Consider the following 224572-nt stretch of genomic DNA (forward strand, 5'->3'; position numbering starts at 1 on the left):
GGTTGATAGGCCGGATATGGAAGCCCAGTAATGGGTGGAGTTGACCGGTACTAATAGGCCGAGGGCTTGTCCTCAGTTGCTCGCGTCCACTGTGTTAGTTCTGAAGTAACGAACTCCCGCTCCGGCTGGTTGTAGTTCGATATCTTCATAGTGTTTCGGTGGTCATAGCGTTAGGGAAACGCCCGGTTACATTCCGAACCCGGAAGCTAAGCCTTTCAGCGCCGATGGTACTGCAGGGGGGACCCTGTGGGAGAGTAGGACGCCGCCGAACAAGTTTTATGGGAGAGCCCCGCACCTTTTGGTGCGGGGCTTTTCCGCGTTCCGGAGGATCCGGGACACCCCTGTGCGCCGACCTGTCCCGGCTGACGGTAAAGTCAGGGGGCATCGTCGGCACGTTCCACAGGAGGCACCCGGGTGGAGGTACAGGAGACTCGCGTCCAGACGGACCGGGTCCTCACCATCCCCAACATTCTGAGCATGGCTCGCCTCGCCGGTGTGCCCCTGTTCCTGTGGCTGATTCTCCGCCCCGAGTTCGGCGGGCCGAAGAGTGACGGCTGGGCGTTGCTCGTCCTGATGCTCAGCGGTGTCAGCGACTACCTCGATGGCAAGCTCGCCCGGCGCTGGAACCAGATCAGCAGCCTGGGGCGGCTCCTCGACCCGGCGGCCGACCGGCTCTACATCCTTTCCACGCTTCTCGGCCTGACATGGCGGGAGATCCTGCCGCTGTGGCTCACTCTTGCCCTTTTGGCCCGAGAGCTGATGCTGCTGGTGATGGTGGGAATCCTCCGCCGGCACGGCTATCCGCCGCCGCAGGTGAACTTCCTGGGGAAGGCGGCGACCTTCAACTTGATGTATGCCTTCCCGCTCCTCCTGCTCAGTGACGGCAGTGGATGGCTGTCGTCACTCGCTGAAGTTTTCGGGTGGGCGTTCGCCGGATGGGGTACAACTCTGTATTGGTGGGCAGGGATCCTGTATGTGGTCCAGGTCCGCCGACTTGTCAGGGCGGATACCGTGGCCGATTGAGCCTCTGTCTGGTGCCGTGTGGCGAGAGACAGCGCCTGTGTTCGTTCTGGGAACACCGCTGTCACGGACGGGTGAAGTCGGCTTGACCGTCATCTTCGCAAGGAGGACGCTTCCGACATGAAGGCCGTCGTAATGGCCGGTGGCGAGGGAACCCGCCTTCGCCCCATGACCTCGAGCATGCCCAAGCCGCTCCTGCCGGTCGCCAACCGACCGATCATGGAGCACGTGCTGCGGCTGCTCAAGAGGCACGGGCTCAATGAGACCGTGGTGACCGTGCAGTTCCTCGCCTCGCTCGTAAAGAACTATTTCGGTGACGGCGAAGAGCTCGGCATGGAACTCACCTATGCCAATGAGGAGAAGCCACTCGGTACTGCGGGAAGTGTCAAGAATGCCGAGGAGGCACTCAAGGACGATGCCTTCCTCGTCATTTCCGGTGACGCGCTCACCGATTTCGACCTGACCGACCTCATCGCGTTCCACAAGGAAAAGGGCGCGATGGTCACGGTGTGCCTGACCCGGGTGCCGAACCCGCTGGAGTTCGGCATCACCATCGTGGACGAGGAAGGGAAGGTGGAGCGCTTCCTCGAGAAGCCCACCTGGGGGCAGGTCTTCTCCGACACGGTCAACACCGGTATCTACGTCATGGAGCCCGAGGTCTTCGACTACGTCGAGGCGGATGTTCCGGTCGACTGGTCCGGTGACGTCTTCCCGCAGCTCATGAAGGAAGGCAAGCCGATCTACGGCTACGTCGCCGAGGGCTACTGGGAGGACGTCGGCACCCACGAGAGCTATGTGAAGGCCCAGGCCGACGTACTCGAGGGCAAGGTCGACGTCGAAGTCGACGGCTTCGAGATCTCGCCGGGAGTGTGGGTGGCGGAGGGTGCGGAGGTGCACCCGGACGCGGTGCTCCGCGGGCCGCTCTACATCGGGGACTACGCCAAGGTCGAGGCCGGCGTGGAAATCCGCGAACACACCGTCGTGGGTTCCAACGTGGTCGTGAAGAGCGGCGCGTTCCTGCACAAGGCGGTGGTCCACGACAACGTCTACATCGGGCCGCACAGCAATCTCCGAGGCTGTGTCATCGGTAAGAACACCGACATCATGCGGGCCGCCCGGATCGAGGACGGGGCCGTCATCGGTGACGAGTGCCTCGTCGGTGAAGAATCGATCGTTCAGGGCAATGTCCGGGTGTATCCGTTCAAGACCATCGAGGCCGGCGCCTTCGTCAACACCTCGGTGATCTGGGAATCGCGGGGGCAGGCGCACCTGTTCGGCGCGCGTGGCGTGTCCGGCATCCTGAACGTCGAGATCACGCCCGAGCTGGCCGTCCGGCTGGCGGGGGCGTACGCGACGACGCTCAAGAAGGGCGCCACGGTCACCACCGCGCGTGACCACTCCCGCGGTGCGCGCGCGCTCAAGCGGGCCGTGATCTCGGCTCTGCAGACCAGCGCCATCGACGTGCGCGACCTGGAGAACGTGCCGCTGCCCGTCGCGCGGCAGCAGACTGCCCGGGGCAGCGCCGGCGGCATCATGATCCGTACGACGCCGGGTGTCCCCGATTCGGTCGACATCATGTTCTTCGACGAGCGGGGCGCCGACCTGTCGCAGGCGGGGCAGCGGAAGCTGGACCGGGTGTTCGCGCGCCAGGAGTACCGGCGCGCCTTCCCGGGCGAGATCGGCGACCTGAGCTTCCCGTCGAGCGTCTTCGACTCGTACACCGGATCACTGCTGCGGAACGTCGACACGACGGGCGTCGCCGACGCGGGCCTCAAGGTCGTCGTCGACGCGTCGAACGGCAGCGCCGGCCTCGTCCTGCCCAGCCTGCTGGGCCGGCTCGGGGTGGACTCGCTGACGATCAACCCCGGCCTGGACGAGTCGCGGCCCACCGAGTCCGCCGAGTCCCGCCGCGCGGGGCTGGTGCGGCTCGGCGAGATAGTGGCGTCGGCTCGCGCCGCGTTCGGCGTACGGTTCGACACCGTCGGTGAGCGGCTGTCGCTCGTCGACGAGCGCGGCCGGATCATCGAGGACGACCGGGCGCTGCTCGTGATGCTCGACCTGGTGGCCGCCGAGCGGCGCAGCGGGCGTGTGGCGCTGCCGGTGACGACGACGCGGATCGCCGAGCAGGTCGCGGCGTACCACGGGACGCAGGTGGACTGGACGACGACCTCTCCCGACGACCTGACCAGGGTCGGCCGCGAGGAGTCGACGATCTTCGGCGGCGACGGCCGCGGTGGCTTCATCGTGCCGGAGTTCAGCAGCGTGTTCGACGGTACGGCGGCGTTCGTGCGGTTGATCGGGCTGGTGGCGCGTACGCAGCTCACGCTGAGCCAGATCGACGCGCGCATCCCGCGGGCGCACGTGCTCAAGCGGGACCTGGCGACGCCGTGGGCCGTCAAGGGCCTGGTGATGCGCAGGGTCGTGGAGGCGGCCGGCGACCGGCACGTGGACACGACCGACGGCGTCCGTGTGGTGGAGGCCGACGGGCGGTGGGTGATGGTGCTGCCCGACCCCGCCGAGGCCGTCACGCACCTGTGGGCGGAAGGCCCGGACGACGCGTCCGCGCAGGCCCTGCTGGACGAGTGGGCCGCCGTGGTGGACAGCGCGGGCCGCTGACCGCCCGCGTGGAGCGCTGAGCCGGGAGGCGTCACCGGACGCCTCCCGGCTCACCGGTGGGGCCATTCGGCGGTAGCCCCTCCGACGTGCGACGATGTGCGGCATGTCGCAGCAGCACCCCGTTCGGAGCACCGGCTCCCCGCCTCCGCGTCCCGATGCGTCCATGTCGCTGCTGACCAACGTGATGGACCACGCGCTCGACGACGGGTACGCCGAGGCCTCGGCCCGCAGGGCCGCCGAGGGCGGCGGCCTGCCGCGTACGCTCCGGGCCAAACTGGGACTCGCGGCCGGGCTCGTCCTGGCCGCGCTCGTCGTCACGCTGGGAGCCGCGCAGGCGCGGATATCGGCACCGGTTGTGGCCAAGGAGCGCGAAGAGCTCATCGACCGCATCGAGGACGAGACGTCGGCCGCGGACGGCCTCGAGAAGCGGATCGAGGAACTGCGTACCGAGGTGGGGGAGCGGCAGCGCAAGGCGCTGGAACAGCACGGCGGGGACCAGGGGCAGCTCGTCGCCCTCCTCTCGGGGGCGACGCCGGTCCACGGACCGGGCGTCAAGCTCGTCGTGGACGACGCCGAGGCAACCGAGGAGGGTGGCGGCGGCCCGCGCGAGAGCAGCGGATTCGCCGACACGGGCCGGGTCCGGGACCGGGACATGCAGCGGGTCGTCAACGGACTCTGGCAGGCGGGCGCGGAAGCCGTCGCGATCAACGGACAGCGGCTGACCGCACTGTCGGCGATCCGGGCGGCGGGCGACGCCATACTGGTCGACAACAAACCGCTGGTGCCGCCCTACACGGTGCTGGCGGTGGGGGACGGAAAAAAGCTGAGCACGACGTTCCAGGACAGCGCCGACGGGCAGTACCTGCACGTGCTGAAGGAGAACTTCGGTATCCGCACCAGCATTTCGGACCAGGGCGAGGTGCGTCTGCCGGCGGCGCCGAGCCTGATCGTACGTACAGCACAGCCGAGCGAGGCCGGAGCCGGATCGGGTGACGGGCAGGGCGCGGCCGAAACAGGGAAGGGCACATCTTGATCGCCGTACTGGGCCTCGTCGTGGGAGTCGTGGTCGGACTGTTCATCCGGCCCGAGGTGCCGGCCGTGGTCGAGCCCTATCTCCCGATCGCCGTCGTGGCCGCGCTGGACGCCGTCTTCGGCGGCCTGCGGGCCATGCTCGACGGGATCTTCGTCGACAAGGTCTTCGTCGTCTCCTTCCTGTCCAACGTCGTCGTGGCCGCGCTCATCGTGTTCCTCGGCGACAAGCTGGGCGTCGGCGCACAGCTGTCCACCGGTGTGGTAGTCGTGCTCGGCATCCGGATCTTCTCCAACGCCGCCGCCATCCGACGGCACGTGTTCCGGGCGTGAGGCCGATGAGCAACGAAGAGACACCCGAACCGACTCCAGGGCAGTCCCCGGACCGGACGCCCGCCGAGAACCCGGCTCCCGTTCCGGCCGAGACCCCGGGCCCTCGGCCCGGAGCGGAGCCCGGCCCTGAGCCGAAGGCGGCCGAGCCGACCGGGCGGCAGCGACTGATCGCGGGTCTGTGGCCGCCGCGCGTGACCCGGGCGCAACTCATCGTGGCCGTCCTGCTGTTCGGGCTGGGGCTCGGCCTGGCCATCCAGGTCCGCTCGACCAGTGACACCGGCGCCCTGCGCGGTGCGCGCCAGGAGGACCTGGTACGCATCCTCGACGAGCTCGACGACCGCACGCAGCGCCTGGAGGACGAGAAGGCGCGCCTGGAGGACCAGCGCACGGAGCTGGAGAACAGCTCCGACCAGGCGGAAGAGGCGCGCAGGCAGACGCTGGAGAAGGAGCGGCAACTGGGGATCCTGGCCGGTACCGTGGCGGCCCAGGGACCCGGTATCTCGCTCACCATCGACGACGGCGCCGGCGCGGTCGAGTCCGACATGCTGCTCGACGCCATCCAGGAGCTGCGGGCGGCCGGCGCGGAGGCGATCCAGGTCAACGGCGTCAGGGTGGTCGCCGACTCGTACTTCTCCGGTGACGCCGGGGACATAGAGGTGGACGGACGGAAGATCAAGGCGCCGTACCGCTTCAAGGTCATCGGGAAGCCGCAGGACCTGGAACCGGCGCTGAACATTCCGGGAGGCGTGGTGCAGACGCTGGAGAAGGAGCAGGCCACCGCCACGGTCACCCGGTCGCAGAAGATCGTCGTGGACGCCTTGCGACCGGCGGAGCGGCCTGACTACGCTCGGTCGTCATCGCGGTGAGGCGGGGGAACATGGGGGTTACGCGGCAAGGGCCCGTCGTCGGCGGTGGACCGAACCGGGGCGCGGGAACGGGGGCCGGTGTGCGCCCACGCACCGCGGGGACCGGAAGAGGGGCGCCGGGACGCGGGGTTGCGGGGGGTCGGCGCATCACATACGTGGTGCGTGATGGAAACTGTCCGGAGGTTACGGACGTTGTGATGATGTCCGGGTCGGCAGGTGTGTTCATTCAGGGTTCGTCCTGCCCCACGGGCGGGTCTGTTTCGTTCAAGGGGAATCGCCCGTGAAGTTGTTTGCGAAGTTGTTCGGTAAGAGCGCACGCGAGGACGGCGGCAACAGTGCCCGGCATCGCGCGTCGCGCCATGACCAGAGTGAGGAGCAGGGCGGCGAGCGCCCGCTCTTCCGTGACGAGGTTGCGCGCCCGGGTGGTGACATTCCGGGAGGCCAGGGCGCGTCTGTTGACCCTGCCGGTTCCGGCCGCATAGGTTTCGGGGACCCATCAACCTCGAGTACGGGTGGAGGGTCGACGTCCGACCCGTACGCGACGAGTGCCCACGCGGGCCAGCCGCGGCAGGAGGATTCGTCCATGCCGGTGTGTACGAGGTGCGGACACCGCAACGCCGAGGCGAGCCGGTTCTGCTCCAACTGCGGTGCGCCGCTGCGCGGGGGCGTTCCGGCGGAGCGCGCGTCCGAGACGACGTCGACGATCTCGATCTCCGGCCTGGAGGCGTACGACTCCGAGGTCACCGGCCAGACGCAGCTGCCGTCGCTGTCTCCCGAGGCTCAGGCGGCCGTCGAGGCGCTGCCGCTGGGTTCGGCGCTGCTGGTGGTACGGCGCGGCCCGAACTCGGGCAGCCGTTTCCTGCTGGACAGTGATCTGACCACGGCGGGGCGCCACCCGCAGAGCGACATCTTCCTTGACGACGTGACCGTGTCGCGTCGCCATGTGGAGTTCCGCCGCTCGCCCGACGGCAGTTTCACCGTGTCGGACGTCGGCAGCCTCAACGGCACCTACGTCAACCGCGAGCGGATCGACTCGGTACCGCTGTCCAACGGCGACGAGGTGCAGATCGGCAAGTACCGGCTGGTCTTCTACGCGAGCCAGCGGGGCGTGTGACCCGGCAGGGGAGGCCCATGCTGCGAACCACGACGGGCGGTGCCGGCAACGGCACCGCCGGCGCCGCCGAGCAGTTGGTGAGCATCGGGACGGTGCTCAACCAGCTGCGCGAGGAGTTCCCCGAAGTCACGATCTCCAAGATCCGGTTCCTGGAGGCGGAGGGGCTCGTCGAGCCGCAGAGGACGGCTTCCGGGTACCGGAAGTTCAGCCCGCGCGATGTGGAGCGGCTGGCGCGCATCCTGCGGATGCAGCGGGACCACTACCTGCCGCTGAAGGTGATCCGCGAGCACCTGGACGCGGTGGAGCGGGGCGAGCAGGTGGAACTGCCGCCCGCTCCGGGACCGCAGCGCGATTCCGCGGACGGCGACCCGTGGGATCCGGCGCTGGAGCGCCCGACCGCCGCCCGGGTGGGCAGGGCCGAGCTCCTGGCCGCCGCGGACGCGGGCGAGGAGGAGCTCGCCGACTGGGAGGCGTACGGTCTGGTCGTCCAGGGCGTGGACGGCGGGTACGACGCCGAGGCGGTCACCGTCGCGAAACTTGTCGCGGAACTGGGGAGATTCGGTCTGGAACCGCGTCACCTGCGGGCGGTGAAGGCTGCCGCCGAGCGCGAGGCGGGACTGGTCGAGCAGGTCGTCGCGCCGTTGCGCAGACACCGTAATCCGCAGACCAGAGCCCATGCGGAGGCCACGGCCAAGGAGCTGGCGGCGCTGTCCGTGCGACTGCACGCGGCGCTGGTGCAGACGGCTCTCGGCATCCGCTTGCCCTGATCTTGACAGGGCCCGACTATCCAAACCGGTCCGGCACGTCCTAGGGTTGCAATGTGAACGAGCTCGATGTTGTCGGTGTCCGGGTGGAAATGCCCTCCAACCAGCCGATCGTGCTCCTGCGTGAAGTGGGAGGCGACCGGTACCTCCCGATCTGGATCGGCCCGGGGGAGGCGACGGCGATCGCCTTCGCCCAGCAGGGCATGGCTCCCGCCCGGCCGCTCACCCATGACCTTTTCAAGGATGTGCTCGAGGCCGTGGGCCAGGAGCTGACCGAGGTCCGCATCACGGACCTGCGGGAAGGGGTCTTCTACGCGGAGCTGGTCTTCGCCAGCGGTGTGGAGGTGAGCGCCAGGCCCTCCGACGCCATAGCGCTGGCCCTGCGCACCGGAACCCCGATCTACGGCAGCGACGGCGTGCTCGACGACGCCGGGATCGCCATTCCGGACGAGCAGGAGGACGAAGTGGAGAAGTTCCGCGAGTTCCTCGACCAGATCTCGCCCGAGGACTTCGGCACCAGCAGCCAGTGAGTTCGGCGGCTCCGCCGCCGGCGGGCCCGCAGGCCCGCCCCCTGCTGTCCGCTGGTGCTGGGACCGGCTCGCCGGTGACGCCGCTCCCGGTCGTCGTTCCCCGGTGCGTCCCGGGCGCCCTGCGGTGGCGAGGGACCGGATCGGCGGGGTGTTTCCGCCCATTCCGGTAGCCTTTCCCGCTTTTGGGATACGGGAAACCACTCTCAGGGTGATTATCACTCGGCGTGCCGAGTGTGGCGATCGTTGACGCACCCCTGGTGACTGCCTACCGTCGAGATGGCAGGTCAAGGACGGAGGGTCGGCGTGATGAGCAGCGGCGACGGTGCGACTGGGGGCCTCCCCGGACGAAGTCTGGGGCAGAGCGGGCCGTATCCGCTTCACGGGGGTGCGGATCCGCTTCACGCGAGCGTGGCCGGCGTGGGCGCCGGCGCGGCGCAGGGGGACGACACCGATCCGGAGACCGACACGGTCGGCTATCGGGGGCCCACCGCCTGCGCGGCGGCGGGCATCACGTACCGGCAGCTCGACTACTGGGCGCGGACCGGGCTGGTCGAGCCGAGCGTGCGGCCCGCGTACGGGTCGGGGACGCAGCGGCTCTACAGCTTCCGGGACGTGGTCGTCCTCAAGATCGTCAAGCGTTTCCTGGACACCGGTGTCGCGCTGCAGAACATCCGCGCGGCCGTCCAGCACCTGCGTGCGCGGGGTTTCCGCGACCTGGAGCGGATGACGCTCATGAGTGACGGGGCCACGGTCTACGAGTGCTCGTCGCCCGACGAGGTCGTGGATCTGCTGCAGGGCGGCCAGGGTGTCTTCGGGATCGCCGTGGGCGTGGTGTGGCGGGACGTCGAGGCGGCGCTCTCGCAGCTGCACGGGGAGCGGGTCGACACCGGCGAGACGCTGGTGCGGCACAACCCGTCGGACGAGCTGGCGCGCCGGAGGCGTGACAGGGCCGTCTGAGGCCGGACCGCGCGGTGGCAGTCGCGGCCGGGGTCATTGTCAGTGGCGTAGGGCAGCATCGGTGGTGTGAGAGCCGCGCCGACCATTCTGCATCTGGACATGGATGCCTTCTTCGCGGCCGCCGAGCAGGCGGCGAAGCCGAGCCTGCGCGGGAAACCGGTGGTGGTCGGCGGGCTGGGGCCGCGCGGAGTGGTCGCCACCGCGTCGTACGAGGCCAGGCGCTTCGGAGTGCACTCGGCGATGCCGATGGCGCAGGCGCGACGGCTGGCGCCGAACGCCGCGTACCTGGTGCCCCGCTTCTCGCTGTACCGGGCGGTGAGCGAGCAAGTCATGGAGCTGTTGCGGGGACTTTCGCCTCTCGTCGAGCCGCTGAGCCTCGACGAGGCCTTCGTGGACCTGGAGGCCGGGGGAGCGGCGCGGGACGCGGTGGGCGCGCGCGAGGCCGGTGAGCGGCTGCGCAGGGACATCCACGAGGTCACGGGTCTGACCGGGTCGGTGGGGCTGGCCGGCTCCAAGATGCTCGCCAAGATCGCGTCCGAGGAGGCCAAGCCGGACGGGCTGGTGCTGATAGAGCCGGGGACCGAGCGGGAGCTGCTGGGTCCCAAGTCGGTGCGGATCCTGCCGGGCGTGGGGCCGGCGACCGGTGAGCACCTGCGGCGGGCCGGTATGACGACGGTGGCGGACCTGGCAGGGGCGGGGGAGGACGAGCTCGTACGGCTGCTGGGGAAGGCGCACGGGGAGTCGTTGTACCGGATGGCGAGGGGGTACGACGACCGGCCCGTGGTGGCGGAGCGGGACGCCAAGTCGGTGTCGGTGGAGGACACCTTCGACGTGGACCTGCACGACCGGCTGCGGGTGCGGTCGGAGGTGGAGCGGCTGGCCGAGCGGTGCGTGCGGCGGCTGCGGGGCGCGGGGCGGTCGGGGCGGACGGTGGTGCTGAAGGTCCGGCGGTACGACTTCTCGACGCTGACCCGGTCGGAGACGCTGCGGGGGCCGACGGACGACCCCGTGGTGGTGCGGGAGGCGGCGGCGCGGCTGCTGGAGGCGGTGGACACCACCGGGGGCGTGCGGTTGCTGGGCGTGGGGGTCACGGGGCTCGCGGACTACACGCAGGAGGACCTGTTCGCGCAGGCCGCGGCGGAGAGGGCGGCCGCCGGGGCGGGTGGCACGGAGGAGGGGGGAGTGCCGACGGGCGGTGCGGGCGCGGGTGGGGCGGAGGGGGACGGCCCCGAGGGGAAGCGGTCGGCCGCGGGAGCCGCGGTGGCGGGGGTTCCGGTGGGTTCCGGTGGGGCGGACGGGCAGGGTGGGCCGGCCGGACCGGAGGACGCGGTGGGCGCGGCGGAGGCGGCTCGGGAGGAGCGGCGGTGGATGGCCGGCCAGGACGTGCGGCACACCGAGTACGGCGCCGGGTGGGTGCAGGGCAGCGGGCTGGGGCGGGTGACCGTGCGGTTCGAGGAGCCGTGGTCGACGCCGGGGCGGGTGCGCACCTTCCGGGCCGACGACCCGGAGCTGGAGCCGTCCGATCCGCTGCCCCTCGTGGCGGGTCAGTCCTCCTGGCCGGCGAGCTTGCCGAAGTCGCGGTCCGTGGAGGGCGGCGGCGGGAGCGCCAGGCCGTAGTGGTGGTAGAGCTGGAGCTCCTGCTCGGGCGAGAGATGACGGCCGACGCCGAAGTCGGGAGCGTCCTTGATCAGGGCGCGGTCGAAGGGGACGTGCAGGCCGTCCTCCGCCACGTCGCTGGGCTCCAGGGGGACGAAGGCATCGCGGCTGAACAGGCCCGTCCGGACGGCGGCCCACTCGGGCTCGCCCGTCGCGTCGTCCAGGTAGACCTCGTCGATGGTCCCGAGCTTGTGGCCGTCGCGGTCGAAGGCCTTGCGGCCGATCAGGCTGCGCGGATCGATATCGGTCTGCACGGTCCCTCCATCTGCTCGCAACCGCTGGTAAGCACTACGAAAGTGCACTTCGGTGACGTCGGCCACTCGAGGGATCGGGCGGGGACCGCGCTGGTAGGCTGGCAGACGGCCGCTGACCCCGTGCGGGAGAGTCCTCCGGAGAAACCTTTCGGAGGCGCCGAAGGAGCAAATCCTCCCCGGAATCTCTCAGGCACCCGGTACCGCACGGATGAGGTCACTCTGGAAAGCAGGGCGGGCGTCGGACGGCATCCGCTCTCACCGACGGTGAAAGCCGGTCCGGCCCGTTTTCGGGCAGGCCCGGTGAAGCTCTCAGGTTGAGATGACAGAGGGGGAGGCCGTCCGGGCACCCGCGCCGTGGTGCCCCTCGCAGGTCGTATCGACCAGGAGGCCTCCGCCATGACCGCCAACCGCACTCCGCTCTCCGTACTCGAACAGGGCATCCCGTTCGAGCAGCGGCACATCGGGCCCGACGAAGAGGCCCGCGCCAAGATGCTGGCGCAGGTGGGCTACGGTTCGCTCGACGAGCTCACGGCCGCCGCGGTGCCGGATGTGATCAAGAGCGCCGAGGCCCTGGGCCTCCCCGACGCGCGCACCGAGGCCGAGGTCCTGGCCGAGCTCCGCTCGCTCGCCGACCGCAACCAGGTGCTCGCCCCGATGATCGGCCTCGGCTACTACGGCACGTTCACGCCGCCGGTCATCCTGCGGAACGTGATGGAGAACCCCGCCTGGTACACCGCGTACACGCCGTACCAGCCGGAGATCTCGCAGGGCCGCCTGGAGGCGCTCCTCAACTTCCAGACGATGGTCGCCGACCTCACCGGTCTGCCCACCTCCGGCGCCTCGCTGCTCGACGAGGGCACCGCCGCGGCCGAGGCCATGTCGCTGGCCCGCCGCGTCGGCAAGGTCAAGAACGGTGTCTTCCTGGTCGACGCCGACGCCCTGCCGCAGACCATCGCCGTCATCGAGACCCGCGCCGAGCCCACCGGTGTCGAGGTCGTCGTCGCCGACCTCAGCGAGGGCATCCCGGCCGGGATCGCCGAGCGTGGCGTCTTCGGCGTACTGCTTCAGTACCCCGGCGCCTCGGGTGCCGTGCGGGACATCAAGGCCGTCATCGACCAGGCGCACGAGCTCGGCGCGATCGTCACCGTCTCCGCCGACCTGCTGGCGCTGACCCTGCTGACCTCGCCCGGTGAACTGGGCGCCGACATTGCGGTGGGCACCACCCAGCGCTTCGGCGTGCCGATGGGCTTCGGCGGCCCGCACGCCGGATACATGGCCGTCCGCGACACCTTCGCCCGCAGCCTGCCGGGCCGGCTCGTCGGCGTCTCCGTCGACGCCGACGGCAACCAGGCGTACCGGCTCGCGCTGCAGACCCGTGAGCAGCACATCCGCCGGGAGAAGGCGACCAGCAACATCTGCACCGCTCAGGTGCTGCTCGCCGTGATGGCCGGCATGTACGCGGTCTACCACGGCCCCGACGGCCTGAAGCAGATCGCCCGGCGCGTCCACCGCTACGCCGCCGTCCTCGCCGAGGGCCTGCGGGCCGGCGGCGTGGAGGTCGTCCACGACACGTTCTTCGACACCGTGACCGTCCGCGTGCCGGGCAAGGCCGCCGACGCCGTCGCCGCCGCCCGCGAGAACGGGGTGAACCTGCGCCTGGTCGACGCCGACCACATCTCCGCGGCCTGCGACGAGACCACCGGCCGCGCCCAGATCGCCGCCGTGTGGGACGCCTTCGGCGTGCACGGCGACATCGAGGCGCTCGACGCCGCCACCGCCGACGTCCTGCCCGAGGAGCGCCTGCGCTCCGACGCGTACCTCACGCACCCGGTCTTCCACGCGCACCGCTCCGAGACCGCGATGCTGCGCTACCTGCGCAAGCTCGCCGACCGCGACTACGCGCTGGACCGCGGCATGATCCCGCTGGGCTCCTGCACCATGAAGCTGAACGCGACCACCGAGATGGAGCCGGTGACCTGGCCGGAGTTCGGCCAGATGCACCCCTTCGCGCCGGTCGACCAGGCGCAGGGCTACCTGACCCTCATCCGTGAGCTGGAGGAGCGCCTCGCCGAGGTGACCGGCTACGACAAGGTCTCCATCCAGCCCAACGCCGGTTCGCAGGGCGAACTGGCCGGTCTGCTCGCGGTCCGCGCGTACCACCGCGCCAACGGCGACACGCAGCGCACCGTCTGCCTGATCCCGTCGTCCGCGCACGGCACCAACGCGGCCAGCGCCGTGATGGCCGGGATGAAGGTCGTGGTCGTCAAGACCGCCGACGACGGCGAGATCGACGTCGAGGACCTGCGCGCCAAGATCGAGCAGTACCGCGACGAGCTGTCCGTCCTGATGATCACGTACCCGTCCACGCACGGCGTGTTCGAGGAGCACGTCGCGGACATCTGCGCCCAGGTCCACGAGGCCGGCGGCCAGGTGTACGTGGACGGCGCCAACCTCAACGCCCTGGTGGGGCTGGCCAAGCCGGGCGAGTTCGGCGGCGACGTCTCGCACCTGAACCTGCACAAGACGTTCTGCATCCCGCACGGCGGCGGCGGCCCCGGCGTCGGGCCGGTCGGCGTGCGGGAGCACCTCGCCCCGTACCTGCCCAACCACCCGCTCCAGCCGAGCGCCGGCCCGGACACGGGCGTCGGCCCGATCTCGGCGGCTCCGTGGGGCTCGGCCGGCATCCTGCCGATCTCCTGGGCGTACGTCCGGCTCATGGGCGGCGAGGGCCTCAAGCGCGCGACGCAGGTCGCCGTCCTCGCGGCCAACTACATCGCCAAGCGCCTGGAGCCGCACTACCCGATGCTCTACACCGGCCCGGCCGGTCTGGTCGCCCACGAGTGCATCGTGGACCTGCGCCCGATCTCCAAGGCGACCGGCGTCAGCGTCGACGACATCGCCAAGCGGCTGATCGACTACGGTTTCCACGCCCCGACCATGTCCTTCCCGGTGGCCGGCACGCTGATGATCGAGCCGACCGAGAGCGAGGACCTGGCCGAGCTCGACCGGTTCTGCGACACGATGATCGCGATCCGCGCGGAGATCGAGAAGGTCGCCTCGGGCGAGTGGCCCGCGGACGACAACCCGCTGCGCAACGCCCCGCACACGGCGTCCGCGCTGGGCGGCGAGTGGTCGCACGCGTACAGCCGTGAGGAGGCGGTCTTCCCGGCCGGCGTCTCGGCGGCGGACAAGTACTGGCCTCCGGTGCGCCGCATCGACGGTGCGTTCGGCGACCGCAACCTGGTCTGCTCCTGCCCGCCGCTGGACGAGTACGACAACTGACGTCCGGCCGCGGCGGGGCCACGGCGAAGGGCCGGTACGGAGGTGGACTCCGTACCGGCCCTTCGCCGTGCGTGTGCGCGGTGCTCGGGTGCGGGTCGTTCCGGGCGCTGTGCCTCAGGCGGCCGTCGCGACCTTGGCGGCGCTCAGCGGCCGGTGCGGTGCGATGATCTGTCCGTCCGGCAGCAGTTCACCGGTGTCCTCGAAGAGCAGGACGCCGTTGCACAGCAGGCTCCAGCCCTGTTCCGGGTGGTGAGCCACCAGGCGGGCCGCCTCTCTGTCGGCGGAGTCGGCGGTAGGACAGGCTGGCTGGTGCTGGCACATGGGTCGGTTCTTTCGCTGCGGTGTGGTGTGTGTCGCGCGGCTCGATGCGGTGTTCATGGCCGCCCCCCGTTTGTCGGTCGGTCCGTTCCCAGTGTTGCCCCACCGGCGTCAATCCGCAGGGATTTCGCGGTAGCGCTTCCTCCTGCTTAATGACGTGTCACCCGCGCGGATGGTTCAGCTCAACCACCCTGCCCCTTCGGGTGGTTCGGGATAGCCCCGCCGGGCTAGTCCGAACGGACCGGGCCGGTCATCACGCCGTTGACTCCAGCAGCGGCGGCGGCACCAGCCGCAGCGTCAGGACCGGCAGCAGGTCGGCGACCCGGTACGGCATGTGCGGGGCGATGCCCGGAGGCGCGGGGGCCAGCGGGATCAGGAGGTCGGCGGGGGCCGGTGCGCCGGTGGCCGGATCGGCCTCCGTGTCCCCGTGCAGCCAGAGCGTCAGCATGTACAGGTCGGGGACGGACAGCAGGCGCGGCTGGAGTCGGGTCGCCATGGACTCCGCCTGGCGCAGCGCCCGCTCCGTCGAGGCGAGGTAGGGGCCCTCGAAGAAGTGGGAGAACGCCCACCCGTCCGGGGTGAGGACGGTGTCCGCGGCGGCCACCGGGCGGTCGCCGCCGCGGATCAGGAACCGCCAGCCGGCCAGTCGGGTGCGCGGCGCGCCGGCGGACGGGCCGATCGGGTCGCGGACGTCCAGTACGTGGACGGGCAGCGGGAGTTCGGGGCTCAGCGGTCCCTGGACGGACCGGAGGGCGGGGGTGTGGGCCTCGCGGACGGCGGGGGAACCGAGCGCCGCGAGGACACTGCGCAGGGCAGGCGCGGGGGCAGGGGAGACGTGCAGCGGCATGGTGGGTCGCCTCTCAGTCAAGAGACAGGGTGATGCGAGGAAGGTGCGGACGGCAGTGTCAGCTTCGGGGTCAGAGGGTGCCGGAGGGGGCCGACGGGCCGTTGCCGGACTCGACTCTCTGCCTCGTTCGCGGAGTTTATACGACGCGTGTTCACGCGATGTTTCCGCTAGCCGTCGGCGATATTACCGTCAAGGCCGAAACGCGTCTTTAATTTGCGGCGTTTCTGTGGATTTCCCGTGACGGCGGGGCCGCTGCCTGCGGTGTTGCCCGGGGTGCGGTAGGCCGAATGGCGCCGCCGTATCGACCGGCGGAGCGCGTCGTCCCGAGGGGCGGTGACGGGCGTCGGCCGCCGGTAACTGCGCGCTGCCACATGCCTCCGGAATGTGCCGGACAAACAATGTATCCAGCCTACCGCCCACGCCCTGTCCGCGAGGGCGTTACAGATCAGCTCGGCTGGGCATCATCGTCCGTGACGCGGGCGGAGGACGCCGCGCGCCGCCCACTCGAGGAGGGACGCTTCGATGGGGGAGAAGATCGCGACAGGCGGCTTCGACCTGTCCGATCGGCAGAGGTACCGCAGGAAACTCCAGGAGTGCCTGACGGGACTTGAGCGACTCCTTGCCGACAACAGGTTCGACCGGCCGCGCAATCTCGTGGGCCTGGAGATCGAGCTGAATCTGGCGGGCGCCGACGGTATGCCGCGCATGATGAATGCCGAGGTGCTGGAGCGCATCGCGAGCCGGGATTTCCAGACGGAACTCGGAATGTTCAACCTGGAAGTGAACATTGCCCCGCACCGGCTCGGTGGACGGGTCTTCGACCGGCTCGCCGAGGAGCTGCGAACGGGCTTGGCGTACGCGCACCGCAAGGCGCAGGAGGTCGATGCCGGCATTGTGATGATCGGTATTCTGCCGACACTGTCGCAGGACGATCTGGTGTCCGGGAACCTGTCGGACGTCGACCGATACCGGCTGCTGAACGACGAGATAGTGACCGCGCGCGGCGAGGACTTCACCCTCGACATCGAGGGGGTGGAGCGGCTGAGCTGCACCGCGAGCTCCATCGTCCCCGAGGCGGCCTGCACCTCCGTGCAGCTCCACCTCCAAGTGACGCCCGAGCGGTTCGCCGACGTCTGGAACGCCGCACAGGCGCTCGCCGCCGTACAGATCGCGGTGGGTGCCAACGCGCCCTTCCTCTTCGGCCGCGAGGTGTGGCGGGAGTCCCGCCCGCCGCTGTTCACCCAGGCCACGGACACCCGCCCGCCCGAGCTCCAGGCGCAGGGCGTGCGGCCGCGCACCTGGTTCGGGGAGCGGTGGATCTCCTCGGCGTACGAGCTCTTCGAGGAGAACGTCCGGTACTTCCCCGCCCTGCTGCCCATCTGCGACGACGAGGAGCCGCTGCGCGTCCTCGACGAGGGCGGGGTCCCGGGCCTCCAGGAACTCGCCCTGCACAACGGCACCGTCTACCGCTGGAACCGGCCGGTGTACGGCGTGGTGGACGGCGTCCCGCACCTGCGCGTCGAGAACCGGGTGCTCCCGGCCGGGCCCACCGTCGACGACGTCCTCGCCAACGCCGCCTTCTACTACGGCCTGGTCCGCGCGCTCGCCGAGGAGCCCCGGCCGGTGTGGAAGCGGCTGCCGTTCGAGGACGCCGCCGCGAACTTCGACGCGGCCTGCCGGTACGGCATCGACGCGGAGCTGCGCTGGCCGCGGCCCGGGAGGGGCGGGGTCACCACGGTGCCGGCGGTGAAGCTGGTCCGGGACGAACTGCTGCCGCTGGCCGCCGCGGGCCTCGACGCCTGGGGCGTGGAGCGCACCGACCGGGAGCGGTACCTCGGCATCATCGAGGAGCGGTGCAAGCGGCGGGTGAACGGGGCCTCCTGGCAGGTGGAGACCTTCCACCGGGCGCTGGAGGCGGGACTCGGGCGGGAGGCCGCGCTGGCCGCGACCACCCGTCAGTACTGCCAGCTGATGCGCCAGGGCAACCCGGTGCACACCTGGCCGGCCGGTTTTCCGGGGCGGCCGGAGGCGCGGCTGGGGAGCTGAGGCCGGCGCCCGGCCGGGTCCGGCGCGGGGGCCGGGGCGGGCGGTGCCGGGGCGAGTGCGGCCCCGGCCGGGTCGGTGGTGCGATCGTCGGGCAAGCTGTGACACCCATGGCGGTCGACCGAGGCAGGTGTGCGCGTACGTGGCTGGATCTCTTCCCGCGGAGGGCGTGGGGGTGCGGACCCTGCGGTCCGAGACGCTGATCGTCCTGGCGCTCTCCCTGGGGGCGAGCGGGGTATCGGCGCTGATCAGCTTCGTCGGTTCGCTGACGAAGCCGGGTGGGCTGAAGGACCAGGCGGCGACGCTCAACGGCTCGTACGCGCCCGGTCGCCCCTGGCTCGACCTGGCCTGGCAGCTCTTCGGGATCGCGACCGCGCTGGTGCCCGTCGTGCTGGTGGCGCACCTGCTGACGCGGGAGGGCGCGGGGCTGCGGGCGATCGGGTTCGACCGCTCCCGGCCCTGGCCGGACCTGGGGCGCGGGGCGCTGGTCGCGGCCGGCATCGGCAGCGCGGGGCTCGCCTTCTACCTGGCCGCGCGGGCCGGCGGGGCGAACCTGACGGTGGTGCCCGAGGCGCTGCCCGACGTGTGGTGGAAGTACCCGGTGCTGATCCTCTCGGCGGTGCAGAACTCCGTGCTGGAGGAGGTCATCGTCGTGGGTTACCTGCTGCGCAGGCTGGACCGGCTGGGATGGAGCCCTGTGGCGGCCCTGGCGGCGAGTTCCGTCCTGCGCGGTTCGTACCACCTGTACCAGGGCGTGGGCGGGTTCATCGGCAACATGGTGATGGGCGCGGTCTTCGTGCTGCTCTACCGGCGGTGGGGGCGGGTGGGGCCGCTGGTGGCGGCGCACGCGCTGCTCGACATCGTGGCGTTCGTCGGCTACGCCCTGCTGGCGGGCCGGGTGGGGTGGCTGCCCACGGCGTGAGGCGGTGAGGGCGGAGGGGCGCACCGAAGCCTCCGTACGCCCCTCCGCCGTACCGGCCGGCCCCACGGGCCGCACCGGCTCACCGGCCTCACACCAGCAGGTCGCCCTCGATCACCGTCACCGCGTTGCCGGTCAGCAGCGTCCGTTCGCCGCGCAGCGCCGTCCGCACCAGCCCGGTGCGGGCGCCGCCCTGCAGCCCGGTCAGCTCGTCGCGGCCGAGCCGGGCCGACCAGAACGGCGCGAGGGCGGTGTGCGCGCTGCCCGTCACCGGGTCCTCGTCGATCCCGAGGGCGGGGAAGAAGCAGCGCGAGACGAAGTCGTACCCCCGCTCCGGGTCCTCGGCGGCGGCGGTGGTGATGACGCCCCGGTCCGCCATCGACGCCAGGGCGGCGAAGTCCGGCGCGAGGGACCGTACGGACCGCTCGTCCGGCAACTCGACCAGCAGGTCGCCGATGTGCGCGGCGGTGCCGTGGACGCCGACGACCTCGGAACCGAGCGCTCCGGCGAGGCCGTCGGGGGCGGGGACGGACTTCAGGGGGGAGGTCGGGAAGTCCAGCGTCAGGGAGCCGTCCGCGGCCGCCGTGGCGGAGAGGATGCCGCACCGCGCCGCGAAGCGGACCGTGCCGGTCGCGCGCCCGGTGGTGTGCAGGACGTGCGCGGTGGCGAGCGTGGCGTGGCCGCACATGTCGACCTCGGTGACCGGTGTCAGCCAGCGCAGCGCCCAGTCGGCCTCACCGCCGGGCGGCAGGGGGTGGGCGAACGCGGTCTCGGAGAGGTTGACCTCCGCGGCGACCTTCTGGAGCCAGTGGTCGTCCGGGAAGGCGTCCAGCAGTACGACCCCCGCCGGGTTGCCGGAGAAGGGTCTGTCGGTGAAGGCGTCGACGATTCGGATGCGCATGCCCAGACCGTAGGGGCCGGGTTGCCTCCGGGGCCAAGGCCAATCCCGCCCGGCTGGACCCGACCTGCCGCACCCGGAGGGGGCCGGCGCCCGGCACGCCGTGATCGGGGCGGTTCGGTCGCCCCGGCGGCCCGGCCGGTGTCGTCGGCCCCGTTCAGGCGGTGGGCGTGCCGACGTCACGCCCCAGGTAGTTTCTTTCCCATGCCGGCCTCCCGCCCCCATCGCGTCGCCGTCCTTGTACTGGAGGGCGCGAAGCCGCTCGACGTCGGAATCCCCGCGCAGGTCTTCACGACCCGCGCGAGCATGCCGTACGAGGTGCGGGTGTGCGGGGCGACACCCGGTCTCGTGACCGGTGGCGACGGCCTGTCGTACTCCGTCGCCCACGGCCTCGGCGCGCTCGTGTGGGCCGATCTCGTCTTCATCCCCGGCTACCGGTTCCCGGACCGCGACGACCCGCCGCGGGCCGTCGTCGAGGCGCTGGTCGCCGCCCACGCCAGGGGCGCGCGGCTCGCCGCCATCTCGACGGGCGCCTTCGCGCTCGCCGCCACGGGCCTGCTCGACGGCAGGCGCGCCACGACGCACTGGCACTACACGCGGCAACTCATGGCCAGGCACCCGCTCGTCCAGGCCGACGAGAACGTGCTGTTCGTCGACGAGGGCAGCGTGCTCACCTCGGCCGGCGCCGCCTCCGGCATCGACCTGTGCCTGCACATCCTGCGCGGCGACCTCGGGGTGGCCGCCTCCAACCACGCGGCCCGCCGTCTGGTCGCGGCCCCCTACCGCAGCGGTGGCCAGGCCCAGTACGTGCCGCGCAGCGTCCCCGAGCCGCTAGGCGAGCGCTTCGGCGCCACCCGCGAGTGGGCGCTGCACCGGCTCGGCGAGCCCCTCACCCTGGACGTACTGGCGCGGCAGGCCGAGGTCTCACCGCGTACGTTCTCCCGGCGCTTCGTCGAGGAGACCGGCTACACGCCGATGCAGTGGGTGATGCGCGCCCGCGTGGACCTGGCCCGTGAACTGCTCGAACGGTCGCAGCGCAGCGTCGAACAGATCGCCGCCGACGTCGGCCTCGGCACCGGCGCGAACCTGCGCCTGCACTTCCAGCGCATCCTCGGCACCACACCGAGCGAGTACCGGCGCACCTTCACCCGGGACGAATAGCAGCGTGGCGAGATCCTTGTGAACCATGGCGATGCCGCCACTGTCAGCGGCGCGGGCCGCGTACGAGCCTGGGTGGCGAAGGGAAGGGACCTCACTCATGACTCGCATCGCCATCAACGGATTCGGCCGCATCGGACGCAATGTGCTGCGCGCACTGCTCGAACGCGACAGCGCCCTCGAAATCGTCGCCGTCAACGACCTGACCGAGCCCGCCACGCTCGCCCGGCTGCTCGCCTACGACAGCACGGCCGGCCGGCTCGGGCGCCCGGTGACCGTCGACGGGGACGCCCTCGTCGTCGACGGCCGCCGGATCACGGTGTCGGCCGAGCGTGAACCGGCGCAGCTGCCGTGGGCCGAACTCGGCGTCGACATCGTCCTGGAGGCCACCGGCCGCTTCACCTCGGCCAAGGCTGCCCGCGCCCACCTCGACGCGGGCGCGAAGAAGGTGCTCGTCAGCGCGCCGTCGGACGGCGCCGACGTCACGCTCGCGTTCGGGGTCAACACCGACGCCTACGACCCGGCCGCGCACACGATCGTCTCGAGCGCCTCCTGCACCACCAACGCGCTCGCGCCGCTGGCAGCGGTCCTCGACGGACTCGCCGGCATCGAGCACGGGTTCATGACGACGGTGCACGCCTACACGCAGGAGCAGAACCTGCAGGACGGTCCGCACCGCGACGCCCGTCGCGCCCGGGCCGCCGGCGTCAACATCGTGCCGACCACGACCGGCGCCGCCAAGGCGATCGGCCTGGTGCTGCCGGACCTCGACGGCAAGCTGTCGGGCGACTCGATCCGCGTTCCGGTGCCGGTGGGTTCGATCGTCGAGCTCAACACCGCCGTGGCCCGCGACGTGACGCGCGACGACGTGCTGGCGGCGTACCGCGCCGCGGCGGAGGGGCCGCTCGCCGGCATCCTCGAGTACGCGGACGACCCGCTCGTGTCGTCCGACATCACCGGCAATCCCGCCTCGTCGATCTTCGACTCGGCCCTCACCCGCGTCGACGGCCGCCACGTCAAGGTGGTCGCGTGGTACGACAACGAGTGGGGCTTCTCGAACCGCGTGATCGACACGCTCGAACTCCTCGCCTCCCGCTGACCGGAGGCCGGGGGGACCGCGCCTCCAGCGACCGTCCGCCCCGCACTTCCCTCGGGCGCCCCGGTCGGCCGGTCGGGCCGACCGGAGCGCCCGTGCGGGGAAGCGGTCCGCCCGCCCCCGGCCCGGGAGAGTGCGGGAGGGCCGAGGCCCGGCCAAGGTGCTCATCGATCGTCGCTCCTCGACACCCTTTCCCGTATCAACAACGATTGCTCGCCGAACAGTTCCGATATATCGTCGAAGTATCGCCGAGAGCGACGATGGAAGGAGCGTGCGGCATGCGTACGCGAGGGAACCGTGGACGCGGCCGGGGTGGCGACCACCCGGGGGACTTCGACGGGCGGCGAGGCGCCTTCGGTCCGTTCGGGCCGGGGTTCGGCGGCGGTCCGTTCGCCGGTGGCCCCTTCGGTGGCGGGCGGGGGCGAGGGGGCGGCCGGGCGCGCCGCGGTGACGTCCGCGCGTCGATCCTGGCTCTGCTGAGGGACCGGCCGATGCACGGCTACGAGATGATCCAGGAGATCGCCGAGCGCAGTGGCGGGGCCTGGCGGCCCAGCCCGGGTTCGGTCTACCCGACCCTCCAACTGCTGGAGGACGAGGGGCTGATCACCAGCAGGAGCGAGGGCGGCAAGAAGCTGTTCACACTCACCGACGCCGGGCGGACGGAGGCGGAGGCGGTCGCCGACGCCCCGTGGGAAGGCGCCGGGAGCGGAGTCGACCGGGAGGCCCTGCACGAGATCCGGCAGGCCGGCTTCGGTCTGCTGGAGGCGTTCGGCCAGGTCTGGAAGACCGGTGACGCCGATCAGCGGCAGAAGGCCCTGGCCGTCATGAACGACGCCCGCAAGAAGCTCTACCTGATCCTCGCCGACGAGCACTGAGCCGTCGGCGCCGGCGTCGACGCCGGCGCCGGATCCGGGACGCGCGGCCGCCCGTCCGGCGAGACGTCTCAACAGGTGTCACCGGCTTTACGCTCCTGACCGGCCGCTGCCATGATGTGCCGATGCACGCGTCTCAGGGGAGAAGCGCCGGCCTGGGACTCGCCCTGGCCTCGGCGTTCGCATTCGGAGGATCAGGTGTCGCGGCCAAGCCGCTGATCGAGGCAGGGCTCGACCCGCTGCACGTCGTGTGGCTGCGGGTCACCGGCGCCGCGCTGGTGATGCTGCCCGTCGCCTGGCGCCACCGTGCCCTGCTGGTCCGCGAGCCCGCGCTGCTCGCCGGCTTCGGGCTGCTCGCCGTCGCCGGTGTCCAGGCCTGCTACTTCGCGGCCCTCTCCCGCATCCCCGTCGGGGTCGCGCTCCTCGTCGAGTACCTCGCCCCCGCGCTGGTGCTCGGGTGGGTGCGCTTCGTGCAGCGCCGTCCCGTGACGCGTGCCGCCGGGGTCGGTGTGGTCCTCGCCGTCGGCGGCCTCGCCTGCGTCGTCGAGGTGTGGTCCGGGCTGAGCTTCGACCTCCTCGGGCTGGCGCTCGCACTGGGCGCCGCGTGCTGCCAGGTCGGCTACTTCGTCCTCTCCGACCACGGCGGCGACGAGGCCGACCCGGTCGACCCGCTCGGTGTCATCGCCTTCGGGCTGCTCGTCGGCGCGGTCGTCCTCACCCTCGTGGCGCGCCCGTGGGGCATGGACTGGCGGGTGCTCGGCGGCACCGCCGGCATGGGGGGTACCGAGGCTCCCGCGTGGCTGCTGCTCGGCTGGATCGTGCTGGTCGCCACCGTCGTCGCGTACGTCACCGGTGTCATCGCCGTGCGCAGGCTCTCCCCGCAGGTGGCCGGGGTGGTGGCCTGTCTGGAGGCGGTCGTCGCGACCGTACTGGCCTGGGTGCTGCTCGGGGAGTACCTCTCCGGCCCGCAGATCCTGGGCGGCTCGGTGGTGCTGGTGGGCGCCTTCATCGCCCAGTCGTCGACGCCCAAGGCGCCCTCGGGCCCGGTGGCCGGATCGGACGAGGTGCCGGCCGGGGGCGAGTTGTCGGCCGGGCGCGCCTCCACGTAAGGTCCCGGATCATGCACGCGACCGTACTTCCGCCGCCCGCCGCGTAACGCGGGCGGCACCACTCCTTCTGGCGCAGACCGGCTCGGGCAGTCCCCGAGTGGCTCGTCGCTGCCCGCGTGCGCAGTCGAACGGCCCCTCAACCGTCTGTTGTCGTACGGAGAAGTCACGTGTCGGACATGTCCGCTGTGCCCATCGGGCGCAGCCTCTTCTATCTGATCGTCGCCGGGGTCGCCTGGGGCACCGCCGGGGCGGCCGCCTCGCTGGTGTTCCTGGTGAGCGACCTCGGTCCACTGGCCCTGTCGTTCTGGCGCTGCGTCGGCGGCCTGGTGCTGCTGCTCGGCGCGCTGGCGGTACGCCGTCGCCGCGCGGCGCGGCCGGCCGAGTCCCGCCGGCGGTGGGCGCTGCGCGTCCTCGGTACGGGGATCGGGCTCACGATCTTCCAGAGCGCCTACTTCGCCGCCGTGGAGGCGACCGGCCTCGCGGTCGGCACGGTCGTCACGCTGGGCGCCGGGCCGGTGCTCATCGCGCTCGGCGCCCGGCTGACCATGGGGGAGCGGCTCGGGCGGGGCGGGGTGATCGCGGTCGCGGGCGCGCTGGCCGGGCTCCTCGTGCTGGTGCTCGGCGGCGGTGGTGTCGCGGTGCGGCCCGCCGGGGTGGCCCTGGCGGTGCTGTCGGCCGCCGGGTACGCCGGGATCACCCTGCTGACGCGGTGGCTCGGACGGGACGGCGGCGGCGGTGACCCGCTGACCACGAGCACCTGGGCCTTCGCGGTCGGCGCGGTCGGGCTGCTGCCGATGGCGGCCTCCGAGGGGCTGGTCCCGCACACCGCCGAACTGGCCAAGGTGGTGGTGCTGCTGGTGTACGTGGCGGCCGTGCCGACCGCGCTCGCGTACGCGCTGTACTTCGCGGGCGCGGCGGTGGTGCGCGCCGCGACCGTCTCGGTGATCATGCTCCTGGAGCCGGTGAGCGCGGCCGTCATCGCGGTGACGGTCCTCGACGAGCGGCTGACCGGGGCGACGGTGTGCGGAACGGTTCTCCTGCTCGCCGCCGTCGTCGGGCTGGCGGCGGCGGAGGCGCGGGGCGCCGTGGGCAGGCGACGGGCGGAGGCGCCGGCCTGAGCCGGACGCTCGGGTCGGGACGCCGCCGGGGGCCTTCCCGGCCGGTGCGGGAGCCTTCCGGGGCGCGCCCGGCCCGGCGCCCGGGGGCGTCCCCGGGGCGTGCCCCCGGGGGCCGCGCGGCCACTTTGGCGCCGCGCCCGTCGGGTGCCTCAGAGCGCGGCGAGGTAGCCGGGGACGGGGATCGACGGCTCCATGTCCGGGGCCGGGACGGGAGCCCCGTACGTCGTCCGGACCGGTACGACGCCCGTCCAGTGGGGGAGCCCGAGGTCCTCGGGCTCGTCGTTCGGGCCGCCCGTCCGGAGCTTCGCGGACACCTCGGCCAGGTCCAGCCGCAGGACGGCGGTCGCGGCGAGCTCCTTGGCGTTGGCCGGGCGCGAGTCGGCGGAACGGCCGGGGACGACGTGGTCGACGAGGGCGTCGAGCGCCGTGCGCTTCTCGTCCGGGTCGGTCACCTGGTGGGCCGTGCCGTGGACGACGACCGAGCGGTAGTTGAGGGAGTGGTGGAAGGCCGAGCGGGCCAGCACCAGGCCGTCGACCTGGGTGACGGTCAGGCAGACGGGCAGGCCCGGGTCGGCCTGGCCCGCCATGCGCAGCGGGCGCGATCCGGTGGACCCGTGGACGTAGAGGCGCTCGCCCACGCGGCCGTACAGCGTCGGCAGGACGACCGGCGCCCCGTCGCGCACGAAACCGAGGTGGCAGACGTACGCCTCGTCGAGTATCGCGTGCACCAGTTCCCGGTCGTAGGCGGCGCGTTCCCGGGAACGGGTCGGCACGGTGCGGTCGGTGGGCTGGTAGGCGGTCTCGGTGCCCGGCATTGCGCTCTCCATTGCACTAGTGCATAATTTGGTTTGTGCTAGGAGAGTATCGGATCGTGGGGCGTCGCGCATCGGAGATCGCCGCGAGCGTGGAGCGGGGCGTGGGTTCCGGCGAGCTCGCGCCCGGACAAACGCTGCCGCCCATGCGGGAGTTGGCGGTACTGCTGGGGGTCAACCCCAACACCGTCGCGGCCGCCTACCGCACCCTGCGCGAGCGCGGGGTGATCGAGACCGCCGGGCGCAGGGGGAGTCGCGTGCGGTCGCGCCCCGCCACCACCGCGCGCGGGTCCCTCCGGATCGACGCGCCGGCGGGCGTGCGGGACGTGGGGCAGGGCAACCCCGACCCGGCCCTGCTGCCGCCGCTCGGCGAGGCGCTGGCGGCCGCCGCGCGGCGTGCGGCCGAGGAGCCCGGGCTCTACGGGCAGCCGCCGGTGGACGAGGACTTCGCGCGGCTCGCGCGGGCCGCGCTGGACGCCGACGGGGTACCGGTCGGGCCGGTCGCCGTCGCGTCCGGCTCGCTGGACGCCATCGAGCGCGTACTCGCCGCCCACCTGCGGCCGGGTGACGCCGTGGCGCTGGAGGACCCCGGCTGGGGCGCCCTTCTCGACCTCGTGCCGGCGCTCGGGCTGAAGCCCGTGCCGGTCGCCCTCGACGACGACGGCCCGCTGCCGGACGCGGTGCGGCGGGCGGTGGGCGACGCCGGGGCGCGGGCCCTGATCGTCACCGACCGGGCGCAGAACCCGACCGGTGCGGCGGTGGGCGCGGCGCGGGCGGCGGAGCTGCGGCGGGTGCTGGCCGCGCACCCGGAAGTGCTGCTGATCGAGGACGACCACGGGCACGGGTTCGTGGACGTGCCGCTGCACCCGCTCGCGGGGGTGACGGACCACTGGGTGCTGGTGCGCTCGGTGGCCAAGGCGTACGGCCCCGACCTGCGCGTCGCCGCGCTGACCGGCGACGCGGTCACCGTCGACCGGGTGCTGGGCCGGCAGAACCTCGGGCCCGGCTGGGTGAGCCGCCTGCTGCAACGGGCCGTCGTGCACCTGTGGGAGACCGGCGCGGTGGACACGCGGGCGGTGGCGGCGGCGTACGCGGAGCGGCGCGACACGCTGGTGGCCGCCCTGGCGCGGCGGGGCGTCGAGGCGCACGGACGCAGCGGCATGAACGTGTGGGTGCCGCTGGCCGACGAGACCGGCGCGGTCGCCCGCCTGCTGCACGCCGGGTGGGCGGTGGCGCCGGGGGCCCGGTTCCGGATGGCCGCCGGACCGGGCGTACGGATCACCGTCTCGGGACTGCCGCCCGCCGACCTGGAGCCGCTCGCGGACGCGGTGGCGGCGGCGGTCGGCCCGGTGGAGGCGCGCAGCTACGGCTGACCGGCCGGGCCGGCCTTGGGGCGGCTCTGCGTGAGGGCCGCCCCGGCCAGCACGATCAGCGCCCCGACCGGGGTGTTCCAGGTCAGTGCCTCGTCCAGGAGCGTGACGCCGGCGGCGGTGGCGATGACCGGGATGAAATAGGTGACCATCTGGCCGGTCGTGGGGCCGACCTCGGCGACGATCCCGTACTGGATCAGGACCGCCAGGCCGGTGCCCAGCGCCCCGAGCGCGATCACCGCGAGCAGCGGCACCACCGGGAAGGCGGCCGGCCAGGTGGTGAACAGCGGAGTGACGAGCGCCAGTTGCAGCGTGGCGAGGAACAGCTGCGCCCCGGTGAGCGACAGGTGCGACTCGCTGCGGCCCGCGAGCGTACGGCGGACGTATATCCAGCCGATGGGGTAGCTGAGCGAGGCCAGCAGGGCCATCGCGGTGCCCGTGGCGTCCAGTCCGGAGAACCCCTGCCACGCCCCGAGCACGGTCAGGACGCCGATGAAGCCGACGCCGAGCCCGGCCACCCGGCGGCGCGTCGGGCGGTCCTCCGACAGGGCGACCAGCGACAGGGCCATGCCCCACAGCGGGGAGGTGGCGTTGCAGATGCCGGCCAGCGTCGAGGGGATGGTGAGCTCGGCGTACGCGAAGAGGGAGAACGGCAGGGCGTTGAGGAAGAACGCCGCCACGGCGAGGTGGCCCCAGGTGCGGGCGCCGCGCGGCGGCCCGGCGCGCTTCACCGCCATGGCGACGGCGAGCACCGCCGTACCGAACAGCAGACGGCCGAAGGTGACCTGGAAGGGGGCGTAGGCCGTGGTGCCCACCTTGATGAGCAGGAAGCTGAAGCCCCAGACCAGGGAGAGCAGGGCGAAGCGGACGCGCCAGTCGACCGCGCGGCGGCGCGCGGGCGGTGGGGCGGCACCGGGCGGTGCGGTGACACCGGCGGGCTCGGTGGCACCGGACGGAGGGGTCCCGCCGGTCGGCGGGGCGGTGGCGGCGAGGGGTCGGAGGGCGCGGTGGCGGTGCTCATGACGACCACCTTGGCCCCCCGTACGTCGTAGAACAAGCGAGATTTCGTGGCCGCCTTCGCTTAGCATTGCTTACATGTTGAACCTGGAGCGCCTGCGGACCCTCGACGCCCTCGCTCGCCACGGCTCGGTCAGCGGCGCGGCCGACGGGCTGCACGTGACGACATCGGCGGTCTCGCAGCAACTCGCCAAGCTGGAGAGGGAGGTCGGCCAGCAGCTCATCGCCAAGAACGGACGCGGTGTGCGGCTGACCGACGCCGGCCTGCTGCTCGCGGATCACGCGGCGCGGATCCTGTCCCAGGTGGAGCTGGCACAGGCGGACATCGAGGCCCAGCGCGGCCAGGTGGTGGGCGAGGTGCGGCTGGCCGGGTTCCCGACGGCGGCGCGCGGACTGTTCCCGGCGGCCATCACCGCACTGCGCAGGGACCACCCCGACCTGGTCGTACGCACCAGCGAGCTGGAGCCCGAGTACGGGGTGCGCCAGGTGCTGCGGGGCGACATGGACCTGGCGGTCGTGCTCGACTGGAGCAACAAGCGTCTCCCCGTGCCCGCCGGTCTGGCCAGGGCGGAGCTGCTGGACGACACCGCCGACGTGGCCCTCCCGGCCGACCACCCGCTCGCCCGGCGGGCGGAGCTGGACCTGGAGGAGCTCGCCGACGAGGACTGGGTGTCGTGGCCGGAGGGCGAGTTCTGCTACGAGTGGCTGATGTTCACGCTGCGCTCGAAGGGCGTCGAACCGCGCATCGCGCACCTGGCCGGTGAGCACCACACCCAGCTGGCCCTCATCAGGGCGGGCCTCGGGGTGTGCGTCACCCCCCGGCTGGGGCGTGGAGCCGTACCGGAGGGCGTCGCCCTGGTGCCCGTCCGCCACCAGATGCGGCGGCACATCTACGCGGTGTGGCGCACGGACGCGGATCGCCGGCCCTCGATCAGGGCGGCGGTGGAGGCGCTGCGCGAGGTGGGTCTGGCGGTCGGCAGCTGACGCGTTCCGGCGGGGGCAGGACAGGACGTCTGACCGCGCGGCACCCTCGCCGGCGCCGGTACGGGGTCACGCCAGCTTGATCGCATCGCCCTCGACGGTGATCGACGCGGGCGCGAGCGGGCTGGTGGCCGGGCCCGCCTTGACACTGCCGTCCGTCGCGTCGAACTTGCTGCCGTGGCAGGGGCAGTTGATGATCCCGTCGGCGACGTCCTTGACCGCGCAGCCCGCGTGGGTGCACTTCGAGGAGAACGCCTTGAAGGCGCCCGCCGTGGGCTGGGTGACCACGATGCCGCCGACGACCTTGCCGCCGCCCTCGGGGATGTCCGTCGTCCTCGCCAGCACCCTGCCGCCGGCCCCGGGTCCGGACGCGGCCCCGGGTCCGCCTCCGCCCGCCGGCGCGTCCCCGACGGACGCGGCCGGGGAATCCGATTCCCCGCAGGCGGTGAGCACGGCCGCCAGCCCGGCCCCGCCGGCCGCGGCGACGACGGTTCGGCGCGCCACCGCCCTGCCGGTCCTCTGCGATCCGGTCATCCGGCACCCCTTCCCTGATGGTCGACCCGACGTCGACGCGTCGTGGGGGAGTACGGGAGGGCCTTCGGCGCTGTTCACCCGGCCAAGGACCTTTTCAGGAACTCCACCTCCGCCGTCAGCCGGCCGCTCGCCACATCCTCGCGGGTGACCTGGTGTGTCGCACCGGGGAGGGGGAGGACGGTGTGCGGCCGTCCGGCGGCCAGCAGCGCTGCGGAGAAGCGCAGAGTGTGGGCGACCACCACGTTGTCGTCGGCGAACCCGTGCATCAGCAGCAGCGGCCGCCTCAGCAGGTGTGCGTGCGCCACATGGGAGGAGCGCGCGTAGTTCTCGGGCCGGACGTCCGGGTGGCCGAGGAAGCGCTCCTCCCAGTGGGTGTCGTACAGCAGGCGGTCGGTCGGAGCGGCGCCCGCCACGGCCGCGTGGAACACGTCGGGGTGGTGGAGCACCGCGCCGATGGCGAGGTAGCCGCCGTACGACCAGCCACGGATGCCCACCCGCCCCAGGTCCAGGTCCGGGTACCGCTCGGCCGCCGCGTGCAGCGCGTCCACCTGGTCCTCCAGGGGCGCGGTCAGCCGGTCCCCGTGGATCGCCGTCTCCCACGCCCGGCCGCGCCCCGGTGTGCCGCGCCCGTCGGTGACCAGTACCGCGAAGCCCTGCTCGGCGAACCACTGGGCCACCGCGCCGTGCCAGCCGCTCGCCCGCACGGCCAGCTGGACGCCGTACCCCGCGTACGGGCTGAGCAGCACGGGCAGCCGGCCCGAGCCGGGCACGTGCCAGGACGGCAGGTGGAGGTGGCCGCGCAGTTCCCGTGCGCCCAGCGACAGGTGGACGGGCCGGGGCGTCACCAGGGGGGCCGCGGTGAGCACGGCGATGTACCCGGTGGGCTTCCCGCCGCGCAGCACGGTCACCGTCCGCCCCTCAGGCGTCCGGCTGTCGAGGACCACGGTGTCGCCGCCGACCGCCGCCGTGTGGACGCCCGGTTCCCGGCTGACGCGGTCGAACCCGTTCCCCGGGTCATACGTCCATACATGGGTCTCGGCGGGGTCCTCGCTCGCGGTGAAGAACACCCGCTCGCCGGCCGCGCCCAGGACGGCCCGGACCTGGAGCCCCGGCGGACTCGGCACGTCGCCGACGCGCAGACCGTGTACGTCGTCGCGTACGACGGTGACGACCGGCGTCCCGGTGGCGGTACGCAGCGGAACGCCCGGCGTGAGCTCCACCCAGGCGGGGTCGGTGCGCAGCGCCAAGGGGCTGGTGCCGCCGTCGGCGGGGTCGACGGCCAGCCACCGGACCGACCGCTGGTCGCGTGTCTGGACCTCGGCGTACGGCCCGGTGCCGTCCCACCCGGCGGCCGTGACGTACTCGAACCGGGGGTCCGTCCAGGGGCCCGAGGGATGAGCCGCCGCGTCCGCCCGCTCCGGCACCCGGACGGGTATCCGCCGTCCGTCGAGGCGGAGGACGTGCAGTGACACCTCGGCGTTGGCCGTGCCGGCGGCCGGGTAGCGGACGGCGCGCGGCGGCCTCGCCGGATCGGCCGGATCCGCGAGGTACCACCTGCCCACGCGCGCGTGGTCCGTCCGCACCACCAGGAGGGCGTCCCCGTCCGGCGACCACCAGTGGCCGCGCAGCCGCCCGACGGACTCGGCCGACACATGGTCCGACAGCCCGTACGTCACCTCCGGCCCCTCCGGCTCGGCCAGCGGCCGGTCCTCCGAACCGTCGGCGGTGCGGGCGACCCGCAGGGCCCCGCCCGTCACGTACGCGACCAGCGAACCGTCCGGCGACGGCCGCGGGTCCACGGCCGGCCCCGCCGTCGGGACCCGCCACGGAGCGCCGCCGCCGGTGCGTACCGCCCACACCGCGCCGCCCAGCGCGAACACCGCCACGCGCGCGTGCCGATCGACGGCGTAACCGGTCACGCCGGTCGACGTCACCCGGGCGCGTTCCCGGCGCACCCGCTCCGCCTCCGGCACGCCGTCCTCCCCGTCCCCGCCCAGGGCGGTCGGGTCGGCGAGCAACCGCTCCTCGCCGTCCTCGTACAGCCACAGCCGCCCGACCGTGTCGGTTCCCGAACCGGTGCGCACGAACAGCACGCGCCGGCCGTCCGGGGAGACGGCGAAGGCGCCGGGGGAGCCGAGCGAGAAGCGGCGGGTGCGGGCGAACTGGAGGGGGAAAGAGGGCACTTGGACGGTCGTCGCGGCGGTCATGGGGACGATCATGACAGCCACGTCGGGTGGGGGATGCTTTCCGATGTCACCGCGACCCGCTACGTCCCGCCTTCGCGTGAGGGCGGTTCCCTCCCGGGCGTCGTCGAGGCCGGCGCGTCAGGGGGGCAGCGTCGGCGGTCCTCACCCTCCTCCACGCCGTCGGCCCCGATCTTCTCCTCGCGGACCTTCCCGTGACGGTCTGCTCGGTGTGCTCCTCCGGCGTGAGGCGTACGCGATCGACCGGTACCCCTCGGTCTGCACGCCGGGCGCCCCGCCGTGCAGACGGAGGCCGCACCGGTGGAGCGAGTGTGTCCGGACCCCGAGGAACGCTTCGAGGAAGAGATGGTTCACGGCCTGGTTCCGCAAGGAGCACATCGAAGCCGACACCCCGGACCGCGACACCGACCGCTGACAACCCGTTCCTTCCACGGGACGGGGATCCGAGAAGCTGTGAAAGGTACACCGCTCACGGGTGCTGGTCGGTGTGCCCGCACACCCAGGCGAGCGCGTCGCGCACCCCGTGCACGTAGTCGCGAGGGACAGTGCGCTGGGTGGAGTCCTCCATTTGCGCGGTCGCGGCATCGACTTCCGCAGTCAAGTCCTCCAGACTGGGTGCCTCTTCCACGGGGTGCGCGGTGATCGGGGCAGGACCGCCGCGTCCCAGCGCCCACAGGTACCCGGCCAGCGCGCCACGCGAGAGCTGTGTCTGTTGGTCCGGTCCGGCCGCCTCAGCCTCCAGCCGACGAAAAGCCCCTTCGACTTCGCCTAGGTGGCGCACGCCGATTCTCGCTTCCGCGGTACTCATCGAATGCGTCGTCATAGGGGGATATCTAGCCGCCCACCCCTCCATTACACACCGGTCGTCGGGCGCTCACCCGCCCAGCGGTAGCCGCCCCAGCGCACCCGCCCGGCGTGCTCCCGGTTGAAGCGCGTCCGCGTGGCCGGCTCTCCGGCGGCTGGCAGGCTCCCTGGTCGGGCCCCGGTGGTGTCGTCCTCGCCGACGCCGTCACCAGGCTCGGGCCAGCGGCCGAAGGAGCCGACAGGCCGGCCAGGGGTGGCACCTGGTCGACGCGGCGCCATCACCAGGCTAACGCGCCGAATTTGATTCTGTCTTCGGCCGATCTTGCGTCGGCGACGGGCGGACGTGCCGACCGGCACGCAGGCGGCGGTGCCGGGCGCGACGAGCGTTGAACAGATGTTCCTCGTAGCGGCCCAGCGCCAGCATCAGCCCCAAAAAGACGACCGGTAGTAAGACCGCGACCACGGCCGCGAGGGGTGCGGGCGTCAGGCCATCGTCCCGGCCGGAGTACGGGAGGCGTCCAGGACATCGGTCAGCGGCAACCGCAAGGCTGCGGCGATTTCAGCGAGTTCCTCCTCGGTGGGAAGAACGGGTCCCTGGGCGCCGTCTCGTACGAAGACCCTGATACGCGGGGTGCGAATGCCGGTTTGCTCCGCGAGGGCCTGCGCGGTCAGGTGACGGCGGCGCATGGTTACTTGCAGAAGTTCTCCAAGGTCGGCCATACAGGTCGCCTGCCCCGACCGACCGCCGTCATACGTCGGGCGACTCGTTTGCAGCAACATGGCCGGCAAGGGCGGCGGGCTGTGCGCCCAGCGCCGCAAGCCTCGACGGTGGCCGCAGCAGTTCGCCCGCCACCACGTCCCCGCTGCGATCACCCTCGGTTACTATGCTCACTTCATGCCGGAGGCCGGCAGCAAAGGGCGCGGCGTCATCGACGGTCTGCTGGGGGCGGGGAGACCGGCCCGCCGGGCACAACTCCCCAGATTCTCCCCAGCTTCGGTGACCGGTGATTCCTGCCCCTACCGCCGCAGGAGTGGTCCGTGGATTGTAAGGCTGAAGAGATTGGTGGCCTGGGAAAGTGTTGGAAGAGGTCGTAGCGACCCGCTATGTCACGCCCTTGCGTGAGGGTGGTTCCCTCCCGGGCATCGTCGAGGCCGACGATCTCGGCACGTACGTCATGAAGTTCACCGGCGCGGGGCAGGGCCGCAAGACCCTCGTGGCCGAGGTCGTCTGCGGGCAGCTCGGCCGTCGGCTCGGCCTGCGCGTACCGGAGCTGGTCACCATCCAGCTGGACCCCGTCATCGGGCTCGGCGAGCCCGACCAGGAGGTGCAGGAGCTGCTCAAGGCGAGCGGCGGGCTGAACCTCGGCATGGACTACCTGCCCGGCTCCCTCGGGTTCGACCCGCTCGCCTACGCCATGGACCCGGTGGAGGCGGGCCGGGTCGTCTGGTTCGACGCCCTGATCAACAACGTCGACCGCTCCTGGCGCAACCCCAACATGCTGGTCTGGCACGGTGAACCGTGGCTGATCGACCACGGCGCCACCATGATCTGGCACCACAACTGGCCCGGCGCCCGGGCGTCCGCCGCCAAGCCGTACGACGCCTCGGACCACGTCCTCGCCTCCTTCGGGCCCGACGTCGACACCGCCGCCGCCGAGCTCGCGCCCCTGGTCACCGAGGAGCTGCTGACCGAGGTGACCGCCGACGTCCCCGACGAGTGGCTGGTCGGCGAGCCGGGCTTCGACACCGCCGACGCGCTGCGCCGCGCCTACGTCGAGGCGCTGCTGCCCCGCGCCGCCACCATCCATGAGCGGCTCACCCTCGGGGAGCGGACCGAACGGGGGCCGTCCCGGGCGCCCGGCTGGCTCACCGACCACCTGGCCCCCTGGCCGCACCCCACCAAGAACAGCGAGGACAGCACCACGTGAGCGACCGGGACGTCTTCGAGTACGCGCTGCTGCGCGTCGTACCGCGCGTCGAGCGCGGCGAGTGCTTCAACGCCGGCGTGGTGGTCTACTGCCGCGCCAAGGCCTTCGTGTGCGCCCGGACGCACCTGGACGAGGCCAAGCTGCGGGCCCTGGACCCGGCGGCCGACGTGACCGGCGTACGGGCCGCGCTGCACGCCGTGGAAGGCGTCTGCGAAGGCGGCGAGCACGCGGGGCAGGCGGCGCGCGACGACGCCGGGCGGCGGTTCCGGTGGCTCATCGCGCCGCGCTCCACCGTGGTCCAGCCCGGGCCGGTGCACACGGGGCTGACCGCCGATCCGGAGGGTGAGGCGGAGCGCCTGCTCGACCTGCTGGTGCGCTGAGTGACCGGGCGCACCCGGTGGGCCGTTGACACCGGGTGCCAGGGTCTCTAGCGTCTCGTCTGCTGAAGGTACTAAGCGGTCGCTCACCGGCAGGGACGTTGCCGGGCCGAGCCGCTTATCCGGCATCCAAGGGCGAGGAGAACCAGCATGTCCACCACCGAGCAGCGCGTCGCCGTCGTGACCGGGGCCGCGCGGGGCATTGGCGCCGCCACCGCGGTCCGGCTCGCGGCCGAGGGCCGCGCCGTCGCCGTACTCGACCTCGACGAGGCAGCCTGCAAGGACACCGTCGAGAAGATCACCGCGGCGGGCGGCAAGGCCATCGCCGTCGGCTGCGACGTCTCCGACGGCGCCCAGGTGGAGGCCGCCGTGGCGCGCGTCGCCACCGAGCTGGGGGCGCCCACGATCCTCGTCAACAACGCGGGCGTGCTGCGCGACAACCTGCTGTTCAAGATGAGCGAGTCCGACTGGGACACGGTCATGAACGTGCACCTGAAGGGCGCGTTCCTGATGGCCAAGGCCTGTCAGAAGCACATGGTCGACGCGGGCTTCGGCCGCGTCGTCAGCCTCTCCTCGTCCTCCGCGCTCGGCAACCGCGGCCAGGCCAACTACTCCGCGGTGAAGGCCGGCCTCCAGGGCTTCACCAAGACCCTGGCCAAGGAACTCGGCAAGTTCGGCATCACGGCCAACGCCGTGGCCCCCGGCTTCATCGTCACCGAGATGACCGCGCAGACCGCCGCGCGCGTGGGCATGGGCTTCGAGGAGTTCCAGGCCGCCGCCGCCACCCAGATCCCCGTCCAGCGCGTCGGCCGGCCCGAGGACGTCGCCCACGCGATCGCCTTCTTCACGGGCGACGACGCCGGCTTCATCTCGGGCCAGGTCATGTACGTGGCCGGCGGCCCGCTCAACTGAACGGAAGGGTGACGGTCATGACCGCACAGGAACTACCCCCGCTGTCCGGCAAGGTCGCCCTGGTCACGGGCGCCAGCCGAGGCATCGGCTACGGCGTCGCGGAGGCCCTCGTCGCGCGCGGCGACCGGGTCTGCATCACCGGCCGTGGCGAGGAGGCGCTCAAGGAGGCCGTGGAGAAGCTGGGAGCCGACCGTGTGATCGGCGTCGCCGGCAAGGCCCACGACGAGGCGCACCAGGCCCTCGCCGTGGAGCGCACCATGGAGGCGTTCGGCCGTGTCGACTTCCTGATCAACAACGCGGGTACGAACCCGGTCTTCGGCCCCATGGCCGACATGGACCTGAACGTCGCGCGCAAGGTCTTCGAGACCAACGTGATCTCGGCCCTCGGGTTCGCCCAGCAGACGTGGAGGGCCTGGCAGAAGGACAACGGCGGTGCGATCGTGAACATCGCGTCGGTCGCCGGCCTCACGCCCTCCCCGTTCATCGGCGCCTACGGCATGAGCAAGGCCGCCATGGTCAACCTGACCCTCCAGCTGGCGCACGAGTTCGCGCCCCGGGTCCGCGTCAACGCGATCGCCCCGGCCGTCGTGAAGACGAAGTTCGCCCAGGCGCTGTACGAGGGCCGGGAGGCCGAGGCCGCGGCCGCGTATCCGCTGGGCAGGCTGGGGGTGCCCGAGGACATCGGAGGGGCCGCCGCGTTCCTCACCTCCGGGCAGTCGGACTGGATCACCGGCCAGACGCTGGTCGTGGACGGTGGAATCTTCCTCAATGCCGGAGTCGGCTGATCCGGATTTACCCGGTTGACCGCTGAATGCCTCGAGTGCCCCGCCCGGCCACCACATTGACCTGGCGGGGCACTGCGGTATGGTCGGCCGACCCATGGCTGAACGAGGAGCGTGCGCACGTGTTCAACCGGACCAGTCTGCAGGCGGCTGCAGCCCTTGCGTCCATATCCCTGCTGGCGGGATGCAGCCTCTTTTCGGGGGATGACGCCGATGGGGAGAGCAAGATCGTAGTCGGTACGACGAGCGAACCCAGCACGCTCGACCCCGCCGCTGCCTGGGACGGCTCCTGGGAGCTGTACCGGAACGTGTTCCAGACCCTCCTGAGCTTCCCGACCGGCAGCGCGACCCCCCAGCCGGACGCGGCCGAGTGCAAGTTCACCGACACCGTGAGCAAGGTCTTCGAGTGCCGGCTCAAGGAAGGGCTGGTGTTCTCCGACGGGGCCAAGCTCGACGCCCGCGCCGTGAAGCACTCCATCGACCGGATCCGCACGATCAACGCCAAGGGTGGCCCCGCCCCGCTCCTCGGCTCCCTCGACAAGATCGTCACCAGCGGCGACCTGACCATCACGTTCCAGCTCAAGAAGTCGGACGCCACGTTCCCCTACATCCTGGCCACGCCCGCCATGTCGATCGTCCCGCCGGACCGGTACCCGGCGGACGCGCTGCGCGAGGACGGCAAGCTCACCGGCTCCGGCCCCTACGTGCTGGACGCGTTCGAAGAGGGCGCCAGGGCCGAGCTGATCAAGAACCCCACCTACAAGGGGTTCGCCAACCGCAAGAACGACGCCGTCACCATCCGGTACTTCAAGGAGTCCGAGGCGATGGTCGGCGCTCTCCGCGAGAAGGAGATCGACGCCACCTATCGCGGTCTGACCGCCGAGGAAGTCGTCCAGCTCCAGGAGAAGAACCCGGAGAACGAGGGGCTCCAGCTCGTCGAGTCGACCGGCGCGGACATCCGCTACCTGGTGTTCAACGCCCAGGACCCGTCCGTGAGCAAGCTCGCCGTCCGCCAGGCGATCGCCCAGGTCGTCGACCGTGACGCCCTGGTCGCCAAGGTGTACCAGGGCACCGCCGAACCGCTGTACTCCATGGTCCCCAAGGGCATCGCCGGGCACACGACCGCCTTCTTCGACCGGTACGGCGACCCGGACGTCGGCAAGGCGGCGAAGCTCCTGGGGGAGGCGGGCGTCGACGGACCGGTCGACCTGACCCTCTGGTACACCACCGACCGCTACGGCTCCGGCACCGAGGCGGAGTTCCAGGAGCTCAAGCGGCAGCTGGAGGCCTCCAAGCTGTTCCGCGTGACCCTGAAGGGCAAGCCGTGGAAGGAGTTCCAGGCGGGCTACCAGAAGGGCGACTACCCGGCGTTCGGCCGCGGTTGGTTCCCCGACTTCCCGGACCCGGACAACTTCATCGCCCCGTTCGTCGGCAAGGAGAACGTGCTGTCCACGCCGTACGTCCGGCCGGAGATCACCGACCAGCTGCTGCCCAGGTCCCGCAAGGTCAGCGACCGGGGAGCGGTCACCGAGGAGTTCGAGCGGGCGCAGGAGATTCTGGTGGACGACGTCCGTCTGCTGCCGCTGTGGCAGGGCAAGCTCTACATCGCGGCGAGCGAGGAGATCGCCGGCGGTGAGCGGGCCCTGGACCCGCAGACGGTCATGCAGATGTGGGAGTTGCAGCGCAAGACCAGTTGGTGAGCCGGGCGGGGGCGGCCGGGCCGGGCGGCGGGGCCGATTGTCAGTGGTCGCCGGTAAGTTCTGTGAACAGACAAGGCGATCACCCCACCGGAGGTTGTTGACGTGACCGACACCGACATGCTGCCCGAGTCCTGGCGCGGCGTCCTCGGGGACGAGCTGCAGAAGCCCTACTTCAAGCAGCTGACCGAGTTCGTCGAGGAGGAGCGGGCGAAGGGGCCGGTCTACCCGCCGCGCGAGGAGGTGTTCGCCGCCCTCGACGCCACTCCGTACGACAAGGTCAAGGTCCTCGTCCTCGGCCAGGACCCGTACCACGGCGAGGGGCAGGGGCACGGTCTGTGCTTCTCCGTGCGGCCGGGTGTCAGGACGCCGCCCTCGCTGCGCAACATCTACAAGGAGATGCGGGAGGAGCTCGGGCACCCGGTGCCGGACAACGGCTATCTGATGCCGTGGGCCGAGCAGGGCGTCCTGCTCCTCAACGCGGTGCTGACGGTCCGGGCCGGTGAGCCGAACTCCCACAAGGGCAAGGGCTGGGAGAAGTTCACGGACGCGGTGATCCGTGCGGTGGACGCGCGGCCCGACCCCGTCGTCTTCGTGTTGTGGGGCAACTACGCGCAGAAGAAGCTGCCGCTGATCGACGAGACCCGCCACGTGGTGGTGAAGGGCGCGCACCCCTCGCCGCTCTCCGCCAAGAAGTTCTTCGGCTCCCGTCCCTTCACCCAGATCGACAAGGCCGTCGCCGACCAGGGGCACGAGCCGATCGACTGGCGCATCCCCGACCTGGGCTGACCGCCGGGTACCCGCTCGCCCCCGGGGTACGCCGTCGCCGTCGTGGGCTTCCGCTCCCTGCCCGGAACCGTTCCCGGGTGCGGTTCCGGGCGGCGTCCCGCCTCGCTGCGCGCCCGGCCTGAGCGGGAACGCGGGTCACTGCGGATAGCGTCGGAACACCGGCGCCCCCGGCCTTCGCCGGCCCGGAGCCGGGTCGCCGACGGACGAGTGGAGGCCGCAGTGCGGGAGCAGCAGCAGGACGCGTCGGACGCGTCGGAGGACGCCGTCCTGACCAGGATCGGGCAGACGATGATGCTGCTCCACGGAGGCGACCGGGAGGAGGCGCGCAACCGCTTCGGCCGGCTGTGGGAGCAGCTCGGGGCGGACGGCGACCCGCTCCAGCGGTGCACCCTGGCGCACTGCATGGCCGATGCCCAGGACGACCCGTACGACGAGCTGGCCTGGGACCTGCGGGCGCTGACCGCCGCGGAGGCGGTGGTCGGCGGCGGCAAGGTGGCGATGCGGGCCCTGTACCCCTCGCTGCACCTCAACCTCGCCACCGACTACGTCAAGCTGCGGCGCCCGGACGCGGCGCGGATCCACCTGGACCGCGCCCGCGCCGCCTCGGACACGCTGGACGACGACGGGTACGGAGCCGGCGTCCGCGCCGCCATCGCCCGCCTGGCGGAGCGGCTCGCCGCCGAGTGACCCCGCTCCCGGCGGACGGGGTGGGTGGGCCGGCCCCGGGCGGGACCCGGAGCGTGGCACTCGCGCGGCGCGGCGGGGGCGGCGCCCGGACGCCTGCCCGGTGGGGCCCGTGGGGCCTCGCGGGTCAGTGGCCGTACGCCTCCCGGCAGAGCCGGGCCTGCCGGCTGTGGGGGTCCCAGTCGCCGTAGCTCCGGCCGAGCGCGCACACGTCGGGGACGGTTCCCGTGACCGCGACGGAGGGCACCGCCGGAGGGTGGACCCGGGGGAGCTGCTCGCGGAGCCGCTCCGCCGACGGCACCCGGGGCTGCCGGCCGGCGGACGGCGCGGCGTGCGGGGTGGCCGGCGGCGCGGCGGCCGGGGCGCGGTCGGGCACGGCCCGGGACGGGGGGCGCGGCGCGGGCCGGGCGGTGGGCGGCAGCGCTGCCTCCAGCGCGTCCCGGGCCGGGCCCTCCATGATCTGCGGTGCGACGCCCTGCTCGGCCGGGCGGCTCGCCTCCGAGGCGGCCGGCACCGGGGCGGGACCCGCGTCCACCGCCACGCACCCGGAGACGGCCGCCACGGGCACGGTCGCCAGCACCCTCGCTGTGATTCTGGTTCGATGCACCGTGCAACTCTGCTCGCTCAGCGGCCGGTTGAGACCCGCTACCCGCGGTTATTGGTCCGCACGGGTGAGGCGTCGGGAGTGAGGGGTGACGAGGGCGGCCGGCCGGATCAGCGTCCGGCCGGGGGACGGCCGCCGAGCATGCCGTCGAGCAACTCGCGGAAACCGGTGCGCAGTTCCTCCCGGCTCGGTACGGCGGAGTGGAACGACCCCGCCGCGCAGGAGAACATCACCCCCTCGCACCACGCCACCAGGGACAGCGTGTGCCGTTCCGGCCGGGCCGAGCCCGCCGCGCGCATCAGCGCCGTCAGCGGCTCCCGGAACCGGCGGCCGGTCTCGTCGTAGAACGCGCGCAGCTCCGGGCGGCGGGTGGCCTCCAGCGCCAGCTCGTAGCGGGCGACGAGCAGCCCGCGGTGGCCGGTCAGGTAGCGGTGCAGGGCCAGGGACAGGGCGTCCAGCAGCCCGTCCAGCCCGTCCAGGCCGGCGTCGGGCACCGGCATCTCCTCGACGGACAGGACCTGCGCCTCCCGGTCCGCGAGCCGCCGGACCGCCGTCTCCAGCAGTGCCTGGCGGGTGCGGGCGCAGTTGGACGTCGACCCCTGGGGGAGCCCGGCGGCCTCGTCCACCGCGCGGTGCGTCAGCCCGCGCATGCCCCGCTCGGCGAGCAGGGCCAGGGCGGCGTCGGCGATCAGGTCGGCGCGTGCGGTCATACGGACAACCTACCGCCCGCACTACATCCGTAGTACGGTGAGGTGATCACTACAGGTGTAGTCTCGGCAACCCCGGAGGAGTCATGGACAACCGGACCGCCACGCCCCACGCCGTCGTCATCGGCAGCGGCATCGGCGGACTCACCGCCGCCGTAGCCCTGCACGCCCGCGGCTGGCGCGTCACCGTCCTCGAACGCGCCGCGTCGCTCCGGCCGGTCGGCGCCGGCATCGGCCTGGCGCCCAACGCCCTGCGCGCCCTCGACGTCATCGGCGCCGGCGACGAGATCCGCGCCCTCGCCACCTGGCAGGGCGACGGCGGGATACGCACGCCCGGCGGCCGCTGGCTCGCCCGTACGAGCGCGCGGGCGGCCACCGAGCGGTTCGGCGACCTGCTGGTCCCCGTCCACCGGGCCACCCTCATCGACGCCCTCGCCTCCCGCCTGCCGGGCGGAGCCGTCCGCACCGGCACCCCGGGCACGGTCACCGACCCGGGGGCCGCCGCCGGGGGCCGCCGCGCCGTGGTCGCCACCCCGGACGGCGACATACCGGCCGACCTCGTGATCGGCGCCGACGGCATCAACTCCGCCGTACGCGCCGTACTGTTCCCCGGCCACCCCGAGCCCTCGTACGCGGGCCTCACCACCTGGCGCGTCGTCGTCCCCGCCCCCGGCCGGCCCCTCCACCCGCACGAGACCTGGGGCCGCGGAGCCCTGTGGGGCACCCAGCCGCTCAAGGACGGCCGCGTCTACGCCTACGCGGCGGCCGCCGTCCCCGAGGGCACCCGCGCCCCGGACGACGAGCGCGCCGAACTCCTGCGGCGCTTCGCCACCTGGCACGACCCGATCCCCGCCATCATCGCCGCCGCCGCCCCCGGCCAGGTCCTCCGGCACGACGTCCGCCACCTCACCACCCCGCTGCCCGCCTTCCACCGCGGCAGGACCCTGCTGCTCGGGGACGCCGCCCACCCCATGGCGCCCATGCTCGGACAGGGCGGCAACCAGGCCATCGAGGACGGCGTCGTGCTCGCCCACCACCTGCCGCCCCACGGCGACCCGGGCCCCGGACTCGCCGCGTACTCCGCCGCGCGCGTACCGCGCACCACGAGCGTGGTCCGCCGATCCGCCCGCGTCGCCCGGCTGCTGACGCTCACCAGCGCCCCGGCCGTCGTCCTCCGGGAGACCCTCATGTCCCTCTCGGGCCTCGCCCCCGGCCTCGCGCTGCGCGCCTTCGACGAGATCGCCGACTGGAGGCCGCCCCAGCACCCGTATTCTGACCGGGCACAGGGGCACGGCGACAGGCACGTACGGCGATAGGGAGAGCACTGTGAGGATCGGCTGCATCGGACTGGGCGACATCGCGCAGAAGGCCTACCTGCCGGTGCTCACCACCGTCCCGGGCGCCGAACCGCACCTCCAGACCCGGACCCCGGCCACCCTCGCCCGGGTGGCCGGGACCTACCACGTGCCCGCCGCCCGGTGCCACGCCGACCTGGACTCGCTGCTCGCGGCCGGGCTCGACGCCGCGTTCGTGCACGCGCCGACGTCCGCGCACCCCGAGATCGTCACCCGGCTGCTGGAGGCGGGCGTGCCGACGTACGTGGACAAGCCCCTGGCGTACGAACTGGACGAGTCCCGCCGCCTGGTGGAACTCGCCGAGCGGCGCGGCGTCAGCCTCGCCGTCGGGTTCAACCGCCGCCTCGCACCCGGCTACGCGCAGTGCCTGGACCACCCGCGCGAGCTGATCCTCATGCAGAAGAACCGGGTCGGCCTGCCCGAGGACCCGCGCACCCTGGTCCTGGACGACTTCATCCACGTCGTCGACACCCTGCGCTTCCTGCTGCCCGGCCAGGTCGAGCACACCGGCGTACGGGGCCGGATGCGCGACGGCCTGCTGCACCACGTCGTGCTCCAGCTGTCCGGCGACGGCTTCACCGCCATCGGCATGATGAACCGGATGAACGGATCGACCGAGGAGATCCTCGAAGTGTCCGGGCAGGACACCAAGCGCCAGGTCCTCAACCTCGCCGATGTCATCGACCACAAGGGCCAGCCCAGCGTCCGCCGGCGCGGCGACTGGGTGCCGGTCGCCCGCCAGCGCGGCATCGAGCAGGCCGTGCACGCCTTCCTCGACGCCGTACGGGCCGGGGAGACGCTCAGCGCCCGGGACGCACTCGCGACCCATGAGCTGTGCGAGCGGGTGGTACGGGAGTGCCTGGAGCAGTCCGCCGCCTGAGCGACCGGCCGCCCAGGGCGGCACACAGCGCCGCAAGCACCGCCGCCGCCCCGTACACGGCCCAGTCACCGAACCGGACGTAAGGGGTCGTCGCACCGGTAGCCGACGGAACCTCGTACACCGCCGCCCGGCTCTCGTCGGTCCCGAGCGGGGTGCCGACGCGGCCGCCGTCCGGGCCGTACACCGCGCTCACACCGGTCAGCGTCGCGTGCACCACGGGCCGTCCCGTCTCGGCGGCCCGCAGCGCCGCCAGCGAGGCGTGCTGCCCGGGCGCCCAGCTGTCCTGGAACGTGGACGTCGCCGACTGCGCCACCAGCACCCGCGCGCCCTGCCGGACCAGGTGGCGGCTCATGTCGGGGAACGCCGTCTCGAAGCAGACCAGCGGGCCGAGCCGCAGCCCCCGCTCCCCGGTCGTCATCACCACCGGCCGGTCACCGCGCCCGCGGTCCTCGGTCGCCGCCTTGCCGACCGAGGTGGCCCAGCCCAGCACGGAGCGGAACGGCACGTACTCGCCGAACGGCACCAGCCGCATCTTGTCGTACCGGTCACCTGTGGGGCCCCCGGGGCCCACCAGGACGCTGCTCTTGTAGATGCCCGGCCGGTCGGCGCTCCGCGCGTCCACGTTGACCAGCAGCTCCGCGCCGGCCAGCCGCGACAGCGCCGAGAGCCGGTCGGCGTACTCGGGGCGAGCCGTCAGGTCCGAACCGACGCTGCTCTCGCCCCACACCACCAGGTCCAGGTCACCCCGCCCGGCCAGCTCCCGCGTCAGCTCCTCGCCCCGCGCGAACCGCCGCTCCGCCCCGCCCGCCCCGTCGATGACGCCCGGCTGGACGACGGCGACCCGGATAGGCCCGGCCGGCCGGGGAGCCGGTGCCCACCACGCGGCCGCCGCCACGGCGACCGCGCACGCCGTGAGGCCCGCCACCGCCGTCACCCGCAGGGCGCGCACCGACACCAGCAGGGCCACGGCCGTGTTGACCGCCACCACGAGCAGCGTCACCAGCCACACGCCGCCCAGAGCGGCCACCCGCAGGGCGGCCGGCACCTGCCACTGGCTGGCCCCCAGCAGCCCCCAGGGTCCGCCCAAGCCCTCCCAGGAGCGGACCAGTTCGACCATCAGCCAGCCCGACGGCACCACGACGAGCGCCGCCGAGCCACGCGCGCGTGACGGCGCCCCGGCCAGCATCAGCCGCACCAGCGCGCCCCACGGCGCCCACAACAGCCCGAGCAGCGCGGCGAGGAGCAGGATGAACACGTGCAGGCTCGGCATGAGCCAGTGGTGGACGGCCAGCATGAAGCCGGTACCGCCCAGCCAGCCGTCCAGCGCCGCCCGGCGCCAGGTGGGCGCCGTACGGACGAGCAGCATCCAGGGCACCAGCGCCACGTAGGCCCACCACCACAGGGAGGGTGCGGGAAAGGCGAGCGCGGGCAGGGCGCCCGCCATCACCGCGAACGCGCCCCGCCACCACGACGACGCCCGCCACCACGACGACGCCGGCGGCCGTACGACGTCGCCCCGCCGGCCGACCGCGTCGCGCATACGCCCCCCGTCGTACCGGCCGACCGCGTTCCGCATTCCGCGCCTCCTCGCGCAGTGGCCCCGCTGACGCCTCCAGTGTGCGGGAACCGCTCATTCCGCGGACAGTACGCCCCGTCCGCGCCGCCACTTCTCGTGCACCACCGTGCGCAGCCACCAGCCGCCAGCCGCCAGCCGCCAGCCGCCGTCCGTGCGCGCCCGGGTGAACGCCCACCGCCCGACGGAGGAGACGTCGTCGCCCGCCTCCGTCCGCATCGGGTTGGGGTAGTCGGCCGGCGCCTCGGCGGTGTCGCCCGGGCAGCCGCCCAGGTCCTCGATCGCCACGCGCCGGTTGACGAGGTGCTGGCGCACCGGGAACGGCCGCAGCGCGTCCGCCAGCCAGTCGGCCACCTCACCGGCCCGGCCGGCGACACCGCCCGCGCTCCGGTGGTCGGCGGACCCGTGCGCCGGACAGCGCCCGGCAGGCCGCCCGGTATGCGTCGTCCAGGGCCACCGCGCACCGGGTGATCAGTTCGTCGATGGCGAGCCGGTCCAGCAGGGTCGCGAGGTCCACGCGCCGCGTCGTCGCCGCAGTGTCGGGCAGCGGGGCCCGGGGGCCCAGAGCCGGCGCACCCGTCCCGCCCCGGTCCGTCAGGCCGCTTCCCAGTGGTGGGCCCGGCCGCCGCGCCACTCGACGAGGCGCGGGTCGTCCAGGGACACGTAGGCCTCGTCCAGCCCGGAGCGCCGCAGGAACTCCACGAGGTCCGCGTCGTTGTGCGCGAGCCCCGCGATCTGCCCGCGTATGGTGACGCGCCGCCCGCCACCGGGGGAGGGGCGGTGCACGACGACGGGTGCCTGCCGAGCCATGGGACCAGGGTGCCCCGCTCGGCCCGTGATCGCAGCACGAGCGGGCCGCCGGCCCAGGGCCTGGCGACGAGCCGGTTCACACGGGGTGTGAACACCACGCATGCACATATGCGCCGCGCGCCCTCGCGCCGGGCCCCGCCGCGCGGGAGGCTCGTAGCGCGTGTCCGGGACGGAGGACCCGGGCATCGGGCCGCCGGTCACCCCCCTGCCGGCGGCCCCCGCGTATGCCCCGGGCCCCCGGCCGTCAGGGGGCCGGCGACCGCCGGACGCGGTCCGGCAGGCACGGAGCGAAGGCCGAGAGCCGGGCCTCCCGGGTGTCGCTGAGCTCCCTGGCATGTGCCATCGTGCGCCGGTCGCCGGTCGCCGGTCGCCGGTCGCCGGTCGCCGGTCGCCGGTGGACGCGTGCGGGGGCAGGGCGGCGCCGCGATGCTCCCGGACGAACGTCGGACAGCTCAGGACCGGTTTTCGTGGGCGACTGCGCCCAGGACGTCGGCCGGCTCCGGCGCGCCGGGGCGGGCGGCGGCCTGCGCAGCGACCACGGCGGCGGCTGCCTCGACCCGGGGATGAGCAGCGGCCTGGTGATCAAGGCGTGCGCGGGCGCGGCCTCGCGGCACTGGACGGCACAGACCTGACGGGCCGCGCGGCCGGTTCTCGCCCGGTCGGGTCACCGGGGCCCGGGCGGCGCGGGATCGACGGGGCCTACGCGGCCTCGGTGACGTCCCCCTGCTGCGACGAGCGGGCGTACTGGAGCACCAGGGCGCTGTAGATCCGCTGCTCGTCCGGCGACAGTTGCCCGCCCGCGCGCACCCACAACTCCCGGATCGCCGCGTTCAGGGCGTCGGCGTCCGGAGTGGGCAGGTCGTCGGGGGATCGGGTCATGGCACCCAGCGTAGGCAGAGGTCCGGGGGGTCCGGCTACTTCTGGGGGTGCTTTGTGACGAAGCTCCCCCGGCGCGGCACGTGTGGCCGGTCTCTCATCGCCCTTGGCCCGGCCGGGGATTCGGCGGTGGTCAGCCGCCGGACTCGCCGGCGTGCGGGCTGAGGACCCCGAGCCCGACCAGCGCGAACAGCACCAGGCCGAGCAGGATCCGGTAGATCACGAAGGGCATGAAGCTCTTGGTCGTGATGAATTTCATGAACCACGCGATGACCGCGTACCCGACGCCGAAGGCGATGACCGTCGCGAAGATCGTCGGGCCCCATGACACATGGCCGCCCTCGGTCGCGTCCTTGAGCTCGAACAGGCCGGAGGCCAGCACCGCGGGGATGGCGAGCAGGAACGAATACCGGGCCGCCGCCTCGCGGGTATAGCTCATCAGCAGGCCGCCACTGATCGTCGCGCCGGACCGGGAGACACCGGGGATCAGCGCCATCGCCTGGCACATGCCGAAGATCAGGCCGTCCCTGACGCCGAGGTCCCGCAACGTCTTCCGCTCGGGCGCGGCGCGGTGGCGCCCGCCCTCCTCCACGCGGGCCGCCAGCCGGTCGGCGATGCCGAGGACGACACCCATGACGATGAGGGTCGTGGCGATCAGGCGCAGGTCGCGGAAGGGCCCCTCGATGTGGTCCTTGAGCGTGACGCCCAGCACACCGATGGGGATGGACCCGACGATGACCAGCCAGCCCATCCGGGCGTCGTGGTCGGCGCGCATCGCCTTGTTCGTGAGCGAGCGGAACCAGGCGGAGACGATCCGCGCGATGTCCTCGCGGAAGTAGATGAGTACGGCCGCCTCCGTACCGATCTGGGTGATCGCCGTGAAGGCCGCGCCGGGGTCGTGCCAGCCCGCGAAGGCCGCGGTGAGGCGCAGGTGCGCGCTGGATGAAATGGGGAGGAACTCCGTCAGCCCCTGGACGAGCCCGAGGATGAGTGATTCGAACCAGTTCATGGGGCTACGGCCGTCCCGAAGGTGCTCGTGCGGTCAATGGGGGGCGGCCGTTGATCGACGGCCGGTCGGTGCGCAGCGTACAGCCCCGAGGTGAATGAACCGGTCCCGGACCCCGGCCGGCCCGTGCCGTCCGGCCGGCCTCAGGAGCCGGCCGGACCCGCCGTCGTCCAGCCGGGGGCCCGCACGTGCGGGGTCAGGCTGTCGGTGCGGGCCTCCTCGCCGCAGTGGCCGCAGACCACGACGGGGCCGAGCGGGGCGCCGCAGGAGTGTTCGACGACGGTGGGCGGTTCGTCGTTCAGGTACCGGTCGCCCCAGGCCATCAGGGTGAGCAGGACGGGATGGAGGTCGCGCCCGGCGTCGGTGGGCCGGTACTCGAAGCGCCGCGGGCGCTCGCTGTAGGCGGCCTTCTCCAGGATGCCCGCGTCGACGAGGCGGCGGAGGCGGGCGGTCAGGACGTCGCGGGGGGCGCCGGTGTTGCGGGCGATCCGGTCGAAGCGGCGTACGCCCAGGAACACCTCCCGCAGTACCAGCAGCGCGTACTTCTCGCCGACGAGCGCCAGGGTGTCCGCGATCGAACAGGGCCGGGGGTCCTTCATGCGGCGTCCTCCATGCCGGTCGGTACAGGTCCTCGCGCGTTCGAGGGTTGGATTTTCAAACTCGCTCGGCTAGGTTACCGGTCGGTGTAAGTCCAGTTTTCCAACTCGCTCGCCCCTCCCGTGAAAGAGGAGCCGCACCATGCGCGACGCCGTCATCGTCGAGGCCGTCCGGACCCCCATCGGCAAGGGGAAGCGGAACGGCGCCCTGGCCGGAACCCACCCCGTCGAACTGCTCTCCCACACCCTCCGCGCGCTCGTCGGGCGCAGCGGGATCGACCCCGCCCTCGTCGACGACGTGATCGGCGGCTGCGTCGACCAGGTCGGTGAGCAGGCCATGAACACCACGCGGTACGCCTGGCTGGGCGCCGGGCTGCCCGAGTCGGTGCCCGCCACCACCGTCGACCGGCAGTGCGGCTCCTCCCAGCAGGCGACGCACTTCGCCGCGCAGGGCGTGCTGTCGGGCGCGTACGACATCGTCGTCGCGTGCGGCGTCGAGTCGATGAGCCGCGTCCCCATGTGGTCGAACGTGCCGCCCGGCGCCGACCCCTTCGGCCCCGGGGTCGCCGCCCGCTACCCCGAGGGCCTGGTCCCGCAGGGCATCAGCGCCGAGCTGATCGCCGCCAAGTGGTCCCTCGACCGCACGGCGATGGACGAGTACGCCGTGACGTCGCACCGGCGCGCCACCGCCGCCTGGGCGGACGGGCTGTTCGACGCCGAGGTCGCGCCCCTCGCGGACCTCCGGCGCGACGAGTGCGTCCGGCCCGGCACGACCACGGAGGTGTTGGCCGGGCTGCGGCCGGCCTACCACGACCCGGCCTTCGCGGAACGGTTCCCGCAGATCGCCTGGTCCGTCACCGCCGGCAACGCCAGCCCCGTGAACGACGGGGCGTCGGCGCTGCTGATCATGTCCGGCGACACCGCCCGGCACCTCGGCCTCCGGCCCCTGGCCCGGCTGCACAGCTTCGCCGTCACCGGCTCCGACCCGCTGCTGATGCTGACCGGCGTGATCCCCGCGACCGAGAAGGTGCTGCGCAGGGCCGGACTCCGGCTCGACGACATCGACCTCTTCGAGGTGAACGAGGCCTTCGCCGCCGTCGTCCTCGCCTGGCAGCAGGAGACCGGCGCCGACCTCGCCCGTGTGAACGTCCACGGCGGCGCCATCGCGCTCGGCCACCCGCTGGGCGCCAGCGGCACCCGGCTGACCACCACCCTGGTCCACGCCATGCGCGAACGCGGGGCCCGCTACGGGCTGCAGACGATGTGCGAGGCGGGCGGACTGGCCAACGCCATGGTCCTCGAAGCCCTGTGAGGGGTCACCGGCCGCCGCTCACCGGCCGGGCGGGCGGTGCCGCCCTGCACCGGCCGCCGCTCACCGGCCGGGCAGGCGGTGCCGCTTCCGCCAGGCGACCACCGCCGCGCCCAGCCCGCTCAGCACGATGAACCCCATCGCGAACAGGAAGGCGGGCGAGGTCGGCGACGCGGCCTCGCTTCCCGCCACCACGTACGCCGCCGTGTTCGGGACGGACCCCAGCCCGGTCGCCAGCAGGAACGGCAGGTACCCCATCCGCGACACCGCGGCGCAGTAGTTGGCGGCGGCGAACGGCACCCCTGGGAACAGCCGGATCGCCAGCATCGAGCGGAACCCGTGCCGGCTCAACTGGCCGTCCGCCGCCTTCAGCCAGCGCCCCCGCACCAGCGGCCGCAGCGCGTCCTGGCCCAGCAACCGGCCCAGCGTGAACGCGATACCGGCGCCCAGCACCGTCCCGGTCACCGCCGCCGCGAGCCCCGCCTGCGAGCCGAACAGCGCCCCCGCCGCCAGGTTCAGCAGGGGCCGCGGTACGAAGGCGGCGGTGCACAGCCCGTACGCCAGGGCGAACAGCACCACCGCGCCGGCGCCGCCCACCTGTGGCGGCCAGCCCGCCGACAGCAGCCGCTGTGGCTCGTACAGCACCACGGTCACCGCGGCGGACGCGAGGACGACGAGCAGCAACGACAGCCGCGACCACGGCGACAGGAGGGCGCGGGAGCAGCGGACGGCGAGACCGGCCTGGGGCCTGGTGACGGGGTCGAGCATCCGGGGAGACTAACCGACACGGGCCGGTGATCGCCGTAACGTCCGCCTCACGCACACCGCACGGGCCCCGGCCACCCCACCGGTACCACCCGCCCCGCCGGTGCCGAAATTCGGTCGACGCGCACGGCCGTCTCGGCCATGATCGGCACATGTTCCGGTACGCCTTCCCCGCAGCGTCGTCCGCAGTCGCGGACGCGCCGAAGGCTGCCGTCGCCCCGGCGCTCCTGATCCTCGACGGCGCCCGAGGCTGACCCTCCCCGGATCGTCCGGCGGACCCCGCAGGGGGAGGGTCGGCAGGCCGCGGGGTCCCCTCGAACGCTTCGAGTTCCGGGAAGGAACGCCAACAGCCATGCCCAAGACGGCATACGTGCGGACCAAGCCGCACCTCAACATCGGCACCATGGGCCACGTCGACCACGGCAAGACCACCCTCACCGCCGCCATCACCAAGGTCCTCAGCGAGCGCGGGACCGGCACGTTCGTACCGTTCGACCGGATCGACCGGGCGCCCGAGGAGGCCCAGCGCGGCATCACCATCAACATCGCGCACGTCGAGTACGAGACCGACACCCGGCACTACGCGCACGTCGACATGCCCGGTCACGCCGACTACGTCAAGAACATGGTCACCGGGGCCGCGCAGCTCGACGGGGCGATCCTCGTCGTCTCCGCGCTCGACGGGATCATGCCGCAGACGGCCGAGCACGTGCTGCTCGCCCGCCAGGTCGGCGTCGACCACATCGTCGTCGCGCTCAACAAGGCCGACGCGGGGGACGAGGAGCTGACGGACCTGGTCGAGCTGGAGGTACGGGAGCTGCTCACCGCGCACGGGTACGGCGGCGACGCCGTCCCCGTCGTACGGGTCTCGGGGCTGAAGGCCCTGGAGGGCGACCCGCGCTGGACCGGTGCCGTCGAGGCGCTGCTGGACGCGGTGGACACCTATGTGCCGATGCCCGTGCGGTACGTGGACGCGCCGTTCCTGCTGCCGGTGGAGAACGTGCTCACCATCACCGGCCGCGGCACGGTCGTGACCGGTGCCGTCGAGCGCGGGACGGTGCGGGTCGGCGACCGTGTGGCGGTGCTGGGCGCGGACACGGAGACGGTGGTCACCGGGCTGGAGACCTTCGGCAAGCCGATGGAGTCCGCCCAGGCGGGCGACAACGTGGCGCTGCTGCTGCGCGGGGTCCCGCGCGACGCGGTCCGCCGCGGTCACGTCGTGGCGGCTCCCGGCAGCGTCGAGCCGCGCCGCCGCTTCACCGCGCGGGTCTACGTCCTGTCCGGGCGGGAGGGCGGGCGGACCACGCCGGTCACGACCGGCTACCGGCCGCAGTTCTACCTCCGCACCGCGGACGTCGTGGGCGACGTCGACCTCGGCGAGGCGGCCGTCGCGCGCCCCGGCGACACCGTCACCATGACCGTGGAGCTGGGCCGCGACGTCCCGCTCGAGCCCGGCCTCGGCTTCGCCACCCCCGGGGCCGACCACCCCTTCAACACCGCCACGCCCACCGAGTTGCGGGGACCGGTGATCCCCCCCGCCCGCCCCCCCGGGAGCTTCCCTCCGGCGCCGGCGGGCGGTCGTCCCAGGCGGAGGGCCGCCGCCGTGCGGGCACAATGGGGCGGTGAACGACCCCCGGCCCGAGCCGCTGCCCGTACTGCGCGACGTCGATCACGGCACCGCCAAACTCCTGCCCGACGTGGACCGCGACCGGGCGTGGCTGCTGACGATCGACGGCGCGCCCCAGTCGTACGTCGACCTCGACGACCCGGAGCACCTGGAGTTCGAGTACGCCCGCCGGCTCGCCCACGCCGTCGACTGCGCGGCGCCCGAGGGCGAGCCGCTGGACGTCCTGCACCTGGGCGGCGGGGCCCTCACCCTGCCGCGCCGGCTGGCCGTCACCCGGCCCGGCTCCCGCCAGGACGTCGTCGAGGCCGACCGGGGTCTCGTCGCGCTCGTGGCGGAGCACCTGCCGCTGCCGCCCGGCAGCGGGATCACCGTGCACGGCGCGGACGCCCGGGCCTGGCTGGAGGCGGCGCCGGCGAGGTCGGCCGACCTCGTGATCGCGGACGTCTTCGGCGGGTCGCGGGTGCCCGCGCACCTGACGTCCCTGGCCTACGCGCGCGCCGCGCAGCGGGTACTGCGGCCGGGCGGGACCTACGCGGCCAATCTGGCGGACGGCGCGCCCTTCGCGTTCCTCCGCTCCCAGCTGGCCACCTTCGGCGCCGTGTTCGCGCACCTCGCGCTGATCGCCGAGCCCGCCGTGCTGCGCGGCCGGCGGTTCGGCAACGTCGTGCTCGTCGCCTCGCAGGGGGAGATCGACACCGCGCGCCTGGCGCGGCGGGCCGCCGCCGACGCCTTCCCCGCGCGCGTGGAGCACGGTGAGTCGCTGGCCCGGTTCACGGGCGACGCGCGGGCGGTACGCGACGAGGACGCCGTCCCGTCACCCGAGCCGCCCGGCGGGGCCTTCGGCATCGGATGACGGCACGGGGACGGCCGCCCGCGCGGCGACCTCCTTCGTACGCCGCGTCAGGTTCCGTACGTCGGGAACCACGAGCACCAGCGCCGTCACCAGCACCACCAGGGCCGCACAGCCCCACAGCGCCTGCGACCGGCCGAACGCGCTCTCCGCCGGCCCGGCCAGCGCCGTCGACAGCGGCAGCATGGCGGTCGAGCCGAACCAGTCGTACGCCGAGACCCGCGACAGCTTGTCCTCCGGGATCTCCTGGTGCAGCGCGGTCATCCACGCGACACCGAACACCTCCAGCGAGACGCCGCAGACGAACATGGCCACGACAAGGCCGCCCACCGGCAGCGGCACGGCCAGCGCGGCCGACGGCAGCGCCAGCGGGAAGACGCACAGGGTGCCGACGAGCAGCATCCGGCGCGGCTTCCAGCGCATCGCCAGGAGCGCCCCGCCCACCGTGCCGACGCCGAACGCCGCGAGCGCCAGGCCCCACGGCCGCGCCCCGCCGAGTTCCTCCTCGGCGACCAGCGGCCCGTACACCGACTCGGCCGCGCCGACCACCGCCACCACGACCGAGAACTGCGCGACGATCGCCCAGAGCCAGGGGCGCCCCGCGAACTCCTGCCAGCCCTCCCGCAGATCGGCCAGCAGCCCGCCCCCGGGTTCCCGCTCCCGGATGTGGCCGACGTCGAGGAAGGCGCGCAGCGCGCCCGCCACCGCGAACGCCGCCGCGTCGACCGCGAGCACCCAGCCGGGGCCGAACGCCGCGATCATCGCTCCGCCGAGCGCGGCACCGCCGATGCCCGCGCCGTTCATGGCCATCCGGAACAGCGCGAAGGCGCGGTTGGCGTGTTCGCCGCTGACGCTGGACATCAGCATGCCCTCGGCGGCCGGGTTGAAGAACGCCTGGCCGGTGCCGCACAGGGCGGTGAGCAGCATCATCTGCCACAGCCGCGGGTCGCCCGCCAGCACGAGGACGGCGAACACCGCCTGGGAGGCGCAGTTGAGGGCGTTGGCCGCGACCATGACCCGGTGACGGGGGAGCCGGTCGGCCACCGCCCCGCCTATGAGCAGGAACAGCACGAGGGGCAGGGTGCGGGCCGCGGCGACCAGGCCCACGTCGCCGCCGTCGCCGCCGGACTCCAGCACCGCGAAGGCCGCCGCGATCAGGGCGCCGTGGGTGCCCAGGTTGGTGACGATCGCCGCGGCGGTCAGCAGCGTGTAGTTGCGTCCGGCCCACTCGGGGCGCCGGGGACTCGGGCGCCTTCGGGGCGCGGGCACGGGAGAACTCACCCGGGGACTATCCCCGGCCTCGCGCCCCCGTGCCAAACCGTTATCCGGCCGGACCGGTCAGGACCCGGATTCCGGCGCCAGCCGCACGGTGGCGAGGACCTTGCGGATCGTGGCGTCCTCCAGCTCGCCCGGCACGCCGGTGGCGCCGTACAGGACCCAGCTGACGAAGTCGCCCTTGGCGTTCTTGAAGGAGAAGGCGATGGACTTGCCGTCCGTGTCGCACTTGCCGTCCTTCTTGGTGTTCAGGGCGGTCGCCGTGGAGAGGTGCCCGGTCAGCCCGGACGTCGTCGTGTACGGGACGGCCTTGGTGACCTTGACGGTCCCCTTGGGCTCGGTCTGGGCGTAGGCGGCCCACACCCAGTTGCCCGCCTCGTTGTACGCCGCCTCGGCGGTGTTCTTGGCGCCCTGGCCGCCCTTGGTGCCCACCACGGCCAGGCCGGTCTCCTCCGGGCGGCCGTCCTTGTTGGTGTCCTCGGTGCACCACTTGCCCTTGTACTCGGCCGGGGCGGACATGATGACGACGGAGCTGCCGTCGCCCTTCTTCTCGTCCTCGAACCCGACGCTCGTTCCCGCGCCGATGACCTCCCAGTCGGCGGGCACGTCGAACTGGGCGCTGCGCTTGGGGTTGTGGACGACCTTCCAGCCCGCGATGGTCGGCTTGGCCGCCTCGGAACCGGCACGCGGGTTGCCGGTCGGCGCCGGAGGGGCCTCGGAGGACGTCGACGCGCTCTGCGAGGGCTTGGGGTCCCCGCCGGCGTTCGTCTGCTCGCCGTCGTCCTTCAGCACCAGGAACCCGGTGACGCCGGCGGCGACGACCACGGCCGTCGCCGCGACGATCGCGACGACGGTCGTCCTCTTCCTGTCGTCGGTGTCGTGCGGCGGCGGTACGGGCGGGCCGGGGGGCTGTCCCGGGACGCCGTACTGCTGGACGGCGGGCTGCTGGTACGGGTTCGGCTGCGGGTAGCCGGGCTGTCCGGGGTGGCCCGGCTGGACGTACCCGGGCTGCTGGCCGGTCTGCGGCGGGTAGCCGGGCTGCTGCGGCGGAGCGCTGGGCGGCGGCGGAGTGCCGGGCTGCTGGTACGGATTGGGCTGCGGGTACCCCGGCTGCTGGTACGTGTTCTGGTCCTGCGGGTTCTGCTCGCCCCCGGGCGGCTGCTGTCCTGGCCACATGGCGAGTAACCATAGAGGGGCGGCGTGACGGGTGCCACGCCCGCCCCCGGCAGGAGGGTCCGCGCGCGGCTTCCCGCCGTTACTACTGCCTGGTAACTTCGGGGCATGTCCGAGACCCTGCCGAACATCGGCGACATGCTGCTGGCCACCGTCCCCATGGCCAAGACCCTGAACCTGGAGGTCGTCGAGGCGACCGCCGAGCGGGCCGTGCTCCGCCTCCCCGACCAGGGCGCCTTCCACAACCACGTCGGCGGGCCGCACGCGGGCGCGATGTTCACGCTCGGGGAATCCGCCAGCGGCGCCATCGTCATCGGCGCGTTCGGCGACCAGATGAACCGCGCCGTGCCGCTCGCCGTCAGGGCGGAGATCGGCTACAAGAAGCTCGCGATGGGCCCGGTCACCGCCACCGCGACGCTCGGCCGCACCAAGGCCGAGGTCGTGGCCGAACTCGACGCCGGGCAGCGCCCCGAGTTCCCGGTGAACATCGCCCTCACCCGCGAGGACGGCGCCGTGACGGGCGAGATGACCATCATCTGGACGCTGCGCCCCCACTCCTGACGGCCGCGCAGCCCCGGACGCACGCGCGCGTGGTCGGACGCGCGCGTGAAGGCCGCCCCCGCACCCCTCTTCGGGTGCGGGGGCGGCCGTGTCCCACGGCATAGCGCACGGAACGCCCACTCCGGTGCGCATAGTGCGCCTATGTCACGAAACGTCTCCCGCAGGGCCACACTCCGCCTGCTCACCGGAGCCGCCGCCGCCGCGGCGTCCACCACCGGCCCCCTCCCCGCCCGGGCCGCCGCGCCCCCCACCGGCGACGGCCGCGTCGACGACCTGCTCGCGCGGCTCACCCTCGACGAGAAACTCACCTTCCTCCACGGCGCCAAGGACCCCGGCAGCCTCGGCCAGGCCGGCTGGATCCCCGGCGTACCGAGGCTCGGCATCCCACCCCTGAGGCTCGCCGACGGCCCCGCCGGGGTCCGCGTACGGGCCCGCGCCACCGCCCTGCCCGCCCCCGTGATGCTGGCGAGCGCCTTCGACCCGGCCCTCGCCCGCGAGTACGGCCGCGTCATCGGCCACGAGGGCCGGGCGCTCGGCCAGGACGTCCTGCTGTCACCCATGGTGAACCTGATCCGCACCCCCTACGCCGGCCGGAACTTCGAGACGTTCAGCGAGGACCCGCTCCTCACCGCCGACCTCGTCGCCGAGGAGATCCGCGGCATCCAGGACGAGGGCCTGATCGCCACGGTCAAGCACTTCGCGCTGAACAATCAGGAGAAGGACCGCACCACCGTCGACGTGCGGATCGGCGAACAGGCCCTGCACGAGACGGAACTGCGGGGCTTCGAGGCCGCCGTCGCCGCCGGAACGGGCGCGGTGATGGGCGCGTACAACAAGGTCGACGGCCGCCACGCCTGCGAGAACCGGGACCTGCTCACCGGGATCCTGCGCGAGCTGTGGGGGTTCGACGGCTGGGTGATGAGCGACTGGAACGCCACCCACAGCACCGTCCCGTCCCTCACCGCGGGCCTCGACATGGAGATGCCCGCCGGCCGGTGGTTCGGTGACCCACTCCGCCGGGCCGTACGGGACGGCACCGTCACCGAGGACGCCGTCGACCGCTCCGTACGCCGGATCCTCACCGTCATGGGCCGCTTCGGGCTCCTCGACGGCACCGCCCCCGCCCGCCCCGCCACCCGCGACCGCGACGCCGGGGCGCGCCTCGCCCACCGGGTCGCCGTCGCCGGCGCCACCCTGCTGCGCAACGAGCACGCCACACTGCCGCTCACCGGGCCCGCCGCCCGCTCCCTCGCCGTCATCGGCCCCACCGCCTCGGTGCCGTTCGCCGCCGGCGGCGGGAGCGCCCACGTCGTCCCCGACCGGGCCGCCGCCCCGCTCGACGCCATCACCGCCCGCGCGGGCGAGGGCGCCACCGTCACCCACGCCCTCGGCGAGGACCTCTACGGCAAGCCCCTCCCCGTCCGCGGGGCGTCCTTCGAAGGACAGCGCGTCCGGCCCGGGAAGACCTACACCTACGAAGGGACGCTCACACTCGACGACGCCGACGAGTGGACCTTCGTCGTCCACTACGGCGGCACGCGCCCCAAGGTCTTCGTGGACGGCACCGAGCTCTTCGCCCTCCAGGACCGCGAGTCCGAACTCTTCGCCGGTTTCGGCCTGGTCTCCACCGCCCCCGACGGCCTCAAGGTCCGCCGCCGCACGCTCGCCCTCACCGCCGGACGCCACACCCTGCGCGTCACCGCCGACGGCGGCGCCCGCGGACAGCTGTTCCGGCTGCGCCGCATCACCGCCGCCACCCGCGCGGCGGACGTCGCCGAAGCGGTGGGCGCGGCCCGTGCCGCGGACAGCGTGGTGCTGTTCGCCTACGAGGACGCCGCCGAGGGCCGCGACCGGACCACCCTCGCCCTCCCCGGCCACCAGGAGGCGCTGATCGACGCGGTGACCGCCGCCAACCCGCGGACGACCGTCGTCCTCAACACCTCGTCCGCCGTCACCATGCCGTGGCTCGGCCGCACCGGCGCGGTGCTCCAGATGTACTACCCCGGCCAGGAGGGCGCCGCCGCGACCGCCGACGTGCTCTTCGGGGACGCCGACCCCGGCGGCCGCCTCACCCAGACCTTCCCGGTCTCCGACACCCGCCACCCCACGGCCGGCGACCCGCGCCGCTACCCCGGCACCGGCGGCGTCCAGGAGTACTCCGAGGGCGTCCGCACCGGCTACCGCTGGTACGACGCGGAGGGCGTCGAGCCGCTGTTCCCCTTCGGTCACGGCCTGTCGTACACCACGTTCGCGTACGCCGGCCTCGTCGTGACCCCCGCGCCCGGCGGCGGCCTCACGGCGGGCTTCACCGTCCGCAACACCGGGCGGCGCACCGGCGTGACCGTCGCGCAGCTGTACGCGGGTCCGTCGCCCGACCTGGCGCTGGACCAGCCGGACCGTGTCCTGGCCGGCTACCGGCGCATCGAGCTGCGGCCCGGCCAGGTCCGGCACGTCACCGTGCCGATCGCCGCCCGGACGCTGTCCTCCTGGGACCCGGAACGGCACGCCTGGGTGCTCGGCACCGGCACCCGTACCGTCCGGCTGGGCACGTCCTCGCGCGACCTGAGGCTCACCGCGCGGGCGGAGGTCCTCCCGCTGTGAGGAGGTAGGCTGCCCGGCGTGCGCGCCTCGCTCGCGCCGCACGCCGGGCAGCACGCAATCGACGACGGAGGAACCGGCCTTGCACGTCCAGGAGTGGCTCGAGACCGTTCCGGCGGTCAGCATCTACGTCCTGGTGGGGGTGGTGATCGGGCTGGAGAGCCTCGGCATCCCGCTGCCCGGCGAGATCGTCCTCGTCAGCTCGGCGCTGCTGGCGTCCCAGCACGGCGACATCAACCCGTGGGTCCTCGGCGCGTGCGCCACGGCGGGCGCGATCATCGGCGACTCGATCGGCTACGCCATCGGCCGCAAGGGCGGCCGGCCCCTGCTGGCCTGGCTGGGCGGCAGGTTCCCCAAGCACTTCGGCGAGGCCAACATCGCGTTGGCGGAGCGGTCGTTCGAGAAGTGGGGGATGTGGGCCGTCTTCTTCGGGCGGTTCGTGGCGCTCCTGCGGATCTTCGCGGGCCCGCTCGCGGGTGTGCTGCGCATGCCGTACTGGAAGTTCGCCATCGCCAACGTCCTCGGCGGCATCCTGTGGGCCGGCGGCACCACGGCCGTCGTCTACTCGGTCGGCGTGGTCGCCGAGGCGTGGCTGAAGCGCTTCTCCTGGCTGGGGCTCGTCCTGGCGGTCCTGGTGGGCCTGACGTCGATGCTGATCCTCAAGAACCGCGCGAAGAAGGCGGCGGCCGCCGCCGCCGCGCCCACCGCCCCGGTCCCGGCACCCGAACCGGCTCCGGCCACCGCCGACTGACCCGCGCGCCCGCCTCGGGCGGCCGCCACCACCACCCGTCCCCCGCCCGCCGGGATGCCCCCGGGGGCGGGCGCGCCGGGGCGGCGCCCGCCGGGCCGGGGCCGAGAAGCGGGACGACGCCGGCCGGGCGTCAGGACGGGTGGGCCTCGCCGTGGGCCTTGGCCAGCTCCAGGTACATCGCGGCGTTCAGCTTGATGCCCTCGCGTTCCTCGGCCGTCAGCTCCCGCTTCACCTTGGCGGGCACGCCCGCCACCAGGGAGCCGGGCGGGACGCGCATGCCCTGCGGCACCAGTGCCTGCGCGGCGATGAGGGAACCGGCGCCGATGTGGGCGCCGTTGAGGACCGTGGCGCCCATGCCGACCAGCACGTCGTCCTCGACGGTGCAGCCGTGCAGGACCGCGTTGTGGCCGACCGAGACGCGCTCGCCGACGGTGACGGGGAAGCCGGGGTCGACGTGCACGGTGCAGTTGTCCTGGATGTTGCTGTCGGCGCCCAGGACGATCGGCCCGCAGTCGGCGCGCAGCACGGCGTGGTACCAGACGCTCGACCCCGCCGCCATCGTCACCTCGCCGACCACCACGGAGGTCGGCGCGGCGAACGCCTCCGGATGCACGTCCGGTCGCCTGCCGCCCACGCCGGTGATCAACGCCCGCTCTGCCATCGCCTGCTCCTCTGTTGCGAAGTCGCGCCAGGGGAACGTTAGGCGACGGTCCTTTCCGGCGGCGACGGTGGGGCGAACATCACAGGGTGTCCCGCCGGTGGGGCGCGACCCGGGCGACTACCGTGTCCGGGTGCCGAAGAACAGAAACACGTTCTCATCCCTGGCGGCCTGGCGGCGCCGGCTCCTCACCCGGGCCGTGCACGGCGGCTGGCGCTGGGTGCAGGAGACGGGCGCCGTCACCGCCGAGCGTCCGGGGCGGCTGCGATTCCGCCGGCTGGGCCCCGGCACCCGGCTGGCGTTCCCGCAGGGCACCGTCTTCGGCGAGAAGTGGATCGAGCTGGGCGACCACTGCATCATCGCCGAACAGGTGACGCTCACCGCCGGGATGATGCCCGGCCTGGACCTGGGGCCCGACCCGATCCTGACCCTGGGCGACGGCGTCGTCCTGGGGCGCGGCAGCCACGTCGTCGCCGACGCGCCGGTGACCGTCGGCGCGGACACCTTCTGCGGGCCGTACGTCTACATCACCTCGACCAACCACAGCTACGACGACCCCGACGAGCCGGTCGGCCGCCAGTGGCCGCGCTCCGCACCGGTGGAGGTGGGCCCGGGCTGCTGGCTGGGGACCGGCGCGGTGATCCTGCCCGGCGCCCGGCTCGGCCGCAACGTCGTCGTCGCCGCCGGGGCCGTCGTCCGGGGCGAGGTGCCCGACCACGCGGTGGTCGCCGGGGCGCCGGCCCGGGTCGTACGGCGCTGGGACGCCGAGAGCGGCTGGCAGCCCCCGCTGCGCACGCCCGCTCCCGTACCCCTGCCCGAGGGTGTGACGCCCCAGCAGCTGGCGGCGCTGGCCGAGCTCGACACGGACTGATCAGCCGGCCGCCAGCAGGACCGTGCCGACCAGCGCCAGGCCCGCCCCCGCCGCCTGCACCGCGCGCAGCCGCTCCTTGAGCACGCCCCGCGCGGCGAGCGCCGTGACCACCGGGTAGAGGCTGGCGAGCACGGCGGCCACGGTGACCGGCCCGCTCCGCGCGGCGATCGCGTACGTGCCGTTCGCCGCGACGTCCGCCAGGCCGACGAACGCCAGCGCGGGCAGGGACGCCCGGACCACCCGTATCCCACCGTCCTCCGGCAGGGCCCGCCCGCCGCGCTTCACCGAGGCCCACAGTGCCGCGCCGCCGACCGCGACGTTGGTGACGCGCTGCACGAACAGGGCGAGGAACAGCCCCGTGAGGGTCGTGGCGGCCTCCGCGATCAGGGCCATGACCGAGCCGAAGCCGAAGGCCGCGACCAGCGTCAGCAGCACCGCCTGGCGCCGCACCGGCGCCCCGCGCAGCTCCGGCCCGCCCGCCAGGACCACACCCGCCAGCGCCACCCCGATACCGGCGAACTGGAGCAGCCCCGGCCGGTCGCCGACCAGCAGGCCCACCGACACGGGGACGACGACGCCGAGGGAGCCCAGCGGGGAGACGACGCCCATCGGGCCGAGGGCGAGGGCCTTGTAGAAGGCGAGCATGGCGGCCGGTCCGACCGCTCCGGCCGCCACCGCGTACCAGAGCCGGGGGCCGGCCCCGGTCCAGCCGCCGGTCGCGACGACCACCGCCCCCAGCACCACGACCGCGATCACCTGGGACGCGACGACCACCGTCAGGGCGGGAAGGCGCCGGGTGAGCAGCCCGCCGCCGAAGTCGGCCAGCCCCCACAGGAGGCTGGTGGCCAGGGCGAACAGTGCTGTCATGACGATCCTCGCAGTACAGTGCGGTGAACGGTGAGTACAGGACACCGTAGTGCACTATTTTGAACTTTTTCAGTCAATATATTGGACGGAATGTGTCGGACCTCGACCAGCTCACGCAGTCGCTCGCCCGTAACCTCAAGCGCTGGCGCGGTGAGCGCGGGTTCACCCTCGACGCGCTCGCCGCCCGCGCCGGGGTCAGCCGAGGCATGATCATCCAGATCGAGCAGGCCCGCACGAACCCCAGCGTCGGCACCACCGTGAAACTCGCCGACGCCCTCGGCGTCTCCATCACCACGCTCCTGGACTACGAGCAGGGCCCGCACGTCCGGCTGGTGCCGCAGGAGCAGGCGGTACGGATGTGGTCCAGCGACAAGGGCAGCAGCACCACCCTCCTCGTCGGCGCCGAAGCCCGAGGCCCCCTCGAACTGTGGGCCTGGACGCTGATGCCCGGAGACGCCAGCGCCTCCGACCCCCACCCGGACGGCACCACCGAACTGCTCCACGTCACGGCCGGCGCACTGACCCTCGTCGTCGACGGGGTGGACCACCGGGTACCGGCCGGGACCTCCGCCGTCTTCGAGTCCAACGTCCCGCACGCGTACCGCAACGACGGCACCGAGACGGTCGAGATGACCATGGCGGTCTCCATCCCGCCCGTGCGCTGAGACACCCCGCAGCCCCGCCCGCGCCACCGCGTGCGCGCACCGCCGGCGCGGGGACCGGCTCACCGGGCCCGGCCGGACCGCACGGAACCGCGGGCGCGGTCGTCCAACGGCGGACCCGGGGTCAGCCCCGGCCGAGCCGCGGAATCTCGATCGCCGGGCACCGGTCCATGACCATGTCGAGCCCGGCGGCCGTGGTCCGCTCGTACGCCGCCTCGTCGACCACCCCCAGCTGGAACCACACCGCCTTGGCGCCCTTCGCCACCGCCTCGTCCGCGACGGCCCCCGCGAGGCGGCTGTTCACGAACACGTCCACCACGTCCACCGGGAACGGGATCTCCGCGAGTGAGGCGTACCCCCGCTCCCCGAGGACCGTCTCGGCCTTGGGATGGACCGGCACCACACGCTTGCCGAACCGCTGAAGCACCGCCGCCACGCCGTACGCGGCCCGCGCCCGGTTGCCGGACAGGCCGACCACCGCCCAGGTGTCCCCGGACTCGGTCAGGATCTTCTCGATGATGTCCGTCTCGCCGGTCACGCCGCGCCTCCGTACGTAGGGTCCTCGTCCGACTGCGCCAACGGCCGGCCACCGCCGGAGATTCCCCGCCACGCGTCCGCATAGGGTGGCGGGATGCAGGAGCAGTACCGGACGGTCGCCCGCGAGGGCGTGCACGAGACCGAGATCAACCGATCGCGCTTCATCTGCGCCCTCGCGCCCGCAGCGACCGAACAGGAGGCGCAGGACTTCGTCGCACGCGTCCGCAGGGAGCACCCCACCGCCACGCACAACTGCTTCGCGTACGTCATCGGCGCCGACGCCGCCGTGCAGAAGGCGAGCGACGACGGCGAGCCGGGCGGCACGGCCGGCGTGCCCATGCTCCAGATGCTGCTGCGCCGCGAGGTCCGGTACGTCGCCGCCGTCGTCACCCGCTACTACGGCGGTGTGAAACTCGGCGCGGGCGGACTCATCCGGGCCTACGGCGGCGTGGTGGGGGAGGCCCTCGACGCGGTCGGCACCCTCACCCGGCGGCGCTTCCGGCTCGCCACCGTCACCGTCGACCACCAGCGGGCCGGGAAGCTGGAGAACGACCTGCGCGCGACCGGACGCGCGGTGCGCGGCGTGCGGTACGCCGAGGCGGTCACCATCGAGATCGGCCTGCCCGGCGCCGACGTCGACGCCTTCCGCGCCTGGCTCGCCGACGCCACCGCCGGAACCGCCCGGCTGGAACTGGGCGGCGAGGCGTACGGCGCCGCCTGACACACCTGGCGCCACCGGGCACACCTGACGCACCCGCACACGCCCGCCCGCACCCCGGGAAAAAACAGGTCCGTGACGAACCAGGGGCCGGACACCGTTAGCGTGTACCGGGTTCACAGCGGTGCCCGTGCGGGTTCCGGGGGCGGAGGAGCGGTACACATGCAGGTCGGAGCGGCACCGTGAGAATGCTGCACACATCGGACTGGCACCTGGGGCGGTCGTTCCACCGCGTGAGCCTGCTCGAAGCGCAGTCCGCGTTCCTCGACCACCTGGTGGCGACGGTCCGCGAGCACGACGTCGACGTCGTGCTGGTGGCCGGCGACATCTACGACCGCGCCGTACCGCCACTGACCGCCGTGGAGCTGTTCGACACCGTCCTGCACCGGCTCGCCGACGCCGGCGTACCCACCGTCATGATCTCCGGCAACCACGACTCCGGCCGCCGGCTCGGCGTCGCCGCCGGGCTCATCGAACGCGCCGGGATCCACCTGCGGACCGACCCGGCCGGCGTCGGCACCCCCGTCCTGCTCGCCGACCCCCACGGCGACGTGGCGTTCTACGGGCTGCCGTACCTCGAACCCGCCCTCGTACGCGACCGGTTCGGCGTCGACAAGACCGGGCACGAGGCCGTCCTGACGGCCGCCATGGCCCGGGTGCGGGCCGACCTCGCCGGCCGCGCGCCCGGCACCCGCTCCGTCGTCCTCGCCCACGCCTTCGTCGCGGGTGGCGCGCCCAGCGACAGCGAGCGCGACATCACCGTCGGCGGCGTGGCCGCCGTCCCGTCCGGCGTGTTCGACGGCGTCGACTACGTCGCCCTCGGCCACCTGCACGGCAGCCAGGCGCTCACCGAGCGGATCCGCTACTCCGGCTCGCCCCTCGCGTACTCCTTCTCGGAGGCCGGCCACCGCAAGACGATGTGGCTCGTCGACCTGGAAGGCGACGGGACGGTCCGCGCCGAACGGATCGACTGCCCGGTGCCCCGCCCCCTCGCCCGCCTCCGGGGCCGGCTCGACGACCTGCTGGCCGACCCCGCGCTCGACCGCCACGAGGACGCCTGGGTCGAGGCCACCCTCACCGACCCGGTCCGCCCCGCCGAACCCATGGCGCGCCTCGCCGAGCGCTTCCCCCACACGCTCACCCTCCTGTTCGATCCCGAACGGCCCGAAGACGAGGCCGGCGCCTCGTACGCGCGGCGCCTGCGCGACCGCGACGACCAGCAGGTCGCCGAGGACTTCGTCGCCCACGTACGCGGCGGCGCGGGCCCCGACGACCGGGAGCGCGCGGCGCTCCTGCGCGCCTTCGACGACGTCCGGGTGGACATGGCGCGGCGCGAGGTGACCGGATGAGGCTCCACCGGCTCGACATCACCGGCTTCGGCCCGTTCGGCACCACCCAGACCGTCGACTTCGACACGCTCTCCCAGGCCGGTCTGTTCCTGCTCCACGGCCCGACCGGCGCGGGCAAGACCTCCGTCCTCGACGCCGTCTGCTACGCCCTGTACGGAGCCGTGCCAGGCGCCCGCCAGAGCCCCGGCACGTCGCTGCGCAGCGACCACGCCCCGGCGGGCACGTCCACCGAGGTCGTGCTCGACCTGACCGTCGCCGGCCGGCGGCTGGAGATCACCCGGCGGCCCGCCCAGCCGCGCCCCAAGAAGCGGGGCGGCGGCTTCACCACCGAGAAGGCGCAGTCGTGGCTGCGGGAGTACGACGCGGAGACCCGCTCCTGGAAGGACCTCAGCCGCTCCCACCAGGAGATCGGCGAGGAGGTCACCCAGCTTCTGGGCATGAGCAGGGACCAGTTCTGCCAGGTGGTGCTCCTGCCGCAGGGCGACTTCGCGCGGTTCCTGCGCGCCGACGCGGAGGCGCGCGGCAAGCTCCTCGGCCGGCTCTTCGACACCCGGCGCTTCGCCGCCGTCGAGGAGCGCCTCGCCGAACTCCGGCGCGCCGCCGAGCAGCAGGTGAAGGACGGCGACGAACGGCTCCTCGCCCTCGCCCACCGGATGGCCCAGGCGGCCGGCGCCGCGGCCGGCGGCTGGCCCGCCCCGGAGGGCAGGCCCGGCGACCCGGGGCTCGCCGAGGCCGTCCTGTCCTGGGCGGCCGTCGCCCGGTCGGGCGCCCGCGAGGCCAGGGACGTCGCCGCGTCGGCGCTCGCCGCCGCCGAGGAGCGGCAGACCGCGGCACGCCGCGCCCTCGACGAGGAGCGGGAGCTGGCGGCGCGGCAGCGGCGGTACGACGACGCCCGGCGCCGCGCCGCGGAGCTGGACGCCCGGCGGGCCGAGCGCGACGGGTGGGAGGCCCGGCTGGAGCGGGGTCGCAAGGCCGAGCGGGTGGCCGGCCCGCTGAGCCTGCGCGACGACGCCGAGCGGGAGCACCGCGCGGCGCTGGCGGCCCACGAGCGGTCGGTGGCCGGCCTGCCGCCGGACCTCGCCGACGCCGGCGCCGAGCACCTGGCCGCGCTGGCCGGGAAGCTGCGGGTGGACCTCGGCGGCCTGGAAGCCGCCCGCCGGGCCGAGCGGCGCGCCGGCGAACTCGTCAGCGAGCGCGCCGAGCTGGACCGGCAGGCCCGCGCCGACGAGGACGCCCTCCACGAGGCGGACGCGTGGCTGGCCGGCTGGGACGCCACCCGCACCGCCCTTCAGGACCGGGTGGAGGCCGCGCAGGAGGGCGCCACCCGCGCCGAGCACCTCGCCGGCCGCCTGGAACCCGCCCGCCGCCGGCTGGCCGCCGCCCGCCGCCGTGACGCGCTGGCGGACGAGGTCTCCGCCGCCTCGGCCCGCCTGACCGCCGCGCGGGAGCGGGCCAACGCCGCCCACGAGACATGGCTGGACCTGCGCGAACGCCGCCTGCGCGGCATCGCCGCTGAGCTCGCGGCCGCCCTCGCGGACGGCGCGCCCTGCGCGGTCTGCGGCTCCTGTGACCACCCGGCGCCCGCCCGCGCGGGCGCCGGTCACGTCGACCGTGCGACGGAGGACGCGGCCTACGAGGCGCACACGCAGGCGGACGAGGCCCGCTCGGCGGCCGAGCGCGACCTGGCGGTCGCCCGGGAGGCCCTGACCGCCGCCCGCGCGGAGGCGGCCGCCGCCCCGCGCCCCGGCGACGCCCCGGCGGCGGACGACGCCGCGGGTGACGGCGGCCCCGTGGGCGGTGACCAGCCGTCGGTGGCCGGCCTCGCCGACGGCGTCGCGCGGCTGGAGCGCGCGTACGCCGAGGCGCGTGACGTGGCGGGCGGTGCCCACGCGGCCCGGGAGGAACTGCAACGGGCCGAGGAGGAGCACCGGCGCAGGCTGGAGGTGCGGCAGCAGGCGGAGCGCCGTGCCGCCGCGCGGACCTCGCGGCGCGAGGCGCTCGACCGGGAGCAGGTGACCGTGGACGCCGAGCTCGCCCGCGTCCCGGGCGGCGCCGTCGCCGAGCACGCCGCGTCCCTGGAGCACCGGATCGCCCGCCTCACCGAGGCCGCCGAGGCCGTGCGTACCGTCGAGGACACGGCACGCCGGCTCAAGGAGGCCGACGACCGGCTCGCGGACGCCGCGTTCCGGGCCGGGTTCACTACCCCGGCCGCCGCGGCCGCCGCGCTGCTCGACGACGCGGCGCACCGGGACCTCCAGCGGCGGCTGGACGCCTGGCAGGCCGAGGCGGCGGCCGTCGCCGACCGGCTCGCCGAACCCGAGACGCGGGCCGCCGCCGGGCGCCCGCCCGCCGACCCGGAGCGGGCCCGGGCCGCCCACGCCACCGCCGACCGCGCCGCCCGCGACGCGGACTCCGCGCTGGCCGCCCACCGCGAGCGGTGCGACGAACTGGCCCGGCTGTCCCGGCAGGCCGCCGCCGAGGTAGGGCGGCTGGGGCCGCTGCGCGAGGAGTACGAGCGGGTGGCGCGGCTGGCCGGGCTGACCGCCGGCACGTCCGCGGACAACGAACGCAAGATGCGGCTGGAGTCCTACGTGCTGGCGGCCCGGCTCGAACAGGTCGCCGCCGCCGCGACGGCTCGCCTGGCCCGGATGTCGGCCGGCCGCTACACGCTCGTCCACTCCGACGCCCGGGCGGGCGGCAAGCGGGCGGGCCTCGGCCTGCACGTCGTGGACGCCTGGACGGGCAGCGAGCGCGACACGGCGACGCTGTCGGGCGGCGAGACGTTCTTCGCGTCCCTGGCCCTGGCGCTGGGCCTCGCCGACGTGGTGACCGACGAGGCCGGTGGCGTACGGCTCGACACGCTCTTCATCGACGAGGGGTTCGGCAGCCTCGACGACCAGACCCTCGACGAGGTGCTGGACGTCCTGGACTCGCTGCGCGAACGGGACCGCAGTGTCGGCATCGTCAGCCACGTCGGCGACCTGCGCCGCCGCATCCCCACTCAGCTGGAGGTCGTCAAGGGGCGCGGCGGTTCGGCGGTCCGGCTGCACGGCGGAGGAGCGCTCAGCGGCTGACCGGCCGGCGGGGCAGCGGCGACGAGTAGACGACGCTCGTGGTCACCGAGCCGAGGGCGGCGATCTTCCCGGAGACCTCCTCCAGGTGCCGCATCGACCGGGCGGCGACCCGCAGCACGAAACAGTCGTCGCCCGTCACGTGGTGCGCCTCCAGGATCTCCGGTGTCGTGTCCAGCAGGTCGTGGAACGGCTTGTAGTTGCCGTGGGGATAGCGCAGCCGCACGAAGGCGAGGATCGGCAGCCCGAGGCGTTCCTGGTCCACCACCGCGGTGTACCCGGTGATCACGCCGGCCTCCTCCAGCCTGCGGACCCGCTCGGTGACCGCGCTCGCGGACATGGAGACGGTACGGGCCAGCTCGGCGAAGGCGGCCCGGCCCTGCTCCTGGAGAGCCGCGAGGATGCGCCAGTCGGTGGCGTCCGGTGAATACTCTGTCATGCGTGAGGAATAGCAGGGATTTCCCCGGCCGGACAAGCCATCTGCCGTGGATCGTCACTTCACCGGGATGATCAAGGGCCGTAGGTTTCTGGACATGACGACGACGCCGATCACCAGCGCCCCTGCCGCCACCAACCCCGTCCTGCGCGTTCCGCCCGCCTCGCCCGCCGCTGCCACCGCGTACTTCTCGGCGAGCCTCGCCTTCCACGCGGACGTCTCCGACGTGGCCGCCGCGCTCGCCGCCGGCGGCGACCCCGGGTTCGTGGTCCTCGACTCCCGGTCGACCGCGTCCTTCGACCAGGGGCACGTCCCGGGCGCGGTCCACCTGCCCACGGCGCTCATCCCCGAGCAGGCGGAGCACCTGCTGGACAGGTCGGTGCCCGTGGTCACGTACTGCTGGGGACCGGGCTGCAACGGCGCCACGCGCGCGGCCCTGGCCCTCGCCGAACTCGGCCACCAGGTCAAGGAGATGCTCGGCGGCTTCGAGTACTGGGCCCGCGAGGGCTTCGCGTTCGAGACCCGGGAGGGCCGGCGCACCCGCGACACCGACCCCCTCACCGCCCCGGTCGACGCCGACGACTGCGGCTGCTGAGAGCGCGTGACGCGGCCCCGGAACCCGCCCGGGGGCGGACCGGCAGGCGCATCGCGAGGATCCGGCCGCGACGCGCCGGGGGCCGCGCCGGACAGGGACCGGGCCGGACACCCCGGAGACGCGCCTGACACCAGGGCCACGCCGGACACCCCGGAGGCCGGCCGGACACCACGGGGACCACGCCGGACACCACGGGGGCCACGCCGGACACCGGGGCCGCGCCGCACCCGGCGGAGGGAGGCCCGACACCACGGGGGCCACGCCGGACACCGGGGCCGCGCCGCACCCGGCGGAGGAGGCCCCGTGCCGTCACGTCACAGCCGGGCCAGTTCGTCCACCAGGTCGTCCAGGCCCAGCGGGCCCTGTGACAGTGCGGCCATGTGCCACTTCTTCGCGTCGAAGGCGTCACCGTGCCGCCGGCGGGCCAGCTCCCGGCCCAGCAGCCAGGCACGTTCGCCCAGCTTGTAGCCGATCGCCTGTCCGGGCATCGACAGGTAGCGGGTCAGCTCGCTCTCCACGAACGCCGGCGGGCGGCTGGTGTGCCGCCGGAAGAACTCCTGCGCCAGCTCCGGCGTCCACCGCTCACCCGGGTGGAACGGCGAGTCCGCCGGGATCTCCAGGCCCAGGTGCATGCCGATGTCCACGATCACCCGGCAGGCCCGCATCATCTGGCAGTCCAGGTACCCCAGGCGCCGCTCCGGATCGGGCAGGAACCCCAGCTCGTCCATGAGCCGTTCCGCGTACAGCGCCCAGCCCTCGGCGTTCGCGCTCACCCCGCCGATCGTCGCCTGGTAGCGCGACAACCGGTCGGCCACGTGCACCCACTGGGCGATCTGGAGGTGGTGGCCTGGGACGCCCTCGTGGTACCACGTCGACACCAGGTCGTACACCGGGAACCGGGTCTCCCCGTCGACCGGCAGCCAGGTGCGGCCCGGACGGGAGAAGTCCTCGGACGGGCCCGTGTAGTACGGGGCCGCCGCGCCGCCCGGCGGGGCGATCCGCGACTCCACTCTCCGTACCCGCTCGGCGAGTTCGAAGTGCGTGCCGTCCAGAGCCTCGATCGCCTCGTCCATCAGCCGCTGGAGCCAGACCCGCACCTCCTCGACGCCCTCGATGTGGGTGCCGTGCTCGTCGAGGTGGGCGAGCGCCTCCCACGGCCCGGCGCCCGGCAGGATCTTCTCCGCCTCGGCCCGCATCTCGGCGAGGAGCCGGTGGTACTCGCCCCAGCCGTACGCGTACGCCTCGTCCAGGTCGCAGTCGCTGCCGTTGAAGTACCGCGACCAGCGGGCGTACCGCTCACGCCCCACCGTGTCGGGAGCGTCCTTCACGGCCGGCGCGTACACGTCGCGCATCCAGTCCCGCAGCGACCCCAGCGCCCGGCCGGCGCCGCGCGCCGCCGCGTCCAGCTCCGGGCGCAGCCCGGCCGGGGCGGCCGCCACGAACTCCTCGAACCAGCCGCGCCCCGCCCCGTCGGCGCCCGTCCACCCGGTGAGCTGCCCGACGAACGTGGCGGTGGCGCGCGGGCCGCCCAGCAGTCCGCGCTCCAGGCCCAGTTCGAGGGACTCGCGGTAACCGGCGATCGCGGCCGGCACCGCCCGCAGCCGCTCGGCGACCGCTGCCCAGTCGCCGTCGGTCCCGGTGGGCATCACGGTGAACACGATGCGCACGCTGTGCACCGGCGAGCGCATGTTGCTGACCGTGCGCAGGCCCTCGCCCGCCTCGTGGACCGCCAGTTCGGCGGTGAGGCGCTCCCGCAGGAGCCGCCCGCAGCGCCGCTCGGCGTCGCTGCCGGCACCGGGCAGGCGCTCGGCCGCGTCGAGCCTGACCAGCGTCTCACGGGCCAGCCGGGCGATCTCTTCCTGACCGGCGGGCGAGAAGTCCGGAAGGAGTCCGGCGCTCTTCTCCACGCCCAGGTAGGTACCGGTGATCGGGTCGAGTTCGATGAGCGCGTCGACATAGGCGTCGGCGACCATGCGGGGAAGCGCGCTGCTGGAGGTCTCTGGCATGAGGCCATCCTGGTATGCCACCGGCCCGGTCGTCACCCTCATCCGTCCCGGTCGGCTGACACATGAGCGGGCGCGCCGGGCGGCAGCAGCGGCCCGCACTCCCACTGCTGGAAGATCAGCCGGGTCTCCACCCGGGCGACCTCGCGCTGCGAGGTGAACTCGTCCAGGACGAGTCGCTGCAGGTCGGAAGGGTCCGAAACGGCCACGTGCACCAGGTAGTCGTCGGGACCGGTCAGGTGGAACAGCGCCCGCGACTCCGGCAGCGCACGGATGCGGTCGACGAACGGGCCGATCAGCTCCCGCCGGTGCGGACGCACCTGCACCAGCAGCAGCGCCTCCAGGCCGCGGCCGATTTTGGCCGGATCGAGCCGCAGCCGGTTGCCGAGGACGACACCGGTGCGCCGCAGCCGCGCCACCCGGTCCAGGCAGGTGGAGGGGGCGACCCCGACCTCGGCGGCCAGGTCGCGGTACGTGGTCCGGGCGTCGTTCTGCAGAAGGCGAAGTATGTGCAGATCGACCGTGTCCAGGACGACAGAATCGGTCATTCGCCGAACGTAACACGGGCTTTTCCCGTTACTGCCCGGTACCTGTTCACAGTGCCCTTCATGGACACCCTGCCTTACGACGCCTCGCCCGCCCTCCCCACCCCGAGGGCGCTGGCCACCGAAGCCGTGCACGCCGGACGCGACGACCTCGCCGCCCAGGGCCTGCACGCCGTACCGCTCGACCTGTCCACCACGTACCCGTCCCACGACGCGCGAGCCGAGGCGCAGCGCATCGACGCGTTCGCCACCACCGGCGCGCGGCCGGACGGCCCGCCCGTCTACGCCCGGCTCGACAACCCCACCACCGCGCGCTTCGAGACCGCGCTGGCACGGCTGGAGGGCACCCAGAGCGCCGTCGCGTTCGCCAGCGGCATGGCGGCCCTGACCGCCGTCCTGCTGGTCCGGGCGAGCATGGGCCTGCGGCACGTGGTGGCGGTCCGGCCGCTGTACGGGTGCAGCGACCACCTGCTGACCGCCGGGCTGCTCGGTACGGAGGTCACCTGGACCGACCCGGCGGGCATCGCCGACGCCATCCGCCCCGACACCGGGCTGGTGATGGTCGAGACCCCCGCCAACCCCACGCTCGCCGAGGTGGACATCCGGGCCGTCGCCCGTGACTGCGGCTCGGTGCCGCTGCTCGTCGACTCGACGTTCGCCACACCGGTGCTCCAGCGCCCGGTGGAGCACGGGGCGCGCATCGTCCTGCACAGCGCCACCAAGTACCTCGGCGGGCACGGTGACGTCCTCGCCGGCGTGGTGGCCTGCGACGAGGAGTTCGCCGGGAAGCTGCGCCAGGTGCGGTTCGCCACCGGCGGCGTCCTGCACCCGCTGGCGAGCTACCTGCTGCTGCGCGGGCTGTCCACGCTGCCGGTCCGGATGCGGGCCGCCTCCACGACCGCCGCCGACCTGGCGCGCCGCCTCGCGGCGGACCCGCGGATCGCCCGGGTGCACTACCCGGAGATCGGCGGGGCCATGGTCTCCTTCGAGGTGTACGGCGACCCGCACGACGTGATCGCCGGAGTACGGCTGATCACGCCGGCGGTCAGCCTCGGCAGCGTCGACACCCTGATCCAGCACCCCGCGTCCATCAGCCACCGCATCGTGGACGAGGACGACCGCCGCTCGGCGGGCGTCAGCGACCGGCTGCTGCGCATGTCGGTCGGCCTGGAGGACGTCGAGGACCTGTGGCGCGACCTGACGGAGGCGCTCAGCGCCCGGCCCGGCCGGCCTGCCGCTGAGGACGGCGCGCGGGAACGCCGTTCAGCCGCGCGGTGATCACCAGGGTGCCCTCCTCGATCTGGTAGTCGAGCGGCAGGTTGAGCCCGCGCATCGCGGCGACCATGCCGGTGTTGGACGACTGCGTCACGGCGTAGACGTTCTCGCAGCCCGCCTCGAGCGCCAGCCCCACCAGGCGGTTCAGCAGCTCCGAGCCGATGCCGCGGCGCTGCCAGTCGTCCTCGACGAGCAGCGCCACCTCGGTCTCGTCGCCGTCCCACAGCAGGTGGCCGAGGGCGACGAGCCGGCCGGACGCCGTCTCGACGGCGAGTGTGCGGCCGAACCGGGGGCTCAGCAGGTGGTTCAGGTAGTTGCCGGCGTCCCCGACCGGGCCGTGGTACCGCAGGCCGAGGGTCCGCTCCGAGCAGCGCTCGTGCATGGCCCGGGCCGCCTCCAGGTCCTCCTGGTCCGCCCGGCGGACCGTGATCTCGTTGCCCTCGGGGAGGGTCAGGACGTCCTGGCTGCGCGGAATGCGCGGGCCGAGGCGGGCGTCCAGCTCCACGAGGGCGCGGGCGCGGGCGAACTCGGTCGGCGTGAACGGCAGGTACGGCCGCTCGATGGTGAGGGCGCCACCGTGGGGGTCGCGCAGCCGCATCACGGTGTCCCGGTCCTCCAGGGCGCCCTCCACCGGTGCCGTCGCCCCGGTGGGGCGGCCGGTCGGGGAGACGGCGGGCAGCGAGTGGATCGTGCACCGGCCGAGCAACTGGCGCAGCGCCAGCGGCAGTTCGGCGGCGTCCAGCGCGGTACGGGTGGCCAGTCCCAGCACCCGCGCCGGGGTGTCCACCAGGTCGTGCGCGTCGGCCCGCTCGGTCCAGGTGCCGGTGCCGCCCGCCGCCGCGACCTCCCGCGCCAGCGTCGCAGCCTGGAGCGAGGCGGGAGCCCGCAGCAGGAACTCGTCGACCGTGCCGTCGGCCAGCGGGTGCGTCTGCAGGGTCAGGATGTCCACGTGCAGGTTCGCCAGCGCCGTGCACAGCGCGGCCAGGCTGCCGGGCTCGTCGCGGACGGTGGTCCGCATCCGCCACAGGGCCGTCCCGGCCGTCGCGTCGCGGCCCGTGGCGGTCGCCGCCAAGCCGCCGCCGGTATCGGGGACGGCCGGCGGGGCATGGCCGTGGCGGCGTGCCCACCAGGTGTGGAACACCGCCGTGGCGACCAGGGCGACTGCCGACACGGCGAGGAGGTAGGGCCCGTCGGGGCCGTGCGCGACGGTGTTGGCCACCGCGTCCGCGACGGCCACGGCGGTGAACAGGGCGGCCAGCTCGACGAGGTCCCGCCGCCAGTGGTGGTGACGGCGGCGGTTCTTGACGGGAGTCGCATCAGTCATGGCTTCACTGTGACCCAGTGGTGTTGCGCGATCACAAACGCTTTGTGACTGATGGGTTAAGCGTGCACCTGGTCGCTTAAGTCCGGTTTTCAACCGTACGAGCCTCCCGGCGCGCTCCCGGCTCACCGGCCGGCCAGGCCCGCCCGGGCGCCCGCCCTCCGTTCCCGGCCGGGCGGCCGGACTCAGTTCCGCTGGGCGAGCGCCATCAGCCGTACGCCCCGCGCGATCTCGGCCGGCGCCAGGTGGGCGTAGCCGAGCACCAGCCGGACGTCCGCGTCGTCGGGCCGCGCCGACCCGTACTCGCTGAGCGGCCGCAGCGCCACGCCCGCCCGGGCGGCCCGCGCCAGGAACACCGCCTCCGGCGCGCCCGGCGCACAACGTCCCGGCACGCGCGCGATGACGTGGAGACCGGCCGCGATGCCGCTCACCTCCGTACCGGGAAGGTGCTCCGCCAGAGCGGCGATGAGCGCGTCCCGCCGCTCCCGGTAGGCGCGCCGGCAGCGACGCAGGTGGCGGTCGTAGCCCCCGCTCGTGACGAAGTGGGCGAGCACGGCCTGGTCGAGCGACGGATTGCCCAGGTCCATGGTGCGCTTGCGCTCGACGACCTCGTCGGCGAGCGCGTCGGGGACCAGCATCCAGCCCAGCCGCAGCCCGGGCGCCAGGGACTTGCTGACCGAGCCGGTGTACACGACGCGCTCGGGGTCGAGGCCCTGGAGCGCGCCCACCGGAGCGCGGTCGTAGCGGAAGTCGCCGTCGTAGTCGTCCTCGATGAGGTAGCCGTCCACCGCGCGCGCCCAGTCGAGGAGACCGGCGCGGCGCCGGGCGGAGTAGCCGATCCCCGAGGGGAACTGGTGGGCGGGGGTGGTGACCACGGCCCGCAGCCCGGACGCGGCCAGCGGCGCCGGGGCGAGCCCCTCCGCGTCCAGCGGCAGGGGCACGGTGCGCAGCCCCGCCGAGGCGAAGAGCGCGGTGGGTTCCGGGCTGCCCGGGTCCTCGACGCCCAGGGCCCGCAGACCCCGGGCGCGGAGCACGAAGCCGAGCAGCGTCATCGCCTGCGACACGCCCGAGCACACCACCACCCGCTCCGGGTCGGCCACCACCCCGCGCCGTCGGGCCAGCAGCGCGGCCAGCGCCGTCCGCAGCTCCGGCAGCCCGCGCGGGTCGGGGTACCCCAGCGCCCGGTGCGGCAGCCGGGACAGGGCGGCCTTCTGCGCGGCCCCCCAGGCGGTACGGGGGAACAGCGACAGGTCCGGTGTGCCGGGACGGAAGTCGACCAGGGCGCCCGCCGTCCCCGGGGCCAGGTCCCGCGCGACGGGCACGGCCCGCCGCACCGCGTCGCCCACCCAGGTGCCGGCGCCCCGGTCGCTGCGGAGGTAGCCCTCGGCCGTCAACTGCTCGTACGCCTCGGTCACGAGCCCCCGGGAGACCCCGAGGTCGGCCGCCAGCTCCCGGCTCGACGGCAGCCGTGTCCCGGCCGCGAGCCGCCCTGACCTGACCGCGTCGCGCAGCGCCGACTGGAGCATCCGGCCCCGCCGCCTGGGCGGCGCCGCGACCGCCGGCACCAGCAGCTCCCAGGCGCCCCCGCCCCACTCGTCCGTCATGCTCCCGACCTTAAGGCGCCTGACGGACGGGCGTCCCCGGACCCGTCCCGGAGCCCCCGCCCCGCGAAGTGGTCCCCGAACCCGGGGGGAAAGTGGCCCTCAACGGGACCACCGCCCCCGCCTAGCGTCGACTCCATGAACCCCAACCGGATCCGCGGCATGTCGCTCGCGGCCTTCGCCTGTGTCCTCGTCGGAGCGTCCTTCACCGCCAACAGCGTGCTCGGCGACTATCCGTACGCGGGAGGGCAGGCGATCCGCTACGGCCTGGCCCTCCTCCTGCTGCTGCCACTCGTGGGACGGGGCGCGGCCACCGCCGTACGGGCGCTGACGCCCCGCCAGTGGGGGCGGGTCGCGGTGCTCGCCGCAGTGGGGATGGTCGGGTTCAACCTGGCGGTCCTCGCCGCCGAGCGCACCGCGGAACCCGCCATCCCCGGCGTGTTCGTCGGCTGCGCGCCCGTGGTGGTCGCCGTGCTGGTGCCCGCAATCGACGGTCGGCGGCCCACCCGGCCGGTGCTGTACGGGGCGCTCCTCGTCGCCGCCGGGGCGTTCACCGTGCAGGGCTGGGGGCGTACCGACCTGGCGGGGATCGCCTGGTCGGTGGGGGCCCTGGTGGGCGAGGTCGGCTTCGCCGTCCTGGCCGTCCCGGTCCTGAAGCCGCTCGGCCCCAAGCTGCTGTCGGCCACCGTGTGCTGCGTCGCCGCGCTCGAGTCGGCCGTCGCGGGGCTGCTGATGGACGGCACCGCCATGATGCGCGTACCGACCGGGCAGGAGACGGTCGCGCTGCTGTGGCAGGCGGCGGTCGTCACGGTCGTCGGGTTCGTCTGCTGGTACATGGGCGTCCAGCGGATCGGGGCCGAGCGCGCGACCCTGTTCTCCGGGCTCATCCCGGTGTCCGCGGCGATGACCGCGCCCCTCGTCGCCACCGGGTCCTACGGACTCGCCCAGGGCGTCGGCAGCGCACTGGTCGGCGCGGGCGTCGCGCTCGGCTCGGGCGTCCTCGGGCGGCGCACCCCCACCCCCTCGACGGCTCCGCTCCACGAGAACGACCCGCTCCGCGCGGACCTCCCGCCGGTGCGGCGGCAGCCGGTCGCCGACGCCCCGCGCGAGGGCGACGACCGGCCCGGGGACGGTGTACGCGCGCGGGACCTCACGGCCGGCGACCGGCGTCCCGCGCGGGCCGGTGGCCCCGCGCGGACCGAACGCCCCGGAGGCCGGCACGTGGGATGACCACCGGACGCCGCGTCACCGCCGACGGCCCCCGGGCGAAAGCGAGTCGGGGGGCGGGCCGCCCGGGTCGCGGCGCGTGGCGCATGATGGGGCGGTGGCAACGGACATGGGGACAGCACCCGGCACGGACGCCGACGACACCGCCGGGCTCTTCGAGGCGCACCGGCCCGTCCTGACCGGGGTGGCCTACCGGATGCTCGGCCGCGTCGCCGACGCCGAGGACGTGGTGCAGGAGGCGTGGCTGCGCTGGTCCGCCGCCGAGCGCTCGGACATCCGCGAGCCCCGCGCCTACCTCGTGCGCGTCACCACCCGGCTCGCCATCGACCGGCTCCGCCAGGCGCAGGCCCGCCGCGAGGCGTACATCGGCCCCTGGCTCCCCGAGCCGGTCGTCACCGACTTCGGCCCGACTGTCCCCGACACCGCCGAGCGCGCGGTGCTCGCCGACTCCGTGTCGCTCGCCGTCCTGGTCGTCCTGGAGACCCTCTCCCCGCTGGAGCGGGCGGTGTTCGTGCTGCGCGAGGCCTTCGGCTTCCCGTACGGGGAGATCGCGGCCACCCTCGACCGGTCGGAGGCCGCCGTACGGCAACTCGCGGGCCGGGCCCGCCGCCATGTGGACGAGGGCAGGCCCCGCTACGCCGTCGACCCGGCGGAGCGTCGTGACCTGACCGAACGCTTCCTCGCCGCGGCGGCCGGCGGCGACCTGGAGGGGCTGCTGGCGCTGCTCGCCCCCGACGTACGGCTCATCAGCGACAGCGGCGGCAAGGCCAAGGCACCGCTGCGCGTCATGGAGACCGCCGACAAGATCGGCCGGTTCATGTGCGCCGTCGCCGCAGGGACCACCGCGGGCGCCGCGTTCCGCACCGTCGAGGTCAACGGCGCTCCCGCCGTGCTCGTCCTGGCCGGCGGGGACCCCGAGACGCTGCTTCAGGTCGATGTCGCGGACGGCCGGATCCAGCGCATCTACATCGTGCGGAATCCGGACAAACTCTCTTCTCTCCGGCCCTGACCCGCGCAAGAGAACATCGCCGGGCCCCGCGTCCCTCCGGACGCGGGGCCCCTCTCATGCGCCCGTGGCCTGCGCGAACAGCCTGTGAACGCTCCGCGACAGGGGTCGACTCCGCAGCGTGACCGGCCGACGATTGGTCTTGACCAAGGGTGTGTGCCGTCCTATGGTCGCAGGGGTTAGTGCAGGAACCTTTAATAAACAAGGCACGGAAAGCCGCCGGGAGTCCGGCGATTGCGGAGGATCAGGGTGGGGACCACGCAGCTGGAATCGGTGCCGGAGCCCAAGTACTGGCACCTGAAGACCGTGATCGGCGAAGCACTGGACACGGATTTCTCCGTGGGGGAGATCCTGCCCAACGAGCGTGAACTGGCCGCCCGTTTCGGCGTCGCCCGCGCCACGCTCCGTCAGGCGCTGGAGCAGCTGGAGCTGGAGGGCCGCCTCCAGCGCCGCCGAGGTGTCGGCACCACCGTCGCACCGCCCCGCGTGGGCGTGGACGTCTCCACCACGCAGGCGCAGTGGCCCGGCGCCGGCGAGGAGACCTGGCAGCCCGTCGACTGCGCGCTGGCCGCCCCGCCCGCCGCGGTGGCCCGCCTCCTCGACCTCGACCGGGGCGCCGACGAGCCGGTGCACACCGTGCGGCGGCTGCGCGTGACGCATGGTCAGGCCGTCGCCGCCGAGCAGCTGTACGTCCCCGCCCGCTCGGTGCCGGACCTCACCGCCATCGACGCCCCGTCGGGACCGGCCCGCGCCCGCGGCGTACTGCGCGAACTGCAGCGGCTCACCCTGGAGGGCCAGGACCGCGCCGTGGAGCTCGGCTCCGCCCGCGCGGACGACGCCAGGGAGCTCGACCGGCTGCCCGGCGCGCCCGTCCTTGTCGTCACCACCCGGTACCTGACGGACGGCCGCACCGCCGCCGTCTCCGTCGCCACCTACCGGGCCGACACCTGCCGCCTGACCTTCGGGGACGCCGGCGACTTCGGCATCGCCTCCTGACCCGCCCCCCGGCCGTGCCCGGCCCGTCGTTCAGCGGCGGGCCGTCACCGTACCCTCGACCGCGAACAGCTGCTCCTCCACGTGGTCGAGCGCCAGCCGCAGCGCACCCGTCGCCACCGCCGCCTCGCCCAGCAGCGACAGCGCCACCCGGGGCGGGCGCAGACAGAACCGCGCCAGCTCGTCCCGCAACGGCTGGAGCACCCCGTCCAGCCCCGCCGCCCAGCCGCCGACCACCACCAGCTCGGGATCGAGCGCCAGCACCAGTGCCGCCACGTCGTGCACCAGCCGCTGGATGAAACGGTCCACCGCCGCCCGGGCCCGCGCGTCCCCCTTCCGGGCCAGCGCGAACACCTCCGCCACCGCCTGCTCGTCCAGCGGGTGCAGGGGCTCGTCCGTGGTCGACAGCAGTGTCTCCGGCGTCGCGCCCTGCCCCAGCAGGTGCAGCGCGCCGATCTCCCCGGCCGCCCCGCCGAACCCCCGGTGCAGCCGCCCGCCGATCAGCGAACCGGCCCCGGGACTCAGCCCGGCGAGCACGAAGACGATGTCGTCCGAATCGGTCGCCGCGCCCTTCCACTGCTCGGCCACCGCCGCCGCGTTGGCGTCGTTCTCGACCAGCACCGGGCACCTGAACGACCGCCGCAGCCGCTCGCCCAGCGCCAGCCCCGTCCAGCCGGGCAGCGCCGTGCCGAGCCGTACGGTCCCGTCCGCCTCCACGATCCCGGGCGTCCCGACGCCCACCGCCCGCAGGCTGCCGCGCGCGACTCCGGTGCGCCGCAGCACGTCCGCCACCACGGCCCGTACCCGCTCCAGCCGCTCGTCCGCCGACGCCGTCTCCTGCACCGCCCGGGAACCGGCGCCGATGATCCGCCCGTCCAGCCCCGACATCAGGGCCGCCACCCGGTGCGGACCGATCTCGATGCCCAGCAGATGGCCCGCCTCCGCGCGGAACCGGAACCGCCGCGCCGGCCGCCCCTGCCGCCTGGCCTCGCCCTCCTCGGGCGCCGCCTCGACCACCAGACCCGTACCGATAAGCCCCTCGACCACCCCTTCGACGGTCGGCCGGGACAGCCCGGTGATCCGGGTGAGGTCGGTGAGCGTGCGCGCGTCGGCGCCCCGCAGCGCATGGAGTACCACCGCGGAATTGATCCGTCGCAACAGCGACGGGTCCCCGCCGGTCAGCCGGCTCACCGTGTGTCCTCCCAGCTAGAACGCATGTCTGCCGGATGGTACTCAATGACCCGGCCGGGTTGTCACACCCCTCGCCCGGGGCCGGCGCCGGCGACCCCGGGGACGGGCCCCTCGCGGGCACCTGACGGAACGCCAATTGTCAGTGGCGGGGGCTTTACTGGAGCCATGACCACCGCACGGCATCTGGCGACGATCGATCAGCTGCGCTCCCGCCCCTTCCCGCGGGAGTCCGGCGGAACGGGCACGGGCCACAGCGGGATCGGTTACCACCTCGTCGAACTCACCACGAGCGAGGACTTCTGGGCGGACGACGGTACGCGACGCGAGAGCGTCGAGGACCAGTACGAGGCGGAGCGGGACGCCCTCGCGGTGCTGCTCACGGCCCGCTGGGGGGAACCGCAGGTGTTCAGCCTGTGGTCGGTGCTCGACCGGCGCTGGTCCGGCGAGGAGATACCCGAGCCGTGGGACGCGCTCAGCCGGTCCGTGCCGGACGTCCACCTCTGGCGGGCGGACGGGCACTGGATAGTCCTGGGCGTCTCCCAGTGGGACAAGGAGCTGCCCTTCCAGCTGGTCGCCGCCGTCACGGAGATCGACCCGCCCTGAGCGGCCGGCCCGCCGCCGGAGCCCGCGCCGTGACGGGCGCACCGCCGGGACCCGGTACGGCGGGACCGCCGGCGCGACGGGCGGGCCCGGCATCGTGACCGAGCCGCCGCACGGCGACCGTCCGCTACCCGCGCTCCTCCCGCGCCGCCTCCCGCAGCCGGGCGAACTCCTCCGCCATGGTCTCCAGCGTCCAGTGCGCGTTCAGCCCGCTGGGGTTGGGCAGCGCCCAGATCCGGGTGTCGCCGATCGTCCGTTCCTGCGGCCCGATCCGCGCCTTGGGGTCCTGAAAGGCCGTCCGGTACGCGGTGATCCCCGCCACCGCCAGCCAGCGCGGGCGCAGCCGCTCCACCTTGAGCGCCAGCAGCCGGCCGCCCTCGCGGAACTCCTCGTCACTCAGCTCGTCGGCCCGCGCGCTCGCCCGCGCGACGACGTTGGTGATGCCGAGCCCGTACGTCAGGAGCTCCTCCTGCTCGGACGGACGCAATTGCCGCGGGGTGAAACCGGAGCGGTGCAGCACCGGCCAGAAGCGGTTGCCGGGCCGGGCGAAGTGGTGCCCCGTCGCGGCGGACATCAGGCCGGGGTTGATGCCGCAGAACAGTACGGACAGGCCGCCCGCGATCACATCGGGGACGATGCGGTCGCGGGCGGCCCGGAGTTCCTGAGGTGTCATACGGGTCGTGTGCCCCGGGTCAGAGGATCGCACCCGGCGCGTAGGCGGCGGCCTCCGGGTGCTGCTTGGCGATCTCCTCGATCCGGGCGACCACCGCACCGACCTGGTCGGCGGCGGCACCCGTGAACGACAGCTTGTCCGCCATCGCCGCGTCGAGCTGCGCCCGGTCCAGCGGCAGCCGCTCGTCGGCGGCGAGCTTGTCGAGGAGCTCGTTGCGCTCGGCACCCCGCTCCCGCATGGCCAGCGCCGACGCGACCGCGTTCTCCTTGATGGCCTCGTGCGCCACCTCGCGGCCCACCCCGGCACGCACCGACGCCATCAGCACCTTCGTGGTGGCGAGGAACGGCAGGTAGCGGTCGAGCTCCCGGGCGACGACCGCCGGGAAGGCACCGAACTCGTCCAGCACCGTGAGGAACGTCTCCAGCAGCCCGTCCAGCGCGAAGAACGCGTCGGGCAGCGCCACGCGCCGGACCACCGAGCACGACACGTCGCCCTCGTTCCACTGGTCGCCCGCCAGCTCGCCGGTCATCGACGCGTAGCCGCGCAGAATGACCATCAGGCCGTTGACGCGCTCGCAGGAGCGGGTGTTCATCTTGTGCGGCATCGCGGAGGAGCCGACCTGGCCGGGCTTGAAGCCCTCGGTGACCAGTTCGTGCCCGGCCATCAGCCGGATCGTCTTCGCCAGCGACGAGGGCGCCGCCGCCAGCTGGACCAGCGCGGTGACGACCTCGTAGTCGAGGGAGCGCGGGTAGACCTGGCCGACCGAGGTGAAGGCGTGGGCGAAGCCCAGGTGGCCGGCGATCCGCTGCTCCAGCTCCGCCAGCTTCGCGGCGTCGCCGCCCAGCAGGTCCAGCATGTCCTGCGCGGTGCCGACCGGGCCCTTGATGCCGCGCAGCGGGTAGCGGCCCAGCAGCTCCTCCAGCCGCGCGTACGCCACCAGCAGCTCGTCCGCCGCGGTCGCGAAACGCTTGCCGAGCGTCGTGGCCTGGGCGGCGACGTTGTGCGAGCGCCCCGCCATGACCAGCTCGCCGTACTCGCCCGCCAGCTTGCCCAGCCGGGCCAGCACGGCCACCGTGCGGTCGCGCATCAGCTCCAGCGACAGCCGGATCTGCAGCTGCTCGACGTTCTCGGTGAGGTCGCGCGAGGTCATGCCCTTGTGGACCTGCTCGTGGCCCGCCAGCGCGTTGAACTCCTCGATCCGCGCCTTCACGTCATGGCGGGTGACCTTCTCGCGCTCCGCGATCGACGCCAGGTCGACCTGGTCGAGGACCCGCTCGTAGTCGGCGAGCGCGCCCTCCGGCACCTCGATCCCGAGGTCCCGCTGGGCACGCAGCACCGCGAGCCACAGTTGGCGCTCCAGCTTCACCTTCTGCTCGGGGGACCACAGGACGGCAAGCTCCGCGGAGGCGTAGCGGCCGGCCAGGACGTTGGGGATGCGAGGCTTCGCAGACACAGCAGTCACATGACCGGATTCTACTGGCGGTTTGTGCAGGTCGGCGCCGCGGCCCGGATTGTGGCTTGCTACGAAGGCGCCTCCGCCGGCTCGCGCCCGCGCCGCTACGGCAGCGAGACCTCGTCGTCGAGGAGGTACGGCAGCAGTTCGGGCCGCTTGGCCGGCCGTCCGTCGCCGGAGGACCGGCCGGTCAGCCGCCGCCCTATCCAGGGGCCCAGGTGCTGCCGGGCGAACCGGACGTCGCCGATCCGCCGGGCCAGCCAGGCGGTCGGCACCGTCGGCGGCAGCGGCGCCCGCCAGTCCTCCTCCGCGTCCAGGCCCAGGGCCTGCCACACGGCCTCGGCCACCCGCCGGTGGCCCTCCGCCGTCAGATGCAGCCGGTCCAGGTCCCACAGCCGGGGGTCGCCCATGACCTCGGCGCCGTACAGGTCGACGACGAGGGCGCCGTGCCGGGCCGCCAGGTCCTCGATGTACGCGAAGAGCTCCTCCATGCGGGGGCGGAAGCGCTCCATGACCGGGCCGTTGCGGCCGGGGCTGCGCATCAGCACCAGCTGCCCGCAGGAGGGGGCCAGCCGCTCCACGGCCTCCTCCAGCAGGCCGCGCACCCGGCCCATGTCGCACTTCGGGCGCAGGGTGTCGTTCAGCCCGCCGACCAGGGTGACGACGTCCGCCTTCATGGCCGCCGCCAGGTCCACCTGCTCGTCGACGATCTGGCCGATCAGCTTGCCGCGCACGGCGAGGTTGGCGTACCGGAAACCGGGCGCACGCGCGGCGAGGCGGGCCGCCAGCAGGTCGGCCCAGCCGCGGTAGGAACCGTCGGGCAGGAGGTCGGACATGCCCTCGGTGAAGCTGTCGCCGACCGCGACAAAACTGTTGTAGGTGGCATTCATCTCCATGGCGGAGCGATCGTATCGCGTAGGGCCGGCGGGTCCGCAGGGGACCGGAGGGGGAGGGCGAACACCGAGGAGCGAGGCACTGAACGGGCGCCGGCCGAGGCGCCCGCCCCTCTGCCGACCGCCATCGACACGTGCGCCGACGACGCGCCCGGCCCCGACGCCGCCGTGCGGTGGACGGGGCACACGGCGTACCCGCTGGACCGTCTCGCCCCCACCGACCGGCGCCGCCTGGACGCGCTCTTCCGGCAGGCGGCGCGCTGCGCGAGCCGGACGGACCGTGGCGGGAGGCGCTTCCGCGCGTCCCGTCCGGGCTCGGTATGGACGAGGGGCACCAGCGGTACCGCGACGCCGTCGAGGACCATGCCCGGCGCTTCGCGGAGGCGCTGCGCGGCGCCGACCCCGCGACCCCGGTCCCCACCTGCCCCGGCTGGACCGTCGCCGCCATCGAAGGCACCGCCGGTGAACCGCTGCTTCTCGCCCACGGGCGGTACGGCGCGGGCGACCGGCGGTTCACCGTCTCCGGGGACCGCGGAGTCGTCACCGCCTGGACCTCCGCGACCGCCTTCCAGGGAGCCTCCGGAAAGTGTCGGCGTCCGCCCGAAGCGCGTCGCGGGCCAGGCGAGACTTCACGGACACCACCTAGCCGGCCGGGCGGCCCACCAGCTCCCGCAGGACGTCCTCCATGGTGACGAGACCGGCCAGCCTGCCGTCGTCGTCCAGCACGGCCGCCAGGTGCGTGCGGCTGCGCCGCATCGCGGTCAGGACGTCGTCCAGCGGTGTGGCCGCCCGGACCCGGGCGATCGGGCGCATCGCCGACACCGGGAAGGGCAGGTCGCGCGGTGTCGCGTCCAGGGCGTCCTTGACGTGCAGGTAGCCCAGGATCCGCTGGGTGGAGTCGACCACCGGGAAGCGGGAGAACCCGGACTCGGCGGCCAGCGCCTCCAGTTCCGCGGGCGTGGTGCCGACCCGGGCGTACAGCACCCGCTCCACCGGCATCACCACGTCGCGGACCGGACGGCGCCCCAGCTCCAGGGCGTCGTGCAGCCGCTCGGCCGCCCGGCCGTCCAGCAGGCCGGCGTCACCGGCGTCGGTGACCATCCGCGCCAGCTCGTCGTCCGAGAAGGTGGCCGACACCTCGTCCCGCGTCTCCACCCGCATCAGCTTCAGCAGGGCGTTGGCGAACGCGTTGATCGTGAAGATCACCGGCTTCAGCGCCCGCGCCAGCGCCACCAGCGGCGGGCCGAGCAGCAGCGCCGTGCGCGTCGGTTCGGCCAGGGCGATGTTCTTCGGCACCATCTCGCCCAGCAGCATGTGCAGGTACGTGGCCAGCGACAGCGCGATCACGAACGAGATCGGGTGCACCAGCCCGTGCGGCATGCCGACCGTGTCGAACACCGGCTCCAGCAGATGGGCGATGGCGGGCTCGGCGACCACGCCCAGCACCAGGGTGGACAGCGTGATGCCGAGCTGCGCCGCCGCGAGCAGCGCCGAGACGTGCTCCAAGCCCCAGATGACGCTGAGCGCCCGCCGGTTCCCGGCCTCCGCCTCGGGCTCGATCTGACTGCGGCGCACGGAGATCATGGCGAACTCCGCGCCGACGAAGAAGGCGTTGACCACCAGCGTCAGCAGGCCGATCAGCAACTGGATCGCGGTCATCGGCCGGCCTCCCCGCCCTGGTGCGCGCCGCTCCGGCGCGTCCCGCCCTCGCGGGTCCGGCGTCCGCCGGCGCCGCTCGCATGCCCGTCTCCGTCTCCGTCGCGGTCCGCGTCCGGGCCGCCCGCCGGGGCGTGCAGCATCACCCGCGCGGCGCGGCGTCCGGAGGCGTCGACCACGTCGAGCAGCCAGCCGTCCACGGCGACGCTGTCGCCGACGGCCGGGATGCGGCCCAGCTCGGTCGCGACGAGCCCGGCGAGGGTCTCGTACGGGCCGTCCGGCACACGCAGCCCGATCGTCTCCAGCTGGTCGGTCCGGGCGGCGCCGTCCGCGGACCACAGGGCCCGCCCGTCGGCGTCCTCGCCGGCCTTGGCCAAATCCGGCGTCTCGTGCGGGTCGTGCTCGTCGCGGACCTCGCCGACCACTTCCTCGACGATGTCCTCCAGCGTCACGACCCCGGCCGTGCCGCCGTACTCGTCTATGACGACGGCCATCGTCGTCTTGCCGGACAGCCGGTCCAGCAGCCGGTCCACGGTCAGCGACTCCGGTACGAGCAGCGGCTCGCGGAGGATCTCCGCGACCGGCTTGCGGTGCCGCTGCCCGGCCGGAACCGTCAGGACGTCCTTGATGTGCGCGATGCCGATGACCGAGTCCAGGCTGTTGCGGTAGACGGGGAAGCGGGACAGGCCGGTCGCGCGGGTCGCGTTCGCGACGTCCTCGGCGGTGGCCTGCGCCTCCAGGGCGGTGACCTGGACGCGCGGCGTCATGACGTTCTCCGCGGTCAGCTCCGCCAGGTTCAGCGTGCGGACGAACAGCTCGGCGGTGTCCGGCTCCAGGGCGCCCGCCCGCGCCGAGTGGCGGGCCAGTGCCACCAGCTCCTGCGGGCTGCGCGCCGAGGCCAGCTCCTCGGCCGGCTCCATGCCGAGCCGGCGCACGATCCGGTTGGCCGTGTTGTTGAGGTGGCCGATCAGCGGCCTGAACGCGGCGGTGAAGATCCGCTGCGGCGTGGCGACGACCTTGGCGACCCCGAGCGGCGAGGAGATGGCCCAGTTCTTCGGGACGAGTTCGCCGACGACCATCAGGACGACCGTCGACAGCGCCGTGCCGAGGACCAGCGCGACCGAGGACGCGACGGACGACGACAGGCCGACGGCCTGGAGCGGGCCGCGGATGAGCTTGGCGATGGACGGCTCGGACAGCATGCCGACGACCAGGTTGGTGACGGTGATGCCGAGCTGGGCGCCGGAGAGCTGGAAGGTGAGGGACCGGACGGCCTTGAGCGCGCCGGCCGCCCCGCGCTCACCCCGCTCGACGGCCCGTTCGAGTTCAGAGCGCTCGACGGTCGTCAGCGAGAACTCGGCCGCGACGAACGCGCCGCACGCGAGCGAGAGCAACAGCGCCACCAGGAGCAGGAGCACTTCGGTCATCGGTTCACCTCCGTTCCATGATCGGCCACGGAGGGGACGGACGCGCGATCTCGGCTACGGCTACTACTGGGAGGCTCGCCCATGGGCGGACGCTCACACCTTCCGATCGGGGGGTATCTGGCCCATCCATGGTAAAGGATCAGCAAAGCGGTCACGTGGTGGGCGGATCGAGGGGGCCTGACCCACCGGCTCCACTCGGGCTGGGCGGAGTAGCCCGCCGCCCGCCAGGTGTGGTGCGCGAGCTCGCCGCGATCCAGGACCTGGCGTCGGCGCGCCGCCCGCCGCGCCGTAATCCCGGCCGACCAGCCGTTCCGCGCCGTCCCGGTCGTCGCTGATGGACGACCCCGCCGGGGTCTTGCTGGTGCTAGCACTGCCGCGCTAGCGTGGTGGGGTGGCGAAGACCCAGCTGAACGTACGCGTGGACGAGGTCACCGCCGAGGCCGCCCGCCGCCGGGCGCGACAGCGGGGCGTCAGCGTGAACCGGTACATCGAGGAGCTCGTCCAGCAGGACGCGGGCGAGGCGGGCCGCGCCTTCGTGGAGGCCGCGGCCGACTTCATGAAGCGGTACGAGTCCGTCTTCGCCGAGGAGTTCGGCGCCCCGGACCGCGGTGCGCCCGGCGAGCGATGACCCACACGACGAAGGCGGGCGCACCGCTCGGATGAACCTCTCGATCGACCTCGCCTGGCTCCTCATGGTCGCCGAGCAGCAGACCCCGGGAGACCCGCGCGTCACGGACTGGGGCGCGCTGGTGGCCGCCGTGAGCCGGCACGAGGCGGAGATCTTCGGCGTCCCCGTCTACGGCGACCCGCACGCCCGGGCCGCCGCGCTGCTCCAACTACTGCTGCACGTGCCCGCGCTGGAGCACTCCAACGCCATGTACGCCTCCGCCGTCGCGTATGGCTACCTCGTCGCCTCCGGACTGGACGTCGCCACGTCCCCCGAGCGGGTCAGGGACCTCGCCCGGCTCGTCAAGTCGGGCGAGGCGGACGTCCGGGCCATCGCCGCCGAGCTGCGCCGCTGGAGCCGCTGACCCCACCCGCCACCGGCCGCCGCGTCCCTGCCCGGTGCGAGGGAGCCGGGAGCGGCGCCGCCTGCTCCTCCGGCACCGGCCGCCGCCTCAAGGCGATCGGCCGGTGCCGGAACGCCCACACCCACCGCGCACCGTCAGTGCACGGACAACCCGCCGTCGACGAACAGCGCCTGCCCGGTGACGTACGCCGAGGCGGCGCTCGCCAGGAACACCGCCGCGCCCGCGAAGTCGTCCGCCAGCCCGTTGCGCCCGACCATCGTCCGCGCGGCCAGCGCCGCGACCGTCTCCGGATCCTTCTGGAGCCGGGCGTTGAGAGGGGTCAGCACGAAGCCGGGCACCAGCGTGTTGGCCGTGACACCGTGGGGCGACCAGGCCTCCGCCTGGGAACGGGCCAGCGACTCCAGGCCGCCCTTCGACACCCCGTACACCCCGCTCCGGACGAATGCCCGGTGCGCCTGCTGCGAGGTGACGTGGATGATCCGCCCGAAACCCCGCTCGGCCATGCCCGGCCCGAAACGCTCACCCAGCAGGAAGGGGGCCTCCAGGTTGACCGCCATCGTGGCGTCCCAGACGTCCTCGCCCACCTCGCCCATCGGCGGCCGGAGGTTGATCCCGGCGCTGTTCACGAGGATGTCGGGCTCGCCGTACACCCCGGCCGCCTCCTCCGCCGCCGCCCGCACCCCGGCACGGGTGGAGAGGTCGCCGCTCACCCACGCGGCCCGGCAGCCGTCCGCCAGCAACTCCTCGACCGTGGCCGCCAGCTCCGCCTCCCGCCGGGCGACGATCACCACGCTCGCCCCGGCCCGGGCGAGCGCGCCCGCGACGGCCCGGCCGATGCCGGAGCTGCCGCCCGTCACCAGGGCGACGCGGCCGTCCAGCGAGAACAGGTGCGAAAGATAGGGGTGCGCGTTCATGACCGCACACTAGTGCGCCCGGCCCACCCGGCCCGAGCCCGGGGGACGCTCAGTCCGGTCGCCGCGCCACGCCGATCACGCAGGGCGAGGCCGGTGTCGCGGGGCCGCTCTCCGGAATCCTCATCCGGCGGTACGTGACGATCTCGAACCCCGCCGCCGCGATCGCGGCCAGCGGGTCGCGGGCCGTGTGACAGCCCCCGAACAGCTGCGGCCACACCGTGCGGTCGAGCGTCCGCTGCACCGTCGCCAGGGCGCGCCCCTCGCCCACCCCGTGCTCGAAGAACCGCAGCTCACCGCCCGGCCGCAGCACCCGCCGCAGCTCCGCCAGCGCCCGCGGCAGGTCCCGCACCGTGCACAGCACCAGCGACGCGACCGCCGCGTCGAAGCCCTCGCTCCTCACCGGCAGCGCCTCCGCCACCCCCGGCACCACGTCCACCGGCACCTCGGCGCGCGACCCCGCGGTCGCGGCCAGCTGCCGCAGCAGCCGCTCCGGTTCGACCGCGACGACCTCCGACACGGTGCCCGGGTAGTGCGCGAAGTTCAGCCCGTTGCCCGCGCCGACCTCGATGACCCGGCCGGAGAGCCCGGCCAGCAGCTCGCGCCGGTGCGCGGCGACCCCGCCCCTCGCGTCCATGGCCACGCTCATACGGGCGTAGCACCGGGCGAACAGCGGATGGTGGACGGTGTCCCGCATCGCGGACCTCCGGGGAGAGGGGGTCGAAGGGGAGCAGCCCCGGGGGAGTGGAGCCAGGGCCGGACACCGACAGTGTCCCCCCGTCAGCCCGCCACGAAGCAGAACTCGTTGCCCTCCGGGTCGCGCAGCACCTGGAAGTCGCCCTGTTCGTCCGTCACGACGCCCCCGACCCGCTCCGCGCCGAGCCGGACCGCCTCGTCGGTGGCGTCCGCCACGGCGCCGGCCGCCAGATCCAGATGGAGCCGGTTCTTCGCGGCCTTGCCCTCCGGGACGCGCTGGAAGGCCACCCGTACGAAACCGGGGGGCTCCACGTACGACCAGTCGGCACTCCGGTCCACCGGCTCGCCGCCCAGCAGCGCGGCCCAGAAACGCACCAGCGCCGCCGGGTGGGCGCAGTCGAACACGATTTCGCTGACGACAGCACGCACGATCAGCAGCCCACGGCGGCGGCGAACGCCGACGCGTCCCACGTGCCGCCGAGCGGCGGGGCGAGCCACCCCGCCGCGCGCTCCCGGAAGGCGTCCGGCGCCAGCGCCCCCGCGCCCCGGGGCACCGCGCCGAGCAGGGGCGCGCCCGCCACCTCGGGGAGGTCCGCGAGGTTGCAGCGCTCCGCGAGGCCCGGCTCGTCCGGCCAGTCGCCCACGACCACACCGGCCTGCACCAGCCCGCGCGCCCGCAGCGCCTCGGCGGTGAGCGTCACCATGTTGAGCGTGCCGAGCCCGGCGGGCGCCACCACCAGCACGGGGGCGTCCAGCAGTACGGCCGCGTCGGCGAGCGTGCCGCCCTCCTCGTCGTACCGCACGAGCAGCCCGCCCGCGCCCTCGACCAGCACCAGGTCGTGGTCCGCCGCCAGCTTGCGCGCGGCGTCCGCCACCTCGCCGGGGCCGACCGGCGCCATCCCGGCCCGCCGCGCGGCCGTGCCCGGCGCCAACGGCTCGGGGAACCGGGCCAGTTCGGCCGGGACGACCCCGTCCCCGGCGAGCCGCACCACCTCGTCGGCGTCGCCCCGCTCGCCCGGGCCGACCCCGGTCTGCGCGGGCTTCAGCACGGCCACCGACCGTCCCGCCGCCCGCGCCACCGCCGCCAGGGCCGCCGTGACGACCGTCTTGCCGATCTCCGTGCCCGTGCCGCTGACCACCAGTACCGACATCTCAACCCTCCCGCGCCGCCGCGACCACCCCGCGGCAGATCCGTGCCACATCGTCATCACCGGTGACGTACGGCGGCATGACGTACACCAGGTCCCTGAACGGCCGCAGCCACACACCCTCGCGGACCGCCGCCGCCGTCGCGGCGGCCATGTCCACCGGACGGTCGAGCTGTACGACGCCGATGGCGCCGAGCACCCGCACGTCGCGGATCCCCGGCAGCGCGGAAGCCGGCGCCAGCCCGTCGCGCAGCCCCGCCTCGATCCGCTTGACCTCCCGAGCCCAGTCCTGGCCGAGGAGCAGGTCGAGCGAGGCGCACGCCACGGCGGTGGCGAGCGGGTTGCCCATGAACGTCGGCCCGTGCGCCAGCACCGGCACCTCGCCCCGCGAGATGCCGTCCGCCACCCGCGGGGTGCACAGCGTGGCAGCGAGCGACAGGTATCCGCCGGTCAGGGCCTTGCCCAGACACATCACGTCGGGTGCCACCCCCGCGTGCTCCGCCGCGAACAGCGTGCCCGTCCGCCCGAAGCCCGTGGCGATCTCGTCGAACACGAGCAGGACGTCGTGCTCGTCGCACGCCTCCCGCAGCACCCGCAGGTACGCCGGGTCGTGGAACCGCATGCCGCCCGCGCCCTGCACCACCGGCTCGACGATCACCGCGGCCAGCTCGTCCGCGTGCCGCCCGACCGCCGTCCGCAGCTCCTCGGCGTACGACTCCTCGTACGCGGCCGGCGGCGGCCCCGCGAACAGCTGCCGGGGCAGCGCCCCGGACCACAGCTCGTGCATACCGCCCTTGGGGTCGCACACCGACATGGGCTGCCAGGTGTCGCCGTGGTAGCCGCCGCGCCAGGTCATCAGCCGCCGCTTGGCGGGGCGGCCGACGGACCGCCAGTACTGCAGGCACATCTTGATGGCCACCTCGACGGCCACCGAGCCCGAGTCGCTGAGGAAGACGTGCCGCAGCGGCTCCGGCGTGATCTCCACCAGCCGGGTGGCCAGGCGCACGGCGGGCTCGTGGGTGAGACCGCCGAACATCACATGGCTCATCCGGTCCAGCTGGCGGCGCGCCGCCTCGTTGAGCACCGGGTGGTTGTAGCCGTGGACGGCCGACCACCACGACGACATGCCGTCGACCAGCTCGTCCCGTCCCTGCGCGGGTGCGGCGAGCCGCAGCCGCACCCCGGAGGCGGACTCCACGACGAGCGGGTCCGTACGGCCCGGCATGGGGCCGTACGGGTGCCAGACGTGTGCCCGGTCCAGGGCGATCAGCTCGGCCGCGTCGACCTCACGCATTGGGCGCGAGGTCGGTTCCGGCGCCCCGGCGCCGCACGGCGACCAGGTCGGTACGCGCCTGGTCGGCCCTCTCCGGCGCCGCGGCGGGCGCGGGCTCCTCCGTACCGCACACCGAGCCGGAGCCGCAGCCGCCGCCGGTGTCGCAGGAGGCGGCGTCCGCGCGGTGCCCAGGCAGCGTGGTGGTGTCCGTGCCCTCCACCTCGAAGCCGGCGTCCGCGATCATCTCCAGGTCCGCCTTGCCGGCCTGGCCCTCGCTGGTGAGGTAGTCGCCCAGGAAGATCGAGTTGGCCAGGTGCAGGGCCAGCGGCTGGAGCGTGCGCAGGTGCACCTCGCGCCCGCCCGCCAGCCGGACCTCCACGTCCGGGCAGACGAACCGGACCATCGCCAGGATGCGCAGCGCCCGCTGCGGGGTGAGGTTCCACTCCTTGGCCAGCGGCGTGCCCTCGAAGGGGATCAGGAAGTTCACCGGCACCGAGTCCGGGTCCAGCTCACGCAGCGCGAAGACCACGTCGACCAGGTCCTCGTCGCTCTCGCCCATGCCCGCGATCAGCCCGGAGCAGGCGGACAGACCGGCCGCGTGCGCCTTCTGCACCGTGTCGACCCGGTCCGCGTAGGTGTGCGTGGTCGTGATGTCCCCGTACGTCCCTTCGGACGTGTTGAGGTTGTGGTTGTACGCGTCGGCCCCCGCCGACCGCAGCCGCTCCGCCTGGCCGTCCGAGAGCAGACCGAGGCAGGCACAGACCTCGACGCCCTCGTTCTCCTCCTTGATGGCCTCGATGGTCTTGGACACCCGGTCGACGTCCCGGTCCGTGGGCCCGCGGCCGCTGGCCACCAGGCAGACCCGCTTGGCACCGCCCGCGACGCCGGCCGCCGCCGCCTTCGACGCCTCCTCCGGCTTCAGCCAGGTGTACTTGAGGATCTCCGCCTTGGAACCGAGCCGCTGCGAGCAGTACGAACAGTCCTCGGGACACAGACCGGACTTGAGGTTGACCAGGTAGTTGAGCTTCACCCGCCGCCCGAACCACTGACGGCGTACCTTCCCGGCCGCGGCCACCACATCCAGCAGCTCGTCGTCCGAGGTCGCCAGCACGGCGAGCGCTTCTTCGCGGGTCGGCAGCTCGCGCCGAAGCCCCTTGTCCACCAGCGTGTTCAGCAGGTCCATGACGCTGATCCTGGCCTACGGCACGGCCCGGGGCCAAGGAGGAACTCCACAGGAGAGCCGGTTTCGAGTGTGTGTATAACCACACTCCGGTACCGCCCCACCACTATTAGGGTCTGTTCGCTGTCTACAAAAGGGAACCGGACATGCCCCAGGCTCCGCTCGACCGGCCGATCGCCCCGCCCGTCGGCTCGCCCTTCGACTGGATCGACACCGAGGCGCGCCGCCGCGCGGACGCCGGTCTCGTCCGCACGCTCCGCCCGCGGCCGCCCGTGCCGGACCTGCTGGACCTGGCGAGCAACGACTACCTCGGCCTCACCCACCACCCGGACATCACCGCGGCGGCGGCCGGCGCGGCCCGCCGGTGGGGCGCGGGCGCCACCGGTTCGCGGCTGGTGACCGGCACCACCGAGCTGCACACCGAGCTGGAGCGCGAACTGGCCGCGTTCTGCGGTTTCGAGGCGGCGCTGGTGTTCTCCTCCGGGTACGCGGCCAACCTCGCCGCCCTGACCGCGCTGGGCTCGCGCGGCTCGCTGATCGTCTCGGACGCCGGCAACCACGCCTCGATCGTGGACGGCTGCCGGCTCTCGCGCGCCGAGACTGCCGTCGTCCCGCACGCCGACCCGGACGCCGTCGCCAAGACGTTCGAGGCCCACCCCGGGCGGCGGGCACTCGCCGTCACGGACTCGGTCTTCTCCGTCGACGGGGACGCGGCGCCGCTGGCCGGGCTCGCGGCGGCGTGCCGGGCGCACGGCGCGGCGCTGGTGGTCGACGACGCGCACGGCCTCGGCGTACTGGGGGAGGGCGGGCGGGGCGCGCTGCACGCGGCGGGGCTCGCGGGCGACCCGGACGTGGTCGCCACGCTCACCCTCTCCAAGTCGCTGGGCAGTCAGGGCGGGGCGGTGCTCGGCCCCGCCCGGGTGATCGACCACCTGGTCAACGCCGCCCGGACGTTCATCTTCGACACGGGCCTCGCCCCGGCCGCCGCGGGCGCGGCGCTGGCGAGCCTGCGCCTGCTGCGCGGCGAGCCGGGGCTGGCCGGCCGGGCGCGCGCGGTGGCGGCCACCCTGCACGCGCGGCTGACCGGGGCGGGCCTGACCGCCGTGCGGCCGGACGCCGCCGTCGTCTCCGTGCGGGCCCCCTCGCCGGAGCAGGCGGTGAAGTGGGCGGCCGACTGCCGGGCCGGGGGCCTCGCGGTGGGGTGCTTCCGGCCGCCGTCGGTGCCGGACGGCATCTCGCGCCTGCGGCTCACCGCGCGGGCCGACCTGACCGAACGTCAGGTGGACGAGGCGGTCGCCACCATCCTCCGTACCGCGCCGGCCCCGGTCAGCTGACCTCTCCCGAGGAACCGGCCTCCTTCACAGAGGTGACGAAGGAGGCACCCCGCTCGCACCCGTCTCGATCCGGCTCACCTTCGACTGGTGCCACCCCACCAGCCGCGCGGCGTCGCGGCTGGTGAGGCCCGCGGCCAGGCGCAGCCCGCGCAACTCCTCGCCCAGCTTGAGCCGACGCTCCGCCGGGCCGTGCCGCGTGCCTCGCGTGCCCGCATCCTGCCCCCGTGAAGCCGACCCCTCAGTTTGCCGCCCACATCCGGTCTCGCGTAGCAGAGGTCACCGCTTCGAGCGACAGATATATGCAGATCTTGGTGGATCGCCCCCATCGGGGGTGACATAAGTGGCAGTCTGGCGCGAAGCGCAATCCGAGGCCGTCCTCACAGAGCATCCGGTACGTGTCGGAGTCCGGCCCCGGTGGGAAAGGGACGGCGTCGTCATGGCAGACCATCAGGAAGCATCCGTCACCCTGCCGAGCGATCCCGTCTCGGTGTCCGCCGCCAGAAGATACGTGGCGGACGTCCTCACGGAGTGGGGCCTGCCCGACGGCGCGGACACGGCGGACACGGTCCGGCTGATCGTCTCGGAGCTCGCCACCAACGCCGTCCAGCACACCTTCGGCAAGTCGCCGACATTCACCGTGGACGTCCGGCTGGAGCGCGACGAGCGGCTGCGCATCGGCGTCACCGACAGCCACCCGCGCTGGCCGCAGCGGCTTCCCGCGGCCGTCCAGCAGGACAACGGCCGCGGCATGGTCATCATCCGCTGGCTCGCGGCGGAGTGCGGCGGTCGCCTCTCGGTCACCCCGACCCCGGAGGGCGGCAAGACCGTCTGGATCGCCCTCCCGTGGACCGCCCCGGTCCAGTCCTGACCTCGGCCGGAGTCCCGGCCCCGTCCCGCCCTCCCGGCGTCACCGGCGGCGGAAGCGCCGTCCCGGACGTGCCGGCGCCGGCCGCGCCGGTGACCGGATGCCCAGACGGCGCCGCACCAGGCGGGGGAGCAGCCCCCACAGGCCGGCGCACACCAGCAGGGTGAACGCGCCCGCCGCGAGCCCCTCCGGGCGGCCGTGCACCACGTCGACGACCAGCGACACGGACGAGGTGAGGGCCAGCGCCAGGACGGCGAGCCCGATCTTCGCCAGCTGGGACGACACGGCGACGATGCGGGCCTTGGCGCCCTGCTGGAAGAGCGTGCGGTGCAGGGCGGCGGGGGCGGTCAGCAGGGCGGCCGCCACCACCGAGAGCAGCAGCGTCAGGACGTACGTGCCCCGCTGGTAGGAATCGAGCGAGGTGAAGCGCGGCGTGAAGGCCAGCGTCAGCAGGAAGGCGAACAGGATCTGGACGCCCGTCTGGGTGACGCGCAGCTCCTGGAGCAGCTCGGCGAAGTTGCGGTCGGCCCGCTCCAGGGGCGTCTCGTTACGCGCGGGGCGGGGGATCTCGCCGGACATGGCCCACGAGTACCCCCGCACCGCCGCTCATTCCCGCTGGGCTCAGCGGACCCTTCCGTACCAGACCGACTTCGACCAGATCTTGTCCAGCTTCACGACCGATCCTGACTTCGGCGAGTGCCAGATCTTGTTATTACCCGCGTAGATACCGACGTGGTAGACGCTGCTTCCCCGGTGGAAGAACACGAGGTCGCCCTTCGTCCGGCTGGACGCCGAGATGTGGCGGGTCTTGTTGTACTGCTGCTGCGCCGTGCGCGGCAGCGTCTTGCCGGCCTTCTTGTACGAGTACAGGGTGAGGCCGGAGCAGTCGAACCGGGACGGGCCCGCCGCTCCGTACTTGTACGGTGCGCCCTTCTTGGACGCGGCGATGTTCAGGGCCTTGGTGCCGTGCGCCGGGGCGGCCTGCGCCTCGGTCACGGCGCCGGGCGCCAGCATCTGGCCGCCGACGGCGGCGAGGGCGAGTGCCGAGACGGCACCGGCCCGGGACAGCAGGGACGGGACATGAATCTGCGCGGTCATTGCGCAACCCTTCGTCAGCCGCCTGTGAAGGATGACCTGTCGGGTTCGGGCTGGCGAAGTTGCCCGGCCGCTCGCGCGGCTTCACCCCAAGGGCGACCGATGGGACGAACATCGATTCGGTCACCCGTACTGCTCGGGTCCTCCACTCCTGCCGATCCACTCCTGTCGACCAGTCATCCGGGCGGCGGCAGGACTCGGCGTCCGCCCGGACCGCCCCGCCGCGGCGGCGGGGGCTTGTCGTCGACTGGGATCTTGACCCATGCAAGGGTGAAATTCCGAGTCGAAACGGCCTTTTGTGAGGCTCCTCACGACTGATCCATTCGGGTGGACAGGGCTGATTTGGTGCCCGGTGGGGTGGCATCGGCGATCCCCGTACCAGCGATGGAACCTGATGTTCCGCCAGATGTGTACGGCGGGCGCGCAAGTCGCGCCGCCCGAAATTCGTCCGGTTGCGTACGCTGAACGGGGGAGCGTTTCTCGTACCTCTGGGCCCGTCCGGGGGAGAGCCGGGGCGGTTCCGAGTCCCGGTCCTGAGAAACCGTCACGCGCCTTGCGCGCCGCCCGCCGTCAAGGACCCGGAGCGCCCGCGCCGGCGTAGAGGCATGCGCATCCGTCGCGCCGGGCTCGTGCAACGAGGTCGGGAGCGTCGCGGAGCGCGGTCACGCGCCCGGGGGCTGCCGGGCCGCCGACCGAGCGGGGGCTCAGCCGGCCACGGTGAGCCGGCCGCCGCCCAGGTGTTCGGGTCCGGGCTCCCGGGGCCGCCGACCGCCCGGACGTGATGACGGCCCCGCCACCGTCCGCCGCGGTGGAGGCCACCGCGTCCGGCGACCCGGCAGGGTCCTCGTACACCGCCGGCCGCCGGGCCGGCCCCCTCCGCGGACCCGCGCGCGCCTGATGTCCATGGGCGGGCAAAGCGCCGGTTAACCTGCCGGAAAAACTTCTGCCAGAGATTGAAATATCTCTGCGCGACACTCGTTCTCGCAGGTCAACAAGGTGTTGAAGCCGGATAGGGTCCCGCTGCGCCCGGGATCACATCGGGCGGGAGACTGTGAGGTGAAACGTGCAACTGACCCCGCACGAGCAGGAACGACTGCTCATCCATGTCGCCGCCGACGTGGCGGAGAAGCGCAGGGCACGCGGTGTGCGGCTCAACCACCCCGAGGCCGTCGCCCTCATCACCTCCCACATCCTGGAGGGCGCCCGCGACGGCCACACCGTCGCCGAACTCATGACGTCCGGCCGCAAGGTGCTCACCCGCGACGACGTCATGGACGGCATCCCCGAGATGATCCACGACGTCCAGGTCGAGGCCACCTTCCCCGACGGCACCAAGCTCGTCACCGTCCACGACCCGATCATCTGACGGGGCACGGCACCGATGATCCCCGGAGAGATCCTGCACGCGGACGGGACCGTCCCCCTCAACGAGGGCCGCCCCGTCACCCGCCTCACCGTCCTCAACGCCGCGGACCGGCCCGTCCAGGTCGGCTCCCACTACCACTTCGCCGAGGTGAACCCCGGGCTCGACTTCGACCGTCCGGCCGCGCACGGCCTGCGGCTCAACATCGCCGCCGGTACCGCCGTACGCTTCGAGCCGGGCATCCCGGTCGACGTCGAACTCGTACCGCTCGCCGGGCTGCGCGTCGTCCCGGGCCTGCGCGGACAGACCGGAGGCCCCCTCGATGGCTGAACTGACCCGGCCCGTGTACGCCGACCTCTTCGGCCCCACCACGGGCGACCGCATCCGGCTCGCCGACACCGACCTGCTGGTCGAGATCGAGGAGGACCGGTCCGGCGGACCGGGACGCGGGGGCGACGAGGCGGTGTTCGGCGGCGGCAAGGTGATCCGCGAGTCCATGGGCCAGTCCCGCGCCACCCGCGCCGAGGGCGCCCCGGACACCGTCATCACCGGTGCCGTCATCCTCGACCACTGGGGCGTCGTCAAGGCCGACATCGGCATCCGCGACGGCCGGATCACCGGCATCGGCAAGGCCGGCAACCCCGACACCATGGACGGCGTCCACCCGGACCTCGTCATCGGACCCGAGACGGAGATCATCGCCGGCAACGGCAAGATCGTCACCGCCGGCGCCGTCGACGCGCACATCCACTTCATCTCGCCGACCGTCGTCGAGCAGGCGCTCACCTCCGGCACCACCACCCTCGTCGGCGGCGGCACCGGGCCCGCCGAAGGCACCAAGGCCACCACCGTCACCCCCGGCCCCTGGCACCTCGCCCGGATGTTCCAGGCGCTGGAGACGTACCCCGTCAACATCGGCCTGCTGGGCAAGGGCAACACCGTCTCGCACGAGGCCATGCGCTCCCAACTGCGGGGCGGCGCCCTGGGGTTCAAGATCCACGAGGACTGGGGGGCCACCCCCGCGGCCATCGACGCGTGCCTGCGGGTCTGCGAGGAGTCCGGCGCCCAGCTCGCCATCCACACCGACACCCTCAACGAGGCCGGATTCGTCGGCGACACCCTCGCCGCCATCGCGGGCCGCACCATCCACGCGTACCACACCGAGGGCGCGGGCGGCGGTCACGCCCCCGACATCATCACCGTCGTCTCCGAGCCGTACGTCCTGCCCAGCTCCACCAACCCGACCCGCCCGCACACCGTCAACACCCTCGACGAGCACCTCGACATGCTCATGGTGTGCCACCACCTCAACCCGGCCGTTCCCGAGGACCTGGCCTTCGCCGAGTCCCGCATCCGCCCCTCGACCATCGCGGCCGAGGACATCCTCCATGACCTGGGCGCCATCTCGATCATCTCCTCCGACTCGCAGGCCATGGGACGCGTCGGCGAGGTGATCCTGCGGACCTGGCAGACCGCGCACGTCATGAAGAAGCGCCGGGGCGCGCTGCCGGGCGACGGCCGCGCCGACAACCACCGCGCACGCCGCTACGTCGCCAAGTACACGATCAACCCGGCCGTCGCCCAGGGCCTCGACCGGGAGATCGGCTCCGTCGAGACCGGCAAGCTCGCCGACCTCGTCCTGTGGGAGCCGGCGTTCTTCGGCGTCAAGCCGCAGACCGTGATCAAGGGCGGCCAGATCGCTTACGCGCAGATGGGCGACGCCAACGCCTCCATTCCCACGCCCCAGCCGGTCATGCCCCGCCCCATGTTCGGCGCACTCGGCGCGGCGGCCGCGGCCGGCTCGTTCAACTTCGTCACCCGGGCCGCCCTCGACGACGGTCTGCCCGAACGCCTCGGGCTGGCCAAGGAGTTCCGTGCCATCACCAGCACCCGGGGCGTCACCAAGGCCGACATGCGCGAGAACGACGCCCTGCCGCGCGTCGAGGTGGACGCCGACACCTTCACGGTGACGATCGACGGCGAACCGGTCGACCCGGCACCCGCCGCCGAACTGCCCATGGCCCAGCGCTACTTCCTCTTCTAGTGAGTACGCGATGACCCGTGCCGCCCTGCTCGTCCTCGCCGACGGCCGGTTCCCCGCCGGTGGCCACGCCCACTCCGGCGGCGCAGAAGCGGCCGTCAAGGCGGGACGCATCCGGGACGCCCGCGACCTGGAGACCTTCTGCCGGGGCCGCCTGCACACCAGCGGGCTCACCTCCGCCGGCCTCGCCGCCGCGGCCGCCCTCGGCCACGACCCCGCCGCGCTCGACGAGGCCGCCGACGCCCGGACCCCGTCCCCCGCCCTGCGCGCCACCGCCCGCAGGCTCGGCCGCCAGATGCTGCGGGCCGCCCGCGCCACCTGGCCCGGCCCCGAACTCGACGCCCTCGCGCGGGCGTTCCCGCGCGGGGCCCACCAGCCGGTGGTCCTCGGGCTGGCCGCCCGGGCGGCGGGCCTCGGCCCGGAGGACGCCGCGCACTGCGTGGCGTACGAGACCGTCAGCGGCCCCGCCACGGCGGCCGTCCGCCTGCTGAGCCTCGACCCCTTCCGGGCCACCGCCGTCCTGGCCCGCCTCGCACCCGAGATGGACCAGGTGGCCGAACGGGCCGCGAGCGCCGCCCGCGAGGGGATCGACGCGCTGCCCGCCGCGTCCGCGCCGCTGCTCGACATCACCGCCGAGCAGCACGCGGCCTGGCCCGTACGCCTCTTCGCCTCCTGACGAAGCCGCCCGCCGCCGGTACCCGGCCCGCCTCCACGAGACAAGGACGACCATGCACCTCGACCACAGCCACGACGGCCCCGCCGCCGTCGGCGCCGACGCCCACCGCCCCGACGGCACCCGCCGCGCCCTGCGCATCGGCCTCGGCGGCCCCGTCGGCTCCGGCAAGACCGCCACCGTCGCCGCCCTCTGCCGGGAGCTGCGCGACCAGCTGTCCCTGGCCGTCGTCACCAACGACATCTACACCCGGGAGGACGCCGAGTTCCTGCTGCGCAACGCGGTCCTGCCGCCCGAGCGCATCCAGGCCGTCGAGACCGGCGCCTGCCCGCACACCGCCATCCGCGACGACATCTCCGCCAATCTCGAAGCGGTCGAGGACCTGGAGGACGCGGTCGGCCCGCTCGACCTCATCCTGGTCGAGTCCGGCGGCGACAACCTCACCGCCACCTTCTCCAAGGGGCTCGTCGACGCGCAGATCTTCGTGATCGACGTGGCGGGCGGGGACGACATCCCGCGCAAGGGCGGCCCCGGCGTCACCACCGCCGACCTGCTCGTCGTCAACAAGACCGACCTCGCCCCCTACGTCGGGTCCGACCTGGAGCGGATGGCCCACGACGCCAAGGAGCAGCGCGGCGACCTGCCCGTCGCCTTCACCTCGCTGCGCGGCGAGCGGGGCGTCGGCCCGGTCGCCGACTGGGTGCGGGCCCGGCTCGCCGCCTGGACCGCCACGGCATGAGCGTCCACGCCACCGCCCGGATCGTCGCCACCCCCGCGGGGCTCCCCGTGCTGGTGAGCGACGGGCCGCTCGCCCTGCGCCGCACCCGGGCGGCCGGCCCGTACACGCGGGTCACCGTCGTGGGCGCGATGACCGCGCCGCTCGGCGGTGACCGGCTCGCCGTCGAGGCGGAGGTACGGGACGGGGCACGGCTCACCGTCGACGCGGCGGCCGCCACGGTCGCCCTGCCGGGCCGGAACGCCGGGCACGCCCGCTACGACGTGCGCCTGGCGGTCGGCGAGGGAGCGGAGCTGTGCTGGCTGCCGGAGCAGCTGGTCTCCGCGTACGGCTCGGACCTGCGGATGCGGACGACGGTCGACCTGGCCGCCGGCGCCCGGCTCGTGCTGCGCGAGGAACAGGTCCTCGGCCGGCACGGCGAGGAGCCCGGCACCCTCACCACGCGGCTCACCGTCCGGCGCGCCGGGCGCCTCCTGCTGGACCAGGAACTCTCCTACGGTCCGGGGGCGCCCGGCGGCTGGGACGGCGGAGCGGTCCTGGCGGGGAACCGGGCCGTCGGCCAGCTCCTCGTGGTGGACCCGGCCCACGACGAGAAGGCCGCCGAGCCCCGGCTCATCGGGGACTCGGCGGCCCTCACACCGCTGGCCGGGCCGGCCGTCCTGGTGACCGCGGTCGCCCCGGACGCGCTGCGCCTGCGGCGCGTCCTGGACGAGGCACGGGCGGCCCTGTGACGGCGGGGGCGGCGGCTCACGACGGACCGTGCCGGCGGCCGCCGACTCGTACGAGCCGGTCGCCGACATGGGCGCGTCAGCCGCCGACGTACCAGGTGAAGCCGCCGGACGACGCCGCGACGGCCACCAGGATGGCGAAGACGATCAGGTCGACGATACCGAGGGCGATCGCCGCCTTCGCCATGCCGGCACCGCCCCGGCCGGCCTTGGCCTGCTTCAGGGCGACCGCACCGAAGATGATGGCGAGCGGCCCGAGGATGATGTTGAAGAACAGCACGCCGACGATGCCGCAGACGAGCCCGGCGATGGCGAGACCGTTCGTACGGGACTGCGCCTGCCCGTGCGCACTGCTGGTGCCGTAACCGGCCATGTCAACTCTCCCTGCTCGACGTGGACTTGTGAAGGTCCTTGTTGCCCGTCGTGCCGGTCCCATGCCCGCCGAGTGTGAACTCCGTGCCGGTCCGCGCGTCCCGCGCGTCAGAGCGCCTGCGCGATCCGGGCCGTGCGGGGCTCGGCGATCGCCACGTAGTCCGCCGTCCGCAGGGCCAGCGAGCGGTCCAGCCGCGCCGCGTTGAAGAACAGCTCGTCCTCCTCCAGGAGCGCCGGGTCGACGACCGGTTCCAGCTCCGGGTCGAAGGAGAACGGCAGGATGGTGCCGCTCGGGCTGCCCGCCAGCCGCTCCGCCACCTCGGGCGTCGCGAACCCGGCGTACCCGCCGCCCAGCAGCGCCTTCACGGCGCCCAGGTCGACCCGCCGGTCTCCCGGCACCACGGCCAGGACGTACCGCTTCGTCTTCTTGCCCGTCTTGACCATCACGACGATGCACTTGGCGGACTGGCCCGGCCGGTTGCCGCGCAACGCGTTGACCGCGTCCGTCGCGCCCTCCGGCTCGTGCTCGATGATCCGGTAGACCGCCCCGCGCTCGTCGAGCAGGCCGATCAACTTGTCGTAGGTCGCGTGGTCGTCCACCGATGTCCCCTCCGCCGGGAGCGCTTCGCCGCGTGCGGCCCGACGATACCCGCCGGCGGTCGCCCGGCGCCGCGCCGGGTCAGCGGCGGAACCTCCGGAACTTCCGCCGCTCGGCGGCCTGTTCGGCCTCCTTCACCTTGACCGCGTAGTCGTCCACGTACTCCTGGCCGGACAGCGCCAGGATGCGGTACATGATCTCGTCGGTGACGGCCCGCAGCACCGTCCGGTCGTTCTCCATCCCCGCGTACCGGGAGAAGTCCAGCGGCTCGCCGAAGCGGATCCTCACCCGTTTGATTTTGGGCACCACCTGACCGGGCGGCTGGATCTCGAACGTCCCGACCATCGCGCACGGGATCACCGGCACGCCCGCCTTCAGCGCCATGACCGCCACCCCGACCTTGCCCTTGTAGAGCCGCCCGTCGTGCGAGCGGGTGCCCTCCGGGTAGATCCCCAGCAGCTCGTCCCGGGCCAGCACCCCGAGCCCCTCGCGGATCGCCGCCTGCCCGGCCTCCTTGCCGGAGCGGTCCACCGGGATCTGCCCGGCGCTGCGGAAGAACGCGGCGGTCAGCCGGCCCTTGACGCCGGGGCCCGTGAAGTACTCCTGCTTCGCCAGGAACGTGATGCGCCGCTTCAAAACCACGGGCATCAGGAAGTGGTCGGAGAAGGACAGGTGGTTCCCCGCGACGATCGCGGCACCGTCCTCCGGGACGTGTTCCAGACCCTCGGTCCTCGGCCGGAACAACAGCCGCAGCACCGGGCCGAGGACAACGTATTTGAGCAGGTAGTAGAACACTCGCTGGCTCCCTACTGCACCGGATCGGCTCGGATCGGTTCGGCTCTGTGCGTTCTACCAGGCCGCCAACCGGCTGGAGGGGGATCAGTGTAGGTGCGCGTGTCGTGACCGGGAACCAGGCGCGTGATGGGCGACCCGGTTGCGGGCACAAGGGGTGCATGACCGTACCCAAGAGCAGTGTCCTGGTCCTCGACAGCGCCGAGCCCGAGGCCCTCGCGGAGTTCTACGCCGGCCTCCTCGGCGCCCGCACCCGGCGCGGAACCGATCCCGACTTCATCGAAGTGGTCGGCAACGACGGTGTGTGCGTGGCCGTCCGGCGTGACCACGGCTACGCGCCGCCGAGCTGGCCCCGCCCCGACGACTCACAACAGGCGCACCTGCACATCCTGGTGGCCGAGGACGACATGGACGAGGCGGAGCGCGAGGCGGTCGCCCTCGGTGCCCGGCCGGTGGAGACCAGGGACAACTCCGGTCCGAGGGACGTGCGCACCTACGCCGACCCGGCGGGCCACTCCTTCGTCCTGGTCGCCAGGGAAGGCCGGTCGGCGGCGTAGGGCGGGCCGGGGAAGCGGCAGGTTACTCATGCGTTCCGCACGGCCGGTTGCTGACGCCTGTGACTGTTGCCGCCCCGGCCCGGGATGACAACGTCTTCCTCGTCGTCACCGTCGCTGATGGAGGGAGCAGGAGTGATCAAGGGCTACGCCACCTTCTGCGACGCGGACCGCCACTTCTACGACGCGCCGTACCGGCTGTCCGCCGAGGGCACCGACCGCCGCGGCGCGCCGTACGAGGCGGCACTCGCGCCGGTTCCCGAAGGGTGGCGCCGGCACCGCAGCGGTGACTGGCTGGCCCTCCGCCCCCTCGACCTCACGCTGCCGGCCCAGGGCTGGAAGATCCACATATCCGCGTGCCTGGACAACGCCGAAACGATCCTCTCCCGGGTGATGGAGCACTGCCTCGCCCGGGGCATCGCCTTCAAGTTCGTCCCGAGCCGCTACCTGCTGCACACCCGCAACGCCAAGTACGCCGACCGCGCGGCCAGCGGCAAGTTCATCACCGTCTACCCGGCGGACGACGAACAGTGCCACCGGACCGCCGACGACCTGGCGGCGCTGCTCGACGGGGAGCCCGGCCCGTACATCCTCAGCGACCTCCGCTGGGGCGAGGGGCCGGTGTACGTCCGGTACGGCAGCTTCACCCGGCGGCACTGCTACGGCGAGAACGGCGAACTGTGCCCGGCCGTCGAGCGCCCCGACGGGCGCCTCGTCCCCGACCTGCGGGGGCCGGTCTTCCAGATACCCGACTGGATCGAGCCTCCCGCCTTCCTCCGGCCCCACCTCGACGCACGGGCGGCCGTGACGGTCACCGACATCCCGTACGGCATCGACAGCGCCCTCCACTTCTCCAACGGCGGGGGAGTGTACGTCGGCCACGACCGCCGCACCGGCGAGAAGGTCGTCCTCAAGGAGGCCCGCCCGCACGCCGGTCTGGCCGCCGACGGCGCCGACGCGGTCACCCGGCTCCGGCGCGAGCAGACCGCGCTGGAGCGGCTCGCCGGACTGCCGTACACCCCCGAGGTGAAGGGGACCTTCGTCCTCGGCGACCACCACTTCCTGGCGATGGAGTTCCTGGAGGGCAAGCCCCTCAACACCTTCTTCGCCCGCCGGCACCCGCTGATCGAGGCCGACCCGACGCCCGAGTCGCTGGCCGACTACACCGCGTGGGCCCTGCGGATCCACCGACTGGTGGAGGAGGCCGTCGACGCCGTCCACGCACGCGGAGTCGTCTTCAACGACCTCCACCTGTTCAACATCATGGTGTCCGAGGACGAGACGTCCGTGGCGCTGCTGGACTTCGAGGCCGCCGCCCACATCGACGAGGGCCGCCGCCAGACCGTCGCCAACCCGGCGTTCGTCGCCCCGCCCGACCGGCGCGGCTTCGCCGTCGACCGCTACGCCCTGGCGTGCCTGCGGATCGCCCTGTTCATGCCGCTGACCAGCCTCTTCCCGCTGGACCCCGGCAAGGCCCGGCACCTCGCGGACATCGCGGCCGCGCACTTCCCCGTGCCGCGCGCCTTCCTCGACGAGGCGGTCCGGGAGATCGCGGGGGACACCGGAAGCGGACCCTACCTGCCCGTCGAGCCCGGTGACTGGCCGCGCAGCCGCGACTCCATGGCCCGCGCGGTACTCGCCTCCGCCACACCCGGGCGCGAGGACCGCTTCTTCCCCGGCGACATCGCCCAGTTCGCCGCCGCCGGCGGCGGTCTGACCTTCGGCTACGGCACCGCCGGCGTCCTGTACGCCCTCGCGGAGACGGACGCCGGGTCCTGCCCGGAGGCCGAGGAGTGGCTGCTGCGCCGCACCAAGGAACCCGAGTCCGGTACGCCCATCGGCTTCTACGACGGCCTCGCCGGTGTCGCCTGGACCCTGGACCGCCTCGGCCACCCCGAACGCGCCCGGGAACTGGCCGAACTCACCCTCCAGCGGCCCTGGGAGGACATCGCCCCCGACCTGCACGGCGGCCTCGCGGGCCTCGGCCTCGCCCTGGACGCGCTCGGCATGCGGGACGCCGCGCTCCGCTGCGCCGACCTCGCCGCCCGCGCCCTTCCCGGCATCTCCCGGGCCGGGCTGCTGTACGGCGCGTCCGGCCCCGCGCTCCTCTTCCTCCGCCTGTACGAACGCACCGGCGACAGCGGGCTGCTGGACCTGGCCGCCGACGCGCTCAAGCGCGACCTCGCCCGCTGCGTCACCAGCGCGGGCGGCACCCTCCAGGTCGACGAGGGGTGGCGGACCATGCCGTACCTGGGCGCCGGGAGCGTCGGCATCGGCATGGTGCTCGACGACTACGCCGCCCACCGCGACGACGCCGCCTTCGAGCAGGCGCGGCGCGACATCGTACGGGCCGCCCAGGCCACCTTCTACGCCCAGCCCGGGCTCTTCCGCGGCGCGGCCGGCATGGTGCTGTACCTCAGCCGCACCACCGCGCCCGGCCCGGGCACCGCCCCCTCCGACGTACGGCGCCAGATCGACGCCCTCGCCCGGCACGCGGTGCCGTACCAGGGACATCTGGCCTTCCCCGGCGAGCAGATGATGCGGCTGTCCATGGACCTGGCCACGGGTACCGCCGGTTGCCTCCTCGCCCTCGGCAGCGCCTCGTCCGACGGACACGCGCACCTGCCGTTCCTCCCGCCGCTCCGGCGGCCCACGAGCCGGCCCCAGCCAGGGGCCGAGACAGAACACACCGTCCCCACGAACGAAAGGAATCGATCATGACACTTCTCGACCTGCAGTCGATGGAGACCCCGAAGGAAGAGGCGACGGGCGACATCGCCACGGGCAGCCGCGCGAGCCTGCTGCTCTGCGGTGACAGCAGCCTGAGCGTCACCACCTGTAACTGACCCACCCGGTCGCGCGGTGCCGAATGCGCGCGGCCGAACGGATCAGACGGTCCCGGGCGGTGCACACCGCCCGGGACCGGCCCGTCCCGCACGAGGAGGACGCCGCTCCCCATGACCTCCCCGCCGCACCCGGAAGCCGGACCGCGCGTGTCCGCGCACCCGCCCTCCGCGCCACCGCCCCGGGGCGCGCCGACCGGCGGCACGACCCCCCATGCCGAAGCCGCCGACGGGACGACCGGCCCCGGCAACGGGACGACGGGCTCCGGCGCCGGTAAGCAGGGGGCCGACCGCGTGCTGTGGGGCGCCGTCCGGCACAGCGGGGGGCACGCCGCGGCCGTCCTGGTCTGCTCCGTGGCAGCCGCGCTGGCCGCCCTCGCCGAACCGGCCGTCCTCGGCAGAAGCCTCGACCTGCTGCTCGCCGGGTCCGCCGAAGCACCGCGCTGGGTCACCCTGTGCGCCGCGCTGATCGCCGCGGAGGTCGCCCTCGACGCCCTCGTGGCCCTGCTGACCGGCACCACCAACGCCCGGTCCACCGCCTGGCTCCGCCACCGCGCCCTCGGCCGCCTGCTCGCCGCCTCCCCGCACCGGGCCGCGGCCCGCTTCGCCCCCGGGGACCTCGCCACCCGGCTGACCGCCAACGCCACCGAGGCCGGCACCGTCCCGGCGACCGCCGCGGGCGCGCTCGCCACCGTCCTCCCGCCCCTCGGTGCCCTGGTCGCCCTGCTCCTGATCGACCTGTGGACGGCCGCCGCCTTCCTGGCCGGCGTACCGCTGCTCGTCCTGCTGCTCAGGGCCTTCGCCCGCACCTCCTCCCACACGGTCTCGCGCTACCAGCAGGTGCAGTCCGGCATGGCGGACCGTCTCGTCGAGGCGCTGACCGGCGCCCGGACGATCGCCGCCGCCGGCACCGCCGCGCGCGAGCAGCGGCGCATCCTCGCCACCCTGCCCGAACTGGGCGCCGAGGGACGGACGATGTGGCTCGTGTACGGCCGCGCCGTAGCCCGCAGCGGTGTGCTGATGCCCCTCCTGGTGAGCGTCGTCCTCGCCGTCGGCGGCGTCCGGCTGGCCTCCGGCGACCTGGGCGTGGGCGACCTGGTCGCCGCCTCGCGGTACGCGGCCCTCGCCGCCGGCGTGGGCTCCGTCGCCGCGGCTCTCGGCGGGCTGGTCCGCGGGCGCGCCGCCGCCCGTCGCACCGCCGAGCTCCTCGCCCTCCCGGCGCTGCCGCACGGCCCGGAGGCGCTGCCCGCCGACGGGCCGGGCGCGCTCGAACTGCGCGGCGTCAGCGTCGTACGGGACGGCGCCGTCGTCCTGCACGACGTCCACCTGCGGGTGCCCGGCGGGACGACCGCCGCCGTGGTCGGCCGGTCGGGTGCGGGCAAATCCCTGCTGGCCGCCGTCGCGGGCCGGCTCGTCGACCCCGACGCCGGGCAGGTCCTGCTGGACGGCGTACGCCTGGACCGCGTCGAGTTCCGGCAGTTGCGGCGGGAGGTCGGGTACGCCTTCAGCCGGCCCGCCCTGTTCGGGGCGACGGTCGGCGCTGCCATCGCGTTCGGCGTCGACCCGGCGCCGCCGGAGGCGGTGCGGTCCGCCGCCCGCGCGGCCGGCGCGGACGCCTTCGTCGTACGGCTGCCCGCCGGCTACGACACGCCTCTCGCCGACGCACCGCTGTCCGGCGGCGAGTTCCAGCGCCTCGGCCTGGCGCGGGCGTTCGCCCACGCGGGACGGCTGCTGATCCTCGACGACGCCATGTCCGGCCTGGACACCGTCACCCAGCGGCAGGTCGAGCGGGCGCTGGTCCACGACGTGCGGCAGGGCACCCGGCTGGTCGTCGCCCACCGGCTCTCCTCCGCGGCCCGGGCGGACCTCGTGGTGTGGCTGGACGGCGGCCGGGTACGCGCCGTCGCCCCGCACCGGACGCTGTGGCGGGACCCGGCGTACCGGGCCGTCTTCGCGTCGGCGAGCGCGGAGGACGCGTGAAAGGCGGCCGGGTCCTCCCCGAGGGGCGGCGTTTTCTGCGCCGGCACAGACGCGACGTGCTGCGCCTCGCCGCCTGGTCGCTGCTGGAGTCCGCCCACACCTTCCTCGGCGGCTACGGCGTCGCCCGCGCGCTGGACGACGGCTTCCTCGCCGGGCGCACCGGCGTGGGCCTGCTCTGGCTGGCGGTGGCCGCGGCCGGCGCGCTCCTCGGCGGGCTCGCCGTGCGCGGGGTGTTCACCGGGCTGGCGGGCCTGGTCGAACCGCTGCGCGACGGCCTGGTCCGCCGTGCCGTGGCGCACGCCCTCGCGGCGGCGGTGGCGGACCCGGCGCGCGCCGAGGGCGCGGCCGGAAGCACGGCCGTCTCCCGGCTCACCCATCAGACCGAGATCGCCCGCGACAGCTTCGCCGGTCTCGTCCTGACCGCCCGGTCCTTCGTCTTCACCGCTCTCGGGGCGCTGCTCGGCATGGCCTCCCTGGAACCCGCGCTGACGCTCGTCGTCCTGCCGCCGCTCCTGCTCGGACTGGCGGTCTTCCTCGCCACCCTCGCCCCGATGGCCGCCGTCCAGCGCGCGTTCCTCGACGCCGACGAGGCGCTGTCGGCCCGGGTCGGCGCGGCCGGCGCCGGGCTGCGGGACGTGACCGCGTGCGGCGGCGGGGGGCACGTCGCCGCCGAGGCGGGGCGGCTCGTCGACGCCGAGGCCCGGCTGTCCCGCCGGCTGGCCCGCTGGGCCGCCGTCCGTACGCTCGCCCTGGGCGCGGCGGGCCGGCTGCCGGTCGTCGCGCTGCTGGTGGCCACCCCGTGGCTGCTGCGCGAAGGGGTCACCGCGGGCGCCCTGCTCGGCGCCCTCACCTATCTGGTGCAGGCCCTGCTGCCGGCGCTGGACGCGCTGATGACCGCGCTGGGGGCGGCGGGCACCCGGCTGCTGGTGGTCCTGGAGCGCTTCACCGACCCGCCGGGCGACTCCGCGGTGCCCCGGCCGCCGGTGCTCCCGCCGCCGGTGCGGGACCGCCCCGTGCCGCCCGGCACCCGTTCCGGCCCCGTCCCCACCGCGCCGGCCGCCGAGTTGCGCGGCGTCACCTTCGCCTACGGCCCCGGGGCGCGCCCGGTGCTGGACGGCCTCGACCTGGTCGTCGGGCCGGGGGAGCACCTCGCCGTCGTGGGGCCGAGCGGCATCGGCAAGTCCACCCTGACCGCCCTCCTCGCCGGGCTCGTCGCCCCGACCGCCGGCACCGTCACCGTGCCGGGCGCACCCGCCCTGCTGCCCCAGCAGGCGTACGTCTTCACCGGCACCGTCCTGGACAACCTCCGCTACCTCCACCCGGGCGCCACGCCCGAAGAGGTGCGGCGGGCGGTGGACGCGCTCGGGCTCGGGCCGCTCGTCCGGCGGCTCGGCGGCCCGGACGCGGTGATCGACCCGGGCCGGCTGTCGCAGGGCGAACGGCAACGCCTCGCGCTCGGCCGCGCCTACCTGTCGCCCGCCCCGCTGCTGCTCCTGGACGAGGCGACGTGCCACCTCGACCCCGACACGGAGGAACAGGCCGAGCGCGCGCTCGCCGCCCGGCCCGGCGCCCTGGTGGTCGTCGCCCACCGCGTCTCGTCCGCCGTACGGGCGGACCGGGTCCTGGTGCTGGACGGCGACCGCGCCCAGTGCGCCCCGCACCACGAGCTGCTCGCCCGTTCGACCCTCTACCGGGACCTCGCCGGGCTGTGGCAGCCCGACGCGGCCTGACCCTCCGGGCCCCTACACCCACCCGGCTCCCTGCGATATCCGGATGGCGTCGATCCGGTTGCGGGCGCCGACCTTCCGGGTGACCGACGCCATGTAGTTGCGCACCGTCCCGTTCGACAGGTGCAGGCCCCGCGCTATCTCCGCGATGGACTCCCCCTCCGCCGCGCGGGCCAGCACACTCAGCTCCCGCGCGGTGAGCGGCATGCGGGACGCTTCCAGAAAACCGAAGGCGAGCGATTCGTCCACGAACCGCTCGCCCTCCGCGACCTTGCGGATGCCCCGCACCAGCCGGTGCGGTGAACCGTGCTTGTCCACGTAACCCAGCGCCCGCGCCTCGAACGCCCGGCGCAGCGCCCCCGGCCGCCCCGCCGACGCCAGCACCAGCAGCGCCGTACCGGCGCCCAGCAGCTCGCGGTCCGTGTCCGCCCCGCCGTCCAGCAGCGCCCCCGCCCCAGGACAGTCGAGGTCCACCACGCACACGTCCGGCCGTAACGCCCCGACGTGCCTGCCGGCCGAGCGCCAGCCGGCCGAGAACACGTCGAACGCCCCCTCCGATCTCAGCAGCGCCACCAGCGCCGACCTCAGCAGACTGACGCTGTGCAACACCAGCACCTTCGTCATGCCATCCCCTCCCGGTTTTCCCGGCCGATCACGCCGGGTGGCCGCACGGCCACCCATCCGGCTTCCCCGAGCGGCCGGGCCGGAACATCGCCCCGAGGTACGTGCGGGGCGCACGCCTGGTACCTCTGAGCGCCCCCTGCGCTACCGTGCGCACACGCGTGCGCCCTGTGGGTGCCCCGTACACACGTTGGTGGGCGGGGCGCCGGTCGCGTGGTGGGAAGCGGCGCGTCGCCGGAAAATGTCGGGGTATGCGGTGGTCCTCCGTACGACGAGGAGGGTGGACCCATGACGTACACGACCGACCGGCCCGTGACCCCGGAGGGGGAGACCGAGCTGCCCACCGTGCGCTCCCTGCGGGAACTGGGGGAACTGGTGGAACACCAGGGGCCGCTCTACGTCCGCTGGTCCCGGGGCCCCGCCCGCGACCTGGACGCCACCCGCAGCGTCGACGAGCTCACCGGGATCCCCATGCCCGGCCTGTCGGCGAACCCCCTCCAGGTGGAGTCCTGGTGGGGCGACCGCTCCCTGCGCCTGTGGGTCGCGCGCCGGCTGTACGACTACTGCCACCTGCGCCGCGACCGGGACGGTGACGTACGCCCCTGGACGCTGCGCGGACGCGAGGTCGGCCGCGGCCCCGACAACGAACCGCTGGTCCGCGACATCGAACCGGTCAGCTGGATCGACCTGACGGTCATCGAGGAGGCGGAGGACGAAGTGGCCCGCCAGCGCCGCCCCTGGGGCCCCATGCGCCGCTGACGCTCCGCCCCCGCGCCCTCCCGCCCTCAACCGAGCCACCCCCCCACCAGTGACCAAGGTCCCGCCTGCCGTCCGGCATCCGGGGCAGACGGGCCCTCATGTCGACAGCGAACGATCAGCCGCTCAAGCGCGCGCTCACCACCCCCCTCCTGTACTTCTTCATCCTCGGCGACGTCCTCGGCGCCGGTGTGTACGTCCTGATCGGCCAGGTCGCCGCCGACTCCGGAGGCGCCGTCTGGGTGCCGCTCGCCGCCGCCCTCGCGCTGGCCCTGCTCACAGCGGCCTCCTACGCGGAGCTCGCCACCAAGTACCCGCGTGCCGGTGGCGCCTCCCACTACGCCACCCGGGCCTACGGCCCGTTCGCCGGGTTCCTGGCCGGTTTCTGCATGCTCGCCGCCGGGATCGTCTCCGTCGGCGCGCTCGCCCGGGGCTTTGCCGGCGACTACCTGACGGCCTTCGTCACGCTCCCCGTCGCCCTGGTCGCGGTGGTGTTCCTGGCGGCCCTCGCCCTGCTCAACGCCCGCGGCATCCAGGAGTCCACCCGCGCCAACGTGGTGGCCACCCTCATCGAGCTGGGCGGCCTGGCGATCATCGTCGTGCTGGGCGCCTGGCTGCTGCTGCGGGGCGACGGCGACCCCGACCGGCTCACCCGGCTCGGCACCCCCGAGCACGGGGCCGCCGCCGCCGTGCTGAGCGGCGCCGTCCTCGCGTACTACTCCTTCGTGGGCTTCGAGACCTCGGTCAACGTCGCCGAGGAAACCCGCGACCCCCGGCGCTCCTACCCGCGCGCCCTGTTCGGCGCGCTCCTCACGGCCGGCGCGGTGTACGTTCTCGTCGGCCTGGCCGCCTCCGCCGCCGTGCCGACCGGCACGCTGGCCGCTTCCAGCGGGCCGCTGCTGGAGGTGGTGAAGGCGGCGGGCGGCGTACCGGTATGGCTGTTCAGCGCGATCGCACTGGTCGCCGTCGCCAACGGCGCCCTGCTGACCGGCATCATGTCCTCCCGGCTCGCCTACGGCATGGCCCGGGACGGGCTGCTGCCCGCGGCCCTGACGAAGGTGCTGCCGGGGCGCCGCACCCCGTGGGCCGCGATCGCGCTCACGACGGCCCTGTCGATGGTGCTGGCCCTCACGGGCAGCGTCGCCACCCTCGCCTCCACCCTGGTGCTGCTGCTCCTGGTGGTGTTCTTCATGGTCAACACCGCCGTGCTCGTCCTGCGCCGCGACCCGGGCGTCCCCGGGCACTTCCGGGCGCCGACCGTGCTCCCGGTGCTCGGCGCGGCCTCCTGCGTGCTGCTCGCCACCCAGGTCGAGCCGGAGGTGTGGCTGCGCGGGCTGATCGTGCTGGGCGTCGGCCTGGTCCTCGCCGCGGTGGCCGCCGCCCGGCGCGACGGGAAGCGGACACCCGCCCGGAGCCGGTGACGCGTGGGCCGTACGCGGTACCGCGCGGCGCGGCGGCTTGGCGACGGGGCCCGGGCGGGGGTGGCCTGGCCCTGCGTGTGCCCACACCTGAGGCCCCGGGAGTACCAGATGTCCCTCCGTGCCACCGCCGCAGCAGCCGTCCTCCTCGCGCTCGCCGCGGCCGTCCCCGTCCACGCCGACACCCAGGACCCCGTCCTCGACGGGGACGCGGGGCTGTTCCTCACCGTCTCGGGCGGCGACGAGAGCTGGATCCGGGGCGTCCGGCTGCGCTGCTCACCCCGTCCCAGCGGCCCGCACCCCGACGCGGAGGGCGCGTGCGCCGCCCTGGACACGGCACGCGGGAACCCCGAGCGGCTCCTCGGCGACCGGCATCCGTGCACCAAGAGGTTCGATCCGGTCACCGCCCGTGCCGTCGGGGAATGGCGCGGTCTGCGGATGGACTGGCGCAAGACGTACCCGAACGCCTGCGTGCTGGACACCGCGACCGGGCCGGTCTTCCGCTTCTGAGGCGTTCCGGCCGGCCCGGGTCACGAGTCCCGGGTCGCCGCCATGCCGATCGTCACCAGCCCGAGCACCACCCAGCCGAACCACAGCCAGCCGTTGCTGCCGAGCGCCACCGTGTACGCCGTCGTCACCACCAGCGCCCCGATGGTGAGCCCGCTCATCGTCTTCGTGGAACCGGACATGCGCGTCCTCCTCATGGCGGCCGTACCGCCATGGTCGCCCCGGAGAGGGTCCCGGCGCTACCGCCCCGGCGCTACCGCCTCGGCGCTACCGCCCCGGCGCTACTGCCCCGGCGCTACTGCCCCGGCGCCGCGGCCCGGGCGCCGCGGCCCGGTGCTACTGCCCGCGCGCCTGGAGGGAGGCGAGGTAGGCGTTGTACGCCTCCAGCTCCTTGTCCCCGTCCCGGTCGGCCGCCCGGTCCGTGCGGACCGCCTGGCGCTGCTCGGACCGGTACCACTGGTAGACCAGCGCGATCAGCACCAGCACGGACGGGATCTCGCTGAACGCCCAGGCGATGCCGCCCGCCGCGTTCTGGTCGTCGAGGGCGTCGATGCCGAGCGAGGCCGGCGGGTTCCCGTACACCTTGACCATCGGCTCCGTCGCCATCATCAGCGCGATGCCGAAGAAGGCGTGGAACGGCATGCCCGCGAACAGCTCCAGCATCCGCATCACGTAACCCGGCCGGTGCGGCCCGGGGTCCACACCCATGATCGGCCAGAAGAACACCAGGCCGACCGCGAGGAAGTGCACCATCATCGCGATGTGCCCCGGCCGGGAACTCATCAGGAAGTCGAACAGCGGCGTGAAGTACAGGGCGTACAGACTCGCGATGAACAGCGGGATCGTGAACACCGGGTGCGTGACGATCCGCATGTAGCGGCTGTGGAGCAGCGCCAGCAGCAGCTCGCGCGGCCCCTTGGTGCCGCGCCGGGACGCCACCGGGAGGGCGCGCAGCGCCAGCGTCACCGGCGCTCCGAGCAGCAGCAGGATGGGCGAGAGCATGCTGATGACCATGTGCTGGACCATGTGCACGCTGAACATGACCATGCCGTATTCGTTCAGCCGGGTGCACATGACCAGCGCGACGCTGAGCACTCCCACCGTGAAGAACACGGTCCGGCCGGCCGACCAGGCGTCCCCGCGCCGGCGCAACCGCGCCACGCCCCACCCGTACAGGCCGAGGGCCACCAGGCAGCCGGTGAGGAAGAAGAGGTCGGGCGAGAACTCCAGGGCCCGCCCCAGGCTGAACGGCGGCAGATCCATGGGCATGTCGTGCGTGCCGTGCCCGCTGTGATCCATCCGCCGGCTCCTGATTCGTTTCGTACGGGGTTGTCCGCTTGCGGGGTCCAGACTAGAACCGCCCCCGATCGCGGCTGCGACCGGGGGCGGGTGGGCCGGAACGGACCAGGATCACGACGGGGGCGTCACAGGACGGTCTCGGCCTCGTCGTACCGCTCCGACGGCACGGTCTTCAGCGTCTCCACGGCCTGGGCCAGCGGCACCATCACGATGTCCGTACCGCGCAGCGCGGTCAGCATGCCGAATTCGCCCCGGTGCGCGGCCTCCACCGCGTGCCACCCGAACCGCGTCGCCAGGACCCGGTCGTACGCCGTCGGCGTGCCGCCCCGCTGGACGTGGCCGAGGATCACCGCGCGGGCCTCCTTGCCGAGCCGGTGCTCCAGCTCGCCGGCCAGCTGCTGGGCGACGCCGGCGAACCGCTCGTGCCCGTAGATGTCCTTGCCGCCCTCGTTGAAGTCCATGGAGCCCGCGCGCGGCTTGGCACCCTCGGCCACCACGACGATGGCGAACTTCTTGCCCGCCTCGAACCGCGCCCCGACCCGGGTCGTCAGCTCGCCGATGTCGAAGGGCCGCTCGGGCACGACGATCGCGTGCGCGCCGGCGGCCATGCCGGAGTGCAGCGCGATCCAGCCGGTGTGGCGGCCCATGACCTCGACGATCAGCACGCGCTGGTGGGACTCGGCCGTCGTCTTGAGCCGGTCGAGCGCCTCGGTGGCGACCCCGACGGCGGTGTCGAACCCGAAGGTGACGTCGGTCGACGCGATGTCGTTGTCGATGGTCTTCGGCACGCCGACGATCGGCAGCCCCGCCCGGGAGAGGAGGTTCGCCGCCTTGAGGGTGCCCTCGCCGCCGATCGGGATGATCGCGTCGAGGCCGAGGTCGGCGACGTGCCCCTTGGCGCGCTCGACCCCGTCGACCAGGTGCGCCGGCTGGACCCGGGAGGAGCCCAGGATCGTGCCGCCCCGGGCCAGGATGCCGGCCACCGCGTCCAGGTCGAGCTTGCGGTAGTCGCACTCCAGGAGGCCCTTCCAACCGTCGTGGAAGCCGATGACCTCGTCACCGTGGTCGACGACGGCGCGGTGCACGACGGAACGGATGACGGCGTTCAGACCGGGGCAGTCGCCGCCGGAGGTGAGCACACCAATGCGCATAGCCCGAGATACCTTTGCAACGTGGGCCGACTCCCGGACCACGTCGTCCGGTTGGATCCCCGCCACCCTACCGGCGTTGGGTGACGGGGCCGAAACGAGCATCCGACTACTGGACGGTAGTCGTAGGAACCGACGAGATCCGGGGGTCGACGGCTCCTCAGGCGGACTGCGAGGCCGCCGCGATCCGCTCGGAGCGCAGCGCCTCGTACCACCGGTCGTCGGTCGGCGGCAGGGCGTTCACGTCCAGGGCCAGCTTCAGCAGCAGGTCCGCGATCTGCGGATTGCGCGCCATGACCGGTCCGTGCATGTACGTCCCGAAAACGGTCTCGTTGAACGCGCCCTCGGTGCCGTCCCCGGTGCCGTTGCCGTTGCCGAACACCGTCCGGGCGAAGGGCCGGGCCGTCGGGCCCAGGTGGGTGACGCCCTGGTGGTTCTCGAACCCGGTCAGCTGGGGCAGGCCCAGGCGCGGGTCGATGTCCGCCAGTACGTCACCGACGCAGCGGGCGCCCTCGCCGCGCGTCGAGATCACGTCGAGCAGGCCGAGACCCGGTTCCCGCTCCCCGAGGTCGTTGATGAACTCGTGGCCGAGGATCTGGTAGCCGGCGCACACCGAGAAGATGATCGCGCCGTTCTCGGCCGCGCGGTTCAGACCGCCGTCGCGGCGCAGCCGCTCGGCCGCCAGCCGCTGCGGCCGGTCCTCGCCGCCGCCGATCAGGTAGATGTCGCCGGACGTCGGGATCGGCTGGTCGCTGCGCACGTCCACCCGCTGCACGTCCAGGCCGCGCTGGCGCGCGCGCCGCTCCACCACGAGGGCGTTGCCCTGGTCTCCGTACGTACTGAGCAGGTCCGGGTAGACCCACACGAGACGCAGACTGCTGTCGCTCATGCTCATCCTTCTCGGGGTCAGTTGCCGACGCGGCGGCGGACGTCCTGGAACGCGGTGTAGTTGGCGATCAGCTCGATCCGCCCGGGCGGGGAGAGCTGCACGGCCTCGTCGACCGTCTCGCACACCCGGAAGTCCAGGCCCGCGACCTCGAGCCGGACCGCCAGGTCCAGCCGCCGGTCGCCGATCACCACGATCGGGTGCCCGGCCAGCCGCGTGTAGTCCACGTCCCAGAGCCAGGACGTGTCCGTGCCGTCCGCGCCACGGGCGTTGACGGAGAGGATGACCGGCGTCGGCGGCGGGTCGATCAGCGAGAACGTCTCGAGCCAGCCCGCCGGGTTCTTCGCCAGCAGCAGCCGCAGGTCGCGGCCCTGGAAGGAGACCACGTCGTACCGGCCGGCCACCGCCTGCACCTGGTACATGCGCTCCAGCGCCACCTGCGGCGGTACGCCGAACACGGCCGCGACGGCGGCGGAGGTCGCGGCGTTCGCCCGGTTGGCGCGGCCCGGCAGCTGGAGGTGGATCGGCCACGCCGAACCGTGCGGGTCCAGGACGTGGTCGCCGCTGAGCGCCCAGCTGGGGGCGGGGCGGCGGAAGCCGCACTCGCCGCAGAACCAGTCGTCGCCGGGGCGCTGCATCACACCGCCGCAGGCGGGGCACGACCAGGCGTCGTCCTTCCACTCCTGACCGGCCGCCACCCACACGACGTTGGCGGAGGAGGACGCGGCCCAGACGACGAGCGGGTCGTCGGCGTTGGCGATGACGACCGCCTTCGTGCCGGACAGTCCCTCGCGCCACTTCTCGGCGAGCATCCGTGTCTCGGCGGCGCGGTCGAGCTGGTCGCGGGAGAGGTTGAGCAGCGCGATCGCCTTCGGGGCCACGTCGCGCGCGACGCCGGCGAGGTACTTCTCGTCGACCTCGATCACGCCGTACTTGGCGTCCGAGCCGCCCGCGAGGGCGGAGGTGATGCCCGCGGGCATGTTCGCGCCGAGCGCGTTCGAGACGACCGGGCCGCTGGCCCGCAGTGCCTCGGCGATCAGCCGTGTGGTGGTGGTCTTGCCGTTGGTCGCCGACACCAGGACGACGTCCAGGTGCTGCGCCAGCCGCCCGAGCAGTTCGGGGTCCAGCTTGAGCGCCACCCGGCCGCCGATCACCGATCCGCTGCCGCGTCCCGCGGCGCGTGACACCGCCGCTGCGGCCTTTCCTGCCGTCACGGCCAGCTTGGCGCGCGGCGACAGCGGCTCCGTGTTGCCTGCCATCGTCCTTGTTCCTCCTAGCGTGGGTCCGGGCTCAGCCTATCGAGATCCGGCCGGGCGCCCGAACCGCGCCACCTGCCGAAACCCCCGAAGCGGCCGGGAACGTACGCTGAGTGCCATGCGAAACCGGCCGATCCCCGGCAGTTCCGGCCATGTACGAGCCATGACCCTGCTCGGCGACCCGGTCCTGCACGCCCCCTGCGAGCCCGTCACCGACTTCGGTCCGTCCCTGTCCCGGCTCATCGAGGACATGTTCGCGACGATGTACGCGGCGCAGGGCGTCGGCCTCGCGGCGAACCAGGTCGGCGTGGCGTCGCGGGTATTCGTGTACGACTGCCCCGACGACGAGGACGTCCGCCACCTCGGCCACGTCGTCAACCCGCGCCTGGTGGAGGCGGACGGGGTGACGGTGCGCGGGCCGGAGGGCTGCCTGTCCCTGCCGGGCATCGAGGCCGGCACGGAACGCTTCGACCGCGCGGTGGTCGAGGGTGTCGACCGCCTCGGCAGGCCGGTGCGCGTCGAGGGCACGGGCTTCTTCGCCCGCTGCCTCCAGCACGAGTGCGACCACCTGGAGGGCGCGGTCTACACCGACCGCCTCACCGGGTGGCGCCGCGCCCGTGCCCTGCGCGCGGCGGGCCGAGCCCCCTGGGCCCGGGGCCGCTGACGGAGGGCGTCCGGCGGGCGGCCGCGCCGACGGCCGGGCCGGAACGCGGGTCAGAACCCGGGGCTGTCCACCCTGTCGTCGACCTGCTCCAGGCGGCCCCAGAGCAGGTCCGCCAGACCCCGCACCAACTCCTCCCGGGAACAGGGGCGTTCACCGAGCCACCAGTCGCCCGCGGCGTGCATCATCCCGACGATGCCGTGCCCCCACACCCGGGCCAGCACCTCGCTCTCCGGCCCCAGGTCGACGCGTTCGGCGATCACCCGGGCCAGCTCCTCGCCCATGCGGCGCAGCACGGGGGCGGAGTGGCGGCCCGTGTCGAAGCCGTGCTCCGGCTGCTGCCCGCCGCCGGTCTCCTCCGACGGGTGCATCAGGAAGCGGTACACCTGGGGGCGGGCCTCGATGGCGGTCAGGTACGTGTCGAGCGTCGCCTCCACCCGCCGGCGCCGGTCGGCGGGCGCGTCGAGGGCGGAGCGCAGGTTGGCCAGCAGGGCGTCCGTGTGGCGCGTGGCGAGCGCGCGGTACAGTCCGCCCTTGTCGCCGAAGTGCCGGTAGAGGATCGGCTTGGTGATGCCGGCCTCCGCCGCGATGGCGTTCATGGACGCCTGCGGCCCGTCGCGGAGGACCACGCGGTCGGCGGCCTCGAGCAGCTCGCGTCGCCGCTGGTCGGCCGACCGCTGCTGCTCGGTCCGGTGTGTGGTCTCCATAGCGTGTCTCCCCGCCCGTGCGATGTCCCTAAGACCCGCGCAACGTAACACCCGGCCCGTCGGGGCCGCCGGTTGACAGCGTCTACTTGCCGGTAACAGACTGCGGTTACCGCTAGTAACACGCCGGGAGGGAACATGGCCGAGTTCACCTTTGAACTCAATGACGACCAGAAGCAGGTCCGTGACTGGCTGCACGGCTTCGCCGAGGACGTGATCCGACCGGCCGCCTCCGAGTGGGACGAGCGGGAGGAGACCCCCTGGCCGATCATCCAGGAAGCCGCCAAGGTCGGCATCTACTCCCTCGACTTCTACGCCCAGCAGTTCTTCGACCCCACCGGCCTCGGCATCCCGATGACCATGGAGGAGCTGTTCTGGGGCGACGCGGGCATCGCCCTGTCCATCGTCGGTACGGGCCTGGCGGCCGTCGGCGTCCTCGCCAACGGCACCGAGGAGCAGATCGGCACCTGGATCCCGCAGATGTACGGCACGCCCGACGACGTCAAGGTCGCCGCCTTCTGCTCCTCCGAGCCCGACGCCGGCTCGGACGTCGCCGCCATGCGTACCCGCGCGGTCTACGACGAGGCCAAGGACGAGTGGGTGCTCAACGGCACCAAGACCTGGGCGACCAACGGCGGCATCGCCAACGTCCACGTCGTCGTCGCCGTCGTCGACCCCGCGCTCGGCTCCAAGGGCCACGCGTCCTTCATCATCCCGCCGGGCACCCCCGGACTGTCCCAGGGGCAGAAGTTCAAGAAGCACGGCATCCGCGCCTCCCACACCGCCGAGGTCGTCCTGGACGACGTCCGCGTCCCCGGCTCCTGCCTGCTCGGCGGCAAGGACAAGCTCGACGAGCGCCTCGCCCGCGCCCGCGAGAAGGTTGCGAAGGCCGGCAAGGACGGGGAGCGGGTGAAGAACGCCGCCATGGCGACCTTCGAGGCGTCCCGCCCCGCCGTCGGCGCCATGGCCGTGGGCACCGCCCGCGCCGCGTACGAGGTGGCGCTCGACTACGCCCGGACGCGCGTCCAGTTCGGCCGCCCCATCATCGACAACCAGGGCGTCGCCTTCCAGCTGGCCGACATGCGCACCCAGATCGACGCGGCCCGCCTCCTGGTCTGGCGCGCCTCCTGGATGGCCACCACCGGCAAGCCGTTCACCTCCGCCGAGGGCTCGATGTCCAAGCTCTACGCCAGCGAGGTCGCCAAGAAGGTCACGGCCCAGGCCGTCCAGATCCTCGGCGGCAACGGCTTCACCCGCGAATACCCGGTGGAGCGCATGCACCGCGACGCCGCGATCTACACCATCTTCGAAGGCACCAGCGAGATCCAGCGCCTGGTCATCGCCCGCACCCTGTCGGGCATGCCGATCCGCTGAACCGGCGGTCCGCCGGATCGGAACTCCGCCGAAGGCGGGAACGGCGGGTGCGCCGACCCCGCTCCTCCGCGAGGGCGGGCCGACGGACTCCGTTTCCGATCCCGCGACCTGCGCGGATGGCGTGGGACAGCGGCGAACTTCACCGCAGCCGCCTGGAGCCGCTGCGGGGCGCTCAGGTCACCGAAGCGGTGTCCCTGGCCGTGGCCACCGGCAGAAGTGGGGCCCTGCCGGTGGCCACGGCCCTACAGCCCGTTCAGTGGCTGTTGAAGGGCTCCGGAACGTCCCGGTCGCCGCAGTCGACTTCCACTCCGTCGTCGACTCGGCACTCCTTCACCTCGAACGGGTCTCACGAGTCGAGGCCCTGGCGGACGTAGGAGTACGTCTGCGTCTTCTCGTTCTGGTAGCCGGAGGCGGTGAGCGGCCCGTACGCGCCGCTGGTACCTCCCACCGCCCAGCGCCAGCGGAAGTATCGCGCACAAACGCTGCTGGAGGTGGACGCAGCCACTTGGCGAGGCACTCAGAAGTAGGTGTTCCAGCAGTTGGCACGGGTCGTGATGTCCGTGCCCCGCTGTGTGCACGTCGTGACCCTGTAGACGCGTGACGCGTCAACATAGACACCCGCTCCGGGACCGTTGTCGGCGCCGTTGGCGTCGTAGGCATAGGCCAGGCGGGTGCCGGCGGAATTGTAAGCACTCGCGACAACCCGCCGTGCGTCTGCATCGCCGTCTTCGACGTAAAAGAGGTTCTGGGTCATGTCCAGCACGGCATGTCCGAGGTAGGACGGGCTGGTGTAACAGCGAATCGCTTCGGCGTGGGCGGCCGTCTGGCCCAGGAAGAGCAGAGTGCTGGCGAGTCCGCCCACAACGGCAAGGGCACGTTTCTTCATTCTGTTGATCCCTTCTCCTGCTGTATCGGCCGCCTCATCGTCCCCTCGGGAGATCAAGGGCACGCGCCGATAGTGGCGCGTACGGACTTCGGCAGACCTCAACGCCCGGCTTGTAGGGCAACAGATTGCTGCAGCGCTCACCGTACGGCTTGTAAAAATGCGAACCCGCGCCCCGGAAGGGATCCGTGCGCGGGTCCGGATAGTCGGTAGAGATGACCTGATGCCAACTTCACCGGCCTGGGTGTGGGGGAGCAGACTGCTTCTGGCGCGTTCGTCAACCTGCTGAACAGAGCACGGGTGGGCAGGAGCGCACCGGCCGGTATCAGGGGGGTCCGGGATGGCGCAGGCTACGGGCCAGCGTTCGGTGCGACCGGCTCCGGGCTGGTTGCGCCCCTACGTGGTGAGCTATCGGGGCTACCACTTGCAACGTGTCCTGGGGCAGCCCAGGGTCAACCTGCCGGCGGCTACCGTGACGTTGCTTCTCGGGTGGGCCGATCCCTTGAGCATCCACGCAGGAAGTGGGCAGGACCCGTCGGGGAGTGCTTGGCACAATCTGGTGGCGGGGCTGCGTAGTGCTGCGCTCCGGAGCTCCTACACCGGTACCGTCCGTGCGGTGCAGGTGGAGTTCACGCCCCTGGGGGCGTACACCTGCTTGGGGGGCGCCCCCATGCGTCACTTCGCGGAGACGCTGGTCGACCCCGACGAGGTCCTCGGCCGGGGCTGGACCTCCAGGGTGACCGGCCGACTGGCAGCGGCGCCGGACTGGACAGCGCGCTGCGCGGTTCTCGACGACGTCCTGGCGCAGCGGCTCACGGAAGGCCCGGTGCCCTCACCCGTGATCGGACAGTCGTGGGATCGGCTTACCGCGTCCCACGGCACGCTCACCCTCGCCGAGCTGGCCGAAGTCACCGGCCGCAGTAGCCGTCGCCTTCAAGTGCTGTTCCGCGAGCAGATCGGCCTCCCGGCGAAGACCGTCGCCCGCATCCTGCGATTCCAGCGCGCCATTACCCTGCTGACCTCGACAGACCGGTCGTTCGCCCTGACCGCAGCTGCCTGCGGCTACCACGACCAGGCCCACCTGATTCACGAATTCCACGCACTGGCCGGCCTCACGCCGACCCAGTTCCGCGAACTCACCCGGAACGCGGTGCCAGGTGGAGCCGCCATTACCGACGGACGCCTCACCGACATCACCACAAAGAGCGTCGGGTGGCCATCACCGAAGCCACCATCGACACCCCAGCCGCGACCCTGACCTCGAGATCGGCGGCACCCCGTCGCGACGGACGTTCCCTCACCCTCGCGCGGCGGGGCGCCTCCCCCGTGTGAGGCGCCCCGCCCGTCTCCGTGGCCTCACTTGACCGACCCGGCCATCACGCCCTGGACGAAGTGCCGCTGGAAGGCGAAGAACACCACCACCGGCACGATCAGGGAAAGGAAGGCGCCCGGCGCCAGGACGTCGATGTTGTTGCCGAACTGGCGGACCTGCGACTGGAGTTCCACCGTCAGGGGCTGTGAGGAGCTGTCCGCGAACAGCAGGGCCACCAGCATGTCGTTCCACACCCACAGGAACTGGAAGATCGCCAGACTCGCGATGGCCGGCCGGCCCACCGGCAGTACCAGCCGGGTGAAGATCCGCCACTCGCCGCCGCCGTCCATCCGCGCGGCCTCCAGCATCTCGCGCGGGATGTCGGCGAAGTAGTTGCGCAGCAGGAAGATCGCGAACGGCAGCCCGTACGCGACGTGGAAGAGCACCACGCCGGGGATCGTGCCGAACAGGCCGAGCCGGCCGAAGAGCTTGGCGACCGGCAGCAGGCCCACCTGCACCGGGACCACCAGCAGCGCCACCACCAGCAGGAAGATCCAGTCCCGGCCGGGGAACTCCAGCCAGGCGAAGGCGTAGCCGGCGAGCGCCGCGAGGACCACCACGAGCACGGTCGTGGGCACCGAGATCAGCACGGTGTTCCAGAAGGCCCGGGTGATGCCCGCGTTGCCCAGCAGCGCCGTGTAGTTGTCGAAGGACAGCTGTCCCGGACCGGCCAGCGCGGTCCACCAGCCGCTCGCCGCGTTGTCGTTGGCCGAGCGGAGCGAGGAGAGCAGCAGTCCGGCCACCGGGGTGATCCAGACGAGGCCCACCACCACGAGGAACGCCTGCACCACGCCGTGGCCCAGCAGGCGGCGGAGCCGGCCGCCCGGCGGCCGGGGCGGCGCGGGCCGGACGGGCGGGGGCGGGGCGGACGGGTGCGACGGGGGAGCGGTGACGGTCGCGCTCATGACTGGCTCCTGCGGAAGCGGCGGACGTTGAACACCATGGCGGGGACGACCAGCAGCAGGAGCAGCACGCCGAGTGCGCTGCCGAGCCCCTGGTCGTTGCCGCCGCCGAAGGAAACAAGCCACATCTGGGTGGCGAGGACCGTGGCGTCCTGCTGCACCGGCCCCGGCGCGATGATGTAGATCAGATCGAAGACCTTCATCACATTGATCACCAGCGTCACGAAGACGACCGTCAGCACCGGCGCCAGCAGCGGCACGGTGATCCGGCGGAACACCTGCCACTCGCTCGCCCCGTCCATCCGCGCCGCCTCCAGCGTGTCCCGCGGCAGCGACGACAGTCCGGCGCCGACGAGCACCATGGCGAATCCGGTCCAGATCCACAGGTAGGCGCCGATGATCGCCGGTGTGACGAGCGCCGGACCGAGCCAGGAGACGCCCTCGTACGGCGGCGCGAAGTTCGCCGCGGGCAGCCGGACCGTGTACGAGCCGTCCGGGAGGTCCGCGAAGCGGTACGAGCCGTCCGCCGCCGTCGTCGCCGTGGCGACCGTCCGCCCGTCCCGTACGGCCTCGACCGTCAGCCCCGGCAGGCCGCGTTCGGCCGCGTCGATCGTGCCCGGCCGGCCTCCGCCGCCGGGCGTGAAGTCCAGGTAGACGGCGCCGCGCAGCTCGTCCGGGCCGGCCTTCGCCGACGACGCGGGCTCCGCCCCGGCGGGCACCTCCTTGGGCGGCACGCCCACCAGCCCGAGGTTCACGGTCCGGCCCGGCGGGACGGCCCCGGCCGTGCCGTACGACCCGTCCGGGCCCTCGCGCAGGCCCTGGTCGTCCCTGGGCCGGGCGCTCGGGTAGGAGGACGTGCCCGCGAACGCGTCGTGCACGCCGACGACCGCCGCGTTGAGCACGCCCTTGTCGGGGTCCTCCTCGTAGGCGAGCCGGAAGATGATGCCCGCCGCGAGGAAGGACACGGCCATCGGCATGAACAGCAGCAGCTTGAACGCGGTGGCCCAGCGGACCTTCTCCACCAGCACGGCGAGGATCAGGCCCAGGCCGGTGAGCAGCGTCGGGGCGACCACCACCCAGATGGCGCTGTTGCGGATGGCGGTCAGGGTGGCGGGGTCGCGGAACATCTCCGCGTAGTTCTCCCCGCCCACGAACCGGGTCCCGGCCGCGTCGAAGAAGCTGCGCCCGACGGAGAACAGGACCGGGTAGACGACCAGCGCGCCGAGGAGCAGCAGCGCCGGGAGGACGAAGGCGACGGCGATGGTCCGCCGGCGGCGCTGGGCGCGCCGCCGGGGACCCGCGGCCCCCACGGGAGCGGTGAGGGTGGTCATGTCGTCAGCCCTTGTACGCCTTGGCCGCCGCGGCTTCGAGCGCCGCCGCGGTCGCCGCCGGGTCCGACGGGTCGCGCAGGAAGTCCTGGAGCAGCTTCCACTCGCCCACGCCCTTGGTGCCGCCGAAGGAGGCCGGTGCCTGGTCCGACATGTCGAAGCGCACCGCGTCCCCGGCGCCGATCAGCGACTGGGCCGTCTCGCGGGCCGTGTCGTCGCCGTACGAGGCGAGGTCCAGCTTCTTGTTGGGGGACAGGAACCCGCCCGCCTCCGCCCACACGGCGGCCGCCTCGGGCGTCGCCAGGAAGGCGAGGAACGCCTCCGCGGCCTTCTGGTGCTTGCCGTCCTTCAGGACCACGGCCGCGTCGCCGCCGCTGACCACCGGCGCCTTGCCGCCGGCGACCGCGGGGAAGGGGAAGAAGGCGGCGTCCTGGCCGATCTTCCTGCCGAACTGGTCCTTGGCCATCCCGGCGACGAAGTCGCCCTCGTACACCATCCCGGCCTCGGGTTCGGGACCGAAGACCTTCTCCACGGAGCCGGGGAAGTCGGTGCCCAGCGCGCCCTTGGGGCCGCCCGCGATCAGCTTCCCGTCGGAGAACAGCGTGCCGAGCGTGGTCAGGGCCTTCACCACGGTGGGGTCGGTCCAGGGGATCTCGTGCTTCGCCAGCCGGTCGTACTTCTCGGGGCCCGCCTGGGAGAGGTAGATGTTCTCGAACCAGTCGGTGAGCGTCCAGCCGTCCTCACCGGCGACCGCGAAGGCCGGGAGGCCGGAGTCGGAGACGGCCCGCGCGGTCGTCAGCATCTCCTCGTACGTCTTCGGCGCCTTGACGCCCGCCTGCTCGAACGCCTCGGGGCTGTACCACACGGTCGACTTGTGGGCGGCCTTGAAGTACAGGCCGTACAGCTTGCCGTCGACCGAGCCGTACATCGACCACACGGGAGCGAAGTTGGTGTGGACGGCGTTCACGGTGCGGGTGGGCAGCGGCTTGAGCCAGCCCTTCCTCGCGAACTGCTGGAGCACGCCGACCTGGGGGACCATCACCACGTCGGGGGCGTTGCCGCCCTCGATCTTGCTGCCGACGACCGTGGAGACGTTGTCACCGGTCGACGTGAACCGGGTCTTGGCACCGGTCTTCTCGGTGAAGGCGTCCAGCACCTTCTGGAAGTTCTTCTGCTCGGCGCCGGACCACACGCCGGCCACGTCGAGGGTCTGGCCGCTGAGCTCCTTGCTCCCGCCGCCCGCGCTCACCGGGCCGCCGCCGCAGGCGGTCGCTCCCAGCGCCAGGGCCAGCGCCGAACAGCACGCCATCGCCATCCGTCGTCGCGTCATCATCGTGATACCTCCGAGGTGGTGTGGTCACCGGTCCACCAGGCGGCGGTGGATCCGGGCAGTACGCCGGCCGGGCAGGGGCCGCTGGACAGCAGGGGCGCGCCGGACACCGGTGCGGGCACCGGCTCGGCGGTGAAGTTCACGGCGCAGACGAGGCCCTCGCCGCGCTCGAAGGCCAGGACGCCGGCCGGCGAGTCCAGCCAGCGCAGGGTGCCCTCGCCCAACTGGGGCAGCCCGTGCCGCAGTTGCAGGCCGTCGCGGTACAGGTGCCAGAACGAGCGCGTGTCGGCGAGCGCCCGGTCGGTGGCGTGGTCGGCGAACCAGCCGGGCTGCGGCAGCCACGGCTTGGCGCTCTCGGCGCCGGTGCTGAACCCGAACGGCGAGGCGTGCCCGGACCACGGCAGCGGTACGCGGCAGCCGTCGCGGACGCGGGCCCGGTTGCCGGTGCGCCGGAAGATCGGGTCGGTGAGCACCTCGTCCGGCAGGTCCACCACCTCGGGCAGGCCCAGCTCCTCGCCCTGGTAGATGTACGCGGCGCCCGGTAGCGCCAGCATCAGCAGCGCCGCGGCCCGCGCCCGGGCGGCGCCCAGGCCGCTGCCCTCGGTGCCGGACTCGCCGTACCGGGTCACCGTGCGCACCTGGTCGTGGTTGTTGAGGACCCAGGTGACGGTGGAGCCGGTGCCGACGATGTCCCGGATCGCCTCGTCGATCACCGTGCGGAAGCTGCCGGCGTCCCACGGGGCGCTCAGCAGGTCGAAGAAGAACGCCTGGTGCAGCTCGTCGGGGCGGACGTACTTGGCGTGCTCCCGGGCGCTGGGCACGGACACCTCGCCGACGAGCAGCCGTTCCCGGCCGTCGCGGGCCGTGTACTCCTCGCAGACCGCGCGCCAGTGGCGCCACACGTCGTGCACCTCGGGCTGGTTCCAGGCGAGCGGGTTGACCGAGTCGCGGGTGCGGGCGTCGGCCTCGGGGTCGGGGGAGTCCGGCAGGTCGGGGTGTTTGAAGAGGCCGGCGGCCACGTCGACGCGGAAGCCGTCCACGCCCCGGTCCAGCCAGAAGCGCAGGACGTGGTCGAAGTGGGCGGCCACCTCGGGGTTGCGCCAGTTCAGGTCCGGCTGCTCGGGCGTGAACATGTGCAGGTACCACTGGCCGGGGGTGCCGTCCTGTTCGGTGACCCGGCTCCAGGCGGGACCGCCGAACATGGCGTGCCAGTTGTTGGGCGGCACGTCGCCGCCGGGGCCGCGGCCCTCGGCGAAGTGGAACCGGGCACGGGCCTCGCCGCCGGGAGCGGAGGCGAGCGCCTCGCGGAACCAGGCGTGCTCGCTGGAGCAGTGGTTGGGGACGATGTCCAGCAGCACCTTGACGCCCAGCCGGTGCGCGTCGGTCACCAGCCGGCCGAATTCGCCGAGGTCGCCGAAGACGGGGTCCACGTCGCAGTAGTCGGCCACGTCGTACCCGTGGTCGGCCTGCGGGGACGGGTAGAAGGGGCTCAGCCAGATCCCGTCGACGCCGAGCTTCTTGAGGTACGGAAGTCCGGCGCGGACCCCGGCGAGGTCGCCGATGCCGTCACCGGTGCTGTCCAGGAAGCTGCGGACGTACACCTGGTAGATCACCGCGTCGCGCCACCAGGGGTGGGCGGTCCGGTGCGTGAGGTGCTGCGAGAGGCCGTCATCGGCCGGAGCTGTGAGCATCACCCGTTGACCTGTTTCTTCGTGAAGGGGTGCGCGCCATCCAGAGCGGATAGCGGTTATGCATGCATGTTAGGTAGGCGTGCCGAGAGGGTGTCAACGAGTGTGCGCGAAACAGTGAAATCCGGCGGCTTATGTCCGGATATGAACCAGGGGCATGAATGCGCAGCTACCTAACGGGTAACTATCCAGGCGCTCGGGAACGGGAGCGTCAGCGGCGGCGGGCGATGGCCGCGAGCTCGCCGGCCAGCCGGCCCACCGCCGCCTCGGGCGACTGGTGCTGCGCCATCGCGTCGTGCACCACCGCCTGCACGGCCAGGCTGACCTGCTCGTAGTGCGGGCTCTTGGGGCGCGGCGCCGCCGCCAGCACACTGCTCCGCAGCGCCGTGAGGTACGGGAAGCGGCGGACCAGCGCCGGGTCCCCGTACAGGGCGGCACGCACCGGGGGCAGGGCGCCCTCGGCCAGCACCCGGCGCTGCACCCGCTCGCTCGTCAGGTACGCGATGAGGTCGCGCGCCGACTCCGGGTGCCGCGCATGCCTGCTCACCGCCAGGTTGGAGCCGCCCAGCACGCTGGTGCCCGGCCCGAGGGGGCCCGGCAGGGGCACCGCGCCGAACCTCCCCGCCACCCGGGAGTCGCCGCCGGACGCGCCGGCCCAGGCGTACGGCCAGTTGCGCAGGAACAGCAGCCTGCCCTCCTGGAACGCCTGCCGCGACTCCTCCTCCGTGTACGTCAGGGCCTCCCGGGGGATCCAGCCGTCCCGGACACCCCGCGCCAGGAAACCGATCCCCCCGCGGGCCGCGGCGGAGTCCACCGTGACCCGCTCGCCCTCGTCGCCGAGGATGGTGCCGCCCGCCGAGTACACCGCCTCCGCGGCGTTCACCGTCAGCCCCTCGTACGGCAGGAACTGGCCCGCGTACCCGTGCAGCCCGTACGCCGGGGCGAGCGTCCGCGCCTGCCGCTCCAGCTCCGCCCACGTCCGCGGCGGCCGCTGGCCCGCGCGGTCGAGGACGTCCTTGCGGTAGAAGAGCATCCCGGCGTTGGTGACGTACGGAACGGCGTACAGCCTGCCGTCGTACGTCGCCGTGTCCACCACCGGGGGCAGGAAGCTGCTCAGCGGGAACCGCTCGCGGTCCACGGGCGCGATCCACCCTGCGGCGGCGAACTCCGAGGTCCACGCGACGTCGATGTTGAGGACGTCGAACCGGCCGGCCCCCGACCGCAGGTCCGTGATCATCTGCGACCGGGTCTCGTCCGCCGAGTCCGGCAGCTCGACCAGCGTCACCCTTTCGCCCGGATGTGCCCGGTTCCAGCCGTCCAGGATCCGGCCCAGGTACCCGGTGAGGTCCCCGGCCGTGGCCAGGGTCATCGGCCCCCGCCCCCCGTCGGGCGCCCGGCCCGCGGGAGCGACGCCGGAAGCCGCGTACCCGGTCAGCACGACCATGACGACGAGGAGACCCCTACCCGCGGCACGTATCCACCGCATAGGTTCCTCCCTGAGCACCCGGACCAGGACGACGGCGTCCGCGTCTCGGGCATGTATACCCGTTAGGCATGGGCGATACTAGAGCCCACATCACATCGGGAGCACGCGGAGGAGGACAGCACGGGTGCGCCTTCCCCTCCTCGCGCTCCTGGCCCGTGGCCCCGCCCACGGCTACGAGCTCAAGCAGGACCTTGAGCAACTGCTGGGCGCCGCGTACCCTCCCACCAACGTCGGCCAGATCTATGTGACACTCGGCCGGCTGGAGAAGTCCGGGCTCATCGAGGGCGAGGAGATCGCCCAGGAGAGCCGGCCCAACAAGAAGATCTACCGCCTCACCGACGCCGGGCAGGAAGCACTGCGCGCCTGGTTCGAGGAGACGGCCGACGAACCGAGGGTCCGGGACGAGTTCTTCATGAAACTCGCCCTCGCCCCCCGCACCGGTCTCGCCGACCAGATCGCCCTGATCAACAAACAGCGACGCGAGTACCTCAACACCATGCGCAACCTCTCCAAGCTGGCCGCGACCGAAGACCGCGGCAACCGCATGTCGCACCTGTTGATCGAGGGCGCCATGCTGCACCTCCAGGCCGACCTCGACTGGCTGGAGCGCTGCCAGGAGGAACTGGAGGACCTGCGATGACGGACGCCTCCGCGATACCCGCGACGCCCCTGCTGCGCGCCGAGGGCCTGGTCAAGACCCACCACGGCGAGGGCGCCCCCGCCCACGCCGTGCGCGGTGTCGACCTCTCCGTACGGCACGGCGAGTTCGTCGCCGTCACCGGCCCCTCGGGAGCCGGGAAATCCACGCTGCTGCACCTGCTCGGCGGACTCCAGCGCCCCGACAGCGGCTCCCTGTGGCTCGACGGCGAGCGCACCGACGGGTACGGCGAGGCACGGTGGGCCGTCGAACGGCGCCGCCGCATCGGCATCGTCTTCCAGTTCTTCAACCTGGTCTCCAACCTGACCGTCGCCGACAACGTCGAACTGCCCGCCCTCCTCGCCGGCACCTCCGCCAGGCAGGCCCGCGCCGAGCGCGAGAAGCTCCTCGCCGAGCTCGGCCTGGAGGGCAAGGCCCGCAGCATGCCCGGCGAACTGTCCGGCGGCGAACAGCAGCGCGTCGCCCTCGCCCGCGCCCTGGTCAACCACCCGCGCCTGCTCCTCGCCGACGAACCGGCCGGCAGTCTCGACAGCAAGGGCACCCGCGAGGTCATGCGGCTGCTGAGCCGGTTCCACCGGCGCGGGCAGACCATCGTCCTCGTGACCCACGACGCCCGGCTCGCCAGCGCCGCGGACCGGGTCATCAGCTTCTTCGACGGCCGGATCGCCGACGACGCCGAACTCGGCGGCGAGCCCCCGCGCCGCACCGGCCCGGCCGGCGTCATCGCGCTGAACGACCTGAGGGACTGACCGGCTGTGCGGGCCATGCTGCGCTGGGCGCACGCCGATCTGCGGACCCACCGGGGCGAGGCACTGTTCCTCGTCGCCGCCACCGCCGGGATCGTCGCGTCGCTGCTGCTCGCCACCGCGCTCTTCGGCTACGCCACCAACCCCTGGCAGCGGGTGTTCACCCAGTCCCGGGGCGCCCACGTCTGGATCCACACCGGGCCCGCCGCCGACACCGGCCGGCTCGCCGCCCTGGACGGCGTCGACGCCGTGTCCGGCCCCTACCGCACCGCCACCACCACCGTCGCCTCACGCGGCGCCCGCGCCGGCGTGGAACTGCGCGCCACGGACGGCGGCCCGCCCCCGACCGGCCGCCCCCTCATGACGTCCGGCCGCTGGCTCGACCCGGCCACGCCCGACGGCGTCGTCCTCGAGGCGGGCCTCGCCCGCGCCCTGTGGGCGGAGCCCGGCGACCGGCTCGCCGTCGCCGACCGCACGGTGACCGTCCTGGGCGTCGCCGAGACCGCCGAGCGCCGCTACCGGCCCGGCGAACGGCCCGGCACCATCTGGGCCCTGCCGCGCGCCGTGCCCCTCGACCGCACCGGCGGCCAGGTCGTCGGACTGCGGCTCGCCGACCCCGGCGACACCGACTACACCGTCCAGCGCGCCGTCACCACGCTCGGCGCGGGCGCCGTCGGCGACGTCTCCACCTGGCAGCAGGCCCGCGGCGAGGCGCAGGGCGACACCCGGCTGCTCGGCCAGGTCCTCGGACTCTTCGGCCTCGGCGCCCTCATCGCCGCCGCGCTCGCGGTGTTCGGCGCCATCGCCACCCGGGTCCGTGGCCACCTGCGGGACATCTCCGTCCTCAAGGCCGTCGGGTTCACCCCCGGCCAGGTCGTCCGGATCTTCCTCGTCCAGCACCTGGCGTTCGCCGTGTTCGGCGCCGCCCTGGCCGTGCTGGTCGTACGGACGCTGGGCGGCCGCCTGCCGGGCCGGCTCGGGGACGCCGTGCAGGTCTGGCAGGGCCTCCCGGGCCACCTGCCGGCGCTCGTCCTGGTGCCCGCCGGGGCCGTGCTGTTCATCGGGGCGGCGACCTGCCTGGCCGCCTGGCGGGCGGGCCGCGTACCGCCGGTGCCGGTGCTGCCCGCCGCCGGGGCCCCGGGCGCCGGACTGTCCGGCGCGGCACGGAAGGCGCTCGGGCTGCGCGTGCCGCCCGCGCTGGTCCTCGGCTGGCACCGGGCCTTCGGGCGCGGGCGGCGCGCCCCGGCGGCCATCGGGCGCCTCGCCCTCCCGCTGCTGCTGATCACCGTGGCCCTCGGCGCGTGGACGACCATCGAGCGGTTCGACAGCCGCCCCGAGCAGCTCGGCCTCGCCGCCGCGCTCACCGCCCGCCCCGACGGCACGCTCACCGACCGCGACGCCACCGCGCTCCTGCGGGCCCACCGGCAGGTCGCCGCCGCCCACCCCGGCCTGGAGGTCGCCGCACTGGTCCCCGGCCAGACCGGCACCATCGCGCTGCGCGGCCTCGGCACCCGCGAGCGGCCATTCCCGTACTCCATCGCCGAGGGCCGCCCCGCCCGGGGCCCGGACGAGGCGGTCGCCGGACAGGGGCTGCTCGACCTGCTCGGCGCCCGCGTCGGCGACTGGGTGCGGCTGACCGTCGCCGGCCACCCGCAGGTGCTGCACATCGTCGGCCGCAGCATCGAACCGGAGAACGGCGGCCGGGTCGTCTCCACCTCGCTCGACACCCTCCGCGAGAACGACCCCGCCCTGCGCCCCAGCCTCTACCAGCTGCAACTGCGCCCCGGCGCCGACCCCCGGGCGGTGAGCGCCGAACTGGCCGCCGCCTCCTCCGGACGGCTGGACGTCCGCGAGGTCTCCAGCCCCGCCGACCGGCTCTCCGCGCTGCGCGGCGTCGTCGCCGGACTGATCGCCGTCCTCGCCCTCATCGGCCTCACCGAGCTGTCCACCGCCATCGGCGGCACCGTCCGCGACGGCGAGCGGGACCTGCTGGCCCTCAAGGCCATTGGCCTCTCCCCGCGCCAGATCACCGCCGTCACGCTCACCGCGACCGGGTGCACCGCCCTTGCCGCCGCCCTCCTCGGCACGGCCCTCGGCGTCCCGTTCGCCCTCTGGCTGATCGACCACGAGGCGCACGCCACCGGCATCGGCGCGGGCATCGCCCACGCCCCGCCGCCGCTCCAGCTCCTGGCGCTGGCCGCCGCCGCCGTCGCCGGCGCGGTCGCCCTGGCGGCCCTCCCGGCGGCCCGCGCCACCCGCCACCGCCTGGCGGACACCCTCAGCGCGGTGGCCTGACGTCGGCCCGGCCCGCGTGGCCGGCGGCCGCACGGGCGGGGACGGCGAATCAGCCGTTGACGAAGTCGCGTACCTGTCCGTACACCACCGGGTCGGAGCCCAGGGCACTGTGGCCGAGGCAGGCGGTGCGCGTGTTGGCGGCGCCGCTCAGGGCGACGCTGCTGTCCGGGTTGATGAAGGTGTCGCAGGGCGACCACCATGTGGCGTGGCGGGTGCCCTCGGGGGTCTCGTCGCCGGAGTTGAGCGCGGTGAGGAAGGCGGAGCCGATCCGCATCTCCGTGCACGAGGTGTCGTAGCAGGAGTTGGCCGCGTCGGTGCCGTGGTTGGGGCCGCCCAGGGAGACCCAGGCGTCGGTCTTCCCGCTGCCGCCGAGGCTCTTGGTCCAGTGACGGCTGGAGAGGCCGCCCATGGAGTGGGTGACGACGTCGACCCTGGAGGCGCCGGTCTCCGCGAGCAGCCGGTCGACCTCCGCGGCGATTCCCCGTGCGGTGGTGGCATTGGACTGGCGCCAGTCGTAGCTCCACTGGCGCAGGTGGGTCGAGGGCCAGCCGTCCGCGCGGAACCGGTCGGCCATGGTGTTCCAGTACGAGCCGGAAGAGCTGTATCCGTGTACGAACAGAATGGGGTCGCTACCGGGCCGGAAGGAGGACGCCGGAGCGGCGGCGGCGGTGTCGTCGGCGGCGTCGGCGGGGACGGTGGCGGCCAGCCCGAGCAGGGTGCTCACCACGGTGATGACCAGCAGGTTCTTCTTCATGACCTACCTCGGTGAAGGGGCGCGTGGGGGGCGCGAAAAGGAGGCTACTGGCGAGTAGTGGTGGCAGGTCAATGCCCGTGCGCACATATGAAGGAAAAAGATGGCGCGGTGATTACGCTCCATTCCGTAGCGTTATTCGGCGCCGAAAGGAAAAAGGGGGGGGCGCGAACCTTCGGCCACGAAGAAGGCGCCGGCCCCCGGCAGGGGACCGGCGCGGACGGAGCGGTGCGCGTCAGACGGACAGCCGTGCCTCGATCGCCGCGACCAGCTCGGCGCCCTCCGGCTCGGTACGCGGGCGGAAGCGGGTGACCTCGCCCCCCGGGGAGATCAGGAACTTCTCGAAGTTCCACTGGACGTCCCCGGCCACGCCGTCCGCGTCCGCCACCTTCGTGAGCTCGGTGTACAGCGGGTGCCGGTCCGGGCCGTTGACGTCCGTCTTCTCCAGGAGCGGGAAGGTCACTCCGTACGTCGCCGAGCAGAACGTGCCGATCTCCTCCGCCGTGCCGGGCTCCTGGCCGCCGAACTGGTTGCAGGGCACGCCCAGCACCGTGAAGCCCCGGTCGCCGTAGCTCTTCTGCAGCCGCTCCAGGCCCTCGTACTGCGGCGTCAGCCCGCACTTGGACGCGACGTTGACCACCAGGACCACCTTGTCCCGGTACTCGGCCAGGGTCGTCGGGTCACCGGACAGGGTGCGCAGCGGAATGTCGTACAGGGACATGTGGGGACTCCTCGTCGAGGGGAAGGACAACAGGGTCGATCAAAACACGCGCGCCTGGTAGACAGGCAGGTGTGCACCAGGAACAGCAACTGCTCGGGACGGAGACCGTCGCCGCCGGCCCCCGGCCGGTGCGGTGCCGGCTGTGCGGACGGACGCTCACCGGTGCCTCCTCGCGGCGCACCGGCCTCGGCCCCGCATGCGACGCCAAGCTGCACCCGGCCGGGCCCGACATCCGCACGCGGCGCCACGAGGTCGAGCAGGACGCGCTGCCCGGCCTGTGACGCCGCTCCGCCCGGCCCGTGCGGGTCAGTGGCGGCGGAACAGGCCCTCCTGGACCACCGACACCAGCAGTCGGCCCTCCCGGTCGTAGATCCGGCCGCGCGCGAGGCCACGGCCGCCCGTCGCGATCGGGGACTCCTGGTCGTACAGGAACCATTCGTCGGTACGGAACGGGCGGTGGAACCACATCGCGTGGTCCAGCGACGCCATGTCGAAGCCGCGCGGGCCCCACAGCGGCTCGACCGGGATGCGGACCGCGTCCAGGAGGGTCATGTCGGAGGCGTACGCCAGCGCGCAGGTGTGCACCAGCGGGTCGTCGCCGAGCGGGCCCACCGCGCGCATCCACACCGCGCTGCGCGGGTCCGCCTCCTTGAGCTCCTCGGCCGTCCACCGCAGCCGGTCGACGTAGCGGATGTCGAAGGGCTGGCGCCGCGCCATCCGTTCCAGCGCCTCCGGCAGCGCGCCCAGGTGCTCGCGGATCTCGTCGGTCACCGACGGCAGGTCCTCCGGCGGCGGGAAGTCCAGCCGCGGCGGCAACTGGTGCTCGAAGCCCGCCTCCTCCGGCTGGTGGAAGGACGCCGTGAGGTTGAAGATCGTCTTGCCGCGCTGGATCGCGGTCACCCGGCGGGTGGTGAACGACCGTCCGTCCCGCACCCGTTCGACCTGGTACACGATCGGCAGGCCCGGGATGCCGGGCCGCAGGAAGTACGCGTGCAGTGAATGGACCGGGCGGTCGCCCTCCGTGGTCCGGCCGGCCGCGACCAGGGCCTGGCCGGCGACCTGCCCGCCGAAGACCCGTTGCAGGGACTCCTGCGGGCTCGCACCACGGAAGATGTCGACCTCGATCCGTTCCAGGTCGAGCAGGTCGACGAGTCTCTCGGCGGGGTTCGTCACGAATGCTCCTTCACGCTGGACGACTTACGGCCGGCCGACTTACGGCCGGCCGACTTGGGCGGCCGGCCGGTGCGCGGCCGGCGCGCCAGCTGTCGAACGGCTCGCAGCGGGCCGGCTCACAGCTGGCCGACGTCGGTGACGCGGACGACCGCGCGGCCCTCCTCGTCCGAGGCCGCCAGGTCCACCTCCGCGCTGATGCCCCAGTCATGGTCGCCGTTCGGGTCGGCGAACGTCTGCCGGACGCGCCACAGGCCGTGTGCCGTGTTCTCGTCGGACGCGTCGATCGACAGCAGCTTCGGCCCGCGCGCGTCCGGGCCGGTGCCGAGGTCGTCGTACTCGTCCCAGTACGCGTCCATCGCCTCCGCCCACCGCTCCTCGTCCCAGCCGGACTCCGCGTCCATCTCGCCCAGCTCCGCCAGCTGGTCCAGCGCGGCCAGCTCCACCCGGCGGAACATCGCGTTGCGCACCAGCACCCGGAAGGCGCGGGCGTTGGCCGTGACCGGCTTGACCTGGTCGGCCTTCTCCTGGGCCTCCTCGGCCGTCTCGACCTCAGGGTTGGCCAGCTGCTCCCACTCGTCCAGCAGCGAGGAGTCGACCTGCCGCACCATCTCGCCCAGCCAGGCGATCAGGTCCTCCAGGTCCTCGGTCTTGAGGTCGTCCGGGATGGTGTGGTCCAGCGCCTTGTACGCGGACGCCAGGTACCGCAGCACGATGCCCTCGGTCCGCGCCAGCTCGTAGAAGGACGTGAACTCCGTGAAGGTCAGCGCCCGCTCGTACATGTCGCGGACGACGGACTTCGGCGAGACGGGGTGGTCACCGACCCACGGGTGTGAGGTCTTGTACGTGTTGTACGCGTGCCACAGCAGCTCTTCCAGCGGCTTCGGGTACGAGATGTCCTGGAGCCGCTCCATCCGCTCCTCGTACTCGACGCCGTCCGCCTTCATCGCGCCGACCGCCTCGCCGCGCGCCTTGTTCTGCTGGGCGGCGAGGATCTGGCGCGGGTCGTCCAGCGTGGACTCGACGACCGACACCATGTCGAGCGCGTACGACGGGGACTCCGGGTCCAGCAGGTCGAACGCCGCCAGCGCGAACGTCGACAGCGGCTGGTTCAGCGCGAAGTCCTGCTGGAGGTCGACGGTGAGCCGGATCGTGCGGCCCTCCGCGTCCGGCTCGGCGAGCTGCTCGACGACCCCGCCGTCCAGCAGCGAGCGGTAGATGGCGATGGCGCGGCGGATGTGCCGCAGCTGGTTCTTGCGCGGCTCGTGGTTGTCCTCCAGCAGCCGGCGCATCGCCTCGAAGGCGTTGCCGGGCCGCGCGATCACCGACAGCAGCATGGTGTGGGTGACGCGGAAACGGGACGTCAGCGGCTCGGGCTCGGAGGCGATGAGCTTCTCGAAGGTGTTCTCCGTCCAGCCGACGAAGCCCTCCGGGGCCTTCTTCCGCACCACCTTGCGGCGCTTCTTCGGGTCGTCGCCGGCCTTGGCCAGGGCCTTCTCGTTCTCGATGACGTGCTCGGGCGCCTGCGCGACCACGAACCCGGCCGTGTCGAACCCGGCGCGCCCCGCCCGGCCCGCGATCTGGTGGAACTCCCGGGCGCGCAGCGTCCGCACCCGGTTGCCGTCGTACTTGGTGAGCGCCGTGAACAGCACCGTACGGATGGGGACGTTGACCCCGACGCCCAGCGTGTCCGTCCCGCAGATGACCTTCAGCAGGCCCGCCTGGGCCAGCTTCTCCACCAGGCGCCGGTACTTGGGCAGCATGCCCGCGTGGTGCACGCCGATGCCGTGCCGCACGTACCGCGAGAGGTTCTTGCCGAACTTGGTGGTGAAGCGGAAGTTGCCGATCAGCTCGGCGATCCTGTCCTTCTCCTCGCGCGAGCACATGTTGATGCTCATCAGCGACTGCGCCCGCTCCACGGCCTGCGCCTGGGTGAAGTGGACGATGTAGACCGGTGCCTGCCTGGTCTGCAGCAGCTCGGTCAGCGTCTCCGTGATCGGCGTGAGCTGGTACTCGTACGACAGCGGCACCGGCCGGGTCGCCGAACGCACCACGGAGGTGGGGCGGCCGGTGCGGCGCGTGAGGTCCTTCTCGAACATCGAGACGTCGCCCAGCGTCGCCGACATCAGGACGAACTGCGCCTGCGGCAGTTCCAGCAGCGGGATCTGCCAGGCCCAGCCGCGGTCCGGCTCGGCGTAGAAGTGGAACTCGTCCATCACCACCTGGCCGACGTCGGCGTGCCTGCCGTCGCGCAGCGCGATCGACGCCAGCACCTCCGCCGTGCAGCAGATCACGGGCGCGTCGGCGTTCACGGACGCGTCGCCGGTCAGCATGCCCACGTTCTCGGTGCCGAAGAGCTTGCACAGGTCGAAGAACTTCTCCGACACCAACGCCTTGATCGGCGCGGTGTAGAAGGTCACCTGGTCCGCCGCGAGCGCCGTGAAGTGCGCACCGGCCGCGACCAGCGACTTGCCCGAGCCGGTGGGGGTGGAGAGGATGACGTTGGCCCCGGAGACCACCTCGATCAGCGCCTCCTCCTGGGCCGGGTAGAGCGTGAGGCCCTGGCCCTCGGCCCAGGACGAGAAGGCCTCGAAGAGGGCATCGGGGTCGGCGTCGGGCGGCAGCTGATCGATAAGGGTCACGCCCCCATCTTGCCTGGCCCGTGTCCGGAAGCGGGAACCGGCCGTCCGGATGAAGATCACGAACGGTAGGCTGTCCTGTCGACCGGGGCGCAGGACAAGAGCAAACGGGGCGGGGAACGCACATGATGGGACCGGCGCACTCACTCTCCGGGGCGGCCGCGTGGCTGGGAGTGGGGGCCGCCACCGCCGCGGCGGGGTATCCGATGCCGTGGCCGGTACTCGTCGTCGGCGCCCTGATCTGCGCCGGTGCGGCGCTCGCACCGGACCTCGACCACAAGTCGGCGACCATCTCGCGGGCCTTCGGGCCCGTCTCGCGCGGGCTCTGCGAGATCGTCGACAAGCTCTCGTACGCCGTCTACAAGGCCACCAGGACGCGCGCCGACGCCCGCCGGAGCGGCGGCCACCGCACCCTCACGCACACCTGGGTGTGGGCCGTGCTGTGCGGGGCGGGGGCGTCCGTGCTCGCCATCACCGGCGGCCGGTGGGCGGTGCTCGGGATCCTCTTCGTCCACCTGGTGCTGGCGGTGGAGGGCCTGCTGTGGCGGGCGGCCCGGATGTCCAGCGACGTCCTGGTGTGGCTGCTGGGCGCCACCAGCGCGTGGATCCTCGCGGGCGTCCTGGACAAGCCCGGCAACGGCGCGGACTGGCTGTTCACCGCGCCCGGCCAGGAGTACCTGTGGCTGGGCCTGCCGATCGTGCTGGGCGCCCTCGTCCACGACGTCGGCGACGCCCTGACCGTATCCGGCTGCCCCGTCCTGTGGCCGATCCCGGTCGGCGGGAAGCGCTGGTACCCGGTGGGGCCGCCGAAGGGCATGCGCTTCCGCGCGGGCAGCTGGGTGGAGCTCAAGGTGCTGATGCCGGCGTTCATGCTGCTCGGCGGCGTGGGTGGGGCGGCCGCGCTCAACTTCATCTGATCCCCGCTCTCGTTCGAGTGAACGGAACGGGAAGCAGTTCCACGCGACCGGAAGATCCGCTTTCTTTCTGATCATGGATTCCGTTCACCTGTCGCGCCGTCAGCTGACGGCCGGTGCCGGTGCCGTGGCGGCCGCCACCGCTCTGCCCACGGCCGCCCTCACCGCATCCCCCGCCACCGCCGCCCCGGCGCCCGCCGCGCCCCGCTCCACCGCCGACCGGGAGACCTGCCTCGCCGTCGCCCGCGCCCTCCTGGTCCTCGACGACCAGAACCGGCGCCTGATCCCGCGCTACGAGAAGGTCCTGCTGGGCGGCGGCCTGCCCAAGGCGTCCACCGCCCCCAAGGACGTCCTGGTCCTCGGCGCCGGGCCGGCCGGCATGGCCGCCGCCGCCCTCCTCAAGCACGCCGGTCACCGGGTCACCGTCATCGAGGCCAACGGCAACCGCGCCGGCGGCCGCATCAAGACCTTCCGCACCGGCGGACACGAGAACGCCGACCAGCCCTTCGCCGACCCCAGGCAGTACGCCGAGGCGGGCGCCATGCGCATCCCCGGCAGTCACCCGCTCGTCATCGGCCTGATCGACAAGTTCGGCATCACGCGCCGCCCCTTCCACTACGTCGACACCGACCCCGAGGGCAAGCCGCGCTACCGGACCTGGATCCACGTCAACGGCATCCGCGCCCGCCGCGCCGACTACGCCAAGGACCCCCGCGCGATCAACCGCTCCTTCGGCGTGCCGTCGGCGTACGAGAACATCCCGGCCGCCGACATCGTGCGCCGCGCCCTCGACCCCGTACGCGACGAGTACAGCGTCAAGCGCTCCGACGGCACCCGGGTCGACAAGCCGATGCCCGAGCTGCTCGAAGGCTGGACCCGCGTCATCCAGCGCTTCGGCGACTGGTCCATGTACCGGTTCCTCACCGAGCACGCCAAACTCGACGAGCGCACGATCGACCTGATCGGAACCCTGGAGAACATGACCTCCAGGCTGCCGCTCTCGTTCCTGCACAGCTTCATCAGCCAGGCGCTCATCAGCCCCGGCACCGCCTTCTACGAGCTGGAGGGCGGCACCGCCGTCCTCGCCGACGCGCTGCTCGAACAGGTCCGCGACGATGTCCGCTTTGACCGGCGCGTCACCCGCATCGAGACCCGGGAGAAGGGCGAGCGGGTCGTCGTCGACACGGTCTCCGAGGGGCGCGGCGGCCCCGTGGTCCGCGAGCGGTTCACCGGCGACGCGGCGATCGTGACCATCCCCTTCTCCGGACTGCGCCACGTCCAGATCTCGCCCCCGCTGTCGTACCGCAAGCGCCGTGCCGTCACCGAGGTGCACTACGACAGCGCCACCAAGGTCCTGCTCGAATTCAGCCGACGCTGGTGGGAGTTCGGTGAGGACGACTGGCGCCGCGAACTCGACGCCATGGAGCCGGGGCTCTACGACGCGTACCGCAAGGGGCAGGTGCCGCCGGACGGGCGGAGGCTCGGCCGGCACCCCTCCGTGCCCCGGGGGCACCTCACCCAGGACCAGCGCACCCACTACGCGGCGAACGCCCACGTCTCCCGCGACCAGCCCGAGGCCGCCGAGGTCATCGGCGGCGGGTCGGTCACCGACAACCCGAACCGCTTCATGTTCAACCCCTCCCACCCCGTGCCCGGCAGCGACGGCGGCGTGGTCCTCGCCTCCTACAGCTGGGCCGACGACGCCAGGCGCTGGGACGCCTACGACGACGAGGCCCGGTACGCGCTCGCCCTGCGCGGCATGCAGGAGGTGTACGGGCAGCGGCTGGAGGTCTTCTTCACGGGCGTCGGCCGCACCCAGAGCTGGCAGCGCGACCCGTACGCCTACGGCGAGGCCTCCGTCCTGCTGCCCGGCCAGCACACCGAGATCCTCCTGGACATGCGCACCAAGGAGGGCCCGCTGCACTTCGCGGGCTGCCACACCTCGGTGAAGCCCGCCTGGATCGAGGGCGCCCTCGAATCGGCGGTCCGCGCGGCCCTGGAGGTCCACGGCGCCCGCTGAAACGGGGGCCCGGGGCGGCGCGCAGGCGCAGCCCCGGGCCCGTCCCGCCCCTGCCCGTCCCCCCACGGCCCGTCCCGCCCCTGCCCGCCCCCGCGCCGGGCCCGTCCCGCCCCTACCCGTGCCAGGACCGCCACAGCGCGGCGTAGGCGCCGTCCGCCGCGACCAGCTCGGCGTGGCTGCCCGACTCGCTGATCCGCCCGTCCTCGACGACCGCGATCACGTCCGCGTCGTGGGCCGTGTGCAGCCGGTGCGCGATCGCCACCACCGTACGGCCCTCCAGCACCCGGGCCAGGGACCGCTCCAGGTTGCGGGCGGCGCGCGGGTCCAGCAGGGACGTCGCCTCGTCCAGCACCAGGGTGTGCGGGTCGGCCAGCACCAGGCGGGCCAGCGCGACCTGCTGGGCCTGCGCCGGGGTCAGCGCCACGCCGCCCGACCCGACCTCGGTGTCCAGCCCGTCGTCCAGCGCCCGCGCCCAGCCGTCGGCGTCGACCGCCGCGAGGGCCGCCCACAGCTCGGCGTCCCGCGCGCCCGCCCGCGCGAGCAGCAGGTTGTCGCGGAGCGAACCCACGAAGACGTGGTGCTCCTGGTTGACCAGCGCGACATGTTCCCGTACCCGCTCGGCGGGCATCCGCGACAGCTCCGCCCCGCCCAGCGTGACCCGCCCGGCGCGCGGCGCGTAGATCCCGGCCAGCAGCCGGCCCAGCGTCGACTTGCCCGCTCCCGACGGGCCGACCAGCGCCACGCGCGTGCCCGGCGGCACGTCCAGCGACACCCCGTGCAGCACGTCCACGCCCTCGCGGTAGCCGAACCGCACCTCCCGCGCCCGTACGTCGCGCCCGCCGGGCCGGACGGACGCGTCGCCGCTCTCCGGCTCGATGTCCCGCACCCCGACGAGCCTGGCCAGCGACACCTGGGCCACCTGGAGCTCGTCGTACCAGCGCAGGATGATGCCCACCGGCTCGACCAGCATCTGGGCCAGCAGCGCGCCGGTCGTCAACTGCCCGACGTCCATCCAGCCGTTCAGGACGAACCCGCCGCCGATCATCAGGACGGCGGCCAGGACGGTGGTGTGGGTGACGTTGACGACCGGGAAGAGCACCGAGCGCAGGAAGAGCGTGTAGCGCTCCCACGCCGTCCACTCCTTGATCCGCCGGTCGGACAGGCCGATCCGCCGCGCGCCGAGCCGGTGCGCCTCGACCGTCCGGCCCGCGTCGACCGTCTCGGCCAGGGCGGCGGCCACCGCCGCGTACCCGGCGGCCTCCGAACGGTACGCCGAGGGCGCCCGCCGGAAGTACCAGCGGCACCCCACGACCAGCAGCGGCGCCGCCACCAGCACGGCGAGGGCCAGCGGCGGCGCGGTCACCGTGAGCCCGCCGATCAGCAGCCCCGCCCACACCACGCCGACGGCCAGCTGCGGCACCGCCTCGCGCATGGCGTTGGCCAGCCGGTCGATGTCGGTGGTGACCCGGGAGAGCAGGTCACCGGTGCCCGCCCGCTCCAGCACTCCCGGCGGCAGCGCGACCGACCGCACGAGGAAATCCTCGCGCAGATCGGCCAGCATCTCCTCACCGAGCATCGCCCCGCGCAGCCGCACCATGCGCACGAACACCGTCTGCACCACCAGCGCGGCCAGGAACGCGCCCACGGTGACCGGCAGACGCAGGTCCCGCGCGCCCTCGGCGAGCCGGTCGACCAGCGAGCCGAGCAGGTACGGCCCGACCATCGACGCGACGACCGCCACCGCGTTGACGGCGACGAGCACGGCGAACGCCGTGCGGTGGCGGCGCAGCAGTCCGGTCACGTACGCCCGGACGGTCGCGGCGGTGCCCACCGGCAGCGTGGTCGCCGACTCCGGGGCCGCCGGGTCGTGGTCGGGCGGCGCCATGCCGATGACGACGGTCATGCCGACTCCTCGATGTCCACCAGGGTCTCCTCATCGGTCTCACGGGTGACCACCGCGCGGTAGCGCCCCTCGGCGGCCAGCAGTTCGCGGTGGGTGCCCACCGCCACCGCCCGGCCCTCATGGACGAGCACCACCCGGTCCGCGAGGTCCAGCAGCAGCGGCGACGAGGCCAGCACCACGGTCGTCCGGCCGGTGCGCAGCCGCTGGATGCCGGCCGCGACCCGCGCCTCGGTGTGCGAGTCCACCGCGGACGTCGGTTCGTCCAGCACCAGCACCTCCGGGTCGGTGACCAGCGACCGCGCCAGGGCCAGGCGCTGGCGCTGGCCGCCGGACAGGGACCGGCCGCGCTCGGTGATCCGGGTGCGCATCGGGTCGCCGCCGTCGCCCGGTGACGCCTGCGCGAGCGCGTCCAGCACGTCGCCGCACCGGGCGGCCGCCAGGGCGTCCTCGGCGGTGACCTTCCCGGACGACGGCACGTCCAGCAGCTCGCGCAGGGTGCCGGACAGCAGGACCGGGTCCTTGTCCTGGACGAGGACGGCCGAGCGCGCCGTGTCGAGGGGCAGTTCGTCCAGCGGCACCCCGCCGAGGAGGACGGAGACGTGCGCCTCCGGGTCCTCGGACGGATGCCCGCCGAGCCGGTCGGCCAGCCTCCCGGCGGCGTCCGGGTCGCCGCACACCACGGCGGTGAACAGGCCGGCCGGTGCCAGCAGCCCGGTCACCGGGTCGTACAGGTCCCCGCCAGGCCGCTCGTGCGCCGCCGCCGCGGTGCTGGTGGTCGTGCGCGTCAGGGCCAGCACCCGGGCGGCGCGCTTCGCGGAAGGACGCGAGAAGGAGTACGCCATGGCGATCTCCTCGAAGTTGCGCAGCGGGTGCTGGGCGAGGGCCACCGCGCCGTACACGGTGACCAGTTCGGCGACCGTGACGCGCCCCTCCAGGGCGAGTTTCGCCCCGTACAGCACCACGACGACCAGCAGCAGCCCCGGCAGCAGCACCTGCACCGCGGCGATCAGGGCCCACATGCGGGCGCTGCGCACGGCGGCCTCGCGCACCTCCTGGGAGGCCTCGCGGTAGCGGCGGAGGAACAGCTCCTCGCCGCCGATGCCGCGCAGCACCCGCAGCCCGGCGACCGTGTCCGAGGCCAGTTCGGTGGCGCGGCCCGCCTTCGCCCGCTGGACGTCCGCGCGCCGGGTGGCGCGGGGGAGCAGCGGCAGGGCGGCGAGCGCCAGGACGGGTACGCCGAGGGCGACGACGACACCGAGGGCGGGCTGGTAGACGACCAGGCCCACGCAGATCAGGACCAGCGCGGTGGCCGCCGCGGCGAACCGCGACAGCGTCTCCACGAACCAGCCGATCTTCTCGACGTCGCCGGTGGAGACGGCGACGACCTCGCCCGCGGCCACCCTGCGGTTCAGCACCGAGCCCAACTCGGCGGACTTGCGCGCCAGCAGCTGCTGGACGCGGGCGGCGGCGGTGATCCAGTTGGTCACCGCCGTGCGGTGCATCATCGTGTCGCCCACGGCGATGGCCGCGCCCATCAGGGCGACGAGCGCTCCGGCGCGGGCCAGGCCGCCGCCCGAGCGATCGATGACCGCCTGGACCGCGAGGCCCACGCCCAGCGGCAGACCGGCGATGCCGAGGTGCAGCAGCAGCCCCCACAGCAGGGACCTGACCTGCCCGCCCAACTGGTTGCGCCCCAGCCACAGGAGGAAGCGGGTGCCCGACCTGACGTCGGGATCACCCGGATCGGCGTACGGAAGATGGTGGATCTGCATGACGTCCCAGGGGTTCCGTCGGCGGGCGGCAGCGCTGAGCGGCGGCCGGAAACCGTGCAAGGTTCGCCTTCCGGGCCCTTGGACGGCAATCGATTTTCCGGCAGGACCGCGCGGAACACGCCACGTACCGCCACCCGCCCCTGGCGCCGGGAGGCCGTCCCGCGCTTCACTCGCGGCCCATGAGACAACGACGAGTCATGGGCATGCTCGTGGGCGGGGTCCTTGCCGTCACCGCGCTGTTCGGTACGGCCCCGGCGTCCGCCGTGCCCCACGACCCACCGGCCGAGTTCGGCACCGATTGGCGCGATCCGGTCACCGCCGCACCGCCCGTTCCCCGGCCGCACACCGCGCCCACCTGCGAAATGAGGCTCGTTTCCACCGAGTTCCGCGACTTCACGCCCTACCGGGGCACCTACACGCCCCCCGAGCGGTGCGGCGACCGGTGGAGCACGGTGGTGCTGCGGCTCGACGGAAGCGTGAAGGGGCGCCAGTACGACCGGCTCGGCCACCTCTCCATCGGCGGGGTCGAGGTGTTCCGCACGTCCACACCGCAGCCGTCCCCCGACGGCATCACCTGGTCGGTCGAGAAGGACATCACCCGGTACAGCGACACCCTGCGCCGCCCCCAACCCGTCGAGATGCTCATCGGCAACGTCGTGGACGACACCTACACCGGCGTCCTCGACGTCGAGGTGACGCTCGCCTTCCACGCGGGGAAGCCGGCCGCGTCCGCCGACGTCCCCGATCGGGTGATCCCGCTCACCACCCCGTCCCTCACCACCCCGCGCAACACCGAACGCCTCCTCGCCGAGGTGTACGCCACCGGCTCGGGCGGCGGCTGCGAGGAGTACTGGTACCTGACCGTCCCGGACGCCGCGCCCTACTCGTGCAAGGCGGCGGGCGGGCCGCACCGGGAGGTGCGGATCGCCGTCGACGGGCGGATCGCCGGGATCGCCGCGCCCTTCCCCACCGTCTGGACCGGCGGCTGGTCCAACCCCTTCCTCTGGTACGTGATCCCCGGCCCGCGCGCCTTCGACGTCACGCCGGTCCGGTACGACCTGACCCCGTTCGCCGCCGTCCTCAACGACGGCCGCCCGCACCGCGTGGAGGTGTCCGTCGCCGGCGTACCGGCGGGCACGACCGGCTGGTCGACGCCCACCAACCTGCTCGTCTGGCACGACGAGGGCCGCGCGGTCGTCACCGGGGCGCTGACCCGCCACGAGGAGAGCGCGCCCGCCCGCACCTCCGTCCACACGCCCGGCGCCGAGCACCGCCTCGACACCCGGGCCGCCCACCGGCTCACCGTCGCCGGCCACCTGGACACCTCGCGCGGCCGCGTCACGACCACCGTCACCCGCTCCGTGGCCCACACCTCCGTCCACCGCTGGACCGACGGCGAGAGCCGCGACGCGCTGACCGCGACCTGGCGGGACGACGAGACCGTGTCCCGGGGCGGCACCCGTACCCGCACCCACCGCACGTACACCATGGGCGGCGAGACCACGCTCGGGGCCGGCGACCGGCTGCGCACCGTCCTCACTCTCGGCGATCGCGCCGACTCCCTGGTCCTGCGCGCCGGGCAGCGCCCGCGGTGGACCCGGATCGACGACACGTACGCGGGCGACGCGACGTACACCACCGGTGTCCCGCGCGACCAGCGGCACGCGGTCGGCACCAGCTCCGAGCGGTACCGGCGGTACGGCTCCGGCGGCTGCTACGACCGGAGCCTGAGGACCGCGCAGGGGACGCTGACGGAGGACCGCCGGCGCTGCTGACCCGGTGCGCGCGGGGCCCGGCCGGCCGGTGCCGGGACCGGGCCCCGCGGCCGTCACTCCGGCTTGACCGAGTCCACGCCCGGCCGCGCCTTCCGCCACTCGCCGCGCGTGAAGTCGGGTATCCGCTGCGGCGCGCCCTTCGCCCTGACGGAGGCGTGGCTGAGCGGCACGGGAGCCGACCACGTGGCGGCGTCGTACACGTCGAGGTCGGGGACCAGTCCGAGCCGCATGCACTGCATCAGGCGGAACACCATGATGTAGTCCATCCCGCCGTGCCCACCGGGCGGGTCGGCGTGCTCCTTCCACAGCCAGTGGTCGAACTCGTCCGCGTACGCGGAGAAGTCGGCCCACCGGTCGTCGGTGTGGTCGGGCTCGATGTAGATCCGGGCCGGGTAGTCCTCGAAGACGCCCTTCGTCCCGCCCAGGCTGTTGATCCTGCTGTACGGGTGCGGCGTCGACACGTCGTGCTCCAGCCGGATCACCCGGCCCTTCGCCGTCCGCACCATGCTGATGGTGCGGTCGCTCCCGATGTACGTCTCCTTCCAGCTGGGGTCGCCCGGCGGCATGTTGGCCTCGCGGTACTCGGCCAGGCCCAGCGCGGGGGTGCCGAAGCTGCTGATGCTGACCGCGCGGTCGCCCCGGTTGACGTCCATGTAGTTGGCGACCGGACCGAAGCCGTGGTTGGGGTAGAGGTCGCCCCGCAGCCGGGTGTGCCACAGGCGGCGCCAGGGGCCCTCGTAGTACGTCGGCGAGAACATCAGGCCCCGCAGGTCGTGGTTGTACGCCCCGGCGCCGTGCAGCAGTTCGCCGAACCTGCCGGCGTGGGCCATGCGCAGGACCCGCATCTCGTTGCGGCCGTAGCAGCAGTTCTCCAGCTGCATGCAGTGGCGGCGGGTGCGCTCGGAGAGGTCGACCAGCTCCCACAGCTCTTCCAGGCGCATCGCGAGGGGGCACTCGACGCCGATGTGCTTGCCGTTCAGCAGGGCCGCCTTCGCCATGGCGAAGTGGAGGTCCCAGGGGGTCGCCACGTACACCAGGTCGATGTCGCCGCGCCGGCAGAGGTTCTCGTAGTCGTCCTCCCCGTTGGCGTACACGGCGGGGGAGGGCCGCCCGGCCGCCACGACCTTCGCCACGGCCTGCTCGGCCTTGGCCTTCACGGGATCGCAGACGGCGACCACCCGCACGCCCGGGACGGCGAGGAACAGATCGATCATGCTGCCGCCGCGGTTGCCGAGTCCGACGATCGCGACGCGCACGGTGGAGCGCCGCTCGAACGGCACGCCGGCCATCGTGGGGCCCCGGCGCGGGGGAGCGGCGGTCATCTCCGGTGTTGCGGCGGCGGCGGTACCGCCCAGGGCGCCGAACCCCAGCCCGGCGGCTCCCGCCACCCCGGCCGTGGTCCGCAGGACGGAACGCCGGCTGGGCGGCTCCTGGGACCGGTCCTGGTCCCCGTCCTGGTTCCCGGGTGCTGCGTCGTTCATCGAACCTCCAGTGCGTGGTGTGCGCGGCTGGTTCATGAATCCCGGAAGGACCCTGGCCGTTGGGGCTGCTGGTGGGCAAGAGGGCTGGTTGGACTCTTGTTCCGAGCGCATGGACTCTTCCGAGGGGGTGGCCGGAAACGGGTTCACCCCCCGCCCCGTCCTCGTGCTGTGTCAGGGGCGCGTCAAATCTCGGGCGCGGCGGCGGCTCGGGCACCCGTGCGGTCCCACCACGCCGACGACACCGCCGCCCCGCCCGGCGCCGGCCCGGAGGCGCCCCCGCCGGCCTCAGGGGCGGGTCGCCCACTCCAGCTGGAGGAGCGCGGAGTGGTAGGGGCGGCCCGTGGCGTGATGCATGCCGAGCTCGCACATCCGGTTCGCGGAGAGGTACGCGTCGAACGTCCGCGCAGTCACCTCCGCCGCCTCCCGGGCCGTCGCCGACTCCGTCAGCTCGGGGTGCAGCATCCCGCGGTCGCCCGCGAAGGCGCAGCAGCCGGCGTCGTCCGGGACGACGACCTCCTCCGCGCACGCCTCCGCGATCAGCGGCAGCCGGTCCTCGTCGCCCAGGTGCCGCATCGCGCAGGTCGGGTGGACGACCGCCGACGCGGCCCTCCGCCGCACCGACAGGTGCGGCAGCAGCTCGTCGGCGGCCCACACGACCGAGTCGAGCACGGTCAGCTCCGCGTGCAGCTCGCGGTTGCGGGCGCTGAGGTACGGCGCCACCTCGCGCGCCAGGCCCAGGGCGCAGGATGAGGCGTCCACCACGAGCGGCAGCCGGCCGCCCGCCGTCCAGCCCCAGGCGGCCTCGACGATCCGGTTCGCCATCACCCGCGCGCCCTCGTCGTACCCCTTGGAGTGCCAGATCGTGGCGCAGCAGGTGCCCGCCACGTCGGCCGGGATCCACACCGGCTTCCCGGCCCGCCCGGACACGGCCACCACCGCCTCCGGCAGGGACGGCCCGTCGAACCCCTCCGGCTCGCCGAACACCCGGTTCACGCACGCCGGGTAGTACACGGCCACCGCCCGCGCCCGGTCCGTGACGGGCAGCTCGGCGGCGGCCGCACCGGGGATCTCCGGCAGCCACCCGGGCACCAGCTCGGGCCCCGCCACCGCGCGGACCAGCCCGGTGACGGCACCGGGCAGGCGGTCGCCGAGCCGGCGGCCGGTGGCCACCGCGAGCCGCGCCGCGGCCTCCACCGCCGCGAACCGCCGCGCGGCCAGCGCCGCCGTCCGCTCCTCGCGCGCCGAGTGGCGGGCGTGCCGCAGACGCTTCATCAGGGCGCCCGTGTCGATGCCCACCGGGCAGTCCAGGCCGCACGCCGAGTCACCCGCGCAGGTGTCCACCGCGGCGTACCCGTACGCCGCCAGCAGGCCCGTCTCCACGGGCGACCCGGGAATCTGCCGCGTCATCTCGCGGCGCAGCACGATCCGCTGGCGGGGCGTCGTCGTCAGATCCCGGCTGGGACACGTCGGCTCGCAGAAGCCGCACTCGATGCACGCGTCGGCGATCGGCTCCACCGTCGGTACCGTCTTCAGGCCGCGCAGGTGGCCCCGAGGGTCCCGGTCGAGGACGACGCGCGGGGCGAGCACCCCGTCGGGGTCGAAGGCCCGCTTCGTACGCCACATCAGCTCCGTGGCCCTGGGCCCCCATTCCAGCTCCAGGAACGGCGCGATGTTGCGGCCGGTGGCGTGCTCGGCCTTCAGGGAGCCGTCGAACCGCTCGACGGTCAGCTTGCAGAACTCGTCCATGAAGGCGGCGTACCGGTCGACGTCGGCCGGGTCGGCCGGGTCGAAGGCCAGCAGGAAGTGCAGGTTGCCGTGGGCCGCGTGCCCGGCGACGGCGGCGTCGAAGCCGTGCTCGGCCTGGAGCGCGAGGAGCGCCTCGCACGCCTCGGCGAGCCGGGCGGGCGGCACCGCGAAGTCCTCGGTGATCAGCGTCGTGCCGGAGGGGCGCCCGCCGCCCGCCGCGGCGACGAACGCCTTGCGGGCCTTCCAGTAGCCGCCGATCGTCCTGGCGTCCCGGGTGAAGGCGTTGGTCACCGACGCCACGGGCGCCGTCAGCTCGACGTCGTCGAGCACCCGTGCCGCCGCCCGCTCGTACCCCTCCAGGGCCGCCGTGTCGGGCGCCCGGAACTCCACCAGCAGCGCCGTGGTCGGGCCGGGCAGCCGTCCCCAGTCGGCGGGCACCCCGTCCACCCGCACCGACGCCCGCAGCGTGTTGCCGTCCATCAGCTCCACGGCGGCCGCGCCCGCCTCGGTGAAGCGCGGCACCGCGGCCGCGGCGGCGGGCAGCGAGGGGAAGAACAGCAGCGCCGCGGCGACCTCGCGGTCCAGCGGCAGGGTGTCGAACACCACCTCGGAGATGAAGCCGAAGGTGCCCTGCGAGCCGACCATCAGCCCTCGCAGGATCCCGGCCGGCGTCGCGGCGTCGAGGAAGGCGTCGAGCCGGTAGCCGTTGGTGTTCTTGAGCGCGTACTTGGCGCGGATGCGGGCCGTCAGTTCCGCGTCGGCCTCGATCTCCGCCTTGATGGCGAGCAGCTCCGCGCACAGGCCGGGCTCCGCCCGCTCCAGTACGTCGTCGGCCGCGGGGTCGCCGGTGTCGACGACCGTGCCGGACGGCAGGACGACGGTGAGCGAGGCGACCGTACGGTACGAGTTGCGCGTCGTGCCGGCGGTCATCCCGGACGCGTTGTTGGCGACCACCCCGCCGACGGTGCAGGCGATCGCGCTGGCCGGGTCCGGGCCCAGGACGCGGCCGAACCGGGCGAGGGTCGCGTTGGCGCGGGCGACGGTGGTGCCGGGCCGGACACGGGCGCGGGCACCGCCGTCGAGGACTTCGATCCCCGCCCAGTGCCGGCGCACGTCGACCAGGATGTCCTCGCCCTGCGCCTGGCCGTTGAGGCTCGTCCCGGCGGCGCGGAACACGACCTCCCGGCCGCGGCCGTGGGCGTACGACAGGACGGCCGAGACGTCGTCGACGTCCTCCGGGACCACGACGACCTGCGGGACGAAGCGGTAGGGGCTGGCGTCCGACGCGTACCGGACGAGGTCGGACACCTGCCACAGCACCTTCTCCGCACCCAGCAGCGCCGCCAGCTCGTCCCGCAGCCGTTCGGGCGACCCGTGGGCCATCAGGTCGGGCACCCGGTCGGGGGCCGGGCCGTGGTGCGTGCCGGGGCGCAGGGCGTCGGGTCTCGGCTCCGGCAGCGGCATGTCACTGTCCCCTCGGCAGGCGGCACGGGCGACCGGCGACCCGGCGCGGGTGTCACGGCACGGGCGTCAGCAGGGCCGCTCCGGACTCCCGTCCACCAGGGCGGACAGCAGCCCACCGAGCACCTCGCGCTGTTCGGCGGTCAATGGAGCCAGGATGTCCTCCGCGGCGGCCAGGCGCGCGGTACGCAGCTGCCGCAGCGTGTCCCGCCCCGCGTCGGTGAGCTCGATCCGCACCACCCGGCGGTTGGCCGGATCGGGGATCCGGCGGACCCGGCCCCGGGCCTCCAGCCCGTCCACCAGGCTGGTCACGGCGCGCGGGACGACCTCGAGACGGGCGGCGAGGTCGGCCATCCGGGGCGGCGCGTCGTAGTGGGCGACCGTGCGCAACAGCCGGGACTGGGCGGGAGTGATCGCTATGTCGGCCGACTCCAGCTGCCGCTTCTGGCTGCGGTGGAGGCGCCGGGTCAGCCGGAGCAGCTGCTCGGCGAGGAGGCCGTCGGCGTCGGGGGAGTACATGGCCGGATGGTATCAGGACCACGTTCATTGTGAGGGTAGGTAACAATGAGCTATCCTCTCCGACATCGTCGAAGGGCGGCCCCCGGGACCGCGCGGGAGGCGATCCCGGAGCGGCCCCGGGGCCGGCCTCCGGAGGACGGCCCGCACCACGCCCTGTACGTTCGAAGGAGCCCATGCGCATCCACGCAGAGTCCACCTGGACGCCCCCGCCCCCCGATCCGGAGCAGCCGCCGGCCCAGATCCGGCGCATCCTCCGGCTCTTCCGTCCCTACCGCGCACGGCTGGCCGTGGTCGGCCTGCTCGTCGGCGCCTCGTCGCTCGTGTCGGTCGCCTCGCCCTTCCTGCTCCGCGAGATCCTCGACACCGCGATCCCGCAGGGCCGCACGGGCCTGCTCACCCTCCTCGCCCTCGGCATGATCCTCACCGCCGTGGTGACCGGCGTCTTCGGCGTGCTGCAGACGCTGATCTCCACGACGGTGGGCCAGCGCGTCATGCACGACCTGCGTACCGCCGTCTACGGCCGGCTCCAGCGCATGCCGCTCGCCTTCTTCACCCGTACGCGCACCGGTGAGGTCCAGTCCCGCATCGCCAACGACATCGGCGGGATGCAGGCCACCGTCACCTCCACCGCGACCTCCCTGGTGTCGAACCTGACCGCCGTCGTGGCCACCGTGGTGGCGATGCTGGCCCTGGACTGGCGGCTGACGGTCGTCTCGCTGCTCCTGCTGCCGGTGTTCGTGTGGATCAGCCGCCGGGTCGGCCGCGAGCGCAAGCGGATCACCGCCCAGCGGCAGGGGCAGATGGCGGTCATGGCCGCGACCGTCACCGAGTCGCTGTCCGTCAGCGGGATCCTGCTGGGCCGCACCATGGGCCGGGCCGACTCGCTCACCCGGTCCTTCGCCACCGAGTCCGAGCGCCTCGTCGACCTGGAGGTCCGCTCCTCGATGGCCGGCCGGTGGCGGATGTCGACCATAGGCATCGTCATGGCCGCCATGCCCGCGATGCTGTACTGGGCGGCCGGGCTGGCGCTCCAGACGGGCGGCCCGGGCATCTCGATCGGCACCCTCGTCGCGTTCGTCTCGCTCCAGCAGGGCCTTTTCCGGCCCGCCGTCAGCCTGCTGTCGACCGGCGTGGACATCCAGACCTCCATGGCCCTGTTCCAACGGATCTTCGAGTACCTGGACCTCCGCGTCGACATCACCGAGCCCGACGCCCCGGTCCGGCTGGAGGAGATCCGCGGCGAGGTCCGCTTCGAGGACGTCGACTTCCGGTACGACGACAAGGGCGGCGAAACGCTCAGCGGCATCGACATCGCCGTGCCGGCCGGCGGCAGCCTGGCCGTCGTCGGTCCCACCGGCTCCGGCAAGTCCACGCTCAGCTACCTCGTCCCCCGGCTGTACGACGTCACCGGAGGCCGTGTCACGCTCGACGGCGTCGACGTGCGGGACCTCGACTTCGACAGCCTCGCGCGCGGGGTGGGCGTGGTCTCCCAGGAGACCTACCTCTTCCACGCCTCGGTCGCCGACAACCTCCGCTTCGCCCGGCCGGAGGCGACCGACCGGGAGATCGAGGCGGCGGCCAGGGCGGCCCAGATCCACGACCACATCGCGTCCCTGCCCGACGGCTACGACACCCTGGTCGGCGAGCGGGGATACCGCTTCTCGGGCGGGGAGAAGCAGCGGCTGGCCATCGCCCGGACCATCCTGCGCGATCCGCCCGTGCTGATCCTCGACGAGGCCACCAGCGCCCTCGACACCCGTACGGAACACGCCGTGCAGCAGGCGATCGACGCGCTCTCCGCCGGCCGCACCACCATCACCATCGCCCACCGGCTCTCCACCATCCGGGACGCCGACGAGATCGTGGTCCTGGACGCGGGGCGGATCGTGGAGCGGGGGACGCACGAGGAGCTGATGGAGCGGGACGGCCGGTACGCCGCGCTGGTGCGCGGTGACGCCGAGCTGGAGCCGGCCACCTCCTGAACCGGATCCGGCGGCGGGGTCCGGCCGTGCGCCGGACGGTGCCCGGGTGCGGGGACGGCGCGGTCGCGGTCCAGGGCGCCCGCCACTCGCACACTGTGAGCATCACCCGCAGCGCGCGGCACGCAGGGCGAAATCGGCGTCGCTCATGGGATCGGGCGGACAGTCGAGCCCGCGTTCGTCCGCTCCGTGCGGCAAGGAGGAGGACGATACGGCCGGATTTACCGGATTATGTGCTGATCTCGGGTTAGCGTTCCGGCATGGTGAACGAGCCCCCGCAGGACACGAACCGGCGCAGGTGGCCCCGCATGACCCGTCGCGGATGGCTGACCCTGGGCGCCGGCCTGGTCGTCGTGGTGGCCGCCGCGGTCCTGGTGCCGCTGCTGCTGCTCAAGGAGCCCCCGGCCGTACCGCCCCCGGAGAAGCCGACGATGCTGCTCGTCCCGGAGGGGTGGCGGGCGAGCCAGGTGTACGAGGCGGCCGACAAGGCGCTGAAGGTGGCGCCCGGCACCACCCGCAAGGCCGCCGAGGCCGGCACGCTCAAGCTGCCGGCGGACGCGCTGGGCAACCCGGAGGGGTTCCTCTTCCCCGCGACGTACCCGGTCTACGAGAAGACGACCCCGCCCGGCCTGCTGGACTACATGGTCAGGACCGCCCACCAGCGGTTCGGCGCGGACCGCATCACCTCCGGCGCCCAGCGCAACGGCGTGAGCCTCTACCAGACGGTGACCATCGCCAGCATCGTGCAGGCCGAGGCGGACACCCCGGAGGACATGGGCAAGGTCGCCCGGGTCGTCCGCAACCGCCTCGCCCAGGGAATGACGCTCCAGATGGACTCCACCCTCAACTACGGGCTCGGCCGCTCCACGCTCGACACGTCGCACGCCGACACCCGGATGGACAACCCGTACAACACCTACAACCGCCAGGGCCTGCCCCCCACGCCGATCGGCAACCCCGGCGAGCAGGCCATGCACGCCGCGGTGGACCCCCCGCCCGGCGACTGGCTCTACTTCGTCACCGTGCGCCCCGGCGACACCCGCTTCACCGCCGACTACGCGGAACACCAGCGCAACGTCCAGGAGTTCAACGCCCAGCGCGCGTCGGCGCCGAACTGACCGCCGCCCGGCCGGTCCGCGACGGCGGCCGCCCGCGTCAGACGGCGGCCGGCTCCCGGTCCCCGTCCCGGCCGCGGTCCCGGTCGTCGTCGCGGTGCCGGTCGTCGTCCCGGTCCCGGTCGCGGGCCGGGTCCAGCAGGCGGGCGATGTCACGGGCCGCGGAACGGCCGGCCCGGTTCGCACCGATCGTGGAGGCGGACGGGCCGTACCCCACCAGGTGCACGCGTTCGTCGCGCGCCGCGCGCGTACCGTCCAGGCGGACGCCCCCGCCCGGCTCGCGCAGCCGCAGCGGGGCCAGGTGGTCGATGGCCGCCCGGAAGCCGGTCGCCCACAGGATGACGTCGGCGTCCACCGTCCGCCCCGCCGACGAGGGCCCCGCGTCCCAGGCCACGCCTGTCGGGGTGATCCGGTCGAACATCGGCTGCCGGTCCAGGACCCCCCGCTCGCGGGCCCGCTGGGTCGCGTCGTTCAGCGGCAGGCCGGTCACGCCGACCACGCTCCGCGGCGGCAGCCCGCGCCGCACCCGCTCCTCCACCAGGGTCACCGCCGCCCGGCCCTCCGCCTCGCCGAACGGGCCCTCGCGCCACACCGGCTCGCGGCGCGTGACCCACGTCGTCCCGGCCGCCACCTCCGCGATCTCCATCAGATGCTGCGTCCCCGACGCCCCGCCGCCCACCACGACCACCCGCCGGCCGGCGAACTCCGCCGGTCCCGGGTAGTCCGCCGTGTGCAGCTGCCGGCCGCGGAAGGTCTCCTGTCCCGGGTAACGCGGCCAGAACGGCCGGTCCCAGGTCCCCGTCGCGTTGACCAGGGCCCGCGTCGTGTACGTCCCCTCCGAGGACTCCACCAGCAGGCGCCCGCCCGCCCCCGCGCGGACGGCCGTGACGTCCACGGGCCGGTGCACCCGCAGTCCGAACCTCTCCTCGTACCGTGCGAAGTACCCGCCGATCACCTCCGACGACGGACGGCTGTCGTCCGCGCCGGTCAGCTCCATGCCGGGCAGCGCGTGCATCCCGTGCACACGGCCGTACGTCAGCGACGGCCAGCGGAACTGCCACGCGCCGCCCGGTCGCGGGGCGTGGTCCAGCACGACGACGTCCCGGTCCGGTTCGAGACCGGCGCGCCGCAGGTGGTACGCGGCGGACAGCCCGGCCTGTCCCGCGCCGATGACGACCACGTCCACGTCCCCGCCCACCATGTGGTTCATGTTTCCACCAACAGGGGGCGGCTCCCGGATCTTCCCGGCGCCCGACCGGCCTGCCCCGACCCGCACCCGCACGGTGACACCATGGGGGCATGAGCGACGCATTCACCACCCGTACGCTGCGCATCACCACCGGCGACAGGGAGACGGTCCACGACCTGACGGACGCCTGCGCCTCCTTCCTCCGCGAGGTGGCGGCCGGCCGCGACGGCCTGCTGAACGTCTTCACCCCGCACGCCACGACGGGCGTGGCGATCCTGGAGACCGGTGCCGGCAGCGACGACGACCTCCTCGCCGCCCTCCACACCCTGCTCCCCGCCGACGACCGCTGGCAGCACCGCCACGGAAGCCCCGGTCACGGCCGCGACCACGTGCTGCCCGCGCTGGTGCCGCCGCACGCCACTGTCCCCGTGGTGGGCGGGGAGATGGCGCTGGGCACCTGGCAGTCGGTGTGCGTGGTCGACACCAACAAGGACAACCCCGACCGGCAGGTGCGGCTCAGTTTCCTCGGCGGGTGAGTCGCTTCGGCGCCACGGCAGGGAGACCTCCGGCCGTACCGACTGACGAGCACCGCGGTCGCGTGTCTCCCTCCTCCGCCTCGCGGTCGCACGGGCCGGACGCCGCGACCCCGGCCCCTCGGGCGGACGCCGGTACCCTCCGGACACTCCCTAGGACGAGGTGCGCCGCCGCGGGGAGCGGAGCACGAGCAGGGTGATCTCGCTGGGGGCGAAGACGCGGAAGGGCGGGCCCCAGAAGCCGGTGCCGCGGCTGGTGTAGAGGAGGGTGCGCGTGCCGTGGTGGCTGAGTCCGGCGACGGCTGGCTGGTCGAGGCGGACCAGGTGGTGGAAGGGCCAGATCTGGCCGCCGTGGGTGTGGCCGGAGAGCTGGAGGTCGATGCCGTGGGCCGCGGCGCGGTCGACGAACCTGGGCTGATGGGCGAGGAGGAGGACGGGAAGGTCGGAGTCGGCGCCGTGGAGGGCTCCGGCGAGGTCGGCGCGGTGGCCCGCCAGTCCGGAGGACTCGGCGGTGACGTCATCGACGCCGGCGACCACGAGGGTGTCACCGCCGCGTTCGAGCAGCAGATGGCGGTTGCGCAGCGGCTCCCAGCCCAGCTCGTCCATCAGCTCGACCCAGCCCTGGGCCTCGCTGTAGTACTCGTGGTTGCCGGTGACGTAGACGCGGGCCCGAGTCGCCCGCACGGTGCCCAGGGGGGCGGCCTGGGCGCGACGGCGTTCGGCCGTGCCGTCCGCGATGTCGCCGGTGTGGCAGACCAGGTCGGCCTCCAGGGTGTTCACCGTCTCGCAGACCCGTGCCGACCAGCGGGCGCGGTCGAGCGGACCGTAGTGGGTGTCGGTGATCAGCACGACGCGGGTGCCGTCCAACCCGGCTCCCAGACGCGGGAGTCGCACGTCGAGTCGGCGCACGCGTGGTACGCGTCGGGCCTCGGCGTGTCCCCAGGCGAGCAGCACGGAGGTTACGCCGAGGACGGCCCAGGTGACGATGCGCGCCCGGTCCTGTGCGTCACCGACGCTGGCCACGGTCAGGGCGGGCCGCAGCAGGACGCCGAACAGAACGGACCAGGTGAACAGGACCCAGCTGCCGCCCAGCAGCGTGTCACCGACGATCGCCGCCGGGTCCTGCTGGCGCCGGCCGTGGCCGCGCGCCATCGCGAGCGGCATACCGATCAGGCCGAGGGCGAACAGGGTGGTGCCGATCAGCGTGACGGGGAGCGGCCAGTGCTGGCCGGTGTGCAGGAGAACCCAGCACGGCACGGCCCACAGCAGGACGGGGGCGATCAGGGGGATGTGGCGCATCAGGCGTTGCAGTCGGCCCCGTGGCGTCCCTTGCGGCTTGCTGTCGGAGGATCGGGTGTCGCTGGTCTCGGTCATGCTTCCCCTCCTGGGGTTCTGTCCGCGCATCGTGTTGTTCGGGCCGTCCGCACCCTCCTGAGCCGCGCGTATTCGGGACCGAAGAGGTTCAGTGCTCGCAGAGGGAGAATTCCCGTTCGTAGAGCTGCTCGTTATGCTCATCGACGAAGAACTTGCGTTCCCGCATGAGTTCTTCGCGGTAACCCTTGGCCTGTTCGAGCGTCATGGTCGAGGTGTCGGACCAGGGCTGCTGCGGTGGCACATCGGATGTCGAGACAATCCTTTCCGACGGGTCGACCAGGAAGAACGCGAGAATCTTGCGATACCCCGGGCGGGTGGGGTCCGTGAGGCGGAACGAGCCGACGCGGTGTTGCAGGATGTTCGGGAACGCCAGGCAGCGGCCCGCCGGGGTCGATGCCGATCCCAGTGTCTGGTTCAGCGCGTCTTCGTCCTCCAGGCCGTAGACCTCACGCAGACCGTTGTCGTCGTTCTGTTCGTAGTGCGGGTCGTCGAGTGCCGCCCGGAAGCTCAGCCGGCTTTCGGTGATGTTCTCGCTGTCCCAGTAGTAGATGCCGGTCGAGACGATCCGCTCGTTCAGCATCCCCTCGACATGCCAGGAACCGCCGGGGTACTCGGGCTTGTCCGGGGTGAGATGAATGGTGGCGAGCTTGACGATGACCTGGAGACTGCGGCCGCGCAGGTCGACTCGGGCGGATGCGTCGGGCAACTCGGGCGGGGTGAAGGCCGGGGCGTCCGGGACGACCGGGCAGCGGTTCTCCCACCAGTCGTCCTGGGCCTGTTCCCATGCCCGGAGGGCTTCCCTGTAGGCCCCGTCGTCGCTGTAGGAGGATGCGTCCGGGCGCTCGGGCTCCGAGTCGTACCATCCGTAAGGGTCGGCCTCGATCCGCAGGGGCCGCGGATGGCGCAGATCGGTGAGCACATTCTCCAGCAGGGGGCGGAAGCGCGCGAACAGGTCCGGGAGGACGGAGGCCAGTTCGTGATGAGCCTCGGGGTGGACGTTGTTGACGTACGAACGGAAGGTGACATCGCCGTCGGCACTGACGTCGACGTCCGTGGGCAGCCACTGGAAGCTCTCCGAGAACTCGTACGTCGAGTAGCGGTCCGTCGGGTTCTGCCAAGCCCGCTCGGGCGCACCGCTCACCTCTCTCACCAGACAGAACAGTGAGGGATGAACCAGGTCCAGTACCTGGCCGTCGGATCCGGGATGCCAGTCCTGTTCTGCTTCGGGGACCTGTTCCAAAACCCGCACCGCCTCGCGCAGCCGGGATCTGAGTGTGTCGTCGACCAGTGTGTCCGACTGCCACACCCCGTCGACGGCGGACACCTCGATGCCGGTTCTTCCGTCCCGCAGCGCCGCGTAGTGCGCGAGCTCGGCAAGCACGTAACGAACCTGCGCTTCGGTGAGCCCCTGGGCGACCGCCTCCTGCGTCCACCTGGCGACGATGCCGGGATCGTTCATCTTGTCGAACCACCCCGGCTTCGACCGAATGTGTGAGCTGCACTGCATCATCTGCAGTTCCCGCAACGTCCGGGGTGGTGCGAACGATATGGAACGGGAGGCATGAAAGGGCAGCGGGAAAGCGGACAGGCCGGTCAATTCTCTTGATCCTCACAGTCGGTGCGGTGGCGGGAAGGATACTTCAGCGGACCGACACCGCGGCCGTGGCCGGAGGGAGTTCCGGCTCGCAGGTCGTACGTGTGGTTCCGCCTCGCGGGCGAGGAGGGACGGAACCGCGGGCCGATGTGGACAAGCGCCCCATCGGCGAACGTGACGCACATGCCGAAAGTGAAGGTATTGCCCAATGTGCCGCGCTGGGCCCGGCTTGCCGCGGTGGGCGCCGCGTTGACCAACGTGCCCTCCGCGCTTTGGCGGGTGGCCATCGCCGTCGGTGTCCCCGTCGGGCTGGCGCAGTCCGAATACGATCAGATGGGGGCTCCCGGCCCGGGATCGCTGGTCCTCGTCGGCCTCGGTGTGATCTCCGAGGCCCTCGCGTTCCTCACCCTGGGGCTGGTGCGGAGCTGGGGTGAAACATGGCCGCGTTGGATTCCTCATCTGGGCGGGCGCCGAGTCCCGGTCCGGCTCGGGACCGGCGTGGCGGGGCTCGGCGCGCTGGCCACGACCGTCTTTGGCGCACTGTTCGTCCACACGTCACTCAACGCGGACATGGAAGCCACCACCTGGGGCATCTGGCTGCTCAACATCGTCTACGCACCGCTGCTCCTCTGGGGGCCGCTGCTGGGCGCGGTCACCGTGCACTACTACCGGCGCCGGACGGCTGCCTCTCCCGCGCCGGTATGAAGTCCTCGGTCACGCGGCGGGATGCGGTTCGCCGCCGGTGGCGGCCGGCTCGTGCTCGGGCCCGGCCGCGGCGCCGTCAGGAGGACCGGCCGAGGCGGTGGGCCGGATCGTGGACGGGCTGGACGACACGGGTGACGAACAGTCGTGGTGTCCGGCCAGGCCCTAGCCGGGCGTGCTGCCGCACTCGGTCACACGCCCTCCTCGACGAGGTCGTCCCGGCCGGGCCCGGCGGGGGTGCGGTGGCCGGACAGGGCGAGGGTCAGGTCGAGTTCGGCGAGGAGGCAGCGGATGACGTGCTCGACACCCGCCCGGCCGTCGAGGCCGAGCCCGTACGCGTACGGGCGCCCCACCAGCACCGCGTCGGCGCCCAGCGCCAGCGCCTTGAAGATGTCGTCGCCCGTGCGGATGCCGCTGTCGAACAGCACGGCCAGCCGGCCGTCGGCCGCCTCCGCGACCCGGGGCAGCGCGTCGGCGGCGGCGACCGACCCGGCGACCTGGCGGCCGCCGTGGTTGGACACCACCACCCCGTCCATGCCCGCCTGGGCGGCGCGCCGGGCGTCGTCCGGGTGCAGGACGCCCTTCAGCACGATCGGACCGTCCCAGTTCTCCCGCAGGAACTCCAGGTCCGGCCAGGTCTTGGCCGGGTCGGCGAACATGCCGACGAAGTGCGCCACCGCCGCGTCCGGGTCCTCCCGCACCGGCTTGGCCAGCCCGGCCAGGAACGCCGGGTCGGTGAAGTAGTTGGCCGTGCCCACGCCGTGGAGGAACGGCAGGTACGCCTGGTCCAGGTCACGCGGTCGCCACGCCAGCAGCGGCGTGTCCAGTGTGACGAACAGCGCGGTGAACCCGGCGGCCTTGGCCCGGTTCAGGAACGAGCGGGTGACCTCCCGGTCCTTCGCCCAGTACAGCTGGAACCACCGCTCCGCGTCGCCCATCGCCTCCGCGACCTGCTCCATGGGTGTGCTGGAGGCGGACGACAGGATGAACGGCACGCCCTGCGCCGCGGCGGCCCGCGCGGCGGCCGGCTCCGCGTCCGGATGCAGGATCGACAGCACGCCCACCGGCGCCAGGGCGAGCGGCGCGGGCAACTCCCGGCCCAGTACGCGGACCGACAGGTCGCGTTCGTGGACGTCGCGCAGCATCCGTGGCACGATCCGCCGCCGTTCCAGCGCCGCCCGGTTGGCGGCCGCCGTGCTCCCGTTGCCCGCGCTGCCCGCCACGTAACCGACCGGCCCGGGGCCGAGGCGCTGTTCGGTGAGCTCTTCGAGGCGCGTCAGGTCGGTGGGCAGCCGCGGTACGGCGCCGGTCATCCCGTTCAGGTAGATCTCGTACTGGAAGTCCGCCCAGTGCTTCGCCATGCGTCGTACGTCCCGTCCCTCGGTCGCGGAGATCGTGCGTCCCCGTGATCCTGTCGACCGTCCGGTCGCGCGTCCACCGTCGGGCGCCCGCTGTGCCGTCCCCCACAAGGCCCGCGACGCCCAGGGCGTCCCCGGCGTCCACAACGTCCACGGCGTCGCATTCGGCACCCCGCCCTTGTGCACCGTGGCACAGGAACCGGCCGCCGGACGGCCCCTAGCCTCGCCGGAACAGCACAACGAGGGGTGGTACCGGTGAACTGGCTGATCCACGACTACCGTGAGAGCGACCTCGCGGCCGTCGTCCACTTGATCGACACCACGGCCGAGCTCGGTCAGGAGTCCGTGTTCTCACTCGCCGAGTGCATCGGCGCGCTGACGAGCCGCCAGCCGGCGGTCGTCGCCGTCCACCAGGGCGCGCCCATCGGCGCGGCGCTCGCCTGCGTGGCGGGGGAGCGCGCCTGGGTCATGCGCATCGCCATCTCCCCGGCCTGGCGCGGCAGGGGCCTGGCGAGCGCCCTGCTGGTCGAGCTGGAAAGGCGACTGGTCGCCGCCCGGGTGGGGCGGATCGCGTACGTCCTGCCCGAGGAGGAGCTCGTCGGCGAGGGCCTGCTGAACGCCGGGTACACCCGGCAGCCCGCCGTGGCCTACTTCGAGAAGGTCGAACCGCTGCACGGCCCGGCCGCCAACCTCCTGGAGGACCTCGGCGGCGGCTTCCTGCCGGGCGACCTGTGGGGCAGGGTCGCCGGCATGGAGGCGGAGAAGGACCTGATCGAGCGGCGGGTCGTCCTGCCGCTCGCCCAGCCCGAGCGGGCCGCCCGGCACGGCGTCCGTCCGCCCCGCGCCATCACCCTGTTCGGGCCGCCCGGCACCGGCAAGACCACCTTCGCGCGGGCCATCGCCTCCCGGCTCGGCTGGCCCTTCGTCGAACTCCTGCCGTCCCGGCTCGCCGACGAGGGGAACCTGGCCGCCGCGCTGCGCGACGCGTTCTCCCGGATCTCGGAGCTGGAGCGGGTGCTCGTCTTCATCGACGAGGTGGAGGAGATCGCCCCCGTACGCACCGAGCCCGCGCAGCCCGGCGGGATGCACGGGGTCACCAACGAACTCCTCAAACTCATCCCCCGGTTCCGGGAGGGCGACGAACGGCTGCTGGTGTGCGCCACCAACTCGGTCCGGTCGCTCGACCCGGCGTTCCTGCGCCCCGGCCGGTTCGACTACCTCATCCCGATCGGTACGCCGGACAAGGCGGCGCGCGCCGCGATCTGGTCCCGGTACACGGACGGCAGGACGGACGTCGACGTGTCGGTCCTGGTGGCGGCAAGCGACCTGTTCACCCCGGCGGACATCGAGCACGCCGCCCGGATCGCCGCCCAGACCGCCTTCGAGCGGGACCTGGGCGACCGGGACCCACGGGGGACGCCCGGGGCGGGCACCGAGGACTACCTGGAGGCCATCGCCCAGTGCCGCCCGACGGTGACCCCGGCGATGACCGACCAGTTCGACGCGGACATCACCGCCCACGCCCGGTTCTGACGGCTATCCGGCCCGCCGGTAGGTGGCGCCGTCCGGGGTCCGGGTCAGCATCCCGCCGACCACCAGGTAGCGGCGCAGCGCGGAGCAGTCCTCGTGCACCGTGCGCAGGGCGTCGTTCACCTCGGGCTCGGTGTACGAGCGGTCCCGCTCGAACAGCGTCTCGGTGAGGTGGACGAGCAGTTGCTCACGGCGGGCCGGCTTGCGCGGAATGGCCGTCAGGCGGCCGTGGGAGAAGAGGGCGGTCACGTCGCGCGCACCGCCCGTTCGGGTCTCGGACATGGCGGGAAGCCTGTCGTGCCGGGTCCCCGCCGGGCAACGGGTTTTCCCGGCCGGGCGGTTCGGGGGTTGGCGGACACCGGTATGGCCGGCGGTGCGGTCACGTCGTCCGGCGGCCCGCCATCACGAAGGCGTAGGCCGCCGCGGCCGTGAACTCCGCCTGACCGCCACGCAGCAGCAGTTCCGCGCCGCCGAACGCCGGGTCGTCGACCGTGCTTGCCACGTACGGCACGGCGACGCACCGCATCCCGGCCGCCCGGGCCGCCGCCGCGCCGGGCGGGGCGTCCTCCAGCACAACGCAGTGCTCCGGCTCCACCCCCAGGCGGCGCGCCGCCTCCAGGAACACGTCCGGCGCGGGCTTGCCCCGCTCGACCTCCTCGGCCGACACCACGGTGGTGAGGTACGCGTCCAGCCCCGTGCCGCCCAGGACCGCCTCGATCGCGGCGCGCGACGAACCGGACGCGACCGCCATCGGCACGCCCTCGGCGTGCAGCCGCTCCACGAACGCGCGCATCTCGGGGAACACCTCGGTCGCCGCGCGCGCCAGCTCCAGGTAGTGGCGGTTCTTGCCGGCCAGCAGCTCCTCGACCGGCGCGTCGAGCCCGTACTCCTCCTTCAGGATCTCCAGCGTCTCGCGCGTCCCGATCCCGATGAAGTCGGTGTGGTGCTCCCAGCCGAAGTCCGTGACGCCGTAGTGCTCCAGCAGCCGGCGCCCGGCCTCGTAGTAGTTCGGCTCGCTGTCGACCAGCGTGCCGTCGAGATCGAAGATGACCGCGGCGCGAGAGGTGTGCATGCGTCCAGCATGCCAAGTACCGCCCGCGGTCCTTCGCCCGGCTCACCCCCGCTGCCGCCCGGCCGACCGGCCCACCGCCTCGACCAGCGGCAGCAGCCGGTGCGGCACCCGCTCCCGCAGGGCCATCTCCGTACGCGTACGCACCACCCCCGGAAGCTGGATCAGCCGCTGGATGACGTCCTCCAGGTGCCCGTTGTCCCGCGCCACGACCCGGGTGAGCAGGTCCCCGCCGCCGGTGATCGAGAACGCCTCGACGATCTCGGGGATGGCGGCCAGCGCGTCCCCGACCTCGTCCAGGTGCCCCTGGGTGACCTCGATGTGCACGAACGCCAGCACCGGGTGCCCGAGCGCGGCGGGGGACAGGACCGGGCCCGTACCGGTGATCACGCCCTCGCGTTCCAGCCGGTCCAGCCGGGCCTGCAGGGTGCCGCGCGCGATGCCCAGCAGGCGCGCGTACTCCCGGACGCTGGTACGCGGCTGCTCGATCAGCAGCCGGAGGATGCGGGTGTCCAGCTCGTCGACGGCCATGGTTCCTCGGTCCCCTTTGGTACGGCACTTCCCCGGGATCACCGTACCAATGGCCCAGTACGGTCCTCCTTGCCCCGCAGCCACGGCGGCACCCACCGGTCGGCGCGCCCGGCCAGCCGCGTCACGGCGGGCACCAGCAGGCCGCGGACGACGGTCGCGTCCAGGCGGCCAGGGCGAGCCCCACCCGCGCCCCCGGCCCGCCGGCACCGCGCGGTCCCCGGCCGGCGGCGGCGTCACCGGGCGAAGGCGTCCAGCCGGTGGAGCCGGTCGCCCAGCAGCACGAGCACGGCGGGCGGGACGACCGGGCTGCCCACGGCGGCCATCACGGTGACCGCCACGCCCGCGTACCCGAGCGGGCGCAGCAGCGGGTGCGGGGACCGGCGCCGGATTCATCGGCCGGGTTCGGCTTCGTCGTGGCCGGCGCGCGCACTCCCCTGACACGGGTCCTGGCGGACGATCCGCTTCCTCTTCTTCTGTGGCCCCGGTGGCGCTCCACCTCGAGCCCGGTCCGGATGCTGGCCCATTGGCCCGCCCGGTTCGTGTGCGCGATGCCTCCAACCGGGCCAATGGCTCAGCCGACTCTCGACGAGTTGAGCCATCGGGCCGGAAGGTGGTGTTATAAAGGTGTCGATGGCGCTGCGGATCCCGCGGCGCCTTTTTCATGTCGGAACACCGGAACGCCGGAATGCCGGAGCGTCCCGGAAGCCGGGTGTCGCGGCGCCCGCGGCGACCCACGGGTCGCGGGCGTCGAGGGCGCGGCGGTCACCGAGGGCGTCGTTGTCGCGGAAGGGGCGGGAGACTGTGCTGAAGAGGATGTTCGTGGCTCCGGATCCGGGGCGGCTGCGGTTGCGCAGCGCCGCCCGGGCCGTCCTCGGCATCAGCGCGGCGGTGGCCGTGTGCGGGCTCGCCGGACACTCCCTCACGGCGGCCATCACCGGTGGGCTCGCCGCGCTCCTCGCCCTCTTCACCGTCACGGACACCACCGTCAGGGGTCAGGCGGTCACCACCGCCCTGCTGCCGGTCGTCGGCTTCCCGGTGCTCGCCGCCGCGGCCGTGCTGCACGACCACCCGGTGGGGCGGGACGTGGCCTTCCTCGCCGTCATGGGCGCCGGGGTGTACGCCCGGCGCTGGGGGCCGCGCGGCCACTCCCTCGGAGTCTTCGCGTTCATGACCTTCTTCGTGGCGCAGTTCCTGCGCACGATGCCCGGGCAGCTCCCCGAGCTGTACGCCGCGGTCGCCCTCTCGCTGCTGTGCTCGTCGGCGGTCCGCTTCGGCCTGTGGTGCTACGAGCGGCGCCTGCCGCCGCCCGCCCCACAGGTGCCGATCGAGGGAAGGGGACTGGCCCGCACCACCACGCGCCAGGCCGTGCAGGCGACCGTCGGCGGTGCCGTGGCGCTCGTCGCCGGCCAGATGCTCTCCGGGGAGCGCTGGTACTGGGCCGTCGGCGCCACCTGGTGGATCTTCGTCAACACCTCCTCGCGCGGCGAGACCCTGGTCCGCGGCTTCCGCAGGGTGCTGGGCACCCTCATCGGGATCGTGGCCGGCCTGGTGGTGGTCGTCCCGCTGGACGGCGCCGCCGTGCCCACCGCCGTCCTGGTCGCGGTCTGCGTGTTCGGGATCTTCTACACGGCCGCCGTCTCGTACACCTGGATGATGCTGTCGGTGACGGTGATGGCCGGGGCGCTCTACGGGCTCCTGGGCGTACTGGACCCCGCCCTGCTGGCGCTGCGGGCCATGGAGACCGGGATCGGGGCCCTCGGAGCGGTGCTCGCCGTGCTCTTCGTGCTGCCGGTCACCACCCATGCCACCACGGACGCCTGGATCCGGCGCGCCCTGCGCTGTGTACACGTCTGCACCGAGCGGGCCGCCGCGCGCCTGTCCGGCACGCCGGACGCCGACCCGTCCCCGCACGTCGCCGAACTGGAAGCCGTCCTCGGCCGGGTACGGCTCTCCCTGGCTCCGCTCGTGCACCCGCTGAGCCCGCTGCGCGCCCGCAAGGCCCGGGCCCGGCAGGTCCTCGCCCTGCTCGACGTCTGCGCCCGTGAGGTACGCGGCCTGGCCTCCATCGCCGCCGACCCCGAGGCGTCGCACGACGCCCGGCTGGCCGCCGCGTGCTGGCGCGTGGAGGCGGCCGTCGAGGCGCTCACCACACCGGAGCGGGCACAGGAGGCCCGGACCGCCCCGGCCGACGCGGCGGGCGCCGTCGCGGCGGTGGCCGAGCCCGCGCTCGCCCACCTGCACAGCCTGGAGCGCGCGCTCACCGAGCTCGCCACACCGCTGCGCCGCACCTCCCCACGCGAGCCGCTGATCGGCGCGTAGCGGGTCGCCGGGCGGACCGCTCGCGCCGGTCCGCCCGCCGCCCGTACGGACAATCCGTACGGGCCGTCCTCGCGCTCCGCCGGCGCGCGCCACCCGCACGCCCCGTCGTCGCCCCGTTCCTCCGCGCGCCGCCTCCGGGTGGTCCGCACACGCCGCGTCCGCCGGTCGCCGACCGGACCGCACGTCTGCCGCCGTGACGCCACCGGCGACCTCTTGGTCTAGACCTGCTAGCGTCGGCGCGGACCGGACGGCAGGCGAGAGGGGCAGCGCGGTGGCGGACGAAGTGCGGCGGGGCGAGGACCGGGGCCGGCGGGCCTACATCGGGTCGTTCACCACGGCGGGCGGGCGCGGCGTCACCGCGGCCACCGTGGACGGCCGGACCGGAGCGCTGACCGTGACCGGCGCGTCGGACGCGGTCGCGGACCCGTCCTTCCTGGTGCCGGGCCCCGGCGGCGAGGTGCTGTACGCGGTCAGCGAGACCGAGGAGGGCGCCGTCGCCGCCTTCGACGTCACGGGACCCGCCCCCCGGCTGCTCGGGACCCCGGCGCCCGTACGCGGGGCCCACCCCACCCACCTGGCGCTCGCCCACGGGCACGCCCTCACCGCCAACTACGGCTCCGGCAGCGTGAGTGCCCTGCCCCTCGGCCCCGGCGGCGCGCCGCACCCGGCCGTGGCGGTGCTGCGCCACGAGGGCGGCGGCCCGCACCCCGAACGGCAGGCCGGCCCGCACGCCCACCAGGTGGTGCCCGCCCCCGGCGGGCGCTGGGTGCTCGGTGTGGACCTCGGCACCGACTCCGTACGCGTCAGCACCATCGACCCCGCGACGGGCGCGCTGTCCGCGCACGGGGAGACCGCGCTGCGGCCGGGCAGCGGACCGCGCCACCTCGCCTTCCACCCGGCGGGCAGCCATGTCTACGTCCTGGCCGAACTGGCCCCCACGCTCACCGTCTGCCGCTGGGAGCCCGGCACGGGCACCCTCGCCGCCGTCGGTGAACCGGCCGTCCTGCCGACGGGCGCCGCTGCCGCGAGCTACCCGTCCGGGATCGTCGCCGCACCCGACGGACGGTTCCTGTGGGCGGCGATGCGGGGCGACGACACCATCGCCGTCCTGGCCCTCGACGGGACCCGCGAGGAGCCCCGGCTCGTCACCACCGTCCCCTGCGGCGGCCACTGGCCCCGGGACCTCGCCCTGGACCCGGACGGACGCCGCCTGTACGTGGCCAACGAGCGCTCCGGCGACGTCACCTGGTTCGACATCGACCCCGCGACGGGCGTGCCGAGCCCGGCCGGCTCCCTCGAAGCCCCCGCCGCGTCCTGCGTGGCCTTCGCCTGAGCGCGGGGACGACGTCACGGCCCTCTGCGACGGGTGAGGCGTCGGGATGCGCGAGGGTGACGACGAGGGCCCGCACCGATCGCCTCCGGTGCGGGCCCTTCCGTCACGCGCGTCAGAGGACCGGAGCCCCCTGCGGCTGCGGCACGATGCCGAGCGCGGTCGTGTACTGCGCCAGCACCAGCTTCCCGACCGCCGGGTAGGCGCCCAGCGCCTCGGCGACCGGGCACCCGGCGGCCTCCGCGGCGACGTCCAGCAGCCCCTCGGGCAGCTCCGGGCCGATCAGGTACGGAGCCAGGGCCAGCTGCTGCGAGCCCGAGCCGCGCAGCTGCTCGGCGACCGCCGCCACCGAGCCCTCCTGGTCAAGCGCGGCGGCCATCACCGGGACGGCGAGCCGCGCGGCCAGGAGCATGCCGGTGATACCGGCCGCCCGCACGGCCTCCTCGCCACCGACCGTGGCCAGCACGATGCCGTCGGCCGCCGTGGCGACCGTGAACAGCCGGGCCCGGTCGGCGCGGGCCAGCCCGGCCTCCGACAGGCGCACGTGCAGCGCCTCCGCCAGCAGCGGGTGCGGGCCCAGCACGTCGGTGAGCTCGGCGGACGCGCCGCTGTCCGCGACGGCCTGCCGTATGCGGCCGGTCAGGGCGCCGTCCGGGCCCGCCAGGAGCGGCACCACCACGGCGGCCGGGCCCTGGGGCTCGGCGACCTCGCGGCCCGCGGCCCTGGCCAGCTCGTACCGCTCCACACGCAGCACGGCGGCCCGCTCCAGGACGGCCGACAGCTGCGGGTACGCGGACTCGTCGCCGTCCAGGAAGCCGATCGCGGCCTCCAGGCCGGGCAGCTCGGAACGAGCGATGCTCACGACCTCTTCCGCCAGGCTGCGGACAGCGGCGGAAGGAGTGCCGGGAACGGCGAGAACGAGCGCGGGCGCGCCCTCGGGGGCCGCCACGGGTTCAGGGCGACGGTGCCGCCCGGACTGTCGGGGTCGCGGCATTCGTACAGGCAGGCCGGAAGCGGGCCCAGTGGGGGAGCTCATGGCGCCGCATGCTACTGGCTTTACCTGCTCCGACGCTTGGGGAGGGGGCGGTCAGGCGCCCTCTGTCCGGCTATGTCCGATCAGTCGGTTGGAGGGTGGTTGTCTCCAGCATGCCCGGCTCGTGAGGCAGTCGGAGCGTGCCGGTGGCGAGGGCCGCCGCGACGGTGAGCGCGCCGTCGAGCGGATCCCCGGCGGCGGGCACCACCCGCGCGTGCGGGGCGTGCTCCGCCAACGCGGCGCGCAGCGGCGAGAGGAGCGGATCGCCCATCCGGAACAGGCCGCCGGTCAGCGCGACTTGGTGGCCCTCGCCCCGGGGGCAGACGGCCGCCGCGGCCTCCGCGATGTGGCGCGCCGCCCGGGCCAGGATGCCGGCCGACACCGCGTCGCCCGCCACGCCGCACCGGGCCACCTCGGGTGCGAAGGAGGCGAGCACGGCGGGGCGGTCGGCGCGCGGGTAGAGCAGGCCGGGCAGGGCCGCCGGCGGGCCGAACACCGCCCTGACCCGCGCCAGCAGCGGCGCCGATCCACCGGGCCGCCCGTCGTGGGCCCGCAGGGCGGCTTCCAGGCCGGCGCGGCCGATCCACGCCCCGCCGCCGCAGTCGCCCAGCAGGTGCCCCCAGCCGTCCGCACGGCGCCAGCCGGACAGGTCCGTGCCGAGCGCGATCAGACCGGTGCCCGCCGCGACCACCGCTCCTGGCCGCTGCCCGAGGGCCCCGGCGTAGGCGGTCACGGCGTCGGCGGCCAGCGCCAGCCCGGCCGCCCCCAGCGAACGGCGAAGCGCCCGCGGCAGGGTGGCGCGCAGCTCGTCCCCGAGCGTCGCCATTCCGGCCGCCCCGACAGCCACCGCCGCGAGCCGGACGGCACCGGCCCGCCCCAGCAGCTCCTCGGCCGCCGGGACGAGCCGCTCCAGCAGGTGTTCCGCGTCGATCCCGCCCGGTCCGGTGCGCACCGGGTTCGCGAACGCCGTGCTCTCCACGGCGCGCACGCCACCGATGCCACCGGCCCGGCCGCCGGAGCCACGCGGCAGCGCGCCGAGCGCGACCCGCAGTCCGGAGCCGCCGGAGTCGACGCCCAGCACCCAGGTGCCGGAGCTCACGCACGCCGCCCGGGCAGGGGACGGAGGGGCGGACGGAGGCAGCGACGGGCACGGGAACGGGTCACGGAAGCCGCCAGTCGATCGGCTGGGCGCCCTGCCGGACCAGTAGTTCGTTCGTACGGCTGAACGGCCGTGAGCCGAAGAAGCCCCGGTCCGCCGACATGGGGGACGGATGCGCCGACTCGATCGCGGGCAGGTCGCCGAGCAGCGGACGGAGGTTGCGGGCGTCGCGTCCCCACAACACCGATACCAGCGGCTTGCCGCGGGCCACCAGCGCCTTGATGGCCTGCTCGGTCACCTCCTCCCAGCCCTTGCCACGGTGCGCGGCCGGCTTGCGCGGTGCCGTCGTCAGCGCCCTGTTGAGCAGCAGCACCCCCTGCCGGGTCCACGGTGTCAGGTCCCCGTTGGACGGCCGGGGCAGGCCGAGGTCGGAGTTCATCTCCCGGAAGATGTTCTCCAGGCTGCCCGGCAACGGCCGTACCTCCGGTGCGACGGAGAAGCTCAGCCCCACCGCGTGCCCCGGTGTCGGGTACGGGTCCTGGCCGACGATCAGGACCCGCACCTCGTGGAACGGTTGCTGAAACGCCCGCAGCACATTCGGCCCGGACGGCAGATAGGTGCGTCCGGCGGCGATCTCCGTGCGGAGGAAGTCACCCATTCCGGCGATGCGTTCGGCCACCGGTGCGAGGGCCTCGGCCCACCCCGGCTCGACGATTTCTTTCAACGGTCGTGCTGCCACGGCCGTCACTCTACTGGCGCGTCGGCCGCGTCCCTCACCCGATCACCGCCGCCCGCACGCACAGCACGTCCGGCAGGTGGGAGGCGAGAAGGTGCCAGCTGTCGCCGTCGTCGGCGCTCGCGTACAACTCGCCGTTGCGGTTGCCGAAGTAGACCCCGGCGGGGTCCGCGCCGTCCGTGCACATGGCGTCGCGCAGCACCGTGCCGTAGTGGTCGTCCTCGGGCAGGCCGGCCGACAGGGCCTCCCAGCTGCCGCCCGCGTCACCGGTGCGGTAGACCCGGCACCGCCGCTCCGCCGGGACCCGGTCGGAGTCGGCCGTGATCGGGAAGACGTACGCCACATCCGCGCGGTGCGGGTGCGCGACCACCGTGAAGCCGAAGTCCGAGGGCAGGCCCCCGCCGATGTCGGTCCACCGGGCCCCCGCGTCGTCGCTGCGGTACACCCCCCAGTGGTTCTGGAGGTAGAGCCGGTCCGGGTCGCCCGCGTCCTGGGCGATCTTGTGCACGCACTGGCCGAAGACCGGGTCGGGGTCCGGCAGGAAGACCGCGGACACGCCCCGGTTGGACGGTGACCATGTCTCGCCGCCGTCCCGGGTGCGGAACACCCCGGCCGTCGACACCGCGACCGTCACCGCGTCCGGGTCCCGGGGGTCCGTGACGACCGTGTGCAACCCCTCGCCGCCCCCGCCCGGCACCCACTGCGACCGGGTCGGGTGCTCCCACAGCGGACGCACCAGCTCGAAGGTCTCCCCGCCGTCCTCCGAGCGGAACAGGGCGGCGGGCTCGGTGCCCGCGTACACCACACCGGGCGCCGCGGGTCCGGCCGGGTGCAACTGCCACACCCGCTCCAGCGAAGCCCCCGTGTCCTTGGGGAACTTGACCGACGGCCGCACCGGCTCCGTCCACCCCGACCCCAGGTCGTCGGAGTGGAACACCGAGGGGCCGTAGTGCGTGCTGTCCCCGCCGACGAGGAGCCGGGGCGTGGACCGGCGTGTGTCGATGCCGATCGCGTACACGGCCTGGGCATTGAAGTGCGGGCCCTCGAACTCCCATCGGCCGCCATGCCTGCGGCCGATGAACAGGCCCTTGCGAGTGCCTACGGTCAGTAGCACGTCGGTCATCGCCGACACCTCCTGGACGCCTTTGTCGCGGATACGGGCCAGTCTGCACCCACCCACTGACAACGGTGCCCGAAGGACGCGTTTGCCCAGGTCAGACGGAGCGGTGATACGGGTCCGGCACGTGCACCGCGCCGCCGAGCTCATGGGCCGCGTGCCGCGCCCAGGACGGGTTGCGCAGCAGCTCGCGGCCGAGCAGCACCGCGTCGGCCTCACCGTTGGTGACGATCTTCTCCGCCTGGCGCGCCTCGGTGATGAGCCCGACGGCGGCGACCGGCAGGCCGGTCTCCTCCTTCACACGCGCCGCGAAGGGCACTTGGTAGCCCGGGCCGACGGGGATGCGGACGTGCGCCGCGTTGCCGCCGGTCGACACGTCGAGCAGGTCGACGCCGTGCTCCCGGAGCAGGGCGGCGAGGCGCACCGTGTCGTCGGCCGTCCAGCCCGCCTCGTCCTCCAGCCAGTCGGTGGCCGAGACGCGGAAGAACAACGGCAGCTCCTCGGGCCACACCTCCCGTACCGCGTCGACGACCTCCAGGGCGAAACGGGTGCGGTTCTCGAAGGAGCCGCCGTACGCGTCCGTGCGGTGGTTGCTGTGGGGCGAGAGGAACTGGCCGATCAGGTAACCGTGCGCACCGTGGACCTCGACGACCTCGAAGCCCGCTTCGAGGGCGCGCCGCGCCGCGGCCGCGAACTCGCCGGCGATCTCGTGGATCCGGTCCACGGTCAGTTCGTCCGGCACCGGGTGGCCGTCGTCGAACGGCACCGGGCTCGGGGCGACCGGCTGCCAGCCGTGCGCCTCCGCCCCCACGGGGCCGCCGCCCCGCCACGGCCGCTCGGTCGACGCCTTGCGCCCGGCGTGGGCGATCTGGATGCCGGGAACGGTGCCCTGGCCCTTGAGGAAACCGGTGATCCGCCGGAGCGCCTCGACCTGCGTGTCGTTCCAGATGCCGAGGTCGTACGGGCTGATGCGGCCCTCGGGGGACACGGCGGTCGCCTCCAGCAGGATCAGCCCGGTGCCGCCGGCGGCGCGAGCGGCGTAGTGGGCGAAGTGCCAGTCGTTGGCCACGCCCGCCTGCGGGCCGGACGGCTCGGCGCTGTACTGGCACATCGGTGCCATCCAAACGCGGTTGGGGACGGTCAGGGACCGCAGGGTGCGGGGCTGGAACAGTGCGCTCACGGCGGGACTCCATTCGGACGGGGCCGGTGTGCCGTTGGTACGATAACCTTCGTAGTACGCCGCCTGTCAAACTACGAGGGTGCTCGTACGATGGGGAGAACCGAAGACTCTGGAGCCGCCGTGACCACCGCGACCAGCCCGCGCGAACTCGCGCACCCCGCGCGCGACGAGATCCGCCTCGAAGCCGTGCTGCACGCGCTGTCCGACCCCATGCGGCTGCGTGTCGTCCGCGAACTGGCCACCGCGGGGACGGAGCTGGCCTGCTCGTACATCGAGCTGCCGGTCACCAAGTCGACCACCACGCACCACTTCCGCGTGCTCCGCGAGAGCGGCGTCATCCGCCAGACCTACCGCGGCACGGCCAAGATGAACGGCATCCGCCGCGCCGACCTGGACGCGCTCTTCCCGGGCCTCCTGGACACGGTGCTGTCCGCCGCCGAGAACCAGGCCACCCGCCTGAGCCCGGCGTGACCGCACGGGCGGGGCCGGGCCGCGGCGCGGCTCAGTCCTGGCCCGCGGCCGCCAGGAGCCCGGACCAGTCGGGGATCTTGACCGAGCCGCGCCCCAGGGTGTGGCCGAGAGCCGCCTCCGCCTGCTCGATGGACAGCCAGCCGGACCACTCCACCGGCCGGTGGCCCCACGCGCGCAGCGTGGCCAGCGGATCGTCCGCCACCCGCCGCCGTGCCAGGGCGGGGGCGTCCGCGAGCAGCGACCCGGCCGTCTCCTTGGCGCACGGCCGGTTGGTGCCGATCACGCCGGTCGGCCCGCGCTTGATCCACCCGGCGACGTACTCGCCCGCCGACGGCACCCCGTCCCGCAGCACCCGCCCCGCCGCGTGCGGCACCGTCCCGCGCGACGCGTCGAACGGCAGGCCCTCCAGCGGCACCCCGCGGTAGCCGACCGCCCGCAGCACCAGCTCCGTCTCGACGTCCTCGTACGCCCCGGTCCCGCGCACCCCGCCCGCACCGTCCGGAACCGTGCGCTCGAAACGCACCCCGGCCGCCCGGCCGCCCCGCTCCAGCACCTCCACGGGCCGCAGGAAGAACCGCACCCTGATGACGCGCTCCCGGGGCTCCGGCCCGCGGCTCTCCGCCCAGGCGCGCACCACTTCCAGGTTGCGCCGGTTCACCGCCGGGAGCCCCGCCGGATCCGCGTACGCCGGGTCGAGCACCAGGTCGGCCGGCTCCACCTCGACACTTGCCCGGGGCATCGCCCCGAGCTCGCGCAGCTCCTTGGTGGTGAACTTGGCCTGCGACGGGCCCCGCCTGCCCACCATGTGCACCTCCCGCACCCGGCTGGCGGTCAGTGCGCCCAGCGCGGCCTCCGGTACGTCGGTGGGTCGCAGCTCCCCGGGGCCGCGCGCCAGGATCCGGGCCACGTCCACGGCCACGTTGCCGACGCCGATCACCACGGCCGACCGAGCGCCCAGCACGAAGCCGTCCGGGGCGGCGTCCGGATGGGCGCTGTACCAGGAGACGAAATCGGTGGCAGAGCAGCTGCCGGGCAGGTCCTCCCCGGGTACGCCCAGACGCCGGTCCCGCGCCGCGCCCACGCAGTACACGACCGCGTGGTAGAGCTCCAGCAACCGCGCGGGGGTGAGCCCGCGGGCGCCGCCGACCTCGACATTGCCGACGAAGCCGATCCGCTCGTGCTCCAGCACCGCGCGGAGGTTGCCCTGCAGGGACTTGATCTTCTCGTGGTCCGGGGCGACCCCGTAACGGACGAGTCCGTACGGACACGGCAGCCGGTCCAGGACGTGCACCCGCACGTCCGGCACCGAGGTCTGCTCGACGAGGGACTGGGCGGTGTAGACCCCGCTGGGTCCGGAACCGACGACGGCGACACGAAGCACGGCTGCGCTCCTTCCCGCAGGGACTCCCAGCATCGCACCACCGCGCCGCACGCGGGAGGTCCACGCGCGCCGGTGTGCGCCGACAGGGGCACCACGCGCGCGTGCCGAGACGGGGCCGCCGAGCTCCGTGCGGAGGGTGCTGGACACGCAGGATCACGCACTTTCGACCGGCATGACGGTCGCGCGGTCAGCCCGGTCCCCGGGCGGTGCGTCACATGGAGCGCATCCGGTCGATCTCGGCCGTCTGCTGGGCGATCACGTCGTTGGCCATCTCCTCCACCTGGACGTTGTTCCCCTGCGCCAGCACCTCGCCGGCCATGGCGACGGCGCCCTCGTGGTGGGTGATCATCAACTTCAGGAACAGCTCGTCGAAGGCCGCACCCCGGGCGGCGCGCAACCGCGCGAGCTGCGCGGCCGTGGCCATCCCGGGCATCGTGCCGTGGTCGTGGCCGGCGTGCGGCCGGGCGCCGCCGTGGTTTTCCAGCCATCCCCGCATCGCGTCGATCTCCGGCCGCTGAGCCGCCGCTATCCGCGCCGCCACCTGCTTGACCTGTGTGGAGGTCGCCTGCTTGGCGGCCGGCGAGGTCATCTCCAGGGCCTGCCCGTGATGGACGATCATCATCTGGACGTAGGTGAAATCGGCCGAGTTCGGGGTATCGGGCGGAACCTCCTCGCGTGCCTCCTCGGGGGAGAGCGTCCGTGCGGGTTCGCCCGGTCGGCCCGGCACCAGCACGGCCGGGCCGGTGCTGCCGCGCGCCGCCTCGGGACGTGGCCCGCCGTCCGCTCCCGAGGGGGCGGACTCGCAGGCCGTGAGGGCGAGGGCGGCGGACAGGGCGACCGCCGCCACGACGCTGGTGCCGCGCTTCAACACCCGGACCTCCAGGGGCGTGTGGCATGGCCGGAACCGTCGCTGCGCGCGAGCGCCGGTATGAAGTCTCCGTTGCCATCTATTGAGATGTGCATGCTGAGGAAGATACTGCCGGGGTCCAGGTCCCGTTCGGCTTCGAACGGAAACAAGGGAGGACGACGCAGTGACCCCGTTGCGCACCACTCACGTGCGACGCAGACGTCTGGGCGTGGCCACCGCCGCTGCCGGACTACTCGCGGCACTCCTGACCGCCGGCCCCGCGGCCGCCGTACCCGACCCCGGAGACGCACCCGCCCCACAGGGCACGGTCTCCGCGCAGGACCAGGCTGAGGCCCGTGCGGCCATCCGGTCCGGCGAGATCCCGGCCGTGGACCAGGTCGTCCACAGCCCCAACATCACCCACCTCGCCAACGTCCCGCGCGAGGCCTTCACCAGCATCAACACGGACCTGGCCTTCCAGGGCAGGTACGCCTTCGCCGGCAACTACGACGGCTTCCGGATCTTCGACATCAGCAACCCCTCCTCCCCGGAAACCGTCGCCCAGGTCCTCTGTCCGGGGTCCCAGAACGACGTGTCCGTCTCCGGGAACCTGCTCTTCCTCTCCACCGACTCCTCGCGCAGCGACGACTCGTGCAGCAGCACCACGCAGCCCGCGACCGAGAAGTCCTCCTGGGAGGGCATGAAGATCTTCGACATCAGCGACAAGCGCAACCCCAGGTACGTCGCCGCCGTCGAGACCGCCTGCGGTTCGCACACCCACACCCTGGTGCCCGAGCGCAGGAACGTCTACGTCTACGTCTCCTCGTACTCGCCCAACGCCGCCTTCCCCGACTGCCGGCCGCCGCACGACGGCATCTCGGTCATCAAGGTGCCGCGCAAGGCCCCCGAGAAGGCCGCCGTCGTCGCCTTCCCCGTCCTGTTCCCCGGCGAGGGCCCCGACGGCGGCGGCAACCCCGGCTCACCCACCAACCCCGGCGTCTCCAAGACGACCGGCTGCCACGACATCACCGTCCTGCCCTCCAAGGACCTGGCGGCCGGGGCGTGCATGGGTGACGGCATCCTGTTCTCGCTGAAGGACCCGGAGAACCCCAAGGTCATCGACCGGGTGCAGGACAACGTGAACTTCGCGTTCTGGCACTCCGCCACCTTCAACCAGAAGGCCGACAAGGTCGTCTTCACCGACGAGCTGGGCGGCGGCGGGGGCGCCACCTGCAACGAGCGCACCGGCCCCCACCGCGGCGCCGACGGCATCTACGACATCGCCGGCAAGGGCGACGGGCGCAAGCTCGTCTTCCGCAGCTACTTCAAGATCGACCGCTACCAGGCGGACACCGAGAACTGCGTCGCCCACAACGGCTCCCTCATCCCCGTCAAGGGCAGGGACCTCATGGTCCAGGCCTGGTACCAGGGCGGCGTCTCCGTGTGGGACTTCACCGACTCCGCCAGGCCCAAGGAGATCGCCTACTTCGAGCGGGGTCCGCTCAGCACCGAGAAGCCGGTGACCGGCGGCTCCTGGTCGGCGTACTACTACAACGGCCACATCTACTCGAACGACATGGTCAAGGGCCTCGACGTGCTGAGGCTCGACGACCGCCGCACCGACCCGGCGAAGCGGTTGCGCATGCACGAGCTGAACGTGCAGACGCAGCCGGACTACTTCGACGACTTCGACGACTGAGACGCGCCACCGGCCGTGCCACCGGGCGGTCCCCCGCCCGGCGGCACGCCGAGCTCCCAGTCCAGCCCGTACCGCTGGAACAACTCCGCCCGCAGCCGGGCCGGCGCCATCGGCGCCCCCGGCAGCAGGAGGGCGAAGACGGCGCCCATCAGCAGCGCCCGCAGCAGCGGGTAGTCGGCGTCCACGTCGCGCGAACCGTACCGGACCAGCGTGTCCCGCAGCAGGAACGCCAGCCGCTGCTGCTCCGGATCCCGCACGAACCCCTCCGCCTGGAGGATGCCGGCCATGTGCGTACGCATCAGCAGCGGCTGCTCCGTCGCCAGCCCCAGGATCGCGTCGACGGCCCGCGCCAGCCGCTCCCGCCCGTCCTCGCCGCGCGGCTCGCGCTCCAGCGCGGCCTCCAGGGTCAGGTGCATCAGCCGGTGCACCGCCGACTGGAGCAGCTGCCGCTTGCCCGGGAAGTAGTACGACACCAGCCCGCGCGCCGAACCGGCCCGGTCCGCGATGTCGGCCAGCGTCGTCGCCTCGTACCCGCGTTCGGCGACCAGCTCCACCGTCGCCCGGAGCAGGCGCTCGCGAGAACGCCGCCGCAGTTCTTCATTGACCGATGCGCTCCGCGGGGACATGCTTGACTCCTGCGTTGACTGGCTCTCGGCCAATATACTCAGGGCATGTCGGCCGGACCGGGCGACGCGGGGGATCGTCCGGTCCGGCGGGCCCGCGCCCGCGCCAGGCCCCGGCCGTCCGGAAACCGGACGTCACGTCCCGGCGACCAGTTCCACGCCGGGGTACGCCGGCCGCTTTCCGTCACTCGTGGTGCGCGTAGCCCCTCCGGGTCGCCGCCCGCGCGACCGTCCGCTCGTGGAGCACCACGGCGACGGCCACCAGACACACCCCCAGCAGCCAGCCGCCCACCACGTCCGACGCCCAGTGCACGCCCAGGTACAGCCGGGTGAGGCCCACGCCGACCACCGAGACGGCTCCGACGACCAGCGCGGCGACCCTCGGCCACCCGCCCACACCCAACCGGGCCAGCGCCCACAGCAGCAGCCCGAAGGTGACCGTCGCCGTCATGGCGTGGCCCGACGGGAACGCGGCGAAGTGCGCCGAGTCGACCGGATCCGGCCACCAGGGCCGGTCCCGGCCCACCGCCGCCTTCAGCGACTGCTGCACGGCGGAACCGACCGCGCTCACCGCGACCGCCCACACGGCGAGGAGCCGCTTGCCGTGCCACCACAGCCACACCACGCCCACGGCGACCAGGACGCGCATCGCCCACGGATCCCACACCCAGTCGCTGAGGACCCGGTTGGCGTCGGTGAGCGCCGGACTGCGTACGGCCGAGTCGTGCAGGTCGTCCGCCACGGCCCGGTCGAACGAGATCAGCGGACCCCACTCGGCCGCGACCAGTGCCAGCAGTACCGCCGACAGGGCGCCGGACCACAGGGCGACGGCCGAGGCGAACCGGGAGTGCGTGGGGGAGGGTGTGGGGGAGTGCATGGGGTGATCCTCCCCTGTCTTCGCCGCCCTATCCCCGTACGCCCGGCCGTCGCCGCGCCCGCCTGCTTCCCCGCCCGGCCGTCGGCCACCACCACCCCGGTCCCGGCGGACCGTGTGCGCATCCGCCTCGAGCGGGGAGCGCGGTGGGCGGCGCCGAAGTTCGACGGGGACGACCACAAGCAGAGGCACGCGGTCGAGTGCGGGATCAACCGCCTCAAGCGCCACCGGGCCGTCGCCACTCGTCACGACGAACCCGCCGTCCGCTTCGAAGCGACCGTGCCGGTCGCAGCCGGCAACGAAGGGCTGTGACCAGCACTTTCCCCTAGCCGAGTGCCCTCAGCGCCGGTACGAACGCCACCAGCAGCGGCACCACCGGCACCATCGCGGCGGCGGCCGTCAGGCGCAGGCGCCGCCCGGCCGTGAGGCGGGGCTCGGCGGTCAGCAGGCGGCGCACCCGGTCTGGCAACTGGGCGTCCGGGGCGGGGGAGGGACCGAACACCCCGCGGTCCTCGTTCAGTTCCACCAGCGCCAGCGCGATCGTCAGCCGCCCGTACCGCTTCGACGCCACGTCGTCCGCGGCCAGCTCCACGAGCCGGTGCATCTCGTCCCGGAACGCCGCGAACACCGGGATCTGCGGGAACCCCGTGGCCAGCGCCGTCGAGCAGTGCAGCAGCCAGTCGTGCCGGGCCCGCGCGTGGCTCTGCTCATGGGCGAGCACCGCGTCGAGCTGATGCCCCTTCAGCCGGCGCAGCGCGGCGGTGGTGACGACCAGCCGCGGGGCCGTGCCCGGCAGCCACCAGGCGTCCGGCCGCTCGCCCTCCAGCAGCACCAGGGACTCCGCACCCGGGTCCTCGCCCGGCAACAGCGGGGAGCGCACCAGGAGTTCGGCGCGCCTGCGCCGGTGCCGCCCACGGGCCCGGCGTACCTCCCGGGTGAGCATCGCCCCGGTCCACAGGCCGCCGCACGCCAGCAGCACCGCCAGGACACCGGACCACGGACCGTGCGCGCCCAGTTCGTACGCCTCGACGACCGCGCGCGGAGCGGGCGCGAACACATGGCCCCGTACCGCCTGCCAGGCCGCCGCCGCGCTGAACGTCATCGACAGCGCGAAGCACAACAGCACCGCCGCCACCACGCACTGCCACACCCACAGCGCCACCACCGGTTCCCGCTCCGGCCATTCGACCCGCGCCAGCAGACGCGGAGCCGCCACGGCGGTGAGAAGGCCGAGCCCGAGCAACGCGAGGGAGACCAGCATGCCCTCACCATAGGATCGGCGGACCGCACACCGGTACGGCCTGGCACGGCAAGTGACGCACACCACGGAATCCGCAGCGCGGCTGCCACGGAATCCGCACCCCTCACACACCCACCAGCATCGCGAGCATCGCCAGCCCCATGGACACCCGGCACGCCAGGGCCACCTCGGGCCCCGCCCATCGGCCGCCCCCGCCGGCCACCGGCCCGGCCGGCCCCGCGGGCACCAGCCGCGCGCCCGTGACCAGCACATACACCGTGTAGTACGCCAGCAGCAGGCCCGTCACCAGCGGTACCCCGCCCGCCGCCCCGTGCGCCCCGTGTGCCCCCGTGCCGCCTCCGGCCATCGCCACCGCCATGTAGACCATGGCCAGCGACCCCACCAGGTGGTGCAGGTGGTGACCGGCGCCGCCCCGGGCCGACCACAGCGCGCGCACCGACGCGGCACCGAACACCACCGCGTACACCGCCCATGCCCACCCCGGGGGCGCCACCGCCGCCGCGGGCACCGCCATCACCGCCATGCCGAACCCCATCAGCGCCTCGTCCAGCGCCGCCCGGCGCTCGGCGCCCGTGACGCTCCTCGTCCGCGCCAGGCAGTAGGCACCCGCCACCACGCACAGCGCCACCAGCAGCCAGCCGGACATCGCAGGTCCGTGCACGACGTACCTCCCCCTCGACGAGACGGCTCCTGAACGATGCCCGGACCGGCGAGGGTGCACGCGAGCGCAAGGGAGTATCGGGGGAGCGTGACGAGGCGCGTTAGGCTCCCGTGCGGGACGGGACCCCGAGCAGGAGGAGACAGCCATGGACACCGCACCGCCCCGGGGCGCGGACGTACTGACCTACCGCGACGCCGACGAGGCCGACGTGCCCGCGCTGGTCGGCCTGATCGAGTCGGCGTACCGGGGCGACACGAGCCGGGCCGGCTGGACGACCGAGGCGGACATCCTCGAAGGGCAGCGAACCGACCCGGACGGCGTCCGCGAGGTCATCGTCACGCCCGGCTCCCGTCTCCTCGTCGTCGAGCGCGGTGGTGACCTGGTCGCCTGCTGCCAGCTGGAACACCGCGGCGACGTCGCGTACTTCGGGATGTTCGCCGTACGGCCGGGCCTCCAGGGCGGCGGTCTCGGCCGGCGTGTCATCGCCGAGGCGGAGAGGCTCGCCGCCGCCGAGTGGGGCGTGCGCGAGATGCACATGACGGTGATCTCGGTCCGGGAAGAGCTGATCGCCTGGTACGAGCGCCGGGGCTACCGCCGTACGGGCCGGACGACCCCGTTCCCGTACGGCGACGAGCGCTTCGGGGTGCCGCAGCGCGACGACCTCCGGTTCGAGCTCCTGGTGAAGGACCTCCCCCGGGAGACCTCCTAGCCGCCGGGCCGGCGGGGCCTCCAGCCGTACCCGCCCTCAGGCCGCGGGTGCCGGGCCGCCCGGGTCACCCAGCGGCGGGCCCGGCTCCCCGCGGGTCCCCGGCGGGCGGTCCATGGACCCCGGCTTGCCCAGTGAGCCCGTGCCGGCAGGCCGGTCCGGCGACGGCGTGCCGCCGGGTTCCTCCGTGTGGAAGGCCAGCCCGCCGTCCCCGGCCGTGACGAGCACCCGGGCGCCCGCCGGCAGCCGCCCGTCCAGCAGCAGGCGGGACAGGTGGTTGTCGACCTCGCGCTGGATGGTGCGCCGCAGCGGGCGCGCCCCGTACTCGGGCTGGTGGCCGCGGCGCGCGATCCAGTCGACGGCGTCCGGGTCGAAGTCGACGCTGAGGTGCTGGGCGCGCATCCGGCGGCGGGTCTCCTCCAGCAGCAGGTCGGTGATCCGGCGCAGTTGCTCCTCGTCGAGGCGCCGGAAGAGGACGATCTCGTCGATGCGATTGAGGAACTCGGGGCGGAAGTGCTCCCGCAGGGGCCGCAGCGCCCGCTCCCGCATCGCGTCGTCCGCCGCACCCGAGTCGGTGGTGCCGAAGCCGACGATGCCGCGGCCGGTGCCGATGGCCTCGGAGCCCAGGTTGCTGGTCATCACGATGACGGTGTTCTTGAAGTCGACCGTGCGGCCCTGCGAGTCGGTCAGCCGCCCGTCGTCCAGCACCTGGAGCAGGACGTTGAAGACGTCCGGGTGGGCCTTCTCCACCTCGTCCAGCAGGAGCAGCGAGTACGGGTGGCGGCGCACCGCCTCCGTGAGCTGCCCCGCCTCCTCGTGGCCCACGTACCCGGGCGGGGCGCCGACCAGCCGGCTGACGGTGTGCCGCTCCTGGAACTCGCTCATGTCCAGCCGCACCATCCGGTCCTCGCTGCCGAACAGCGCGTCCGCCAGGGCACGTGCCAGTTCGGTCTTGCCGACCCCGGTCGGGCCGAGGAACAGGAAGCTGCCGATCGGGCGCCGGGGGTCGGCGAGACCGGCGCGGGAGCGCAGCACCGCCTCCGACACGGCCGTGACGGCCTCGTCCTGCCCGATGACCCGCCGGCGCAGGTGTTCCTCCAGCCCCAGCAGCCGCTCCTTCTCCTCCTGCGTGAGACTGCTGACCGGAATGCCGGTCTGGCGGCTCACCACCTCGGCGATGTCCTCCGCCGTGACCTCGGCGGCCGGTCCGTCGCCGGCCGGCCGCGCGACGCGCCCGGCCCTGATCCGCTCGGTGACCTCCTGGATGCGGTCCCGCAGCTCCATGGCCTTCTCGTACTGCTCGGCCGCGACCGCCTGGTCCTTGTCCCGCGCCAGTTGTTCGGCCTGCCGCTCCAGCGCCCGCACGTCGGTGTTGGTGTGCGTGCGCAGCCGTACCCGGGCGCCCGCCTGGTCGATCAGGTCGATGGCCTTGTCGGGCAGGAACCGCTCGGTGATGTACCGGTCGGACAGCTCGACGGCGGCGAGCAGGGCCTCGTCGGTGTAGCGGACCTGGTGGTGGGCCTCGTAGCGGTCCTGGAGCCCGCGCAGGATCTCCAGCGCGTCCTCCGGGCTCGGCTCGGGCACCAGGATCGGCTGGAACCGGCGGGCGAGCGCCGCGTCCTTCTCGATGTAGCGGCGGTACTCCTCCATGGTCGTCGCGCCGATGACGTGCAGTTCGCCGCGGGCCAGCGCGGGCTTGAGCATGTTGCCCGCGTCCATCGAGCCGCTGTCGCCGCCGCCGCTGCCCGCGCCCGCGCCGACGACCGTGTGCAGTTCGTCGATGAAGACGACCAGCTCGCCGGAGTGGGCGCGGATCTCCTCGATGATGGCGTTCAGCCGCTCCTCGAAGTCGCCCCGGTAGCGGGTGCCGGCGACGACGCCGGACAGGTCCAGGGCGATGACCCGGCGGTCGCGCAGCGTGTCCGGCACGTCGTGCTCGGCGATGCGCTGGGCCAGCCCCTCCACGATGGCGGTCTTGCCGACGCCCGCGTCACCGATCAGTACGGGGTTGTTCTTGCCGCGCCGGGACAGCACCTCCACGGTCTGCTCGATCTCCAGATCGCGGCCGATCACCGGGTCGATCCGGCCCGCCTTGGCCATGTCGGTCAGGTCCCGGCCGTACTTGTCCAGCGTCGGGGTGCCGCGCGGCGGCGCCGGCCGCTGATCGGTTTCGCCCACCCACGGGCCCTGCCCGCTGCGACCGGCACCGGAGGAACCCTGCACGGAGCCCGGGTCGAACTTGGCGGCGTTCAGGATCCGCCCCGCCGCCGAGTCCGGGTTGGACGCGAGCGCGGCGAGCACGTGCTCGGGACCGATGTACGAGGCGCCCGTGTGCCGCGCCAGGTCGTGGGCGTCGAGCAGCGCCCGCTTGACGGCCGGGGTGACGGCGATCCGGGACTGCGGCGGGCCCTCGCCGGCCGTCCGGTCGATCTCCTCGGCCAGGGCGTCCGGATCTGCGCCGGCGCGGGCGATGAGGTCGCGGGTCGGTTCGGTCGCGAGGGCCGCGCGCAACAGGTGCTCGGTCTCCAGGTCGGTGCTGCCGTGTTCGGCGGCGTACGAGGCGGCGTCGCCGACCATCCGGCGCGCGGGCTCGCTCATGAGGCGGCCGATGTCGATGTACCGGGGGATGGGCCGCCCGCTCGCGGGCGACGCTCCCGCCCCGCCCCCGAAGAAGCGGGCCAGAAACTCGCTGAACGGGTCGGAGCCGTAACCCTCCGGACCCATGAAACCGCTGCTCATATGCGTCCGTTCCGGTGTCCGGGAATGGCCGGGACACGCTGTGCGAGAAGACCTGCTGGATCCAGGTCGCGGGTTCCCGAGCGCATTCCGGTTACACCTGCGGCGCACGGGGCGCATCGGCCTCCCGCACCACGCGGAGCACTGGCTTCCCTTCCGGCGCGGGCCCGGAGCCTCCGGTGGGTCACGGGCCGCCCGGGCACCCGCGTCCCGCGCCGCGCCGCCCCCGCCGGTTCCCCGTCCGGCGGGACCCGGCCGGACGGATGGCCGGGCGGAGGACGGGGCTGGGGACCGGGCGGAGGACGGGCGGCGCGTACCCCGTCCCGGCCGTCAGGACCCGGCCGTCGGCTCCGCCCGCCGGCCACAGGCGCACGGCCCCGGGCCCCGACCGCCCGGCCCCGGACCCCCGGCCCCGACCGCCCGCCCCGGCCGTCAGGCCGTGAAGCGGCCGGTACGGCGGATCTCCGGGTGGTCGGTGGTCGCGCCGTCCAGCTCCAGGGCCCGTACGAGCCGCAGGTGCTGCGGCGTGTTGACCACCCAGGCGATGACCCCGAGCCCCGCCGCCCGCGCCCGCTCCGTGGTCTCCAGGGTGAGGCGGCGGATGTTCAGCGCCAGGGTGCCGGCGCCCACCGCCCGCGCCCGCGCCACGATGTCGTCGCCCCAGTGGCTCGCGATGAGCACCGTCCGGACGCCCGGCACCAGGCGGGCGATCTCGGCGACGGCCTCGTCGTGGAAGGAGGACACCTCGACCCGCCCGGTCAGGTCACGCCGGCGCATGGCCTCGGCCAGCGTCCGGGCCGCCGCCACGTCCTTGATCTCCGCCTGGAGCGGTGTCCGCACGGCGTCCAGCACCTCCTCGAACACCGGGACGCGCTCGCCCAGCCCGGCGTCGAGTCTCCGCAGCTCGGCCAGCGTCATGTCGGCGATGGCCCCCGTGCCGTCGGTCGTACGGTCCACCTCGGCGTCGTGCATGACGACCAGGGCGCCGTCCTTGCTCAGGTGCAGGTCCAGTTCGATGACGTCCATGCCCGCGTGTTCCGCGCGGACGAAGGACCGCAGGGTGTTCTCCGGTTCGACACCCATGACTCCGCGATGACCGATGGTGAGGAAACTCAAGATCTTCTCGCTTCCGTCGACGGCGGTGCCGCGCGGTGCGGTGCCACCCGCGGCACCGCCGCAGCCTAACGATCCGCGCGGTGGACGGAAGCCGTCCCGCGCGGGAAAGCCGGAGTGGCCGGGCCCCGGCACGGCGGGACCCGGGACGAACCGGCCGGCCGGGCGGCGACCGGGGCGGCGCGGCCGCACAGGGCGCGGGACCTCCGGGCACGGGCGGGAGGCCCCCGTCCGTCCTGCCGGTCGCGCCCGGCGTGCCGCGACCCCCTGCCCCCCGTACGTCGGTGCGTCGTCTGCGGTCCGGGTCGAGCGCCGGGCGGCGTCTCTGGAGAGAGTCGGTGGATGCCGCTGCGTCACCCACTCCGGACAGGAAAAACAGCGGTCGCGGTGGGGGGTCGACAGGATATTTTCTTCCCGCTCCCCTTGTGGCGGAGAACCACCCATGGATACGGTGCCTTGACGCGAGGTTCTCCCGTGGAGGAAGTGTGATGACGGAAATTCTTGTGCAGGACGTTGTGGGCGGGGATGTGTCCGCCGACGCGAGGGTGATCGAGCACCCTGCGTGGCCCGAGCTCAAGAATGCCGTGGAAGAGATCCGCCCCTGGCAGTCCGCGGACGGTTCCATCGACTTCGACGCCGAGGGCGCGCCCTCCCGTGCGATCGTCGACACCACCCTCGACCGGGTCGTCGCCGCCGTCGAGCAGCTCTCCCCGCTGCTCCCGCACGACGCCGCGTACCACCGGGCGCTCGTCGCCGACCTGCGCAAGTGGGCGGACAGCGGTTTCGCCGTGCCCGACTTCCTGGACTCGCTGCTGGCCTTCCAGCCGGCCGCCGACCGGGTCGACGGACTCCAGCACCTGGCGCTGTTCCCGATGTACACGCAGAACGGCAACCCGGACCGCAACCTGGAAGCCGTCGTGCTGCGCATGGTCTGGCCGGAGTGGCTCGCCGAGCTGGAGGCCACCCGCTACGACAACCCGCTCTTCTGCGGCATCACGTTCGAGGACTTCACCTCGGGTTACGACACCAACTCGGCCGTGCTTTTCCCGGAGACCATCGCCGTGCGCGAGGCCCCGGAGCGCTTCAGCTGGGGCGGCATCTTCTGCGACCGCGAGGCCGCCCGCTTCCGCCGGGTCACCGAGGCGGCCGTGGACATCCTCGGCCTCGACCTGCCCGAGGACATCCGCGAGATGCTCGGCGACCAGGAGCGCTGCGAGAAGGCGTTCGTGCTCTGGGACATGGTCCACGACCGCACCCACAGCCACGGCGACCTGCCGTTCGACCCCTTCATGATCAAGCAGCGCCAGCCGTTCTGGATGTACGGCCTGGAGGAGCTGCGCTGCGACCTCACCGCCTTCAAGGAGGCCGTGAAGCTGGAGGCCGAGGGCCACCCGCACGGCCGCGACGTCCAGTACGCCGTGCTGTTCGACCGGATGTTCCGGTTCCCGGTCACCGGCGACCGCGTCCGCAACTACGACGGCCTGGGCGGCCAGCTGCTCTTCGCGTACCTGCACAAGCACGACGTGCTGCGCTGGACCGACAACACCCTCAAGATCGACTGGCAGCGGGCCCCGGAGGTCACCAACCAGCTGTGCGGCGAGATAGAGCAGCTGTACCGCGACGGCATCGACCGGCCGAAGCTGGTCCACTGGTTCGCCGCGTACGACCTGGTCTCGTCGTACCTTGCCCCGCACCCCGGCTCCCGCTGGGCGAAGGGCCCCGACGCACTCGACCTGGACCTGCCGCCGCGCAAGCTCGTCGACGAGGTGCTCCCGGACGAGTTTCCGCTGAGCATGTTCTATGAGGCCCTCTCCAAGAAGCTGAAGAACGTGATCGCCTCCACCAAGGGCATCACCGCCGAGAAGGCCACCGAGAGGGTCGCCGCGTGAGCTCTCGTACGGAGGAGACGACGACCATGAACGGCAAGGGCAACGGAAACGGCGGCCCGCTCGAGGGCGCGGTCGTCGCGGTCGCCGGAGCGGCGGGAGCGGCCGGCCGTGCCGCCCTGCTGCGACTCGCGGAGGCCGGTGCGACGGTGGTCGCCTCCGACGCCGACCCCGCGCGGCTCGCCGAGGCGGTCGACGCCGCCCGGTACGCGCACGGCGGCGCGACCGTCGTCGGCGACACGGTGGACCTGCTCGACCTCGGCGCGGCGCGCGAGTGGGCCGACAAGACCGAGAAGGAGTTCGGCCGGGTGGACGGCCTGGTCCACCTGGTCGGCGGCTGGCGCGGCAGCGCGACGTTCGCCGAGACGGACCTCGCCGACTGGACCCTGCTGGAGAAGCTGCTGATCCGCACGGTCCAGCACACCTCCCTCGCCTTCCACGACGGCCTGCTGCGCAGCGACCGCGGCCGGTACGTCCTGGTCAGCGCCGCCGGCGCGAGCAAGCCGACCGCCGGGAACGCCGCGTACTCCGCCTCCAAGGCCGCGGCCGAGGCGTGGACGCTCGCCCTCGGCGACGCCTTCCGCAAGGCCGGCGGCGAAGAGGGCCCCAAGGCCGCCGCTACGATCCTCATCGTCAAGGCTCTGGTGCACGACGCCATGCGCGCCGAGCGCCCGAACGCGAAGTTCGCGGGCTTCACGGACGTCGGGGATCTGGCGGATGAGATCGCGGCCGTCTGGGACAAGCCCGCTCAGGAAGTGAATGGACAGCGCCTGTGGCTGACCCCCAAGCCGTGACTCCCGGCACCGCCAGGACCGATGCCCGGCGGCGTCACGACCCGACCGTACGGGGCTTCGCCAGCGACAACTACGCCGGTGTGCACCCCGAGATCCTCGCTGCCATCGCCCTCGCCAACGGCGGCCACCAGGTCTCCTACGGCGAGGACGTGTACACCGAGCACCTCCAGCGGGTGATGCACAGCCACTTCGGTCCGACGGCCGAAGCGTTCCCGGTGTTCAACGGCACCGGCGCCAACGTCACCGCCCTGCAGGCGCTCACCGACCGCTGGGGCGCGGTCATCTGCGCCGAGTCCGCGCACATCAACGTGGACGAGGGCGGCGCCCCGGAGCGCATGGCCGGGCTGAAGCTGCTGACCGTCCCCACACCGGACGGCAAGCTGACGCCCGAGCTCATCGACCGGCAGGCGTTCGGCTGGGACGACGAGCACCGCGCCATGCCGCAGGCCGTGTCGATCACCCAGAACACCGAACTGGGGACCGTCTACACGGTGGACGAGATCCGGGCGATCGTCGAGCACGCCCACGGCCTGGGCATGAAGGTGCACCTCGACGGTGCCCGGATAGCCAACGCGGCCGCCTCGCTGGACGTCCCGATGCGGGCGTTCACCAACGCGGTCGGCGTGGACGTCCTGTCGTTCGGCGGGACGAAGAACGGCATGCTCGCGGGCGAGTGCGTGGTCGTCCTCAACCCGGACGCCGTCAGCCACATGAAGCACCTGCGCAAGATGTCGATGCAGCTCGCCTCCAAGATGCGCTTCGTCTCGGTGCAGTTCGAGGCGCTGCTCGCCAAGGACCTGTGGCTGCGCAACGCCCGGCACGCCAACGCGATGGCACAGCGCCTCGCGGAGGGCGTCCGCGCGGTGGGCGGGGTGGAGATCCTCTACCCCGTGCAGGCGAACGCGGTGTTCGCACGGCTGCCGCACGAGGTCACCCGGCGGCTCCAGGAACGTTTCCGCTTCTACTTCTGGAACGAGGCCGCCGGTGACGTGCGGTGGATGTGCTCGTTCGACACGACCGAGGACGACGTCGACGCGTTCGTCCTGGCGCTGAAGGAAGAGATGGCGCTCGGCTAGTCCTGTATGGCTATGCGGCCGACCGGAAGTCGATTGACTCCGGTCGGCCGCCTGCCTGTGGTCGGCGGGCATGGAGCTGATCCAGCAGGTCCCCGCGTCTCGGCCTGTCTGGCGGCCGAACGGGTCGCCCCGGCAGCGGCGCGCCGGAGTCTGTTGCGCGGAGTCCCCCGCCCTCGCGGCGCCCCTGCGCGCCCGGTCCCTCCCCGCCGTCTTGTGCGGGGCTTCCGGGTGCACGGCCCGGTGGCGTGGCGGTCAAGTCGCCGGGTCGCGCCCGCCCGCTGGATACGCAGTCCAATGAAGTGGACTATGCGGTGTTGTAGGCTGAACCTTGTCCGCTGGTTCCGAACGCCTTGAGGAGCGCCCGGGACCGGCTCCATCCGGACACGATCCTGCCCACGGCCCTGCCCGCCACCGACTCGCGCCCCCTGAACGGCTGACCATGAACCTGACGCTCACCGTCTCCGACGAGGTCCGCGCCCTCGTCCCCGGCTTCACCCACCTCGCCATCGAGGCGCGCGGCCTGGTCAACGGCCCCAGTGACGCCACCAGTGCCGCCCTCCTGGACGACGCGGCCCGCCGCCTCGCGGAACGCCTCGACGGACGCGCCCCGCAGGACGACCCGCACATCGCCGCCTGGCGTGAGGCGTACACCGCCTTCGGCGCCAAGCCGTCCCGTACGCGCAACTCCGCCGAGGCGCTCGCCAGGCGGGCCCTCGCCGATGGCGGCCTGCCGCGGATCAACCGGCTCGTCGACGCCTACAACGCCGTCAGCGTCGCCCACCTGGTCCCGGTCGGCGGCGAGGACGCCGACCGCATCCGGGGCGGGATGCGCCTGGTCCGGGCCACCGGCGGCGAACCGTTCCGCACGGCCGCGGCCGGCGAGGAGGTCGTCGAGCACCCGGAGCCGGGCGAAGTGGTGTGGTGCGACGACGAGGGCGTCACCTGCCGCCGCTGGAACTGGCGGCAAGGCGTCCGGACCCGCCTCACCGAGGGGTCCGTGAACGCGCTGTTCCTCCTGGAGAGCCTCGCCCCCATGCCGCTCACGGCCCTGGAAGCCGCGGGCGCCGAACTGGCCGAGGCGCTGGAGAAGCTTAGCCCGGGCGCCCGGATCACGGTGCGCCGACCCGCGTGACGCGGACGCGCGCCGCACGGCGGGAGCACGCGGGGCCTGCGGGGGGCGGCCGGGTCCGGCCGGCCCGTCGCATCGGCGGGCCACCGCGGCGTGATCGCCGGGGCGTGGCGGCCCGTAGCCCTCGGCCGCCACGGCGCCCGGCGGCCGCTCAGCCCGCCTCGCGGACCTCGGCCGGAGTGGGGGCCGTGCCCCCGAGGTGGGCGGGGATCCACCAGGTGTCGCTCGCGTCCTTGGGGCGCACGGGGTACGAACGCTGTGCCGCTTCGAGCAGCTCCTGCACGCGCTCGCGCAGCCGCCGCGTGATCGCGCCCGCGTACTGGTCGGTCGGCGCCTCCACCGGCTCGCCCACCCGGATCGTCACCGGGATGTGGCTCCGCCTGAAGTTGCGCGGCCGCCCCTTGGTCCACAGCCGCTGCGTGCCCCACAGGGCCATCGGAATCAGCGGTACGCCGGCCTCCTGGGCCAGGCGCGCCGCGCCGGACTTGAAGCTCTTGAGCGTGAACGAGGGGGAGATGGTCGCTTCGGGGAAGACCCCGATGATCTCGCCGGAGCGCAGCGACTCCAGGGCGTGGTGGTAGGCCGCCTCGCCCTGGTCGCGGTCGACCGGGATGTGCTTCATGCCCCGCATCAGCGGGCCGGACATCTTGTGCCGGAACACCGATTCCTTGGCCATGAACCGCACCAGGCGCTTTTGCGGCAGAGCGGCCAGTCCCGAGAAGATGAAGTCCAGATAGCTGATGTGATTGCTGACCAGGACGGCCCCGCCGGTGCGCGGGATGTTCTCCGAACCCTGAGTGTCGATCTTCAGGTCGAGCGCCTTGAACATCGTGAGAGCGGCGCCGATGACCGGCCGATAGACGAGTTCTGCCATCTGGAGAAGACCCCTTCTTCAGTGCCCGGGGAGGAATCTCCCGGCGAAAGTTACGCGGCCGTAGGTACCGGCATTGGGCCGATCGTGCACCATGTGCGCCGTACAGGCCAGTCCTGACGACTCCGTACAGCGAGATTCTCGTCACCTCATGTCCGCTCGCGGCGGATTTCATGCGTGCGGCGGGAATCCCCCGGCGGCCTCGCGCGCTGCAAAGGACGGTGCCACCACGGGACGGACAGGAGAGCGCGGTGCGGGAGGACGGGACGGGCCGGGTGCTCGGCGCGGGAGAGCTGGGCGCCGAGCTGGGGGAGCGCGCGACGCTGGTGCAGTTCTCCAGCGCCTTCTGCCAGCCGTGCCGGGCGACCCGCCGCGTCCTGGCCGAGGTGGCCGCGATGGTGGAGGGCGTGGCCCACGTCGAGATCGACGCCGAACGGCACCTCGGTCTCGTACGGGAGCTCGGCGTCGTCCGGACGCCCACCGTGCTGGTGCTGGACGGCGAGGGACGGATCGTCCGCACGGCGGCGGGGCAGCCGCGCAAGGCCGACGTCATCGTCGCGCTCGGCCGAGTCCTGTGACGGGCCGGTCCTGTCACGGGCCGTGACGCACGTCGCACATCCCGGACCGCCCTTGACTGTGCGTACCAACCATCGTCAGGCTGACGCCGTGCCCCAGGAACTCCTTCTTCACGGGCGGGCCCACGTCGACCTGGCCCGCAACGCGAGCGCGCGCTGTCCGGGTGTCTGAGCAGCCACGGACCCCCGCCCCGCGCCACCCGCAGAAGGACCCCTCCATGACGGTCTCGCCCGACCTCGCCGCCCGCCGCACCTCCCGGCAGGGCCGGCCCGCCACACCCGAGCTGCTCCGCTCCGTCTTCCGGCGGCACGCGGCCGGAGTCGCGGTGATCACCGCCCAGGGCGAGCGGCCCGTCGGCTTCACCGCCACCTCGCTCACCTCCGTGTCGGCCGCACCGCCGATGGTCTCGTTCGGCGTAGGGACCTCCTCCTCGAGCTGGCCCGTGCTGTCGGAGGCCGAACACATCGGCGTCCACGTCCTGGGGGACCACCAGCGGGACCTCGCGGCCACCTTCGCGCGCAGCGGCGCCGACCGCTTCGGCGCGCCGACGCGCTGGCGTCCGGGGCCGGAGGGCGTGCCGTTGCTCGACGGCGTACTGGCGTGGCTGGTGTGCCGGATCGTCGCCCGCGTCCCGGCCGGTGATCACCGCCTGGTGGTGGCGGAGGTCGTCACCGGCGACCCGGACGGCGCGGGCCGCCCGCTGCTGTACCACGAGGGGCGCTTCAACGCGCTGCGGGACTGAGAAGTCCCGGTTACGGAGCGTTGGCAAGGTCACAGTTCAAAGCGCTTGCTTACCGGGAAAGCAATCGGTGTACTGACGAGTAATATTTCGGGAGGGGCGTCCACCGCCCCGAGCGGAAACCGTCCCATCAGGCGCCTATGCTGCGTGCAACAAGGCAGCCCCGTTATGACGATGTGTAGGAGAGCCGGCGTGAGCTTGAGGATCGTTGTCTGTGTGAAGTACGTGCCCGACGCCACCGGCGACCGGCACTTCGCCGATGACCTGACCGTCGACCGCGACGACGTCGACGGCCTGCTGTCGGAGCTGGATGAGTACGCGGTCGAGCAGGCGCTGCAGATCGCCGAAGAGGCGGACGACGCGGAGATCACCGTGCTCACCGTCGGTCCCGAGGACGCCAAGGACGCGCTGCGCAAGGCGCTCTCCATGGGCGCCGACAAGGCCGTCCACGTCGAGGACGACGACCTGCACGGCTCCGACGTCATGGCCACCTCGCTCGTGCTCGCCAAGGCCGTCGAGAAGACCGGTTACGACCTGGTCATCTGCGGCATGGCGTCCACCGACGGCACCATGGGCGTCCTGCCGGCGATCCTCGCCGAGCGCCTGGGCGTCCCGCAGGTCACCCTGCTCTCCGAGGTCTCGGTGGAGGACGGCACCGTCAAGGGCCGCCGTGACGGCGACACCGCGTCCGAGCAGCTGGAGGCGTCCCTGCCGGCCGTCGTGTCCGTGACGGACCAGTCGGGCGAGGCCCGTTACCCGTCCTTCAAGGGCATCATGGCCGCCAAGAAGAAGCCGGTGGAGTCCCTGGAGCTGGACGACCTGGACATCGACGCCGACGAGGTCGGCCTCGAGGGCTCCTGGACCAAGGTCGACTCCGCGGCGGAGCGTCCGGCCCGTACGGCCGGCACGATCGTCAAGGACGAGGGCGAGGGCGGCAAGCAGCTGGCCGAGTTCCTCGCGAGCCAGAAGTTCATCTAAGGGCTCGCGCGAGTCACTCACCGCCCCCAGACTCTTCGCATCGCAGGAGATTGAAGTCCCATGGCTGAAGTTCTCGTCTACGTCGACCACGTGGACGGCGCCGTCCGCAAGCCCACCCTGGAGCTGCTGACGCTGGCCCGCCGCATCGGTGAGCCGGTCGCCGTCGCCCTCGGCTCCGGCGCCGAGGCCACCGCCGCCACGCTCGCCGAGCACGGCGCGGTCAAGGTCCTCACCGCCGACGCGCCCGAGTTCGCCGACTACCTCGTCGTACCGAAGGTGGACGCGCTCCAGGCCGCCCACGAGGCCGTCTCCCCGGCCGCCGTGCTCGTCCCCTCCTCCGCCGAGGGCAAGGAGATCGCCGCCCGCCTCGCCGTCCGCATCGGTTCCGGCATCATCACCGACGCCGTCGACCTCGAGGCCGGGGACGAGGGCCCGGTGGCCACGCAGTCCGCGTTCGCCGCCTCCTTCACCACCAAGTCCCGCGTCTCCAAGGGCACGCCGGTCATCACGGTCAAGCCGAACTCGGCCCCCGTGGAGGCCGCCCCGGCCGCGGGCGCCGTCGAGGCCCTGTCCGTCTCGTTCTCCGAGCAGGCCACCGGCACCAAGGTCGTCTCCCGCACTCCTCGCGAGTCGACCGGCCGCCCCGAGCTGACCGAGGCCGCGATCGTGGTCTCCGGCGGCCGCGGTGTCAACGGCGCCGAGAACTTCTCGATCATCGAGGACCTGGCCGACTCGCTCGGTGCCGCCGTCGGCGCCTCCCGCGCCGCCGTCGACGCCGGCTGGTACCCGCACACCAACCAGGTCGGCCAGACCGGCAAGTCGGTCTCCCCGCAGCTCTACATCGCCTCCGGCATCTCCGGCGCGATCCAGCACCGCGCGGGCATGCAGACCTCGAAGACGATCGTGGCCATCAACAAGGACGCCGAGGCCCCGATCTTCGACCTGGTCGACTACGGCGTGGTCGGCGACCTCTTCCAGGTCGTCCCGCAGCTGACCGAGGAGATCAAGTCCCGCAAGGGCTGACCTGCGGCAACTCTCCGACTCCGGGGCCGCGCGGTGAACCTCACCGCGCGGCCCCGCGTCGTCGGGGGGACCATTGACGCATGTCCTGGACACCCATTAGCTTCACCATACGGATTGTTGATTCCGCGTAGTGGAAATCTGAAGGGTGTGGGAATGGGTCAGCAGGAAAAGGTGGCGACGAGCCTCACCGGCGCGGTCAGCGAGGACATCAGCGCCTCCCTCGTCTCGGTCGACGAGGAGCTCGCCCGCCGCTACCCGGGCGACCCCGGCACCCGCCAGCCGGTCCACACCGTCTACGTGCCCGGTGAGGCGTTCGACGCCGGAACCATCCGCTCCTGGGGCGACCAGGCCCTCGCCATGCTCGACGAGCACGCCCCCGACGCGGCCTCCCTCGCCAAGGTCCTCGGCCTGCCCGAGGCGCTCGCGGACGACGTCCACGCGCGCGTACGGGCCAAGCTGGAGCGCGAGCCGATCGAGGACCTCCGGGTCGACTTCGAGGACGGCTACGGCGGAAAGGGCGGCGCCGAGGAGGACGCGGACGCCGCCCGTGCCGCCCGCCTGATCTCCGCCGCGTACGCGAACGGCACGGCCGCCCCCTACATGGGCATCCGCATGAAGTGCATGGAGGCCGCCGTACGCGACCGGGGCATCCGCACCACCGACGTCTTCCTCAGCGGCCTCATGGCACACGGCGGACTCCCCGAAGGCCTCGTCCTCACCCTCCCCAAAGTCACCTACGCCGAGCAGGTCGGCGCCTTCGTACGCCTGCTGGAAGCCTTCGAGAAGGCCCACGGCCTCGAAGCCGGCCGCCTCGGCTTCGAGATCCAGATCGAGACCAGCCAGGCCATCCTCGCCGCCGACGGCACGGCCACCGTCGCCCGCATGATCGACGCCGCCGAAGGCCGCGCCACCGGCCTGCACTACGGCACCTTCGACTACAGCGCCTGCCTCGGCGTCTCCGCCGCCCACCAGGCCAGCGACCACCCGGCCGCCGACCACGCCAAGGCGATCATGCAGGTCGCCGCCGCCGGCACCGGCGTACGCGTGTCCGACGGCTCCACCAACGTCCTCCCCGTCGGCCCCACGGAGAAGGTCCACGACGCCTGGCGCCTGCACTACGGCCTCACCCGCCGCGCCCTGGCCCGCGCCTACTACCAGGGCTGGGACATGCACCCCGGCCACCTGCCGACCCGGTACGCCGCCGTCTTCGCCTTCTACCGCGAGGGCTTCGAGCAGGCCGCCGCACGCCTGTCCGCCTACGCCAACCACGCCGGCGGCGACGTCATGGACGAGCCCGCGACCGCCAAGGCCCTCAGCTCCTACCTGCTGCGCGGCATCGACTGCGGTGCCCTGGACACCGGCGAGGTCGCCCGCCTCACCGGACTCACCCGCGCCGACCTCGACGGCTTCGCCGCACCGCGCCGGGGCGACCTGACCGCCACCGCCCCCTAGCCGGACACTCCCCGGCGCCCGTCTGCGCTGTCACAGCGGCCCCGTACTCTGTACGCGTTCATCGACATGACGTGTACAGAGGAACGGGGCAGCGTTGTCTTCGGGGGAGAACGAACTGATCGCCGGGCGCTACCGGGTGGTCCGGCAGCTCGGCCGCGGCGGGATGGGCGTCGTCTGGCGCGCCGTCGACGAGGTCCTGGGCCGCGAGGTCGCGGTCAAGGAGCTCCGCACGTACACCGACTCCTCCGGCCACGAACTGGCCGACCTGCGGCTGCGGATGCAGCGCGAGGCACGCGCCGCCGCACGGGTGCGCCACCCCGGAGTGATCTCCGTCCACGACGTGGCGGACCACCTGGGCCGCCCGGTCATCGTCATGGAGCTCGTCGACGGACCATCCCTCGACGACGTCCTCGGCGAGCGCGGCGTCCTGGACCCGCGCGAGGCCGCCGCGATCGGCGCCAAGGTGCTGGAGGCGCTCGGTGCGGCGCACGCCGCCGGAGTGCTCCACCGCGACGTCAAGCCCGGCAACGTCCTCCTGGACCGCGGGGGTACCTCCCCGGCCGACGGCCATGGCGGAGGGCGCGTCGTCCTCACCGACTTCGGCATCGCCGCCATGGAGGACCCGGGCGACGGCTCCACCACCCACCTGACACGCAGCGGTGAGATCGTCGGCTCGCTCGACTACCTCGCCCCGGAGCGCGCGCAGGGCCAGGAGCCGGGCCCCGCGTCCGACGTCTGGGCGCTCGGCGCCACCCTGTACGCGGCCGTCGAGGGCGCCTCTCCCTTCCGGCGTACGTCGACGTGGTCGACGCTCACCGCGATCGTCGTCGAGCCGCTGCCCGAACCACGCCGCGCGGGCCCGCTCACCCCCGTCCTGCGGCAGCTGATGCACAAGGACCCGGCGCAGCGGCCGGACGCGGCGACCGCGGCGCGGCTGCTCGCGGCGGTCGCGCGGGGGGAGGAGCCCGGGCCCGCGAACACGGCCCCGGTGTACGTCCCGACCGAGCGGACCGTCCTGCCCCACCAGCCGCAGGGCTTCGGCCCCGCGCCCGTGGAGCCGCCGGCAGCCGGCCACGCCCCTCCCACGGCGCCCGCGCCCGCCCCGCACCCGGCCGCGCCGGCGACACCGGTCCCGGTGGCCACCGCCGCTGCCGCACCGGCGGCCCGCACGGGCAGGGGCAGGCTCCTCGTCGCGGCGGCGACCGCCGCCGTCCTGCTCGCCGGGGGAGGCGTGACGTACGCCTTCATGGACGACACCGCAACCGGGCCCGCCGGACAGCGGGCGGCCGGCGGCCGGACCGATAGCGGCGGCAGCCCGGCCCCCGGCCGCCCGCTGGACCCCGGCGCCGCGCCGTCCGCCTCCGGTACGACGCCAGGCGCCGAGCCGTCCGCCTCCGAGCCGTCGGCCGCGAAGCCCCCCACGGCGGACACACCGCGCGCCTCCGCCTCCGCGGCGGCGGCGACCGGCGGCGGCACGGACGGGGGCACCGGCGGCGGCACGTCCACCGGCGGGTCGGGGGGCACGGGCGGCGGTTCCGGTTCCGGCTCCACGGACGGCGGCGGGGCGGCCACCACGGGCGGCGGCTCCACCTCCCCCACCGGCGGCGCCGCCGCCCCCGCACCCGCCTGCCACTCCATAGGAGGCGGGAAGCACAACTGCCAGGTGTGGCGCACGGCGAAGTCCTACCGGGCCGACGGCAGCGAGGCCGGCGTCCTCAACGCGGGCACCAACTACTTCTACTGCCAGGCGAACCTGGGCCGCCGCGAGACCCACGGCGAGTGGACCAACGTCTGGTGGGCCAGGACGGACGACGACAGCGGCAACACCGGTGTGTACGTCAGCGACGTCTACATCAAGGGCGGTGACAACGACCAGCCGGTGCCCGGCCTGCCGGTCTGCTGACGCGTCACGCGTCACCGTCGCACGCTACCGCCACGGCCGCACGGCGCCGTCCCGCTGCCGCGCGACCGCGCGGCAGCGGTGCTCGGCGTCAGGCCGGCGGGATCTCGCCCGAACCGCGCGGGATCAGCGCCGTGCCGAGGACGGTGCGCGCCGGGGCGTCGTCGAACCCGTCGAGTCGCCGGAACAGCCGCTCCGCAGCCGTCCGCCCCAGCGCGGCGGCGTCCTGGGCGATGACCGTGATGCCCAGGAGGTCGGCGAGCTCGATGTCGTCGAAGCCGACGAACGCCACCGGCCGCCCCCGGCCCGCCAGTTCCCTCACGGCGGTCACCGTCACCCGGTTGTTGCCCGCGAAGACGGCCGTCACCGGGTCGGGCCCGGACAGCATCGCGGCCGTCGCCTCCCGTACCCGCTCCGGCTCCGTCGAGCCCAGCGACACCCACGCGTCGTCCACCGTCAGTTCGGCGTCCTCCATCGCCGCGCGATAGCCCCGCAGCCGCTCCACGGCGGTGTGGATGCGCGGCTGGTCGCCGATGAACCCGATCCGGCGGTGGCCGTGGGCGATCAGGTGCGCGACGCCCGCCCGGGCCCCGCCGAAGCTGTCGGACAGCACCACGTCCGCGTCGATCCGCCCCGCGGGCCGGTCGACGAAGACGGTCGCGATGCCCGCCCGCATCTCCGGTTCGAGGTAGCGGTGGTCGGTACCGGCCGGGATGACGATCAGCCCGTCGACGCGGCGCGCGCACAGCGCCAGCGCGAGCTCCTGCTCCCGGTCCGGGTCCTCGGCGCTGGAACCGTTGATCAGGAGCGCCCCGTGCGCCCGGGCCACCTCCTCCACGGCCCGGCTGAGCGGGCCGTAGAACGGGTCGGCGAGGTCCTCCAGGACCAGGCCCACGGAGGCGGTGCGGCCCTTGCGCAGAACCCGCGCGCTGTCGTTGCGGCGGAAGCCGAGCGCCTCGATGGCCTCCTGGACACGGCGTTCGGTGTCGGGCGTGACGCCCGCCTCGCCGTTGACCACGCGCGACACGGTCTTGAGCCCGACGCCCGCGCGGGCGGCCACGTCCTTCATGGTGGGCCGGTTGCCGTAGCGGTGGGCGGGGCGGCGGGTGGTCTCTGCCACAGGTGCTGTCCTGTCGTTCGTCGTCCGGCGTGCGGGTGGGTGTGCGAGGCTGTGGCGTCGAGCATAGGCCCTGGACAACGTTGTCAACGCAGGGGAGACTGAGGCGGGCGGTTCTCGGACCGCCCGTGCGCGTTGCCCGGAAGCGCAGATCCGGCCGGTCGCAGCCGTGACCGGTGCGGGCCCGCGCCACGATGTTCCAGGACGCTCACGCACCTACACGCGACTCACGGGGGATCCGACGCCGATGCATTCCGACCTCGTCGCCGCGCTGGACATCGGTGGCACCAAGATCGCCGGTGCCCTGGTGGACGGCAGCGGTGGCATGCTGCTGCGGGCGCGGCGGCCGACCCCGGCGCGTGAGGGTGCCGAGACGGTGATGGGTGCCGTCGAAGCGGTCCTCGCCGAGCTCGCGGCGTCCCCGCTGTGGCCGCGCGTCGGCGCCGTCGGCATCGGCAGCGCGGGTCCCGTGGACGCCTCGGCGGGCACGGTCAGCCCCGTCAACGTTCCCGCCTGGCGGGCCTTCCCCCTCGTGGAGCGGGTACGCCGGGTGGCCGGCGGCCTGCCGGTGGAACTGGTCGGCGACGGCGTCGCGATGACGGCGGCCGAGCACTGGCAGGGCGCCGCCCGGGGCTACGACAACGCGCTGTGCATGGTGGTCTCCACCGGGGTCGGCGGCGGGCTGGTGCTGGGCGGCCGTCTGCATACCGGACCGACCGGCAACGCCGGCCACATCGGCCACATCAGCGTCGACCTGGACGGCGACCCCTGCCCGTGCGGCGCGCGCGGCTGCGTCGAGCGCATCGCCAGCGGACCCAACATCGCCGCCCGCGCCCTGGAGAACGGCTGGCGCCCCGGCCCCGACGGCGACACCACCGCCGTCGCGGTGGCGGCGTCGGCCCGGGCCGGGGACCCGATCGCCATCGCCTCCTTCGAGCGCGCCGCCCGGGCGCTGGCGGCCGGGATAGCCGCCACGGCGACGCTCGTCGAGGTCGACATCGCGGTGATCGGCGGCGGGGTGGCGGGCGCCGGTGACGTCCTGTTCGCCCCGCTGCGCCGGTCCCTGCGCGACTACGCCACGCTCTCCTTCGTCCGGCGCCTCACCGTCGCCCCGGCCCTCACCGGCGCGGACGCCGGCCTCCTCGGCGCGGCCGCCGCCGCGGCCCCGGACCGGCGCGGTACCACCGCCGCGGTGACCTTCACCGGCTGACCCGCCGTCAGCGCGCGACGGCCTCGACGCGGGGCTCGGGCGCGCCGGAGTGCGTCGCGCGGGGCTGCGGCGCGCGGGGCTGGTGCATGATCACCAGGAACGCGTCCGCCTCGATGTCCATCACGACCTCCGCCGCCAGGCCCTCGTCGCGCCGCGCCTGGGCGAACTCCTCGGCCGGCCACGAGCCCCGCGGGCCTCCCGCCGGGAACCTCTCCAACACCGTGCGTGCCATCGCGCACCCCCTGTCCATCGCCTGCTCCAACGACACCCGCCCGGGAGTGTCACGCCCCGAGCGGCCATCCCTTCGTACCGTGAGACGTTTCTGGTTCCCCGTCGGACGCGACGGAAGCGCAACAGCCCGGCCACAGTTGTGTGGCCGATCGGACACCCGCGTGCCCGGGCGGGTTTCCGTGGCAGGGTGTTGCGGGCAAGCCACTGGGGGCTACGGAGGAGGGGGAACCGTGATCGTCTGGATCAACGGTGCGTTCGGTGCCGGCAAGACGAGTGCCGCGCGCGAACTGGTCGACCTGATCCCTAACAGCACCGTCTACGACCCCGAGATCATCGGTGGAGCGCTGCGGCACCTGCTGCCGCAGAAGCGGCTCGCCGAGGTGACGGACTACCAGGACCTGCCGATGTGGCGGCGGATGGTCGTGGACGCCGCCGCCGCGTTGCTCGCCGAGGTCGGCGGCGTACTGGTGGTGCCGATGACGCTGCTGCGCCAGGAGTACCGCGACGAGATCTTCGGCGGGCTCGCCGCCCGCCGCGTCGCCGTCCACCACGTGGTGCTCACCCCGGACGAAACGATACTGCGCACCCGTATCGGCGGTCGCGAGGAAGTGGAGGGCGACCCGGAGGCCAACGAGCGGATCCGGCAGTGGGCGTACGACCACATCGAGCCGTACCTCGCGGCGCTCGGCGGCTGGCTGTCCACCGACGCCCACGCCGTCGACAACGGCCGCCTCACCCCGGCCCAGACCGCGCGCGCCATAGCCGAGGCGGTACGCACCGGGGCGGCCGGCGCGTGCGGGATCGTCCAGACGCCGGAGCCGACCGGTGAGACCCTCGCCGCCGGGGTCCTCCTCTTCGACGAGCAGGACCGCGTGCTGCTCGTCGACCCCACCTACAAGCCCGGCTGGGAGTTCCCCGGCGGGGTCGTCGAGCGCGGGGAGCCGCCGGCCCGCGCCGGGATGCGGGAGGTCGCCGAGGAGATCGGCCTCGAACTGGACGTCGTGCCCAGGCTGCTGCTCGTCGACTGGGAGCCGCCGCGGCCGCCCGGCTACGGCGGCCTCCGGCTCCTCTTCGACGGCGGCCGGCTCACCGCCGCCCAGGCCCGGGGCGTGCTGCTGCCGGGCGCCGAGCTGCGCGGCTGGCGGTTCGTCACCGAGGACGAGGCCTCCGGGATGCTGCCCCCGGCCCGCTACGAGCGCCTCCGCTGGGCGCTGCGCGCCCGCGAACGCGGCACCGTGCTGAACCTGGAGGCCGGCATTCCGGTCGGCTGACGGTACCGGCCCCGGGGCCGGCGGCGTGCAGTCGGGTGCCGGGGGCATGGGGCCGGGGGAGCCGGCCCCCGCCCTACCGCCGCGGAACCGGGGCGTCCCGCTCCGCCGCCGCCCGTAACGCGGCCGCCGCGCCGCCCGTCAGCGGGTCGCCGTGCCCGAAGCACACCGTGTCAGGCGCCAGCCCGGCCAGGCGGCGCATCGACGCACCGGCGCGCTCACGGTCCACATGGAACACACCGAGCGCCACCCGCCCCACCGATGCCACCGTGTCGCCCGTGAACAGCACACCGTGCCGCGGCAGGTGCACCGCGAGGGAACCGTCCGTGTGGCCCGGCGTGTGCACCACCCGCGCCCCGTCGCCGAAGCCGAGCCCGTCCCCGTCCCGGACCTCCCGGTCCACCCGGGTCGGCGGCGCCACCGGGACCGTCAGCCCGTGCTCGTACAGCGGCACCTCCCAGTCCAGCAGGACCGGATCCGGGACCGGAGCCTCGCCCCGGACGACCGGGGCGTCCAGGGCGTGGGCCACCACCTCCGCGCCGTACCGCGCGGCCAGCTCGCCCGCCGCGCCCACGTGGTCGCGGTGGCAGTGGGTGAGCACGATCCGCCGCAGCCCCTCCGGACGCAGGCCCCGGCTCCGTACCGCCTCCTCGATCCGCCGCGCCGCACCCGCCCAGCCCGCGTCGATCAGTGTCAGGTCGTCGTCCCCGTCCACCCACAGGTACGCCTGCCCGACCGGGAAGCGCAGCATGAGCAGACCGGGCCGTACCTCGATGACGTCCACATCCGCGTTGTCGGTCATGCGGCGAACGTACGCACCGCCGCCCGCCGCCGCCGTCCGCTCTGCTGTGCGCAGATCCGCTGTCGGCTCAACCCCGCCGGGCGGCGGCGTAGTTGACCAGGAACAGCGCCTCCGCGACTGACATGCGCTCCAGCTCGTCCGGCGACACGCTCTCGTTCACCGCGTGGATCTGCGCCTCCGGCTCGCTCAGGCCGATCAGCAGGATCTCCGCGTCCGGGTAGAGCGCCGCCAGCGTGTTGCACAGCGGGATCGAGCCGCCCATGCCCGCGATCTGCATCTCCTGGCCGGGGTACGCGGCCCCCAGCGCGTCGGCCATCGAGGTGTACGCCGGGCTGCCGACGTCCGCCCGGAACGGCTGCCCCTGCCCGACCTGCTCCACCGACACCCGCGCGCCCCACGGCGTGTGCGCCTCCAGGTGCGCGGTCAGCAGCTTCGTCGCCTCGGCGGCGTCCTGCCCGGGCGGCACCCGCAGGCTGATCTGGGCACGCGCGGTGGCGTGCACCGACGGCGTGGCGCCGACCACCGGCGGGCAGTCGATGCCCATGACGGTGACGGCCGGGCGCGCCCACAGCCGGTCGCCGACCGAACCGTGACCGATCAGCCCCACACCGTCGAGGACCTTGGCGTCCCGGCGGAAGTCCTCCTCCTCGTACCGCAGACCCTGCCAGGCACCCTCGGCGTCCAGGCCGTCCACCGCGGTCGAACCGTCCTCCGCCCGCAGTGAGTCCAACAGGCGGATGAGCGCGGCCAGCGCGTCCGGCGCGGCCCCGCCGAACAGCCCCGAGTGCAGGTTGCCCCGCAGGGTGTCCACCGTGACGCGCACCATCGTCATCCCGCGCAGCGTCGCCGTGACGGTCGGCAGCCCGGCCCGGAAGTTGCCGGCGTCGCCGATCACGATGGCGTCCGCCGCCAGCAGCTCGGGGTGCGCCTCGGCGTACCGCTCCAGGCCGCCCGTGCCCTGCTCCTCCGAGCCCTCGGCGATGACCTTGACACCGACCGGTACCCCGCCGTTCGCCTTCAGGGCCCGCAGAGCCAGCAGATGCATGATGAAGCCGCCCTTGCAGTCGGCGGCCCCGCGTCCGTACCAGCGCCCGTCCTCCCGCTCGGTCAGCTCGAACGGCGGGGTGACCCAGCCGGCCGGGTCGAGCGGCGGCTGCACGTCGTAGTGGGCGTACAGCAGCACCGTCGGCGCCCCCTCGGGGCCGGGCAGGTAGCCGTACACCGACTGCGAACCGTCCGGGGTGTCGAACACCGACACGTCCTGGAAGTCCTCCGCCCGCAGCGCGTCCGCGACCCAGTCCGCCGCGGCCCGGCACTCGCTCGGCGGGAACTGCGCCGGGTCCGCCACCGACCGGAACGCCACCAGTTCCGTGAGCTCCGCCTTCGCGCGGGGCATCAACGAGGCGACGGTCGCGGCGATCGGCGGGATCGGCCGGCTCGGCTGGGCGGTCATGGGCACGCTCCTGATGGGTGCGACGTTGAGACAGGCGTTGCGTGTGGTTGCACGGCGAACGCGCGTCCGATCCTCCCACAGCGGGTGACGGAGGCCCGCGCCGTAGGATGCGACCACAGGCACGGGCCAATCGGTCGGGATCGGTCGGGATCAGGCCGGACCAGTCGGGACCAGTCGGGACCAGTCCGGACCAGTCGGGATCAGGAGCAGAAGCACATCGTGAGCAGCGAGAACGCAGACGCCGGCAACGGATACTCCGCGCCGGTGTGGGATGTCGTCGTGGTCGGCGCCGGGCCGGCGGGAGCGTCCGCGGCGTACGCGGCGGCCGTCGCGGGCCGCCGGGTGCTCCTGCTGGAGAAGGCGGACCTGCCGCGCTACAAGACGTGCGGCGGAGGCATCATCGGCCCCTCGCGCGACGCTCTGCCCCCCGGGTTCGAGCTGCCCCTGCGCGACCGGGTGCACGCGGTCACGTTCTCGCTGAACGGCCGTTTCGCCAGGACCCGGCGCTCAAAGCGCATGCTGTTCGGGCTGATCGACCGGTCCGAGTTCGACGCGGGTCTGGTCGAGCAGGCGCGGAAGGCGGGCGCCGAGCTCCGCACCGGCGTCACGGTGTCGCGGGTCGAGCAGCACGGTACGACGGTGCCGGACCGGCGGACGGTCGCGGTCGTCCTGGCGGACGGGGAGGTCGTGCTCGCGCGGGCGGTCGTCGGCGCGGACGGCAGCGCCAGCCGGATAGGCGCGCACGTCGGCGTGAAGCTGGACCAGGTCGACCTCGGCCTGGAGGCGGAGATCCCGGTTCCGGAGACGGTCGCGGAGGACTGGGCGGGGCGGGTGCTCATCGACTGGGGCCCGCTGCCCGGCAGTTACGGCTGGGTCTTCCCCAAGGGCGACACGCTGACCGTCGGCGTGATCTCGGCGCGGGGCGAGGGATCGGCCACCAAGCGGTACCTGGACGACTTCATCGCCCGGCTCGGGCTCGCCGGGTTCGAGCCCGCGATCTCGTCCGGGCACCTCACGCGGTGCCGGAGCGACGACTCGCCGCTGTCGCGCGGGCGGGTGCTGGTCTGCGGCGACGCGGCGGGCCTGCTGGAGCCGTGGACCCGGGAGGGCATCTCCTTCGCGCTGCGGTCCGGGCGGCTGGCGGGCGAATGGGCGGTACGGATGGCCGAGGCGAACGACGCGGTGGACGCGCGGCGCCAGGCACTGAACTACGCGTTCGCCATCAAGGCCGGGCTGGGCGTCGAGATGGCGGTCGGACGCCGCATGCTCGCCCTGTTCGAGAAGCGGCCGGGCCTGCTCCACGCGACGATCACCGGCTTCCGCCCGGCGTGGCGGGCGTTCGCCGACATCACCCGAGGGGCCGCCACCCTCGCGAGCCTGGTCCGCGGCTCGGCCGCCGCCCGCCGCGCCCTGGACGCCCTGGACCGCCGGCGGTAGCCCGTCGTCCGCCCGCCCGTGCCACCGGTGGATGCGCCGGTGCCACGGGCACGGCCGGTCCCGGACCGGCCGGTGACCGTGCGCGGGAAGCGGCCACCGGTGAGCTCCGGGGGTTCGCCGGCACCGCCGGTGCCCGGCGTCCTCGTCCCCGCAGGGCCCCGCACCTGACGGAGTGCGCGGTGCCGCCCGTCGCGGTGTTCGGTACGCTCCGACCCGCCGCCCGCACGCGGCGGGCACGACCACCGTGAGCCGGTCGGCGGTGAACCGGCCGGGCCGCGCCGACCGTTCCAGGAGTGCGCCATGACGACCACCGACAGCCGGCCCGAGGGTGAGCCCGGCTCCTCCGTCACATTCATCAACGTCTTCGACATCGCGGCCGACCAGGTCGACGCGTTCGTCGCCCAGTGGGAGCGGCGCGCCGCGCTGATGAGCGCCAAGCCGGGCTTCCTCGACACGCGCCTGCACCGGGCGCGCTCGTCGGAGACGCGGTTCCAGCTCGTCAACGTGTCGCACTGGCGGAGCCGGGAGGCGTGGGAGGCCGCCACCGCGGACCCCGAGTTCCAGGAGCGCACCCGGGAGGCTCGTGAGGACGCCCCGGCGCCGGTCACGCCGAACCCGGGTCTGTACGACGTGGTGGTGGAGTTCTCCGCCGTGGCCGAGCCCGGGTGACGAGGCCACCCCCGGCCGTCGCGGTGAACGCCCGCCCTACGAGCCGGGCCCGGTACGCCGAGCCCCGGCCGCCCGGACACGCGGTCCGTCCCCGAAGCGCCACAACACCCGCGTGACACGCGCCAGGAACGCCAGACCGGCCAGCGTCGCCGCCACCACCAGCACGCCCCGCGCCGCGCCGCCCGCCAGATCCAGTACGAGCACGGGCGCGGCGCCCAGGACGAACACCCCGGCCGCGAGGAACACCCCCGTCACCAGGGCGTACCCGATCTCGACGGTCATGGCGTCCCGTTGGGCCTGCGTGCGATTCCCCATCGGCCGAGTGTCACAAGCGCGCGGCCGGTGGGCAAGTCCGCGCCCGCCGGCGCGCGCCGCGTCCCCGGCCGATCAGTCCCGTACGCCGACGGGCTCGGCCTTCTCCGCCCGCGCACCGGGCGACTTCGCGACCACGACCGACGGCCGGGGCTTCCGCGCACGGCGGTCGGCGCGCAGGCCGGTGAGGGTGATCAGCAGCCCGGCGAGGGCGATGGCCGTCACCACGGCGAGACCCGGCCGGAAGCTGTCCAGTACCGCCTGCGGGGAGGCGGGCGAGGTGCCCTGGTGGCCACCGGCCGTGATCACGGCGGTCACGACGGCGAGGAAGACGGCCCCCCCGACCTGGACGGAGGTGTTGAGCAGTCCCGACACCATGCCCTGCTCGTCGTCGGGCACACCGTTGGTGGCCTGGATGTTGAGGGACGGGAACGTCAGCGCGCAGGCCGCGCCGAGCAGCAGCATCGAGGGCAGGACGACGGCCGCGTAGCGCGGGGTCAGGTCGACCTGGAGGAAGATCGCGTACGCGGCGACCAGGAACGTGAAGCCCGTCGCGATCACCCGGGGCGTACCGAACCGGTCCACCACGTCGCCGACCTTGGTGGAGGAGAGCGCCACCAGGAGACCGGCCGGCAGGAACGCGAGCGCGGTCTGCAGGGCGCTCCAGCCGAGCAGCGACTGCATGTACTGGGTGACGATGAACTGGAAGGCGACGTACGAGCCGAAGAACGCGGCGGCGCCGAGCTGGGCGCGCAGCTGCGTACCGGAGCGGAGCACACCGAGCCGCAGCAGCGGGCTCGCGCTGCGCCGTTCGATGGCCACGAAGGCGGCCAGCAGGATCGCCGTGGCCAGGAACGACAGCAGCGTACGGGCGGAGGTCCAGCCCACCTCGGGTGCCTGGACCACGGTGAACACCAGCAGCAGCATGGCTCCGGTCCCGGTGACGGCGCCCGGGACGTCGTAACCGCCGCGGGTGTCCTCACGGTCGCTGTGCGGGATCATCCGCACCCCGGCGACCAGGGCGATCAGCGCGATGGGCGCGGGCAGCAGCATGGTCCAGCGCCAGCTCAGCTCGGTGAGCAGCCCGGACAGCACCAGGCCCATGGAGAAGCCGGTGGCGGCGCAGGTGGTGTAGATCGACAGTGCCCGGTTGCGCTGCGGACCCTCCTTGAACGTGGTGGTGATGATCGAGAGGCCGGCGGGCGCGGTGAAGGCGGCGCTCAGGCCCTTGATGAAGCGGCTCGCGATCAGCAGCGGGCCCGAGTCCACGAGTCCGCCGAGCAGTGAGGCCAGGGCGAAGACGCCGAGGGCGACGAGGAAGACGCGGCGCCGGCCGAGGAGGTCGGCCGCGCGACCGCCGAGCAGCAGGAGACCGCCGTAGCCGAGGATGTAGCCGCTCACGATCCACTGGAGGGTCGCGGTCGACAGGCCGAGGTCGCCGGCGATGGACGGCAGGGCGACGCCGACCATGGAGACGTCGAGGGCGTCGAGGAACATGGCGGCGCACAGCACCAGCAAGGTGCCCCACAGGCGGGGGCTCCAGCGTTCGTCCGTGGCCGAACCCACGGCGGGGGAAGGGGTGTTGAGCGGAGAGGTCATGCGCAGCAGAGTACATGCGCATGCATTGAATGCAAATGCATTTAATTCCGATGCAACGAAGGGTGTCTTCCCTGCTAACGTGGGTGCATGGCGGTGACGAAGTCCGAGCGGGCGCTCGTGGAACAGTGGCGCGACGTGCTCTCCGTGCATGCCCGCACGATGTGCGAACTCGACCGCGCGCTGCACCGGTTCGGGCTCGGCGCCAGCGATTTCGAGGTTCTCGACGTGCTCGCCGAAGGGGCGGCGGAGGACGGCGGCTGCGCCTACCGGGTGCAGGAGCTCGCCTCCCGCGTACACCTCAGCCAGAGCGCCCTGTCGCGGCTGGTCGCGCGACTGGAGAAGGAGGGCCTGGTGTCCCGCGGCATGTGCAGCGAGGACCGGCGCGGCGTACGGGTGGCCCTGACCGACACGGGCCGGGCACGGCACGCGGAGGCGCAACCCCTCCAGCGCGCCGTGCTCGCCCGGATGCTCGCCGACCGGGCCTGACCGGCCCTGCCCCGGCCGGGTTTCAGTGAGTATTCGTCGAGGAATCGACCAATGAGCGGCGGATGCTCGTCCAGGTGCCCATCAACTTCATGAACTCGTCCACGCTCGCGGGCGGGGTCTGCTCCATCGTCATCCCGATATAGCGGTCCCCGCCCCTGCCGAAGAGCTTGAGCACCACCGGCCAGGCCGGGGCGAACTCGGTCACAGTGATCCGGCCGTACGCCTCCAGGGCCTCGTCCAGCCGCGGAATGTCCGCCACCTCCCGCACGTCGTACCCGGCGTCGCGGAGTGCGTCGGCCGCGGTCGCGATGGCTCCGCGAACCGTGGGGTGGACGCCGTGTACGCCGGGGTCCTCCACGACCGCGACCTTCAACGGACCGGCGAGCTGTTCGCCGTAGGCGGGTACCGGCACCGCGCGTGGGTCTCGCGGATCGGTCCCGGCCGGCACCTCTCCGAGTGACATGCCCGTGAGCGTCCGAACGTGCCCGGATCGAGCGGGAATCGAGAAGCGCGGGTCGCGGAGCCGCCTCTAACCTGCCGGTCATGGACATCACCATTCACACAAGTTCCCTCCCGCACGACGACCCCGATGCGTCGCTCGCCTTCTACCGCGACGTCCTCGGCTTCGAGGTTCGCAGCGACGTCGGTCAGGGCAGGATGCGCTGGATCACGGTCGGCCCGGCCGGTCAGCCCGATACGTCGATCCTTCTGGCGCCGCCGGCTGCCGACCCGGGAGTCACCGAAGACGAGCGCCGCACCATCACGGAGATGATGGCCAAGGGCACCTACGGCTGGATCCTGCTGGCCACCCCGGACCTCGACGCCACGTTCGAGAAGGTGCAGGCCGGTGATACCGAGGTCGTCCAGGAGCCGACCCTGCAGCCGTACGGCATCCGCGACTGCGCCTTCCGCGACCCTGCGGGCAACCTGGTCCGCATCCAGGAGCTTCGCTGAGCCGTGCGGGGTGTCGATGCCGCCGTGCCGGCCGGCATCGCGACTATCCGCAAGGAACGCGGCGGCGTACCGGCGCAGAGGTGTCCGCCCTGCCGGCCGCCCACCAGGACCGCGTGCGGAATCTCGTCGAATCGGCCGTGGGGCAGGGCTCAGTCCCGCTGCTGACCAGCAGTGGCTCGACCGGCTGGTCGACTCCGGCGGAGCCGGTCGTCACCACCGAGCGCCCGTGGGGTGCCTGCCTCGGCAGGCACCCCAGGGCGCTCGTAGACGTCGATGAAAGATGAAAAAGGGGAGTGTTCTCATGTGCCAGACCGAGTGGCGGCGTGCACGCGTCCAGGCGCAGCGCCTGGCTGATCTCGCGCGGCTGCGTCGCGTCCGCGACCGGATCGACAGGGAGTACGCGCAGCCGCTGAACGTGGAGGCGCTCGCTCGCGATGTGCACATGTCCGCCGGGCACCTGAGTCGGCAGTTCCGGGCCGCCTACGGTGAGTCGCCGTACGCGTATCTGATGACACGTCGCATCGAGCGGGCGACGGCGCTGCTGCGGCGGGGCGATCTCAGCGTCACCGAGGTCTGCTTCGCGGTCGGCTGCGCGTCGCTGGGTACGTTCACCACCCGCTTCACCGAGCTGGTCGGCATGCCGCCCGGGGCCTTCCGGCGGCAGGCGGCAGATGCCGCGTCCGACTCTGCCGATGCCGCGAATACGGCCAGTGCCGCGGGCTCGGCGATCACGGTGGAGGGGATGCCCGCGTGCGTGGCCAAGCAAGTGGCGAGACCGGTCAGGAATCGAGAAGCCCCGGCCACCGCCCAGCCCCTAGCGTGATGGACATGGCAACCACCACTTCCACCGCAGCCCACACCGTCCTCGCGTCCGTCACCCTTGAGGTGGCCGACCCCGAGGCCGCCCGCCGCTTCTACGGCGCCTTCGGCGTGGACACGTACATACGCCTGCGGGCGTCCGAGGCGCACTCGACTGGATTTCGCGGCTTCACCCTGGCGCTCACAGTGTCCGGGCCGGCCACCGTCGACGGCTTCGTCGCCGCCGCCGTGGACGCCGGTGCCGCGGTGCTGAAGCCCGCCACGAAGTCGCTGTGGGGTTACGGCGGCGTCGTCCAGGCCCCGGACGGGACGATCTGGAAGATCGCGACCTCGGCGAAGAAGGACACCGGCCCCGCCACCCGCGAGATCGACGAGGTCGTCCTGCTGCTCGGTGTCGACGCCGTGAAAGCCAGCAAGCAGTTCTACGTGGGCCGGGGCCTGACCGTGGCCAAGAGCTTCGGCGGCAAGTACGCCGAGTTCGCCCCCGGTCAGTCCAGCCCCGTCAAGCTGGCGTTGTACAAGCGCCGCGCGCTGGCCAAGGACCTCGGCGTCCCCGCCGACGGCACCGGCTCGCACCGCGTCGTCCTCGGCGGCACCTCCGACGCCTTCACCGACCCGGACGGCTTCGCCTGGGAGGCCGCCGCGCCGCCCGCTCCCACACCGTCCTGACTTCCGGTCCCGTACATCCGCACCGCCGTCTCCCACTTCGTACGAGAGGAAACCCGCTATGCCGTCCACGAAGTCGCCCGCCGAGAACTCCGGCACGCCCGCCGAGAAGTACGACGGATTCACCGCCGAGGAGCGGGCCGCGATGAAGGAGCACGCACGCGAGCAGAAGAAGACGGCGGCGCGGCGTGGTTCGTCCCGGGCGGAGAAGGAGGCGGCAGCGGAGCAGGACGTGCTGGCGAAGATCGCGGAGATGCCGGAAGCGGACCGGGTCCTTGCCGAGCGGATCCACGAAATCGTCAGGACCGCCGCTCCCGACCTCGCGCCCAGGCTCTGGTACGGGATGCCCGCGTACGCCAGGGACGGCAAGGTCGTCTGCCACTTCCAGAGCGCGCAGAAGTTCAAGTCGCGGTACGCCACGCTCGGCTTCAGCGACCAGGCGGCACTCGACGACGGCGCCATGTGGCCGACCGCCTACGCCCTGAAGGAGCTGACCGCCGCCGACGAACAGCTCATCAGCAGCCTCGTGAAGAAGGCGGTGGGCTGAGGCCGACCGGGGGCGGGACCGGCGGCGAGAGTGACCGAGCCGTGAAAGACGTTCCTGCGCCTTAGACGACGGCGGACGTCTCCCGCCACAGCCGGGCCAGTCGCTCGTCCCCCGAGACGGTGACGGCCGCGGTCCCGCCGGTGGCCGTGGGCGGCCGGTTCCACAGGGTCAGGTACAGGTGCGCGGCCGGGCCGCTCAGTTCGCAGTCCGCCGGGCCCTCGGCCGTCCGCTCCGCGCGCGGAACGCGATCCGACAGGTGGACGGTCCACACGTCGCCGGTGTCCGTGGCCCGGACGCGCAGGACGCCCGGTTCGGGGGTACGCACCCGGCTCTTCTCCCTGGCGTGGAAGCCGCGCAGCAGCTCGTCGATCCCGTCGGCGGCGAACGCCGGTGCCGGGTCCGCCACTTCCGTGCCCAGCGCCGACTGCGCGTCCACCCGGTGCACCGCGGTCTCGTGCGCCTGGCGGCGGGCCCAGAACGCGCGGGGCGAGGGGGCGGGCAGGAACGTCCAGCACTCCAGGGCGTCGGGGGCCCCGGTCAGCGCGGCGACCAGCCGGCCGTGGCCCTCGCGGAACCAGTCGAGCAGTTCCCCGCCGTCCAGGTCGGGTTCGGCCGGGAACGGGCGGGGTGAGGTGTAGCCCTCCGCCACGAAGGCGGTGGCCCATCGGTGCACCGCCCCCGTGTGGCGCAGCAGGTCCCGCACGTACCAGCCGGGGCAGGCCGGGACCGGCGCGTCGGGACCTGTCAGCTCGGCCGCGTCGGCGAGCAACTGGCCGTCCGAGGCCAGGTATTTGATGTGCTCGGAGATCTCCATGGCGTGATTCTGCCAGCGCGGCCGCCCGGCCGGAACGGCCCCGGGAGGCCGGTACGGCGGGTCCGGCCGGAGCGGCCGAACGGTCACACCCGGGCGGCGTCCCCGGTCCGGTCGTCCGTACGGAGCGCACCGGCGGGGCGGGACGGACGGGTCGCGCCGGCCGGCTCCGCGACCGACGCGTCGCGCACCGCGTACCCGGTGACCGCCGCGCCCGCGGCCAGTACCGCCACGGTCGTCAGCGCGACCGGCAGCGAGAACCAGTCGGCGAGGAACCCGATCGCGGGCGGGCCGAGCAGCATCCCGCCGTACCCCAGCGTCGAGGCGGCGGCCACCCCATCGGCGCCGGCCACGGCGCCCGCCCTGGCGACGGCGACCGGGAAGATGTTCGCCAGGCCCAGACCGGTCACGGCGAAGCCGGCCAGCGCGAGCCCGACCGTCGGCGCCAGGGCGCCCAGCAGCATGCCGACGGCCGCGGTCGCCCCACCCGCGACCAGGGTGCGGGTCTGGCCCAGCCGCTCCAGAAGCGCCGTACCGGACAGCCGCCCGGCGGTCATGGCGAGCGCGAACAGCGAGTAGCCGGCGGCTGCCGCGCCGGGGTGGGCGTGCAGGTCCTGCTCCAGGTGCAGCGCCCCCCAGTCGGCCAGGGCCCCCTCGCCGTACGCCGTGCACAGGGCGATCACCCCGAAGACGGTGACGAGCCGGCGCGAGCGGCCGTCGAGGCGCTCCGGCGTCCGCTCGCCGGGGGTGCGGGCGGGGACGGCCTCGGGGGCGGCGGGGGAGGGGTGCCGCAGGAGTACGGGGCCCGCGGCGGCCGTCAGGGCGAGGCCCGCGACCGTGAGGCCGACGAGGTGCGCGATCGGGGAGAGGCCGCCCGCGACCAGCCCGCCGAGCCCGGCGCCGAGCATGCCGCCGAGGCTGAACGCGGCGTGGAACGTGGGCATCACCGGGCGGCGCAGCGCGGCCACGAGATCGACGGCGGCGCTGTTCATGGCCACGTTGATGCTGCCGTACGCGGTGCCGAAGACCAGCAGGACGAGGCCCAGAGCGACCGCCGAGTGGGTCAGCGCGGGGAGCGCGATGCTCAGGCTGAGCAGCACCGCCGAGGCGACCGTCACGGGGTGGCTGCCGAACCGCCGGCACAGGCGGCCGGTGAGCGTCATCGTCACGACCGCCCCGGCGGACACGCCGAGGAGGGCGAGCCCGAGGTCGCCGGCGGAGGCCCCGGTCTGCTGCTTGATGGCCGGGATGCGGACCACCCAGCCGGCGAAGAGGAAGCCGTCGAGTGCGAAGAACAAGGTCAGGGCGGTACGGAGGCGGGTCAGGGAGGGCGCGGCGGTGTCTCCGCCGGCGCTCCCCGGGGTGGCCGTCCGGCTTTTGTTTAGTAGCGGCACAAACTCAGGATAGGGGTCAGCGCCGCCTGCCATCAACCACCGGGTGCCCGTGGGCCGCGCCCACCCATTGGCCCGGGCCGTCGACGACCGTGCCGCCGCCCGCCGCCCGCCGCCCGCCGCCCGCCGCCTGCTGCCTGCCGCCTGCCGCCTGCCGCCCGGGACCGGCGGTCCTCGGGCTGCCGGTCCGGGGCGCGGGGCCTCCGCCGGGGCCGCCGGTGTGGGGTCCTGTCGTCCGCTCCGGGGGCGGCCGGGTCCCGGTCGGTTCTCCGGTCCGTGGCAGCGGGCCGGGCCCCGGCTGGGGGTCCGGCCCGGGCCTGTCGGCGGTCGGCCCCGGGTGGTCGGCTTCGGCGGTCCGTGGCGGGCCCCCGGTTTGGACCGGGGCGCGTGCCCGGATCCGTGTCGGCGGTCCGTACTGGCGGTCCGGGCCCGGCGGTCCATGATCAGGGCCCGGGGCCCCGGGCCCAGTGGTCCAAGCCCGGGGCCCGTTGTCGGCGGCCGTGCCCGGCGCTCCGTCTCGCCGGTCCTCGTCGGCGCGGTCAGCCGGTGCGGTTGCCCTTCGGCTTGCCCCGCTGGTCCGGCGTGCCGTGCGGCGGGGGACTCATGGGCTCCGGCGACGTGGCGGGGGAGACCGGAGAGCCGCCGTGGCCATGACCGGCCGTCTCCGGCTTGACGGCGGCCGGGTTGCCGCCGGACAGGGGGGCTCCGGCGTCCAGCTGCCGCTTCCGGGCCGTCAGCACCTGGACGACCATGGCGCGGTCGGCGTGCTCGTGCTCGTAGTGCAGCAACTGGTCGAGCTCCGGGACGCTCAGCGCCCGGATGCGGTGTTCCAGCGTGCCGACGGACAGCTGGTCGTAGTCGGGCAGCGGAAGTCCGCCGTGGTCGGTGGTCATCCGGATCCTCCCTGTGTCTCGTTGACGGTCTCGTGGACCGCGTCGACGACGTGCTTGTCCAGCGCGGCGCGCACCAAGGCGGCGGCCAGAGCGGGCAGCTCCTCCTTCCCGACCAGACGGGCGAGTGCCCCGGGGTCGGCCGGGAGGCCCAGCCGGCCGGCACCCTCCAGGGTCTTGCCGTCCAGGTAGGGCGACACTTCCGGCCAGACGCCCTGCACCTCGCGCAGGAAGATGTCCGCCCCGGCCGGACCGATCCCCGGCGCCTCCTGGAGCAGTGCGCGCAGCCTCTCCACATCACCGCCGGCCTTCTCGCGCAGGCGGCGCAGATCGCCGCCGTACGCGTCGAGCACCAGCTCCGCGGCCCGGCCCAGCTGGGTGGACGTCCGTTCGTCGTAGCGCCGGTAGCCGCCCTCGCCGAGCGCGTCCACGCGCTGCTGCCAGGTGGCGTCGCGCATGTGCCGGGCGTCCCGCATCCCCGCTCCGAACAGCGCGCGGGCCGCCGCCACCGCCGTGTCGGCCCGGATGCGGGCGCTCAGCAGATGGGCGAGGACCAGCAGCTGGTACAGCGGCTGCGGGGTGTCCTTCAGATGGATCCCGGCCTGCTCCGCGTACGTACGGCCCTCCACGTCGAGCAGGGCCCGTACCGTCGTCCCGCCGCGGTGCCCCCTCCCGCTGTCGGAGCCTGCCATGCGACCTCCCGGCGACCTCGCTCACGGAACCGTCCGACACCCCTTCGGCAGGCGTCCGGCGGTCTCCGACACCCCTGCGGTGACCTGCGGCGTACCTCCCTCGGCCGCGGCCCTCCGCGGCGTGCACTCCCCTCCACCGGTTCCGCTCTTCCGGCCCCGGCGATCCTGCCGCCCGCAGTACCCGTCCAGGACCGGGCGAAACAGCACCACCGGGCGGGCCGGCCCACGGGATCATGGGAGACTCGCCCCCATGAACGGCAAGGCGACCACGACCCGATCACGGCTGGACAGAGGCCGCAGCGCGCTCGGCCCCGCGCTGGAGCTGGTGCACACCGGACGCGCCCCCACTCGTGCCGTCCTCACCGCCGAGCTCGGTGTCACCCGCGCCACCGCCGGTGCCGTCGCCGCCGAACTGGAGGCCCTCGGTCTCATCCGCGTGGACTCCCGCCCGGGTGCCGCCGCCGGTTCCCAGGGCCGGCCCTCGCACCGGCTGACCGTCGACGAGAAGGGGCCGGTCGCGCTCGCCGCCCAGATCCACGCCGACGGCTTCCGTGCCGCGCTGGTCGGCCTCGGCGGCCGCGTCGTCGCCACGGCGCCCGGCTGTGTGACCGTCTCCGCCGATCCGGCGCAGGTCCTGGGAGCCGTCGTCGAGGCGGGCGCCGGACTGCTGCGCGACAGCGGACGCCGCTGCGTGGGCGCCGGTCTCGCCGTGCCCTCCGCCGTCGCCGAACCCGAGGGCACCGCCCTCAACCCCCTGCACCTGGCCTGGCCGGCCGGCGCGCCCGTCCGCGACGTCTTCGCCGAGCTGGTCCGGGCGGCCGGCATCGAGGGCCCCGCCTTCACCGGCAACGACGTGAACCTCGCCGCCCTGGCCGAGCACCGGCACGGCGCGGGACGCGGCGCACAGCACCTCCTCTGCGTGGCCACCGGGCACCGCGGCGTCGGCGGCGCGCTCGTCCTCGACGGGCGCCTCCACACCGGCAGCTCCGGCCTCGCCCTGGAGGTCGGCCACCTCACGGTGAACCCGGAAGGCCGCCCCTGCCACTGCGGCAGCCGCGGCTGCCTCGACGTCGAGGCCGACCCGCTCGCCTTCCTCTCCGCCGCCGGACGCGAACCCGGGCCCGAGGTCTCCCTGCTCCAGCAGAGCCGGGACCTGCTCCGCGACCACGCCGCCGACCCGGGGGTACGGGCGGCCACGGAGGAACTCGTCGACCGGCTCGGTCTGGGCCTGGCCGGCCTGGTCAACATCCTCAATCCCGACCGCATCATCCTCGGCGGCCTGCACCGCGAACTGCTCGCCGCCGACCCCGAGCGGCTCCGCGCGGTGGTGGCCGACCGCAGCCTGTGGGGCCGCAGCGGCGGCGTACCGATCCTGGGCTGCACCCTGGACCACAACAGCCTCGCGGGCGCCGCCGAACTGGCCTGGCAGCCGGTGCTGGACGACCCGCTCACCGCCCTGGGCCGCCCGGCCGGGTGACCCAGGCGACCGTCACTCGCCCGGTGCGACGCGTCCGTCACACCCGGCCCCGGCGACCGTCACTCGCCCGACGCCTGCGGGGCGTGCTCCCGCACCGCCGCCAGCAGCCGCCGCAGCGACGGGTTGACCAGCGCCGTGCCCGCCACGCTCACGGTCGGCACCGTTTCGTTGCCGTCGGCGACGGAGCGGACGTAGGCCGCCGCCTCGGGGTCCCGCCAGATGTTCACCTCGGTGTACCGCAGCTTCGTGAAGCGCAGTTGGAGACGCAGCTTCACGCAGTACGGATACCCCGGCCGCCAGTGGACGACCACACGTTCGCGTTCCTCGCCCATGGTTCCCCTCCGTCGCCGGGGAGCCTACCGCGCACCGTTCGCGCACAAGGGAGACGGGCAACGGCGACGGGGCGGTGCGTTCGGCGGGCGACGCCCCGGTCAGCCCGCCACGGCCGGCCGGGCGACCGCCCGTGCGCGGACGGCGTCCGCCGCGGCGGCCGCGTCCCCGAAGGGCACCGCGCCCCCGAACGGACCGCTGGTGGCGGCCCCGTACACCGGAAGGGGCGGTATGGGCAGGGGGGTCGGCGAAGGCGCCGGAAGGGTGAACCACACGACCTTGCCGGTATCGCCCTGCGGCCTGGCGCCCCAGCTTTCGCTGAACGCCTCTATGAGGGCCAGGCCCCGGCCCGAAGTGGCCATCGGGTCGGACGGGTTGACCATGGGCAGCCGGGGGTCGTGGTCGTGGACCGAGACCGTCAGCCGGTCGAGCAGCAGCTCGATCTCGACGGTGCACACCTTGTCCGGCTGGGCGTGCTGGTGGACGTTCGTCAGGAGCTCGGTGACGCCGAGCGCGGCCTTCTCGATCAGACAATCGAGATTCCAGTAGCGCAGTTGCGCTGAAACGATTCTGCGGACCTGACCGATCCGCGACGGCAGGGCTTGGAGCTCTACCGTGCACTGCCTGCTTGCCTGGCTGATCACGGCTGCGACTCCCCGAAATGAGGTCCGGAAGAAGACGGAGATCGGATCCAGTAGTTGGCTGGCTGTTGGTCCGGCGGGCTGGATCGCAGCGTCACCGCCGATGAACCCTGGGTAGTGATGTCAGTCCAGCGTGGACCACGGGTGCCCGCTTCGCAACTCGCGGCGACCGGGGACCCTGAGCCCCCCGCCGTCACCGTTGTTCAGTCGCGACGGCCGCCCGCGCGGCGCACCGCCTCCAGCAGACGACCGGCCACGGCCGTCCCGGCCGCCCCGTCGGGCCTCCGGTCACGCTGCCCCATGGTCAGCCGGTACCGCGTGCCGTTGAGCGTCGCCACCATGGAGTTCTCGCGCCCCGCGAACCAGGGCCTGCTCGCCCTGACCGCCCGCACCGGAGCGGCGTCGATCACCCGTCCGTTGCTGGTGAGGAGCGCCAGGCTGCCGTCCTTGATCAGGACTTCGCCCGCGCGGGTCAGCGAACGCGGCCACCGTTCGATCCGTACGCCCGTGGCGCTGAAATCAGTCTCGGCCATGACGCACCCAGCCCCCTTCGCGCAGGTTTATGCCGGTCAGTCTGCACAAGTGCCCGCCACAATGCCAGGGCGCGTGGACGGATGCGCCCCCCGTATCCCGTACAGCGCCGCACGGTGCGCCCCGTGCGCCGCGTACCGCGCCGCGTGCCGTGCCTGCGCCCCCCGCGGGTGTCCGGGGCCTCTGCAAGCGTTCCCTATGGGGCATCAAAGTCATCGTTTGTGCAGGTGAGGGGGGTATGTTCGAGGAGGGCAGCAGTGGGAGAAGCACAAGGAGCGGCGCGTGAGCACCAGGGAACGAGCAGGACTGACCGGCCCGTCCGGGCAGGCGACGACCATCGACGTGGACCGCAGCGATCCCGCGTACCGGGAGTGGCTCAAGGAAGCCGTGCGCAAGGTCCAGGCCGACGCCAACCGGTCCGCCGACACGCACCTCCTGCGCTTCCCGCTGCCGGAGCGGTGGGGCATCGACCTGTACCTCAAGGACGAGTCGACCCACCCCACCGGCAGCCTCAAGCACCGCCTGGCGCGCTCCCTGTTCCTCTACGGCCTGTGCAACGGCTGGATTTGCCCCGGAAAGCCCGTCATCGAGGCGTCCAGCGGCTCGACCGCCGTCTCGGAGGCGTACTTCGCGAGCCTCGTCGGTGTCCCGTTCATCGCCGTCATGCCGCGCACCACGAGCCCGGAGAAGATCCGGCTCATCGAATTCCACGGCGGCCAGTGCCACTTCGTCGACGACTCGCGCAAGATGTACGAGGAGTCCGCCGCCCTCGCCGCCGCCACCGGCGGCCACTACATGGACCAGTTCACCTACGCCGAACGCGCCACCGACTGGCGCGGCAACAACAACATCGCCGAATCGATCTACCAGCAGCTCCGGATGGAGCGTTATCCGGAACCCGCCTGGATCGTCGCCACGGCCGGCACGGGCGGCACCTCCGCGACCATCGCGCGCTACGTCCACTACATGATGTACGACACCCGGCTCTGTGTCCCCGACCCCGAGAACTCCTGCTTCTTCGAGGGCTGGACCACCGGGAACGCGGACGCGGCCAGTGACTGCGGCTCCCGTATCGAGGGCATCGGACGGCCCCGGATGGAGCCGAGCTTCGTGCCCGGTGCCATCGACCGGATGATGAAGGTGCCCGACGCGGCGAGCGTGGCCGCCGTACGCGCGCTGGAGAAGGCCATCGGGCGCAAGGCGGGCGGCTCGACCGGGACCGGCCTGTGGAGCGCGCTGAAGATCGTCGCGGAAATGGTCGCGGAGGGCCGCACCGGCAGCGTCGTCACCCTGATCTGCGACCCGGGCGACCGCTACCTCGACAAGTACTACTCCGACGACTGGCTCGCCGAACAGGGCCTGGACATCGGCCCGTACAGCGCGGCCATCGACGAGTTCCTCGGCACCGGCGTCTGGCCGGACCGGCCCGCCCCCGGCTGACGCCGCTGCCGGAAGCGGCTGCTCCCGGCCCGGCGACCGGCCGGGTCAAGGGCGGAACGTCAGGGCGTCGGGGACGACGCCAGTCTGCGGTCCAGGTTGCGCATCGCGTCCCGGAACGAGCGCCCCACCCCGGACCTCGCCAGCCGCAGCACCAGCCGGAACGGAGCGGAGCCGTCGGCCGCCAGCGTCCACCGCACACGGGTGCCGGTCCCGTGCGGCGCGGGTGCCAGCAGCCACTCCTCCATCAGGGCCCGCACGCCCGGAGCGTTGGTCTCCTCCACCCGGTAGGCGTAGCGTTCCCCGGCGTCCGTCACCATGATCCGTTCCTGGAACACCACCCCGCCGCGCAGCCGTATCTCCCGGCCCGCGCCGCCGGCGATGGGGCGGGCGGCGGCGATGGCGGTGAACCAGGAAGGGCTGTCGGCGACATCGTCGGCCAGTGCCCGGTACACCGCCGCGGGCGGTGCGGCGACCTCCGTGTCGAAGACCAGACGCAAGGGCGCCGACTCGAGGAAGTCGAGCCGGACCGGGCGCAGTCGGCGTGCCATGGACCGTACCTCCATCATGCGAAGGGAAGGGTGCCAGGCAGGGCCCGTGCGGCGGCGCGTCCGCCGGGTGCCGGCGAGGCCGGCCTCGGCAGGCATGGGGGGCACGGGCGGCCGGGCGGCGTGGCGGGCACGCGCGGCCGGGCGTCACCCACCCGGTGGACGGGGCGTCGCGGACACGACCTGGGCGTCAACCATAGCTGGCGGCCCGTCAGTTGTCCGCCAGCAGGCCGGAGAGGGCCCGGCCGAAGAGCCGGCGGCCGGCACGTGCGACGACCGCGTCGCACACCCGGGGCAGGCCGCGTACGCGCACCTCCTCGGTCCATGTCACTTGGACCGCCCCGGGCGCGGCCCCACGCACCTCGATCTCGGCCCAGCCGGTGATCACCCGGCCCCGCTTCTCCAGCCGGCACAGCCCCGCGCCCGCCCCGCCGGCCGGATCCGGCGGCTCGCAGCGGACGACCTCCATAGGGTCGTCGAAACCGAGCGGTCCGATCCCGGTGCGCATCGTGAACCGGCTTCCAGTCCGTACCGGACCCTCCGTCACCGCCGTGGCATGCGTCAGCGGCACCAGCGCCGCGTGCGCCGGCCAGTCGGTGAGCCGCCGCCACGCCTCGGCGGCGGACAGCGGGGCACCTCGGGTGATCCGGAACAGAGCCATGCCCCGATCGTATGCACCCCGGCCCCGTGCGGCCGTCTCCCGCGCGCCCCGCCTCCCGCGCGGCCGTTCACCCCGGCCCCCGCGTGACCGTGCGCCATGACGCCCGGCGGCCGGTCGCGCCACCGCCCCGGCCGCAGTCAGGCCGTCTCCTCCTCGCCCGCCACGATCAGACCCGGCAGGTGCTCGGCCATCTCGGCGCGGGCCTCGCCGGACAGGCCGCCGTCCGTCACCAGGGTCTCGATCTCGTCCAGCCGGGCGAAGGAACTCAGGCCCACCGTCCCCCACTTGGTGTGGTCCGCCACGACCACCACGCGCCGCGCCGAGTGGACGAGGCGCCGGTTGGTCTCCGCCTCCGCGAGATTCGGCGTGGACAGGCCCGCCTCCACCGAGATCCCGTGCACCCCCAGGAACAGCACGTCGAAGTGGAGCGACCGGATCGCCTGGTCCGCCACCGGCCCCACCAGCGAGTCCGAGGGCGTCCGCACACCGCCCGTCAGCACCACGGTCGCCGCACCCGGCCGGGGGGCGCCGCCCCCGGCGGGGCGCTGCGCCGTGTGGAACACGTCGGCCACCCGCACCGAGTTGGTCACCACCGTCAGGTCCGGTACGTCCAGCAGGTGCTGGGCCAGCGCGTACGTCGTGGTACCGCCCGACAGGGCGATGGCGCTGCCCGGCGCGGCCATCGCCGCCGCCGCCCGCGCGATGGCCTCCTTGGCGCCCTGCTCCAGCGACGACTTCGCCTCGAAGCCCGGCTCGTGGGTGCTCGCCTCGGCGAGGGGCACCGCGCCGCCGTGCACCTTCTCGATGACGCCCTGCCGCGCCAGCGCGTCCAGGTCGCGGCGGACCGTCATGTCCGAGACGTTGAGCCTGCGGGTGAGCTCGTTGACCCGAACCCCGCCGCGGCGCCTCACCTCGTCCAGAATCAAGGCGCGTCGCTGTTCCGCGAGGAGGTTCTGGTTGTCGCTCACCGCTCGGGCCGGTCCCTTCCGTCGTCAACACCGCTGGCCAAGGGTCATCATCCTGCCATGGGCCCAGGGGGACGGACCGGGGGAGATTCGGTGAGAACCCTGCCGTTCCCGGCCCGGTTCGACGATCCTTGTCACGTCCGGTCACGGCCGGTCACGCACCACGGCCCCACGCGACCCCCACCCTGAGAGGGGAGCCCGCTCGTGCCCCCTGCCACCCCGGAGCCCACCCGCCCCGGCGCCGCACTGGAACTGCTGGTCCACGGCGTCGGCGGCACCACCCCGGAGCTCATGCTCGACGATCCCCGTACCGTACGGATCACCGGCGACAGGACGGCGGCGATCTACCGGCGCACCGTCGACCAGCACGCCGAGGAGGAACCGGAGCGGTTCGCCGACGGGCGGCCCGTCCCCGAGGCGTACTGCTGGTGCAACCTCACCTCCGGCAACGGATCCCGGGCCTTATGGCTGCTGCTCCTGCCGTTCATGGTGGTCAACCTCGCCCACTGGATGCGCCCGCCCGCCGAGCGGCAGGCCGCCTCCGTCCGGCTCTACGGCGTCCTGGTCCGGCTCGTCGCCCTGAGTCTGACCGTGCTGCTCACGGCCGCCGCCTGCGAGGTCGCCCTCGACCTGACCGCCTGGCAGTGCGCCGGGTCCGCCCGTTGTGCGGACGGGCGCTCCTGGCTCGGCTTCCTGTCCGCGGCGCAGGGCGGCTGGTGGTCCCAGCCCGGCCGCCGGCTCGCCCTCGCGGCTCTGGTGCCCGCGGCCCTGGTCGGGCTCCTGTGGTACCTGTCCAACCGCACCTGGAGCGCGTACGAGGCCCAGCGGCCGCCCCGCGGCGACGTGGACGGCGACGGCACGCCCGGCCGGCGGCCGCGGCCCGCGCTCGGCCGGCCCGGCTTCTGGTACGGCCGCCGGCTCGTCGCCCGGCTGCGCGCCGCGCACACCGCCGCCGGGTTCCTCACCGTCGCGGCGGCGGTCGGCGGCGCGGCGGCCCGGTACGACCGGAACGCGGCCGGCCAGGCCCGTGCGGCGCTCGGCTGGGCGCTGGAGGCCGCCCTGTTCCTCGGGGCCGTGGCCGTGACCTGGGTGGTGTGCCGCCGGGGCCGCAGCGAGAAGCGGCTCGACAACCGGCTCGACCGCGCCGCCGTCAGCTGGCTGCCCGGTGCCTCGATCGCCCTGCTCGTCCTCGCGGTGCTCTACGCGGGCTGGTCCAGGCCCGGCTGGCGCTCCACGGGCACCCTCCCCGGCGACACGACGTTCAGCGTGATCACCCTCGC

Annotated in this window: 215 protein-coding genes, 1 rRNA gene, 5 pseudogenes and 2 riboswitches (1 of these 223 cut by a window edge); of the genes and pseudogenes, 111 read left to right on the plus strand and 110 right to left on the minus strand. The window is 73.5% G+C overall.

Annotation, left to right across the window (positions count from 1 at the left end; translation table 11 throughout):
* The first annotated feature begins 154 nt into the window (after positions 1-154).
* The 11 genes from rrf (at position 155) to AC07DW_RS09385 (ending at position 10846) form a co-directional block, all read left to right on the plus strand.
* Positions 155-271: ribosomal RNA gene (gene rrf, locus AC07DW_RS09335) — 5S ribosomal RNA — on the plus strand.
* A 143-nt stretch (positions 272-414) separates the two neighbouring features.
* On the plus strand, positions 415-1023 hold the full coding sequence (gene clsA, locus AC07DW_RS09340; RefSeq protein WP_478857027.1) for a cardiolipin synthase ClsA: 609 nt from the start codon (positions 415-417) through the stop codon (positions 1021-1023).
* Between the two features lie 117 nt (positions 1024-1140).
* Entirely contained in the window at positions 1141-3636 is a 2496-nt protein-coding gene (locus AC07DW_RS09345; protein ID WP_478857028.1) for a sugar phosphate nucleotidyltransferase, read from the plus strand.
* A gap of 103 nt (positions 3637-3739) precedes the next feature.
* A complete protein-coding gene (locus tag AC07DW_RS09350; protein WP_478857029.1) occupies positions 3740-4669 on the plus strand; it encodes a DUF881 domain-containing protein in 930 nt (309 codons plus the stop codon).
* Positions 4666-4998 (plus strand): small basic family protein, encoded by a 333-nt coding sequence (locus AC07DW_RS09355; RefSeq protein WP_064068997.1) that lies wholly within the window; start codon positions 4666-4668, stop codon positions 4996-4998. Before AC07DW_RS09350 ends, AC07DW_RS09355 begins: the two co-directional genes overlap by 4 nt.
* 5 nt (positions 4999-5003) lie before the next feature.
* Positions 5004-5864, plus strand: coding sequence for a DUF881 domain-containing protein (locus AC07DW_RS09360; protein WP_478857030.1), 861 nt, complete (start codon positions 5004-5006; stop codon positions 5862-5864).
* Positions 5865-6036: 172 nt separating this feature from the next.
* A complete protein-coding gene (locus AC07DW_RS09365) occupies positions 6037-6978 on the plus strand; it encodes an FHA domain-containing protein (RefSeq protein ID WP_478857263.1) in 942 nt (313 codons plus the stop codon).
* A 17-nt stretch (positions 6979-6995) separates the two neighbouring features.
* Complete coding sequence (gene ftsR / locus AC07DW_RS09370) at positions 6996-7745, plus strand: transcriptional regulator FtsR (RefSeq protein WP_478857031.1); 750 nt, start codon at positions 6996-6998, stop codon at positions 7743-7745.
* A 53-nt stretch (positions 7746-7798) separates the two neighbouring features.
* Positions 7799-8272: a bifunctional nuclease family protein gene (locus tag AC07DW_RS09375; RefSeq protein ID WP_004002801.1), complete on the plus strand. Its 474-nt coding sequence runs from the start codon at positions 7799-7801 to the stop codon at positions 8270-8272.
* 303 nt (positions 8273-8575) lie between these two features.
* Complete coding sequence (locus AC07DW_RS09380; RefSeq protein WP_478857032.1) at positions 8576-9229, plus strand: MerR family transcriptional regulator; 654 nt, start codon at positions 8576-8578, stop codon at positions 9227-9229.
* A 66-nt stretch (positions 9230-9295) separates the two neighbouring features.
* Positions 9296-10846, plus strand: a complete 1551-nt coding sequence (locus AC07DW_RS09385; RefSeq protein ID WP_478857033.1) for a DNA polymerase IV — start codon at positions 9296-9298, stop codon at positions 10844-10846.
* Here AC07DW_RS09385 and AC07DW_RS09390 read toward each other — a convergent pair.
* On the minus strand, positions 10774-11139 hold the full coding sequence (locus tag AC07DW_RS09390) for a PRC-barrel domain-containing protein (protein WP_478857034.1): 366 nt from the start codon (positions 11137-11139) through the stop codon (positions 10774-10776). The two genes, AC07DW_RS09385 and AC07DW_RS09390, sit on opposite strands and share 73 nt — an antisense overlap.
* Before the next feature lie 113 nt (positions 11140-11252).
* Positions 11253-11352, plus strand: a riboswitch (glycine riboswitch).
* A gap of 183 nt (positions 11353-11535) precedes the next feature.
* Here AC07DW_RS09390 and gcvP point away from each other — a divergent pair.
* Complete coding sequence (gcvP, locus tag AC07DW_RS09395) at positions 11536-14421, plus strand: aminomethyl-transferring glycine dehydrogenase (protein WP_478857035.1); 2886 nt, start codon at positions 11536-11538, stop codon at positions 14419-14421.
* Between the two features lie 114 nt (positions 14422-14535).
* Here gcvP and AC07DW_RS09400 read toward each other — a convergent pair whose 3' ends face one another.
* Positions 14536-14742, minus strand: coding sequence for a DUF5999 family protein (locus AC07DW_RS09400; RefSeq protein ID WP_064068989.1), 207 nt, complete (start codon positions 14740-14742; stop codon positions 14536-14538).
* 250 nt (positions 14743-14992) lie between these two features.
* The gene (locus AC07DW_RS09405; RefSeq protein WP_478857036.1) at positions 14993-15586 is read right to left on the minus strand and encodes a hypothetical protein; all 594 of its coding nucleotides are present in this window, start codon (positions 15584-15586) and stop codon (positions 14993-14995) included.
* Between the two features lie 522 nt (positions 15587-16108).
* On the opposite strand from AC07DW_RS09405, the gene AC07DW_RS09410 reads away from it, so the two are divergent.
* Complete coding sequence (locus AC07DW_RS09410) at positions 16109-17632, plus strand: glutamate-cysteine ligase family protein (protein ID WP_478857037.1); 1524 nt, start codon at positions 16109-16111, stop codon at positions 17630-17632.
* Between the two features lie 139 nt (positions 17633-17771).
* The gene (locus AC07DW_RS09415; protein WP_478857038.1) at positions 17772-18551 is read left to right on the plus strand and encodes a CPBP family intramembrane glutamic endopeptidase; all 780 of its coding nucleotides are present in this window, start codon (positions 17772-17774) and stop codon (positions 18549-18551) included.
* A gap of 88 nt (positions 18552-18639) precedes the next feature.
* On the opposite strand, the gene AC07DW_RS09420 is transcribed toward AC07DW_RS09415, so the two are convergent.
* Positions 18640-19449 carry a PhzF family phenazine biosynthesis protein gene (locus AC07DW_RS09420; RefSeq protein WP_478857039.1) on the minus strand — a complete coding sequence of 270 codons (810 nt, stop codon included), beginning with the start codon at positions 19447-19449 and terminating at the stop codon, positions 18640-18642.
* A gap of 201 nt (positions 19450-19650) precedes the next feature.
* Here AC07DW_RS09420 and AC07DW_RS09425 point away from each other — a divergent pair, with 201 nt between their 5' ends.
* The 5 genes from AC07DW_RS09425 (at position 19651) to AC07DW_RS09445 (ending at position 24799) form a co-directional block, all read left to right on the plus strand.
* On the plus strand, positions 19651-20607 hold the full coding sequence (locus tag AC07DW_RS09425) for a GlxA family transcriptional regulator (protein WP_478857040.1): 957 nt from the start codon (positions 19651-19653) through the stop codon (positions 20605-20607).
* 97 nt (positions 20608-20704) lie between these two features.
* Positions 20705-21703, plus strand: coding sequence for a type I glyceraldehyde-3-phosphate dehydrogenase (gene gap / locus AC07DW_RS09430; protein WP_478857041.1), 999 nt, complete (start codon positions 20705-20707; stop codon positions 21701-21703).
* 275 nt (positions 21704-21978) lie between these two features.
* Positions 21979-22575, plus strand: coding sequence for a PadR family transcriptional regulator (locus AC07DW_RS09435; RefSeq protein WP_478857042.1), 597 nt, complete (start codon positions 21979-21981; stop codon positions 22573-22575).
* Positions 22576-22697: 122 nt separating this feature from the next.
* Positions 22698-23681, plus strand: coding sequence for an EamA family transporter (locus AC07DW_RS09440; protein ID WP_478857043.1), 984 nt, complete (start codon positions 22698-22700; stop codon positions 23679-23681).
* 176 nt (positions 23682-23857) lie between these two features.
* Positions 23858-24799 carry a DMT family transporter gene (locus tag AC07DW_RS09445; protein WP_478857044.1) on the plus strand — a complete coding sequence of 314 codons (942 nt, stop codon included), beginning with the start codon at positions 23858-23860 and terminating at the stop codon, positions 24797-24799.
* A gap of 149 nt (positions 24800-24948) precedes the next feature.
* On the opposite strand, the gene AC07DW_RS09450 is transcribed toward AC07DW_RS09445, so the two are convergent.
* Positions 24949-25626 carry a pyridoxamine 5'-phosphate oxidase family protein gene (locus AC07DW_RS09450; protein ID WP_478857045.1) on the minus strand — a complete coding sequence of 226 codons (678 nt, stop codon included), beginning with the start codon at positions 25624-25626 and terminating at the stop codon, positions 24949-24951.
* A gap of 23 nt (positions 25627-25649) precedes the next feature.
* Between AC07DW_RS09450 and AC07DW_RS09455 the strand changes: the two genes are divergently transcribed.
* Entirely contained in the window at positions 25650-26984 is a 1335-nt protein-coding gene (locus tag AC07DW_RS09455) for an aminotransferase class I/II-fold pyridoxal phosphate-dependent enzyme (protein WP_478857046.1), read from the plus strand.
* On the opposite strand, the gene AC07DW_RS09460 is transcribed toward AC07DW_RS09455, so the two are convergent.
* Positions 26975-28069, minus strand: coding sequence for a DMT family transporter (locus AC07DW_RS09460; RefSeq protein WP_478857047.1), 1095 nt, complete (start codon positions 28067-28069; stop codon positions 26975-26977). The genes AC07DW_RS09455 and AC07DW_RS09460 overlap by 10 nt on opposite strands.
* A gap of 7 nt (positions 28070-28076) precedes the next feature.
* Between AC07DW_RS09460 and AC07DW_RS09465 the strand changes: the two genes are divergently transcribed.
* On the plus strand, positions 28077-28982 hold the full coding sequence (locus tag AC07DW_RS09465) for a LysR family transcriptional regulator (protein WP_478857048.1): 906 nt from the start codon (positions 28077-28079) through the stop codon (positions 28980-28982).
* Positions 28983-29048: 66 nt separating this feature from the next.
* On the opposite strand, the gene AC07DW_RS09470 is transcribed toward AC07DW_RS09465, so the two are convergent.
* Both AC07DW_RS09470 and AC07DW_RS09475 read right to left on the minus strand, forming a co-directional pair.
* Entirely contained in the window at positions 29049-29513 is a 465-nt protein-coding gene (locus AC07DW_RS09470) for a Rieske (2Fe-2S) protein (RefSeq protein WP_478857049.1), read from the minus strand.
* A 74-nt stretch (positions 29514-29587) separates the two neighbouring features.
* Complete coding sequence (locus AC07DW_RS09475) at positions 29588-31720, minus strand: S9 family peptidase (RefSeq protein ID WP_478857050.1); 2133 nt, start codon at positions 31718-31720, stop codon at positions 29588-29590.
* Between the two features lie 33 nt (positions 31721-31753).
* Between AC07DW_RS09475 and AC07DW_RS09480 the strand changes: the two are divergent.
* A pseudogene (locus AC07DW_RS09480) lies at positions 31754-31843 on the plus strand (HipA family kinase); the annotation flags it as partial.
* Positions 31844-32186: 343 nt separating this feature from the next.
* Here the strand turns inward: AC07DW_RS09480 and AC07DW_RS09485 are convergent.
* Positions 32187-32540 (minus strand): hypothetical protein, encoded by a 354-nt coding sequence (locus tag AC07DW_RS09485; RefSeq protein WP_478857051.1) that lies wholly within the window; start codon positions 32538-32540, stop codon positions 32187-32189.
* Positions 32541-33004: 464 nt separating this feature from the next.
* Positions 33005-33241 (minus strand): helix-turn-helix domain-containing protein, encoded by a 237-nt coding sequence (locus AC07DW_RS09490; protein ID WP_478857052.1) that lies wholly within the window; start codon positions 33239-33241, stop codon positions 33005-33007.
* Positions 33242-33597: 356 nt separating this feature from the next.
* Between AC07DW_RS09490 and AC07DW_RS09495 the strand changes: the two genes are divergently transcribed.
* The 7 genes from AC07DW_RS09495 to AC07DW_RS09525 all read left to right on the plus strand — a co-directional run bounded on the left by AC07DW_RS09495 (position 33598) and on the right by AC07DW_RS09525 (position 39693).
* Positions 33598-34449 carry a HipA family kinase gene (locus AC07DW_RS09495; RefSeq protein WP_478857053.1) on the plus strand — a complete coding sequence of 284 codons (852 nt, stop codon included), beginning with the start codon at positions 33598-33600 and terminating at the stop codon, positions 34447-34449.
* Positions 34446-34829: a DUF3037 domain-containing protein gene (locus tag AC07DW_RS09500; RefSeq protein WP_478857054.1), complete on the plus strand. Its 384-nt coding sequence runs from the start codon at positions 34446-34448 to the stop codon at positions 34827-34829. The genes AC07DW_RS09495 and AC07DW_RS09500 overlap by 4 nt, the downstream gene beginning before the upstream one ends.
* Before the next feature lie 147 nt (positions 34830-34976).
* Positions 34977-35738, plus strand: a complete 762-nt coding sequence (gene fabG, locus AC07DW_RS09505; RefSeq protein WP_478857055.1) for a 3-oxoacyl-ACP reductase FabG — start codon at positions 34977-34979, stop codon at positions 35736-35738.
* Positions 35739-35755: 17 nt separating this feature from the next.
* Complete coding sequence (locus AC07DW_RS09510) at positions 35756-36523, plus strand: SDR family oxidoreductase (RefSeq protein ID WP_478857056.1); 768 nt, start codon at positions 35756-35758, stop codon at positions 36521-36523.
* A 119-nt stretch (positions 36524-36642) separates the two neighbouring features.
* A complete protein-coding gene (locus AC07DW_RS09515) occupies positions 36643-38220 on the plus strand; it encodes an ABC transporter substrate-binding protein (protein WP_478857057.1) in 1578 nt (525 codons plus the stop codon).
* Between the two features lie 102 nt (positions 38221-38322).
* Positions 38323-39006: a uracil-DNA glycosylase gene (ung, locus tag AC07DW_RS09520; protein ID WP_478857058.1), complete on the plus strand. Its 684-nt coding sequence runs from the start codon at positions 38323-38325 to the stop codon at positions 39004-39006.
* A gap of 288 nt (positions 39007-39294) precedes the next feature.
* On the plus strand, positions 39295-39693 hold the full coding sequence (locus AC07DW_RS09525) for a hypothetical protein (RefSeq protein ID WP_478857264.1): 399 nt from the start codon (positions 39295-39297) through the stop codon (positions 39691-39693).
* Between the two features lie 124 nt (positions 39694-39817).
* Here AC07DW_RS09525 and AC07DW_RS09530 read toward each other — a convergent pair whose 3' ends face one another.
* Together AC07DW_RS09530 and AC07DW_RS09535 are read right to left on the minus strand one after the other, a co-directional pair.
* Positions 39818-40297, minus strand: coding sequence for a hypothetical protein (locus AC07DW_RS09530; protein ID WP_478857059.1), 480 nt, complete (start codon positions 40295-40297; stop codon positions 39818-39820).
* 107 nt (positions 40298-40404) lie between these two features.
* A complete protein-coding gene (locus AC07DW_RS09535) occupies positions 40405-41004 on the minus strand; it encodes a TetR/AcrR family transcriptional regulator (protein ID WP_478857060.1) in 600 nt (199 codons plus the stop codon).
* An 83-nt stretch (positions 41005-41087) separates the two neighbouring features.
* Here AC07DW_RS09535 and AC07DW_RS09540 point away from each other — a divergent pair, with 83 nt between their 5' ends.
* Together AC07DW_RS09540 and AC07DW_RS09545 are read left to right on the plus strand one after the other, a co-directional pair.
* Positions 41088-42317 carry an FAD-dependent monooxygenase gene (locus AC07DW_RS09540; protein ID WP_478857061.1) on the plus strand — a complete coding sequence of 410 codons (1230 nt, stop codon included), beginning with the start codon at positions 41088-41090 and terminating at the stop codon, positions 42315-42317.
* 10 nt (positions 42318-42327) lie between these two features.
* Positions 42328-43236, plus strand: a complete 909-nt coding sequence (locus tag AC07DW_RS09545; protein WP_478857062.1) for a Gfo/Idh/MocA family protein — start codon at positions 42328-42330, stop codon at positions 43234-43236.
* Here the strand turns inward: AC07DW_RS09545 and lnt are convergent.
* From lnt to AC07DW_RS09565, 4 genes are all read right to left on the minus strand, one after another.
* Positions 43157-44776 (minus strand): apolipoprotein N-acyltransferase, encoded by a 1620-nt coding sequence (gene lnt / locus AC07DW_RS09550; protein ID WP_478857265.1) that lies wholly within the window; start codon positions 44774-44776, stop codon positions 43157-43159. The genes AC07DW_RS09545 and lnt overlap by 80 nt on opposite strands.
* Before the next feature lie 90 nt (positions 44777-44866).
* Positions 44867-45163, minus strand: a complete 297-nt coding sequence (locus AC07DW_RS09555; protein ID WP_478857063.1) for a hypothetical protein — start codon at positions 45161-45163, stop codon at positions 44867-44869.
* A 1-nt stretch (position 45164) separates the two neighbouring features.
* Positions 45165-45326: a hypothetical protein gene (locus AC07DW_RS09560; RefSeq protein ID WP_478857064.1), complete on the minus strand. Its 162-nt coding sequence runs from the start codon at positions 45324-45326 to the stop codon at positions 45165-45167.
* A gap of 77 nt (positions 45327-45403) precedes the next feature.
* Positions 45404-45619 carry a hypothetical protein gene (locus AC07DW_RS09565; RefSeq protein ID WP_478857065.1) on the minus strand — a complete coding sequence of 72 codons (216 nt, stop codon included), beginning with the start codon at positions 45617-45619 and terminating at the stop codon, positions 45404-45406.
* 467 nt (positions 45620-46086) lie between these two features.
* Between AC07DW_RS09565 and AC07DW_RS09570 the strand changes: the two genes are divergently transcribed.
* Positions 46087-46251 (plus strand): hypothetical protein, encoded by a 165-nt coding sequence (locus tag AC07DW_RS09570; RefSeq protein ID WP_478857066.1) that lies wholly within the window; start codon positions 46087-46089, stop codon positions 46249-46251.
* Positions 46252-46318: 67 nt separating this feature from the next.
* Here AC07DW_RS09570 and AC07DW_RS09575 read toward each other — a convergent pair whose 3' ends face one another.
* The 3 genes from AC07DW_RS09575 to AC07DW_RS09585 all read right to left on the minus strand — a co-directional run bounded on the left by AC07DW_RS09575 (position 46319) and on the right by AC07DW_RS09585 (position 48100).
* Positions 46319-46498, minus strand: a complete 180-nt coding sequence (locus tag AC07DW_RS09575) for a hypothetical protein (protein ID WP_478857067.1) — start codon at positions 46496-46498, stop codon at positions 46319-46321.
* Positions 46499-46628: 130 nt separating this feature from the next.
* Positions 46629-47504 (minus strand): undecaprenyl-diphosphate phosphatase, encoded by an 876-nt coding sequence (locus AC07DW_RS09580; RefSeq protein WP_478857068.1) that lies wholly within the window; start codon positions 47502-47504, stop codon positions 46629-46631.
* A 140-nt stretch (positions 47505-47644) separates the two neighbouring features.
* Positions 47645-48100 (minus strand): winged helix-turn-helix transcriptional regulator, encoded by a 456-nt coding sequence (locus AC07DW_RS09585; RefSeq protein ID WP_478857069.1) that lies wholly within the window; start codon positions 48098-48100, stop codon positions 47645-47647.
* Positions 48101-48239: 139 nt separating this feature from the next.
* Between AC07DW_RS09585 and AC07DW_RS09590 the strand changes: the two genes are divergently transcribed.
* Positions 48240-49409, plus strand: coding sequence for a thiolase family protein (locus tag AC07DW_RS09590; protein WP_478857070.1), 1170 nt, complete (start codon positions 48240-48242; stop codon positions 49407-49409).
* A 60-nt stretch (positions 49410-49469) separates the two neighbouring features.
* Here AC07DW_RS09590 and AC07DW_RS09595 read toward each other — a convergent pair whose 3' ends face one another.
* Positions 49470-50174: a TVP38/TMEM64 family protein gene (locus AC07DW_RS09595; protein WP_478857071.1), complete on the minus strand. Its 705-nt coding sequence runs from the start codon at positions 50172-50174 to the stop codon at positions 49470-49472.
* 349 nt (positions 50175-50523) lie between these two features.
* Here AC07DW_RS09595 and tuf point away from each other — a divergent pair.
* Both tuf and AC07DW_RS09605 read left to right on the plus strand, forming a co-directional pair.
* Positions 50524-51639: pseudogene (gene tuf / locus AC07DW_RS09600) on the plus strand (elongation factor Tu); the annotation flags it as partial.
* 154 nt (positions 51640-51793) lie between these two features.
* Complete coding sequence (locus tag AC07DW_RS09605) at positions 51794-52651, plus strand: spermidine synthase (protein ID WP_478857072.1); 858 nt, start codon at positions 51794-51796, stop codon at positions 52649-52651.
* Here AC07DW_RS09605 and AC07DW_RS09610 read toward each other — a convergent pair.
* Both AC07DW_RS09610 and AC07DW_RS09615 read right to left on the minus strand, forming a co-directional pair.
* Positions 52613-53929 (minus strand): MFS transporter, encoded by a 1317-nt coding sequence (locus AC07DW_RS09610; protein WP_478857073.1) that lies wholly within the window; start codon positions 53927-53929, stop codon positions 52613-52615. The genes AC07DW_RS09605 and AC07DW_RS09610 overlap by 39 nt on opposite strands.
* Positions 53930-53986: 57 nt before the next feature.
* The gene (locus AC07DW_RS09615; RefSeq protein WP_478857074.1) at positions 53987-55099 is read right to left on the minus strand and encodes a DUF8017 domain-containing protein; all 1113 of its coding nucleotides are present in this window, start codon (positions 55097-55099) and stop codon (positions 53987-53989) included.
* A 105-nt stretch (positions 55100-55204) separates the two neighbouring features.
* On the opposite strand from AC07DW_RS09615, the gene AC07DW_RS09620 reads away from it, so the two are divergent.
* The 3 genes from AC07DW_RS09620 to AC07DW_RS09630 all read left to right on the plus strand — a co-directional run bounded on the left by AC07DW_RS09620 (position 55205) and on the right by AC07DW_RS09630 (position 59006).
* Complete coding sequence (locus AC07DW_RS09620; protein ID WP_478857075.1) at positions 55205-55657, plus strand: DUF4442 domain-containing protein; 453 nt, start codon at positions 55205-55207, stop codon at positions 55655-55657.
* 141 nt (positions 55658-55798) lie between these two features.
* Positions 55799-58258 carry a beta-glucosidase gene (locus AC07DW_RS09625; protein ID WP_478857076.1) on the plus strand — a complete coding sequence of 820 codons (2460 nt, stop codon included), beginning with the start codon at positions 55799-55801 and terminating at the stop codon, positions 58256-58258.
* 79 nt (positions 58259-58337) lie between these two features.
* Positions 58338-59006, plus strand: a complete 669-nt coding sequence (locus tag AC07DW_RS09630) for a DedA family protein (RefSeq protein ID WP_478857077.1) — start codon at positions 58338-58340, stop codon at positions 59004-59006.
* A gap of 130 nt (positions 59007-59136) precedes the next feature.
* On the opposite strand, the gene AC07DW_RS09635 is transcribed toward AC07DW_RS09630, so the two are convergent.
* The gene (locus AC07DW_RS09635; RefSeq protein ID WP_478857078.1) at positions 59137-59667 is read right to left on the minus strand and encodes a gamma carbonic anhydrase family protein; all 531 of its coding nucleotides are present in this window, start codon (positions 59665-59667) and stop codon (positions 59137-59139) included.
* A gap of 130 nt (positions 59668-59797) precedes the next feature.
* Here AC07DW_RS09635 and AC07DW_RS09640 point away from each other — a divergent pair, with 130 nt between their 5' ends.
* A complete protein-coding gene (locus AC07DW_RS09640; protein WP_478857079.1) occupies positions 59798-60535 on the plus strand; it encodes an acyltransferase in 738 nt (245 codons plus the stop codon).
* Here the strand turns inward: AC07DW_RS09640 and AC07DW_RS09645 are convergent, their stop codons facing one another.
* Positions 60536-61402: an EamA family transporter gene (locus AC07DW_RS09645; protein ID WP_478857080.1), complete on the minus strand. Its 867-nt coding sequence runs from the start codon at positions 61400-61402 to the stop codon at positions 60536-60538.
* A 92-nt stretch (positions 61403-61494) separates the two neighbouring features.
* Here AC07DW_RS09645 and AC07DW_RS09650 point away from each other — a divergent pair, with 92 nt between their 5' ends.
* Positions 61495-62067 carry a helix-turn-helix domain-containing protein gene (locus AC07DW_RS09650; protein ID WP_478857081.1) on the plus strand — a complete coding sequence of 191 codons (573 nt, stop codon included), beginning with the start codon at positions 61495-61497 and terminating at the stop codon, positions 62065-62067.
* 121 nt (positions 62068-62188) lie between these two features.
* On the opposite strand, the gene AC07DW_RS09655 is transcribed toward AC07DW_RS09650, so the two are convergent.
* Positions 62189-62602, minus strand: coding sequence for a CoA-binding protein (locus tag AC07DW_RS09655; protein WP_478857082.1), 414 nt, complete (start codon positions 62600-62602; stop codon positions 62189-62191).
* Between the two features lie 93 nt (positions 62603-62695).
* Between AC07DW_RS09655 and AC07DW_RS09660 the strand changes: the two genes are divergently transcribed.
* From AC07DW_RS09660 to AC07DW_RS09670, 3 genes are all read left to right on the plus strand, one after another.
* Entirely contained in the window at positions 62696-63322 is a 627-nt protein-coding gene (locus tag AC07DW_RS09660; protein WP_478857083.1) for a YigZ family protein, read from the plus strand.
* Positions 63323-63501: 179 nt separating this feature from the next.
* Positions 63502-64668, plus strand: a complete 1167-nt coding sequence (locus AC07DW_RS09665; protein WP_478857084.1) for an exonuclease SbcCD subunit D — start codon at positions 63502-63504, stop codon at positions 64666-64668.
* Entirely contained in the window at positions 64665-67742 is a 3078-nt protein-coding gene (locus AC07DW_RS09670; protein ID WP_478857085.1) for an AAA family ATPase, read from the plus strand. Before AC07DW_RS09665 ends, AC07DW_RS09670 begins: the two co-directional genes overlap by 4 nt.
* Here the strand turns inward: AC07DW_RS09670 and AC07DW_RS09675 are convergent.
* Entirely contained in the window at positions 67732-68178 is a 447-nt protein-coding gene (locus AC07DW_RS09675) for an Lrp/AsnC family transcriptional regulator (protein WP_478857086.1), read from the minus strand. The genes AC07DW_RS09670 and AC07DW_RS09675 overlap by 11 nt on opposite strands.
* Positions 68179-68272: 94 nt before the next feature.
* On the opposite strand from AC07DW_RS09675, the gene AC07DW_RS09680 reads away from it, so the two are divergent.
* On the plus strand, positions 68273-68770 hold the full coding sequence (locus AC07DW_RS09680) for a rhodanese-like domain-containing protein (RefSeq protein ID WP_478857087.1): 498 nt from the start codon (positions 68273-68275) through the stop codon (positions 68768-68770).
* 314 nt (positions 68771-69084) lie between these two features.
* Here AC07DW_RS09680 and AC07DW_RS09685 read toward each other — a convergent pair whose 3' ends face one another.
* Entirely contained in the window at positions 69085-70776 is a 1692-nt protein-coding gene (locus AC07DW_RS09685) for a DUF885 domain-containing protein (RefSeq protein WP_478857088.1), read from the minus strand.
* A gap of 38 nt (positions 70777-70814) precedes the next feature.
* On the minus strand, positions 70815-71321 hold the full coding sequence (locus AC07DW_RS09690) for an Lrp/AsnC family transcriptional regulator (RefSeq protein ID WP_478857089.1): 507 nt from the start codon (positions 71319-71321) through the stop codon (positions 70815-70817).
* 60 nt (positions 71322-71381) lie between these two features.
* Here AC07DW_RS09690 and AC07DW_RS09695 point away from each other — a divergent pair, with 60 nt between their 5' ends.
* A complete protein-coding gene (locus AC07DW_RS09695; protein WP_478857090.1) occupies positions 71382-72596 on the plus strand; it encodes a trans-sulfuration enzyme family protein in 1215 nt (404 codons plus the stop codon).
* On the opposite strand, the gene AC07DW_RS09700 is transcribed toward AC07DW_RS09695, so the two are convergent.
* Both AC07DW_RS09700 and pdxR read right to left on the minus strand, forming a co-directional pair.
* Positions 72529-73917, minus strand: a complete 1389-nt coding sequence (locus AC07DW_RS09700; RefSeq protein ID WP_478857091.1) for a GNAT family N-acetyltransferase — start codon at positions 73915-73917, stop codon at positions 72529-72531. The two genes, AC07DW_RS09695 and AC07DW_RS09700, sit on opposite strands and share 68 nt — an antisense overlap.
* Positions 73918-74099: 182 nt before the next feature.
* Positions 74100-75518: a MocR-like pyridoxine biosynthesis transcription factor PdxR gene (pdxR, locus tag AC07DW_RS09705; protein WP_478857092.1), complete on the minus strand. Its 1419-nt coding sequence runs from the start codon at positions 75516-75518 to the stop codon at positions 74100-74102.
* A gap of 135 nt (positions 75519-75653) precedes the next feature.
* Here pdxR and AC07DW_RS09710 point away from each other — a divergent pair, with 135 nt between their 5' ends.
* The 3 genes from AC07DW_RS09710 (at position 75654) to AC07DW_RS09720 (ending at position 78744) form a co-directional block, all read left to right on the plus strand.
* Positions 75654-76745 (plus strand): DMT family transporter, encoded by a 1092-nt coding sequence (locus tag AC07DW_RS09710; protein WP_478857093.1) that lies wholly within the window; start codon positions 75654-75656, stop codon positions 76743-76745.
* Between the two features lie 106 nt (positions 76746-76851).
* On the plus strand, positions 76852-77751 hold the full coding sequence (locus AC07DW_RS09715) for an RNA polymerase sigma-70 factor (RefSeq protein WP_478857266.1): 900 nt from the start codon (positions 76852-76854) through the stop codon (positions 77749-77751).
* Positions 77752-77997: 246 nt separating this feature from the next.
* Positions 77998-78744, plus strand: a complete 747-nt coding sequence (locus AC07DW_RS09720) for a GntR family transcriptional regulator (protein ID WP_478857094.1) — start codon at positions 77998-78000, stop codon at positions 78742-78744.
* A 30-nt stretch (positions 78745-78774) separates the two neighbouring features.
* Here the strand turns inward: AC07DW_RS09720 and AC07DW_RS09725 are convergent, their stop codons facing one another.
* Positions 78775-79932: an ROK family transcriptional regulator gene (locus tag AC07DW_RS09725; RefSeq protein WP_478857095.1), complete on the minus strand. Its 1158-nt coding sequence runs from the start codon at positions 79930-79932 to the stop codon at positions 78775-78777.
* A 165-nt stretch (positions 79933-80097) separates the two neighbouring features.
* Here AC07DW_RS09725 and AC07DW_RS09730 point away from each other — a divergent pair, with 165 nt between their 5' ends.
* The gene (locus AC07DW_RS09730) at positions 80098-80535 is read left to right on the plus strand and encodes a hypothetical protein (RefSeq protein WP_478857096.1); all 438 of its coding nucleotides are present in this window, start codon (positions 80098-80100) and stop codon (positions 80533-80535) included.
* A 124-nt stretch (positions 80536-80659) separates the two neighbouring features.
* Here the strand turns inward: AC07DW_RS09730 and mug are convergent, their stop codons facing one another.
* The 3 genes from mug to AC07DW_RS09745 form a co-directional block, all read right to left on the minus strand.
* Complete coding sequence (mug, locus tag AC07DW_RS09735; RefSeq protein WP_478857097.1) at positions 80660-81205, minus strand: G/U mismatch-specific DNA glycosylase; 546 nt, start codon at positions 81203-81205, stop codon at positions 80660-80662.
* Between the two features lie 19 nt (positions 81206-81224).
* Positions 81225-82667 carry an adenylosuccinate lyase gene (gene purB, locus AC07DW_RS09740; RefSeq protein WP_478857098.1) on the minus strand — a complete coding sequence of 481 codons (1443 nt, stop codon included), beginning with the start codon at positions 82665-82667 and terminating at the stop codon, positions 81225-81227.
* A gap of 95 nt (positions 82668-82762) precedes the next feature.
* Positions 82763-83554, minus strand: coding sequence for an SGNH/GDSL hydrolase family protein (locus AC07DW_RS09745; protein ID WP_478857099.1), 792 nt, complete (start codon positions 83552-83554; stop codon positions 82763-82765).
* Positions 83555-83871: 317 nt separating this feature from the next.
* On the opposite strand from AC07DW_RS09745, the gene AC07DW_RS09750 reads away from it, so the two are divergent.
* Positions 83872-84243, plus strand: a complete 372-nt coding sequence (locus AC07DW_RS09750) for a maleylpyruvate isomerase N-terminal domain-containing protein (RefSeq protein ID WP_478857100.1) — start codon at positions 83872-83874, stop codon at positions 84241-84243.
* On the opposite strand, the gene AC07DW_RS09755 is transcribed toward AC07DW_RS09750, so the two are convergent.
* The 3 genes and pseudogenes from AC07DW_RS09755 to AC07DW_RS09765 all read right to left on the minus strand — a co-directional run.
* Positions 84194-85210, minus strand: a complete 1017-nt coding sequence (locus AC07DW_RS09755) for a hemolysin family protein (RefSeq protein ID WP_478857101.1) — start codon at positions 85208-85210, stop codon at positions 84194-84196. The two genes, AC07DW_RS09750 and AC07DW_RS09755, sit on opposite strands and share 50 nt — an antisense overlap.
* Positions 85207-86634: a hemolysin family protein gene (locus AC07DW_RS09760; RefSeq protein ID WP_478857102.1), complete on the minus strand. Its 1428-nt coding sequence runs from the start codon at positions 86632-86634 to the stop codon at positions 85207-85209. Before AC07DW_RS09760 ends, AC07DW_RS09755 begins: the two co-directional genes overlap by 4 nt.
* 176 nt (positions 86635-86810) lie before the next feature.
* Positions 86811-86917, minus strand: a pseudogene (locus AC07DW_RS09765) (GNAT family N-acetyltransferase); the annotation flags it as partial.
* A 108-nt stretch (positions 86918-87025) separates the two neighbouring features.
* Here AC07DW_RS09765 and AC07DW_RS09770 point away from each other — a divergent pair.
* Complete coding sequence (locus AC07DW_RS09770; RefSeq protein ID WP_478857103.1) at positions 87026-87262, plus strand: antitoxin; 237 nt, start codon at positions 87026-87028, stop codon at positions 87260-87262.
* A gap of 31 nt (positions 87263-87293) precedes the next feature.
* The gene (locus AC07DW_RS09775; protein WP_478857104.1) at positions 87294-87665 is read left to right on the plus strand and encodes a fic family toxin-antitoxin system, toxin component; all 372 of its coding nucleotides are present in this window, start codon (positions 87294-87296) and stop codon (positions 87663-87665) included.
* A 134-nt stretch (positions 87666-87799) separates the two neighbouring features.
* On the opposite strand, the gene AC07DW_RS09780 is transcribed toward AC07DW_RS09775, so the two are convergent.
* The 6 genes from AC07DW_RS09780 to bioB form a co-directional block, all read right to left on the minus strand.
* Positions 87800-88579 (minus strand): SDR family NAD(P)-dependent oxidoreductase, encoded by a 780-nt coding sequence (locus AC07DW_RS09780; protein WP_478857105.1) that lies wholly within the window; start codon positions 88577-88579, stop codon positions 87800-87802.
* A 49-nt stretch (positions 88580-88628) separates the two neighbouring features.
* Entirely contained in the window at positions 88629-89273 is a 645-nt protein-coding gene (locus AC07DW_RS09785) for a class I SAM-dependent methyltransferase (RefSeq protein WP_478857106.1), read from the minus strand.
* Positions 89274-89356: 83 nt separating this feature from the next.
* Positions 89357-89701: a VOC family protein gene (locus AC07DW_RS09790; protein WP_478857107.1), complete on the minus strand. Its 345-nt coding sequence runs from the start codon at positions 89699-89701 to the stop codon at positions 89357-89359.
* Between the two features lie 2 nt (positions 89702-89703).
* Entirely contained in the window at positions 89704-90423 is a 720-nt protein-coding gene (gene bioD, locus AC07DW_RS09795; protein ID WP_478857108.1) for a dethiobiotin synthase, read from the minus strand.
* A gap of 1 nt (position 90424) precedes the next feature.
* Complete coding sequence (locus AC07DW_RS09800) at positions 90425-91714, minus strand: adenosylmethionine--8-amino-7-oxononanoate transaminase (RefSeq protein ID WP_478857109.1); 1290 nt, start codon at positions 91712-91714, stop codon at positions 90425-90427.
* Positions 91707-92876 (minus strand): biotin synthase BioB, encoded by a 1170-nt coding sequence (gene bioB, locus AC07DW_RS09805; protein ID WP_478857110.1) that lies wholly within the window; start codon positions 92874-92876, stop codon positions 91707-91709. Before bioB ends, AC07DW_RS09800 begins: the two co-directional genes overlap by 8 nt.
* Positions 92877-93019: 143 nt before the next feature.
* Between bioB and AC07DW_RS09810 the strand changes: the two genes are divergently transcribed.
* Positions 93020-94207 (plus strand): 8-amino-7-oxononanoate synthase, encoded by a 1188-nt coding sequence (locus tag AC07DW_RS09810; RefSeq protein ID WP_478857111.1) that lies wholly within the window; start codon positions 93020-93022, stop codon positions 94205-94207.
* A 36-nt stretch (positions 94208-94243) separates the two neighbouring features.
* Here AC07DW_RS09810 and AC07DW_RS09815 read toward each other — a convergent pair.
* Positions 94244-94372: pseudogene (locus tag AC07DW_RS09815) on the minus strand (helix-turn-helix domain-containing protein); the annotation flags it as partial.
* Positions 94373-94643: 271 nt separating this feature from the next.
* Here AC07DW_RS09815 and AC07DW_RS09820 point away from each other — a divergent pair.
* A complete protein-coding gene (locus AC07DW_RS09820; protein WP_478857112.1) occupies positions 94644-95075 on the plus strand; it encodes an ATP-binding protein in 432 nt (143 codons plus the stop codon).
* 39 nt (positions 95076-95114) lie between these two features.
* Here the strand turns inward: AC07DW_RS09820 and AC07DW_RS09825 are convergent, their stop codons facing one another.
* Positions 95115-95651, minus strand: a complete 537-nt coding sequence (locus tag AC07DW_RS09825; RefSeq protein WP_478857113.1) for a DUF6328 family protein — start codon at positions 95649-95651, stop codon at positions 95115-95117.
* A gap of 42 nt (positions 95652-95693) precedes the next feature.
* Positions 95694-96170: a C40 family peptidase gene (locus tag AC07DW_RS09830; protein WP_478857114.1), complete on the minus strand. Its 477-nt coding sequence runs from the start codon at positions 96168-96170 to the stop codon at positions 95694-95696.
* Positions 96171-96174: 4 nt separating this feature from the next.
* Positions 96175-96348: riboswitch (cyclic di-AMP (ydaO/yuaA leader) on the minus strand.
* Between the two features lie 882 nt (positions 96349-97230).
* Here AC07DW_RS09830 and AC07DW_RS09835 point away from each other — a divergent pair.
* The 6 genes from AC07DW_RS09835 to AC07DW_RS09860 are packed head-to-tail and all read left to right on the plus strand — an operon-like array spanning position 97231 to position 101711.
* The gene (locus AC07DW_RS09835) at positions 97231-97533 is read left to right on the plus strand and encodes an urease subunit gamma (protein ID WP_478857115.1); all 303 of its coding nucleotides are present in this window, start codon (positions 97231-97233) and stop codon (positions 97531-97533) included.
* A 15-nt stretch (positions 97534-97548) separates the two neighbouring features.
* Complete coding sequence (locus tag AC07DW_RS09840; protein WP_478857116.1) at positions 97549-97860, plus strand: urease subunit beta; 312 nt, start codon at positions 97549-97551, stop codon at positions 97858-97860.
* Positions 97853-99574 (plus strand): urease subunit alpha, encoded by a 1722-nt coding sequence (locus AC07DW_RS09845; RefSeq protein WP_478857117.1) that lies wholly within the window; start codon positions 97853-97855, stop codon positions 99572-99574. Before AC07DW_RS09840 ends, AC07DW_RS09845 begins: the two co-directional genes overlap by 8 nt.
* A 10-nt stretch (positions 99575-99584) precedes the next feature.
* On the plus strand, positions 99585-100247 hold the full coding sequence (locus AC07DW_RS09850; protein WP_478857118.1) for an urease accessory protein UreF: 663 nt from the start codon (positions 99585-99587) through the stop codon (positions 100245-100247).
* Between the two features lie 52 nt (positions 100248-100299).
* Positions 100300-100983 (plus strand): urease accessory protein UreG, encoded by a 684-nt coding sequence (ureG, locus tag AC07DW_RS09855; RefSeq protein ID WP_478857119.1) that lies wholly within the window; start codon positions 100300-100302, stop codon positions 100981-100983.
* Positions 100980-101711 (plus strand): urease accessory protein UreD, encoded by a 732-nt coding sequence (locus tag AC07DW_RS09860; RefSeq protein ID WP_478857120.1) that lies wholly within the window; start codon positions 100980-100982, stop codon positions 101709-101711. Before ureG ends, AC07DW_RS09860 begins: the two co-directional genes overlap by 4 nt.
* 76 nt (positions 101712-101787) lie before the next feature.
* Here AC07DW_RS09860 and AC07DW_RS09865 read toward each other — a convergent pair whose 3' ends face one another.
* The 3 genes from AC07DW_RS09865 to AC07DW_RS09875 all read right to left on the minus strand — a co-directional run bounded on the left by AC07DW_RS09865 (position 101788) and on the right by AC07DW_RS09875 (position 103473).
* Complete coding sequence (locus tag AC07DW_RS09865; RefSeq protein ID WP_478857121.1) at positions 101788-102081, minus strand: DUF4190 domain-containing protein; 294 nt, start codon at positions 102079-102081, stop codon at positions 101788-101790.
* A 107-nt stretch (positions 102082-102188) separates the two neighbouring features.
* Entirely contained in the window at positions 102189-102680 is a 492-nt protein-coding gene (locus tag AC07DW_RS09870) for a YbaK/EbsC family protein (protein WP_478857122.1), read from the minus strand.
* Positions 102681-102759: 79 nt separating this feature from the next.
* A complete protein-coding gene (locus AC07DW_RS09875; protein WP_478857123.1) occupies positions 102760-103473 on the minus strand; it encodes a lysophospholipid acyltransferase family protein in 714 nt (237 codons plus the stop codon).
* A 158-nt stretch (positions 103474-103631) separates the two neighbouring features.
* Between AC07DW_RS09875 and AC07DW_RS09880 the strand changes: the two genes are divergently transcribed.
* From AC07DW_RS09880 to AC07DW_RS09900, 5 genes are all read left to right on the plus strand, one after another.
* Positions 103632-104027, plus strand: coding sequence for a VOC family protein (locus AC07DW_RS09880; protein WP_478857124.1), 396 nt, complete (start codon positions 103632-103634; stop codon positions 104025-104027).
* 117 nt (positions 104028-104144) lie between these two features.
* A complete protein-coding gene (lanKC, locus tag AC07DW_RS09885) occupies positions 104145-106745 on the plus strand; it encodes a class III lanthionine synthetase LanKC (protein ID WP_478857125.1) in 2601 nt (866 codons plus the stop codon).
* Positions 106742-106870, plus strand: coding sequence for a SapB/AmfS family lanthipeptide (locus AC07DW_RS09890; RefSeq protein WP_073755677.1), 129 nt, complete (start codon positions 106742-106744; stop codon positions 106868-106870). Before lanKC ends, AC07DW_RS09890 begins: the two co-directional genes overlap by 4 nt.
* Positions 106871-106981: 111 nt before the next feature.
* On the plus strand, positions 106982-108847 hold the full coding sequence (locus tag AC07DW_RS09895; protein ID WP_478857126.1) for an ABC transporter ATP-binding protein: 1866 nt from the start codon (positions 106982-106984) through the stop codon (positions 108845-108847).
* Positions 108848-108903: 56 nt separating this feature from the next.
* Positions 108904-110577, plus strand: a complete 1674-nt coding sequence (locus AC07DW_RS09900; protein WP_478857127.1) for an ATP-binding cassette domain-containing protein — start codon at positions 108904-108906, stop codon at positions 110575-110577.
* A 12-nt stretch (positions 110578-110589) separates the two neighbouring features.
* Here AC07DW_RS09900 and AC07DW_RS09905 read toward each other — a convergent pair whose 3' ends face one another.
* Entirely contained in the window at positions 110590-111198 is a 609-nt protein-coding gene (locus AC07DW_RS09905; RefSeq protein WP_478857128.1) for a response regulator transcription factor, read from the minus strand.
* 285 nt (positions 111199-111483) lie between these two features.
* On the opposite strand from AC07DW_RS09905, the gene AC07DW_RS09910 reads away from it, so the two are divergent.
* The 3 genes from AC07DW_RS09910 (at position 111484) to AC07DW_RS09920 (ending at position 113879) form a co-directional block, all read left to right on the plus strand.
* A complete protein-coding gene (locus AC07DW_RS09910; RefSeq protein ID WP_478857129.1) occupies positions 111484-111954 on the plus strand; it encodes a DUF6098 family protein in 471 nt (156 codons plus the stop codon).
* A gap of 98 nt (positions 111955-112052) precedes the next feature.
* Positions 112053-113372, plus strand: a complete 1320-nt coding sequence (locus AC07DW_RS09915) for an APC family permease (protein ID WP_478857130.1) — start codon at positions 112053-112055, stop codon at positions 113370-113372.
* Positions 113373-113480: 108 nt separating this feature from the next.
* The gene (locus AC07DW_RS09920) at positions 113481-113879 is read left to right on the plus strand and encodes an SSI family serine proteinase inhibitor (RefSeq protein ID WP_478857131.1); all 399 of its coding nucleotides are present in this window, start codon (positions 113481-113483) and stop codon (positions 113877-113879) included.
* Between the two features lie 20 nt (positions 113880-113899).
* Here the strand turns inward: AC07DW_RS09920 and AC07DW_RS09925 are convergent, their stop codons facing one another.
* From AC07DW_RS09925 to AC07DW_RS09945, 5 genes are all read right to left on the minus strand, one after another.
* Positions 113900-114058, minus strand: a complete 159-nt coding sequence (locus AC07DW_RS09925) for a hypothetical protein (protein ID WP_189552017.1) — start codon at positions 114056-114058, stop codon at positions 113900-113902.
* 154 nt (positions 114059-114212) lie between these two features.
* A complete protein-coding gene (locus AC07DW_RS09930; RefSeq protein ID WP_478857132.1) occupies positions 114213-115175 on the minus strand; it encodes a cytochrome c oxidase assembly protein in 963 nt (320 codons plus the stop codon).
* 125 nt (positions 115176-115300) lie between these two features.
* The gene (locus tag AC07DW_RS09935; protein WP_478857133.1) at positions 115301-116326 is read right to left on the minus strand and encodes a 6-phosphofructokinase; all 1026 of its coding nucleotides are present in this window, start codon (positions 116324-116326) and stop codon (positions 115301-115303) included.
* Positions 116327-116483: 157 nt separating this feature from the next.
* Complete coding sequence (locus tag AC07DW_RS09940) at positions 116484-117212, minus strand: type 1 glutamine amidotransferase (protein WP_478857134.1); 729 nt, start codon at positions 117210-117212, stop codon at positions 116484-116486.
* A 17-nt stretch (positions 117213-117229) separates the two neighbouring features.
* Positions 117230-118468 (minus strand): MurT ligase domain-containing protein, encoded by a 1239-nt coding sequence (locus tag AC07DW_RS09945; RefSeq protein ID WP_478857135.1) that lies wholly within the window; start codon positions 118466-118468, stop codon positions 117230-117232.
* Positions 118469-118583: 115 nt separating this feature from the next.
* On the opposite strand from AC07DW_RS09945, the gene def reads away from it, so the two are divergent.
* Positions 118584-119129, plus strand: coding sequence for a peptide deformylase (def, locus tag AC07DW_RS09950; protein ID WP_478857136.1), 546 nt, complete (start codon positions 118584-118586; stop codon positions 119127-119129).
* A gap of 50 nt (positions 119130-119179) precedes the next feature.
* On the opposite strand, the gene AC07DW_RS09955 is transcribed toward def, so the two are convergent.
* Positions 119180-119833 carry a TetR/AcrR family transcriptional regulator gene (locus tag AC07DW_RS09955; RefSeq protein ID WP_478857137.1) on the minus strand — a complete coding sequence of 218 codons (654 nt, stop codon included), beginning with the start codon at positions 119831-119833 and terminating at the stop codon, positions 119180-119182.
* A 135-nt stretch (positions 119834-119968) separates the two neighbouring features.
* On the opposite strand from AC07DW_RS09955, the gene AC07DW_RS09960 reads away from it, so the two are divergent.
* Entirely contained in the window at positions 119969-121204 is a 1236-nt protein-coding gene (locus AC07DW_RS09960; protein ID WP_478857138.1) for an acyl-CoA dehydrogenase family protein, read from the plus strand.
* Between the two features lie 346 nt (positions 121205-121550).
* Here the strand turns inward: AC07DW_RS09960 and AC07DW_RS09965 are convergent, their stop codons facing one another.
* Positions 121551-121709 carry a hypothetical protein gene (locus AC07DW_RS09965; RefSeq protein WP_478857139.1) on the minus strand — a complete coding sequence of 53 codons (159 nt, stop codon included), beginning with the start codon at positions 121707-121709 and terminating at the stop codon, positions 121551-121553.
* 12 nt (positions 121710-121721) lie between these two features.
* Positions 121722-122153 (minus strand): hypothetical protein, encoded by a 432-nt coding sequence (locus AC07DW_RS09970; protein WP_478857140.1) that lies wholly within the window; start codon positions 122151-122153, stop codon positions 121722-121724.
* A gap of 550 nt (positions 122154-122703) precedes the next feature.
* Here AC07DW_RS09970 and AC07DW_RS09975 point away from each other — a divergent pair.
* Entirely contained in the window at positions 122704-123345 is a 642-nt protein-coding gene (locus AC07DW_RS09975) for a helix-turn-helix domain-containing protein (RefSeq protein WP_478857141.1), read from the plus strand.
* Between the two features lie 98 nt (positions 123346-123443).
* Here AC07DW_RS09975 and AC07DW_RS09980 read toward each other — a convergent pair whose 3' ends face one another.
* From AC07DW_RS09980 to AC07DW_RS10000, 5 genes are all read right to left on the minus strand, one after another.
* Positions 123444-124364, minus strand: coding sequence for a carbohydrate ABC transporter permease (locus AC07DW_RS09980; RefSeq protein ID WP_478857142.1), 921 nt, complete (start codon positions 124362-124364; stop codon positions 123444-123446).
* The gene (locus AC07DW_RS09985; RefSeq protein WP_478857143.1) at positions 124361-125692 is read right to left on the minus strand and encodes a carbohydrate ABC transporter permease; all 1332 of its coding nucleotides are present in this window, start codon (positions 125690-125692) and stop codon (positions 124361-124363) included. Before AC07DW_RS09985 ends, AC07DW_RS09980 begins: the two co-directional genes overlap by 4 nt.
* 4 nt (positions 125693-125696) lie before the next feature.
* On the minus strand, positions 125697-127022 hold the full coding sequence (locus tag AC07DW_RS09990; RefSeq protein WP_478857144.1) for an ABC transporter substrate-binding protein: 1326 nt from the start codon (positions 127020-127022) through the stop codon (positions 125697-125699).
* On the minus strand, positions 127019-128710 hold the full coding sequence (locus tag AC07DW_RS09995) for a glycoside hydrolase family 13 protein (protein ID WP_478857145.1): 1692 nt from the start codon (positions 128708-128710) through the stop codon (positions 127019-127021). The genes AC07DW_RS09990 and AC07DW_RS09995 overlap by 4 nt, the downstream gene beginning before the upstream one ends.
* 208 nt (positions 128711-128918) lie before the next feature.
* On the minus strand, positions 128919-130193 hold the full coding sequence (locus AC07DW_RS10000) for an ABC transporter substrate-binding protein (RefSeq protein ID WP_478857146.1): 1275 nt from the start codon (positions 130191-130193) through the stop codon (positions 128919-128921).
* A 124-nt stretch (positions 130194-130317) separates the two neighbouring features.
* Between AC07DW_RS10000 and AC07DW_RS10005 the strand changes: the two genes are divergently transcribed.
* From AC07DW_RS10005 to AC07DW_RS10015, 3 genes are read left to right on the plus strand one after another with little or no spacing between them, the layout of a single operon-like run.
* A complete protein-coding gene (locus tag AC07DW_RS10005; protein ID WP_478857147.1) occupies positions 130318-130833 on the plus strand; it encodes a PadR family transcriptional regulator in 516 nt (171 codons plus the stop codon).
* Positions 130830-131600 carry an ABC transporter ATP-binding protein gene (locus AC07DW_RS10010; protein ID WP_478857148.1) on the plus strand — a complete coding sequence of 257 codons (771 nt, stop codon included), beginning with the start codon at positions 130830-130832 and terminating at the stop codon, positions 131598-131600. Before AC07DW_RS10005 ends, AC07DW_RS10010 begins: the two co-directional genes overlap by 4 nt.
* Positions 131601-131606: 6 nt before the next feature.
* Positions 131607-133892: an ABC transporter permease gene (locus AC07DW_RS10015; protein ID WP_478857149.1), complete on the plus strand. Its 2286-nt coding sequence runs from the start codon at positions 131607-131609 to the stop codon at positions 133890-133892.
* A gap of 49 nt (positions 133893-133941) precedes the next feature.
* Here the strand turns inward: AC07DW_RS10015 and AC07DW_RS10020 are convergent, their stop codons facing one another.
* Positions 133942-134646, minus strand: coding sequence for an esterase/lipase family protein (locus AC07DW_RS10020; RefSeq protein ID WP_478857150.1), 705 nt, complete (start codon positions 134644-134646; stop codon positions 133942-133944).
* A gap of 232 nt (positions 134647-134878) precedes the next feature.
* Entirely contained in the window at positions 134879-135364 is a 486-nt protein-coding gene (locus AC07DW_RS10025) for a glutathione peroxidase (protein WP_478857151.1), read from the minus strand.
* A 71-nt stretch (positions 135365-135435) separates the two neighbouring features.
* On the opposite strand from AC07DW_RS10025, the gene AC07DW_RS10030 reads away from it, so the two are divergent.
* A complete protein-coding gene (locus tag AC07DW_RS10030) occupies positions 135436-135645 on the plus strand; it encodes a DUF6011 domain-containing protein (protein WP_189552034.1) in 210 nt (69 codons plus the stop codon).
* Between the two features lie 25 nt (positions 135646-135670).
* On the opposite strand, the gene AC07DW_RS10035 is transcribed toward AC07DW_RS10030, so the two are convergent.
* Positions 135671-136537 (minus strand): acyl-CoA thioesterase, encoded by an 867-nt coding sequence (locus AC07DW_RS10035; protein ID WP_478857152.1) that lies wholly within the window; start codon positions 136535-136537, stop codon positions 135671-135673.
* Between the two features lie 116 nt (positions 136538-136653).
* Positions 136654-139176, minus strand: a complete 2523-nt coding sequence (locus AC07DW_RS10040; RefSeq protein ID WP_478857153.1) for a DEAD/DEAH box helicase — start codon at positions 139174-139176, stop codon at positions 136654-136656.
* A gap of 122 nt (positions 139177-139298) precedes the next feature.
* Between AC07DW_RS10040 and AC07DW_RS10045 the strand changes: the two genes are divergently transcribed.
* Positions 139299-140090 carry a metal-dependent hydrolase gene (locus AC07DW_RS10045; protein WP_478857154.1) on the plus strand — a complete coding sequence of 264 codons (792 nt, stop codon included), beginning with the start codon at positions 139299-139301 and terminating at the stop codon, positions 140088-140090.
* Positions 140091-140163: 73 nt separating this feature from the next.
* Positions 140164-142107 carry a flavin monoamine oxidase family protein gene (locus tag AC07DW_RS10050; protein ID WP_478857155.1) on the plus strand — a complete coding sequence of 648 codons (1944 nt, stop codon included), beginning with the start codon at positions 140164-140166 and terminating at the stop codon, positions 142105-142107.
* A gap of 112 nt (positions 142108-142219) precedes the next feature.
* Here AC07DW_RS10050 and AC07DW_RS10055 read toward each other — a convergent pair whose 3' ends face one another.
* Together AC07DW_RS10055 and AC07DW_RS10060 are read right to left on the minus strand one after the other, a co-directional pair.
* The gene (locus tag AC07DW_RS10055) at positions 142220-144010 is read right to left on the minus strand and encodes an ABC transporter ATP-binding protein (protein WP_478857156.1); all 1791 of its coding nucleotides are present in this window, start codon (positions 144008-144010) and stop codon (positions 142220-142222) included.
* The gene (locus AC07DW_RS10060; RefSeq protein WP_478857157.1) at positions 144007-145782 is read right to left on the minus strand and encodes an ABC transporter transmembrane domain-containing protein; all 1776 of its coding nucleotides are present in this window, start codon (positions 145780-145782) and stop codon (positions 144007-144009) included. The genes AC07DW_RS10055 and AC07DW_RS10060 overlap by 4 nt, the downstream gene beginning before the upstream one ends.
* Before the next feature lie 179 nt (positions 145783-145961).
* Here AC07DW_RS10060 and AC07DW_RS10065 point away from each other — a divergent pair, with 179 nt between their 5' ends.
* Positions 145962-147557 carry a peptide-N4-asparagine amidase gene (locus AC07DW_RS10065; RefSeq protein ID WP_478857158.1) on the plus strand — a complete coding sequence of 532 codons (1596 nt, stop codon included), beginning with the start codon at positions 145962-145964 and terminating at the stop codon, positions 147555-147557.
* A gap of 53 nt (positions 147558-147610) precedes the next feature.
* Here the strand turns inward: AC07DW_RS10065 and AC07DW_RS10070 are convergent, their stop codons facing one another.
* From AC07DW_RS10070 to AC07DW_RS10080, 3 genes are all read right to left on the minus strand, one after another.
* Positions 147611-149038, minus strand: a complete 1428-nt coding sequence (locus AC07DW_RS10070; protein ID WP_478857159.1) for a Gfo/Idh/MocA family protein — start codon at positions 149036-149038, stop codon at positions 147611-147613.
* Positions 149039-149323: 285 nt separating this feature from the next.
* Positions 149324-152248, minus strand: coding sequence for an FAD-binding and (Fe-S)-binding domain-containing protein (locus tag AC07DW_RS10075; protein WP_478857160.1), 2925 nt, complete (start codon positions 152246-152248; stop codon positions 149324-149326).
* Positions 152249-152314: 66 nt separating this feature from the next.
* Positions 152315-152764, minus strand: a complete 450-nt coding sequence (locus AC07DW_RS10080; protein ID WP_478857161.1) for a MarR family winged helix-turn-helix transcriptional regulator — start codon at positions 152762-152764, stop codon at positions 152315-152317.
* A gap of 173 nt (positions 152765-152937) precedes the next feature.
* Between AC07DW_RS10080 and AC07DW_RS10085 the strand changes: the two genes are divergently transcribed.
* Both AC07DW_RS10085 and mltG read left to right on the plus strand, forming a co-directional pair.
* Positions 152938-154746, plus strand: coding sequence for an ABC transporter ATP-binding protein (locus AC07DW_RS10085; RefSeq protein WP_478857162.1), 1809 nt, complete (start codon positions 152938-152940; stop codon positions 154744-154746).
* A gap of 257 nt (positions 154747-155003) precedes the next feature.
* The gene (gene mltG / locus AC07DW_RS10090) at positions 155004-155861 is read left to right on the plus strand and encodes an endolytic transglycosylase MltG (protein ID WP_478857163.1); all 858 of its coding nucleotides are present in this window, start codon (positions 155004-155006) and stop codon (positions 155859-155861) included.
* Between the two features lie 37 nt (positions 155862-155898).
* Here mltG and AC07DW_RS10095 read toward each other — a convergent pair whose 3' ends face one another.
* Positions 155899-157068 (minus strand): FAD-dependent oxidoreductase, encoded by a 1170-nt coding sequence (locus AC07DW_RS10095; protein WP_478857164.1) that lies wholly within the window; start codon positions 157066-157068, stop codon positions 155899-155901.
* An 89-nt stretch (positions 157069-157157) separates the two neighbouring features.
* Between AC07DW_RS10095 and AC07DW_RS10100 the strand changes: the two genes are divergently transcribed.
* Positions 157158-157583, plus strand: a complete 426-nt coding sequence (locus tag AC07DW_RS10100; protein WP_478857165.1) for a secondary thiamine-phosphate synthase enzyme YjbQ — start codon at positions 157158-157160, stop codon at positions 157581-157583.
* Positions 157584-157733: 150 nt separating this feature from the next.
* Here the strand turns inward: AC07DW_RS10100 and AC07DW_RS10105 are convergent, their stop codons facing one another.
* Both AC07DW_RS10105 and AC07DW_RS10110 read right to left on the minus strand, forming a co-directional pair.
* Entirely contained in the window at positions 157734-158954 is a 1221-nt protein-coding gene (locus tag AC07DW_RS10105; RefSeq protein WP_478857166.1) for a metallophosphoesterase, read from the minus strand.
* An 88-nt stretch (positions 158955-159042) separates the two neighbouring features.
* Entirely contained in the window at positions 159043-160551 is a 1509-nt protein-coding gene (locus tag AC07DW_RS10110) for a DUF4246 domain-containing protein (RefSeq protein ID WP_478857167.1), read from the minus strand.
* A gap of 180 nt (positions 160552-160731) precedes the next feature.
* On the opposite strand from AC07DW_RS10110, the gene AC07DW_RS10115 reads away from it, so the two are divergent.
* Complete coding sequence (locus tag AC07DW_RS10115; RefSeq protein ID WP_478857168.1) at positions 160732-161253, plus strand: hypothetical protein; 522 nt, start codon at positions 160732-160734, stop codon at positions 161251-161253.
* 188 nt (positions 161254-161441) lie between these two features.
* On the opposite strand, the gene AC07DW_RS10120 is transcribed toward AC07DW_RS10115, so the two are convergent.
* A complete protein-coding gene (locus AC07DW_RS10120; protein ID WP_478857169.1) occupies positions 161442-162611 on the minus strand; it encodes a lactate 2-monooxygenase in 1170 nt (389 codons plus the stop codon).
* A 252-nt stretch (positions 162612-162863) separates the two neighbouring features.
* Between AC07DW_RS10120 and AC07DW_RS10125 the strand changes: the two genes are divergently transcribed.
* Complete coding sequence (locus AC07DW_RS10125) at positions 162864-164141, plus strand: ATP-binding protein (protein ID WP_478857170.1); 1278 nt, start codon at positions 162864-162866, stop codon at positions 164139-164141.
* A 3-nt stretch (positions 164142-164144) separates the two neighbouring features.
* On the opposite strand, the gene AC07DW_RS10130 is transcribed toward AC07DW_RS10125, so the two are convergent.
* The 3 genes from AC07DW_RS10130 to AC07DW_RS10140 form a co-directional block, all read right to left on the minus strand.
* Entirely contained in the window at positions 164145-164420 is a 276-nt protein-coding gene (locus AC07DW_RS10130; RefSeq protein ID WP_478857171.1) for a DUF2087 domain-containing protein, read from the minus strand.
* A gap of 97 nt (positions 164421-164517) precedes the next feature.
* Positions 164518-165210: an HAD family hydrolase gene (locus tag AC07DW_RS10135; protein WP_478857172.1), complete on the minus strand. Its 693-nt coding sequence runs from the start codon at positions 165208-165210 to the stop codon at positions 164518-164520.
* A gap of 42 nt (positions 165211-165252) precedes the next feature.
* Positions 165253-165738: an Lrp/AsnC family transcriptional regulator gene (locus tag AC07DW_RS10140; RefSeq protein WP_478857173.1), complete on the minus strand. Its 486-nt coding sequence runs from the start codon at positions 165736-165738 to the stop codon at positions 165253-165255.
* A gap of 801 nt (positions 165739-166539) precedes the next feature.
* On the opposite strand from AC07DW_RS10140, the gene AC07DW_RS10145 reads away from it, so the two are divergent.
* Both AC07DW_RS10145 and AC07DW_RS10150 read left to right on the plus strand, forming a co-directional pair.
* Positions 166540-168057 (plus strand): FUSC family protein, encoded by a 1518-nt coding sequence (locus AC07DW_RS10145; RefSeq protein WP_478857174.1) that lies wholly within the window; start codon positions 166540-166542, stop codon positions 168055-168057.
* A gap of 271 nt (positions 168058-168328) precedes the next feature.
* Entirely contained in the window at positions 168329-169390 is a 1062-nt protein-coding gene (locus AC07DW_RS10150) for a lactonase family protein (protein WP_478857175.1), read from the plus strand.
* 112 nt (positions 169391-169502) lie between these two features.
* On the opposite strand, the gene AC07DW_RS10155 is transcribed toward AC07DW_RS10150, so the two are convergent.
* The 5 genes from AC07DW_RS10155 to AC07DW_RS10175 form a co-directional block, all read right to left on the minus strand.
* Complete coding sequence (locus tag AC07DW_RS10155; RefSeq protein WP_478857176.1) at positions 169503-170423, minus strand: sirohydrochlorin chelatase; 921 nt, start codon at positions 170421-170423, stop codon at positions 169503-169505.
* Between the two features lie 70 nt (positions 170424-170493).
* On the minus strand, positions 170494-171519 hold the full coding sequence (locus AC07DW_RS10160) for an N-acetylglucosamine kinase (RefSeq protein ID WP_478857177.1): 1026 nt from the start codon (positions 171517-171519) through the stop codon (positions 170494-170496).
* Between the two features lie 61 nt (positions 171520-171580).
* Positions 171581-172258 carry a uracil-DNA glycosylase gene (locus AC07DW_RS10165; protein WP_344363627.1) on the minus strand — a complete coding sequence of 226 codons (678 nt, stop codon included), beginning with the start codon at positions 172256-172258 and terminating at the stop codon, positions 171581-171583.
* Between the two features lie 34 nt (positions 172259-172292).
* Positions 172293-173378, minus strand: a complete 1086-nt coding sequence (locus AC07DW_RS10170) for a WD40/YVTN/BNR-like repeat-containing protein (RefSeq protein WP_478857178.1) — start codon at positions 173376-173378, stop codon at positions 172293-172295.
* Between the two features lie 91 nt (positions 173379-173469).
* Positions 173470-174552 carry an NADH:flavin oxidoreductase/NADH oxidase gene (locus AC07DW_RS10175; protein ID WP_478857179.1) on the minus strand — a complete coding sequence of 361 codons (1083 nt, stop codon included), beginning with the start codon at positions 174550-174552 and terminating at the stop codon, positions 173470-173472.
* A 120-nt stretch (positions 174553-174672) separates the two neighbouring features.
* Between AC07DW_RS10175 and AC07DW_RS10180 the strand changes: the two genes are divergently transcribed.
* Positions 174673-175023: an ArsR/SmtB family transcription factor gene (locus AC07DW_RS10180; protein ID WP_478857180.1), complete on the plus strand. Its 351-nt coding sequence runs from the start codon at positions 174673-174675 to the stop codon at positions 175021-175023.
* A 31-nt stretch (positions 175024-175054) separates the two neighbouring features.
* On the opposite strand, the gene AC07DW_RS10185 is transcribed toward AC07DW_RS10180, so the two are convergent.
* Both AC07DW_RS10185 and AC07DW_RS10190 read right to left on the minus strand, forming a co-directional pair.
* Positions 175055-176404 carry an FAD-dependent oxidoreductase gene (locus AC07DW_RS10185; protein ID WP_478857181.1) on the minus strand — a complete coding sequence of 450 codons (1350 nt, stop codon included), beginning with the start codon at positions 176402-176404 and terminating at the stop codon, positions 175055-175057.
* A 211-nt stretch (positions 176405-176615) separates the two neighbouring features.
* A complete protein-coding gene (locus tag AC07DW_RS10190) occupies positions 176616-177275 on the minus strand; it encodes a DUF305 domain-containing protein (protein WP_478857182.1) in 660 nt (219 codons plus the stop codon).
* Between the two features lie 160 nt (positions 177276-177435).
* Between AC07DW_RS10190 and AC07DW_RS10195 the strand changes: the two genes are divergently transcribed.
* Complete coding sequence (locus AC07DW_RS10195; RefSeq protein ID WP_478857183.1) at positions 177436-178950, plus strand: LVIVD repeat-containing protein; 1515 nt, start codon at positions 177436-177438, stop codon at positions 178948-178950.
* Here the strand turns inward: AC07DW_RS10195 and AC07DW_RS10200 are convergent.
* Both AC07DW_RS10200 and AC07DW_RS10205 read right to left on the minus strand, forming a co-directional pair.
* On the minus strand, positions 178926-179576 hold the full coding sequence (locus AC07DW_RS10200; protein WP_478857184.1) for a TetR/AcrR family transcriptional regulator: 651 nt from the start codon (positions 179574-179576) through the stop codon (positions 178926-178928). The two genes, AC07DW_RS10195 and AC07DW_RS10200, sit on opposite strands and share 25 nt — an antisense overlap.
* Positions 179577-179757: 181 nt before the next feature.
* A complete protein-coding gene (locus tag AC07DW_RS10205) occupies positions 179758-180450 on the minus strand; it encodes a phosphatase PAP2 family protein (protein WP_478857185.1) in 693 nt (230 codons plus the stop codon).
* A gap of 3 nt (positions 180451-180453) precedes the next feature.
* Here AC07DW_RS10205 and AC07DW_RS10210 point away from each other — a divergent pair, with 3 nt between their 5' ends.
* Positions 180454-180759, plus strand: a complete 306-nt coding sequence (locus AC07DW_RS10210; protein WP_478857186.1) for a hypothetical protein — start codon at positions 180454-180456, stop codon at positions 180757-180759.
* Positions 180760-180772: 13 nt separating this feature from the next.
* Here the strand turns inward: AC07DW_RS10210 and AC07DW_RS10215 are convergent, their stop codons facing one another.
* A complete protein-coding gene (locus AC07DW_RS10215; protein ID WP_478857187.1) occupies positions 180773-181708 on the minus strand; it encodes a M56 family metallopeptidase in 936 nt (311 codons plus the stop codon).
* Between the two features lie 103 nt (positions 181709-181811).
* A complete protein-coding gene (locus AC07DW_RS10220) occupies positions 181812-182369 on the minus strand; it encodes a DUF5134 domain-containing protein (RefSeq protein WP_478857188.1) in 558 nt (185 codons plus the stop codon).
* 145 nt (positions 182370-182514) lie between these two features.
* On the opposite strand from AC07DW_RS10220, the gene AC07DW_RS10225 reads away from it, so the two are divergent.
* Positions 182515-183078, plus strand: coding sequence for a GNAT family N-acetyltransferase (locus tag AC07DW_RS10225; protein WP_478857189.1), 564 nt, complete (start codon positions 182515-182517; stop codon positions 183076-183078).
* Positions 183079-183114: 36 nt separating this feature from the next.
* Here AC07DW_RS10225 and AC07DW_RS10230 read toward each other — a convergent pair whose 3' ends face one another.
* Together AC07DW_RS10230 and AC07DW_RS10235 are read right to left on the minus strand one after the other, a co-directional pair.
* Entirely contained in the window at positions 183115-185814 is a 2700-nt protein-coding gene (locus AC07DW_RS10230) for an ATP-dependent Clp protease ATP-binding subunit (RefSeq protein ID WP_478857190.1), read from the minus strand.
* A gap of 429 nt (positions 185815-186243) precedes the next feature.
* A complete protein-coding gene (locus AC07DW_RS10235) occupies positions 186244-186927 on the minus strand; it encodes a glycerophosphodiester phosphodiesterase (protein WP_478857191.1) in 684 nt (227 codons plus the stop codon).
* Between the two features lie 485 nt (positions 186928-187412).
* On the opposite strand from AC07DW_RS10235, the gene AC07DW_RS10240 reads away from it, so the two are divergent.
* The 4 genes from AC07DW_RS10240 (at position 187413) to AC07DW_RS10255 (ending at position 191812) form a co-directional block, all read left to right on the plus strand.
* Positions 187413-188813, plus strand: a complete 1401-nt coding sequence (locus AC07DW_RS10240) for a DUF6421 family protein (protein WP_478857192.1) — start codon at positions 187413-187415, stop codon at positions 188811-188813.
* Between the two features lie 26 nt (positions 188814-188839).
* Positions 188840-189604, plus strand: coding sequence for an SDR family NAD(P)-dependent oxidoreductase (locus AC07DW_RS10245; protein WP_478857267.1), 765 nt, complete (start codon positions 188840-188842; stop codon positions 189602-189604).
* Positions 189583-190680 (plus strand): threonine aldolase family protein, encoded by a 1098-nt coding sequence (locus tag AC07DW_RS10250; RefSeq protein ID WP_478857193.1) that lies wholly within the window; start codon positions 189583-189585, stop codon positions 190678-190680. The genes AC07DW_RS10245 and AC07DW_RS10250 overlap by 22 nt, the downstream gene beginning before the upstream one ends.
* A 439-nt stretch (positions 190681-191119) precedes the next feature.
* Entirely contained in the window at positions 191120-191812 is a 693-nt protein-coding gene (locus tag AC07DW_RS10255; protein ID WP_478857194.1) for a B3/B4 domain-containing protein, read from the plus strand.
* Between the two features lie 148 nt (positions 191813-191960).
* Here the strand turns inward: AC07DW_RS10255 and AC07DW_RS10260 are convergent, their stop codons facing one another.
* Positions 191961-192683: a lysophospholipid acyltransferase family protein gene (locus AC07DW_RS10260; RefSeq protein ID WP_478857195.1), complete on the minus strand. Its 723-nt coding sequence runs from the start codon at positions 192681-192683 to the stop codon at positions 191961-191963.
* 248 nt (positions 192684-192931) lie between these two features.
* Between AC07DW_RS10260 and AC07DW_RS10265 the strand changes: the two genes are divergently transcribed.
* The 6 genes from AC07DW_RS10265 to AC07DW_RS10290 all read left to right on the plus strand — a co-directional run bounded on the left by AC07DW_RS10265 (position 192932) and on the right by AC07DW_RS10290 (position 199351).
* Complete coding sequence (locus tag AC07DW_RS10265) at positions 192932-193258, plus strand: TlpA family protein disulfide reductase (protein ID WP_478857196.1); 327 nt, start codon at positions 192932-192934, stop codon at positions 193256-193258.
* A gap of 215 nt (positions 193259-193473) precedes the next feature.
* A complete protein-coding gene (locus AC07DW_RS10270) occupies positions 193474-193998 on the plus strand; it encodes a flavin reductase family protein (protein WP_478857197.1) in 525 nt (174 codons plus the stop codon).
* A 189-nt stretch (positions 193999-194187) separates the two neighbouring features.
* Positions 194188-194973, plus strand: a complete 786-nt coding sequence (locus tag AC07DW_RS10275; RefSeq protein ID WP_189552074.1) for an electron transfer flavoprotein subunit beta/FixA family protein — start codon at positions 194188-194190, stop codon at positions 194971-194973.
* Between the two features lie 60 nt (positions 194974-195033).
* Positions 195034-195996 (plus strand): electron transfer flavoprotein subunit alpha/FixB family protein, encoded by a 963-nt coding sequence (locus AC07DW_RS10280; RefSeq protein WP_478857198.1) that lies wholly within the window; start codon positions 195034-195036, stop codon positions 195994-195996.
* A 153-nt stretch (positions 195997-196149) separates the two neighbouring features.
* Entirely contained in the window at positions 196150-197448 is a 1299-nt protein-coding gene (locus AC07DW_RS10285; protein ID WP_478857199.1) for a DUF6986 family protein, read from the plus strand.
* A gap of 94 nt (positions 197449-197542) precedes the next feature.
* Positions 197543-199351: a serine/threonine-protein kinase gene (locus AC07DW_RS10290; RefSeq protein ID WP_478857200.1), complete on the plus strand. Its 1809-nt coding sequence runs from the start codon at positions 197543-197545 to the stop codon at positions 199349-199351.
* Between the two features lie 88 nt (positions 199352-199439).
* Here AC07DW_RS10290 and AC07DW_RS10295 read toward each other — a convergent pair whose 3' ends face one another.
* Positions 199440-200468 (minus strand): LacI family DNA-binding transcriptional regulator, encoded by a 1029-nt coding sequence (locus tag AC07DW_RS10295; RefSeq protein WP_478857201.1) that lies wholly within the window; start codon positions 200466-200468, stop codon positions 199440-199442.
* Between the two features lie 244 nt (positions 200469-200712).
* On the opposite strand from AC07DW_RS10295, the gene AC07DW_RS10300 reads away from it, so the two are divergent.
* Positions 200713-201675, plus strand: coding sequence for an ROK family protein (locus tag AC07DW_RS10300; protein ID WP_478857202.1), 963 nt, complete (start codon positions 200713-200715; stop codon positions 201673-201675).
* A gap of 7 nt (positions 201676-201682) precedes the next feature.
* Here AC07DW_RS10300 and AC07DW_RS10305 read toward each other — a convergent pair whose 3' ends face one another.
* Positions 201683-201907 carry a hypothetical protein gene (locus tag AC07DW_RS10305; RefSeq protein WP_478857203.1) on the minus strand — a complete coding sequence of 75 codons (225 nt, stop codon included), beginning with the start codon at positions 201905-201907 and terminating at the stop codon, positions 201683-201685.
* 229 nt (positions 201908-202136) lie between these two features.
* Here AC07DW_RS10305 and AC07DW_RS10310 point away from each other — a divergent pair, with 229 nt between their 5' ends.
* Entirely contained in the window at positions 202137-203177 is a 1041-nt protein-coding gene (locus AC07DW_RS10310) for an NUDIX hydrolase (protein WP_478857204.1), read from the plus strand.
* Between the two features lie 73 nt (positions 203178-203250).
* Here the strand turns inward: AC07DW_RS10310 and AC07DW_RS10315 are convergent, their stop codons facing one another.
* Positions 203251-203976, minus strand: coding sequence for an MBL fold metallo-hydrolase (locus tag AC07DW_RS10315; protein ID WP_478857205.1), 726 nt, complete (start codon positions 203974-203976; stop codon positions 203251-203253).
* A 67-nt stretch (positions 203977-204043) separates the two neighbouring features.
* Positions 204044-205429: a M20/M25/M40 family metallo-hydrolase gene (locus tag AC07DW_RS10320; RefSeq protein WP_478857206.1), complete on the minus strand. Its 1386-nt coding sequence runs from the start codon at positions 205427-205429 to the stop codon at positions 204044-204046.
* A 219-nt stretch (positions 205430-205648) separates the two neighbouring features.
* On the opposite strand from AC07DW_RS10320, the gene AC07DW_RS10325 reads away from it, so the two are divergent.
* Positions 205649-206866, plus strand: a complete 1218-nt coding sequence (locus tag AC07DW_RS10325; protein ID WP_478857207.1) for a geranylgeranyl reductase family protein — start codon at positions 205649-205651, stop codon at positions 206864-206866.
* Between the two features lie 300 nt (positions 206867-207166).
* Positions 207167-207535, plus strand: a complete 369-nt coding sequence (locus tag AC07DW_RS10330; protein WP_478857208.1) for an antibiotic biosynthesis monooxygenase family protein — start codon at positions 207167-207169, stop codon at positions 207533-207535.
* 36 nt (positions 207536-207571) lie between these two features.
* Here the strand turns inward: AC07DW_RS10330 and AC07DW_RS10335 are convergent, their stop codons facing one another.
* Entirely contained in the window at positions 207572-207850 is a 279-nt protein-coding gene (locus tag AC07DW_RS10335) for a DUF6332 family protein (protein WP_478857209.1), read from the minus strand.
* A gap of 72 nt (positions 207851-207922) precedes the next feature.
* Positions 207923-209446 carry an MFS transporter gene (locus AC07DW_RS10340; protein WP_478857210.1) on the minus strand — a complete coding sequence of 508 codons (1524 nt, stop codon included), beginning with the start codon at positions 209444-209446 and terminating at the stop codon, positions 207923-207925.
* An 87-nt stretch (positions 209447-209533) separates the two neighbouring features.
* On the opposite strand from AC07DW_RS10340, the gene AC07DW_RS10345 reads away from it, so the two are divergent.
* The gene (locus tag AC07DW_RS10345; RefSeq protein WP_478857211.1) at positions 209534-209932 is read left to right on the plus strand and encodes a MarR family winged helix-turn-helix transcriptional regulator; all 399 of its coding nucleotides are present in this window, start codon (positions 209534-209536) and stop codon (positions 209930-209932) included.
* Here AC07DW_RS10345 and AC07DW_RS10350 read toward each other — a convergent pair.
* A pseudogene (locus tag AC07DW_RS10350) lies at positions 209896-210383 on the minus strand (amidase family protein); the annotation flags it as partial. The gene AC07DW_RS10345 and the pseudogene AC07DW_RS10350 overlap by 37 nt on opposite strands.
* Positions 210384-210475: 92 nt before the next feature.
* Between AC07DW_RS10350 and AC07DW_RS10355 the strand changes: the two are divergent.
* The 4 genes from AC07DW_RS10355 (at position 210476) to AC07DW_RS10370 (ending at position 212918) form a co-directional block, all read left to right on the plus strand.
* Positions 210476-210886: a VOC family protein gene (locus tag AC07DW_RS10355; protein WP_478857212.1), complete on the plus strand. Its 411-nt coding sequence runs from the start codon at positions 210476-210478 to the stop codon at positions 210884-210886.
* Positions 210887-211187: 301 nt separating this feature from the next.
* On the plus strand, positions 211188-211709 hold the full coding sequence (locus tag AC07DW_RS10360; protein ID WP_478857213.1) for a helix-turn-helix transcriptional regulator: 522 nt from the start codon (positions 211188-211190) through the stop codon (positions 211707-211709).
* Positions 211709-212374 carry a glyoxalase gene (locus AC07DW_RS10365; RefSeq protein ID WP_478857214.1) on the plus strand — a complete coding sequence of 222 codons (666 nt, stop codon included), beginning with the start codon at positions 211709-211711 and terminating at the stop codon, positions 212372-212374. The genes AC07DW_RS10360 and AC07DW_RS10365 overlap by 1 nt, the downstream gene beginning before the upstream one ends.
* A 58-nt stretch (positions 212375-212432) precedes the next feature.
* Positions 212433-212918: an iron chaperone gene (locus AC07DW_RS10370; protein ID WP_478857215.1), complete on the plus strand. Its 486-nt coding sequence runs from the start codon at positions 212433-212435 to the stop codon at positions 212916-212918.
* A 61-nt stretch (positions 212919-212979) separates the two neighbouring features.
* Here AC07DW_RS10370 and AC07DW_RS10375 read toward each other — a convergent pair whose 3' ends face one another.
* From AC07DW_RS10375 to AC07DW_RS10390, 4 genes are all read right to left on the minus strand, one after another.
* Complete coding sequence (locus tag AC07DW_RS10375) at positions 212980-213732, minus strand: maleylpyruvate isomerase family mycothiol-dependent enzyme (RefSeq protein ID WP_478857216.1); 753 nt, start codon at positions 213730-213732, stop codon at positions 212980-212982.
* Positions 213733-213815: 83 nt separating this feature from the next.
* The gene (locus AC07DW_RS10380; protein ID WP_478857217.1) at positions 213816-215123 is read right to left on the minus strand and encodes an MFS transporter; all 1308 of its coding nucleotides are present in this window, start codon (positions 215121-215123) and stop codon (positions 213816-213818) included.
* A gap of 536 nt (positions 215124-215659) precedes the next feature.
* Positions 215660-216013: a DUF8129 domain-containing protein gene (locus tag AC07DW_RS10385; protein WP_478857218.1), complete on the minus strand. Its 354-nt coding sequence runs from the start codon at positions 216011-216013 to the stop codon at positions 215660-215662.
* Positions 216010-216702 carry an endonuclease gene (locus AC07DW_RS10390; protein ID WP_478857219.1) on the minus strand — a complete coding sequence of 231 codons (693 nt, stop codon included), beginning with the start codon at positions 216700-216702 and terminating at the stop codon, positions 216010-216012. The genes AC07DW_RS10385 and AC07DW_RS10390 overlap by 4 nt, the downstream gene beginning before the upstream one ends.
* 250 nt (positions 216703-216952) lie before the next feature.
* Between AC07DW_RS10390 and AC07DW_RS10395 the strand changes: the two genes are divergently transcribed.
* Complete coding sequence (locus AC07DW_RS10395) at positions 216953-218179, plus strand: ROK family protein (RefSeq protein WP_478857220.1); 1227 nt, start codon at positions 216953-216955, stop codon at positions 218177-218179.
* Positions 218180-218238: 59 nt separating this feature from the next.
* On the opposite strand, the gene AC07DW_RS10400 is transcribed toward AC07DW_RS10395, so the two are convergent.
* The 3 genes from AC07DW_RS10400 to AC07DW_RS10410 form a co-directional block, all read right to left on the minus strand.
* Complete coding sequence (locus AC07DW_RS10400; protein ID WP_478857221.1) at positions 218239-218511, minus strand: glutaredoxin domain-containing protein; 273 nt, start codon at positions 218509-218511, stop codon at positions 218239-218241.
* A gap of 99 nt (positions 218512-218610) precedes the next feature.
* On the minus strand, positions 218611-219153 hold the full coding sequence (locus AC07DW_RS10405) for an ATP-binding protein (protein ID WP_478857222.1): 543 nt from the start codon (positions 219151-219153) through the stop codon (positions 218611-218613).
* Positions 219154-219353: 200 nt separating this feature from the next.
* On the minus strand, positions 219354-219683 hold the full coding sequence (locus AC07DW_RS10410) for a hypothetical protein (RefSeq protein WP_478857223.1): 330 nt from the start codon (positions 219681-219683) through the stop codon (positions 219354-219356).
* 280 nt (positions 219684-219963) lie between these two features.
* Here AC07DW_RS10410 and cds1 point away from each other — a divergent pair, with 280 nt between their 5' ends.
* Positions 219964-221121 (plus strand): L-cysteine desulfhydrase Cds1, encoded by a 1158-nt coding sequence (gene cds1 / locus AC07DW_RS10415; protein WP_478857224.1) that lies wholly within the window; start codon positions 219964-219966, stop codon positions 221119-221121.
* A gap of 59 nt (positions 221122-221180) precedes the next feature.
* Here the strand turns inward: cds1 and AC07DW_RS10420 are convergent, their stop codons facing one another.
* The 3 genes from AC07DW_RS10420 to AC07DW_RS10430 all read right to left on the minus strand — a co-directional run bounded on the left by AC07DW_RS10420 (position 221181) and on the right by AC07DW_RS10430 (position 223295).
* Positions 221181-221669: an SRPBCC family protein gene (locus AC07DW_RS10420; protein ID WP_478857225.1), complete on the minus strand. Its 489-nt coding sequence runs from the start codon at positions 221667-221669 to the stop codon at positions 221181-221183.
* 208 nt (positions 221670-221877) lie between these two features.
* Entirely contained in the window at positions 221878-222327 is a 450-nt protein-coding gene (locus AC07DW_RS10425; protein WP_478857226.1) for an SRPBCC family protein, read from the minus strand.
* A gap of 137 nt (positions 222328-222464) precedes the next feature.
* Positions 222465-223295 carry a DeoR/GlpR family DNA-binding transcription regulator gene (locus tag AC07DW_RS10430; RefSeq protein WP_478857227.1) on the minus strand — a complete coding sequence of 277 codons (831 nt, stop codon included), beginning with the start codon at positions 223293-223295 and terminating at the stop codon, positions 222465-222467.
* Positions 223296-223496: 201 nt separating this feature from the next.
* Here AC07DW_RS10430 and AC07DW_RS10435 point away from each other — a divergent pair, with 201 nt between their 5' ends.
* Positions 223497-224572: the start of a hypothetical protein gene (locus AC07DW_RS10435; protein WP_478857228.1), read on the plus strand. It continues 1384 nt past the right edge of the window; 1076 of the gene's 2460 nt are visible here — the first part of the coding sequence; the start codon lies at positions 223497-223499; its stop codon lies beyond the right edge, outside the window.

This window comes from Streptomyces sp. NPDC045701 (assembly GCF_056432045.1).

Coding starts and splice junctions, on each gene's coding strand:
- AC07DW_RS09750 (WP_478857100.1), top strand. CDS start 83,872: ATGGACGAGGGGCACCAGCGGTACCGCGACGCCGTCGAGGACCATGCC.
- AC07DW_RS10390 (WP_478857219.1), bottom strand. CDS start 216,702: ATGGCAGGCTCCGACAGCGGGAGGGGGCACCGCGGCGGGACGACGGTA.
- AC07DW_RS09435 (WP_478857042.1), top strand. CDS start 21,979: ATGCGTACGCGAGGGAACCGTGGACGCGGCCGGGGTGGCGACCACCCG.
- AC07DW_RS09700 (WP_478857091.1), bottom strand. CDS start 73,917: ATGACTGATGCGACTCCCGTCAAGAACCGCCGCCGTCACCACCACTGG.
- AC07DW_RS09860 (WP_478857120.1), top strand. CDS start 100,980: ATGAGCGTCCACGCCACCGCCCGGATCGTCGCCACCCCCGCGGGGCTC.
- AC07DW_RS10095 (WP_478857164.1), bottom strand. CDS start 157,068: ATGAACCACATGGTGGGCGGGGACGTGGACGTGGTCGTCATCGGCGCG.
- AC07DW_RS09595 (WP_478857071.1), bottom strand. CDS start 50,174: ATGCTCGACCCCGTCACCAGGCCCCAGGCCGGTCTCGCCGTCCGCTGC.
- AC07DW_RS09525 (WP_478857264.1), top strand. CDS start 39,295: ATGATGCTGCTCCACGGAGGCGACCGGGAGGAGGCGCGCAACCGCTTC.
- AC07DW_RS09865 (WP_478857121.1), bottom strand. CDS start 102,081: ATGGCCGGTTACGGCACCAGCAGTGCGCACGGGCAGGCGCAGTCCCGT.
- AC07DW_RS10315 (WP_478857205.1), bottom strand. CDS start 203,976: ATGACCGACAACGCGGATGTGGACGTCATCGAGGTACGGCCCGGTCTG.
- AC07DW_RS09690 (WP_478857089.1), bottom strand. CDS start 71,321: ATGACCGATTCTGTCGTCCTGGACACGGTCGATCTGCACATACTTCGC.
- def (WP_478857136.1), top strand. CDS start 118,584: ATGCGAAACCGGCCGATCCCCGGCAGTTCCGGCCATGTACGAGCCATG.
- AC07DW_RS09660 (WP_478857083.1), top strand. CDS start 62,696: ATGCAGGAGCAGTACCGGACGGTCGCCCGCGAGGGCGTGCACGAGACC.
- AC07DW_RS10000 (WP_478857146.1), bottom strand. CDS start 130,193: ATGCGGTGGATACGTGCCGCGGGTAGGGGTCTCCTCGTCGTCATGGTC.
- AC07DW_RS10345 (WP_478857211.1), top strand. CDS start 209,534: ATGGCGGTGACGAAGTCCGAGCGGGCGCTCGTGGAACAGTGGCGCGAC.
- AC07DW_RS10200 (WP_478857184.1), bottom strand. CDS start 179,576: ATGTCCCCGCGGAGCGCATCGGTCAATGAAGAACTGCGGCGGCGTTCT.
- ureG (WP_478857119.1), top strand. CDS start 100,300: ATGCACCTCGACCACAGCCACGACGGCCCCGCCGCCGTCGGCGCCGAC.
- AC07DW_RS10105 (WP_478857166.1), bottom strand. CDS start 158,954: ATGACCGAGACCAGCGACACCCGATCCTCCGACAGCAAGCCGCAAGGG.
- AC07DW_RS09485 (WP_478857051.1), bottom strand. CDS start 32,540: ATGACGACGCATTCGATGAGTACCGCGGAAGCGAGAATCGGCGTGCGC.
- AC07DW_RS09580 (WP_478857068.1), bottom strand. CDS start 47,504: ATGAACTGGTTCGAATCACTCATCCTCGGGCTCGTCCAGGGGCTGACG.
- AC07DW_RS09470 (WP_478857049.1), bottom strand. CDS start 29,513: ATGACCGGATCGCAGAGGACCGGCAGGGCGGTGGCGCGCCGAACCGTC.
- AC07DW_RS10060 (WP_478857157.1), bottom strand. CDS start 145,782: ATGCAGATCCACCATCTTCCGTACGCCGATCCGGGTGATCCCGACGTC.
- AC07DW_RS09465 (WP_478857048.1), top strand. CDS start 28,077: ATGTTGAACCTGGAGCGCCTGCGGACCCTCGACGCCCTCGCTCGCCAC.
- AC07DW_RS10320 (WP_478857206.1), bottom strand. CDS start 205,429: ATGACCGCCCAGCCGAGCCGGCCGATCCCGCCGATCGCCGCGACCGTC.
- AC07DW_RS10225 (WP_478857189.1), top strand. CDS start 182,515: ATGGACACCGCACCGCCCCGGGGCGCGGACGTACTGACCTACCGCGAC.
- AC07DW_RS09985 (WP_478857143.1), bottom strand. CDS start 125,692: ATGACCACCCTCACCGCTCCCGTGGGGGCCGCGGGTCCCCGGCGGCGC.
- AC07DW_RS09945 (WP_478857135.1), bottom strand. CDS start 118,468: ATGGCAGGCAACACGGAGCCGCTGTCGCCGCGCGCCAAGCTGGCCGTG.
- AC07DW_RS10025 (WP_478857151.1), bottom strand. CDS start 135,364: ATGTCCCTGTACGACATTCCGCTGCGCACCCTGTCCGGTGACCCGACG.
- AC07DW_RS09845 (WP_478857117.1), top strand. CDS start 97,853: ATGGCTGAACTGACCCGGCCCGTGTACGCCGACCTCTTCGGCCCCACC.
- AC07DW_RS10410 (WP_478857223.1), bottom strand. CDS start 219,683: ATGGCCGAGACTGATTTCAGCGCCACGGGCGTACGGATCGAACGGTGG.
- AC07DW_RS09980 (WP_478857142.1), bottom strand. CDS start 124,364: ATGAGCGCGACCGTCACCGCTCCCCCGTCGCACCCGTCCGCCCCGCCC.
- AC07DW_RS09840 (WP_478857116.1), top strand. CDS start 97,549: ATGATCCCCGGAGAGATCCTGCACGCGGACGGGACCGTCCCCCTCAAC.
- AC07DW_RS09350 (WP_478857029.1), top strand. CDS start 3,740: ATGTCGCAGCAGCACCCCGTTCGGAGCACCGGCTCCCCGCCTCCGCGT.
- AC07DW_RS09400 (WP_064068989.1), bottom strand. CDS start 14,742: ATGTGCCAGCACCAGCCAGCCTGTCCTACCGCCGACTCCGCCGACAGA.
- gap (WP_478857041.1), top strand. CDS start 20,705: ATGACTCGCATCGCCATCAACGGATTCGGCCGCATCGGACGCAATGTG.
- AC07DW_RS09960 (WP_478857138.1), top strand. CDS start 119,969: ATGGCCGAGTTCACCTTTGAACTCAATGACGACCAGAAGCAGGTCCGT.
- AC07DW_RS09425 (WP_478857040.1), top strand. CDS start 19,651: ATGCCGGCCTCCCGCCCCCATCGCGTCGCCGTCCTTGTACTGGAGGGC.
- AC07DW_RS09940 (WP_478857134.1), bottom strand. CDS start 117,212: ATGAGCGACAGCAGTCTGCGTCTCGTGTGGGTCTACCCGGACCTGCTC.
- AC07DW_RS09625 (WP_478857076.1), top strand. CDS start 55,799: ATGTCACGAAACGTCTCCCGCAGGGCCACACTCCGCCTGCTCACCGGA.
- AC07DW_RS09880 (WP_478857124.1), top strand. CDS start 103,632: ATGACCGTACCCAAGAGCAGTGTCCTGGTCCTCGACAGCGCCGAGCCC.
- AC07DW_RS10280 (WP_478857198.1), top strand. CDS start 195,034: ATGGCTGAAGTTCTCGTCTACGTCGACCACGTGGACGGCGCCGTCCGC.
- AC07DW_RS10340 (WP_478857210.1), bottom strand. CDS start 209,446: ATGACCTCTCCGCTCAACACCCCTTCCCCCGCCGTGGGTTCGGCCACG.
- AC07DW_RS10085 (WP_478857162.1), top strand. CDS start 152,938: ATGCGCATCCACGCAGAGTCCACCTGGACGCCCCCGCCCCCCGATCCG.
- AC07DW_RS10360 (WP_478857213.1), top strand. CDS start 211,188: ATGTGCCAGACCGAGTGGCGGCGTGCACGCGTCCAGGCGCAGCGCCTG.
- AC07DW_RS10370 (WP_478857215.1), top strand. CDS start 212,433: ATGCCGTCCACGAAGTCGCCCGCCGAGAACTCCGGCACGCCCGCCGAG.
- AC07DW_RS10065 (WP_478857158.1), top strand. CDS start 145,962: ATGAGACAACGACGAGTCATGGGCATGCTCGTGGGCGGGGTCCTTGCC.
- AC07DW_RS09535 (WP_478857060.1), bottom strand. CDS start 41,004: ATGACCGCACGCGCCGACCTGATCGCCGACGCCGCCCTGGCCCTGCTC.
- AC07DW_RS09730 (WP_478857096.1), top strand. CDS start 80,098: ATGACCACCGCACGGCATCTGGCGACGATCGATCAGCTGCGCTCCCGC.
- AC07DW_RS10245 (WP_478857267.1), top strand. CDS start 188,840: ATGAACGGCAAGGGCAACGGAAACGGCGGCCCGCTCGAGGGCGCGGTC.
- AC07DW_RS09615 (WP_478857074.1), bottom strand. CDS start 55,099: ATGTGGCCAGGACAGCAGCCGCCCGGGGGCGAGCAGAACCCGCAGGAC.
- AC07DW_RS10385 (WP_478857218.1), bottom strand. CDS start 216,013: ATGACCACCGACCACGGCGGACTTCCGCTGCCCGACTACGACCAGCTG.
- mug (WP_478857097.1), bottom strand. CDS start 81,205: ATGACACCTCAGGAACTCCGGGCCGCCCGCGACCGCATCGTCCCCGAT.
- AC07DW_RS09780 (WP_478857105.1), bottom strand. CDS start 88,579: ATGAACGCGCACCCCTATCTTTCGCACCTGTTCTCGCTGGACGGCCGC.
- AC07DW_RS09925 (WP_189552017.1), bottom strand. CDS start 114,058: ATGTCCGGTTCCACGAAGACGATGAGCGGGCTCACCATCGGGGCGCTG.
- AC07DW_RS09565 (WP_478857065.1), bottom strand. CDS start 45,619: ATGGCTCGGCAGGCACCCGTCGTCGTGCACCGCCCCTCCCCCGGTGGC.
- AC07DW_RS10355 (WP_478857212.1), top strand. CDS start 210,476: ATGGACATCACCATTCACACAAGTTCCCTCCCGCACGACGACCCCGAT.
- AC07DW_RS10230 (WP_478857190.1), bottom strand. CDS start 185,814: ATGAGCAGCGGTTTCATGGGTCCGGAGGGTTACGGCTCCGACCCGTTC.
- AC07DW_RS09995 (WP_478857145.1), bottom strand. CDS start 128,710: ATGCTCACAGCTCCGGCCGATGACGGCCTCTCGCAGCACCTCACGCAC.
- AC07DW_RS09695 (WP_478857090.1), top strand. CDS start 71,382: ATGGACACCCTGCCTTACGACGCCTCGCCCGCCCTCCCCACCCCGAGG.
- AC07DW_RS09460 (WP_478857047.1), bottom strand. CDS start 28,069: ATGCTAAGCGAAGGCGGCCACGAAATCTCGCTTGTTCTACGACGTACG.
- AC07DW_RS09540 (WP_478857061.1), top strand. CDS start 41,088: ATGGACAACCGGACCGCCACGCCCCACGCCGTCGTCATCGGCAGCGGC.
- AC07DW_RS10170 (WP_478857178.1), bottom strand. CDS start 173,378: ATGACCGACGTGCTACTGACCGTAGGCACTCGCAAGGGCCTGTTCATC.
- lanKC (WP_478857125.1), top strand. CDS start 104,145: ATGGAGGGAGCAGGAGTGATCAAGGGCTACGCCACCTTCTGCGACGCG.
- AC07DW_RS09820 (WP_478857112.1), top strand. CDS start 94,644: ATGGCAGACCATCAGGAAGCATCCGTCACCCTGCCGAGCGATCCCGTC.
- AC07DW_RS09635 (WP_478857078.1), bottom strand. CDS start 59,667: ATGGCAGAGCGGGCGTTGATCACCGGCGTGGGCGGCAGGCGACCGGAC.
- AC07DW_RS10240 (WP_478857192.1), top strand. CDS start 187,413: ATGACGGAAATTCTTGTGCAGGACGTTGTGGGCGGGGATGTGTCCGCC.
- AC07DW_RS09775 (WP_478857104.1), top strand. CDS start 87,294: ATGAACCTCTCGATCGACCTCGCCTGGCTCCTCATGGTCGCCGAGCAG.
- AC07DW_RS10260 (WP_478857195.1), bottom strand. CDS start 192,683: ATGGCAGAACTCGTCTATCGGCCGGTCATCGGCGCCGCTCTCACGATG.
- AC07DW_RS09360 (WP_478857030.1), top strand. CDS start 5,004: ATGAGCAACGAAGAGACACCCGAACCGACTCCAGGGCAGTCCCCGGAC.
- AC07DW_RS10365 (WP_478857214.1), top strand. CDS start 211,709: ATGGACATGGCAACCACCACTTCCACCGCAGCCCACACCGTCCTCGCG.
- AC07DW_RS09445 (WP_478857044.1), top strand. CDS start 23,858: ATGTCCGCTGTGCCCATCGGGCGCAGCCTCTTCTATCTGATCGTCGCC.
- pdxR (WP_478857092.1), bottom strand. CDS start 75,518: ATGACGGACGAGTGGGGCGGGGGCGCCTGGGAGCTGCTGGTGCCGGCG.
- fabG (WP_478857055.1), top strand. CDS start 34,977: ATGTCCACCACCGAGCAGCGCGTCGCCGTCGTGACCGGGGCCGCGCGG.
- AC07DW_RS09755 (WP_478857101.1), bottom strand. CDS start 85,210: ATGACCGCGATCCAGTTGCTGATCGGCCTGCTGACGCTGGTGGTCAAC.
- AC07DW_RS09910 (WP_478857129.1), top strand. CDS start 111,484: ATGACGTACACGACCGACCGGCCCGTGACCCCGGAGGGGGAGACCGAG.
- AC07DW_RS10155 (WP_478857176.1), bottom strand. CDS start 170,423: ATGAGCTCCCCCACTGGGCCCGCTTCCGGCCTGCCTGTACGAATGCCG.
- AC07DW_RS09905 (WP_478857128.1), bottom strand. CDS start 111,198: ATGACGAAGGTGCTGGTGTTGCACAGCGTCAGTCTGCTGAGGTCGGCG.
- AC07DW_RS10400 (WP_478857221.1), bottom strand. CDS start 218,511: ATGGGCGAGGAACGCGAACGTGTGGTCGTCCACTGGCGGCCGGGGTAT.
- AC07DW_RS10205 (WP_478857185.1), bottom strand. CDS start 180,450: ATGCACTCCCCCACACCCTCCCCCACGCACTCCCGGTTCGCCTCGGCC.
- AC07DW_RS10020 (WP_478857150.1), bottom strand. CDS start 134,646: ATGAAGAAGAACCTGCTGGTCATCACCGTGGTGAGCACCCTGCTCGGG.
- AC07DW_RS10050 (WP_478857155.1), top strand. CDS start 140,164: ATGGATTCCGTTCACCTGTCGCGCCGTCAGCTGACGGCCGGTGCCGGT.
- AC07DW_RS10420 (WP_478857225.1), bottom strand. CDS start 221,669: ATGGCACGCCGACTGCGCCCGGTCCGGCTCGACTTCCTCGAGTCGGCG.
- AC07DW_RS10330 (WP_478857208.1), top strand. CDS start 207,167: ATGACGACCACCGACAGCCGGCCCGAGGGTGAGCCCGGCTCCTCCGTC.
- AC07DW_RS09410 (WP_478857037.1), top strand. CDS start 16,109: ATGGGGGAGAAGATCGCGACAGGCGGCTTCGACCTGTCCGATCGGCAG.
- AC07DW_RS09895 (WP_478857126.1), top strand. CDS start 106,982: ATGACCTCCCCGCCGCACCCGGAAGCCGGACCGCGCGTGTCCGCGCAC.
- AC07DW_RS10120 (WP_478857169.1), bottom strand. CDS start 162,611: ATGGCGAAGCACTGGGCGGACTTCCAGTACGAGATCTACCTGAACGGG.
- AC07DW_RS09800 (WP_478857109.1), bottom strand. CDS start 91,714: ATGCGTGAGGTCGACGCGGCCGAGCTGATCGCCCTGGACCGGGCACAC.
- AC07DW_RS10300 (WP_478857202.1), top strand. CDS start 200,713: ATGCATTCCGACCTCGTCGCCGCGCTGGACATCGGTGGCACCAAGATC.
- AC07DW_RS10255 (WP_478857194.1), top strand. CDS start 191,120: ATGAACCTGACGCTCACCGTCTCCGACGAGGTCCGCGCCCTCGTCCCC.
- AC07DW_RS09620 (WP_478857075.1), top strand. CDS start 55,205: ATGTCCGAGACCCTGCCGAACATCGGCGACATGCTGCTGGCCACCGTC.
- AC07DW_RS10010 (WP_478857148.1), top strand. CDS start 130,830: ATGACGGACGCCTCCGCGATACCCGCGACGCCCCTGCTGCGCGCCGAG.
- AC07DW_RS10375 (WP_478857216.1), bottom strand. CDS start 213,732: ATGGAGATCTCCGAGCACATCAAATACCTGGCCTCGGACGGCCAGTTG.
- AC07DW_RS10285 (WP_478857199.1), top strand. CDS start 196,150: ATGGGTCAGCAGGAAAAGGTGGCGACGAGCCTCACCGGCGCGGTCAGC.
- AC07DW_RS09345 (WP_478857028.1), top strand. CDS start 1,141: ATGAAGGCCGTCGTAATGGCCGGTGGCGAGGGAACCCGCCTTCGCCCC.
- AC07DW_RS09420 (WP_478857039.1), bottom strand. CDS start 19,449: ATGCGCATCCGAATCGTCGACGCCTTCACCGACAGACCCTTCTCCGGC.
- AC07DW_RS10130 (WP_478857171.1), bottom strand. CDS start 164,420: ATGTCCGAGACCCGAACGGGCGGTGCGCGCGACGTGACCGCCCTCTTC.
- AC07DW_RS09955 (WP_478857137.1), bottom strand. CDS start 119,833: ATGGAGACCACACACCGGACCGAGCAGCAGCGGTCGGCCGACCAGCGG.
- AC07DW_RS09575 (WP_478857067.1), bottom strand. CDS start 46,498: ATGACCCGATCCCCCGACGACCTGCCCACTCCGGACGCCGACGCCCTG.
- AC07DW_RS10215 (WP_478857187.1), bottom strand. CDS start 181,708: ATGCTGGTCTCCCTCGCGTTGCTCGGGCTCGGCCTTCTCACCGCCGTG.
- AC07DW_RS09645 (WP_478857080.1), bottom strand. CDS start 61,402: ATGACAGCACTGTTCGCCCTGGCCACCAGCCTCCTGTGGGGGCTGGCC.
- AC07DW_RS09680 (WP_478857087.1), top strand. CDS start 68,273: ATGACGACGACGCCGATCACCAGCGCCCCTGCCGCCACCAACCCCGTC.
- lnt (WP_478857265.1), bottom strand. CDS start 44,776: ATGCGCGACGCGGTCGGCCGGCGGGGCGACGTCGTACGGCCGCCGGCG.
- AC07DW_RS10080 (WP_478857161.1), bottom strand. CDS start 152,764: ATGTACTCCCCCGACGCCGACGGCCTCCTCGCCGAGCAGCTGCTCCGG.
- AC07DW_RS09490 (WP_478857052.1), bottom strand. CDS start 33,241: ATGGCCGACCTTGGAGAACTTCTGCAAGTAACCATGCGCCGCCGTCAC.
- bioB (WP_478857110.1), bottom strand. CDS start 92,876: ATGGACCTGCTGAACACGCTGGTGGACAAGGGGCTTCGGCGCGAGCTG.
- AC07DW_RS09590 (WP_478857070.1), top strand. CDS start 48,240: ATGCGCGACGCCGTCATCGTCGAGGCCGTCCGGACCCCCATCGGCAAG.
- AC07DW_RS10055 (WP_478857156.1), bottom strand. CDS start 144,010: ATGACCGTCGTCATCGGCATGGCGCCGCCCGACCACGACCCGGCGGCC.
- AC07DW_RS10135 (WP_478857172.1), bottom strand. CDS start 165,210: ATGCACACCTCTCGCGCCGCGGTCATCTTCGATCTCGACGGCACGCTG.
- AC07DW_RS10115 (WP_478857168.1), top strand. CDS start 160,732: ATGCCGAAAGTGAAGGTATTGCCCAATGTGCCGCGCTGGGCCCGGCTT.
- mltG (WP_478857163.1), top strand. CDS start 155,004: ATGGTGAACGAGCCCCCGCAGGACACGAACCGGCGCAGGTGGCCCCGC.
- AC07DW_RS09585 (WP_478857069.1), bottom strand. CDS start 48,100: ATGAAGGACCCCCGGCCCTGTTCGATCGCGGACACCCTGGCGCTCGTC.
- AC07DW_RS09760 (WP_478857102.1), bottom strand. CDS start 86,634: ATGACCGAAGTGCTCCTGCTCCTGGTGGCGCTGTTGCTCTCGCTCGCG.
- AC07DW_RS10140 (WP_478857173.1), bottom strand. CDS start 165,738: ATGGCCGTCGACGAGCTGGACACCCGCATCCTCCGGCTGCTGATCGAG.
- AC07DW_RS09685 (WP_478857088.1), bottom strand. CDS start 70,776: ATGCCAGAGACCTCCAGCAGCGCGCTTCCCCGCATGGTCGCCGACGCC.
- AC07DW_RS09850 (WP_478857118.1), top strand. CDS start 99,585: ATGACCCGTGCCGCCCTGCTCGTCCTCGCCGACGGCCGGTTCCCCGCC.
- AC07DW_RS09825 (WP_478857113.1), bottom strand. CDS start 95,651: ATGTCCGGCGAGATCCCCCGCCCCGCGCGTAACGAGACGCCCCTGGAG.
- AC07DW_RS09935 (WP_478857133.1), bottom strand. CDS start 116,326: ATGCGCATTGGTGTGCTCACCTCCGGCGGCGACTGCCCCGGTCTGAAC.
- AC07DW_RS09915 (WP_478857130.1), top strand. CDS start 112,053: ATGTCGACAGCGAACGATCAGCCGCTCAAGCGCGCGCTCACCACCCCC.
- AC07DW_RS09710 (WP_478857093.1), top strand. CDS start 75,654: ATGAACCCCAACCGGATCCGCGGCATGTCGCTCGCGGCCTTCGCCTGT.
- AC07DW_RS09670 (WP_478857085.1), top strand. CDS start 64,665: ATGAGGCTCCACCGGCTCGACATCACCGGCTTCGGCCCGTTCGGCACC.
- AC07DW_RS09810 (WP_478857111.1), top strand. CDS start 93,020: ATGCCCCAGGCTCCGCTCGACCGGCCGATCGCCCCGCCCGTCGGCTCG.
- AC07DW_RS09785 (WP_478857106.1), bottom strand. CDS start 89,273: ATGCGGGACACCGTCCACCATCCGCTGTTCGCCCGGTGCTACGCCCGT.
- AC07DW_RS09510 (WP_478857056.1), top strand. CDS start 35,756: ATGACCGCACAGGAACTACCCCCGCTGTCCGGCAAGGTCGCCCTGGTC.
- AC07DW_RS09405 (WP_478857036.1), bottom strand. CDS start 15,586: ATGCCGCTGCACGTCTCCCCTGCCCCCGCGCCTGCCCTGCGCAGTGTC.
- AC07DW_RS10395 (WP_478857220.1), top strand. CDS start 216,953: ATGAACGGCAAGGCGACCACGACCCGATCACGGCTGGACAGAGGCCGC.
- bioD (WP_478857108.1), bottom strand. CDS start 90,423: ATGTCGGTACTGGTGGTCAGCGGCACGGGCACGGAGATCGGCAAGACG.
- ftsR (WP_478857031.1), top strand. CDS start 6,996: ATGCTGCGAACCACGACGGGCGGTGCCGGCAACGGCACCGCCGGCGCC.
- AC07DW_RS10270 (WP_478857197.1), top strand. CDS start 193,474: ATGACGGTCTCGCCCGACCTCGCCGCCCGCCGCACCTCCCGGCAGGGC.
- AC07DW_RS09990 (WP_478857144.1), bottom strand. CDS start 127,022: ATGATGACGCGACGACGGATGGCGATGGCGTGCTGTTCGGCGCTGGCC.
- AC07DW_RS10075 (WP_478857160.1), bottom strand. CDS start 152,248: ATGCCGCTGCCGGAGCCGAGACCCGACGCCCTGCGCCCCGGCACGCAC.
- AC07DW_RS10100 (WP_478857165.1), top strand. CDS start 157,158: ATGAGCGACGCATTCACCACCCGTACGCTGCGCATCACCACCGGCGAC.
- AC07DW_RS09920 (WP_478857131.1), top strand. CDS start 113,481: ATGTCCCTCCGTGCCACCGCCGCAGCAGCCGTCCTCCTCGCGCTCGCC.
- AC07DW_RS09450 (WP_478857045.1), bottom strand. CDS start 25,626: ATGGAGAGCGCAATGCCGGGCACCGAGACCGCCTACCAGCCCACCGAC.
- gcvP (WP_478857035.1), top strand. CDS start 11,536: ATGACCGCCAACCGCACTCCGCTCTCCGTACTCGAACAGGGCATCCCG.
- AC07DW_RS10045 (WP_478857154.1), top strand. CDS start 139,299: ATGATGGGACCGGCGCACTCACTCTCCGGGGCGGCCGCGTGGCTGGGA.
- AC07DW_RS09890 (WP_073755677.1), top strand. CDS start 106,742: ATGACACTTCTCGACCTGCAGTCGATGGAGACCCCGAAGGAAGAGGCG.
- AC07DW_RS10070 (WP_478857159.1), bottom strand. CDS start 149,038: ATGAACGACGCAGCACCCGGGAACCAGGACGGGGACCAGGACCGGTCC.
- AC07DW_RS09745 (WP_478857099.1), bottom strand. CDS start 83,554: ATGGAGATGAATGCCACCTACAACAGTTTTGTCGCGGTCGGCGACAGC.
- AC07DW_RS10305 (WP_478857203.1), bottom strand. CDS start 201,907: ATGGCACGCACGGTGTTGGAGAGGTTCCCGGCGGGAGGCCCGCGGGGC.
- AC07DW_RS09440 (WP_478857043.1), top strand. CDS start 22,698: ATGCACGCGTCTCAGGGGAGAAGCGCCGGCCTGGGACTCGCCCTGGCC.
- AC07DW_RS09475 (WP_478857050.1), bottom strand. CDS start 31,720: ATGACCGCCGCGACGACCGTCCAAGTGCCCTCTTTCCCCCTCCAGTTC.
- AC07DW_RS09930 (WP_478857132.1), bottom strand. CDS start 115,175: ATGGATCACAGCGGGCACGGCACGCACGACATGCCCATGGATCTGCCG.
- AC07DW_RS09715 (WP_478857266.1), top strand. CDS start 76,852: ATGGGGACAGCACCCGGCACGGACGCCGACGACACCGCCGGGCTCTTC.
- AC07DW_RS10425 (WP_478857226.1), bottom strand. CDS start 222,327: ATGGCTCTGTTCCGGATCACCCGAGGTGCCCCGCTGTCCGCCGCCGAG.
- AC07DW_RS09830 (WP_478857114.1), bottom strand. CDS start 96,170: ATGACCGCGCAGATTCATGTCCCGTCCCTGCTGTCCCGGGCCGGTGCC.
- AC07DW_RS09675 (WP_478857086.1), bottom strand. CDS start 68,178: ATGACAGAGTATTCACCGGACGCCACCGACTGGCGCATCCTCGCGGCT.
- AC07DW_RS10335 (WP_478857209.1), bottom strand. CDS start 207,850: ATGGGGAATCGCACGCAGGCCCAACGGGACGCCATGACCGTCGAGATC.